The sequence below is a fragment of the Mycobacteroides sp. LB1 genome (assembly GCF_013449725.1).
Taxonomy (GTDB): domain Bacteria; phylum Actinomycetota; class Actinomycetes; order Mycobacteriales; family Mycobacteriaceae; genus Mycobacterium.
This window is the reverse complement of sequence record NZ_JACCFF010000007.1, coordinates 1-226,061: the sequence shown is the minus strand read 5'-3', so window position 1 is coordinate 226,061 and position 226,061 is coordinate 1. Positions and strand designations below refer to the sequence as shown.

The 226,061-nt window shown below is 64.1% G+C and carries 242 protein-coding genes, 3 tRNA genes and 2 pseudogenes (1 of these 247 running past the window's edge); 117 read left to right on the top strand and 130 right to left on the bottom strand.

Annotated elements, in window-relative coordinates:
- The 5 genes from MLB1_RS22970 to MLB1_RS22950 all read left to right on the top strand — a co-directional run.
- Positions 1-238, top strand: the end of a protein-coding gene (locus MLB1_RS22970) for an O-methyltransferase (RefSeq protein ID WP_180752272.1). It extends 374 nt beyond the left edge of the window; only the last 238 of its 612 coding nucleotides appear in the window; its start codon lies beyond the left edge, outside the window; the stop codon is at positions 236-238.
- Positions 239-397: 159 nt separating this feature from the next.
- Positions 398-1,042 (top strand): TetR family transcriptional regulator, encoded by a 645-nt coding sequence (locus MLB1_RS22965; RefSeq protein WP_180752153.1) that lies wholly within the window; start codon positions 398-400, stop codon positions 1,040-1,042.
- Positions 1,039-1,944, top strand: a complete 906-nt coding sequence (locus tag MLB1_RS22960; RefSeq protein ID WP_180752152.1) for an ABC transporter ATP-binding protein — start codon at positions 1,039-1,041, stop codon at positions 1,942-1,944. The genes MLB1_RS22965 and MLB1_RS22960 overlap by 4 nt, the downstream gene beginning before the upstream one ends.
- A complete protein-coding gene (locus MLB1_RS22955; RefSeq protein WP_180752151.1) occupies positions 1,941-3,563 on the top strand; it encodes an ABC transporter in 1,623 nt (540 codons plus the stop codon). Before MLB1_RS22960 ends, MLB1_RS22955 begins: the two co-directional genes overlap by 4 nt.
- Before the next feature lie 12 nt (positions 3,564-3,575).
- Entirely contained in the window at positions 3,576-4,250 is a 675-nt protein-coding gene (locus MLB1_RS22950; protein WP_180752150.1) for an isoprenylcysteine carboxylmethyltransferase family protein, read from the top strand.
- Positions 4,251-4,276: 26 nt separating this feature from the next.
- Here the strand turns inward: MLB1_RS22950 and glgC are convergent, their stop codons facing one another.
- Positions 4,277-5,491 (bottom strand): glucose-1-phosphate adenylyltransferase, encoded by a 1,215-nt coding sequence (gene glgC, locus MLB1_RS22945; protein WP_180752149.1) that lies wholly within the window; start codon positions 5,489-5,491, stop codon positions 4,277-4,279.
- 91 nt (positions 5,492-5,582) lie between these two features.
- On the opposite strand from glgC, the gene glgA reads away from it, so the two are divergent.
- Positions 5,583-6,761 (top strand): glycogen synthase, encoded by a 1,179-nt coding sequence (gene glgA / locus MLB1_RS22940; protein WP_180752148.1) that lies wholly within the window; start codon positions 5,583-5,585, stop codon positions 6,759-6,761.
- A 41-nt stretch (positions 6,762-6,802) separates the two neighbouring features.
- On the opposite strand, the gene MLB1_RS22935 is transcribed toward glgA, so the two are convergent.
- From MLB1_RS22935 to MLB1_RS22925, 3 genes are all read right to left on the bottom strand, one after another.
- Positions 6,803-6,970, bottom strand: coding sequence for a DUF3117 domain-containing protein (locus tag MLB1_RS22935; protein ID WP_005059648.1), 168 nt, complete (start codon positions 6,968-6,970; stop codon positions 6,803-6,805).
- Positions 6,971-7,091: 121 nt separating this feature from the next.
- Positions 7,092-7,682 carry a DNA-3-methyladenine glycosylase I gene (locus MLB1_RS22930; RefSeq protein ID WP_180752271.1) on the bottom strand — a complete coding sequence of 197 codons (591 nt, stop codon included), beginning with the start codon at positions 7,680-7,682 and terminating at the stop codon, positions 7,092-7,094.
- Positions 7,672-7,977: a DivIVA domain-containing protein gene (locus MLB1_RS22925; RefSeq protein ID WP_180752147.1), complete on the bottom strand. Its 306-nt coding sequence runs from the start codon at positions 7,975-7,977 to the stop codon at positions 7,672-7,674. The genes MLB1_RS22930 and MLB1_RS22925 overlap by 11 nt, the downstream gene beginning before the upstream one ends.
- Positions 7,978-8,024: 47 nt before the next feature.
- Between MLB1_RS22925 and MLB1_RS22920 the strand changes: the two genes are divergently transcribed.
- Positions 8,025-8,516 (top strand): pyridoxamine 5'-phosphate oxidase family protein, encoded by a 492-nt coding sequence (locus MLB1_RS22920; protein ID WP_180752146.1) that lies wholly within the window; start codon positions 8,025-8,027, stop codon positions 8,514-8,516.
- An 8-nt stretch (positions 8,517-8,524) separates the two neighbouring features.
- Here the strand turns inward: MLB1_RS22920 and MLB1_RS22915 are convergent, their stop codons facing one another.
- From MLB1_RS22915 to MLB1_RS22885, 7 genes are all read right to left on the bottom strand, one after another.
- Positions 8,525-9,460 (bottom strand): glucosyl-3-phosphoglycerate synthase, encoded by a 936-nt coding sequence (locus MLB1_RS22915; protein WP_180752145.1) that lies wholly within the window; start codon positions 9,458-9,460, stop codon positions 8,525-8,527.
- The gene (gene folP, locus MLB1_RS22910) at positions 9,457-10,332 is read right to left on the bottom strand and encodes a dihydropteroate synthase (protein WP_180752144.1); all 876 of its coding nucleotides are present in this window, start codon (positions 10,330-10,332) and stop codon (positions 9,457-9,459) included. Before folP ends, MLB1_RS22915 begins: the two co-directional genes overlap by 4 nt.
- A 163-nt stretch (positions 10,333-10,495) precedes the next feature.
- The gene (locus MLB1_RS22905; protein ID WP_180752143.1) at positions 10,496-10,828 is read right to left on the bottom strand and encodes an HNH endonuclease signature motif containing protein; all 333 of its coding nucleotides are present in this window, start codon (positions 10,826-10,828) and stop codon (positions 10,496-10,498) included.
- 25 nt (positions 10,829-10,853) lie between these two features.
- On the bottom strand, positions 10,854-12,644 hold the full coding sequence (gene fadD6, locus MLB1_RS22900) for a long-chain-acyl-CoA synthetase FadD6 (RefSeq protein WP_180752142.1): 1,791 nt from the start codon (positions 12,642-12,644) through the stop codon (positions 10,854-10,856).
- Positions 12,645-12,714: 70 nt separating this feature from the next.
- A complete protein-coding gene (locus MLB1_RS22895; protein ID WP_180752141.1) occupies positions 12,715-13,257 on the bottom strand; it encodes a TIGR00730 family Rossman fold protein in 543 nt (180 codons plus the stop codon).
- The gene (locus tag MLB1_RS22890; protein WP_180752140.1) at positions 13,254-14,009 is read right to left on the bottom strand and encodes a TIGR00730 family Rossman fold protein; all 756 of its coding nucleotides are present in this window, start codon (positions 14,007-14,009) and stop codon (positions 13,254-13,256) included. Before MLB1_RS22890 ends, MLB1_RS22895 begins: the two co-directional genes overlap by 4 nt.
- Positions 14,010-14,086: 77 nt before the next feature.
- Positions 14,087-15,037 carry a TIGR03564 family F420-dependent LLM class oxidoreductase gene (locus tag MLB1_RS22885; protein ID WP_180752139.1) on the bottom strand — a complete coding sequence of 317 codons (951 nt, stop codon included), beginning with the start codon at positions 15,035-15,037 and terminating at the stop codon, positions 14,087-14,089.
- Between the two features lie 125 nt (positions 15,038-15,162).
- Between MLB1_RS22885 and MLB1_RS22880 the strand changes: the two genes are divergently transcribed.
- Positions 15,163-15,903 carry a helix-turn-helix domain-containing protein gene (locus MLB1_RS22880; RefSeq protein ID WP_180752138.1) on the top strand — a complete coding sequence of 247 codons (741 nt, stop codon included), beginning with the start codon at positions 15,163-15,165 and terminating at the stop codon, positions 15,901-15,903.
- On the opposite strand, the gene dapE is transcribed toward MLB1_RS22880, so the two are convergent.
- Positions 15,893-16,957: a succinyl-diaminopimelate desuccinylase gene (gene dapE / locus MLB1_RS22875; protein ID WP_180752137.1), complete on the bottom strand. Its 1,065-nt coding sequence runs from the start codon at positions 16,955-16,957 to the stop codon at positions 15,893-15,895. The two genes, MLB1_RS22880 and dapE, sit on opposite strands and share 11 nt — an antisense overlap.
- 23 nt (positions 16,958-16,980) lie before the next feature.
- Between dapE and dapD the strand changes: the two genes are divergently transcribed.
- The gene (gene dapD / locus MLB1_RS22870) at positions 16,981-17,928 is read left to right on the top strand and encodes a 2,3,4,5-tetrahydropyridine-2,6-dicarboxylate N-succinyltransferase (protein WP_180752136.1); all 948 of its coding nucleotides are present in this window, start codon (positions 16,981-16,983) and stop codon (positions 17,926-17,928) included.
- A gap of 4 nt (positions 17,929-17,932) precedes the next feature.
- Here the strand turns inward: dapD and MLB1_RS22865 are convergent, their stop codons facing one another.
- From MLB1_RS22865 to fdxA (MLB1_RS22835), 7 genes and pseudogenes are all read right to left on the bottom strand, one after another.
- Positions 17,933-18,481 (bottom strand): DinB family protein, encoded by a 549-nt coding sequence (locus MLB1_RS22865; protein ID WP_180752135.1) that lies wholly within the window; start codon positions 18,479-18,481, stop codon positions 17,933-17,935.
- The gene (locus MLB1_RS22860; RefSeq protein WP_180752134.1) at positions 18,478-19,869 is read right to left on the bottom strand and encodes an acyl-CoA synthetase; all 1,392 of its coding nucleotides are present in this window, start codon (positions 19,867-19,869) and stop codon (positions 18,478-18,480) included. The genes MLB1_RS22865 and MLB1_RS22860 overlap by 4 nt, the downstream gene beginning before the upstream one ends.
- Positions 19,870-19,884: 15 nt before the next feature.
- The gene (locus tag MLB1_RS22855) at positions 19,885-20,850 is read right to left on the bottom strand and encodes a proline dehydrogenase family protein (RefSeq protein ID WP_180752270.1); all 966 of its coding nucleotides are present in this window, start codon (positions 20,848-20,850) and stop codon (positions 19,885-19,887) included.
- Positions 20,843-22,510 (bottom strand): L-glutamate gamma-semialdehyde dehydrogenase, encoded by a 1,668-nt coding sequence (pruA, locus tag MLB1_RS22850; protein ID WP_180752133.1) that lies wholly within the window; start codon positions 22,508-22,510, stop codon positions 20,843-20,845. The genes MLB1_RS22855 and pruA overlap by 8 nt, the downstream gene beginning before the upstream one ends.
- A 120-nt stretch (positions 22,511-22,630) precedes the next feature.
- The gene (gene dapC / locus MLB1_RS22845; protein WP_180752132.1) at positions 22,631-23,719 is read right to left on the bottom strand and encodes a succinyldiaminopimelate transaminase; all 1,089 of its coding nucleotides are present in this window, start codon (positions 23,717-23,719) and stop codon (positions 22,631-22,633) included.
- A gap of 35 nt (positions 23,720-23,754) precedes the next feature.
- Positions 23,755-24,081 carry a ferredoxin gene (fdxA, locus tag MLB1_RS22840; protein ID WP_180752131.1) on the bottom strand — a complete coding sequence of 109 codons (327 nt, stop codon included), beginning with the start codon at positions 24,079-24,081 and terminating at the stop codon, positions 23,755-23,757.
- A 134-nt stretch (positions 24,082-24,215) separates the two neighbouring features.
- Positions 24,216-24,564: pseudogene (gene fdxA / locus MLB1_RS22835) on the bottom strand (ferredoxin).
- A 145-nt stretch (positions 24,565-24,709) separates the two neighbouring features.
- Here fdxA (MLB1_RS22835) and MLB1_RS22830 point away from each other — a divergent pair.
- Entirely contained in the window at positions 24,710-25,264 is a 555-nt protein-coding gene (locus MLB1_RS22830; RefSeq protein ID WP_180752130.1) for a PadR family transcriptional regulator, read from the top strand.
- Positions 25,257-27,287, top strand: coding sequence for an NADPH-dependent 2,4-dienoyl-CoA reductase (locus MLB1_RS22825; protein ID WP_180752129.1), 2,031 nt, complete (start codon positions 25,257-25,259; stop codon positions 27,285-27,287). The genes MLB1_RS22830 and MLB1_RS22825 overlap by 8 nt, the downstream gene beginning before the upstream one ends.
- A gap of 23 nt (positions 27,288-27,310) precedes the next feature.
- Here the strand turns inward: MLB1_RS22825 and MLB1_RS22820 are convergent, their stop codons facing one another.
- The 6 genes from MLB1_RS22820 to MLB1_RS22795 form a co-directional block, all read right to left on the bottom strand.
- Entirely contained in the window at positions 27,311-27,619 is a 309-nt protein-coding gene (locus MLB1_RS22820; RefSeq protein WP_180752128.1) for an antibiotic biosynthesis monooxygenase family protein, read from the bottom strand.
- Between the two features lie 62 nt (positions 27,620-27,681).
- Positions 27,682-27,984: a hypothetical protein gene (locus tag MLB1_RS22815; protein WP_180752127.1), complete on the bottom strand. Its 303-nt coding sequence runs from the start codon at positions 27,982-27,984 to the stop codon at positions 27,682-27,684.
- Positions 27,981-28,262, bottom strand: a complete 282-nt coding sequence (locus tag MLB1_RS22810; RefSeq protein ID WP_180752126.1) for a hypothetical protein — start codon at positions 28,260-28,262, stop codon at positions 27,981-27,983. Before MLB1_RS22810 ends, MLB1_RS22815 begins: the two co-directional genes overlap by 4 nt.
- Before the next feature lie 2 nt (positions 28,263-28,264).
- Entirely contained in the window at positions 28,265-28,903 is a 639-nt protein-coding gene (locus MLB1_RS22805; protein ID WP_180752125.1) for an MspA family porin, read from the bottom strand.
- 80 nt (positions 28,904-28,983) lie between these two features.
- Positions 28,984-29,442, bottom strand: a complete 459-nt coding sequence (locus tag MLB1_RS22800) for a hypothetical protein (protein WP_180752124.1) — start codon at positions 29,440-29,442, stop codon at positions 28,984-28,986.
- A gap of 80 nt (positions 29,443-29,522) precedes the next feature.
- A complete protein-coding gene (locus MLB1_RS22795) occupies positions 29,523-32,096 on the bottom strand; it encodes a bifunctional FO biosynthesis protein CofGH (protein ID WP_180752123.1) in 2,574 nt (857 codons plus the stop codon).
- A gap of 117 nt (positions 32,097-32,213) precedes the next feature.
- On the opposite strand from MLB1_RS22795, the gene MLB1_RS22790 reads away from it, so the two are divergent.
- A complete protein-coding gene (locus MLB1_RS22790; RefSeq protein ID WP_180752122.1) occupies positions 32,214-32,975 on the top strand; it encodes an O-methyltransferase in 762 nt (253 codons plus the stop codon).
- Here MLB1_RS22790 and MLB1_RS22785 read toward each other — a convergent pair.
- The 7 genes from MLB1_RS22785 to MLB1_RS22755 form a co-directional block, all read right to left on the bottom strand.
- Complete coding sequence (locus MLB1_RS22785) at positions 32,972-33,307, bottom strand: hypothetical protein (RefSeq protein ID WP_180752121.1); 336 nt, start codon at positions 33,305-33,307, stop codon at positions 32,972-32,974. The two genes, MLB1_RS22790 and MLB1_RS22785, sit on opposite strands and share 4 nt — an antisense overlap.
- A gap of 139 nt (positions 33,308-33,446) precedes the next feature.
- A complete protein-coding gene (gene mshB / locus MLB1_RS22780; protein WP_180752269.1) occupies positions 33,447-34,268 on the bottom strand; it encodes an N-acetyl-1-D-myo-inositol-2-amino-2-deoxy-alpha-D-glucopyranoside deacetylase in 822 nt (273 codons plus the stop codon).
- Between the two features lie 11 nt (positions 34,269-34,279).
- On the bottom strand, positions 34,280-36,061 hold the full coding sequence (locus MLB1_RS22775) for an ABC transporter family substrate-binding protein (protein WP_180752120.1): 1,782 nt from the start codon (positions 36,059-36,061) through the stop codon (positions 34,280-34,282).
- Between the two features lie 47 nt (positions 36,062-36,108).
- Positions 36,109-38,001, bottom strand: coding sequence for an alkyl/aryl-sulfatase (locus MLB1_RS22770; RefSeq protein WP_371750684.1), 1,893 nt, complete (start codon positions 37,999-38,001; stop codon positions 36,109-36,111).
- 110 nt (positions 38,002-38,111) lie between these two features.
- Entirely contained in the window at positions 38,112-38,501 is a 390-nt protein-coding gene (locus tag MLB1_RS22765) for a nitroreductase family deazaflavin-dependent oxidoreductase (RefSeq protein WP_180752119.1), read from the bottom strand.
- Positions 38,502-38,561: 60 nt separating this feature from the next.
- Entirely contained in the window at positions 38,562-40,466 is a 1,905-nt protein-coding gene (gene typA / locus MLB1_RS22760; RefSeq protein ID WP_180752118.1) for a translational GTPase TypA, read from the bottom strand.
- A gap of 261 nt (positions 40,467-40,727) precedes the next feature.
- A complete protein-coding gene (locus MLB1_RS22755; protein WP_180752117.1) occupies positions 40,728-41,132 on the bottom strand; it encodes a (deoxy)nucleoside triphosphate pyrophosphohydrolase in 405 nt (134 codons plus the stop codon).
- A 26-nt stretch (positions 41,133-41,158) separates the two neighbouring features.
- Here MLB1_RS22755 and MLB1_RS22750 point away from each other — a divergent pair, with 26 nt between their 5' ends.
- Positions 41,159-41,443: a 4a-hydroxytetrahydrobiopterin dehydratase gene (locus MLB1_RS22750; RefSeq protein WP_180752116.1), complete on the top strand. Its 285-nt coding sequence runs from the start codon at positions 41,159-41,161 to the stop codon at positions 41,441-41,443.
- A 12-nt stretch (positions 41,444-41,455) separates the two neighbouring features.
- On the opposite strand, the gene purU is transcribed toward MLB1_RS22750, so the two are convergent.
- The 3 genes from purU to MLB1_RS22735 are packed head-to-tail and all read right to left on the bottom strand — an operon-like array spanning position 41,456 to position 44,426.
- Positions 41,456-42,355, bottom strand: a complete 900-nt coding sequence (purU, locus tag MLB1_RS22745) for a formyltetrahydrofolate deformylase (RefSeq protein ID WP_180752115.1) — start codon at positions 42,353-42,355, stop codon at positions 41,456-41,458.
- Positions 42,356-42,358: 3 nt separating this feature from the next.
- Positions 42,359-43,165, bottom strand: coding sequence for an SDR family oxidoreductase (locus tag MLB1_RS22740; RefSeq protein ID WP_180752114.1), 807 nt, complete (start codon positions 43,163-43,165; stop codon positions 42,359-42,361).
- A gap of 10 nt (positions 43,166-43,175) precedes the next feature.
- Entirely contained in the window at positions 43,176-44,426 is a 1,251-nt protein-coding gene (locus MLB1_RS22735; RefSeq protein WP_180752113.1) for a mannosyltransferase, read from the bottom strand.
- Between the two features lie 153 nt (positions 44,427-44,579).
- Here MLB1_RS22735 and MLB1_RS22730 point away from each other — a divergent pair, with 153 nt between their 5' ends.
- A complete protein-coding gene (locus tag MLB1_RS22730) occupies positions 44,580-45,233 on the top strand; it encodes a hypothetical protein (protein ID WP_180752267.1) in 654 nt (217 codons plus the stop codon).
- A gap of 32 nt (positions 45,234-45,265) precedes the next feature.
- Here MLB1_RS22730 and MLB1_RS22725 read toward each other — a convergent pair whose 3' ends face one another.
- Positions 45,266-45,841, bottom strand: coding sequence for an HhH-GPD-type base excision DNA repair protein (locus tag MLB1_RS22725; protein ID WP_180752266.1), 576 nt, complete (start codon positions 45,839-45,841; stop codon positions 45,266-45,268).
- 117 nt (positions 45,842-45,958) lie between these two features.
- Between MLB1_RS22725 and MLB1_RS22720 the strand changes: the two genes are divergently transcribed.
- From MLB1_RS22720 to MLB1_RS22690, 7 genes are all read left to right on the top strand, one after another.
- Positions 45,959-46,252, top strand: coding sequence for a hypothetical protein (locus tag MLB1_RS22720; protein WP_180752112.1), 294 nt, complete (start codon positions 45,959-45,961; stop codon positions 46,250-46,252).
- Positions 46,249-47,280: a hypothetical protein gene (locus MLB1_RS22715; RefSeq protein ID WP_180752111.1), complete on the top strand. Its 1,032-nt coding sequence runs from the start codon at positions 46,249-46,251 to the stop codon at positions 47,278-47,280. Before MLB1_RS22720 ends, MLB1_RS22715 begins: the two co-directional genes overlap by 4 nt.
- Before the next feature lie 130 nt (positions 47,281-47,410).
- Positions 47,411-47,743 (top strand): DUF485 domain-containing protein, encoded by a 333-nt coding sequence (locus tag MLB1_RS22710; protein ID WP_180752110.1) that lies wholly within the window; start codon positions 47,411-47,413, stop codon positions 47,741-47,743.
- Positions 47,740-49,374: a cation acetate symporter gene (locus tag MLB1_RS22705; RefSeq protein ID WP_180752109.1), complete on the top strand. Its 1,635-nt coding sequence runs from the start codon at positions 47,740-47,742 to the stop codon at positions 49,372-49,374. Before MLB1_RS22710 ends, MLB1_RS22705 begins: the two co-directional genes overlap by 4 nt.
- A gap of 108 nt (positions 49,375-49,482) precedes the next feature.
- On the top strand, positions 49,483-50,688 hold the full coding sequence (locus MLB1_RS22700) for an MFS transporter (RefSeq protein WP_180752108.1): 1,206 nt from the start codon (positions 49,483-49,485) through the stop codon (positions 50,686-50,688).
- A 290-nt stretch (positions 50,689-50,978) separates the two neighbouring features.
- Positions 50,979-51,368, top strand: coding sequence for a hypothetical protein (locus MLB1_RS22695; RefSeq protein ID WP_180752265.1), 390 nt, complete (start codon positions 50,979-50,981; stop codon positions 51,366-51,368).
- Positions 51,369-51,456: 88 nt separating this feature from the next.
- Entirely contained in the window at positions 51,457-52,758 is a 1,302-nt protein-coding gene (locus MLB1_RS22690) for an acyltransferase (RefSeq protein ID WP_180752107.1), read from the top strand.
- Here the strand turns inward: MLB1_RS22690 and MLB1_RS22685 are convergent.
- Entirely contained in the window at positions 52,755-52,943 is a 189-nt protein-coding gene (locus tag MLB1_RS22685) for a DUF5302 domain-containing protein (protein WP_180752106.1), read from the bottom strand. The genes MLB1_RS22690 and MLB1_RS22685 overlap by 4 nt on opposite strands.
- A gap of 60 nt (positions 52,944-53,003) precedes the next feature.
- On the opposite strand from MLB1_RS22685, the gene MLB1_RS22680 reads away from it, so the two are divergent.
- Genes MLB1_RS22680 through MLB1_RS22670 form a run of 3 tightly spaced genes read left to right on the top strand, consistent with a single transcriptional unit; the run spans position 53,004 to position 55,249 of the window.
- A complete protein-coding gene (locus MLB1_RS22680) occupies positions 53,004-53,852 on the top strand; it encodes a class I SAM-dependent methyltransferase (protein ID WP_180752105.1) in 849 nt (282 codons plus the stop codon).
- A gap of 52 nt (positions 53,853-53,904) precedes the next feature.
- Entirely contained in the window at positions 53,905-54,426 is a 522-nt protein-coding gene (locus MLB1_RS22675; RefSeq protein WP_180752104.1) for a DUF1697 domain-containing protein, read from the top strand.
- Between the two features lie 13 nt (positions 54,427-54,439).
- Positions 54,440-55,249 (top strand): class I SAM-dependent methyltransferase, encoded by an 810-nt coding sequence (locus MLB1_RS22670; RefSeq protein ID WP_180752103.1) that lies wholly within the window; start codon positions 54,440-54,442, stop codon positions 55,247-55,249.
- A 15-nt stretch (positions 55,250-55,264) separates the two neighbouring features.
- Here the strand turns inward: MLB1_RS22670 and MLB1_RS22665 are convergent, their stop codons facing one another.
- Positions 55,265-55,909 carry a class I SAM-dependent methyltransferase gene (locus MLB1_RS22665; RefSeq protein ID WP_180752102.1) on the bottom strand — a complete coding sequence of 215 codons (645 nt, stop codon included), beginning with the start codon at positions 55,907-55,909 and terminating at the stop codon, positions 55,265-55,267.
- Between the two features lie 81 nt (positions 55,910-55,990).
- Between MLB1_RS22665 and tpx the strand changes: the two genes are divergently transcribed.
- Both tpx and MLB1_RS22655 read left to right on the top strand, forming a co-directional pair.
- The gene (gene tpx, locus MLB1_RS22660; RefSeq protein ID WP_180752101.1) at positions 55,991-56,485 is read left to right on the top strand and encodes a thiol peroxidase; all 495 of its coding nucleotides are present in this window, start codon (positions 55,991-55,993) and stop codon (positions 56,483-56,485) included.
- Between the two features lie 17 nt (positions 56,486-56,502).
- Positions 56,503-57,315 (top strand): nuclear transport factor 2 family protein, encoded by an 813-nt coding sequence (locus MLB1_RS22655; RefSeq protein WP_180752100.1) that lies wholly within the window; start codon positions 56,503-56,505, stop codon positions 57,313-57,315.
- Here the strand turns inward: MLB1_RS22655 and MLB1_RS22650 are convergent.
- Both MLB1_RS22650 and MLB1_RS22645 read right to left on the bottom strand, forming a co-directional pair.
- A complete protein-coding gene (locus MLB1_RS22650) occupies positions 57,306-57,953 on the bottom strand; it encodes a TetR/AcrR family transcriptional regulator (protein ID WP_180752099.1) in 648 nt (215 codons plus the stop codon). The genes MLB1_RS22655 and MLB1_RS22650 overlap by 10 nt on opposite strands.
- Positions 57,946-60,156: an MMPL family transporter gene (locus tag MLB1_RS22645; RefSeq protein WP_180752098.1), complete on the bottom strand. Its 2,211-nt coding sequence runs from the start codon at positions 60,154-60,156 to the stop codon at positions 57,946-57,948. Before MLB1_RS22645 ends, MLB1_RS22650 begins: the two co-directional genes overlap by 8 nt.
- Before the next feature lie 214 nt (positions 60,157-60,370).
- On the opposite strand from MLB1_RS22645, the gene MLB1_RS22640 reads away from it, so the two are divergent.
- The 6 genes from MLB1_RS22640 (at position 60,371) to MLB1_RS22615 (ending at position 66,137) form a co-directional block, all read left to right on the top strand.
- Complete coding sequence (locus MLB1_RS22640) at positions 60,371-60,709, top strand: WXG100 family type VII secretion target (RefSeq protein ID WP_180752097.1); 339 nt, start codon at positions 60,371-60,373, stop codon at positions 60,707-60,709.
- Between the two features lie 12 nt (positions 60,710-60,721).
- The gene (locus MLB1_RS22635) at positions 60,722-63,070 is read left to right on the top strand and encodes a hypothetical protein (protein WP_180752096.1); all 2,349 of its coding nucleotides are present in this window, start codon (positions 60,722-60,724) and stop codon (positions 63,068-63,070) included.
- Positions 63,071-63,143: 73 nt separating this feature from the next.
- A complete protein-coding gene (locus MLB1_RS22630) occupies positions 63,144-63,746 on the top strand; it encodes a hypothetical protein (protein WP_180752095.1) in 603 nt (200 codons plus the stop codon).
- A gap of 130 nt (positions 63,747-63,876) precedes the next feature.
- Positions 63,877-64,248 carry a hypothetical protein gene (locus MLB1_RS22625; RefSeq protein WP_180752094.1) on the top strand — a complete coding sequence of 124 codons (372 nt, stop codon included), beginning with the start codon at positions 63,877-63,879 and terminating at the stop codon, positions 64,246-64,248.
- Positions 64,245-64,844 (top strand): DUF3558 family protein, encoded by a 600-nt coding sequence (locus tag MLB1_RS22620; RefSeq protein WP_180752093.1) that lies wholly within the window; start codon positions 64,245-64,247, stop codon positions 64,842-64,844. Before MLB1_RS22625 ends, MLB1_RS22620 begins: the two co-directional genes overlap by 4 nt.
- A 27-nt stretch (positions 64,845-64,871) precedes the next feature.
- Positions 64,872-66,137, top strand: a complete 1,266-nt coding sequence (locus tag MLB1_RS22615) for a WXG100 family type VII secretion target (RefSeq protein ID WP_180752092.1) — start codon at positions 64,872-64,874, stop codon at positions 66,135-66,137.
- On the opposite strand, the gene MLB1_RS22610 is transcribed toward MLB1_RS22615, so the two are convergent.
- The 4 genes from MLB1_RS22610 to MLB1_RS22595 all read right to left on the bottom strand — a co-directional run bounded on the left by MLB1_RS22610 (position 66,134) and on the right by MLB1_RS22595 (position 70,040).
- The gene (locus MLB1_RS22610; RefSeq protein WP_180752091.1) at positions 66,134-66,565 is read right to left on the bottom strand and encodes a hypothetical protein; all 432 of its coding nucleotides are present in this window, start codon (positions 66,563-66,565) and stop codon (positions 66,134-66,136) included. The two genes, MLB1_RS22615 and MLB1_RS22610, sit on opposite strands and share 4 nt — an antisense overlap.
- Positions 66,566-66,632: 67 nt before the next feature.
- A complete protein-coding gene (locus MLB1_RS22605) occupies positions 66,633-67,121 on the bottom strand; it encodes a VOC family protein (RefSeq protein WP_180752264.1) in 489 nt (162 codons plus the stop codon).
- A gap of 30 nt (positions 67,122-67,151) precedes the next feature.
- Complete coding sequence (locus MLB1_RS22600) at positions 67,152-68,486, bottom strand: WS/DGAT domain-containing protein (protein WP_180752090.1); 1,335 nt, start codon at positions 68,484-68,486, stop codon at positions 67,152-67,154.
- Positions 68,487-68,495: 9 nt separating this feature from the next.
- Positions 68,496-70,040: a glycosyltransferase family 39 protein gene (locus tag MLB1_RS22595; RefSeq protein ID WP_180752089.1), complete on the bottom strand. Its 1,545-nt coding sequence runs from the start codon at positions 70,038-70,040 to the stop codon at positions 68,496-68,498.
- 39 nt (positions 70,041-70,079) lie between these two features.
- Between MLB1_RS22595 and MLB1_RS22590 the strand changes: the two genes are divergently transcribed.
- Together MLB1_RS22590 and MLB1_RS24195 are read left to right on the top strand one after the other, a co-directional pair.
- Positions 70,080-70,607 carry a DoxX family protein gene (locus tag MLB1_RS22590; protein ID WP_180752088.1) on the top strand — a complete coding sequence of 176 codons (528 nt, stop codon included), beginning with the start codon at positions 70,080-70,082 and terminating at the stop codon, positions 70,605-70,607.
- A gap of 118 nt (positions 70,608-70,725) precedes the next feature.
- Positions 70,726-70,851: a hypothetical protein gene (locus MLB1_RS24195; RefSeq protein ID WP_255486142.1), complete on the top strand. Its 126-nt coding sequence runs from the start codon at positions 70,726-70,728 to the stop codon at positions 70,849-70,851.
- 177 nt (positions 70,852-71,028) lie between these two features.
- On the opposite strand, the gene MLB1_RS22585 is transcribed toward MLB1_RS24195, so the two are convergent.
- The 5 genes from MLB1_RS22585 to MLB1_RS22565 form a co-directional block, all read right to left on the bottom strand.
- The gene (locus tag MLB1_RS22585) at positions 71,029-72,804 is read right to left on the bottom strand and encodes an ABC-F family ATP-binding cassette domain-containing protein (RefSeq protein WP_180752087.1); all 1,776 of its coding nucleotides are present in this window, start codon (positions 72,802-72,804) and stop codon (positions 71,029-71,031) included.
- Between the two features lie 7 nt (positions 72,805-72,811).
- A complete protein-coding gene (locus tag MLB1_RS22580; RefSeq protein ID WP_180752263.1) occupies positions 72,812-74,029 on the bottom strand; it encodes an MFS transporter in 1,218 nt (405 codons plus the stop codon).
- Positions 74,030-74,079: 50 nt separating this feature from the next.
- On the bottom strand, positions 74,080-75,105 hold the full coding sequence (locus MLB1_RS22575) for a PLP-dependent cysteine synthase family protein (protein ID WP_180752261.1): 1,026 nt from the start codon (positions 75,103-75,105) through the stop codon (positions 74,080-74,082).
- A 170-nt stretch (positions 75,106-75,275) separates the two neighbouring features.
- A complete protein-coding gene (locus tag MLB1_RS22570; RefSeq protein ID WP_180752262.1) occupies positions 75,276-75,641 on the bottom strand; it encodes a hypothetical protein in 366 nt (121 codons plus the stop codon).
- Between the two features lie 134 nt (positions 75,642-75,775).
- The gene (locus tag MLB1_RS22565) at positions 75,776-76,105 is read right to left on the bottom strand and encodes a hypothetical protein (protein WP_180752086.1); all 330 of its coding nucleotides are present in this window, start codon (positions 76,103-76,105) and stop codon (positions 75,776-75,778) included.
- Between the two features lie 383 nt (positions 76,106-76,488).
- Between MLB1_RS22565 and MLB1_RS22560 the strand changes: the two genes are divergently transcribed.
- Both MLB1_RS22560 and MLB1_RS22555 read left to right on the top strand, forming a co-directional pair.
- Positions 76,489-76,650, top strand: a complete 162-nt coding sequence (locus MLB1_RS22560) for a hypothetical protein (RefSeq protein ID WP_180752085.1) — start codon at positions 76,489-76,491, stop codon at positions 76,648-76,650.
- A gap of 97 nt (positions 76,651-76,747) precedes the next feature.
- Positions 76,748-78,268: a multicopper oxidase family protein gene (locus MLB1_RS22555; RefSeq protein WP_180752084.1), complete on the top strand. Its 1,521-nt coding sequence runs from the start codon at positions 76,748-76,750 to the stop codon at positions 78,266-78,268.
- 57 nt (positions 78,269-78,325) lie between these two features.
- Here the strand turns inward: MLB1_RS22555 and MLB1_RS22550 are convergent, their stop codons facing one another.
- Together MLB1_RS22550 and MLB1_RS22545 are read right to left on the bottom strand one after the other, a co-directional pair.
- Positions 78,326-79,330 (bottom strand): hypothetical protein, encoded by a 1,005-nt coding sequence (locus tag MLB1_RS22550; RefSeq protein WP_180752083.1) that lies wholly within the window; start codon positions 79,328-79,330, stop codon positions 78,326-78,328.
- Complete coding sequence (locus MLB1_RS22545) at positions 79,330-79,638, bottom strand: hypothetical protein (protein ID WP_180752082.1); 309 nt, start codon at positions 79,636-79,638, stop codon at positions 79,330-79,332. The genes MLB1_RS22550 and MLB1_RS22545 overlap by 1 nt, the downstream gene beginning before the upstream one ends.
- A 332-nt stretch (positions 79,639-79,970) precedes the next feature.
- On the opposite strand from MLB1_RS22545, the gene MLB1_RS22540 reads away from it, so the two are divergent.
- Positions 79,971-80,336 (top strand): VOC family protein, encoded by a 366-nt coding sequence (locus tag MLB1_RS22540; RefSeq protein WP_180752081.1) that lies wholly within the window; start codon positions 79,971-79,973, stop codon positions 80,334-80,336.
- Positions 80,337-80,343: 7 nt separating this feature from the next.
- Here MLB1_RS22540 and MLB1_RS22535 read toward each other — a convergent pair.
- Positions 80,344-80,517: pseudogene (locus tag MLB1_RS22535) on the bottom strand (VOC family protein); the annotation flags it as partial.
- 85 nt (positions 80,518-80,602) lie between these two features.
- Here MLB1_RS22535 and MLB1_RS22530 point away from each other — a divergent pair.
- Entirely contained in the window at positions 80,603-81,718 is a 1,116-nt protein-coding gene (locus MLB1_RS22530) for a hypothetical protein (RefSeq protein WP_180752080.1), read from the top strand.
- Between the two features lie 60 nt (positions 81,719-81,778).
- On the opposite strand, the gene MLB1_RS22525 is transcribed toward MLB1_RS22530, so the two are convergent.
- On the bottom strand, positions 81,779-82,552 hold the full coding sequence (locus MLB1_RS22525) for a hypothetical protein (RefSeq protein ID WP_180752079.1): 774 nt from the start codon (positions 82,550-82,552) through the stop codon (positions 81,779-81,781).
- A gap of 30 nt (positions 82,553-82,582) precedes the next feature.
- The gene (gene ychF / locus MLB1_RS22520) at positions 82,583-83,656 is read right to left on the bottom strand and encodes a redox-regulated ATPase YchF (RefSeq protein ID WP_180752078.1); all 1,074 of its coding nucleotides are present in this window, start codon (positions 83,654-83,656) and stop codon (positions 82,583-82,585) included.
- A 29-nt stretch (positions 83,657-83,685) separates the two neighbouring features.
- On the opposite strand from ychF, the gene MLB1_RS22515 reads away from it, so the two are divergent.
- A complete protein-coding gene (locus MLB1_RS22515; protein ID WP_180752077.1) occupies positions 83,686-84,033 on the top strand; it encodes a DUF488 family protein in 348 nt (115 codons plus the stop codon).
- A gap of 2 nt (positions 84,034-84,035) precedes the next feature.
- Here the strand turns inward: MLB1_RS22515 and MLB1_RS22510 are convergent, their stop codons facing one another.
- The 4 genes from MLB1_RS22510 to MLB1_RS22495 all read right to left on the bottom strand — a co-directional run bounded on the left by MLB1_RS22510 (position 84,036) and on the right by MLB1_RS22495 (position 85,445).
- Positions 84,036-84,341: a hypothetical protein gene (locus tag MLB1_RS22510; protein ID WP_180752076.1), complete on the bottom strand. Its 306-nt coding sequence runs from the start codon at positions 84,339-84,341 to the stop codon at positions 84,036-84,038.
- 66 nt (positions 84,342-84,407) lie between these two features.
- Positions 84,408-84,773, bottom strand: a complete 366-nt coding sequence (locus tag MLB1_RS22505) for a hypothetical protein (protein ID WP_180752075.1) — start codon at positions 84,771-84,773, stop codon at positions 84,408-84,410.
- Positions 84,774-84,862: 89 nt separating this feature from the next.
- Positions 84,863-85,084 (bottom strand): PspC domain-containing protein, encoded by a 222-nt coding sequence (locus MLB1_RS22500; RefSeq protein ID WP_180752074.1) that lies wholly within the window; start codon positions 85,082-85,084, stop codon positions 84,863-84,865.
- A 37-nt stretch (positions 85,085-85,121) separates the two neighbouring features.
- A complete protein-coding gene (locus MLB1_RS22495) occupies positions 85,122-85,445 on the bottom strand; it encodes a hypothetical protein (protein ID WP_180752073.1) in 324 nt (107 codons plus the stop codon).
- A 120-nt stretch (positions 85,446-85,565) separates the two neighbouring features.
- On the opposite strand from MLB1_RS22495, the gene MLB1_RS22490 reads away from it, so the two are divergent.
- The 3 genes from MLB1_RS22490 (at position 85,566) to MLB1_RS22480 (ending at position 89,010) form a co-directional block, all read left to right on the top strand.
- Positions 85,566-87,836: a carbon starvation CstA family protein gene (locus MLB1_RS22490; protein ID WP_180752072.1), complete on the top strand. Its 2,271-nt coding sequence runs from the start codon at positions 85,566-85,568 to the stop codon at positions 87,834-87,836.
- Positions 87,833-88,012, top strand: coding sequence for a YbdD/YjiX family protein (locus MLB1_RS22485; protein ID WP_180752071.1), 180 nt, complete (start codon positions 87,833-87,835; stop codon positions 88,010-88,012). The genes MLB1_RS22490 and MLB1_RS22485 overlap by 4 nt, the downstream gene beginning before the upstream one ends.
- 62 nt (positions 88,013-88,074) lie before the next feature.
- Complete coding sequence (locus MLB1_RS22480; protein ID WP_180752070.1) at positions 88,075-89,010, top strand: DUF6542 domain-containing protein; 936 nt, start codon at positions 88,075-88,077, stop codon at positions 89,008-89,010.
- A 6-nt stretch (positions 89,011-89,016) separates the two neighbouring features.
- On the opposite strand, the gene MLB1_RS22475 is transcribed toward MLB1_RS22480, so the two are convergent.
- Positions 89,017-90,015, bottom strand: coding sequence for a 4-hydroxy-3-methylbut-2-enyl diphosphate reductase (locus tag MLB1_RS22475; protein WP_180752069.1), 999 nt, complete (start codon positions 90,013-90,015; stop codon positions 89,017-89,019).
- A gap of 60 nt (positions 90,016-90,075) precedes the next feature.
- Here MLB1_RS22475 and MLB1_RS22470 point away from each other — a divergent pair, with 60 nt between their 5' ends.
- The 4 genes from MLB1_RS22470 (at position 90,076) to MLB1_RS22455 (ending at position 93,212) form a co-directional block, all read left to right on the top strand.
- The gene (locus MLB1_RS22470; protein ID WP_180752068.1) at positions 90,076-90,792 is read left to right on the top strand and encodes a lipid droplet-associated protein; all 717 of its coding nucleotides are present in this window, start codon (positions 90,076-90,078) and stop codon (positions 90,790-90,792) included.
- Positions 90,785-92,017 carry an exodeoxyribonuclease VII large subunit gene (gene xseA, locus MLB1_RS22465; RefSeq protein WP_180752067.1) on the top strand — a complete coding sequence of 411 codons (1,233 nt, stop codon included), beginning with the start codon at positions 90,785-90,787 and terminating at the stop codon, positions 92,015-92,017. Before MLB1_RS22470 ends, xseA begins: the two co-directional genes overlap by 8 nt.
- Positions 92,014-92,208 carry an exodeoxyribonuclease VII small subunit gene (locus tag MLB1_RS22460; RefSeq protein WP_180752066.1) on the top strand — a complete coding sequence of 65 codons (195 nt, stop codon included), beginning with the start codon at positions 92,014-92,016 and terminating at the stop codon, positions 92,206-92,208. Before xseA ends, MLB1_RS22460 begins: the two co-directional genes overlap by 4 nt.
- Positions 92,209-92,312: 104 nt before the next feature.
- Positions 92,313-93,212 (top strand): DUF559 domain-containing protein, encoded by a 900-nt coding sequence (locus MLB1_RS22455; protein WP_180752065.1) that lies wholly within the window; start codon positions 92,313-92,315, stop codon positions 93,210-93,212.
- A gap of 8 nt (positions 93,213-93,220) precedes the next feature.
- Here the strand turns inward: MLB1_RS22455 and MLB1_RS22450 are convergent, their stop codons facing one another.
- The gene (locus tag MLB1_RS22450) at positions 93,221-93,847 is read right to left on the bottom strand and encodes a DUF4245 domain-containing protein (RefSeq protein ID WP_180752064.1); all 627 of its coding nucleotides are present in this window, start codon (positions 93,845-93,847) and stop codon (positions 93,221-93,223) included.
- Between the two features lie 32 nt (positions 93,848-93,879).
- Between MLB1_RS22450 and glpX the strand changes: the two genes are divergently transcribed.
- Genes glpX through MLB1_RS22435 form a run of 3 tightly spaced genes read left to right on the top strand, consistent with a single transcriptional unit; the run spans position 93,880 to position 96,712 of the window.
- A complete protein-coding gene (gene glpX, locus MLB1_RS22445) occupies positions 93,880-94,908 on the top strand; it encodes a class II fructose-bisphosphatase (RefSeq protein ID WP_180752063.1) in 1,029 nt (342 codons plus the stop codon).
- A gap of 30 nt (positions 94,909-94,938) precedes the next feature.
- A complete protein-coding gene (locus MLB1_RS22440) occupies positions 94,939-96,333 on the top strand; it encodes a class II fumarate hydratase (protein ID WP_180752062.1) in 1,395 nt (464 codons plus the stop codon).
- Between the two features lie 49 nt (positions 96,334-96,382).
- Positions 96,383-96,712, top strand: a complete 330-nt coding sequence (locus tag MLB1_RS22435; protein WP_219603479.1) for a hypothetical protein — start codon at positions 96,383-96,385, stop codon at positions 96,710-96,712.
- 2 nt (positions 96,713-96,714) lie between these two features.
- On the opposite strand, the gene MLB1_RS22430 is transcribed toward MLB1_RS22435, so the two are convergent.
- The 5 genes from MLB1_RS22430 to MLB1_RS22410 all read right to left on the bottom strand — a co-directional run bounded on the left by MLB1_RS22430 (position 96,715) and on the right by MLB1_RS22410 (position 102,845).
- On the bottom strand, positions 96,715-97,581 hold the full coding sequence (locus MLB1_RS22430; protein WP_180752061.1) for a polysaccharide deacetylase family protein: 867 nt from the start codon (positions 97,579-97,581) through the stop codon (positions 96,715-96,717).
- Between the two features lie 33 nt (positions 97,582-97,614).
- A complete protein-coding gene (locus tag MLB1_RS22425; RefSeq protein ID WP_180752259.1) occupies positions 97,615-98,913 on the bottom strand; it encodes a PhoH family protein in 1,299 nt (432 codons plus the stop codon).
- Between the two features lie 324 nt (positions 98,914-99,237).
- A complete protein-coding gene (locus tag MLB1_RS22420) occupies positions 99,238-100,044 on the bottom strand; it encodes an acyl-ACP desaturase (RefSeq protein ID WP_180752060.1) in 807 nt (268 codons plus the stop codon).
- Positions 100,045-100,157: 113 nt separating this feature from the next.
- Entirely contained in the window at positions 100,158-101,615 is a 1,458-nt protein-coding gene (locus MLB1_RS22415; RefSeq protein ID WP_180752059.1) for a glycine hydroxymethyltransferase, read from the bottom strand.
- Between the two features lie 21 nt (positions 101,616-101,636).
- Positions 101,637-102,845, bottom strand: coding sequence for a DUF885 domain-containing protein (locus tag MLB1_RS22410; protein ID WP_180752058.1), 1,209 nt, complete (start codon positions 102,843-102,845; stop codon positions 101,637-101,639).
- A gap of 53 nt (positions 102,846-102,898) precedes the next feature.
- Between MLB1_RS22410 and coaA the strand changes: the two genes are divergently transcribed.
- Genes coaA through MLB1_RS22395 form a run of 3 tightly spaced genes read left to right on the top strand, consistent with a single transcriptional unit; the run spans position 102,899 to position 105,990 of the window.
- On the top strand, positions 102,899-103,831 hold the full coding sequence (coaA, locus tag MLB1_RS22405; protein WP_180752057.1) for a type I pantothenate kinase: 933 nt from the start codon (positions 102,899-102,901) through the stop codon (positions 103,829-103,831).
- A 39-nt stretch (positions 103,832-103,870) separates the two neighbouring features.
- Positions 103,871-104,266, top strand: coding sequence for a nuclear transport factor 2 family protein (locus MLB1_RS22400; protein WP_180752056.1), 396 nt, complete (start codon positions 103,871-103,873; stop codon positions 104,264-104,266).
- A 41-nt stretch (positions 104,267-104,307) separates the two neighbouring features.
- The gene (locus tag MLB1_RS22395) at positions 104,308-105,990 is read left to right on the top strand and encodes a GMC family oxidoreductase (RefSeq protein ID WP_180752055.1); all 1,683 of its coding nucleotides are present in this window, start codon (positions 104,308-104,310) and stop codon (positions 105,988-105,990) included.
- A 73-nt stretch (positions 105,991-106,063) separates the two neighbouring features.
- Here the strand turns inward: MLB1_RS22395 and MLB1_RS22390 are convergent, their stop codons facing one another.
- Positions 106,064-106,498 carry a hypothetical protein gene (locus MLB1_RS22390; RefSeq protein ID WP_180752054.1) on the bottom strand — a complete coding sequence of 145 codons (435 nt, stop codon included), beginning with the start codon at positions 106,496-106,498 and terminating at the stop codon, positions 106,064-106,066.
- 124 nt (positions 106,499-106,622) lie between these two features.
- On the opposite strand from MLB1_RS22390, the gene MLB1_RS22385 reads away from it, so the two are divergent.
- Positions 106,623-107,531: an oxygenase MpaB family protein gene (locus MLB1_RS22385; RefSeq protein ID WP_180752053.1), complete on the top strand. Its 909-nt coding sequence runs from the start codon at positions 106,623-106,625 to the stop codon at positions 107,529-107,531.
- On the opposite strand, the gene MLB1_RS22380 is transcribed toward MLB1_RS22385, so the two are convergent.
- The 7 genes from MLB1_RS22380 to MLB1_RS22350 all read right to left on the bottom strand — a co-directional run bounded on the left by MLB1_RS22380 (position 107,514) and on the right by MLB1_RS22350 (position 114,358).
- A complete protein-coding gene (locus tag MLB1_RS22380; protein WP_180752052.1) occupies positions 107,514-108,944 on the bottom strand; it encodes a hypothetical protein in 1,431 nt (476 codons plus the stop codon). The two genes, MLB1_RS22385 and MLB1_RS22380, sit on opposite strands and share 18 nt — an antisense overlap.
- A 33-nt stretch (positions 108,945-108,977) precedes the next feature.
- Positions 108,978-109,565, bottom strand: a complete 588-nt coding sequence (locus tag MLB1_RS22375; RefSeq protein WP_180752051.1) for a DUF5701 family protein — start codon at positions 109,563-109,565, stop codon at positions 108,978-108,980.
- 107 nt (positions 109,566-109,672) lie between these two features.
- A complete protein-coding gene (locus MLB1_RS22370) occupies positions 109,673-110,893 on the bottom strand; it encodes a hypothetical protein (protein WP_180752050.1) in 1,221 nt (406 codons plus the stop codon).
- Positions 110,886-111,263, bottom strand: coding sequence for a carboxymuconolactone decarboxylase family protein (locus MLB1_RS22365; protein WP_180752049.1), 378 nt, complete (start codon positions 111,261-111,263; stop codon positions 110,886-110,888). The genes MLB1_RS22370 and MLB1_RS22365 overlap by 8 nt, the downstream gene beginning before the upstream one ends.
- Positions 111,256-112,119 (bottom strand): NAD(P)-dependent oxidoreductase, encoded by an 864-nt coding sequence (locus MLB1_RS22360; RefSeq protein WP_180752048.1) that lies wholly within the window; start codon positions 112,117-112,119, stop codon positions 111,256-111,258. Before MLB1_RS22360 ends, MLB1_RS22365 begins: the two co-directional genes overlap by 8 nt.
- Positions 112,116-112,874 (bottom strand): SDR family oxidoreductase, encoded by a 759-nt coding sequence (locus MLB1_RS22355; RefSeq protein ID WP_180752258.1) that lies wholly within the window; start codon positions 112,872-112,874, stop codon positions 112,116-112,118. The genes MLB1_RS22360 and MLB1_RS22355 overlap by 4 nt, the downstream gene beginning before the upstream one ends.
- 14 nt (positions 112,875-112,888) lie before the next feature.
- On the bottom strand, positions 112,889-114,358 hold the full coding sequence (locus tag MLB1_RS22350; RefSeq protein WP_180752047.1) for an aldehyde dehydrogenase: 1,470 nt from the start codon (positions 114,356-114,358) through the stop codon (positions 112,889-112,891).
- 172 nt (positions 114,359-114,530) lie between these two features.
- Between MLB1_RS22350 and MLB1_RS22345 the strand changes: the two genes are divergently transcribed.
- The 8 genes from MLB1_RS22345 to MLB1_RS22310 are packed head-to-tail and all read left to right on the top strand — an operon-like array spanning position 114,531 to position 121,420.
- On the top strand, positions 114,531-115,118 hold the full coding sequence (locus MLB1_RS22345) for a TetR family transcriptional regulator (protein WP_180752046.1): 588 nt from the start codon (positions 114,531-114,533) through the stop codon (positions 115,116-115,118).
- Positions 115,115-116,329 (top strand): cytochrome P450, encoded by a 1,215-nt coding sequence (locus MLB1_RS22340; RefSeq protein WP_180752045.1) that lies wholly within the window; start codon positions 115,115-115,117, stop codon positions 116,327-116,329. The genes MLB1_RS22345 and MLB1_RS22340 overlap by 4 nt, the downstream gene beginning before the upstream one ends.
- Positions 116,329-117,156 carry an SDR family oxidoreductase gene (locus MLB1_RS22335; protein WP_180752044.1) on the top strand — a complete coding sequence of 276 codons (828 nt, stop codon included), beginning with the start codon at positions 116,329-116,331 and terminating at the stop codon, positions 117,154-117,156. The genes MLB1_RS22340 and MLB1_RS22335 overlap by 1 nt, the downstream gene beginning before the upstream one ends.
- Entirely contained in the window at positions 117,153-118,541 is a 1,389-nt protein-coding gene (locus MLB1_RS22330; protein ID WP_180752043.1) for a cytochrome P450, read from the top strand. The genes MLB1_RS22335 and MLB1_RS22330 overlap by 4 nt, the downstream gene beginning before the upstream one ends.
- Positions 118,541-118,741, top strand: coding sequence for a ferredoxin (locus MLB1_RS22325; RefSeq protein WP_180752042.1), 201 nt, complete (start codon positions 118,541-118,543; stop codon positions 118,739-118,741). Before MLB1_RS22330 ends, MLB1_RS22325 begins: the two co-directional genes overlap by 1 nt.
- Positions 118,742-118,752: 11 nt before the next feature.
- Positions 118,753-119,310, top strand: coding sequence for a nuclear transport factor 2 family protein (locus tag MLB1_RS22320; protein WP_180752041.1), 558 nt, complete (start codon positions 118,753-118,755; stop codon positions 119,308-119,310).
- Positions 119,311-119,315: 5 nt separating this feature from the next.
- On the top strand, positions 119,316-120,563 hold the full coding sequence (locus MLB1_RS22315) for a cytochrome P450 (protein ID WP_180752040.1): 1,248 nt from the start codon (positions 119,316-119,318) through the stop codon (positions 120,561-120,563).
- A complete protein-coding gene (locus MLB1_RS22310; RefSeq protein ID WP_180752039.1) occupies positions 120,560-121,420 on the top strand; it encodes an SDR family oxidoreductase in 861 nt (286 codons plus the stop codon). The genes MLB1_RS22315 and MLB1_RS22310 overlap by 4 nt, the downstream gene beginning before the upstream one ends.
- Here MLB1_RS22310 and MLB1_RS22305 read toward each other — a convergent pair whose 3' ends face one another.
- Entirely contained in the window at positions 121,421-122,203 is a 783-nt protein-coding gene (locus MLB1_RS22305) for an isoprenyl transferase (RefSeq protein ID WP_180752038.1), read from the bottom strand.
- 109 nt (positions 122,204-122,312) lie between these two features.
- On the opposite strand from MLB1_RS22305, the gene MLB1_RS22300 reads away from it, so the two are divergent.
- Complete coding sequence (locus MLB1_RS22300) at positions 122,313-123,065, top strand: hemolysin III family protein (protein ID WP_180752037.1); 753 nt, start codon at positions 122,313-122,315, stop codon at positions 123,063-123,065.
- Positions 123,066-123,127: 62 nt separating this feature from the next.
- On the opposite strand, the gene MLB1_RS22295 is transcribed toward MLB1_RS22300, so the two are convergent.
- Genes MLB1_RS22295 through mca form a run of 4 tightly spaced genes read right to left on the bottom strand, consistent with a single transcriptional unit; the run spans position 123,128 to position 126,639 of the window.
- Positions 123,128-123,502 carry a nuclear transport factor 2 family protein gene (locus tag MLB1_RS22295; protein WP_180752036.1) on the bottom strand — a complete coding sequence of 125 codons (375 nt, stop codon included), beginning with the start codon at positions 123,500-123,502 and terminating at the stop codon, positions 123,128-123,130.
- Positions 123,503-123,513: 11 nt separating this feature from the next.
- The gene (locus MLB1_RS22290) at positions 123,514-125,523 is read right to left on the bottom strand and encodes a thioredoxin domain-containing protein (RefSeq protein WP_180752257.1); all 2,010 of its coding nucleotides are present in this window, start codon (positions 125,521-125,523) and stop codon (positions 123,514-123,516) included.
- A complete protein-coding gene (locus tag MLB1_RS22285; protein ID WP_180752035.1) occupies positions 125,489-125,773 on the bottom strand; it encodes a hypothetical protein in 285 nt (94 codons plus the stop codon). Before MLB1_RS22285 ends, MLB1_RS22290 begins: the two co-directional genes overlap by 35 nt.
- A complete protein-coding gene (gene mca, locus MLB1_RS22280; protein ID WP_180752034.1) occupies positions 125,770-126,639 on the bottom strand; it encodes a mycothiol conjugate amidase Mca in 870 nt (289 codons plus the stop codon). Before mca ends, MLB1_RS22285 begins: the two co-directional genes overlap by 4 nt.
- A gap of 228 nt (positions 126,640-126,867) precedes the next feature.
- Between mca and MLB1_RS22275 the strand changes: the two genes are divergently transcribed.
- Positions 126,868-127,227, top strand: coding sequence for a DUF4307 domain-containing protein (locus MLB1_RS22275; protein ID WP_358146728.1), 360 nt, complete (start codon positions 126,868-126,870; stop codon positions 127,225-127,227).
- Positions 127,228-127,490: 263 nt separating this feature from the next.
- The gene (gene greA / locus MLB1_RS22270; RefSeq protein ID WP_180752032.1) at positions 127,491-127,985 is read left to right on the top strand and encodes a transcription elongation factor GreA; all 495 of its coding nucleotides are present in this window, start codon (positions 127,491-127,493) and stop codon (positions 127,983-127,985) included.
- A 32-nt stretch (positions 127,986-128,017) separates the two neighbouring features.
- Here greA and MLB1_RS22265 read toward each other — a convergent pair whose 3' ends face one another.
- Together MLB1_RS22265 and ilvA are read right to left on the bottom strand one after the other, a co-directional pair.
- Positions 128,018-128,926 carry a DUF559 domain-containing protein gene (locus MLB1_RS22265; RefSeq protein ID WP_180752256.1) on the bottom strand — a complete coding sequence of 303 codons (909 nt, stop codon included), beginning with the start codon at positions 128,924-128,926 and terminating at the stop codon, positions 128,018-128,020.
- A 118-nt stretch (positions 128,927-129,044) separates the two neighbouring features.
- Positions 129,045-130,289: a threonine ammonia-lyase gene (gene ilvA / locus MLB1_RS22260; protein ID WP_180752031.1), complete on the bottom strand. Its 1,245-nt coding sequence runs from the start codon at positions 130,287-130,289 to the stop codon at positions 129,045-129,047.
- Positions 130,290-130,330: 41 nt separating this feature from the next.
- Here ilvA and MLB1_RS22255 point away from each other — a divergent pair, with 41 nt between their 5' ends.
- Positions 130,331-131,002: a GPP34 family phosphoprotein gene (locus MLB1_RS22255; RefSeq protein WP_180752030.1), complete on the top strand. Its 672-nt coding sequence runs from the start codon at positions 130,331-130,333 to the stop codon at positions 131,000-131,002.
- Positions 131,003-131,005: 3 nt separating this feature from the next.
- Here the strand turns inward: MLB1_RS22255 and MLB1_RS22250 are convergent, their stop codons facing one another.
- From MLB1_RS22250 to MLB1_RS22235, 4 genes are all read right to left on the bottom strand, one after another.
- A complete protein-coding gene (locus MLB1_RS22250; RefSeq protein WP_180752029.1) occupies positions 131,006-132,178 on the bottom strand; it encodes a cystathionine gamma-synthase in 1,173 nt (390 codons plus the stop codon).
- Between the two features lie 64 nt (positions 132,179-132,242).
- Positions 132,243-132,824 carry an RDD family protein gene (locus tag MLB1_RS22245; RefSeq protein WP_180752028.1) on the bottom strand — a complete coding sequence of 194 codons (582 nt, stop codon included), beginning with the start codon at positions 132,822-132,824 and terminating at the stop codon, positions 132,243-132,245.
- Between the two features lie 106 nt (positions 132,825-132,930).
- Entirely contained in the window at positions 132,931-134,328 is a 1,398-nt protein-coding gene (locus tag MLB1_RS22240) for a cystathionine beta-synthase (RefSeq protein WP_180752027.1), read from the bottom strand.
- Between the two features lie 90 nt (positions 134,329-134,418).
- Positions 134,419-135,495 carry an alpha/beta hydrolase gene (locus MLB1_RS22235; RefSeq protein ID WP_180752026.1) on the bottom strand — a complete coding sequence of 359 codons (1,077 nt, stop codon included), beginning with the start codon at positions 135,493-135,495 and terminating at the stop codon, positions 134,419-134,421.
- Between the two features lie 189 nt (positions 135,496-135,684).
- Here MLB1_RS22235 and MLB1_RS22230 point away from each other — a divergent pair, with 189 nt between their 5' ends.
- The 3 genes from MLB1_RS22230 to purT all read left to right on the top strand — a co-directional run bounded on the left by MLB1_RS22230 (position 135,685) and on the right by purT (position 139,253).
- A complete protein-coding gene (locus tag MLB1_RS22230; protein WP_180752025.1) occupies positions 135,685-136,692 on the top strand; it encodes an SGNH/GDSL hydrolase family protein in 1,008 nt (335 codons plus the stop codon).
- 49 nt (positions 136,693-136,741) lie between these two features.
- Positions 136,742-137,959 (top strand): acetyl-CoA C-acetyltransferase, encoded by a 1,218-nt coding sequence (locus MLB1_RS22225; RefSeq protein ID WP_180752024.1) that lies wholly within the window; start codon positions 136,742-136,744, stop codon positions 137,957-137,959.
- A 94-nt stretch (positions 137,960-138,053) separates the two neighbouring features.
- Entirely contained in the window at positions 138,054-139,253 is a 1,200-nt protein-coding gene (gene purT / locus MLB1_RS22220; RefSeq protein ID WP_180752023.1) for a formate-dependent phosphoribosylglycinamide formyltransferase, read from the top strand.
- A gap of 50 nt (positions 139,254-139,303) precedes the next feature.
- Here purT and MLB1_RS22215 read toward each other — a convergent pair whose 3' ends face one another.
- The gene (locus MLB1_RS22215; RefSeq protein WP_180752022.1) at positions 139,304-140,155 is read right to left on the bottom strand and encodes a Bax inhibitor-1/YccA family protein; all 852 of its coding nucleotides are present in this window, start codon (positions 140,153-140,155) and stop codon (positions 139,304-139,306) included.
- 313 nt (positions 140,156-140,468) lie between these two features.
- Here MLB1_RS22215 and MLB1_RS22210 point away from each other — a divergent pair, with 313 nt between their 5' ends.
- Genes MLB1_RS22210 through MLB1_RS22185 form a run of 6 tightly spaced genes read left to right on the top strand, consistent with a single transcriptional unit; the run spans position 140,469 to position 146,306 of the window.
- The gene (locus MLB1_RS22210; RefSeq protein WP_180752021.1) at positions 140,469-141,974 is read left to right on the top strand and encodes a CoA-acylating methylmalonate-semialdehyde dehydrogenase; all 1,506 of its coding nucleotides are present in this window, start codon (positions 140,469-140,471) and stop codon (positions 141,972-141,974) included.
- Between the two features lie 2 nt (positions 141,975-141,976).
- A complete protein-coding gene (locus MLB1_RS22205; protein ID WP_180752020.1) occupies positions 141,977-143,125 on the top strand; it encodes an isobutyryl-CoA dehydrogenase in 1,149 nt (382 codons plus the stop codon).
- Positions 143,122-144,153: an enoyl-CoA hydratase/isomerase family protein gene (locus MLB1_RS22200; protein WP_180752019.1), complete on the top strand. Its 1,032-nt coding sequence runs from the start codon at positions 143,122-143,124 to the stop codon at positions 144,151-144,153. The genes MLB1_RS22205 and MLB1_RS22200 overlap by 4 nt, the downstream gene beginning before the upstream one ends.
- Positions 144,150-145,034 carry a 3-hydroxyisobutyrate dehydrogenase gene (gene mmsB, locus MLB1_RS22195; RefSeq protein WP_180752018.1) on the top strand — a complete coding sequence of 295 codons (885 nt, stop codon included), beginning with the start codon at positions 144,150-144,152 and terminating at the stop codon, positions 145,032-145,034. The genes MLB1_RS22200 and mmsB overlap by 4 nt, the downstream gene beginning before the upstream one ends.
- Entirely contained in the window at positions 145,031-145,804 is a 774-nt protein-coding gene (locus tag MLB1_RS22190; protein WP_180752017.1) for an enoyl-CoA hydratase, read from the top strand. The genes mmsB and MLB1_RS22190 overlap by 4 nt, the downstream gene beginning before the upstream one ends.
- Positions 145,805-145,808: 4 nt before the next feature.
- Positions 145,809-146,306 carry a MarR family transcriptional regulator gene (locus MLB1_RS22185; protein WP_180752016.1) on the top strand — a complete coding sequence of 166 codons (498 nt, stop codon included), beginning with the start codon at positions 145,809-145,811 and terminating at the stop codon, positions 146,304-146,306.
- Between the two features lie 32 nt (positions 146,307-146,338).
- Here MLB1_RS22185 and MLB1_RS22180 read toward each other — a convergent pair whose 3' ends face one another.
- Entirely contained in the window at positions 146,339-146,707 is a 369-nt protein-coding gene (locus MLB1_RS22180; RefSeq protein ID WP_180752015.1) for a rhodanese-like domain-containing protein, read from the bottom strand.
- Positions 146,704-147,276 (bottom strand): cysteine dioxygenase, encoded by a 573-nt coding sequence (locus tag MLB1_RS22175; protein WP_180752014.1) that lies wholly within the window; start codon positions 147,274-147,276, stop codon positions 146,704-146,706. The genes MLB1_RS22180 and MLB1_RS22175 overlap by 4 nt, the downstream gene beginning before the upstream one ends.
- A 190-nt stretch (positions 147,277-147,466) precedes the next feature.
- Between MLB1_RS22175 and MLB1_RS22170 the strand changes: the two genes are divergently transcribed.
- From MLB1_RS22170 to MLB1_RS24335, 4 genes are all read left to right on the top strand, one after another.
- Entirely contained in the window at positions 147,467-147,901 is a 435-nt protein-coding gene (locus MLB1_RS22170; protein WP_358146653.1) for a lipoprotein LpqV, read from the top strand.
- 164 nt (positions 147,902-148,065) lie between these two features.
- Positions 148,066-148,653, top strand: coding sequence for a hypothetical protein (locus MLB1_RS22165; RefSeq protein WP_180752013.1), 588 nt, complete (start codon positions 148,066-148,068; stop codon positions 148,651-148,653).
- Positions 148,646-149,122: a hypothetical protein gene (locus MLB1_RS22160; protein ID WP_180752012.1), complete on the top strand. Its 477-nt coding sequence runs from the start codon at positions 148,646-148,648 to the stop codon at positions 149,120-149,122. Before MLB1_RS22165 ends, MLB1_RS22160 begins: the two co-directional genes overlap by 8 nt.
- A 96-nt stretch (positions 149,123-149,218) precedes the next feature.
- Positions 149,219-149,833 carry a hypothetical protein gene (locus MLB1_RS24335; RefSeq protein WP_358146654.1) on the top strand — a complete coding sequence of 205 codons (615 nt, stop codon included), beginning with the start codon at positions 149,219-149,221 and terminating at the stop codon, positions 149,831-149,833.
- 17 nt (positions 149,834-149,850) lie between these two features.
- Here the strand turns inward: MLB1_RS24335 and MLB1_RS22145 are convergent, their stop codons facing one another.
- Together MLB1_RS22145 and MLB1_RS22140 are read right to left on the bottom strand one after the other, a co-directional pair.
- Positions 149,851-150,225, bottom strand: a complete 375-nt coding sequence (locus tag MLB1_RS22145) for a hypothetical protein (RefSeq protein ID WP_180752010.1) — start codon at positions 150,223-150,225, stop codon at positions 149,851-149,853.
- Positions 150,226-150,269: 44 nt separating this feature from the next.
- A complete protein-coding gene (locus MLB1_RS22140) occupies positions 150,270-150,659 on the bottom strand; it encodes a VOC family protein (protein WP_180752009.1) in 390 nt (129 codons plus the stop codon).
- 47 nt (positions 150,660-150,706) lie between these two features.
- Here MLB1_RS22140 and MLB1_RS22135 point away from each other — a divergent pair, with 47 nt between their 5' ends.
- Positions 150,707-151,336, top strand: a complete 630-nt coding sequence (locus tag MLB1_RS22135) for a DUF3060 domain-containing protein (RefSeq protein ID WP_180752008.1) — start codon at positions 150,707-150,709, stop codon at positions 151,334-151,336.
- An 11-nt stretch (positions 151,337-151,347) separates the two neighbouring features.
- Here the strand turns inward: MLB1_RS22135 and MLB1_RS22130 are convergent, their stop codons facing one another.
- Positions 151,348-152,670: an acetyl-CoA hydrolase/transferase family protein gene (locus MLB1_RS22130; RefSeq protein ID WP_180752007.1), complete on the bottom strand. Its 1,323-nt coding sequence runs from the start codon at positions 152,668-152,670 to the stop codon at positions 151,348-151,350.
- A 247-nt stretch (positions 152,671-152,917) separates the two neighbouring features.
- Here MLB1_RS22130 and MLB1_RS22125 point away from each other — a divergent pair, with 247 nt between their 5' ends.
- Positions 152,918-153,616, top strand: coding sequence for an ABC transporter ATP-binding protein (locus MLB1_RS22125; RefSeq protein WP_180752254.1), 699 nt, complete (start codon positions 152,918-152,920; stop codon positions 153,614-153,616).
- A 128-nt stretch (positions 153,617-153,744) separates the two neighbouring features.
- Positions 153,745-156,144 carry an FtsX-like permease family protein gene (locus MLB1_RS22120; protein ID WP_255486120.1) on the top strand — a complete coding sequence of 800 codons (2,400 nt, stop codon included), beginning with the start codon at positions 153,745-153,747 and terminating at the stop codon, positions 156,142-156,144.
- A gap of 15 nt (positions 156,145-156,159) precedes the next feature.
- Here MLB1_RS22120 and MLB1_RS22115 read toward each other — a convergent pair whose 3' ends face one another.
- From MLB1_RS22115 to MLB1_RS22100, 4 genes are all read right to left on the bottom strand, one after another.
- Positions 156,160-156,783, bottom strand: coding sequence for a class I SAM-dependent methyltransferase (locus MLB1_RS22115; protein ID WP_180752006.1), 624 nt, complete (start codon positions 156,781-156,783; stop codon positions 156,160-156,162).
- Complete coding sequence (locus tag MLB1_RS22110) at positions 156,780-157,370, bottom strand: DUF4389 domain-containing protein (protein WP_180752005.1); 591 nt, start codon at positions 157,368-157,370, stop codon at positions 156,780-156,782. Before MLB1_RS22110 ends, MLB1_RS22115 begins: the two co-directional genes overlap by 4 nt.
- Complete coding sequence (locus MLB1_RS22105; protein ID WP_180752004.1) at positions 157,367-158,575, bottom strand: NAD(P)/FAD-dependent oxidoreductase; 1,209 nt, start codon at positions 158,573-158,575, stop codon at positions 157,367-157,369. Before MLB1_RS22105 ends, MLB1_RS22110 begins: the two co-directional genes overlap by 4 nt.
- A gap of 145 nt (positions 158,576-158,720) precedes the next feature.
- A tRNA-Leu gene (locus MLB1_RS22100) sits at positions 158,721-158,794 on the bottom strand.
- A 321-nt stretch (positions 158,795-159,115) separates the two neighbouring features.
- Between MLB1_RS22100 and MLB1_RS22095 the strand changes: the two genes are divergently transcribed.
- The 4 genes from MLB1_RS22095 to MLB1_RS22080 all read left to right on the top strand — a co-directional run bounded on the left by MLB1_RS22095 (position 159,116) and on the right by MLB1_RS22080 (position 163,258).
- The gene (locus MLB1_RS22095; protein ID WP_180752252.1) at positions 159,116-160,957 is read left to right on the top strand and encodes a fatty acyl-AMP ligase; all 1,842 of its coding nucleotides are present in this window, start codon (positions 159,116-159,118) and stop codon (positions 160,955-160,957) included.
- A gap of 86 nt (positions 160,958-161,043) precedes the next feature.
- Positions 161,044-161,523: an XRE family transcriptional regulator gene (locus MLB1_RS22090; RefSeq protein ID WP_180752003.1), complete on the top strand. Its 480-nt coding sequence runs from the start codon at positions 161,044-161,046 to the stop codon at positions 161,521-161,523.
- Positions 161,524-161,525: 2 nt separating this feature from the next.
- The gene (locus MLB1_RS22085; RefSeq protein ID WP_180752002.1) at positions 161,526-162,044 is read left to right on the top strand and encodes an ImmA/IrrE family metallo-endopeptidase; all 519 of its coding nucleotides are present in this window, start codon (positions 161,526-161,528) and stop codon (positions 162,042-162,044) included.
- Positions 162,041-163,258, top strand: a complete 1,218-nt coding sequence (locus MLB1_RS22080; RefSeq protein WP_180752001.1) for an MAB_1171c family putative transporter — start codon at positions 162,041-162,043, stop codon at positions 163,256-163,258. The genes MLB1_RS22085 and MLB1_RS22080 overlap by 4 nt, the downstream gene beginning before the upstream one ends.
- Here MLB1_RS22080 and MLB1_RS22075 read toward each other — a convergent pair.
- The 7 genes from MLB1_RS22075 to MLB1_RS22045 form a co-directional block, all read right to left on the bottom strand.
- Positions 163,155-164,021: a sulfite exporter TauE/SafE family protein gene (locus MLB1_RS22075; protein ID WP_180752000.1), complete on the bottom strand. Its 867-nt coding sequence runs from the start codon at positions 164,019-164,021 to the stop codon at positions 163,155-163,157. The two genes, MLB1_RS22080 and MLB1_RS22075, sit on opposite strands and share 104 nt — an antisense overlap.
- The gene (locus MLB1_RS22070) at positions 164,018-164,908 is read right to left on the bottom strand and encodes an alpha/beta fold hydrolase (RefSeq protein ID WP_180751999.1); all 891 of its coding nucleotides are present in this window, start codon (positions 164,906-164,908) and stop codon (positions 164,018-164,020) included. The genes MLB1_RS22075 and MLB1_RS22070 overlap by 4 nt, the downstream gene beginning before the upstream one ends.
- Before the next feature lie 221 nt (positions 164,909-165,129).
- A complete protein-coding gene (locus tag MLB1_RS22065; RefSeq protein WP_180751998.1) occupies positions 165,130-166,077 on the bottom strand; it encodes a Ppx/GppA phosphatase family protein in 948 nt (315 codons plus the stop codon).
- Positions 166,071-166,550, bottom strand: a complete 480-nt coding sequence (locus tag MLB1_RS22060) for a DUF501 domain-containing protein (protein WP_180751997.1) — start codon at positions 166,548-166,550, stop codon at positions 166,071-166,073. Before MLB1_RS22060 ends, MLB1_RS22065 begins: the two co-directional genes overlap by 7 nt.
- Positions 166,547-167,200 carry a septum formation initiator family protein gene (locus MLB1_RS22055; RefSeq protein ID WP_219603474.1) on the bottom strand — a complete coding sequence of 218 codons (654 nt, stop codon included), beginning with the start codon at positions 167,198-167,200 and terminating at the stop codon, positions 166,547-166,549. Before MLB1_RS22055 ends, MLB1_RS22060 begins: the two co-directional genes overlap by 4 nt.
- Before the next feature lie 29 nt (positions 167,201-167,229).
- A complete protein-coding gene (gene eno, locus MLB1_RS22050; protein WP_180751996.1) occupies positions 167,230-168,522 on the bottom strand; it encodes a phosphopyruvate hydratase in 1,293 nt (430 codons plus the stop codon).
- A 50-nt stretch (positions 168,523-168,572) separates the two neighbouring features.
- On the bottom strand, positions 168,573-169,292 hold the full coding sequence (locus tag MLB1_RS22045) for a hypothetical protein (RefSeq protein WP_219603504.1): 720 nt from the start codon (positions 169,290-169,292) through the stop codon (positions 168,573-168,575).
- 220 nt (positions 169,293-169,512) lie between these two features.
- On the opposite strand from MLB1_RS22045, the gene efeU reads away from it, so the two are divergent.
- The 3 genes from efeU to efeB are packed head-to-tail and all read left to right on the top strand — an operon-like array spanning position 169,513 to position 172,827.
- A complete protein-coding gene (gene efeU, locus MLB1_RS22040) occupies positions 169,513-170,418 on the top strand; it encodes an iron uptake transporter permease EfeU (RefSeq protein WP_180751994.1) in 906 nt (301 codons plus the stop codon).
- Positions 170,415-171,575 carry an iron uptake system protein EfeO gene (efeO, locus tag MLB1_RS22035; RefSeq protein ID WP_180751993.1) on the top strand — a complete coding sequence of 387 codons (1,161 nt, stop codon included), beginning with the start codon at positions 170,415-170,417 and terminating at the stop codon, positions 171,573-171,575. The genes efeU and efeO overlap by 4 nt, the downstream gene beginning before the upstream one ends.
- Positions 171,523-172,827: an iron uptake transporter deferrochelatase/peroxidase subunit gene (gene efeB, locus MLB1_RS22030; RefSeq protein WP_180752250.1), complete on the top strand. Its 1,305-nt coding sequence runs from the start codon at positions 171,523-171,525 to the stop codon at positions 172,825-172,827. Before efeO ends, efeB begins: the two co-directional genes overlap by 53 nt.
- Here efeB and MLB1_RS22025 read toward each other — a convergent pair.
- Entirely contained in the window at positions 172,809-173,864 is a 1,056-nt protein-coding gene (locus tag MLB1_RS22025) for a nucleoside triphosphate pyrophosphohydrolase (protein WP_180751992.1), read from the bottom strand. The two genes, efeB and MLB1_RS22025, sit on opposite strands and share 19 nt — an antisense overlap.
- Positions 173,861-177,517, bottom strand: a complete 3,657-nt coding sequence (mfd, locus tag MLB1_RS22020) for a transcription-repair coupling factor (RefSeq protein WP_180751991.1) — start codon at positions 177,515-177,517, stop codon at positions 173,861-173,863. The genes MLB1_RS22025 and mfd overlap by 4 nt, the downstream gene beginning before the upstream one ends.
- Before the next feature lie 108 nt (positions 177,518-177,625).
- Here mfd and lysA point away from each other — a divergent pair, with 108 nt between their 5' ends.
- Positions 177,626-178,972 (top strand): diaminopimelate decarboxylase, encoded by a 1,347-nt coding sequence (lysA, locus tag MLB1_RS22015; RefSeq protein WP_180751990.1) that lies wholly within the window; start codon positions 177,626-177,628, stop codon positions 178,970-178,972.
- Positions 178,973-179,026: 54 nt separating this feature from the next.
- Here lysA and MLB1_RS22010 read toward each other — a convergent pair whose 3' ends face one another.
- The 6 genes from MLB1_RS22010 to MLB1_RS21985 form a co-directional block, all read right to left on the bottom strand.
- Positions 179,027-179,323, bottom strand: coding sequence for a hypothetical protein (locus MLB1_RS22010; RefSeq protein WP_180752249.1), 297 nt, complete (start codon positions 179,321-179,323; stop codon positions 179,027-179,029).
- A gap of 94 nt (positions 179,324-179,417) precedes the next feature.
- Positions 179,418-179,684: a hypothetical protein gene (locus MLB1_RS22005; RefSeq protein ID WP_180751989.1), complete on the bottom strand. Its 267-nt coding sequence runs from the start codon at positions 179,682-179,684 to the stop codon at positions 179,418-179,420.
- A 130-nt stretch (positions 179,685-179,814) separates the two neighbouring features.
- A complete protein-coding gene (locus MLB1_RS22000; RefSeq protein WP_180751988.1) occupies positions 179,815-180,054 on the bottom strand; it encodes a hypothetical protein in 240 nt (79 codons plus the stop codon).
- 104 nt (positions 180,055-180,158) lie between these two features.
- On the bottom strand, positions 180,159-180,455 hold the full coding sequence (locus MLB1_RS21995; protein WP_180751987.1) for a hypothetical protein: 297 nt from the start codon (positions 180,453-180,455) through the stop codon (positions 180,159-180,161).
- Between the two features lie 95 nt (positions 180,456-180,550).
- Positions 180,551-180,784 (bottom strand): hypothetical protein, encoded by a 234-nt coding sequence (locus MLB1_RS21990; RefSeq protein ID WP_180751986.1) that lies wholly within the window; start codon positions 180,782-180,784, stop codon positions 180,551-180,553.
- A 66-nt stretch (positions 180,785-180,850) separates the two neighbouring features.
- Positions 180,851-181,444, bottom strand: a complete 594-nt coding sequence (locus tag MLB1_RS21985; protein ID WP_180752248.1) for a TetR/AcrR family transcriptional regulator — start codon at positions 181,442-181,444, stop codon at positions 180,851-180,853.
- 128 nt (positions 181,445-181,572) lie between these two features.
- Here MLB1_RS21985 and MLB1_RS21980 point away from each other — a divergent pair.
- From MLB1_RS21980 to MLB1_RS21945, 8 genes are all read left to right on the top strand, one after another.
- Positions 181,573-181,644: transfer RNA gene (locus MLB1_RS21980), tRNA-Gln, on the top strand.
- Positions 181,645-181,659: 15 nt separating this feature from the next.
- Positions 181,660-183,141, top strand: coding sequence for a bifunctional UDP-N-acetylglucosamine diphosphorylase/glucosamine-1-phosphate N-acetyltransferase GlmU (gene glmU, locus MLB1_RS21975; protein WP_180751985.1), 1,482 nt, complete (start codon positions 181,660-181,662; stop codon positions 183,139-183,141).
- A gap of 161 nt (positions 183,142-183,302) precedes the next feature.
- Complete coding sequence (locus MLB1_RS21970) at positions 183,303-184,289, top strand: ribose-phosphate diphosphokinase (protein WP_180751984.1); 987 nt, start codon at positions 183,303-183,305, stop codon at positions 184,287-184,289.
- Complete coding sequence (locus tag MLB1_RS21965; protein ID WP_180751983.1) at positions 184,282-184,950, top strand: LpqN/LpqT family lipoprotein; 669 nt, start codon at positions 184,282-184,284, stop codon at positions 184,948-184,950. Before MLB1_RS21970 ends, MLB1_RS21965 begins: the two co-directional genes overlap by 8 nt.
- A 56-nt stretch (positions 184,951-185,006) precedes the next feature.
- A complete protein-coding gene (locus MLB1_RS21960; protein WP_180751982.1) occupies positions 185,007-185,933 on the top strand; it encodes an oxidoreductase in 927 nt (308 codons plus the stop codon).
- 147 nt (positions 185,934-186,080) lie between these two features.
- Positions 186,081-186,734 carry a 50S ribosomal protein L25/general stress protein Ctc gene (locus MLB1_RS21955; protein ID WP_180751981.1) on the top strand — a complete coding sequence of 218 codons (654 nt, stop codon included), beginning with the start codon at positions 186,081-186,083 and terminating at the stop codon, positions 186,732-186,734.
- A 36-nt stretch (positions 186,735-186,770) separates the two neighbouring features.
- Entirely contained in the window at positions 186,771-187,337 is a 567-nt protein-coding gene (gene pth, locus MLB1_RS21950; RefSeq protein WP_180752247.1) for an aminoacyl-tRNA hydrolase, read from the top strand.
- Positions 187,338-187,367: 30 nt separating this feature from the next.
- The gene (locus tag MLB1_RS21945) at positions 187,368-188,384 is read left to right on the top strand and encodes a beta-ketoacyl-ACP synthase III (RefSeq protein WP_180751980.1); all 1,017 of its coding nucleotides are present in this window, start codon (positions 187,368-187,370) and stop codon (positions 188,382-188,384) included.
- A gap of 72 nt (positions 188,385-188,456) precedes the next feature.
- Here MLB1_RS21945 and MLB1_RS21940 read toward each other — a convergent pair whose 3' ends face one another.
- The 3 genes from MLB1_RS21940 to MLB1_RS21930 all read right to left on the bottom strand — a co-directional run bounded on the left by MLB1_RS21940 (position 188,457) and on the right by MLB1_RS21930 (position 191,553).
- Positions 188,457-188,660, bottom strand: coding sequence for a hypothetical protein (locus MLB1_RS21940; protein ID WP_180751979.1), 204 nt, complete (start codon positions 188,658-188,660; stop codon positions 188,457-188,459).
- Positions 188,661-190,310 carry a fatty acyl-AMP ligase gene (locus MLB1_RS21935; protein WP_180751978.1) on the bottom strand — a complete coding sequence of 550 codons (1,650 nt, stop codon included), beginning with the start codon at positions 190,308-190,310 and terminating at the stop codon, positions 188,661-188,663.
- 292 nt (positions 190,311-190,602) lie between these two features.
- Entirely contained in the window at positions 190,603-191,553 is a 951-nt protein-coding gene (locus tag MLB1_RS21930; RefSeq protein WP_180751977.1) for a 4-(cytidine 5'-diphospho)-2-C-methyl-D-erythritol kinase, read from the bottom strand.
- 83 nt (positions 191,554-191,636) lie between these two features.
- Here MLB1_RS21930 and MLB1_RS21925 point away from each other — a divergent pair, with 83 nt between their 5' ends.
- Positions 191,637-192,527 (top strand): helix-turn-helix domain-containing GNAT family N-acetyltransferase, encoded by an 891-nt coding sequence (locus MLB1_RS21925; RefSeq protein ID WP_180751976.1) that lies wholly within the window; start codon positions 191,637-191,639, stop codon positions 192,525-192,527.
- On the opposite strand, the gene MLB1_RS21920 is transcribed toward MLB1_RS21925, so the two are convergent.
- Complete coding sequence (locus MLB1_RS21920; RefSeq protein ID WP_180751975.1) at positions 192,524-193,186, bottom strand: TetR family transcriptional regulator; 663 nt, start codon at positions 193,184-193,186, stop codon at positions 192,524-192,526. The two genes, MLB1_RS21925 and MLB1_RS21920, sit on opposite strands and share 4 nt — an antisense overlap.
- A gap of 248 nt (positions 193,187-193,434) precedes the next feature.
- On the opposite strand from MLB1_RS21920, the gene MLB1_RS21915 reads away from it, so the two are divergent.
- From MLB1_RS21915 to MLB1_RS21900, 4 genes are read left to right on the top strand one after another with little or no spacing between them, the layout of a single operon-like run.
- Positions 193,435-193,830 carry an MmpS family transport accessory protein gene (locus tag MLB1_RS21915; protein WP_219603042.1) on the top strand — a complete coding sequence of 132 codons (396 nt, stop codon included), beginning with the start codon at positions 193,435-193,437 and terminating at the stop codon, positions 193,828-193,830.
- Positions 193,827-196,793, top strand: a complete 2,967-nt coding sequence (locus MLB1_RS21910; protein WP_180751974.1) for an RND family transporter — start codon at positions 193,827-193,829, stop codon at positions 196,791-196,793. Before MLB1_RS21915 ends, MLB1_RS21910 begins: the two co-directional genes overlap by 4 nt.
- A gap of 46 nt (positions 196,794-196,839) precedes the next feature.
- Complete coding sequence (locus tag MLB1_RS21905) at positions 196,840-197,643, top strand: serine/threonine-protein kinase (RefSeq protein ID WP_180751973.1); 804 nt, start codon at positions 196,840-196,842, stop codon at positions 197,641-197,643.
- Between the two features lie 19 nt (positions 197,644-197,662).
- Positions 197,663-199,147, top strand: a complete 1,485-nt coding sequence (locus tag MLB1_RS21900; protein WP_180751972.1) for an amino acid permease — start codon at positions 197,663-197,665, stop codon at positions 199,145-199,147.
- 106 nt (positions 199,148-199,253) lie between these two features.
- Here the strand turns inward: MLB1_RS21900 and rsmA are convergent, their stop codons facing one another.
- The 3 genes from rsmA to MLB1_RS21885 all read right to left on the bottom strand — a co-directional run bounded on the left by rsmA (position 199,254) and on the right by MLB1_RS21885 (position 202,214).
- Positions 199,254-200,150 carry a 16S rRNA (adenine(1518)-N(6)/adenine(1519)-N(6))-dimethyltransferase RsmA gene (rsmA, locus tag MLB1_RS21895; RefSeq protein ID WP_180751971.1) on the bottom strand — a complete coding sequence of 299 codons (897 nt, stop codon included), beginning with the start codon at positions 200,148-200,150 and terminating at the stop codon, positions 199,254-199,256.
- Positions 200,114-201,241, bottom strand: a complete 1,128-nt coding sequence (locus tag MLB1_RS21890; RefSeq protein ID WP_371750683.1) for a transglycosylase family protein — start codon at positions 201,239-201,241, stop codon at positions 200,114-200,116. The genes rsmA and MLB1_RS21890 overlap by 37 nt, the downstream gene beginning before the upstream one ends.
- A 73-nt stretch (positions 201,242-201,314) precedes the next feature.
- Entirely contained in the window at positions 201,315-202,214 is a 900-nt protein-coding gene (locus MLB1_RS21885; RefSeq protein WP_180751970.1) for a TatD family hydrolase, read from the bottom strand.
- 31 nt (positions 202,215-202,245) lie between these two features.
- Between MLB1_RS21885 and metG the strand changes: the two genes are divergently transcribed.
- The 5 genes from metG (at position 202,246) to MLB1_RS21860 (ending at position 208,047) form a co-directional block, all read left to right on the top strand.
- On the top strand, positions 202,246-203,796 hold the full coding sequence (metG, locus tag MLB1_RS21880) for a methionine--tRNA ligase (RefSeq protein WP_180751969.1): 1,551 nt from the start codon (positions 202,246-202,248) through the stop codon (positions 203,794-203,796).
- A gap of 86 nt (positions 203,797-203,882) precedes the next feature.
- The gene (locus MLB1_RS21875; protein ID WP_180751968.1) at positions 203,883-205,040 is read left to right on the top strand and encodes an FAD-dependent oxidoreductase; all 1,158 of its coding nucleotides are present in this window, start codon (positions 203,883-203,885) and stop codon (positions 205,038-205,040) included.
- A 4-nt stretch (positions 205,041-205,044) separates the two neighbouring features.
- Positions 205,045-205,929 carry an RNA polymerase sigma-70 factor gene (locus MLB1_RS21870; RefSeq protein ID WP_180751967.1) on the top strand — a complete coding sequence of 295 codons (885 nt, stop codon included), beginning with the start codon at positions 205,045-205,047 and terminating at the stop codon, positions 205,927-205,929.
- A 41-nt stretch (positions 205,930-205,970) separates the two neighbouring features.
- A complete protein-coding gene (locus tag MLB1_RS21865) occupies positions 205,971-206,789 on the top strand; it encodes a GNAT family N-acetyltransferase (RefSeq protein WP_180751966.1) in 819 nt (272 codons plus the stop codon).
- 4 nt (positions 206,790-206,793) lie between these two features.
- Positions 206,794-208,047, top strand: coding sequence for an aminodeoxychorismate synthase component I (locus tag MLB1_RS21860; RefSeq protein ID WP_180751965.1), 1,254 nt, complete (start codon positions 206,794-206,796; stop codon positions 208,045-208,047).
- Here MLB1_RS21860 and rsmI read toward each other — a convergent pair.
- The gene (gene rsmI, locus MLB1_RS21855) at positions 208,031-208,864 is read right to left on the bottom strand and encodes a 16S rRNA (cytidine(1402)-2'-O)-methyltransferase (RefSeq protein ID WP_180751964.1); all 834 of its coding nucleotides are present in this window, start codon (positions 208,862-208,864) and stop codon (positions 208,031-208,033) included. The two genes, MLB1_RS21860 and rsmI, sit on opposite strands and share 17 nt — an antisense overlap.
- Positions 208,865-208,950: 86 nt before the next feature.
- On the opposite strand from rsmI, the gene MLB1_RS21850 reads away from it, so the two are divergent.
- Entirely contained in the window at positions 208,951-210,504 is a 1,554-nt protein-coding gene (locus MLB1_RS21850; RefSeq protein ID WP_180751963.1) for a phospholipid carrier-dependent glycosyltransferase, read from the top strand.
- Positions 210,505-210,617: 113 nt separating this feature from the next.
- On the opposite strand, the gene arcA is transcribed toward MLB1_RS21850, so the two are convergent.
- Complete coding sequence (arcA, locus tag MLB1_RS21845; protein ID WP_180751962.1) at positions 210,618-211,832, bottom strand: arginine deiminase; 1,215 nt, start codon at positions 211,830-211,832, stop codon at positions 210,618-210,620.
- A 53-nt stretch (positions 211,833-211,885) separates the two neighbouring features.
- On the opposite strand from arcA, the gene MLB1_RS21840 reads away from it, so the two are divergent.
- Positions 211,886-212,500 (top strand): alpha-ketoglutarate-dependent dioxygenase AlkB, encoded by a 615-nt coding sequence (locus MLB1_RS21840; protein WP_180751961.1) that lies wholly within the window; start codon positions 211,886-211,888, stop codon positions 212,498-212,500.
- Here MLB1_RS21840 and MLB1_RS21835 read toward each other — a convergent pair.
- A complete protein-coding gene (locus MLB1_RS21835) occupies positions 212,497-213,183 on the bottom strand; it encodes a DUF5642 family protein (protein WP_180751960.1) in 687 nt (228 codons plus the stop codon). The genes MLB1_RS21840 and MLB1_RS21835 overlap by 4 nt on opposite strands.
- 98 nt (positions 213,184-213,281) lie before the next feature.
- Here MLB1_RS21835 and MLB1_RS21830 point away from each other — a divergent pair, with 98 nt between their 5' ends.
- Positions 213,282-213,605 (top strand): hypothetical protein, encoded by a 324-nt coding sequence (locus tag MLB1_RS21830; protein WP_180751959.1) that lies wholly within the window; start codon positions 213,282-213,284, stop codon positions 213,603-213,605.
- A 280-nt stretch (positions 213,606-213,885) separates the two neighbouring features.
- Positions 213,886-214,197 carry a hypothetical protein gene (locus MLB1_RS21825; protein WP_180751958.1) on the top strand — a complete coding sequence of 104 codons (312 nt, stop codon included), beginning with the start codon at positions 213,886-213,888 and terminating at the stop codon, positions 214,195-214,197.
- A 54-nt stretch (positions 214,198-214,251) separates the two neighbouring features.
- On the opposite strand, the gene MLB1_RS21820 is transcribed toward MLB1_RS21825, so the two are convergent.
- The 4 genes from MLB1_RS21820 to MLB1_RS21805 all read right to left on the bottom strand — a co-directional run bounded on the left by MLB1_RS21820 (position 214,252) and on the right by MLB1_RS21805 (position 217,430).
- A complete protein-coding gene (locus tag MLB1_RS21820; RefSeq protein WP_180751957.1) occupies positions 214,252-215,145 on the bottom strand; it encodes a metal-dependent hydrolase in 894 nt (297 codons plus the stop codon).
- Positions 215,146-215,235: 90 nt separating this feature from the next.
- Positions 215,236-215,997 (bottom strand): DUF1295 domain-containing protein, encoded by a 762-nt coding sequence (locus tag MLB1_RS21815; protein WP_180751956.1) that lies wholly within the window; start codon positions 215,995-215,997, stop codon positions 215,236-215,238.
- Positions 215,998-216,027: 30 nt separating this feature from the next.
- On the bottom strand, positions 216,028-216,666 hold the full coding sequence (locus MLB1_RS21810; RefSeq protein ID WP_219603472.1) for a sensor domain-containing protein: 639 nt from the start codon (positions 216,664-216,666) through the stop codon (positions 216,028-216,030).
- 47 nt (positions 216,667-216,713) lie between these two features.
- On the bottom strand, positions 216,714-217,430 hold the full coding sequence (locus MLB1_RS21805) for an MBL fold metallo-hydrolase (RefSeq protein WP_180751955.1): 717 nt from the start codon (positions 217,428-217,430) through the stop codon (positions 216,714-216,716).
- A gap of 71 nt (positions 217,431-217,501) precedes the next feature.
- Here MLB1_RS21805 and MLB1_RS21800 point away from each other — a divergent pair, with 71 nt between their 5' ends.
- Complete coding sequence (locus MLB1_RS21800; RefSeq protein WP_180751954.1) at positions 217,502-217,777, top strand: hypothetical protein; 276 nt, start codon at positions 217,502-217,504, stop codon at positions 217,775-217,777.
- A gap of 56 nt (positions 217,778-217,833) precedes the next feature.
- Positions 217,834-218,064 (top strand): hypothetical protein, encoded by a 231-nt coding sequence (locus tag MLB1_RS21795; RefSeq protein ID WP_180751953.1) that lies wholly within the window; start codon positions 217,834-217,836, stop codon positions 218,062-218,064.
- Between the two features lie 65 nt (positions 218,065-218,129).
- Here MLB1_RS21795 and MLB1_RS21790 read toward each other — a convergent pair.
- The 5 genes from MLB1_RS21790 to MLB1_RS21770 all read right to left on the bottom strand — a co-directional run bounded on the left by MLB1_RS21790 (position 218,130) and on the right by MLB1_RS21770 (position 222,506).
- A tRNA-Ala gene (locus tag MLB1_RS21790) sits at positions 218,130-218,205 on the bottom strand.
- A 50-nt stretch (positions 218,206-218,255) separates the two neighbouring features.
- Complete coding sequence (gene glpR / locus MLB1_RS21785) at positions 218,256-219,263, bottom strand: gephyrin-like molybdotransferase receptor GlpR (protein WP_180751952.1); 1,008 nt, start codon at positions 219,261-219,263, stop codon at positions 218,256-218,258.
- A 257-nt stretch (positions 219,264-219,520) separates the two neighbouring features.
- Entirely contained in the window at positions 219,521-220,174 is a 654-nt protein-coding gene (locus MLB1_RS21780; RefSeq protein ID WP_180751951.1) for a GNAT family N-acetyltransferase, read from the bottom strand.
- A 28-nt stretch (positions 220,175-220,202) separates the two neighbouring features.
- Positions 220,203-221,510, bottom strand: coding sequence for a gephyrin-like molybdotransferase Glp (glp, locus tag MLB1_RS21775; RefSeq protein ID WP_180751950.1), 1,308 nt, complete (start codon positions 221,508-221,510; stop codon positions 220,203-220,205).
- 36 nt (positions 221,511-221,546) lie between these two features.
- The gene (locus MLB1_RS21770; RefSeq protein ID WP_180751949.1) at positions 221,547-222,506 is read right to left on the bottom strand and encodes a UTP--glucose-1-phosphate uridylyltransferase; all 960 of its coding nucleotides are present in this window, start codon (positions 222,504-222,506) and stop codon (positions 221,547-221,549) included.
- A gap of 29 nt (positions 222,507-222,535) precedes the next feature.
- Here MLB1_RS21770 and MLB1_RS21765 point away from each other — a divergent pair, with 29 nt between their 5' ends.
- The 4 genes from MLB1_RS21765 (at position 222,536) to mscL (ending at position 224,699) form a co-directional block, all read left to right on the top strand.
- Positions 222,536-223,153, top strand: coding sequence for a 5-formyltetrahydrofolate cyclo-ligase (locus tag MLB1_RS21765; protein ID WP_371750686.1), 618 nt, complete (start codon positions 222,536-222,538; stop codon positions 223,151-223,153).
- Between the two features lie 66 nt (positions 223,154-223,219).
- Positions 223,220-223,555, top strand: a complete 336-nt coding sequence (locus MLB1_RS21760; protein WP_180751948.1) for an FmdB family zinc ribbon protein — start codon at positions 223,220-223,222, stop codon at positions 223,553-223,555.
- 64 nt (positions 223,556-223,619) lie between these two features.
- Complete coding sequence (locus MLB1_RS21755) at positions 223,620-224,294, top strand: SAF domain-containing protein (RefSeq protein WP_180751947.1); 675 nt, start codon at positions 223,620-223,622, stop codon at positions 224,292-224,294.
- Between the two features lie 9 nt (positions 224,295-224,303).
- The gene (gene mscL, locus MLB1_RS21750) at positions 224,304-224,699 is read left to right on the top strand and encodes a large-conductance mechanosensitive channel protein MscL (protein ID WP_180751946.1); all 396 of its coding nucleotides are present in this window, start codon (positions 224,304-224,306) and stop codon (positions 224,697-224,699) included.
- A gap of 25 nt (positions 224,700-224,724) precedes the next feature.
- On the opposite strand, the gene MLB1_RS21745 is transcribed toward mscL, so the two are convergent.
- Both MLB1_RS21745 and MLB1_RS21740 read right to left on the bottom strand, forming a co-directional pair.
- On the bottom strand, positions 224,725-225,399 hold the full coding sequence (locus MLB1_RS21745; protein ID WP_180751945.1) for an MspA family porin: 675 nt from the start codon (positions 225,397-225,399) through the stop codon (positions 224,725-224,727).
- 402 nt (positions 225,400-225,801) lie between these two features.
- Positions 225,802-226,061: MspA family porin (locus tag MLB1_RS21740; RefSeq protein WP_180751944.1), on the bottom strand; the 260-nt coding region annotated here is incomplete at its 5' end.

The window sequence follows — 226,061 nt, the reverse complement described above, 5'->3', positions numbered from 1 at the left end:
CGATGCCGCACCGGCCGATCAGCCCGACTTCCTGTCCGGAGGTATTCGGCTACTGCGCCCAGGTGGGGCGGTTGTGATCCATGGGGCATCCGCCGGTGGGCGCGCGGGAGATCCAGGGGCCAACGATCCCGACGTAGTCGGAGTTCGCGAGGCGGCGCGCATCATCGCCGATGACGGCCGTTTCACCGCGGTGCTGATTCCGCTGGGTGACGGCCTGCTGGCCGCCACCCGCGACTGAACATCCGGTCGCCGACACGCCCCGTTCCGCGGGCCAATCGCGAAATGACGCTGAAACCGTAGTTTCGGCGCACCCTTTCGCACCGTTTTCGTAAAGACACGAATCCCTCAACAGCTAGATGCTTGACGCTCGGCTGAACGCGTGTTTAATCTACTAAACATGCGTTCAGCCGAGGATCTCACCGCCACCGCCCGAATCCGGGATGCCGCCATCAAGCTGTGGGGTGAGCAGGGGTTCGGGGCGAGCGTGCGCGCGATCGCCGAAGCGGCGGGTGTCAGCCCCGGGCTGGTGATCCATCACTACGGATCCAAGGAAGGCCTCCGACAGGCGGTCGACGGATACCTGTTGGAGTACATCCGCTCCGAGAAGTCGCGCACCCTGACCTCCAACGACCCGAAAGTCTGGCTCGACGCCCTTGACGAAATCGAATCGTTCGCGCCGATGGTCAGGTACCTGCTGCACAGCGTGCAGTCAGGAGGTGAACCCGGCCGCGCATTCCTGCAGCGCTCCATCCATGACGCCGAGCAGTACCTCGACGATGGGGTGCGGGCCGGCACCATCAAACCGAGCCGCGACCCCAAGGGCCGGGCGCTGTGGGTGTCATTGACCGGTGTGGGCGCCCTGGCGATCTATGTGCAGATGTACCCCGACGACGATCTGCGCACGATTTTGCGCCGCTACTCCGATGAGCTGATCTTCCCCGCGATCGAGATCTACACCGAAGGTTTGATGACCGACCCCACCATGCTCGATGCCTTTGCCGCACAGCAGGAGAACCCTCTCAACGAAGGAGATTCGAAGTGACCCACGCCAACTTTGCCGTCGAAATACGCGGCCTCTCGAAGTCCTTCGGGAAGACCAAGGCGCTCGACGGGCTCGATCTGTCGGTCGCCCACGGCGAGGTGGCCGGCTTCCTCGGGCCGAACGGCGCCGGGAAATCCACCACCATCCGGGTACTCCTCGGCCTGCTACGCGCCGACGCCGGCACGGTACAGCTCCTCGGCGGCGATCCGTGGGTCGATGCAGTCGATTTGCATCGGCTCATCGCCTACGTACCCGGAGATGTCACCTTGTGGCCCAACCTCACCGGCGGACAGGCGATCGACTTCCTCACCAGGATGCGTGGCTCCGAACATATTTCACTACCAAGACGCAACGAACTCATCGAGCGTTTCGAACTTGACCCCTCCAAGAAAGCACGCACTTACTCCAAGGGCAACCGACAGAAGATCGCGCTCATCGCCGCGTTCTGCTCCGACGCCGAGCTGTTCATCCTCGACGAGCCGACCTCCGGCCTAGATCCGTTGATGGAGACGGTATTCCAACAGTGCGTCGCCGAGGTGGCCGCGCGGGGCTGCGCGGTCTTGCTGTCCAGCCACATCTTGGCCGAGGTGGAGAAGTTGTGCCATCGGGTGACCATTGTGCGCGCCGGTCGCACGGTGCTCTCCGGCTCCCTGGCCGAGCTGCGACATTTCATGCGGACATCGGTCACGGTACGCACCTTGGCCAATCCCTCAGGGCTCAAATCCATTCCGCAGCTCCGCGATCTCACCATCGGCGGCAATCGGGCGTCCTTCACGGTGGATCGCAGCGACCTGGACCGCACCATGGAACAGCTGGCAACTCTCGGGATCGTCGACCTCACGGTGGCGCCCGCATCGCTTGAAGAACTCTTCATGCGCGAGTATCAAGGCGTGGCCCGGTGAGTACCGACTTCGCAACCCTCCCCATCCGCCGACCGATTTCCGACGGCACCCCCAGACACCCCCTGACCGGTACCGGCACATTGATCATGTTGGCGCTGCGCCGCGACAGATTCCGGATCTGTATGTGGGTGGGCTGGCTGACCCTCCTCATGACCTATACACCGCTGGCTTTCAAGTCGATGTATCCGACGTCCGCCGACCGCATGGCGCGGGTCACCATGATGAAGACGCCGGCCGGAATCATCATGGGTGGACCCAATTTTGGGGTCGACGAGACCGATGTCGGCGTCATGGTCGCCAACGAACTGATGACCGTCATGATTGCCGCCGCCGCCATCATGTCCATCCTGACGGTAATCCGCCACACCCGCGCCGAAGAGGAATCCGGTGGTGCCGAGCTGGTCATGTCGGCGGTAATCGGCCACCAGGCGCGCACCTACGCGGCGCTCATTGTGGTGGGGCTGATGAACGCCGTCCTGGCCGTCGCGATGACGGTCGCGTTGTCCGCGGCGGGATTCGATTTCGCCGACAGCCTGGGGATAAGTCTCGGAATCACCGGGGCCTCCATGGTTTTCGCCGGAGTCGCAGCAGTCACATCACAGTTGTGGCGCACCTCCCGGGCAGCCAGCGGCGTCGCCATGGCGGCCCTCGCCGCGGCGGTAGTGGTTCGTGGACTCGGCGACATCATCGATAACAAGGGCAGCGCGCTGAGCTGGTTCTCGCCCCTGGCGTGGGCCCAGCAGATGCGACCGTTCGTCGACCTGCGCTGGTGGCCCTTCCTGCTGTTGGTGGGTATCGCGTTGGCGCTGATGTCGACCGCACATGTACTCGAAGGGCATCGTCAATACGACGCAGGGGTGCTGCCCTCCCGCGGCGAGAATGTCAATGCTCCCGAGATCGGGTCCGTGTTCGCGCTCAACCTGCAACTGCAACGCGGGCTGCTGACAGGCTGGGCGGTCGGAGTCTTCCTGGGCGGTATGGCATTCGGCTCGATGGCCAGGAGCCTGCGGGAATCCATCGACACCAATCCGCTGCTGGCCCGGGCCTTCAAGACACACGGCCTCGACAGCATCTTCGCCACCTTCAACCAGGTGCTCGCCATCGCGGTCACCGCATATGTGGTGTCGGCGATCGTGAAGCTCGCCAAGGATGAACAGTCGGGTATCGCCGAGGCGGTACTGGCCCGTGCCGTGTCACGCTGGAACTGGCTGTTGTCCGCGGTAGGAGTGACGGCACTGGGCAGTGCGCTGCTCATGGCGATCGCCGGTTTAGGCGGCGGCCTGGGCGCTGCCGCGACGCTGCACAATCCGGATTTGGTGTGGCGCCTTACGCTCGCCGGGCTGGCACAGATTCCCGCTCTACTGGTCGTCTGCGGTATCGCGGCCATGGCGGTTGCCGTGCAGCAGAGCTGGATTGGCTGGCTCGTGGTCGCATTCTCCGTCGGCATGCTCTACGCCGGAATACTGCAGCTCCCCTCCTGGATGGTGAAGCTGTCTCCGGTGATGCGGGTCAGCGCTCCCGTGGAGTACCCATGGCTCACCATGTTCATCCTCGTCGCGATCGGTGCAGGGCTCGCCGCAGGCGCGGGCAAGATCTATCGCCGTCGTGACGCGATCTGAGAAAGGAAAATCATGAAAACTGCTGTACAAGCTGTTGTTTCGGGCATCATCGGCCTCGCCGTGTTCGGCGCGGCACTGTTCTGGCCCGCGGGAACATTCGCCTATTGGCAGGCCTGGGTGTTCCTGGCGATCTTCGTGATCAGCTCGGTGATCTCCTCGATCTACCTGGCCACGACGAATCCTGCGGTGCTAAAGCGTCGTTTACACGGCGGCCCCATCGCGGAGACTCGCCCGGTGCAGAAGTTCGCTGTCACGGTGCTGCTGAGCTCGTTCCTGGCGCTCGTCGTGGTGAGCGCCTTCGATCACCGGTTCGGCTGGTCACATGTGCCGACTTGGCTGGTGATAGTCGGCGAGGTACTGGTGATCGTCGGGCTGGGTGCGGCCACGCTGGTGGTGGCCCAGAACAACTATGCGGCCGCGAGCATCACCGTCGAGTCCGGGCAGACCGTTACCTCGACCGGGCTGTATGGGCTGGTTCGCCACCCCATGTACACCGGCTCACTGGTGATGTTGGTGGGTATGCCGTTGGCGCTGGGCTCGTATTGGGGCTTGCTCGCGATCATTCCGGCCTTCGCCTCGCTGGTGGTGCGGATCCTGGACGAGGAGAAGATGCTGCGCCACGATCTGCAGGGGTACGACGAATACACCGAGAAGGTGCGCAGCCGCCTGGTGCCGCTGGTGTGGTGAGGGCCGCGCGCCCAGCACCAGGGTTCCTAGATCCAGACGCCCTTGCCGACGGCGACGACGCCGCCCGCGCTGACATTGAACCGCTCACGGTCACGTTCGATATCGACACCGACCTGTTCGCCCACACCGATAACCACGTTCTTGTCCAAAATCGCGTGCCGCACCACCGCGCCACGGCCCACTCGTACACCGGGCATCAACACACTGCCCTCGACAACGGCGCCGTCGTCGACGACGACATTCGAGGACAGCACCGAATTGCGGACGGACCCCGCTGAAACGATGCTTCCGGCACCGACCACCGACTCCTGCGCGGAGCCGCCGTTGACGAACTTGGCGGGCGCCAGGTTCTCCGATTCACCGCGGATCGGCCAACGACGGTTGTACAGGTTGAACACCGGGTGCACAGACACCAGATCCATATGCGCGTCATAGAACGCATCAAGGGTTCCCACATCGCGCCAGTACGCGTGATCGCGTTCGGTGGCGCCGGGCACAAGGTTGGTGTTGAAGTCATAGACCGCGGCGCGTCCGTCGGCCACCAGCCGAGGAATGATGTCGCCGCCCATATCGTGATCGGAGTGGTCGTCCTCGGCATCCGCGCGGATGACGTCGACGAGTTCCTTGGTGGTGAAGATGTAGTTCCCCATAGACACGAACGCGGCGTCCGGATCGTCCGGCGTGCCCGGAGGATCCGCCGGTTTTTCAATGAACTCCCGAATCCGGCCGGTGTCGTCGGCATCGATGCAGCCGAATGCGGTGGCCTCCGCGCGGGGAACGCGGATTCCCGCGACCGTGACGGCCGCACCACTGTCGATATGGAAGTCGAGCATCTGCTCGGGATCCATTCGGTACACGTGATCGGCACCGAACACTGCGATGTACTCGGGATCCTCGTCGTAGATCAGGTTGAGCGACTGGTGAATGGCGTCGGCGCTGCCGGTGTACCAGCGCGGGCCGAGTCGCTGCTGTGCGGGGACCGGCGTGATGTACTCCCCCGCCAGACCCGACAGCCGCCAGTTCTGCGATATGTGCCGGTCCAGTGAGTGCGACTTATATTGGGTCAGAACGCAAATCCGCAAGAACCGCGCATTGACCAAGTTGCTCAGCACAAAATCGATGAGGCGATAGGCACCTCCGAAGGGCACCGCCGGTTTCGCGCGGTCGGCAGTCAGCGGGTACAGCCGCTTGCCCTCACCGCCGGCAAGCACGATCCCCAGAACGTGTGGCGATGCCCTCATAGCAATCAACCTATCGGCACTCGGCACAAGCGGCCAGCGCTACACCCCTGGCGGGCCTGCGGGCGTCCGAGCCACCTACTACGGTCGTGGCATGACGCGGGTGGCGATGATGACGCGGGAGTACCCACCCGAGGTGTACGGCGGGGCCGGGGTCCACGTCACCGAGTTGGTGGCTCAGCTGCGCACACTGTGCGATGTCGACGTGCACTGTATGGGCGCTCCCCGCGACGGCGCCTTGGTGCATCGGCCCGATCCCGCACTGGACGGCGCCAATCCGGCGCTGACGACCTTGTCGGCCGATCTGGTGATGGCTGCCGCGGCCGCCGGTGCGACGGTGGTGCATTCGCACACCTGGTACACCGGCCTAGCCGGACATCTGGCCAAGCTGCTGCATGACATCCCGCACGTGTTGACCGCGCATTCCCTGGAACCGCGACGTCCGTGGAAGGCCGAACAGCTCGGTGGCGGATACCGGGTGTCGTCGTGGGTGGAGCACACCGCGATACACGCCGCCGACGCCGTCATCGCGGTCAGCAGTGGGATGCGCGAGGACATCATGGTGACCTATCCCGATTTGGATCCCAACCGGATTCATGTGGTGCGCAACGGAATCGACACCGCAACCTGGTACCCGGTGGATCCGGCGGAGGCAATTACCCAACCAGGGTCGGTACTCGCGGAGCTGGGCGTGGATCTAACGCGTCCGATTGTCGTATTCGTCGGGCGGATCACCCGGCAGAAGGGGTTGGCGCATCTGGTGGCGGCCGCACACCGCTTCGCCCCCGAGATCCAATTGATCCTGTGCGCGGGCGAGCCGGACACCCCCGAGATCGCCGAGCAGATCACCGGCGCCGTCACCGAGTTGGCCGCGAGCCGGCCGGGCGTGCACTGGATACGCGAGTTCCTGCCCACCCGCAAGGTGCGGGAAGTGCTTTCCGCGGCAACGGTTCTTGTCTGCCCGTCGATCTACGAACCGCTGGGCATCGTGAACCTTGAGGCGATGGCCTGCGGTACGGCAGTCGTAGCGTCGCGCGTCGGCGGGATACCTGAGGTGGTCGCCGATGGCACCACCGGGACATTGGTGGCGTACGAGAGCAGTGAGGCAGCGGCGTTCGAGACGGGGCTCGCCGATGCGGTCAACGCTCTGGTCGCGGACCCTGCCCGTGCCACCGAGTTCGGCAACGCCGGCAGAGCCCGCTGTATCGAGGAGTTCTCGTGGGCGCACATCGCGGAGATGACGCTGCAGATCTACCAGAAAGTCTGCAGCTAGCCCGAAGGCAGTGAGGTGGGGGACCTCCCGCTTACGGGGGCCTAGCTGGTGACGTTCTTGAGCTCGTCGCCGAGCGCGGCAGCTTCATCGGGGGTCAGCTCGACCACCAGCCGACCGCCACCTTCCAGCGGCACGCGCATGACGATCCCGCGTCCCTCTTTCGTAGCCTCGAGAGGACCGTCGCCTGTTCGGGGCTTCATGGCCGCCATCGTGTTGCTCCCTCCAAATTCCACCCAAGGGTGTTCGGCATCTCAGACTATTGTTCCCTATCTGAGCTGCCGTTTCATTGGACCATTCTTCCCTATGCGGGTATCTGGGGACACCAGACCCTCAACTGGGCCCTTCGGAGGGGGCTGTATCGGCTCGCGGAACCCAGCAGGACCGCAGGTGATCGTCCACCATCCCGGTGGCCTGCATCAGCGCATATGCCGTGGTAGGGCCCACAAAACGAAAGCCGCGGCGCTTGAGTTCGGCGGCCATCGCCTTGGATTCTTCGGTGACGGCAGGCACGTCGGAAAGATGCTGTGGCCGGGCGCGGCGTTTCGGTGCGAACGACCACAGCAGGTCCGAAAGATCGGTGTCCAGGTCGAGGACGACACGGGCGTTGGAGATGGATGACTCGATTTTGGCGCGGTTCCGCACAATCTCCGCATCGGCCATCAGCCGGGCGACATCCTTGTCGCCATACCGGGCGATCCTCTCGGGCTGGAACCCGTCGAACGCGCGCCGGAAGCCCTCACGTTTGCGCAGGATGGTGATCCAGGCCAGACCGCTCTGGAACGCCTCCAGGCACAGCCGCTCGAACAAGGCGTCACGCCCGTACAGCGGGCGTCCCCATTCGTTGTCGTGGTAATCGGCGTACAGCGTCGACCCCGGTGGGTCGACCGCCCAGGCACACCGGGTGCGCTCCTTACTCGGCATTGGCATTGGCCGCGCCCCGGGCCTCCGTGAGCTCGGCGCGCAGCTCGTCGATCTGCCGGCCGAGCCGGTCCAACACCCAGTCGACCTCACTGGCCTTGTAGCCGCGGAACACCAGGGAGAACTTGACGGCATCCACATCTGCACCCGTCACCTTCTCAGCGGGCAGGACGGTCGCCGTGGTGCCCTTGGGCAGGGGCGGCAACTCCTCACCGCGACCGAAGAGCGTCGAGCCCAGCACGAACAGCACAGCGGCCACCGCGATGAGAACCAGCAGATACGTCAGAGCGAACGTCACGACACCGATCTTGCCAGCGAGGTCCGACAACGTCGTAGCATCGGCACGTGGTCTCCTGGAACGAGTTCACACAGCGGGCTCCCGTGATCGCCGGAGTCTTCACCCGTCGGCATGCCGCGACACGCAATCTCTGCTTCCTGTCGACGCTTCGACACAGCGGCGCTCCCCGGATCAGTCCGATGGAACCACGGGTCTTCGCGGGCCGCTTGATCGTCGGCGGCATGCCGGGCACCACGAAGCTCGCGGACCTGGCCCGTGATCCCCGGTTCGAACTGCACACCGCTACGGTCGACACCCAGGTCAGCGAGGGTGACGCGAAGGTTTGGGGCACGGTGCGCGACGAACAAGACCTAGACCTGCATACCGCGTTCGCCGAACATCTGTACGCGGCTATCGGATTCGACCTGCGCGGGCGACGGTTCGCGCCGTTCTACGTCGCCGATATCGAGGGAGCATCCGCCGTACGCCTGGAGGACGGCCACATGACCGTCACCGTCTGGTCGCCCGCCGCAGGCGAGCGCGAGATCCGAAAGGCCTGAGGCCCCCGTCAGCGCAGAGTGTTCATGGGTGGGCGGTCGTCCAGCGAGACCGTCGAACTGCGCGGGGTGAACCCGTCGCCGTCGGCGAAGAACTGGGTGATTCCCACCCCAGAGTCGGGGATACCGCACCGCGACAACATGGTCGCCATCACCTGCCGGCTCATCACCCCAAGTTCGACCAACGGCCGATTACGGTGGCTGCGCACGCCGAGGTTCACCTGACCGATCGCCCCCAGTCCGAGCCGGTCATAGGTGTCGATGAGCAGGCCGATCTCGACGCCGTACCCGGGCGCGAACGGCACTGAGGACAGCAGTTCACGGGTTCCCGCGTACTCGCCACCCAAGGGCTGCACCACGCAGCTCAGCTCGGGCCGCAGTGCGGCCAGCATGGGCCTCGCCACCAACTCGGTCACCCGTCCACCACCGTTGGCATCCTCAGCCCCGCTCACCTTGAGCGGACGCCGATAGAAGCCTTTGACGAGGTGTACACCGGAATGCAGCAGCAGCGGACCCAGCAGATGCGGCACGAACATCGGGTCGGGGTCGATGAGATCAGAGTCGACGAACGCGATCAGGTCGCCTGTCGTCGCAGCCACCGACCGCCACAGCACCTCACCCTTGCCGGGATTGGGCGGCACTTCGGGCAGTGCCTGTTCACGGCTGACCACCCGTGCTCCAGCGGACACCGCACGGATCGCGGTGTCGTCGGTGGAGCCTGAGTCGAGCACGATCAGCTCGTCCACCAAACCACCCAGCAGCGGGCTGATGGTGTCGACGACGGCTGCGACGGTCTCCTGCTCGTTGAGCGCGGGGAGCACCACCGAAACGGTGCGGCCCTTCTTCGCGGCGATGAGCTGTTCGATTGTCCACTCAGGCCGGTTCCAGCTGTGGGTGTCGAGCCAGCTCGGGTCGATTCCAACAGTCTCGGCCAGTTGATGGGTCATGCCAGCCCCCTTACAGTTCTCGCCGGAGGACGGGTTCCGACGATGGAGCCCACCATTTCCAGCGTGCGACGGGTGGGTCCGACTTCATGCACCCGGAACATCCGGGCACCCGCCGCCGCCGCCAGCGCGGTGGCGGCAAGAGTGCCCTCGAGTCGTTCCGTCAGTCCCACACCAAGAGTCTCCCCGATAAAATCCTTGTTGCTCAACGCCATCAACACAGGCCACCCGGTATTAACGAGATCGTTTACCTGGCGCAACAAAGCGAGCCCGTGGAACGTGTTTTTGCCGAAATCATGGGTCGGATCGATCAGAATCGCATCCCTGGCAACCCCCAGCGCTACCGCCCGCTCGGCGGCGGTGGTCACTTCGGCGATGACGGAACGCACGACGCCGTCGACTTCAGACCCATAGTTGACGCGAAACGGCCGAGTACGCGGCACTGCACCACCGGTATGCGAGCAAACCAGCCCGGCACCCCGCGCGGCCGCCACACCGGGTAGGTCGGGATCGGTCCCCGCCCAGGTGTCGTTGATCAGGTCGGCGCCGGCCGCGCAGGCCTTGTCCGCCACCGCGGCACGCCAGGTGTCGACACTGATCAGCAGGTCTGGATGGGTATCCCGCACCCATTCGATGAAGGGCACCACGCGGGCGATCTCGGCCTCAGCGTCGACGTTGTCCCCCGGGCCGGCCTTGACTCCACCGATGTCTACAACATCCGCGCCATCGGCTACCGCTTTGTGCACGGCCGCCTGGGCGGCCTCGTCGGTGAAGGTGGCTCCGCGGTCGTAGAAGGAGTCGGGTGTGCGGTTGACGATCGCCATGATGAGGGCGCGATCGGTGCGGACGGGTCGTCCACAGAACGTCTCCTGCACGCCCTCATTGTGCAGGCCAGGCCCTCCACGCTCGCGCCGAGTGTGAAGTCATGGCGAGATTTCGGCCGATTTCCCGCCATAGCTTCACGCTCGGCGCAAGAAATGCACGCTGCAGCGCGGGGGCGCCGACGTGCTCGGCATCCCCGAGCGGCGTGTACACCGCCTAGGCCTGCGCGCGGGTGACCTCCACGTAGCGACGCAAGAAAGCGGTCTCGTCGAGCCGTTTACGCCGCATCCAGCTGGTCACTTCCGCATTGCACTTGCTGGCGTTGCACGATGCGCAGGCGGGCACCACATTGGATCGGGTGTACCGCCCACCGCGTGAGATCGCCTGAACGCAATCACGTTGCAGCGGAGCCCCTGTTTCACCGCAGTACGCGCAGCCACCCCAGGCGTCCATCAACGCCGACCATTCGGCATCGGTCAGGTCGTTGTCGGCAAGCCGTACCCGTCGCTGACGGCGGCGCGCCGCACGTACCCGACGGGTGACTCCCACGCTGGAACAGTAAACCCTTGAGCGCCTATCCCTTGGGACGCTGACCGGCCGCTACCTCGGCCGCGTACTCGGGATAGAACGGAACGTAGCCTTCGGCACGACCGGCCAGCACATACAGCGGATCGGTCACCGCCTCGCCGTAGGCCTCGTCGCGCAGCTCAACCTTGCGGCTCTTGAAGGTGGTGGTGTGCTCCAGGCTGTCCACGATCCTGATGAACAGCGGCAGCGCGTAGGCAGGCAGATTTTGATACGCCTTGTCGCCCAGGGCCTTTAGATCGAGTTCCACACCATCATGCAGTTTGATGGCGGCCATACCGGCGCGACCGTCGGTGCCCGGCACCTCCACCCCGAACACCGTGGCCTCTTCGATCGAGTCGTCGTGATCGAGCGCGCCCTCCACCTCGGTGGTGGCGACATTCTCACCCTTCCACCGGAAGGTGTCACCGAGTCGGTCGCCGAACGCCGCATGGCCCCAGCCGAGATTGCGCATCAGATCGCCTGTGTTGAACCAGGTGTCGCCCTTCTTAAAGGCGTCGTGCACCAGCTTCTTTTCGCTCGCGGTCGGGTCGGTGTATCCGTCGAACGGCGCGAGACTGGTGATCTTGCTGATGAGCAGGCCCGCCTCCCCGGCCCCGACCTTCGTTAGGAAGCCCTTCGCGTTGCGCAACGGTTCGCCGGTCTCCACGTCGTACTTCACGTAGGCGATGGGCATCGGGCAGATCCCCACCGTCCGGTCGATATTGAGCGCATTGACGAAGGCGGTGTTGGACTCGCTGGCCGAGTAGAACTCGCACACCCGCTTGATGCCGAAACGGTGGGTGAATTCGCCCCACAGCTCGGGCCGTAGGCCGTTCCCAATGATGACGCGCACCTTGTGCTTGCGGTCGGTCGGCTTCGGCGGCTGGTTGAGCAGGTACCGGCATAGTTCGCCGATGTAGATGAAAGCCGTTGCGCGGCTGGCGATGACTTCATCCCAGAATCGCGATACCGAGAACGACCGTCCGATGGCCAGGGTGGCTCCGGCGTTGATGGTGGTGGAAACCGCAAGGGTAAGGGCGTTGTTGTGGTACAGCGGCAGACAGCTGTACAGCACATCGTTGGGACGTAGGCGCAACGCCATATCGCCGACACCGGACATGCCGCGTAACCACCGATAGTGCGTCATCACACTGGCTTTCGGCAGTCCGGTGGTGCCGGAGGTGAATATGTAGAACGCCCGGTCCTTGGTCATCACCGCATCGGTGGCGGCGGGATTGGTAGTAGGCGCCAGGACCGACAGCCGGTCGAGCTCATCGGCGGTCAATTGGGAGACCACGTTGGCGCCGGATTCGCCGACGGCATCCACGAATTCGGCCTCGGTGACGAGCATCTTGGAGTCGAGCAATCCGATGCTGTGCGCGAGTACATGTCCGCGCTGGTTGTAGTTGAGCATGCCCGCGATGGCACCGAGCTTCACGGTGGCCAGCATCAGAAGCACGGTCTGCGGGGAGTTGCGCAGCATGATGCCCACCACATCGCCCCGGCCGACACCGTGGGAGGCCAGCGTGGCGGCGTACCGGTTGGCGGTGGCGTTGGCTTGGGCGTAGGTGATGTCGTTGCCCTCGAAGCGCAGGAACACCCGGTCGGCGTGCTTGGCGGCTCGATCGGCGAACAAGGCACCGATCGACCAGCGCGCCTTGGGGTTGTACTTGATACCGCTGAGGACGCCACGCACCAGGATCGGCAGATCGAGGGCCATACCCGGAAGCTGCGCGAGCACTTCGGTCAGTCGGACCCGCTCGCGGGCGTTCGACGGAATAGCGCTGCGTGCGGACATCTAGTTCTCCCTGTTCTTACCGCCCAGTAGGAAATGGCTCACCGCATTGTTGACGAACGACCTGTCCTCGTCAATCCATCGGTTTGCACGCGTCGAGGGCAGACGCGATATCGGTGTGCACCAGCAGCCGGTCCCGGGCAGGAGCTGACACGTAGCCCTTGTCCTGAAGTTCGTCGAGCCAGCGCAGCAGCCCGGTGTAGTGACCGTCGGGGTCAAGCAGTACCACCGGCTTCTCGTGTAATCCCAGATAGCCGGCCGTCCAGGTCTCAAAGATCTCTTCGAGGGTGCCGATTCCGCCAGGCAACGTGATGAAGGCGTCGGACCTGTCCTCCATGATCTGCTTGCGTTCGCGCATGGTGGTGGTGACGATGAGTTCGTCGGCGTCGGTATCGGCAACCTCGCGGTGCACGAGTGTCTTCGGGATGACGCCGATGGTCCGTCCACCCGACGCCCGGGCTCCCTGGGCGACGGCCCCCATGGCCGAGACGTTCCCTCCCCCGGATACCAAGGTCCATCCGCGTTCGGCGATGGCGGCGCCCAAGCGGGTGGCCAGGTCGAGCAGTTCGGGGTGGCGCGGGCCGGAGGCGCAGTACACGCAGACCGAGTGGCTCATGAGCGTGCTCCATTCCCGTTGGCCGCCTCGGCCCTGACGATGATCTCGATGGCCTCCTCAATGCTGTCGGTCACCGAGAGCAGCGCGATGTCCTGTTCGCCGACCTTGCCGGCGGGCAGCAGCGTGCCGCGGATCCAGTCGAGCAGCCCGGACCAGTACTCGGTGCCGAGCAGGATGATCGGGAAACGCGTGACCTTGCGGGTCTGCACCAGGGTGAGCGCCTCGAAGAGTTCGTCGAGCGTGCCGAATCCGCCGGGCAGACAGACGAAGGCCTGCGCGTACTTGACGAACATCGTCTTGCGGACGAAGAAGTAGCGGAAGTTGATACCCAGGTCCACCCATTCGTTGAGGCCCTGTTCGAACGGCAGCTCGATGCCCAGGCCCACCGAGTAGCCGCCCGATTCACTGGCACCGCGGTTGGCAGCCTCCATGGCGCCCGGTCCGCCGCCGGTGATGACGGCGTATCCGGCCTTGACAAGGGCAACGCCTAGCTCGCTACCGAGCCGGTATTCAGGTGAATCTGGCTTCGTTCTGGCCGAGCCGAAAACTGTTACCGCCTTGGGGGTTTCCGCGAGAGCGTCGAAACCCTCCACAAACTCGCCCTGGATGCGCAGCACCCGCCACGGATCGGTGTGGTTCCAGGTGGTCGTATCGCGGGTATCCAGCAATCGCTGGTCGGCGGTGACGTTCTCGCAGCGGTCACGGCGTAGCTGAACCGGTCCGTGCAGTTGGGGTTCGGGGCTTTCTGGCACGTTGCCAGCCTAGGGGCCGCTGACCGGCCCCGCCGACACGCCGCCTTACGGCGGATTCGTATCGCACAATCCCTCCACTAGCGGGCGTGTCGACGCAAGGTACTCAGCTCACCCAGCAGTGCCAAGGTGCGCGCCTCGTCCTCCGGTCCGCCCAATTCGGTATGGCTGGCGAAGACCTCGGTGGCCCCGGCGTCGAAGTACCGCTGCAGCTCCTTGGCAACATGCTCCTCGTCACCGACGATCGCAAGTTCCCCGGTGTGCTGAACACCTTGGGCGTCAAGCACTTTCCGATACGACGGGATGTTCTCGTAGAACGCCATATCCTCGATGGCCAGCGCCCGCACACGTTCCGGGTCGGCGGTGACGACAACGGCCACTCCGGCGATGACACGTGGCCGTGGCCGTCCGGCCCGCTCGGCGGCACCATCGATGACCGGCACGATGTCCTGACTCAGTGCGCGCGGCCCGGCGTGCAGGGGAATTGTGCCGTCGGCCAGCTCTCCGGTGGCCCGCAACGCCTGCGGCGCCATGGCTGCCACCAACACGGGGATGTTCTCGCCGCCGGGCTGCGAGGTAGTGAATTTCGGTGCAACCGTGATGGTTTCACCGTGGAAGTCTGCAGTTCCGGTATCCAACAGCTGCCGTAGAACGGTCAGGTACTCGCGCAGGTGGCGGATCGGTTTGTCCACGCGCAGGCCGTAGCTCGGACCCTCGATGACCGGGGCGCCGAGCCCCAGCCCCAGCTGGAATCTTCCGTGGGTGGCTGCCTGCGCTGTCTGGGCAGCGGCGGATACCTCGATGGGGTGGCGTGGATTGATGGGAATGACCGAAACCCCCACGGTGACATCCGGAACCGCTTGGCCGACGAGCGCGGCCATCGTGATGGAGTCGTAGTGATACATCTGCCCGAGCCATAGCGTGCCAATCCCGGCATCGGCCACCCTGCGCCCGTGCGCGATGAAGGAGTCGACGAGATTAGTGTCGCCCTGTTCGCTGAGGGGTCGGCCGATGGCTACTCCGAGCTTCATACTCGGCCAACCCCCACGTTCGGGTCGCTATTCCCGCCCGGGCGACGGCAACAGGCCGGCCAGCACAATCGCAAGAATCGACACGAGGCGAAGAGTGCTGCAAGCTTCCGATAAAATCCCATTTTATGTTGATTACCCGCCACATCACCGGCGTGATGTCGGTGCCCGGTGGGCAGCGCATCGACAGGCACTGGCATGAGGTGCACCAGATCGTGTACCCGGCCACCGGGGTGATCGCGGTGACCACTGCCGAGGGCACCTGGATCGCGCCGCCGAACCGTGCGCTGTGGATCCCCGCGGGCGCCCGTCACGAGCACCGGTTCTACGGGCTCACCGCATTTCATTCGGTGGGCTTCAATCCCGATAAGTACGCCGTGGACATGAGCGGCCCGACGGTGATCGCGGTGTCACCGCTGCTGCGGGAGCTGATCATCACGTGCTCCGATCCCGGGTCGCTACCCGAGGACGAGATCGCAAGGCTCCGTGTCGTTCTCGTCGACCAGCTGCGGCACAGCCCGGAACAGGCCCTCAAGCTGCCCACTCCTCGCGATGAGCGCCTGGCGGAGGCGTGCGCGCTGGTGGAAGCCGATCTGACACAGATATGGACCGTGGCCGAGCTGGGACGGCGAGTGGGCGCCAGTGAACGGACGCTGACCCGACTGTTCCGCACCGATATGGGTATGACGTACCCGCAGTGGCGCACCCAGATCCGCCTTCATCAGGCGTTACGGCTGCTCGCGGAGGATCGACCGGTGACCTACGTGGCGCATCAATGTGGTTGGGCCACACCGAGCGCGTTCATCGATGTGTACAGGCGCACCCTCGGTCAGACTCCGGGGACGTACGCCTCACCCGTTACGCGCTGAGGTAGCGCTGGAGCACCTCGGCGACATCGGTGATCTGCTCGACCGGAACGTGTTCGCCGCGGGTGTGCGCCAGATTGGGATCACCCGGTCCGTAGTTGACTGCGGCGATACCGCGTGCCGCGAACCGGGACACATCGGTCCATCCGTACTTGGCCCGCACCACTCCCCCTGCCGCGCCGACCAATTCGGCGGCCGCGGGTCGATCCAGGCCCGGCAACGCCCCGGCGGCGGAGTCGGTGAGCTCGATCTCGACGTCGAGCCCGTCGAAGACCTCGCGCACATGCACGAGCGCCTGCTCGGGGCTGCGATCGGGGGCAAACCGGAAGTTCACGGTGGCAGCCGCGGCGTCGGGGATGACGTTCCCTGCGACACCGCCATCGATCCGCACCGCAGACAGGCCCTCCCGATACTCGCAGCCGTCGATATCGACTATGCGTGCGCGATACGAGTCCAGCCGCTGCAGCACCATGCCGAGTTTGTGAATGGCGTTGTCGCCCAGCCAGGACCGTGCCGAATGCGCGCGGGTTCCCGCGGCCCGGACAACCACCCGCAGCGTGCCCTGGCAACCCGCTTCGATGAGGCCGGCGGTGGGCTCACCGAGGATGGCCAGATCGGCATCGAGCCACTCGGGCAGTTCACGCTCGATGCGGCCGAGGCCGTTGAGCGAGGACTCGATCTCCTCGCAGTCGTAGAACACCAATGTCAGGTCGACACGAGGCGTGACAGTGGCGGCCAGGTGCAAGAACACGGCATCGCCGGATTTCATGTCGACGGTGCCGCATCCGAAGAGAAGATCGCCCTCGCGGCGGCTGGGGACGTTATCGGCGGCGGGCACCGTGTCCAGGTGCCCGGCCAGCATCACGCGGGTGTCATGGCCGTTGTTGGTGCGGGCCAGTACCGCGTTGCCGTTGCGGATGACCTCGAAGCCGGTGGTCTGTTCCCGCAGGGCCGCCTCGACCGCGTCCGCGATCTGGGCCTCATGCCGGGACTCACTGGGGATGTCCACCAGTGCAGCAGTCAGCGCAACCGGGTCACCAGCGAGATCAAGCACCACCGATTCAGGCTAGCGTGTACACCGTGAGCGGAGCAGTAGCACTTGGCCTGGCGACCATCGCGGCAGACGGATCGGTTCTGGATACCTGGTTCCCGGCGCCCGGATTGACCGACGCACCCGGCACGCCGGGCACCGAACGTATCGACGGAACAGTGGCACCCGCTGAGCTGGCTGCGCTGGCCGGCACAGACGCCGACCGCGGTGTCGAGAAGGTGTTGGTGCGCACCACGATCGGCTCGCTGGCGGATAAGCCCACCGACGCCTACGACGCGTACCTGCGGTTGCATCTGTTGTCGCACCGGCTGATCCAGCCGCATGGCGCCAGCACTGACGGGCTGTTCGGTGTGCTCACCAATGTGGTGTGGACGAACTTCGGGCCGTGCGCCGTCGAGGGATTCGAGACGACGCGCGCGAAGCTGCGTGCGCGCGGCACCGTGACGGTGTTCGGCGTCGACAAGTTCCCGCGCATGGTCGACTACGTGGTGCCGGCCGGTGTCCGGATCGCCGACGCCGACCGCGTGCGCCTGGGCGCGCACCTGGCCCCCGGTACGACGGTCATGCACGAGGGCTTCGTGAACTTCAATGCGGGCACGCTGGGCGCCTCCATGGTCGAAGGGCGCATCTCGGCCGGTGTCGTGGTCGGGGACGGTTCCGATATCGGTGGCGGCGCATCGATCATGGGCACCCTCTCCGGTGGCGGCAGCCAGGTGATCTCGGTGGGCCAGCGCTCACTCTTGGGCGCCAATTCGGGTCTGGGCATCAGCTTGGGCGACGACTGCATCATCGAGGCCGGGCTCTACATCACGGCGGGCACCAAGGTCGCTACACCGGACGGCAAGACCATCAAGGCGCTGGAACTGTCCGGCACCAATAACCTGCTGTTCCGGCGCAATTCACAGACCGGTGCCGTCCAGGTGGTGGCCCGCGACGGCGGCACCTTCGAGCTGAACGCCGCCCTGCACGCCAACTAGCCAATCACTGCCGGGCGTATAGGTCGCGCAGTAGCGCAATCTCCGCGCCGTGATGGATCAGCTCGCGGTTGATGTGCAGGACGAGCGTCGCGAAAGACCGGTGGCCCCATGGGCCCTCGGCGGGGCCGCAAGGAGTCAGCAGCCCGGCCTCATCCTTGCTCGCGATGCCCTCGCGCCATGCCGCATAGAAGTCGTCGAGCTGCTGTAGGGCACCCTCAGCCGTACCTGGGTAGTCGAAGGTCATGTAATCAACGGCCGGCCCGTTGAAGTGGCTGGCGATGCGTGCCCCGAGCACGCCTATCAGGATGTGGCCAAGCCGCCAGGCGATCGTGGTCACCGGTGCCGGGTCCGGCGGCGGGGCAGCGAATTCGATGACGAAATCGCCGGATCCTCCTACCAGTGGCGCATTCGAGGTGCCACGGGGACGCAGGCTCCAACAGTCGCGTACCGGCTCCCAGAAATACTCGTCGTCGGTGAGTCCGTCCAACCGCGGGCGCAGCTGGGTGCGCCAGTGCAATTCGATCTGATCCAGAAGTTCTTCGGTCCAGTTCATGTGATCAGCTCCCTTTTGAGGACCTTGCCCATGGCGTTCCGGGGCAGCGCATCCACCTTCCGCACCTCGCGGGGACGCTTATGTACCGATAGTTGTTGCGCTACGTAGCCAATGACGTCATCCTCCGCCACGTCACCGACAACGTAGGCGACGATGCGTTGCCCCAGGTCGTCGTCGGGAACTCCCACGACCGCTGCCTCCACGATCCCGGGATGCCCGAGCAGCACGGTTTCGATCTCACCGGCACCTATGCGGTAGCCACCCGATTTGATCAGGTCAACTGATTCGCGTCCGACAATGCGGTGCATCCCGCCCTCGTCGACGACGGCGACATCGCCGGTGCGATACCACCCGTCCTCCGTGAGCACCTCGGTGGTCTTCTCCGACAGGTTGAGATAGCCGCTGAACAGCGTTGGCCCCTTAACCTGTAGCTGGCCAACGGTTTCCCCATCATGCGGGGCTGCGGTGCCATCCTCACCAAGCAGGCGAGTCTGAACGCCCGCCAACGGATGACCGACCCAACCGGCGCGACGTTCGCCGTCGACGCGCGTGGAGAGCGTGATGACGGTTTCGGTGGCTCCGTATCGTTCGACGGGGGCCTGCCCCGTTAGTCGGCGCAGCTCATCGAAAACCGGCACCGGCAGTGGAGCACTACCCGATACCAGCAGCCGCGCGGTAGACAGTGCACGCGCGCAGGATTCGTCCGCCACTACCCGGGACCACACCGTCGGCACGCCGAAGTACAACGTGCCCTGCGCAGCCGCATAGGCCTCGGGTGCTGGTTTGACGGTGTGAATGAACCGATTTCCCACCCGCAGCGATCCGAGCAGGCCAAGCACCAGACCGTGCACATGGAACAGTGGAAGCCCGTGCACCAGAACGTCATCGGGTGTCCACGCCCACGCGTCAACGAGCCCGTCGAGGCTGGCGGCCAACGCGCGTCGACTCAGCTGAACCCCCTTCGGTGCGCCGGTGGTCCCCGAGGTGTAGACGATGAGTGCCGTCGACTCGGGGCGCGGTTCTGAGTATTGATGCCAGGATCGGGCGTGCCGGCGCACCGGCACATGCGGCAATCCCTCTGGTTCATCCGGTGATTCGCCCAGCCAGGCGATCGCGCCACTGTCGGCAAGTATGTGGCGGCGTTCGGCCACTCCGACGTCCGCGGGTACGGGCACTATCGGCACCCCGGCGATGAGGCCGGCGATGACCGCCAGCACTGTCTCGACGCTCGGGCGGGCCAGCACGGCGACCGGTCCTGCCGCGCCCCCGATCCGCTCGGCGGCGGCGGTGGCAGCACCCACGAGGTCGCCGCGGCCCCAACTGTCCTCACCGATACGAACCGCATCCGCGAGGTCGGGCGCCGTGGGGTGAAGAGAGTTCAGCAGCATCTGGCCAGCCTAGAGCTACCCCCGGGAGAGCAGCGCGCGCAGGAAGAATGTCATGTTGGCGGGACGTTCGGCGATGCGCCGCACGAAGTACCCGTACCACTGCTCGCCGAACGGCACGTACACACGCATATGGTGGCCTTCACCGGCGAGTCGACGTTGTTCGGCATCGCGGATCCCATAGAGCATCTGATACTCGAAATCGCCCGGCCCTCTGCCTGTCTCGCGCGCCATCAGCCCTGCCGCGTCGACGATGGCAGGGTCATGCGAGGCCACCATGGGATACCCTTCGCCCTCCATCAGTACGCGCAGGCAGCGCAGGTAGGCGACATCGACGTCCTCGGGGTCTCGGTGCGCAACGGACTCGGGCTCGTCATAGGCGCCCTTGCACAACCGGATGCGTGAGCCTTCGCCCGCGAGGTCCGCGCAGTCGGCATAGGTGCGTTTCAGATATGCCTGGAGCACGGTGCCCAGCCATGGAAAGTCGGCACGCAGTTCACGCACGATGCTCAGCGTTGATTCTGTGGTGGTGTGATCCTCGGCGTCGACGGTGACCCACACACCGGCCTGATCAGCCTTGGCGCACAGCAGCTGTGCGTTCTCCAGGGCGATACGCTCCCCATCGCGCGGCAGCGCCTGCCCCAGGGCGGAGAGCTTGAGGGAGATTTCCAGCGGCCGTACGCCGGTATGCACGGTGTCACTGCGCCACGCCAGGGCATCCAGCAGTGACAGGTAGGCCGAAACCGTGCGAGTGGCCTGCTCGATATCGGTGGTGTCCTCCCCCAGGTAGTCAATCGAGATGAATCGCCCCGAGTCGAGCAGCGCCGTGCCGGCCGCGATCACATCGTTCTGGGATTCACCGGGGACGAAGCGGCGCACCACCTGCCGGGTCAGCGGCATCCGTTCGGCGGTGTGCCGCAGCCGCCCCGATCTACTGGCCGCCAGGATGACAGGTCTCGCCGTTCTTCCGAACCATTCAGCCATCCCCATGCTCCCCGGCTGCTGGTCGTCGCGCAAGCGGCTCATCCATATGCGGGTATCGATATTCTGTTGGGGCGTTGAATGTTTCCTTGATGGTTCGCGGCGACAGCCAGCGCTGCAGATTGAGCGGCGATCCGGCCTTGTCGTTGGTGCCGGACGCCCGGCCGCCGCCGAAGGGCTGCTGGCCGACGACGGCACCGGTGGGCTTGTCGTTGACGTAGAAGTTTCCGGCCGCGAAACGAAGCCGGTCGCCTGCCACCCGAACGGCCTGCCGGTCATCGGCGATGACGGCACCGGTGAGTGCGTATCGCGAGCCGGTGTCGACGACATCGAGGATGCGCTCGTAGTCGTCGTCCGGATAGACGTGCACCGCCAGGATGGGACCGAAGTACTCGGTGGAGAATGCCTCGTCGGTCGGGTCGTCCGAGAGCAGCACGGTCGGCCGGACGAAATATCCTTCGCTGTCGTCGTATTCGCCTCCCGCGGCAATCGTCACCCCGGCGCTCTTGGCACGATCGATTGCGGCCGCATTGCGCGCGAAGGACTTTTCATCGATGACGGCACCACCGAAGTTCGAGAGGTCTGTGACGTCGCCGTAGGTCAGCGCGGAGGTGGCATCGAGGAATTCATCGCCCATCTGATCCCATACCGACCTGGCCACGAAGGCGCGGGAGGCTGCGGAACACTTTTGACCCTGGTAGTCGAAGGCGCCGCGAATAAGCGCTGTACGCAACACGTCTGGACGGGCCGACGTGTGTGCGACGACGAAGTCCTTGCCGCCGGTCTCACCGACGAGCCGCGGGTAGGTGTCATACCGGTCGATATTGGTACCGACCTCACGCCACAGATGCTGGAACGTTCGCGTGGAGCCGGTGAAGTGGATACCCGCCAGGCGCGGATCGGACAGTGCCACATCGGATACCGCGATCCCGTCCCCGTTGAGCAGGTTGATGACGCCGGGCGATAACCCGGCCGCTTCGAGGAGCTCAAGGGTGAAGTGTGCGGCGAAGGCCTGGGTTATGGACGGCTTCCAGACCACGGTGTTTCCCAAAAGCGCTGGGGCCGTGGGAAGGTTACCCGCAATCGCGGTGAAGTTGAATGGCGTGATGGCATAGACGAAGCCCTCTAGCGGCCGGTATTCCATCCGGTTCCACGCACCGCCGCCACTGTCCGGCTGCTCGGCGAGGATACGCCGCGCGAATTGCACGTTGAACCGCCAGAAGTCGGCCAGCTCGCAGGCCGAGTCGATCTCGGCCTGATAGGCGGTCTTCGACTGCCCGAGCATGGTGGCCGCATTGAGCGTGGCACGCCATGGGCCGGACAACAGATCAGCGGCACGCAGGAAGACCGACGCCCTGTCATCGAAAGATAGTGCCGCCCAATCATTTTTAGCAGCAAGGGCGGCTTCTACCGCGTCGCGAGCCTCGGCATGTCCGGCGTTGGTGACGGTGCCCAGCACGGCGCGGTGGTTGTGCGGCTGCACCACGTCGATGCGTTCACCATCGCTCATCCGGCGAGCGCCACCGACGACGTGTGGCAGGTCGATCGGCGTCGCGGCGAGGCTGGACAGTGCCGCAATCAATCGGTCGCGTTCGGGGTTGTTCGGCGCGTAGGTGAGCACCGGCTCGTTGGCGGGAGCCGGCACGTTGGTGATGGCATCCATGCGTCCAGCATCGTCCTGTTGCCCCGCGGGTGTCGAGGATTCCGGAGAATGCGCAACGAAGCGCCAGGTGCCGGCCGAATCCGGCAAGACGTTACGTGTGGTAGCGCGGGTCTTCGACGGTCAGTCCGCGAGGCGGGCGACGGCGGCGTCGATGCGCTCATCGGTTGCGGTCAGTGCCACCCGAACATGTTCCTTACCGCGGGGGCCGTAGAACCGTCCGGGGGCCACCAGGATCCCCCGCCGTGCCAGATATGCCAGCGCGTCGTCACAGGAGTCACCTCGAGTGGCCCACAAGTACAGCCCAGCCTCGGAATGGTCAATCCGGAATCCATTACCGGTCAATGCCTTCGAGAGCTTGGCGCGGCGACCCTCGTAACGTGCGCGCTGGTCGAGCTGGTGTTGGTCCTCGCTCAGTGCCGCAGTCATCGCGGCCTGCACGGGGCCCGGCACCATCATCCCGGCGTGCTTGCGCACCGCGAGCAGCTCGCCGACCACCGATGCGTCACCCAATACGAAACCTGCCCGATACCCCGCCAGCGATGAGGTTTTGGACAGCGAGTGCACCGCCAACAACCCGGCCGCGTCGCCGTCGCAGACCCGGGGATCCAGCACCGAGACCGGCTCGGCGTCCCACCCGAGGCCGAGGTAACACTCATCGGAGATGACAAGAGCGCCTCGCTCACGTGCCCAGTCGACGACCTTGCGCAGATGCTCGACCGGCAGCACCGCGCCGGTCGGATTGCTGGGCGAGTTGAGATAGATCAGCGCGGGGTGCTGCGGTCCCAGCTGCGTCAGCGAGTCCGCCCGAACCGTGGGTACCCCGGCCAACCGTGCGCCCACTTCGTACGTGGGGTAGGCCAATTCGGGGATGACGATCAGATCGTCGGCCCCCAAGCCGAGCAGGGTGGGCAGCCACGCGATGAGCTCCTTGGTACCGATGACCGGCAGCACCGCATTGTCGGCCAACGGAATGACGCCATATCGGCGGGTCACCGATTCACGAATCGCCAGGCGTAGCTCCGGTGTGCCGGCGGTCGCCGGATATCCGGGCAGGTCGCCAGCCGCGGACAACGCCTCTCGGATCGGCGGCGCGACGGAATCGACAGGGGTACCGACAGAAAGGTCAACGATCCCATCGGGGTGCGCCGCAGCCGTCACCTTGACTTCGGCGATGGTGTCCCAGGGAAACTCAGGCAGCAAGGAGGACACAGCCGATACCCGGCGTCGAGACCCAGACGACGAGCTCAGTGTCCTTCACCCATGGGAGGAAGCTCCTTGACCGACGGCGGGTCGTATTCGGTCTTGCCGACCTTCGCGGCACCGCCGGGCGAGCCCAGGTCTACGAAGAAGTCGGCGTTGCCCTGGATGTAACCGGTCCACTGATCCGGCACATCGTCCTCATAGAAGATGGCCTCCACCGGGCACACCGGTTCGCAAGCACCGCAGTCCACACACTCATCGGGGTGGATGTAGAGCATGCGCCCACCCTCGTAGATGCAGTCGACGGGGCATTCTTCGATACATGCCTTGTCCATAATGTCGACGCACGGTTCCGCGATCGTGTAGGTCACGCAGGTCTCCTCGATGTCCAGTTCATGCGTTGCGGCCAGTATTCCGGTCCGCAGCTGTGCCCAACGACACAGGCTGTCCTAACTTGCCGGACCATCTAGCCGTTTCTACCGGTTACAGATACTTAGCTTATCGTTTAACTTGGCCTGGCGTCCAGCAGGCGTGCCCAGACCTTGCGCGGGAGTTGCGGGACGAGGGGTACGTCCCGGTCGATCTTGCCGGCCTTCCGCGCGCTGGACGTCGAATCGAGATCTGCGAAGAAGTCAGCATTCGCCCGCACGTAGCCACTCCACTCGTCAGGCACAGCATCCCAATAGAGGATCGCTTCCACGGGACAAACCGATTCGCACACATTGCAATCCGTGCACTCGTCCGGGTGGATGCACATCGCCCGAGCACCCTCGTAGATGCAATCCAATAGGACACTCTTCGACACACGCCTTGTCCATCACGTCAACACACGGTTCGGCAATCACATACGTCACGAGAGAACCTCCTGGTGAGTTCCGGGCGACTACACGTTTCTAGCAGTTACAGTTACCGATGGAAACACTTAACTGATCTGCCGTATGCAGACTGTTGCACTGCAACAAGTTGCATAGGGGTCCCGTTCCGTGCCAACATGCTGCCGTGGCACTCACCCACGCCCTCTTGTTGTCCCTGGCCGAGCAGAACGGGTCGGGTTACGAGCTCACGCGCCGGTTCGACCGGTCGATCGGGTACTTCTACAGCGGCACCCACCAGCAGATCTATCGCACTCTGCGCCGGATGGAAGACGACAGCTGGTTGCGCTGCACGGTCGTCGACCAAGAAGGGCGGCCAGCCAAGAAGGTGTACGACGTTGCCGAGCTCGGCTATCGCGAGTTGTCCCGGTGGGTCAACAGCGCCCAGGGCACCGATATGCGCGACTTGGCTCTCAAGGTCCGCGCAGGCACCTATGGCGAGATTGAGGTTGTGGTCGAGAACATCCGCGTTCAACGCGACACACACGCCGCCATGCTCGATAACTACCGCCAGATGGAAAAACGCCAGTTTTCCGCTCCGGATCAACTCACCGGCGCGGCCCTGCACCAATATCTCGTCCTACGCGGAGGTGTCCGCATGGAAGAGGGCTTCATTGATTGGTGCGACGAAATGATCACTTCCTTGTCCACAGCCCGGACTGAAAGCGAGAATCATGAGTAACCCCTATCCAACCCTGCTGTCCCCCTTGGATCTTGGCTTCACAACGCTGAAGAACCGCGTCGTCATGGGATCCATGCACGCCGGCCTAGAGGATTTCCCCTGGGACACACCGGCTTTGGCGGCATATTTCGCGGAACGCGCCAAGGGCGGGGTCGGCATGATCATCACCGGTGGATATGCCATCAACCGCGCCGCGTGGCTTAAGCCGCTGGCCGGAAAACTCACCACTTCTCTTGAGGCATACCGGCATCGGATCGTCACGAACGCGGTGCACAAGAACGGCGGCAAGATCATCGTGCAGCTCCTGCACGCAGGACGCTATGGATACCATCCATTCTCGGTCAGCGCGTCGAGCAAGAAGTCGCCCATCACCCCGTTCAAGCCTCGCAAGCTCAGCACCAAGGGTGTCTGGCAGACCATCGACGACTGGGCACACAGCGCCAAGATGGCCAAGAAGGCCGGGTACGACGGTGTCGAGATCATGGGCAGCGAAGGCTATTTCATCAACCAGTTCCTGGCGCCGTACACCAACAACCGCACCGATGAGTTCGGTGGCAGTCCGGAGAACCGGCGGCGGCTGGCGGTCGAGGTGGTCAAGAAGGTCCGCGAGGCCGTGGGCCCAGACTTCATCATCTGCTATCGGATGTCCATGGCGGACTACGTACCCGACGGCCAAACCTGGGACGAGATCGTGGCGCTCGCCAAGGAGATCGAAGCCGCCGGTGCAACCATCATCAACACCGGTATCGGCTGGCATGAGGCACGGGTGCCCACCATCGTCACCTCGGTCCCGCAGAACGCATTCGTCGACCTGTCCAACAAGATCGCCCAAGAAGTCAGCATCCCGGTAATGGCCTCCAACCGGATCAACATGCCGCAGTCCGCCGAGCAGATTCTCAACGACGGTCAGGTGCAATTGATTTCGATGGCCCGCCCACTGCTGGCCGACCCGGACTGGGCCAACAAAGCATCGGCTGATCACGCCGACGAGATCAACACCTGCATCGCCTGTAATCAGGCCTGCCTTGACCATTCGTTCGTGAACAAGAAGGCCAGCTGCCTGCTCAACCCCAGGGCAGGTCACGAGCTGACGCTCAAGCTGCTGCCCACCCGCCACACCAAGAAGGTCGCGGTAGTCGGCGCCGGACCCGCCGGGCTGGCAACCGCGGTGAGCGCCGCGCAGCGCGGACACAAGGTCGTGCTGTTCGAGGCCAACGCCGAGATCGGCGGCCAGTTCGATATGGCGCGGCGCATCCCCGGTAAGGAAGAGTTCAACGAGACCATCCGGTACTACACCGCCATGCTCAAAAAGTACGACGTCACAGTGCTTTTGAACAAGAAGGTGGACGCCCAGGAACTCATTACCGGCAAGTTCGATGACGTCATCCTCGCCACCGGCGTGAAGCCGCGCGTTCCCGCGATCCCCGGTATCGACCACCCGATGGTGCTCTCCTACCCGGAGGTCATCAAGGGGGGTAAGCCCGTCGGTAAGCGGGTGGCGGTCGTCGGCGCGGGCGGTATCGGCTTCGACGTCTCAGAGTTCCTGACGATCGACGAGTCACCGACGCTGAACCTCAAGGAGTGGCGCGCCGAGTGGGGCATCTCGGAGGAACACGATTCCCGCGGTTCGCTCACGAAACCCATTCCGGCTCCGGCGGTTCGCGAGGTCTATTTGTGCCAGCGCAAGAAGGGCTCGCTGGGCAAGGGCCTCGGCAAGACCACGGGCTGGGTACACCGGGCATCGCTCAAGGCCAAGAAGGTTACGGAGCTTGCGGGGGTCAACTACGAGAAGATCGACGATGCCGGGCTGCACATCAGTTTCGGTGAGGAGCGCAAGGACCCGCGCGTTCTCGAGGTCGACAACGTGGTGATCTGCGCGGGCCAGGAATCGGTGCGCGATCTGGAGGACGTGCTGAAGGAAGCCGGAGTCACCGCGCACGTCATCGGTGGGGCCTTACTCGCCGGCGAGCTTGATGCCAAGCGCGCCATCAGGCAGGGCACGGAGCTGGCCGCCAAGCTGTAGTTTCCCTCGCGAGCAGACAGGGGCTACATCTCCAGGGCGACCTCGTACACCGCCGGGTAGGCAACCGCACCGAACTCGGCGGCGGCTTCGCGAACCATGGCTTGAAACCGGTCACCGCTCGTGGCCGTGGTCAATGCTTCGATGCTCTCCCAGGTCGCGATGTTCACGAGCTGAAACCGAGCGCCCGGCACCACCGCCCGGTGTATCCGGAACGACAGGAACCCCGGCTGCTCGGTCATGAACTCAGCCCGTTTCCGCCATCCGGCGAGGAACGCGTCGACTTTCTCTGCGGCGACTTCGAAAACGTTGATGAAGACGATCGGCTCACTCATGCACCCAGCGTGCGCCGACTCGCAAAACATGTCAATGCGACTGACAAATGCGCGGAGAGTGCCTATCGCGTAGGCGCCCCGGTGGGGCTTTCCAGCTTCCCGTCTCCGATACCGGCACCCGCCTTGACACCGCCCGGTGGCGCCGGCGCGTCCACCCCCGCGGAGATCTTGGGGCCACGCGACGGACCCGACATCAGCACCGGTAGTTGCGTCCCTCGCGACGGACGCAGTGCAGGAAGCTGCCCGGGCACGAAGACCGGGTTGTAGGGCGCCGGATTCGGAGGCGGTGGCGCGGCGGTGACAGGCGCGGCAAGTCCGATCGCAAGTCCGGCGATAATCGTTGCCACACAGAGTGATCGAATCACGGTGTTACTCCTTCTGACAGTCCACGAGGGTCCTCCAGCTGCCCGCCGGTCATCCCGGCGCCGATCCGAGTGGTGTACCCGGAGTCGACACCGGCCGAGATCCGGGCTCCGCGCGGCGGTGCCGGGGATAGTCCGAAAGGCGGCTGGGACGCAGTGGCCGCATAGTTGGGCGTCCCACCGGGCACCGGAATAGGTACTGCGGGGTTCGGCTCTCCTGCGGCCAGTGGCGCCCAACACAACGAGCACACCAAGAGTGTTGCGGCGCAGACGAATTTCATCGTCAGATCTTGATCGGATCGCCGTAGACGGCGAACTCGGTGTGACCGGTCTCGGTCGAAGCACGCAAGGAGGCGAATGAGCGGATCGTCACGTCACCACCGCAGGCGTCGGCCTTCACGTGCACGTTGTCCAAGTCCAGTGCCCCCGTACCACCATGGGAGAGCACCATATTGCCCATCGGCAGGTTGACGATGACACCAGGCTGCACCACGGTCTGCACGAACCCACTCACCCCGGCGCTCCCACCCACTCCCACTGAGGGGGTGGGAGCCACACCTAGGCTCACTGACGGGGCGATACCTGCCGATCCGCCGAGCTGCAAACCCGAGGAAACATCGGACTGGCAACCGAGTTGGTAGCCGATGACGAAGAGGCTGTCGGTGATGGGGTTGGTGCCGCCGTTCGCCGTCGCAGTGCCCGACAGGGTGATGAACGCCTCGCGTGAGTTGGTGGCCGCCGCCAGATTGGGCACCGGGTTCACACGTTCGTTATCGAGCCGGATCTGCAGCTGCCAGCCGTCCCGGGTCGTCCTCGAATAGGACTGCGGCGCCATTTCTCTCGGCTCAGCGTTGGCCGGGGCGGCATCGGGAAACCCAAGCATGGCAACGATGAAACTTGTCGCTACAAGGCGGGCAATCACGAACATCACGATGCCCAAAACGACCCACGGAGTTAACTCACCGCAAACCAGTCAGTCAGGTGCGGACAGAGACCGTCAACTTACCGGTATCCCTCACAGTCGCGGCGCGGATGCAGCTCGTGGCACAACCGGCCCTCCCCTGGGCGCGTCGGCACGATCTCCGTCGGCGCTACCTCCGTCGGTGCAACCGGCGCGGGCGTCTCAACCACCACGGTGGTTTCGATGACGGTACTGATCACGGTCGGAGGCGGCGGCGCTACCGGCACCGAACTACTTGGCGCAGCCGGACGTTCGGTTGTTGACGTCGCCGGGGCCGGTGTCGCCGGCTCCTCAACCTTGTCGACCTCCACCAGGGCCAGGACCAGCGCCACCACAATGGCCACGCCCGCTGCTGCGCAGATGATCCACACCCAGCGCCAAGAGCGATCACGCACGAGGATTTCGGAATCATCGGCCTCGGAGTACGCGGTTGAAGGCGAGTCCAACGGCCGCTGGGTAGTCGGCGGCATCGACCCCTCATCGGGCGGGATACTGGTCATCAGGGCACGAGGCTATCTCGCCGAGCGTGAACCTGTGGCGGAGATTCTCGAGAAATCCCGCCATGGCTTCACGCTCGGCGTCAGGCGGCGGACGGCCGCCGCGAGTAGGTGGTGGTGCGTTCCACCGCGGGACGTCCAATACCCTCCGCGATCTCCTGCAGCTCGGCGATGGTTTTGGCAGATCCGTGTTCGGAGCCGGCCATCCTGGAGATGGTTTCCTCCATGAGCGTTCCGCCGAGATCGTTGGCGCCGCTTTGCAGCATCACTCGGGTGCCTTCGATACCGAGCTTGACCCAGCTGGTCTGAATGTTGTCGATACGCCCGTGCAGCATGATGCGCGCCAGCGCATGTACGACCCGGTTATCCCGATTTGTGGGCCCCGGGCGGGCGGCGCCCGCTAGGTACAGCGGTGCGCTCTGGTGCACGAACGGCAGCGGCACGAACTCGGTGAACCCGCCTGTGCGGTCTTGAATTCCGGCGAGAACCCGCAGATGCCCCACCCAATGTTTGGGAGTGTCGACGTGCCCGTACATCATGGTCGAGCTGGACCGTAGCCCCACCTCATGCGCGGTGCTGATGACGTCGATCCATTCGGAGGCGGGCAACTTGCCCTTGGTCAGCACCCACCGAATCTCGTCGTCGAGGATCTCGGCGGCGGTGCCCGGGATGGTGTCCAGACCTGCGGCACGCAGCTCGGTCAGCCAATCACGCACGCTCTGACCACCTTTGGAGGCGCCATTGACGATCTCCATCGGGCTGAAGGCGTGTACATGCATGCTGGGCACCCGCTTCTTGACCGCGCGCACCAGGTCGGCGTACCCGGTCGCAGGCAGTTCCGGGTCGATGCCGCCCTGCATGCAGACCTCGGTGGCTCCGGCGACATAGGCTTCCCACGCCCGTTCACCCACCTCCTCGGCAGACAGGGAGAACGCGTCGTCATCACCCTTACGCTGCGCGAACGCGCAGAAACGGCAACCCGTGTAGCAGATGTTGGTGAAGTTGATGTTCCGGTTCACCACGTAGGTGACGTCATCGCCGACCACATCGATGCGGATCGAATCAGCGAGCGCCGCAACGGCATCCATCGCAGGCCCTTCGGCTGTCGCGAGCGCCAGATACTCGTCATCGCTGCATCCGGCCGGATTCCGCTCGGCCGAACGTAAGGCCGCCAACACATCGGAACTCACCTTCTCCGGTGCCCGCGCGTTCAGTTCTCGTACATGTTCGCGGATCGACTCCCAATCCCCGAACGCACTCGCCAGATCGCTGCGGGTATCGGTATTGCGGCCCTCCGAATCGATGGCCGCGTGCAAATCGACCCGGCCCGTGGACTCCCACGTCTCGTCGGGCTCCTGCCACGGCGACCCCGTCGGCGAAACATCCAGGGCGTAACCGGTTTCCGGGTCTGCCAGGGCCTCCACGTGCCCACGCACCCGAGGATCGATCCACGCCGACCCGGCCTGCACGTACTGAGGCTGCGCCGTCAGACGCTGCACCAGGTCGTATCCGGCTTCCGCCGTCACCGAAGCCAAATCCTCCAACGCCGGCCACGGCCGCTCGGGGTTCACATGATCGGGGGTCAGCGGCGACACCCCACCCCAATCGTCCACTCCGGCACCTATCAAGGCCAGGCATTCGCTGCGGGACACCAGATTCGGCGGTGCTTGCACCCGCATCTTGGGACCCAATACCAAACGGGTCACCGCGATCGTCGCCAGGAAATCGTCAATATCGGCATCGGGCACCGTCTGCATCGCGGTATCGGATTTGGCTCGGAAGTTCTGCACGATCACTTCCTGAACATGACCGAACTCTTTGTGCACCTTGCGGATCGCGTGAATGGTCTCCGCACGCTCGGTCAGATCCTCGCCGATCCCAACCAGCAGCCCTGTCGTGAACGGGATCGACAGCCGGCCCGCATCGGTCAGCGTCCGCAGCCGCACGGCAGGGTCCTTATCGGGGCTGCCGTAGTGCGCCTCACCGCGGGTCTCGAACAACCGGCGCGAGGTTGTTTCCAACATCATGCCCATCGACGGCGCCACCGGCTTGAGCCGCGCCAGCTCCGACCAGCTCATCACCCCCGGATTCAGGTGCGGGAGCAGACCCGTCTCCTCCAACACCCGAATCGACATCGCCCGCACATAGTCCAGCGTGGTGTCATAGCCGCGCTCATCGAGCCACTGCTTGGCCTCCGGCCAGCGGTCCTCGGGCCGATCCCCCAGCGTGAACAAAGCCTCTTTGCATCCCAATTCGGCGCCACGGCGGGCAATATCCAGAATCTCGTCTGGCTCCAGATACATACCCTGACCCTGGGCGCGCAGCTTGCCCGGAACCGTCACGAACGTGCAGTAATGGCACTTGTCGCGGCACAGATGCGTGACCGGGATAAACACCTTGCGCGAATACGAGATCGGAAGACGGCCCAACGCACCCAGGCGGCCCGCAGATTCCAACCCGGCATCACGCACCCGCGCGGCACTGGCCATCAGATCGGCCAAGTCCTCACCACGCGCGGTAAGAGCCGTCGCGGCCTCGTCGACGTTCAACACCACGCCGTCTCGTGCGCGACGCAACACCCGTCGCAGCGCCGCAGAAGACACCGCCTTCTTAGCGGGAAACGCAGGATTCGGCAGCGGCTTTACGTCGTCGGGCACGCCTGTACAACCGTCGGTCACCCCCAGATCATCCGCCCGTACCAAAAAGCCGACCACTCGGGGGCTCATCAACGGGGCCACCCTGCGGAAACGCCAGGGATCGCTAGGCTGATATCCGTGAGTCTCACCAGAACCCTTAAGCAGAAACTTCCGTTTCTGCGGTATTCATTTCTGCGGGCGGTATTCGGCGGTTTGACCGTCATGCGCACCGGTCAGATGGGCGATGGCCGCGAGGAGGCCACCGCCGAGCACGTCATCGCCACCGCCCCGGCGGGGGATGTCGACGCCGCCATCGAGGCCATCGACAACTTCGCGTACGACCAATCGATCCTGATGAATGTCGGCGACGAGAAGGGGCAGCTGCTCGACGCCGCTGTCACGCGCGCCAACCCGAAGATCGCCCTGGAGTTGGGCGCCTACTGCGGGTACAGCGGCCTGCGGATCGCTCGTGCGGCTCCGGGCGCCAAGGTGTTCTCCATAGAGAAGTCCGGCGCCAACGCCTCGGTCGCTCGCCGGGTCTGGTCGCATGCCGGCCTGGCAGACCGTGTCACCTGCATCAACGGCACGGCCGACGACGGCACCACCCTGAACGCACTGACCAAGGACTACGGGTTTACCGAAGGATGCCTGGATTTCGTGTTCATCGACCACTGGAAGGACGTGTATCTCGACGACCTGCAGCGGCTGATGGAACGGGGCTGGTTGCATCCCGGGACGATCGTGGTCGCCGATAACGTCGGATTCCCCGGCTCCCCCAAGTACCGCGCGTACATGAAGGAACAGCAGGGCAAGCTCTGGCAGACCGTCGAGCACGAGACCCATGTCGAGTACCAGACGTTGGTGAAGGACCTGGTTCTCGAATCCGAGTATTTGGGCTAGCCGTTCGCGCGACGCAAGACATACGCCGCGGGCAGCACGCCGACCACCATCAGCAGAAGGGGCCAGAGCCCGGCGAAGACAACATCGCCGCCCGGCCCACCGAAGAGCAGCAGCGTCGTGGTCGCCACGAACGCCCAGAGCGGCGCGCCCGCCCACCGCGGCGACGGCGCCCACTGGTCGGCGCACCACACCAGCAGCACGTTGAGCACAGCGCTAATGATCAGACCGAGCGGAACAAGCACCCCGCCGATCCGCAGATTCAGGAGAGCGGCGCCGAGGATGGCGCTGATGATCCCGTCGACAATGAGCGCGGTCAGGACGAACGCGCGCAAGAAACCGTTCAGGCGTCTAGATCGGGATCGAGTCGAGCTGAGCCGCCAGCGAGCCGACGACCCATTGGAAATTATCCAGCCGGTCTTGCCAGTGCTGCTGGTTGGGATCCAGGTCTTGATCGGGTGGCATGGGTCGAGCTTACAACTCCACCCCGGCGAACAGATCGGATTCCCACCCGCTGTCGACGCCGCGCACACCACGCACCAGCACGAAATGTTCGGTGTCCGCGATGGGCAACGCGATCAGGTTCGACAGCGCCAACGCGGTCCCGTCTTCGGAGACCGTGAGCTGGGTGGCATGCGCGCGCAGCGCCGCAGCCTTTGCACCGCGGTGGGCCGATACGTCGATGGCGGCGCTGATCTCCTCGTCGGCATAGGTGGGTATGAGATCGACGGGTGCCGGTTCACATCCCGGAGGGAGCTGCGTCATTGCTGCGAGTCCTGCATCCAACGCGCTGGTTGCGATGACGGTCCAGTACAGCTTGGACACCTGCCAGGTGGCTTTCTCCACAGCAGCAGTGGTCACCAGGTGTGCCTGGATGTGATCGGGATGCCCGTATCCACCGAAGGGGTCATAGGTGACGATGACCTGCGGGCGGTGCTCCTCAATCAACGCAGTCAGCGCCGCCACCGCCTCGCCCATGTCGGCGCCGGCAAACGCCCGTGGATGCAGCGGTCCGGTGTCCGCCATGCCGGAGTCACGCCAATGCCCCGTACCACCCAGAAACGTGGGCTCATTCACACCGAGATGCCTTAGTGCGGTGGATAATTCAGCGATCCGATACCCGCCGAGTTGATCGGCGTGATCGACGGCCAACTGTGCCCAGCGCTCGCCGATCACCTCGCCTTCCTCACCGAGGGTGCAGGTCACCACGCGGACGTCGGCACCTTCGGCGGCATACCGCGCAATAGTGCCGCCGGTCGTGAGAGATTCATCGTCGGGGTGAGCGTGGACCAGCATGAGTCGTCGGGTCATGGGCGTGTCTTCTTCCACTCCCCGGCCGTCGCGACGATACCCACCGGGACCGCGCCGGTCAGCTCGACATTCTGCACGCTGGGCCCCGCCGCGGCGATCGTGGTGTCCTGCATGATCGGCAAAACCGTTGCCATCTTCCACAATTGAGGCTCGGCCTGATCGACGATCTTGCCCACATCAGCGTGACCGGTCAGCGCGGCGTCGATACCGGCTTGCAGTCCCTCATCGCACAACCCGGTGAGATTGCTTGGGGCACGGACAGATTCCTCCCTAGACGGCGGAGACGGCGTATTGCTCGCCGGCGGTGGAGGGGGCGTGGTGGTGCGGGTATCGGGCACCTTGCCCGACTGCAGCGCCGGGCAGCCGTACCGAGAGGCCAGCACGGTGGCCAGATCCCCACCGGACTGATGCCAGCCGACGATGGCGTCGACACGACCATCCGGAATCGCCTGGCCATACAGCGTGGGCGGATCGAGGGCGAGGACAGTGGCCCGCACCCCCGCATTGCTCAGCTGATCGGCGGCGGTGTTGGCGACGGCGACCGAGGTCGGATCGTTGGCGGCAGCGCCGATGACGAGCCGCAGCGGCTCTCCGTCTTTGGTGATCTGCGCGGGACCCGCTGGTGCGCCGGGTGGTGGGGGCACCTCGACCGCCTCGTACCCGGCCTCCGTAAGCAACGCGAGGGCGGCGTCACGGGTGAGGGCGACGGGCGCGGTGGGCTTGTATCCGGGATCCGAGGGAGAGCGCACCTGCGCCGCTGCCAGGGTGACGGCGTTGTCGTTCCCCGCGGCCACCGCTGCCAGCAGCCCGATGTCGAGCAGACCGAGCAGCCCCCGGCGCACCTTGGAATCGGTGAGCGTCGGCTGCCCGGCGCGCAGCGTCAGCTGCAGGGTCCGCGGTGCGACGATCCGTGCGGTCCGCACGCCGGGAATGTTGGACAACTGGGCGAAGGTCACCGCGCTGCCATGTACCTGAGCCACTTGGGTGTCCCCGTTGCGAACGGAATCCGCCAATACCGTCGGAGCACCCGCGCGACGGAACAGGATCTCGTCCGGAATCGCTTGGGCTGCCCAGTACCGGTCGTTACGGGCCAGCAGGATCTCGTCCCGCTGAGGGTCGATCGCGTCCACCCGGAATCGTCCCCCGGAGGCGGGCATCGACTTGACCAGCCCGGAGGCGAAGCCGCCCGGGATGTCCTTCACGATGTGCGCGGGCAGCAAGTCGGTGAACAGCTCGCGCCAGGCCGGGTACTTGTGGTCGAAGGTGACAACCACACGCTTGCCACCGTCGCGCGACTGGACATCGGTGATGTTTCCGTAGCCCGCAGGGTCGACAGTCCCGGGCTGGGTGAGCATCTGTTGCCACAGGTAAGAGAAGTCATCGGCCCCGATGGGTGCGTTATCGGTCCATTGCGCCTCGGGGCGGATCGTGTAGGTCACCGTGAACGGCTCCTGGCTGGTTTCCTCGGCGGATACCAGCAGCGTCGGGTCCAGCTCCCAGCGTGAGCCGGTGGTGGTCGCGGAATCGGGCACCGGGCGGAACGCACTGGGCAGCACCAGCGAGCTGATCGCCGAATTCACCGGCGACTGATCGGACAACAGATGCGGGTTGAATCCCGCGCCGATCGAATCGATACCCACCACGATCTGCTCTTTCTTGGGTGGTGGCGGCGTCGTGGAGTCGGTTGTTTCACTGCCCTGCACGGCCGGAGGCGCACTGACGGTGCACCCGGCGAGGAGCACGGCCCCAGCCAGGGCAGCGAGTCGCGACGTGAGCATGAGGACCAACCTTAGTTACCCGCCACATGCACCTGCGCCCCAACTGGTTATGGGGTCACGATCGCGAAGTCTGGATCCGGCTGATCAAGCACCGCGACCAGCCGCACGAACCCGCCTGCATCACCGTCGACGGTGATGTCGCCTGAGGCGAACGCCTGGGCAGGATCGCCGCCGCCGAGTAGCACCGCGATCAGGGCGGGTCGGGTCAGGGTGAAGGTCACATCGGCGGAGGGCAGCGATGTCCCAGACGGGCGTGGGTAGTGCACCAGCACCCCGTTGCGCAGCTCCAGGCGATGGACACGATCCTCGTCGGTGAAGTGCCAGTCACTGACGAACCGTTCATTCCACGCCTTGGGCCCGTTGACGCGGAGCGCGAGCGCATCGAAGACCTGGTCGATGGTCAGCGCAGCGAGCATGGTCGGCGCGTTGGTCGCGATCGGGGTCCCGACGCTCCCGTGACGCAGCTCATGGGCACCCATCAGGTAGAAGTTGCGCCACGGCGCGTTTTCCGCGCCATATCCGAGCTGTTCAAAACAGCTGGCTTGCAATGCTTTTGCCGGCTCATTGGCGGGGTCGGCGAAGATCACATAGTTGACCACCTGCGCCACCCAGCGATAGTCGCCTTCATCGAATGCCTTGCGCGCCTTACGCAGCACCTCGTCGGCGCCACCCATAAAGTCCACGTGTCGTTGCGCGCCGGCCACCGGCGGATGTTCCCAGAGATGCGCGGGATTGCCGTCGAACCAGCCCATGTAGCGCTGATAGATGGCCTTGACGTTATGGCTCACCGAGCCGTAGTAGCCGCGGGCATGCCAGGCGCTGGCGATGGCCGGAGGCAGTTGAAAGGTTTCAGCGATCTCCGAACCGACATAGCCCTGGTTCAGCTGGCGCAGCGTCTGATCGTGCAGGTAGGCGTACAGGTCACGCTGCAGGGAAAGGTATTCCACCAGACGTTCGGTGCCCCAGGTGGGCCAGTGGTGCGATGCGAACACCACATCGGAGTCGTAGCCGAACAGGTTGATCGACTCGGTGAGGTAGCGCGCCCACACATGCGGATCGCGGACCAGCGCGCCGCGTAACGTCAGCAGATTGTGCAGGGTGTGAGTGGCGTTCTCGGCCATGCACAGAGCTCGGTGCGCCGGGAAGTAGAAGTTCATTTCAGCCGGGGCCTCGGTACCGGGGGTGATCTGGAAGACGATGCGCACACCGTCGACGGTCTCCTCCTGCCCGGTGTGCGTGATGTCCAGTGTTGGCGCGATCAGGGTCACGGTGCCGATCGAATTGGTTTGTCCGAGACCGGACCCCACCTGCCCGAGCGGCCCCCTGGGCAGTACCGCTCCGTACATGTAGACAGCACGGCGGGTCATGGCGGTGCCGGCGTAGACGTTCTCGGCGACGGCGTGCTCCAGGAACCCGGCGGGCGCGATCACCGGACAACGCCCTGCCGCCACATCCTCATTCGTGGTGACCCCGAGCGCACCGCCAAAGTGGTCGACATGCGAATGGGTGTAGATCAACCCGGTGACGCTCCGGTCGCCGCGGTGGCTGCGATACAGCGCGAGTCCGGCAGCGGCAGTCTCGGCGGACACCAACGGGTCTATGACGATGACACCGTCATCGCCCTCGACGAAGGTCATGCTCGACAGGTCGAGACCGCGGACCTGATAGATGCCTTCGGTGACTTCGAACAACCCCTGCTTAATCACCAGGCCGCATTGCCGCCACAGGCTCGGATGCACCGACGACGGGCAGCTTCCCTGCAGGAACGAATAGGAGTCGTTGTCCCACACGATCTTCCCGTTTCCGTCTGTGATGACGCCGGGTTCGAGCGCCGCGATGAACCCGCGGTCCGCATCCTCCTGGTCAGCGGTGTCGGCGAATGGGAGCTCCTGCGCCGCACGTTCGTTCTGGGCGATGATGTACGAGGTTGGCTCAGACATGCCCGTGATGGTACCGACCATCACTGGGAGAGCCCGGGCGAAAGCTGTTATCTCTCACACCAGTTCGGCCGGCTCTGAGAACTTCCGTTACCAGAGCGCCGGGGCGGGACTCAGTCGAGGTCGACTCGGATGGTCAGCAGTTCGGTACCGACTGCCCTGACAACGGCACTGTTCGCCGTCGGCAGCTCTCGCAGTCTTGCTCGTGCATCGTCCTCAGGCAGCAGGTGCGCAGTACCGGTGCGCCACTGATCGCGGATGCGTAGCCGCACCGCGGGGTTGGCTTTGATGTTGCGGACGTAATCCGAGTGCTCGCCATGCTCGGAGACCAACCAGAACTGGTTGTCGACGATGCGACCGCCGACAGCGGTGTTACGCGGCTGCCCGCTCTTCCTGCCGATGGTCTCGAGCATGGTGACCGGCGCGCGCCGGCCGACGGGGTTGACGACGTACTTCTGCACCGTGTGCACCACGCGCCGCTTGACGGCGTTGAAGTCGGCCACGTAGTGCAGTGTGCGCCGATTTCGTCGGCCGCGCGAGCGTAGGGAGAGAAATCCGCCAGGTCAGCTGTTGTTGGAGGCGGCCTTCGCCCGCGAGCGGTTGCGCGCGCGGGTGTTGGCGTCCAGGTCCACCTTGCGCACCCGCACGATTTCCGGCGTCACCTCGACGCACTCGTCGCCCGCGCAGAACTCCATGGCCTTCTCAAGGTCGAGTTCCATCGGTCTGGCGAGGGTCTCGAAGACGTCGGCGGTCGCGGACCGCATGTTGGTCAGCTTCTTCTCGCGGGTGACGTTGACGTCGAGGTCCTCGGCACGTGGGTTGATGCCGACGACCTGGCCCTCATAGGTGGCATCCCCCGGCTCCACGAAGAACTGCCCGCGATCGGACAGCTGGGTCATCGCGAACGGGGTAACAGAGCCGGTGCGGTCGGATACCAACGACCCGGTGTGCCGCGCGCGGATCTCCCCGGCCCACGGCCGGTAGCCCTCGAAGACGGCGTTGGCGATGCCGGTGCCTCGAGTCAGTGTCAGGAAGTCGGTGCGGAAGCCGATGAGACCACGGCTGGGCACGATGAAGTCCATGCGGACCCATCCCGCGGCGTGGTTGGCCATCTCCTCCATGCGGCCCTTGCGGGCTGCCATCAGCTGGGTGACAGCCCCGACGAACTCCTCGGGACAGTCGATGGTCATGGCCTCGAACGGCTCGTGCAGCTTGCCGTCGATCTGCCTCGTGACCACCTGCGGCTTTCCGACGGTCAGCTCGAAGCCCTCACGGCGCATCTGCTCGACGAGGATGGCCAGCGCCAGCTCACCACGACCCTGCACCTCCCAGGCGTCGGGGCGGTCGATATCGACGACCTTGATCGACACGTTGCCGATGAGTTCCGAATCCAGCCGCGACTTGACCATCCGCGCTGTCAGCTTGTGCCCGGACACCTTGCCTGCCAGCGGCGAGGTATTGGTGCCGATGGTCACCGAGATGGCGGGCTCGTCGACGGTGATCCGCGGCAGCGCGTGGGCATGTTCAGGGTCGGCCAGTGTGTCGCCGATCATGATTTCGGGCATTCCGGCGACGGCCACGATGTCACCGGCAACGGCTTCGTCGGTACTGCTGCGCTCGACGCCCTCGGTCGCCAGGAGTTCGGTGATCTTTGAGTTGGTGATGACGGGGTGGCCGTCCACCTCCCGCATCCACGCCACCTGCTGGCCCTTCTTGATCCGGCCCTTGTAGATGCGGATGAGCGCGAGACGGCCCAGGAACGCGGATGCGTCCAGGTTGGTGACCAACGCCTGCAGTGGAGCCTCGGGGTCGCCCTGCGGCGGCGGGATGTGCTCGAGCAGCACGTCGAACAGCACATCGAGGTTCTCGCCGTCGGGATTGGCACCATTGGCGGGCTCGACGGTGCTGGCGATTCCGGCGCGGCCCGATGCGTACAGGACCGGCAGACCCAGCGCCTCCTCGGCGGCCTTCTGCGCTTCGTCATCCAAATCGGAGGCGACGTCGAGCAGCAGGTCGTGGCTTTCCGAGACGACCTCGGCGATGCGGGCATCGGGCCGGTCGGTCTTGTTCACACACAGGATCACCGGCAGGTGCGCGGCCAGCGCCTTGCGCAGCACGAAGCGGGTCTGCGGCAGCGGGCCCTCGGAGGCGTCGACCAGCAGCAGCACACCATCGACCATGGACAGGCCGCGCTCCACCTCGCCGCCGAAGTCGGCGTGCCCGGGGGTATCGATGACGTTGATGACCGTCATGGACCCGTCAGGGTTCTGGCGGTGCACCGCGGTGTTCTTGGCCAGGATGGTGATGCCTTTTTCCTTCTCCAAGTCACCGGAGTCCATCAGGCGTTCGATGGCGTCATCACCTCGATGCGTGAGCGCACCGGACTGTTTGAGCATCGCGTCGACCAGGGTTGTCTTGCCGTGGTCGACGTGCGCAACAATGGCTACGTTCCGGAAACTATGGGTCACGTCTGTCAATTCTGGCAGTGAACACCCCAGTTCACGAAACTGGCGTTATCACGTGTGACGCCCGACATAGATCCAGACATAGCCCAAGACACATTTAGACCAGAAGTAGGACACCCAGTGAAGGCCAGCAAGGTCGCACGGCTCAAGCCCAAAAAGAAGTGCTGTAAAAGCAAGCCACGCTGCATGAAGTGCCCCGTTGTGGTGCACAAGATGCAGAAGGCCGAGCATCACGGGCTGACGGAAAAAGAGCTGAAAAAGGCGCTACACCGGGCGCGCGGCCACTAACGCGTCCCGTAGGGCCCCGATCCATTCGCGGTCGGCGGCCACCCACTGCACCGCGTCCAGGTCGTCGGACTTCACCCAGCGCAGCGCCAGATGTTCATGGGGATGCGGCGTGCCACTGTGCAGCTGTACCCGATAGGCCCGCAGCACCAGATTTCCGGCTGGGCCTATCCCGACGACGTCCTCCCCCAGCCGCGACCCGACGGTCACCGTGATACCCAGTTCCTCGTGCAGCTCACGAACGAGCGCCTGCGGCTCCGACTCGCCCTCGACGACCTTGCCTCCAGGAAGCTCCCACTGCCCGGCCAGTTCGGCGGGTTTGGATCGCTGCGCTATGAGCAGCTTGTCCCCATCGATCACCGCGCCCGCGACCACTATCGCCATGGCGGTCGACGTTATACGTTGAGTCCATGGCCCTGCTCACCGATGACCAGATCAGCGCAGCGCTCACCGGACTTCCCGGGTGGACTCGCGAGGGTGACACACTGCGCCGCGCCGTCAAGTTCGACGCCTTCCTCGACGGTATCGCCGCGGTGCGCCGCATTGCCGAGCACGCAGAATCGGTCGACCATCACCCCGATATCGATATCCGTTGGCGCACAGTGACGTTCGCGCTGTCCACCCATTCCGAGGGCGGTCTCACCGAGAAAGACGTGGCGCTGGCCCAGGCGATCGACTCGGAGGTCGGGCGCTAGCGCGTCACGGGATCACAAGATCGCGGTGACATTGCCGTGCCGCATGACCCGGTCTTCACAGTGCCAGGCCACCGCACGCGATAACACGAGGCGTTCCACATCGGAACCGAGCCGCACCAGGTCTTCGACGGTGTGGGTGTGATCGACCCGGATCACGTCCTGCTCGATGATCGGTCCCTCGTCGAGCTCCCGCGTCACGTAATGCGCTGTGGCACCGATCATTTTGACGCCGCGCTCACGCGCACGCCGATACGGCATCGCACCGGTGAACGCGGGCAGGAACGAATGATGGATGTTGATCAGCGGACAATCGATCTCGGCCAGAAACTCCGGCGACAGGATCTGCATGTATCGGGCCAGGACCACCAGGTCGACGTTTCCCTGTAGCAGGTCCAACTGCTTACGTTCGGCCTCGGCGCGATTCTCACGGGTAGCCGGGATATACACGAAGGGCAACCCGAATGAGCGCACCTGCTCGGCGAGGTCGGGATGGTTCGAGATCACCATCACGATCGACATGTCGAGCTCGCCGCGGCGGTTGCGCCACAGTAGATCCAGCAGACAGTGATCCGTGCGCGAGACCATGATCGCGACACGCTTGGGCTTGGTCGCCTCGCTAAACCGGTACTGGATATCGAATTCTTCAGCAATAGAGGCGAATTCTGTCTCCATGCTCTCTCGTGCGGCGGTGAGTCCGGAACGGTGGAACACGGTGCGCTGCATGAACCAGCCGCCCTGCGGTTCGGTCGAGTACTGCGCCAGCGAGATGATGCTCGCTCCGGCGTTGGCCAGGAAAGCGCTGACTGCGGCCACCACGCCGATCCGGTCGGGACATTGCAGTAGCAACCTGCCGATGTCCTTGGAGTGGAAGGCATCTGAAGAACCGGTCGGGTGCATACCTTGCGGAAACATGCCCTACCTCGACTTCAGACCGTGCATGCGCGCCAGGAACTTGAGAAACGGTCCGGCGGGCAGCAGTCGCTGGGCGGCCATGATGAGCGGAGCATTACTACCCTTGGCGTACAAGGGTTTCGGATTCGGATTCAGTGCCACGTCGACGACGAGACGCGCCAGGTCGTCGGAGGCCATACCGTGCTGTTCCCGTGCGGCCATGGCCGCGTCGACCGTCTGGAACGCTTCACGATAGACAGAGCCCTCGGACACGACGCGGTTGCGCCGTGTCTCGATCCCGGTCGCAATGACTCCGGGTTCCACGGTGCTCACGGCGATCCCGAACGGCGCCACCTCGTAGCGCAGGCAATCGGCCACGGTATGCAGCGCCGATTTCGCCGAGCTGTAGGTCGACCGGAACGGGACATGCAGGGTGCCCGCCATCGACCCCACCATGACGATGGCGCCCCGACGCCGTTCCCTCATACCGGGCAGCACCGCCTTGATGAGGGCAACGGGCCCAAAGACATTGGTGACGAACAGCTTCTCGAAGTCATCCATCGGGACGTCTTCGAGCGCGCCAATCTGACTCTCTCCAGCATTGTTGACCAGCACGTCCACCTCGCCCGCCTGCGCGACGCAATCGGCGATACTCGCCTTGTCTGTCTGATCGAGCTGCAGATACTGCACCCCGGCGATGGGGGCGGCGATGGTGTCGGGGTTGCGGCTGGTGCCCAACACACGATGCCCGCGTTCGACGAAGATTCGGGCCGCGCTCGCACCGATCCCGCTGGAGGCGCCGGTGACAAGGACGGTGCGCTGCTCTGTCATGACGGCAACGCTAGCCGGTGGTCGATACCGCTCGACCTGAAGCCCGCGCCGACCTGATCCCGGTCACCGCCATCCAGGTCAGCGTCGCCACCGCAGCCGCGATGTCCACCAGCCCTGCCCAGGCCAGGGGCCACGGGCGATCGATCCGCCAGATATCAGGTTGGGCGAAGCTGAGCAGCCAGGGCACTCCGACCAGCAGCAGCGCCAGCCACCCGTAGCCAAAGACCTTGGCACCCAATTTCTCTCGCCACGGTCCGTAGATCAGCCACACCATGAACGGAACCATCCACACCCAATGGTGTGTCCACGAGATGGGCGAAATGAGGAGGCCGAATATCTGCACCACACAGATCTGCCCCAGCCTGTCGTTCACGGCGCGCCATGCCAGGAAGGCCAGTACGGCGGTGATCAGGCAGGCCACCAGCACCAGCGCTCCGGATCCCGCGTCGTGTCCGAGGATCCTGGAGATCCCGCCACGCCAGGACTGGTTGAAGACGGTGGCGATCGGCCCGATCCGGTCCGGCTTACCCAACAGGTCGGTGAAGTAGTACCGGCCCTGCGCCCCGACGACTGCGACGCCCACCAGCACAGTGAGCACGAAGACCAGGCCGGCCCAGATGGCCGTCGTCCAGCGGCGCGCGCCGAGGAAGTAGAGCCCGCTGACCAGTGGGGTCAGCTTCACCCCTCCGGCGAGCCCCACCAGCGTGCCGGAAATCCACCAGCGCGGGGAGCTCACCGCCAGCAGGATCAGCAGCATCAACAGCACGTTGATCTGCCCGTAGTCGAGCGTCGAGCGCACCGGCTCGGTCCACATCGTCACCGCCGTCCACACGGCCGCCGCGCGGGCGTCGTCGAATCCGAGCAGCCGCTGGCTCAGCCGAACCACCGCGTACAGCGCGGCGATGGTGCCGAGAATCCAGCACAGCCCAAGCAAGGTGAACGGAAGCAGGTGAAGCGGCCAGAACACCACGGCCGCGAAGGGTGGATACGTAAAGGGCAGCGGAAAGCCTGGCGTCTTATCCGCATAGGTGAACTCGTAGAGATTTCCGTGTCCCAGGGTGGCAGGACCGCTGACGTAGACGTGCAGGTCGACAAGGTCGGCGCCATGCGGTGTCAAGTAGGCCCAGGCGACCCGCACCGCGACACTCAGCACAAGCAGCCACGGACCCCATTCCCGGACACGCCGCCACACTGCCGCGCCGCGTGTCGGCACCAACGGCTCTTCATCCGCCCTGGTCGGCTCGGTTCGCTCCGTTTCCATGGGGGCTTAGATAACCTCGCTCACTCGTTTTGGTAACGGTTCCATCTACACCACTCGCGTCACTTGAGTAACACCAGTAACGGATTACCTTGGCGTTTAACACCGGTACACATGTCTAGCGAAACAGCATTGGAGTTCAATATGTCACGGTTTATGTCCCGGCTCCCCAACGTCTTCGTTGGCGCGTCGATCGCGGCCTTCGCCTCGGCCGGCCTGGCACTCGGCCTGGCCTCAACCGCCGGCGCTGACCCCATCCCGGCCCCCGGGCCGAACCCCACCAACCCGGCCGCGATCCTCGGCCAGGCCGCCTCGGGCTTCGGTAATGCCCCCGCCGCCCCGGCTGCGATAGCTCCTGCGGCACCCGCCGCGATCGCCGCACCTGCGGCACCCGCCCTGGCGCCTGCCGCTCCGGCGGTCGCACCGATTCCTGGTGTGGCACCCGCCACTCCGGCAGTGGCACCGGCACCGGGTGTGGCACCCGCGGCCCCGGCCGTACTGCCTCCGGTCGCCGCACAGGCACTGACCCCGGCCGCCGCGCAGGCCTTGTCACCGGCTTCGGTCCCCGCCGCCAACAACCTGCCCGCCATTCCGCAGATTCCCGGCGCAGAGGGCGTTACCTCCACCGTTGATCTGTGGGCCACCAACCTGCCCAAGCTGCTACCCGCCGGTGTGCAGCAGGCGCTGGTCCCGCCGGCGCTGGTCAATGGAGTCCCGGCCGCCGTCGCTCCGGCCGCGGGGCTGCCCACTGTGGCCACCCCGGGTGCGGGCCTGGTTCCGTCGGCACCGATGTTTGCGGCGCTGCCGTAGTTTTTCAATACAGAGGCAAGGCGGTCAGGGCGTTATGCCTTGGCCGCCTTTGCTTTGGCAGCCGCTTTCATTTCCTTTTTATGAGCGCGCACAAGACCCAGAGACTCGGCGTCGACGACATCCGCCACCGACAGATGCGTCCCCTTCTCGCCGTAGTTTCCCGCGGCCTTACGCCAGTCCGCGGGCTGAACTCCGTACTGCTTGCCCAGCAGTGCCACGAAGATTTTGGCCTTCTGCTCGCCGAAACCCGGAAGCGCCTTAAGTCGCTTGAGTAACTCGGCCCCATTCGGGTCGCCGGCCTTCCATATGTTCTCGGCGCGGCCGTCGTACTCCTCGACGATCTCTTGCGCGAGCACCTGCACACGCTTGCCCATCGAGCCGGGGAATCGATGTATCGCGGGCCGTTCGGAACATAACGCCACGAACTTGTCGGGGTCGTACTCGGCGATCTGGTGCGCATCGATACCGCCGATCCGGTCGGCAATCTTCTTGGGCCCCGCGAACGCAACCTCCATAGGTATTTGCTGGTCAAGGAGCATCGCGATCAACAACGCCAGGGGATTCTCCTCCAGCAACTCATCGGCGGCCGGGTCCTGCGCTAGCTGCAATTTCGCCAATGTGACATTCCTTCCTTCCCGACTTTGACAACCTCAGCGGTGCTAGGCTACGGCAACTTAGGCGACCAAGATCGTCGTTGCTCGGGGAGGCTGCCGCTGTCACGCCAATTGGACGTTGATCTAGAGGCGTTGCGCAAGCTGTCGCCGGAATTACGAGAACAGGCTCAAAAGCTATGCAGCAGGGCCGCCAACCCCACGAGGGTTGAATACGGGGATGCGCCATCGCTGACTGCAGTCAGGCGACTGGTTACCGAGGTGATTCCCGAATTGCAGCGCATGTTCGCTGCGCGCTGCGAGAACATGGCCGATCTATCCGAGCAGGCGCAGACTCGCTTCGGTGACACCGAAGAGTACGTGCGGCAGACCATCCTCTCGGCCGCCTCGTTGTCGAGGCCACGATGAAATCCGAGTACTCGGCCAGACGGTTGCTGACCAATCACCCCGAGCAGTCGATCGTGCCGTTGCGGCAAGCGATGCTTGCTGCCGCCGAGCTGCAGCATCGCGCCCAGGACTACAAGCATGCGGTGGAAAGACCTGGCGGCCTGCCCTGGGACGGTGAGACCGCGCGCGCGGTCCAAGAAACCGCAGCCAACGACGAGAAGACTATCTACATGGCCACCGAGGTGCTACTCGAGGACGCCCCGAAAGCCTTGGTCACCTTGGAGTTCCAGGCAATCGAGTATCGCCGCGAGGCGGTCGACCTGTACAACGAGGCCATCGACCACGGCTACACCGTGGCAGAGGATCTCACCACCACCTGGATCGCGCAGGCTCGCTCCACCCCGGAGATCATCGAGAAAGGGAATCAGTACGCCGCCAAGTTCACACGGATGATGCGGACCGCCTACGACAAGTGGTGGGGAGCCGAACTGGAAGCCCAGCATCAAATCGACGCTATTTGCGATGAGCTGGCGGCCTCCTTCAACCCCTTCAGCGGGCTGACCTCCACACAGGGAAATCAGGACGGGGCCCATTTCCAAGAGAGCAGCCAGCGAGATCCGAACGTGCTGAACCGGGTCAACGCGGCATCACTCCTGGACGATCGACAACTCAAAGACCTCGCGGCCGGCAAGAGCGTGACGATCCCGTCCAACCAGCTGCAGTATCTGTACGAATTTGCACAGTCCTTCGATGGCAAATCCTCCGCTGAGATCGCCGCAATCAAGGCAGGACTACCCGAGGAATCTCAGGACGCCATGGCGCGGGCGTTCTCCCTGGTGTCCAACGATCAGGTCAAGTCCGGCGTGCCCTATACCGATGGCGCATTGAAGAACTTCATACCCGATGTGGGTTCCGCACCCCGCCTTCCCGACGGCATCGTCAGCGAAACGATCACCATGGCTCCCCCCAGCGAGCCAACCGATGCAGAGAAATTCTTGCGTGCAGTCAACCAACAGTATTGGGAAGATCCGTCACCCAAGAAGGTATGACGTTCAGGCCCACCGACCCGGGCCTTGTCAGATGAACACCTGACTAATCAGCGCTGGAAACCCCGCGGTGTGACCCCGGCCCTCATTACGCTCTCCCAGCAGCCTGCCAGGTATCGACAAGGAGCCCGCGTTGACCGCTATCGATCCTCCCGAGCTATCCACCGAACGCGCATTGGAACTCCAGGCCAGCCCAGAGTTTCGAGAGCTCCGGAAAACATTGCGCCGCTTTGTTTTTCCTATGACTGCGTTCTTCCTCATCTGGTATGGCCTCTATGTGGTGCTCGGTGCGTTCGCTCACGATTTCATGGCGATCAAGCTCATCGGCAATATCAACGTGGGACTAGTGCTGGGCCTTGGTCAGTTCGTCACGACGTTCGTCATCACCGGCCTCTACGTCAGGTTCGCCAATCGCGAGCTGGATCCGCGGGCCGCAGCCATCCGCGCCGAGGTGGAACAGGCATGACCACTCCATCGACGCTGGCGGCCGATACCGTCGGCAATCCGGCCACCAACATCGCGATCTTCACCGTCTTCGTCGCCGTCACCCTCTACCTCGTCATCCGAGCCAGCGGCAGCAACAAGACCGCCGAGGGGTTCTTCACCGGCGGCCGCGCGTTCTCCGGTCCACAGAACGGCATCGCCATTGCCGGCGACTACCTTTCCGCCGCAAGCTTTCTCGGAATCGCGGGAGCCATAGCCGTATACGGCTACGACGGATTCCTATATTCCATCGGGTTCTTGGTGGCCTGGCTGGTTGCCCTGCTCCTTGTGGCCGAATTACTGCGCAACACAGGCAAATTCACGATGGCCGATGTGCTCAGTTTCAGACTCAGGCAGCGTCCGGTGCGGCTGGCGGCGGCCACATCCACCCTCACGGTGTCGCTGTTCTACCTGCTCGCACAGATGGCAGGCGCCGGAGGTTTGGTGGCGCTACTGCTCAACATCCACAGCCGAGTGGGTCAGTCGGTGGTGATCGGAGTGGTGGGCCTACTGATGATCGTCTATGTCCTGGTGGGCGGCATGAAGGGCACAACCTGGGTGCAAATCATCAAGGCAGTGTTGCTGATCGCCGGCGCCGCACTCATGACGGCAATGGTGCTGGCCAAGTTCGGTTTCAATTTCTCCGACATCCTCGGCGCGGCTCAGCATGCCATCTCCGGCAGCCACACCAAAGGTGTTGCATCCCGGGATGTTCTGGCTCCGGGCGCACAATACGGCGGCTCGTTGACATCCAAGATCAACTTTCTGTCGCTCGGACTCGCGCTGGTACTCGGCACCGCGGGTCTCCCCCACGTCCTGATGCGCTTCTACACCGTCCCCACCGCCAAGGAGGCGCGTCGATCGGTGGTGTGGGCGATCGGACTGATCGGCGCCTTCTACCTCTTCACGTTGGCGCTGGGCTACGGCGCCGCGGCGCTCGTGGGACCCGATCGCATCCTGGCGGCGGCCGGCGGCCAGAACTCGGCCGCGCCCCTGTTGGCCTTCGAACTGGGCGGGGTCATTCTGCTGGCGGTCATCTCGGCGGTGGCCTTCGCGACCATCCTCGCGGTGGTGGCGGGACTGACGATCACCGCATCGGCATCCTTCGCGCACGACATCTACGCATCGGTCTTGAAGGGGCACAAAGTTTCCGAGGAAGAGCAGGTACGGGTGTCACGGATCACCGCGGTGGTGCTGGGCGTCGTCGCGATCGGGCTCGGCATCCTGGCCAACGGGCAGAACGTCGCGTTCCTGGTAGCCCTGGCGTTCGCGGTTGCGGCAGCAGCCAACCTGCCGACCATCATCTACTCCCTGTACTGGCCGCGGTTCAACACCCGCGGTGCGCTGTGGAGCATGTATGGCGGGCTGATCTCCACTATCGTGCTGATCGTCTTCTCTCCCGCCGTCTCCGGCACCAAGACGGCGATGATCCCGGGTGCCGACTTCGCCTGGTTCCCACTGGCCAATCCGGGCATCGTGTCGATTCCGTTGGCCTTCCTGCTCGGCATCGTCGGGACCCTGACGTCCAAGGAAACCGGTGACCCGGGGCTGAACGCAGAGATGGAGGTGCGCTCCCTGACGGGTATCGGCGCGGAGAAGGCCGTCCAGCACTAGTAGACCGCCGCCGAGATGACGTTGACGCTGGTCTTTGTGAGGTAATCACCCATGTAGATGTCATCTCGACGGGAACAACCTTCCATCGCCCACGACTTACAGTGAGTTGTGATTGCCCGTCTGCGCCGTTCGGCAGCCTTCGTACTGCTCGCGTTCAGCTTCTCCGTAGTCATGATCGGCACCACGATGCCGACCCCGATGTATGCGCTGTACTCGCAGCAGATGCACTTTTCTGTGCTCACCACCACGGTCGTCTACGCCACCTATGCCGCAGGGGTGCTGTTCGCGCTCCTGCTGTTCGGCAGCTGGTCAGACGTTCTCGGCCGTCGCCCACTGCTGCTGACGGGCGCCGGATTCGCCATCCTCAGCTCGGTCATCTTTCTCTTCGTCGACTCAGTTCCCCTGCTGCTGATCGCGCGAATCGTTTCGGGGCTATCGGCGGGGTTCTTCACCGGCGCAGCCACGGTCGCGGTCATCGAGGCGGCACCCGAGCAATGGCGCGGCCGGGCGGCCGCGGTGGCTACCGTCGCCAACACCGGCGGCCTGGGCCTGGGCCCGCTGATGGCCGGGTTCCTCGTCCAGTACGCCCCCTGGCCGACACACCTGGCATTCGTCATTCATATCGCACTTGTGCTCATCGCCGTGGTGGCGTTACTCCTGGCACCCGAAACCGCGCCAAAACACGGAAAACTTGGTGTGCAACGTCTTTCATTGCCGCAGGAGGTGCGCACCACATTCGCCGCCGCCGCGACCGCCGGATTCGCCGGATTCGCGGCACTGGGGTCGTTCACCGCGGTGGCACCCGGATTTCTGTCCACCGTGATCGGCATCGACAATCATGCCGTGGCCGGGGCAACCGTCTTTCTTGTGTTCGGATCCTCTTGTATTGCACAGATATTCGCCCGACAGGTACCGGCGGCCCGGGCGCTGATCATCGGTTGCGCGATCCTGCTCGCAGGAATGCTGCTCATCGCGATCGCGCTCTTGACATCATCGCTGCCTTGGTACTTGGCCAGCGCCGTGGCGGTTGGCGTCGGCCAGGGCATCAGCTTCAGCCGCGGCCTGGCCTCCATCGCCGAAAAGGTTCCCGAGGACAACCGCGCCGGGGTGACGTCCAGCTATTTTGTCGTCGGCTATATCGGAATCGCACTGCCGGTTATCGGTGAGGGGCTGGCCGCTCAAGAGTGGGGACTGCGCACTGCGGGGGTGAGTTTCTCCCTCGCGGTAGCCACCCTGACTGCGCTATGCCTCATCGCCGTCATCTGGCAGGAGCGTCCACGTCGAGAAGTCGCGGCGAGCACGACCACCGGCTAATCAACTGCCGTTGCCACCACACCCCATGTCCACAGCTTCGCTACCGAAAAGATAGGTAGCACAGCACAGTTCACCTCTCCAAGATGGACGCTGGTGTCAGAAAATCGTTCATCCGACAAGGGTTGTACCGGATCCGGATCGGCGCTACGGTGTCGGCGACCCCGCCTGTCTTTTGTCTTTCGGGGGCATACACCGGTTATTTCAGAAGGAGTCGATGGGTCGTGCCTGAAGTCGTGCCGGATGACGGAGAAGCCCCAGTCATTGTCAGCCTCGTCGATGCGGCGGTGCATATGTACGCATCCGCCATCGACACCTTGCCTGAACCCACCGACCCCGAGTACGGCGAGCGTGTCGCTGTCGTTCTCGGTGGGCTGCGCAAGCTCGAGGGCGCTATCGCGAAGGCGGCCGGCCGCAGCCGCGTCACGCCCTCGGTCATCCTCGCGCTGAGCGGGGTACGCCATCGGTATGACGATCTGATGAAGGATGCCGCCGACAGCTCCAGCGCGACGCTGGGCCAACGTCTCTACACCGCACGTCGGCGTGCGCGGCTCACCGCGCAGGAAACCGCGAACGGTGCCGGTCTGAAGGTCGGATTCCTGACGGCGGTCGAAGCCGAGGAAGCCGTCACCGATGACGAGGCCGCGCGCATCAAGGACCTCATCGCCGCTCTCGGCGGCTAGTCCTACTGCCAGGCCCAGGGGAAATTACCTAGCAAGGTCGCGTAGCGACGCGCTGTGTCGGCGCGATCCACTCGACGACGCTGGGTGCATGACGACGACTCTGGGCTTGCCCACCGCCGACGAGGTGTGCTCAGCCACCCCGACAACGCGCGACCGTGCACTTGACGTGATCCGGATCGTGTCGCTGGTCGGCGTGGTTCTCGGGCACACCATCATGGCGGTGAGCACCATCGACAACGGTGTGCTGCTATGGGGCAACCTGCTCAACGGGCGCCCGATTTTCCAGGCGTTGACCTGGATTTTCCAGATCATGCCGTTGTTCTTCTTCGCCGGTGTCGCCGCGAGCGTGGGGTCCTGGAAGCCCGGGACCAGCTGGGGGTCCTGGCTCATGCATCGCTGCACCCGGCTATACCGCCCGGTGTTCTACTACGTGGGCTTCTGGGCAGCGGCGCTGCTGATTCTCCGGCAGATCCTGCCGCTGCACGTGTACGAGCCGGTCGCCGGTGTCAGCACCCAGCTCCTCTGGTTCCTCGGCGCCTATGTGCTGGTGTTGGCCGCGGTTCCGCTGCTTGCCCGCATCACGACGACGCGGAGCATGTTCGGCGCGCTGGCGGGGATCTACCTGGGAATTGCGGCGGTCGACGTGCTGCGTCTGGGGCTCGGAGCACCCTCGGGCATCGGGTACGTGAACTTCATGGTGTGGCTGCTGCCGGCGGTTTTGGGCGTGGGGTACCGCCGGCAGTTGATCACCCAGAAGGCGGCGCTGATGCTCGCGTTGGCCGCACTCGCGGTCAACATCGCACTGGTGACGTTCGGTCCGTACACGATCAGCCTGGTCGGAGTGGCCGGGCAGAAGGTGCCGAACATGATCCCGCCGTCGCTGGTACTGGCCGGGCACGCAGTCATCCTGTCCGCACTCGCCATCGCGGCGATGCCGGCCATCAATCGTTGGGCTCAGCGCCCACGGGTGTGGTGGGCGGTCGCCATCGGCAACTCGGGCGCGATGACGCTGTACCTCTGGCATATGCCTGCGCTACTGGGTATGCACCTGGCGTTCGACTTCCTCGGGTTTCCCCGATACGACACCGCCGCACCCGATTTCATACTGCTCACGGTGTTGCAGGTGGCGACAATGCTCGTCCTGGTGGCCGGGCTTTTCCTAGCCCTGCGACCGCTGGAGAACAACCCGCTGCCCGGCTGGGACGGAGGGTACGTCGCGCATGCCGGTCTACGCAGTGCCGCCGTCGGGGTAGCACTGATGATCGCAGGCGGATTCACCCTGGCCTCAGTCGTCTGGGGGCTCAAGGGCTTTGGCCTCGTGTGCTGGGTGGTGGTCCTGGCCGGCTTGATCACCGCACGGGCACTGGCCAGTGACAAGAAGGGTGTCTAACCGCCGCTCTTACGACGGAATTCGCGGTGCGAGCCGGCCCGGCCATGTGCGTGGGTCGGCTTGCTTCCGGTGTCCTTGTTGTCGGCGGCCGCTGAGGCCTTGGTGTTCTTACGCTCGAGCGCCTCACGGAACCTGCGCTTGGCGTCGTCAGCGGCCGGCTCGCCGCTCCCGTTCGATTCGGTCATGCCAGCTAGCCTATCCAAGGGAGAGCCCGGTCGTCGCACCATTTCACTAGCATCAGATTCATGACCGAGTCTGATGCTCTTCGCCCAAGCGGCTCATCGCGGATCAGCGGGGACAGCCTGGAGGGTGTCTCGGCTACCACCTTGTGGACATTGCACAACCGCGGAACCGAGGCCAAGCGCCCGGATGGTGTGATCCAGGACCCGCTGGCCGCAGAGCTCTTCGACGCCATCGAGTACGACTACCGCAAGTTCGGCCGCCCATCGCAGACCCATGCGCTGCGGGCACTGGCCTTCGACACGCAGGCACGGGTGTATCTGGCGACACACCCCAAGGCAGCGGTGGTCGCTCTCGCCGAGGGCATGCAAACCAGCTTTTGGCGGTTAGGCGGCGCGGAATCCACAGCCCAATTTGCTTGGTACTCGGTCGATCTTCCCCCAGTTATGGAACTCCGCAACAAACTGCTGCCCAAGAACGAGCGGATCGTCGAGCTGGCGCAGTCGGCCCTGGAATTGAGCTGGATGGACCGGGTGGACACCTCCAACGGCGTGTTCATCACGGCCGAGGGTCTCCTCATGTACTTGCAGCCCGAGGAATCGCTCGGACTGATCGAGGCCTGCGCCAAACGCTTTCCCGGCGGGCAGATGATGTTCGACAACATCCCGCACTGGTTCAGCAAGCGCACCCTACAAGGATTCAAACTGTCCGACCGTTATGTGGCGCCGCCCATGCCGTTCGCGCTGACCCCCGATGAAGGCGAGGCGTTGACCTCTGTTCCGGGCGTGGTGGCGGCCATCGACATACCGCTGCACCCGGGCCGCGGCATCTGGAAGTTCGTGAACTCCAAGCGTCTCGATCGCGGTTTTCTGCGGCGAACCCGGCCCTCCATGACACTCCTGCAGTTCGGATAGGCATGCCCGCACCGAACGTGCTGTGGCGTCACCTGATCACCTGGGAGAAACCATGACCAGATATGCCGCCCTCTTGCGCGGTGTCAACGTCGGCGGCATCACGATGAAGATGGCCGATGTCCGCGATGCCATCGAGGCCGACGGATTCACCGGTGTAACAACGATTCTCGCCAGCGGCAACATGCTGTTGGACTCCACGGAATCTGCGTCCACGGTGAAGGAACGACTACAGCAGGTGCTCGGCGCTCGGTTTGGTTACGAGGCCTGGGTGCTGGTGTACGACCTGGACACCATCGGCCGCATCATCGCGGAATTCCCCTGGGAGCCCGAAATCGAGGACGTCCACTCGTACGTGATGTTCTGCAGCGACCCATCGGTGCTTGCCGAGCTAGCCGCGCTCGGCGGTGACCTCGACGAGACCGAACGCATAGCCGCCGGTAATGGCGTGCTGTATTGGCAAGTACCCAGGTCACAGACGCTGGGCAGCCCCATCGGGAAGACCACCGGAAAGAAGCGGTACAAGTCGACGACGACCACCCGAAATCTGCGGACGTTGCACAAGCTCGTTCGCTAGTACTCTGGCAACCATGGCTGCCATTGACGCCCGCCACCTCGACGGCGTATCCGAGACCGCGCTCATCACCTTGAATCAGCGGGCCACCGAGGCGGCTCGGCTGGACGGTGTTCTCGAAGACCCGATGGCCATCGTCCTGCGCGACAGCCTCGACTACGACTACCAGCATTTTGGTCGCACCCATCAAGGTATTGCGCTGCGGGCGTTGACATTCGATAACGTGTCCAACGAGTACCTGGCGGATCACCCGCGCGCCACGGTGGTGGCGTTGGCCGAGGGACTGCAGACCAGCTTCTGGCGCATCGATAACGGCGAGCTGAACTGGCTGACCGTCGATCTGGAACCCATCGTGCGGCTGCGCCAGCAGTTGCTTCCTCCGACGGATCGGCTCCGCTATCTCGCGCAGTCGGCACTCGACCACTCCTGGATGGATCAGGTCGACGACTCCAACGGCGTACTGATCACCGCCGAGGGGCTGTTCATGTATTTGGAGCGCGATGTGGTGTTCGACCTCATCGCCGCCTGCGCCCGACGATTTCCCGGTGGATGGATGGTCTTCGACACCATTCCCTGGTTGATGAGTGTGTATTCGCAACGGCGCGGCTGGAAACTGAGTGAGCACTACACCGTGCCGCCGATGCCCTTCTCCTTCACCGCCCACCAATACGGTGAGCTACGTGCCCTCGACGGAGTTCGCGCGGTGCGGGAGGTACGGATGCCTCCCGGGCGCGGCACCTTCCTGAAGTTGGCGACGCCGCTGTTCTACGATCTCCCGTTTTCCGATCGGGTGAGGCCGGCCATGACCGTCGTCGAATTCGGTTGATCCGCAGGCTTTCCCCTAGGCAGGCTTGACCGCACGTCCGATCACGACCGACGAGGACGGCATCGGAATACCCATAACCTTCAGCCAGTCGTCGCGTTGCCCCTCGATCTCGAATCCGGCCCGTTCGATCGCGGCCAGTGTGTCTCGATGCGTGTGGCAGTTGCCGAACAGTCGCGGCCAGAAGGTCGCATCGACCGCACGCTGCGTCAGTCCGAGTGCACCGCCGTGCGCCACGTGTTCGAAGAAGCGCACCTCGCCTCCTGGCTTGAGCACCTGGAATGCCTGCGCGGCGGCGCGATCGGGGTCGCTCACCGAACACAAAACCAGCGAGCACACCACCGCGTCGAATCGGTCTTCACCCGTGACGGTGAGGTCCTCGAAGACGCCCGCGGTCACGGTTATCGGGATGGCGGCTGCGGCGGCCGCATCCTGCGCCTGCGGGCGCAGCCTGGATTCCGGTTCAAGCGCCGTCACGGAGGTGACGGTGTCCGGGTACAGCGGGAAGTTCGAGCCGACTCCCGCACCCACCTCCAGGACACGTCCGGTGAGACCGCGCAGATTCTCGGCACGCAGCTCCTTGATCTCAGGAGGTTCCCGCCGTGCGATGGCCGACCAGATGGCCGAGAAGAGTTTGTTGTCGAAGCTGACGGGCGTCGCCATATCTCCAACCTAGCCCCGCCGACGCTGATCTAGCACCCACCCACCACCCAATCAGCAACCCAACTCTGGAACACTGGGTTCATGGCACAGATCACGTTGCGCGGAAACCCCATCAACACGGTCGGCGAGCTTCCCGCTGTCGGCTCTCCTGCCCCGGCATTTGAGCTGGTAGGCGCCGATCTCGGCCCCGTCACCAGCGAGCAGTACCGCGATAAGCCGGTGATCCTCAACATCTTTCCCTCGATTGATACGCCCGTCTGCCAGACCAGCGTGCGGACCTTCAATCAGCGCGCCGCCGAGGCCGGAGCCCCGGTGCTCTGCATCTCCAAGGATCTGCCGTTTGCTCAGAAGCGCTTCTGTGGTGCAGAGGGCATCGAGAATGTCGGCACCGCCTCGGCATTCCGCAGCTCGTTCGGCGAGGACTTCGGCGTCACCATTGCCGACGGCCCGATGACCGGCCTGCTGGGACGGGCGATCGTCGTCATCGGCGCCGACGGCAATGTGGCCTACACCGAGTTGGTGCCCGAGATCGCCCAGGAACCCGATTACGACGCGGTGTTCGCGGCACTGTCCTAAGACTGATCTGAGGAGCTGTGTCGAGCACCCCTTATGCCGACGAGCTGCTGGCGACCGTTCAGGCGTCGCCGGCAGCTGTCGGTGCACATGACAAGGACACCTGGGTCGGCCTGTTCGCCACCTACGGCCAGGTGAATGACCCGGTAGGTTCGCGACCGCACATTGGTGAGGACGCGATCAGCAAGTTCTATGACACCTTCATCGCGCCCAACACCATCGTGTTCGAGGTCGAAAACGACGTGGTCGCCGGAATGTCGGTGCTACGCGATCTGACCATTCATACGACCATGTCAACGGGCGTCACGATACACATTCCGATGCACCTGCGCTACGACCTGGTCGAGGACGGACCGGCCTCATCCCTCAAGATCGACCGTTTGTTCGCGTACTGGGAATTGCGCGCGATGATCGGCCAGCTGTTGGGCGCCGGTAGTGACGGTCTACTCGCGAGCGTGAAGCTGGGTCCGCAGCTGCTGAAGAACCAGGGCCTCAACGGAGTACTGGGATTCATGCGTGGACTCAAGGGCGTCCATGACACGGGAAAGCAGCGCGTCCAGGAGCTGGCGGCAGCCCTAACGGCCCGCGATATCGCGACGGTCACCAGGTTGCTTTCTCGTGACGCCACGCTGTCCGTCGACGGGATATCCGAAGCATCGCTGGATGAGTTCAGCTCGGCGGCAAGTTCTTTGACGGTCGACAAGATGTTGGCCGCGGGCTCCTCCGTCTCCGCGACGGTGCGTCTGGCCGACCGGCGCGGAGTCGGGCTCTTCGAGTTCTCCGACAACTCGGCCGCCCCGGGCACGCTGTCCTCGGTGCGGCTCTACTTCTGACGCGGCAGCAGGCCGGTCAGGTCGATATCGCTGACCGCCTGACCCAGGCAGGCGACACGTAAAGCGTTGTCGGCGAACACCTCCCCGTCACCCCAGGGCAGGTACGGCTTGGTGACCAGCATCGATGCCACCCCATGCGCCGCGGCCCAGAGCTGTAAGCCCATGGCCACCGTGTCACCGTCGGGGTAGAAACCTTCGGCGACTAGTTCCTGAACTCCTTTGTGCAGGTGTGCGAATGCCGCACTGACCAACGTTTCATCCAGCTCACTGTCGTTGCGCGGTGGCGCCGAGGTGGCCAGCCGATACATCAACGGTGTCGCGACGGCAAAGCGCACATAAGCCATTCCCTGCGCGTGCAGGCGCTCCAGGGCTGTCGGCTGGTCGAGGGCCGCGGTAACCATCTCATCATCGAGTCGCTGGTAGTACTGGCCACATACCGCGTCCATCAATTCGTCCTTGTCCGCGAAATGCAGATAGATCGACGGCGGGGTCACACCGATCTTGCGCGCCACCTCACGAATCGATGGCGCCCGCAGCTCCGTGGTATCCAAGACCAGATCGATTGCGGCGTTGACAATCTCGTCGCGGAGTTGTTCACCTTCGCCACGCGAGGAACGCTGGCGGCGCGGACTAGTCACTTACCCCAATCCGTTCGTGGAGTTTGACCAGTGGCTTGGGCGCCCACCAGTTGAAGCGCCCGAGTATTCGCATGAACGACGGCACCAGCAGCATCCGGATGACGGTGGCGTCGACCAGGATCGCAATGGTCAGTCCGGTACCAAACATCCGCATGAAGGACACCTGCGCGGCCATGAGCGCCGCAAAGGCAATCGACATGATCACTGCCGCCGCCGTGACCACTCGGCCGGTGCGGGCCACCCCGAGCGCCACCGCCTCATCACTGTCGGCGCGCGTCTGCCCGGACGCCACCCAGTATTCGCGGATCCGCGATATGAGGAACACCTCGTAGTCCATCGACAGCCCAAACGCTATACAGAACAACAGCATCGGCATGGAGGCGACGATCGTGCCGGTAACCTCGGTACCGAGACCACCCAGGTGCCCCTCCTGGAATATCCAGACCAGCGCGCCGAAGGTGGCCGTCAGTGACAGCACGTTGAGTACGAGAGCCTTGAGAGGCAGCACCACCGAGCCCGTCAGCAGGAACAGCAGCACGAAGGTGACGATCGCGATGATGGCCAACACCAAGGGAAGTTTGTGCACGATGCCGTCGACAGCATCCCGATCCAGCTGAGCTCCCCCACCGATCTTGACGGCGACGCCGCCGGGGCCCGGTAAGGCATGCACGGCGTCGAGCTGACGATCTGCGGCGGGGGTATACGGCTTGGCCCCCGTCTGAATTGTGAAAAACGCTGTACCGTCCTTGATTCCGGTCGCACCAGCCGGGGGGCCTACCTTCATCCCGCGGATGAAGGCGCCGGTGGGTGCGGCCACTTCCTTGACATCCTCGATCTTCGACAGCTCCGTGGCGTACCGGTCGATTTCCGGTGGCCGCACCGGACCGACGCCCTCGGCGATGACGGACAGATTGGTGGAGCTGTTGTTGTCAAAGTCTCGACGGATCTCATTGCCGACCTGATGCGCCGACGCGGATGCGGGAAGCACTCTGTCATCAGGGAAGCCGAACTTGCCGTTGAGGAACGGCAGGCCGAGAACCACCAATGCCGTCACGATCAGGATGCCGATCGGAACCGCCCGGGCCATTACCCGTTTGGTGGTCCGGTACCAGAAGGTTTCGGTGACGTCCTTAGCTGCGGGTTCGGGCCTGCCCAGGACTTTCCGAATGAGCCGGCGCACATCGAGGGCATCGATCCGATCACCCAGCAGGGTGATCACCGCGGGCACGATGACAAGGGCCGCGATGGCACCCACGAAGACCGTGGCGACACCCGCGTACCCGAATGATTTGAGGAAGTAAATCGGGAACAGGATCAGCGCCACCAGCGCAAGGGCGACCGTCAGCGCCGAGAACAGCACGGTGCGGCCGGCCGTGGCCATGGTCAGTACCAGCGCTTCGTCCCGCGGCTTCCCGGCGCTCACCTCCTCCCGATAGCGACTGATGATCAACAGCGAGTAGTCGATGGCGAGCGCCAATCCCAGTGCGACAGTGAGATTCAGCGCGAACACCGACACATCGGTCAGGTAGGTCAGGCCCCGCAGTATCGACATCGCGCCGAGGATCGCGAACACCCCGACGACGAGGGGTAGCAGCGCCGCGTAAAGCCCTCCGAATATCCACACCAGCACCACGAAGCTGATCGGAATCGCGATCGATTCCATGACCAGCAGGTCCTTCTCGGTCTGCGTGACGATCTGGTTGTACAGCGTCGCAACGCCTCCGGCCTTGATCGAGACTCCGTCGCGATCGATGGCGAGCGTCTTGATGAGGGTCGCTGCGTGTTTCTGCGCGAGGTTCTCGCCTCCGGTCAGTCCGGCGACGATGAGCCCCGACTTGCCGTCGGTGCTGAAAAGCTCCCCAGCGACGGGCGGCGGAGCGGTCCACGCCGAGGTCAGGTTGAGGACCACGCCCGAGTCTTTGAGTTTGCGTTCCAGGTCGGCCGCGACGGCGCGCGTCTGCGGGCTCTGGACACCCTGCTCGCTGGTGAGCATGAAGACCAGGGATTGGTCGCTGATATCGAACTTCTCGGTGAGAGCCTTTGCCACATAGGCGGATTCTGAATTGGGATCCTGCTGCCCGCCCGCGGCGAGATACTTGGTCACCGGCACCCCGAAAATGGCGGCGCCCACCGCGATAAGCAGTGCCACCCCTAAGACCAGGCGGGGTGCCGCGATGACCGATCGAGCCAAACGTTCCAGCATCTTGCCGCGCCTTCCCTCAGAAGATAACGGCGTTAAGTTATCAGCGGTAAGTTAGGCGGTCAAGGGTGGTTTGCGGATGCGTCGAGCGGCGCGAATAACTTCCACCAGGCCGGGCAACCCAAGAAATCTTGAAAATCATGGAACCGAATCAGGCTCTACCCCGTCGGATCGTTACATAGGGGCCTGCATGCCGCACAGACGAGGAGAGCCAGACATGTCGAGCGTTTCCGGTCCATCGGGTGGCCACTTGCATGTAGACCCGACCGAACTGCAGATTCATGGGGACCGGCTCCACCTGCACGCTTCCGATCTCAAGGAAGCACACGACGCTGCCCATCGCGCGTTGACTGACGCTCAGGCGGGCTTCGGGTCGGGGCGCGCCGCCAAGGCGTTGAGCAGCCGGATTTCTGATTGGGAGAAGGAAACCGCGGACCATCATGCCGAGCTCAGCAGCCACGGCGAAAACCACAAGACGGCCGCGGTCAAATTCGTGACGCGCGATGACGCCAATCGTGCGGGCATCGAGCAAGCCGGACCCGGCAACGCGGTCTAAGGGGGAACGAATATGGGGATGACACTCGACGAATTGCAGCACTGGCCACCGCAGATCAAGGCACTCGCAGACGCCGCGTCCAAGCGCGGTGACGCCAGCCAACAAGCTGCGGACAAGGTGCAGGCCATCGTCGACATGTCGACCTGGAAGGGTGATGCGGGCGACGCCGCCCGGGACGCGATGAAACGCTCGGCCTCCCGATTCGACACCGCGGGATTCCAGGCGATGTATGTCGCGATGCACGCCAATAAGGCCTACGGAGAGTCGCAAACGCTGGCCAACGACATCGGCGCCTTCTTGGCCTACGCCGCCGCTCCTCCCAAGGTCGATATTGATCCCAAAACCAACGGTGTGACACCCCCGGACATCACGGGGATGGATAAAGACCAGCTACAGAAGGTCATCGACAAACTCAAGGACCTCAAGGACCGCGTAACGGGTCTATTGGCGCGCGGCGACATGCTGGACGACTCGCTGGCTCGTGTGCTCGACGAGGGTACGGGCGGTCACACCATGGCCGAAAAACGCATCGCAGAAGGAAGCCCCGAACAGGCCGAACACGATGTGCACGACGTGCTCAATGGAACTGCCACCGAAGAAGAGAAAGCGCGGGTGCAGGCGGCATCGGTCCTGAGCCCCGAGCAGATTGCGGACCGAGACGCCGGACGGCCGGTGCAGTTGACGCGTTCGCAGCAGCAGGTGTTGGGGCAGCTGCAGGCACAGATGAACGGGATGTCGGTGGAGGACATTCACCGGGCCGAACGGCGCTTGGGCGACAATAAGAGCGTCATCGGCAACGCGCTGCAGATGATGGGCTCCAAACAGTACGCCTATGCGAAGACCGAATTACGTCCCGGCGCAACGGGTTCCACCGACGAGCTCACCACGGGCGGGTATGACAAGCTGCCCACCTCGGTTCAGAACGCGTTGAACGACAAGTCGCCTGGATTCAGCTATGTCCCGCAGGGACCTGGGCAAGGAACCGCACCCGTGACCGAAGGGTCGACCCTGGGCAATCTGGACAGGCTGTCGGACGTCATCAAAGATGGCGATGCCGGTTTCCAGCACGGCACCGAGCTCGATCAGAAGCTCATGCAGCGCGGCGCCGATATCTTGCATTTCGAGAACGAAAATCACGACAGCCACGAAGGCGCTGCGGATTCGACGATTCAGAACATCTTCTCAGCAGCTGGCCGAGACCGCATCGTCGACCACGACATGATGGTCAACCCCGATGGCAAGCGAAACGACCAATTCCTGGGCGATCTCACGCATCACCAGTTCATCGACGGCGGTAAGGCGGCCGGCAGTTTGATGAGTTGGACGCACGACTCGGCTCAGGTGGGACCAGGTGTATCCGCCGAGCAGGCCAAGATCTCCGGGGAAACAGCGCACGCGTACGCCAGTTACGTGTCCGAACACAAGGAGCTGAATGCGTTGCCCACCAACGACAACCAGGGCCTTGGAAAGGGAACGAAAACGCTCGGCGAGCTCAGCCCCGAGCTAGTGAAGGGAATGGCGTGGGGCTTGGCGCCATACACCGCTGCCATTGGTGGCGGAGATCCTGCGATATTCGGGGCCACCCCCGGTTTCGATAAAGCGTTGGACACCGATGAGGCAATCGGCAATGGTTCCATGCCTCAAGCCAAGGCACTTTTCAAGGTGCTTGACACCAATGTAGATGCCGCGAAGACACTGGGTAGCGCGCTGTATGGAGATTCGATCATGGCGACGAATCACTACGCCGAAGCCGTGAAGCAATTCGGCACCGGCCCGGTCGGCGATCTGGATCAGGCGGGTAGATTCCGTGGCCTGGCAGACGCCGGACTTGCTGCAGGCAACGATGCACAACACAACGCCCAGGCCGTCTCCAAGGAGCAATACGCCAAAGATCTACAGAAACTTAAAGAAGCCGCGTACGGATCAATTACTAAGGTCTTGCCGATACCGGACTACGCAACAACTCCTTTTGGGATCATGTCCGACACGCTCAAGGAGAGCATCATCGGATCGGCTCCCGACCCCACACAGCTCGTCAACACCACTGTGCCAGACATGAATCCGGCAAAGGCTCAGCAGCAGCTCCTGAACGCCTACGTCGTCACCGGAGTGCTACGGCCCGATCAGTTCCCCCCAAACATGCTTGTGCCCGTGCCCGAACACCCCGGAGCCTGGCAAGTGGGGACTTTGGAGCAACTGCAAGCGTTGCGTCTTCCCGACGGGAACCTGGCCAATCCTGGCCTCCGTTCGGACTCGTACCACACCATGGTCGACGGCGCTCTCAGCCAGGTACCAGGGAGAGCGGGCTCGGCTGCGCCACTGGTCGAGGCATACAACAACGCGGTGAAGACCACCCAATGAACGTCCCAACAGGAACAACAGCGAGCGCAGGGAGATTCAGGTGGTGAGTAAGACGGCTCCATGGACTGTCGCCATGGTCTTGCTGATGACATGCGGCGGTTGCGCGACTCAACAACAGACGCCGGTGGAGAAGACCGAGCCACCTCCAAGCACTTTCGTTCAATCAGGCGATCAGAACCAGACCACCATTGCACTGACAGGCGATATCAAATGCGCAGTTACGAGCAGCGTCGTTGTATGCAATGGGCCACAACAGTTCACAGCGCAACGCACAGGTCATGCCCCTTTACAGACACGATTGGCAGTCCTCGGCGAACTCCCGGAGGGTGTTCAACTCGAAGGTATGACAGTAGAAGACATTCAGCCAGGCGACATCATTGAGAACTTTCCTTCTGCGCCAAGCAATCTTGTCGTGGCCACCGCCCCAGCAGAGAACTTCAAGCTGCCTGTGGTTGATGCCGACGGCCATGCTGCGACCCTCGCCGGGGTATTCCGCGGTTTTCGGCTCCCAGACGGACAACCCCTTGAGACATTGCCCGCCGCTCGCGATACCGAACGCGGGATTTACAACTGGACTGTTACTAAGTCTGACGGAGGTGCAGTAGTCATTGCGCCCATTGTCGGCGCCGGCAAGAAATCAGGTACCCAGACTCTGACGATTACGACTCCGCACTGATGCAGGACACGACATTCGCTAAGAGCGAACCCGACGGCCGTCCACCTGGGCTGGCCCGCGACCGGACCGCACCCTTGGCACACCAATACAGACACGCGCATACTGGCAACCACTACAAGGGGAGGAAACGATGACCTGGAACAGCGATGCGGCGCTGGACCCCGACAACCTGTTTCTGCGGGACGGAGCTGCGGACAAGGTGGGCAACGACTTCACCCAGCTCGCCACCAAGCTGGAGACACTGCAAAGCAAATTTGCTAACTACCACGCGAATATGGGGATGTCTGGTTGCACAGAAGGTGATTCCTGGAACGAGGTGGTTAATGACGCGGCCGGGCACGTCTTCGATGCGATCGGTACCTTCATCGACCGCGCCAATCAATACGCTCAACGTGCCCATGCGACGCAGAAGGCGTGCCAGAACACGGACGAGAACAACGCCCACTTGTTCGAACCGGTTGACCGCACTGCCGCGCACCCACCCGTGGCCCCGCACGCATGAAATCCCCTGTTGTGGCGGGCGTGGCGGCTGCTGGTCTCCTGCTTGCGGCGTGCCAAACGTCAACGGGCGGAATCGCGACCGTGAGCTCGGGCGCGGTATCTTCGCCTGCAACGACAACCTCGACCGCGCTAGTTGGAGTATCTCCACCAACCGCTGCCGCGCCCAATCCGAAAGTCACTGGAACCACCTTCGACGGTTGCGCCTCGGTTACCGATGCAGAGGCAACGTCATGGGGCCTGGATCTGTCCAGCAAGCGCACTACCGCAGACGATAACGCCGTCGGAGCAGACAGTGTCCGCGGTTGCGTCTGGGATGGCGATAAGTGGCAAGTTCGGGCCTACGCAGTCAACGGATCGATCACGGAGTGGGGGCGACCTAGCCCCGATTTCGACCGTAAGGAGCAGGTGCAGTTCGGATCTCGGCAAGGCTGGCTGGCCCACGGTGCTCGCATACCGGATTGCACCGCGGTCGTCGGATCCGAACAAGGGCTAGCCGGCGTCCAGGTGATCCCCCATAGGGCACTTCAGCTAGACCATACGGACGTCTGCCCGATCACCCAGCAGATCATGACGACGATTGTGTCGAGAATCCCATAGCGGCAACAGGATTTAGAGGAGAACGACATGTCCAAGCAGGTACAGCCTCAGGGCTGGTATCAGGAATCTCACCAGCAGATCTATGACACCGCGCAAAAGTTCGATACCAGCAGGCCCACCGCGGAGGCAAAACCGTTCCATGACCACGCCAACGAAATGAGCGCCGAAGTCACTGCAATGGGTAAGACCATTCAGGGTGTCGTCGCCGATGATTGGCGCGGTAAGGCCGCCCAAGCCATGCAGGCCGAGTACAACAAGTTCTTTCACGACGTCGATAACTATGTGCAACGGATGCACGAGTTCGGCGACAAGCTGCCTCCGGTCGAGCCACATATCCAGGCCGCCAAGAACATTCCCGCGCCGATGTCAGCGCTGCAGGAGGCGACAGTTCGGGGATCACTCGCTGGTTCTGGCAAGAGCCGTCAAGATATCGACGCGGCCGTCGCCAAGAAGCGCGAAGAAGACCAGGACTTTGCCCGCTATCAGATGACCGGCCAGTTCAGCGAGCCGGTGGTAAGCAACGGAAGCAACGCCAGCATGGACGACCCGCCACCAGGCATCGTCGAGCATCGCAATGAGATATTCCAAGGCACAGGTGGCGGCGGCCAGAACGGCGGCGGTAGCGGCCAGAACCCAGGCAGCTCAAACAATCTGGCCAACAGTCTCGCCGATAAGAACACCAAGCCTGCTTTCAGCGACGGTTCGGGTAACCAGAGCGGACAAGGTCAAGGCGCGGGTTCAGGCGGCGGCAGCGGCTCGGGCGGTGGCAGCCCCCAGAGCGGCTCCGGTGGTTCGGGCAGTGGCCTGGGCAATGCACTTAATGGCCTCGCGGGCGGCCTGGGCAAGGACGGCTCCGGCCTAGCCCCCGGCACCACCACCTCCGCGGGCTTCAGCTCGCCGGGCTCAGGTTCGGGCACCGGAACCCTCAGCGGCCCAGGCGCATTGCGCGCGGGCTCGGGTGTTCCCGGCCCCGGGGCCGGCACCAACCCCGCGGGCATCGGCGGCGCTGGAATCCGTGGTGGCGCAATGGGTATGGGCGGCATGGGGATGGCCGGTATGGGCGGCGCCCACGGTCGCGGGGGCAAGGGCGAAGAGGACGACGAACATCAGACACCCGAATTCCTCATCAACTGGGACAACGGCAATGAACTGTTCGGCGATCTCCCCAAGGCATCCCCCGGCGTTATCGGTGATTGGACAGAACACGAGCGCGCCGAGAAGCAGCGGCGCGACTCAGAGAAGCGCCGTTACAAGTCCATGGGCTGGAACGTCGATTTCGGCGACGAGGATTAGGGATCGAGCACCGACCGCTGCTCCTCGACGGACGATCCGTTGAGCAGCACGCGCAGCTGATCGCGGTGTTGTTCTAGTAGCTCGACGAGCTGGCGCATCTGGAGTAACGCCAGTACGGCGCTGTCCACGCCCGGCGAGTGTTGAGCCGCCATCTGGCGCAGTGCCGCGATCTGACCCTGCACATGCCGGGCGCGGGACCGCTCTCGTTCCAACTCGCGCGCATGATTCGCCGGCTCTACAACCTGGCTTCGAGAGGCTCCCGGGGCGCTGTCGGCAAGGCTCGATTGCAATTGGGCCCGGCGTTCGACCCGCTCGTGCACCGCCTGCTGTTCGGCCTGAACGAGTCGATCCTCACGCTTCCGCCGATGCCTGGCGCATTGCGGACAGCGACAGCCGCGTGTGTACCCGGTACAACTCTCGACGGCCATCGCGTTCAGTGTATGAAGCTCCGGCAAAACATGCCGCACGCGACGGCGTCGGCCGATGTGGAATGTCTCAGGAGCCAGCCGTCGCTGCGGCCACGGCCTCCCGAGCCGCCGCGATATCGAGCTTGCGCATACCCATCATGGCTTGCATCGCCGCGTTACCGGTGACGGGATCGGAGTGGAAGATCAGGTCGATCAGCTCGCGCGGAACCACCTGCCAGCAGACCCCGAACTTGTCCTTGAGCCAACCGCATTGAGACTCCTCTCCCCCGTCCGCGGTGAGCGCCGTCCAGTAACGGTCGACCTCCTCCTGCGATTCGCAGTCGATCTGGAAGGAGATCGCCTCATCGAAGGTGAACTGGGGTCCACCGTTGAGAGCGGTGTACCGCTGCCCGTCGAGTTCGAACTCCACCGTGAGCACCGTGCCCTCCGGAAGTGGAGTGTTCGGCCCGTAGTGGGTGATTTCGAGAATCCGTGAGTTCGGAAACACGGACAGATAGAACTTGGCGGCCTCTTCGGCCTGGGTGTCGAACCAGAGGCAAGGGGTAATAGTCGGCATATCCATATCGACCCGTTGCACCGTAAAAACTCATCGCAACTGGCGGGATACCTCGGTGAGTGCGTCGGCCAGCAGGCTTTCGTAGTGGTCGGCATCGGGCATCACCGCCGCGCTGGTGTGCACACTCACCGTTACGGTGTCACCGATCCCGTGCACCCCGTGCGTCAGACCCATCACCGGTGACAGCGCCGGAAACCCCGCGGTGAACACCACTCGCCCACCGGCGAGCGTCAGGTCCGCGGCGCCGCGAACCACGCTCGACACCACGGTGTTGCCCGCGACGGTGGGCGGCATGACATCGGGCCTGAACGCGTTCACTCCGGCCCACATCATCGGTGCGGGTATCGCCGCACCGCCCGCGCGTTGCGCGACCAACACCGGGTGCGCGGCCCGACGTCGCCTGCTGTCGATGCCTTCGGAGATCCGCTGTGTCCGGGTAAGCAGATTCGGCTCGGTCCAGCACAGGTCGACTCCGACATTCCGAAAGTGATTGCGGGCAGCCGATTCTCCCGGGTCGGCGACGGTGAGCTCGGCACCCAGCCGATCCGGAACCCACTGCCCGCGGTCACGCAGGTACTGCGGCAGCGCGATGCCGATCGCCACCATGACCGCGACGGTCACGCTCACGTCGGAGGTCCGAAGCTCGTCGCGCGGTCGCACGATCATGCGGATCTCGCGACGATCGTCGGGCCGCGCATTGAGTGAAGTCAGCGGAAAGCCTTGCGGTTCCGGCTCCAACTCGCCCAATGCGACGAGTTCCTGTTGCCGACGGTAGGCCAGGTAGCCACCCCTGCTCGCACCCAGCAGCCGTCCCAACTTCACCGGGAAATCCACCAACCCGCGCAGGGCGGTGTGCGCGGGCACCGAAGGCTGCGCCCCACCGACCGGTGCCTCACCGCCGAACAATGCGCGCGCGGCGGCGCTGGCGCGGCGACCGTCGGCCAGCGCGTGTGATACCTGCAGCACCGCAACGAGCGCTGGGACCGACACCTGAGGTGCACCGCTCACTCCCGGGAAAAGATGCAGGTGCCACGGACTTTCCCGAATGTCCACGGTGCTGGTGAGCAGCGCTGCGATAGCGGCCCGGCAGTGCCCCCAACTGGGTTCGGCGAGCGTATGCACGGTCACTGGCCGGTGCGATTCGTCGCGCGGCCCCCAATACGGATAGTCGAGATGGCCGGGGACGTCGACGGCCCGTACCCGGAGGTCTGCGATCAAGGCCGCACGCTCGGCGATCGTTTCGCCCACAGTGGCGAGATCGGCGGTGGGCGCGTCGAAGCAGAACAGCAGAAACTGATCGTTCGGGATCTTCGCCGACATCCAGTACATCTGGGCGTCGCGCGGCGCCATCTGCTCAATAGTCATATCGGGCACCTACTTGTAGGTGCGCCAGGTGTCCCACAGCTGTTGCCACGGCGCAATTCTGCCGTAGTAGCGGTAGACATGCGCCTCATCCTCGTCGGGCGCGTGCAACAGCTCGATCCGCTGCACACCCCGGAATCCTTGGGCAAGTGTGGGATCCGGATCGTCGACGCCGATGTACATCATGTCCGTCATGGATTCCGGCGGCGCCCCGAAGTAGTAGTAGCCGCGGTGGAAACTGTAGGCACGGGAGATGCCCTCGCGTCCGGCCTCAAGGTCATAGGCGGCGGCCATGGGGTAGATCTGCAGAACCAAGGCGGTGCGGTCGCGTACGTCCGGCGGCATCGAGTCGTAGGTGTCCCGGGCTACCCGGCGCAGGCCGTCCGTGGAGTGGTCCCCTTCGGACAGCATGGTGGGGCCCATGGGCCCTGCCCAGGAAAACCAGCGCGCGGCAGTCGATTCAGACACGACGGGAAGCCGGACTATCGCCATGATTACTGACGCCGCGGTGACCAGCGCGATAAGTCCATAGACCACCCCACGCAGCGCGGGCCGCGAAGGTCGCCACCGTGAAAGCCCCACCGCGCCCGCGGCTATCAGCAGCGCGTACAGGCCCATGGCGTAGTAGGCACGGCCGTGGGAAACGAACATGAAAGCCCCGACGAGCACAGCCGCCACACCGAGGTACCGGTAGGGCCGCAGTGACGGCGCCGCCGACAGCGCGACGATTCCTGCCAGCAGCAGTACCAATCCGATGACCGCCGAGCCGACGAGCATGCCGGCCAGTAGGGCCGCTCCGCGCTCGGACTCCGCGGCCACGATCCCGGCCATTCTGAGGTAGGGCCAACCGTGGGTGGCCTGCCAGATGAGGGTCGGGATGGTGGCGACGACGGCGACGGCCGCCCCGATCCACAGCTGCCTACGACGCAACAGCGCGCGCGGGCCGAGGACCGCGGCACCCAGCAGCACCGCCAGCCACAAAGCCGGGATGAGGAACTTGGTCTGCATGCTGATCGCGGTGACGATTCCTGCCCACAGCAGCAGCCGACCATCGGGTAGGCCTTCTCGGTATCCGCGGGTCCAGCGCACCAACAGCCAGCACACCACCGACCACAGAGCCGGATCGATCGCCGGCGTTTGCAGCCAATGGGTCAGGATCTGGAACATCGCGGTGGCATAGGCGATCGCCGACAGGGATTGCGTCATGCGACCCCCACCGAGCTCCGCGGCGATCAGCCCGCACATCAACGTCCCGATCGCCACCGCCGCCGTCGCCGCGAGGCGCAGCACGAACAACGACCCGGGGGCGAGGTTGTCGGCCATGCCCGCGATGAACGGCACCAGCGGGGGCTGGTCGAAGTATCCCCAGGACAAGTGGTCGCGTCCCGCGACCACGAAGTAGGCCTCGTCGAAGAAGTACCCGTAACCCCTGCTCGCCCACCCGAACATCAAGGCAGTCACGACGGTGATCGCTGTCAGGTCGGCACGCGCAACCCGTACGGACGGTATGCCGGGGATGTCGTTGCCGTCGTCATACCGGGAAGTGACCGCCGCCATAGCGGACTCACCATAGCGCGCGTGTCATAGGATTCCGAGGTGCCGAGTGCGGATCAATATAGTGAAGCGTTGACCCGCAACGATATTGGTCTGCTGACTCTGCGTGTCGCATTGGGTGTGGTGCTGTGCTGGAGCGGCATAGAGCTGCTGTTCGGGTCAACACAGTTGGCGCAGCTCGGTGGATCACCCGCGCAGTCGTATCCGGATTTGGCGGCACGTCTACTCGTCGGCGCGTACACGATCGGTGGCGCCATGCTCGTCGCCGGCGTGCTCACACCCTTCGGCGCCGGCGCGGTGCTGGCCTCGATGTTGTACATGGGACTGCACGGCTACTCCGCGCGATCCGACCTAGGGCTTACCCCCGATTGGGAAGCGATCAAGTTCCCGCTCGTGCTCGGGATGGGCGCGATGTCCGCGATCCTGCTGGGGCCGGGGCGCATATCTGTGGACGGCCGGTTCGGGCGCACGCAATGGCCCACGGGGGTGTCGATGGTGCTTCTTGTGGCCGGAATCGGGGCCGCAATCGCCTTCTGGATGCTTGTCAAGGACCCAAATCCGCTTTCTTAGGACTCCAGCAAGGTCGTACGTGTACCACGACCTGCACAGATGCCCGCTCCGAAAATTGCCAGACTTTTCCGAATCGTGACTCAATGATTTCTTAATGGTGACCCCTACTGTTCAGTACATGACGAACGAGGAATTCGGTGCCACGGTCATCGAGATCGACTTCGAAGCCATCTACAGCGGCGAGATGCTGGTAGAGGGTGACAACACGGAGCAGACCGATGAGTGGTTCCCGCTAGCCGTATAACGGCAGGTAGGCGAACCCCAAAGGGGGGACGCATCGGCGATGTGCGTAGCGCATCGCATGCCGGGCAAGTCCCGGATGTTTCTCACTCACCCGTTCAAGCGAGGACAGTCAATGACTGTCCTCGCTTTTTCTTTCCGCCAGAGAGCTCGCCCCACCATAAATAAGGCGGCGTCTGCGTCATTCCTGGCTTTCGGCCAGCTCCATCCACTGCACCTCGGCAGCATGCTTGTCGGCGACGACGGCAGTCAGTTCGGCGGTCAGGGTCACCACGCGGTCTGGATCGGTGGCATGTTCGGCGAGCTGCCTGTGCAGCGCGGCCTCCCGTTCATCCAGCTTGGCAACAGTCCGCTCGAGCCGACCAAGCTCCTTCTGCACGGTCCGTTGGGCAGCACCATCCCGGCCGCGATCCGATGTGGTCTTTGTTGGAGCAGCAGGAGTGTGGCGGCGCAGGTACTCCTCGATACCGCCGGGCAGGTTGGTCAGCTTGCCGTCACCGAACAAGGCCCACGTCGAATCGCAGACCCGCTCGATGAGATACCGATCGTGGCTGACGACCACCAAAGTGCCCGCCCAGCCGTCGAGCAGGTCCTCCACCTGCTGGAGGGTCTCGATATCGAGGTCGTTAGTGGGCTCGTCGAGAAGAAGCACATTCGGCTCCGCCATGAGCACGCGAGTCAGCTGCAACCGACGACGCTCTCCACCGGAGAGGTCCCCGACCGGTGTCCGTTGACGCGCCGGGCTGAAACCGAGCATCTCGGCAACCTGTGAGGCCGACATCTCCTTATCCCCCAGCGTAATTCGCAGGGCGATCTCCTCGATCGCCTCGAGCATCCGGATATCCGCCGGTAGGTCGTCAAGTTCCTGACGCAGCCAACCGATGCTGACCGTCTTACCCTCCTTGCGACGTCCGGCGGCCAATGGCACCGCACCGGCGAGAACGCGCAGCAGGGTCGTCTTCCCGGATCCGTTGACCCCCACCAGACCGATGCGTTCGCCGGGAGCCAGCCGCCAGGTCAGATCTCGCGCCAATTCACCGCCGTCGGGCGACGTCACCGTCGCTTCCTCAAGCTCGATGACGACGCGTCCCAGCCGCCGACGTGCAAAAGCGGAAAGCGCCACGGAGTCTCGCGGCGGCGGCACATCGGCAATCAAGGCTTCGGCCGCCTCGATCCGGTATCGCGGCTTGGATGTACGCGCGGGTGGACCGCGCCGCAGCCACGCCAGTTCCTTACGCGCAAGATTGCGGCGGCGCGCTTCCGCGGCGTCAGACTGCCGCCCACGTTCGGCACGTGCGAAGGTCCAGTCGGCATACCCACCTTCGTACGATTCGACGCCGCCATCGACCACTTCCCACGTGCGGGTGGCGACGGTGTCAAGGAACCAACGATCGTGCGTGACGACCACCAGCGCGGTGCGCCGCGCGAGAAGATGTTCGGCGAGCCACTGCACGCCCTCGACATCCAAATGGTTCGTGGGTTCGTCGAGTATCAGCAGGTCCAGATCGCGCACGAGGGCCGCGGCGAGCCCGACGCGGCGCCGCTGGCCCCCGGACAGCTGATCGACACGCCTGTCGAGGCCGAGCCCCGCCACCCCAAGACCCTCGAGAATCGAGCGGATCCGCGCATCCCCGGCCCATTCGTGTTCGGCGACTCCCAGGGGTGCGATCGCGACATCGAATACCGTCGTACCCACAAGATCGTCACGCTGCGTGACGACGGCCTGCCGCAGGTCCCCGACACGGCTCACTCTGCCCTGATCCGGCGGCTCGATGCCTGCGAGCACCTCCAGCAGGGTGGTCTTGCCCCCGCCGTTGAGGCCGACAACCCCGATGCGGTCCCCCGTCTGCACCCCCAGACTGACATCGGAGAGCAACGGCTTGACCCCATACGACTTGGAGACGCTCTCGAGATTGACGAGGTTAACGGGCTTAACGGGGACTGTCATGGCCTCCACAAACTACTCACGCACGGACGGTCGGCGCCACTTCGCTGCCCTTGTCCAGCAATCCCGCCCGTCGCAGCGCGAACAGCGCCGCGGCACAAACCAGTCCGACGCCGGTCAGGGATACCCACAGCAGGGCGGGCCTGCCATGCTGCTGGGTGTACCCGAATATCGTGCCGGTCAAGAGATTTCCGACCAGGATGCCGACACCGACGATCGTGTTGTACAGCCCGTAGTGCGTGGCCACCAGCCGGTTACCCGCCAACCTGACCACGGTGTCCATCTCGAACGGGAAGGTCGCGATGGTGCCGACGGCCAGCAGCGCCGCCGAAAGCAGCAGCGCAGCGATCGCCGGGACCGATCCGGCGTCGGCCGACGGTAGTAGCGCGAGCGGCACAAAGGCCGCGGCGATGACCAGCATGCCGAGCACCAAGCTTCGGCTGGGACCGAATCGCGCCGAAAGCCAGCCTGTGAGTCGCACCTGCCCGGCGATCGCCACCAGCCCGGACACCACGAAGATGCTTGTCACCAAAATCGTTTCGGACTTCTTGTCATCGGTCAGCAGTCCCGCCTGGAACGGCAACGCGAGGTACACCTGGAACGTGAGCACGTACGAACCGATCATGGCACCCGAGAACAGCAGGAACGCCCTGTTTGACACCACCGAACGCCAGCTAGCAAGCACCGGAGCATGATCGGCATTCGCGTCCTGCTCGGCACGGTTCGGCGGGAGTGCCATCAACTGAATCACCGTCAGCACCGCGAAGACCGCTGCGGCGACGGCACATGTGATCCGGAAGTCCCAGGCCGTCAACGCCAGGCCGAGGATCGGGCCGAACAGGATGCCCGCCTGATAGAAGACGTTGAAGACGGCAAAGGCTTCTACCCGGCGCTCCCCCGAATCCTCGGCCAGGTAGGCACGCACCGCGGGATTGAACAGAGCACCCGCGAAACCCGTTGCCGCCGAGGCGATCAGTATCGCCGGTAGCGTGCCGACGAAGGCCAACATGAGAAATCCGGCAGTACGTAGCAGACAGCCGGCGACGATCAGCGGCTTGTATCCGAACCTGTCGGCCAGGGTGCCGCCAACCAGAAACATGCCCTGCTGGGAGAAGTTTCGGACGCCCAGCACCAGACCCACCATCCACGCGGCCAAACCCAGTGGTCCGGCCAGGTACCCCGCGAGATAGGGCATCAACATGTAGAAGCCGACGTTGATGGCGAACTGATTCACCATCAACGTCTGGCTGGGACGATCGAAAGACCGGAACTGACGGAAGGTTTCGATCACGCAGGTCTTCCTATCGGGTCGATCACACGGGTCAACCTGGTCCACCGGTCCACCACTCGGTCCGTCGGATCGTCGATCACATCGGGATCCTGCGCCGGTGGGCGGTCCAGAAGATCGTGACTGCGGCAGTATTCGTCATCGTAGATCGTGCCGTGGTAGCGCATCGGACCGTCGGGGAAGATGGCGGCAACACGCGTCCCCGGTTCCGAGGTCCGTGCCACCCACCCCGCGACCAACGCCACCGCCCCGACGCTCCATCCGCCGCTCGCGTGGTAGGTCGAGGCCAGGGTCCGGGCCGCCCATACGGCCTCATTCGGCGCAACCCAATGGGCTTCGTCGAATGCGGAATAGTCGACATTCCCCGGATAGATGCTCGAACCCAGGCCGCGCATCAGTCGCGAGCCGGCGGGCTGTCCGAATATTGTGGAGCCGATGGTGTCGACACCCACCAACCGCAGGTTCGGATTATGTTCTCGCAGTACGCGTCCCACTCCCGCGGAATGTCCGCCGGTTCCCACCGAGCAGACGAGGGTGTCCACGGTTCCCAGCTGGTCGATCAGTTCTTCGGCGAGCCCTCGGTAGGCGTCGACGTTGTCGGGGTTCTGATACTGGTCAGGGCACCACGAATCCTGTTCGGCAGCAAGTATTTCCACGACACGATCCTTGCGTGCCTGTTGCCATCCCCCGATCGGATGCGGCTCGGTCACGATTTCCACCCGCGCACCGTAGGCGGTCAGCATGCTCCGCACGATCGGCTCCAGGCCCGGATCGGTGACGAGAGTGACGGGGTGACGGTAGATGATTCCGGCCAGGGCCAGTCCTAAACCCAATGTTCCGCTGGTCGATTCGACGATCATGGCGTCCACTTTGAGGTCGCCGCGCGTCCGGGCCTGCTCGATCATGTGCAGTGCGGGGCGGTCCTTCATACCGTTCGGATTATGGCCTTCGAGCTTGGCCCAGAAGCCGGTGCCGGGCGCGGAGAACGGCTCCGACACCCACAGCACCGGAGTGTTGCCGACCAATGTATTGGGGTCGTGGAATCGCGGACCCAAATGGGTGCAGCTACGACGAGAGGACAGAGCGATGCTGTTGTTCATGAAAGGTCCCTGCGTGAGGGCCGCATGACGCGGCCGGGAAGCTGATGACGGCGTATGTGGGCCTGGCGGAACCCCGCCTCGCCCACCGGGCCGTATCAGCGCCGAATGACGCAGAGATTGGTGAGGATGTCGCGGCCCGTCCGGGCCCCGTGATGACCGACGGCCAGCGGCGGCCCGCGGGACAGGTGCGCCGCCACCGGCTGGAAGATCAAGGTGACGAGGGCCAACGCCGCCAGCACGATAAGAACGCGCAGCGGGCTGTGACCCCGAGTCAGCGCAATCAGCCCGTCCACGGTCTGGCATGCCATCTGGTGCACCGCGTTGTCCAGGTGTGGATGGGTGGCCGAGAGGCCGTGCCCAACGAGTGCGGTGTGAGTTGCCTGATGATGCGGCGCGTCAGCGCCACCGTGGGTGTTGGGGTCGCTTGAGACGCAGTGCAAGATCGGCAGACTCGCGACGATTCCCACTAGGACTGCGACAAGCCATAGCCGACCGCTGCCACTGCTGCGGCGCACCCTGGTCGGCATAACCGCCAGGCTAGCACGATTTTGCATACCCTCATGGGGTATGTGACCTGATTGCTACCTATCCGTGGTCAGCACTCAACACTGACATGCATGACTCGGTAATCCACTACCTGCACCAGCGGACTGGTGGGATCGGCAGCGCGTACGCGCTGCCAGCGATACGCCGACCTCCCCTCACGCACCGAGGTCGCAATGCACTCGTTCAGTGGTGCGCTGCCCCGACGGTCGATGACAACCTTGTCGCCCCTGGCCTTCAGGGACGCGATGACGGCATTGGCGTTCCCAAGATTCTTGGGGCCCGCGTCGGCGATCGGTGCACCGACAACGGCAATGACACCTGCGGTTGCGGCGGCCACACCGAGGCCGCCGATGCGGTGGAAAATAAGGCGTCCATACATAACTGATTCCCTACGTCTGCGCCGCACTCCATGCGGCGAAGCCTTCAATGACGGCGTCGTGCGGCGGACGGCGCGAGGCCCGTCACCGCAGGGCCTTCGTCAGCGTCGGCTCACGCAGATCTGTTGCAGGCGGCCACGACCTCCAGCCATCGCCATGTACACAAGACGACGCGGCGGTGGCGCACGTATCGCGCGGACCCGTAACGGGTGCAGCACAAGGATCATGGTCATGACCAGCGCCGTAGCCCACAGCAATCGGAATGAATTGCCGGAGCGAATTTTTCCCGCGATCACATCGAAGATCTGGCTGGAGAAGTCCTCGGCCGTCCGACCGATGTGATGGCTCGCGTCCTCGAGGCACCGGACGCGGCTCCGATGGAGTGATGCGACATGACCGGGAGCGCGGTTTCGGCGGCGACGGTGCAATGAAGAATGGGAAGGGCGGCGATCACGCCTACGACGATGACGGCGATCCATCGCCATCGCGGCTGTCGGCCGATATTCAGCACGTCAGAGCCTGCGCACGAATGCCCGACACGACGTAGCCCCGCCACACCGGTTGCAGTTCGCCATTGGACGGCAACACATTGCGACCGTAGCATACAGTTGCCTAAATATACCCCTACGGGGTATATAGAATGCATGACGCCACGCATGTCACCGCCACTTGGCCGACGCGAACTCCTCCGAATGGGCATGACGATTGCCGCCGCCGGGTTCCTCGCGTCCTGCACCAAAAGCCCCGCGGGAACTGGCGCACCACAACGAATTACCGCGGACTCTCCACGGGTTTCAGCCGTCGAGGCGGCTCGCCGTGGCGCCTCGGCCGGGGTGCGGCAGGTGACCCTTACCCCCGCCCCTACCCAGATCGACCTTGCGGGAACTCCGGCATCCACATGGGCATACGGAGGACGGGTACCCGGCCAAGAGATTCGTGTTCGCCAGGGCGAAATACTCCGCGTGCAAACAGTCAACAACCTCCCCGCGCCCACCACGGTGCACTGGCATGGCCTCGCGCTGCGCAATGACATGGATGGGGTGCCCGGCCTCACTCAGCCGGAAATCCCGCCGACAGGAGTGTTCGACTACGAGTTCGCGGTACCGCACGCGGGGACGTACTGGTTCCACCCCCACGTCGGAACGCAAATCGATCGCGGGCTCTACGCGCCGCTGATCATCGAGGATCCCGATGAAGGTGCCAACTATGACCACGAACTGGTGGTAATCCTCGACGATTGGATCGACGGCACCGGCACTGATCCCGACCAAGTGCTGGAAGGGCTACGCGCCAAAGGAATGCCGCCTATGGATCACTCCATGGGCGGCATGGGAGCGGACCCGACTGCGCCACTCGGCATGGACAGCGGTGATGTGACGTACCCCTACTACCTCATCAATGGACGGGTGACGGCCGATCCGCAGGCGACGACCTACCGCGCCGGACAACGAGTGCGGTTGCGCATCATCAACGCGGGCGGGGATACAGCGTTCCGAATCAGCATTCCCGGCGTACCCATGACCGTCACCCACACCGACGGCTTCCCAGTGCAGGCATACAAGGCCGACACAATCCTGCTCACCATGGGAGAACGAGTCGACGCCGTGGTCACCATCCCGGGTTCGTCGGTGCCGCTGGTGGCCGTGCCCGAGGGGAAAAACGGCTTCGCCCAATTGATTCTGCGTTCGGGCGATACACCGGTTCGCGGGCGCGCCGAGGACGCCGCGATGCTGATGAAGTCCCAGATGCCGCTGGATACTGCGACACTGACCGCCGCCCCTGAGGTTCAACTTCAGCGTCGCGAACCCGATGTCACTCATGACGTGCGCTTGGCCGGCCCAACCGGTAAGTACACGTGGACCATCAACGGCAAAACCTACGATCCTCGGGATGGTCTGCCCGTGCGTGAGGGTCAGCGTGTACGGCTGCGGTTCGTCAACGACTCAATGATGTTTCACCCGATGCATCTGCATGGACACACATTTGCGGTGCGCGATTCCAACGGAGGTTTTCGCGCCCGCAAGGACACGGTCCTGGTGGCTCCGATGAAAACCGTCCAAGTGGACTTCGATGCCGACAACCCCGGGCAGTGGCTTACCCACTGCCACAACATCTATCACGGCGAGTCCGGAATGATGGCCGTGGTGTCCTACGTGCAGGACTAGTACCCCTGCGGTGAAGCATCGGCGTCGCCGGGCTCATGCATCTAATTCGATTGGTTCTCAAGCATATTGCGCCGTGTCAGACGTCTGATTCGTGGACGAAGTGGACGTACTCACCGAGGTCGAGCGGGTTGCCGTCGCCGGCAGGTAGTAATGCAGTTCGAACTGCGAGTCCGTGGCCCCGGCGGCCGAGCCACCGTACAAGGTGCTGTTGTGCGATCCGCCGGATTCGAAGTTGACTCCATTGGGGAGCGTGGCCGCCATGTGTGAGTTCATGCCGCCACCGCCACGGTGAATGCCGACGTTGTACGCGCCCGGCATGTATCCCTTCTTGAAGCCAAGTGCCTCAAAGTCGGATTCGGTGGTGAAATACCTTGTGCTCTGCGGCTTTCCGGTTGCAGCCGCAAAGACCGCGGACTGCGCGCCCGAGCAGTCGTATCCGGGACCGGTGCCGCCGTAGACGTACGCGCGCCCGTCTCCGACTGACTGCGCCAATGCGATTGCCTTGGCGGCCGCTTCGGTCGTGCCCGCAGAGTCTGCGGCATCGCTGACGGTCGCCGCTGCCTGCGCCACCGGCTTGTCCATCACCGCAAGCCTTATGGCAAAAGCGATTTCGTCATCCACGGTCATCGCTTGGATCATGACGTTGGTGACCCGCTGCTGGAAGCCGAGCAGAACTCCCATGGACTGCGGCGATAGTTCGTGGCCCTTCTTGAAAGCGCAGGCGCCGCTGTCGTCCACCTCGATCTGCTTGCCCTCGGCCTCGTCCAGCAGCTCCACGAGCCGCTTCTTGACCTGGCGGACACCGGTTTCGGCCGTCGAGAGGGCGCGCGCCACCACCGCGGACTCACTGCCATCGGCTTCAATATCCGTACGCGCCTTACCGGCTGCCGCGGTGAGGGCGTCAGCCGTTTCGCCCTTCCAATCGGACAGGCGATTGTTCATCTGCTGGATATTGCATCCGAAGGTGTCGAGCGTCCCTTGACGCTTCTTGCAGACCTCGAACACCGCCGCGAGAGATGGCGCGTCCCATCGAAGGATGTCGGGAACAGTCAGTAGCCCCATCACACCTCCCGCGTCTCGCCCGGAGGTTGCAAACCTTCGAGGTCCAGATTCAGAAACTGCTTGGACGCGTCGTTCAGGATCTGTCCTACATTGCCCATACGTTCTTCATGCTCGAAATGGCGCGTCTCCCACCGCTCCATCAGATCTTCGAGTGCCGATAGTGAGGAGCCGACCCACCCTTCGGCGTGAGCGCGGATATCGCGGGCATGCTTGGCGAGATCAGCCGCCGCATCGCTGGTTGCATTGGACGCGTTCCAGGCGCCAAGATGCACGGATTCGGGGTCAATACGAACCTCGCGTGATGACATACAGAACCCTCCAAGCAACCCTTTAGGCGGCAGGCTACCCCACTGTAAGCATCCCCCGGAAGTCTGACAACGGGCGTTTCAGCCTGTTGCGCCAGCTCACAGCAATAGGTTGCTGCAGTCGATTAGCTGAGTGACCGAAACTCACAGATAAATCCTCAATTACCTGCATTGATGCAGCACTACAAACGTTGTAGAGGATTTTCACAACGGTCACTGCAGATGTAGTGGGCAATCGGTTGCGCTGCCTAGAGGTGGCTATCGTGGCCCGCGGGTTCGACACTTGAGCGCGGCAGGCATGGCTAACGATTCGCATATGCACTCACAATGACAGGGTGACGAATCGCTGGTTTGGACTCACCATCGACTGCGCGGACCCCGCGCGGCTCTCGTTGTTCTGGAGTGCACTGCTCGACCTGCCACCTTCTGCCGAACACGGTGACGATCCGGGGTGGGCGACACTGGGCACGCGCAACGGCGATCAACCGCGAATCACCTTTCAGCGCGTGTCAGAAGCGAAGACCTCGAAGGTGCGGCTTCATCTCGACGTTGAGGTCGATGATATCGAGGTTGCGCGCGCTCACGTCGAGGGCCTGGGTGGATCCTGGTCGGGCGATCGCCATGACTATGACGAGGGCGTAGTGCTCGTCATGCTTGATCCCGAAGGGCATGAGTTTTGCCTCGTCCAGTTCTACAACTGACGACAGGTCATACTCCGAACTTGGCGCGCGCTAGGTCCGTGACCTGAGTGAACAGATCGACGAGATTCCCGTCGGGGTCCCGGAACAGCAACGCGCGGTTCCCCCACGGCATTGTCGTCGGCTCGGTCAGCCCGTCATGCTCAGCTGCTGGGCGAAGCGTCTTGTCCGCTGCACGGCACTGGTCTGTTGTATGCCTGGTTCAGCGCCGACCCCCTGGTTTCGCTCGCCAGTGGGTCATTGTCGTACGTGTTCTTTAACATGCGTTTATGGCCCAGATGTCTGACGATTCCAGCGTCCCACCGTGGAGGGGCAGCGAGACGCCCGCCGCCGATCTCCGCACCCAAACGCACGGCTTGCTAACGACGCTCGCTGATGCCTTCCGCACGGCATCCGGAGACTCCGATGTCCCAGGTCATCTGCACGCAGAAGACATCGACAGGTTGAGGAAGATTTTCAACCCCGGACAATGTCGCGCCATTGGCGAATTTACGAGTGAACTAAAAGAACTTCTATTCAATTCTCCGCTAGAGTTTCCCAGCTTTCGCGAGAATGGCGGCGATGTTTACATGGTCGAGTTTATGGATAATGCGCTGTTAGACGACCTCAATCGGGCCGTCTCCCACTTTTTCACGAAAGCAGGCGAAAAAGAACTATCACCGGATCCTAATACTCTAACCCATTACCTCCAGACGTGGAATGCTCAGCTCAACTCCACAATCCAGGTAGCCGCCCAGAAAGAACAGAGGCCCTCGACTACAGCTGCCCTCTACCGCTGGGCAGGAAAGCTTCAGGAGTCCGGCAGCAAGTTTACTCAAGCACTTGACCTTGCGCAGACGGCAGCGATTGCGCATGAGGCCGCCGTGGAAGCGACCTACGCTAGAGACGCAGCCCGTCGTGCTGCATCCGAAACTGGCGCTTTAACCATGGGCACCCACTTTTGGCAGATAGCTACCGCCGAAGGCAAAAGCGCGTGGATGTGGACTTTGGTGGCATTCGGATCTGTATTTGCTGTCATCGGACTAGGCATCTGGATCGCCTCAAGTCTTGACACGTCGAAATGGATGGAAACAGTCGTCCATCTTGTCGTTATTTTACCCATAGTAGGCGCCGCATCCTACGCCTCAAGAATTGCTCGGCATCATCGGCTTCTCGCCCGATGGGCCAAAACAGCGTCGGTCCAAATCAATTCTGTCGAGGCATTCTCAAAACAACTTTCCTCGCCCCAGAACCGTGACAAACTGATACTTGAACTGGGTCGGAATATTTTTTCGACTCCGACATACGGCGATGATGCCAAGGGAGACCAGTTGTCGGCAGTGCCAGTCGAAATACTCGACACGCTGAAGGAAATTGTACAGAGACTCCCTAACCGACCTGCCTGATAAGCACGCAAAAGTCCTCACTTTCGCAGCTAAGTTACTGCCTACACGTTGAAACGGAAACTAGACCGGGTACTGCTCCAACTCACTGCGATAATCGTGCTCCAGCCCCAAACGTTCCTGCCACTCGTCCACCAAGTGACTGGCGCTATCACACGCCCATTGCGCAATGCCCGCGCCCAGCACCTTATTGGGAAATCGGGGCGGACCAACCGGCTGTTGATTTTCGCCAGCACGGTCCATCACGCGGACGAACGACTTTTGCAGATCGACCGTGTTGGCACTTTCAGAGTTAAAGTGCATCAAGGTATTCCGGAGTTCAATCAGTGCGGCTACGTCCTGCAGCGGCCCTCGCCCCAGGTCGAACGTCGATTTCCCTGCACATAGCAGCGCGAGCTGGTACTTGCGGATTATCGAGATCCTGTCGCTGGGAACCGCACCACCCTTCCACAGCTCCCGCATCTGCTCGAGTGCCCTGTCTGTCAGTCCCCGGGTACGCGGACTACCGCCAGGTTTGTCGGCCGCGTCGGAGAATAGTTCGTTGACGAACCCCTCCAAGAACATCACCGATGAGACGACGGCGTTGATCGCGTCAGCTCTATGCCCCGGGTCAAGACGATGAGTTCCTTCCGCGACGAGATTCGCCTCACGCTCGGCACACATGCGTGCGGAGCGGCGCGCGGACCACAAGGCGTGCACGCTCATGTACACCCGTGCCAATCCGTTTTTTCCGCCGCCGTGGAACGTCACGGGATCCCACCCCAGGAGGTACACCTCGACTATTGCGCTGTCGGAGCCGATGCCCGTGTCTCCCGCCGACTCCACCTGATCATCCATAGGCGCCCTCGAGCCTGTCAGTTCTTAGATCTAGACATTGAACCGGAACTCGACCACGTCACCATCGACCATGACGTACTCCTTGCCCTCCATCCGCACCTTCCCGGCGGACTTGGCGGCTGCCATCGAACCCGCCTCGACGAGGTCGTCGAAGGACACCACTTCGGCCTTGATGAAGCCCTTTTCGAAATCGGTGTGGATGACGCCGGCCGCCTTCGGCGCGGTGTCTCCCTGATGAATCGTCCACGCCCGCGCCTCTTTTGGTCCGGCGGTCAGGTACGTCTGCAGCTTCAACGTATGGAAACCCGCATGTGCCAACGCATCCAGGCCCCGCTCGGTCTGCCCGATCGACTCCAATAGCTCGGCAGCGGACTCCTCGTCCAGCTCCTGCAGTTCCGACTCGATCTTCGCGTCGAGGAACACCGCATCGGCAGGTGCCACCAGCTCCCGCAGCTGCGCAACGCGTGCCTCGTCCCCGAGCACTCCCTCGTCGGCATTGAACACGTAGAGGAAAGGCTTGGTGGTCATCAGGTTCAGCTCGCGCACCACCGACCAGTCCTGCCCCGTCGAGAACAGCGTCTTGCCACTGTCGAGCACCTCCTGCGCGGCCTTGGCGGCATCGAAGAGCGGCTGACGGTCCTTCTTGGTCTTGGCTTCCTTCTCGAGCCGCGGCACCGCCTTCTCCAGCGTCTGCATGTCGGCGAGAATCAGCTCAGTCTCAATCACCTCGATATCGGCCGCCGGATCCACTCGGCCGTCGACGTGGACGACATCGTCGTCGGCGAATACCCGCACCACCTGGCAGATGGCGTCACACTCGCGGATGTTGGCCAGGAACTTGTTCCCGAGTCCCGCTCCTTCGGAGGCGCCCTTGACGATTCCGGCGATGTCCACGAACGTCACGGTCGCGGGCAGCGTGCGCGCCGACCCGAACACCTCCGCCAGTTTGTCCAGGCGTGGGTCCGGCAGCGGCACCACGCCTTCATTCGGCTCGATGGTCGCAAACGGGTAATTGGCCGCCAGCACGTTATTGCGGGTCAGCGCGTTGAACAGCGTCGACTTCCCGACGTTCGGCAGACCAACGATTCCCAAGTTCAGGCTCACGGGAAGGAAAGTCTACGGACAATGCTGGGGTGACCTATCGCACCAAGCGGATCTACGAGACTCCCGACCCGTCGGACGGATACCGCGTACTGGTCGACCGCCTGTGGCCACGGGGTGTGAGCAAGGCCGCCGCGCAGGTCGATCTCTGGTTCAAGGACATCGCGCCGAGCCCTGACCTGCGCGTTCGCTGGCACCATGCCGCGCCCGAGGATTGGGCCGTGTACGCGGGGGAGTATCGCGCGGAGCTCGCCACCAGCTCTGCGGTGGACACCGCGCAGGAATTCGAGCGCGAGCACGGCACCGTCACGCTGCTCTACGCCGCGAAAGACCCCGAACGCAATCACGCGATCGTGCTGCTGGATTTCCTTGGTGGTTGATATCAGCAGGTGATGTCGACGTGCATCACCCGATGATTCGACAAGATCGAGCCGCCCCAGCTGGCTCCCGGCGCGTTGATGGACGCACCCGGCGCCAACAGCCGTCCCGGGCGGACGGCGGTCGCCTTGCAATCAGCCATGGGCCCGCTCCCCACGCGGTTGACGACCACGATGTTGCCGCGCGACTCCAGGTCGGCGATCACATCGGCGGCGTTCTCCCCGTCTGGACCGGCATATGCCGACGGCGCCGCGAGAAGTGTTCCTGCGACGGTCAACGCGAACACCGCGGAAGAAAGGGTCCTGATCATGGTTGCCTCCTGTGTAGAACCGCGTTAGTGCGGCATGACTGACATGGCCGGATCACACCGACCGCATCAGCACCTGTTCACACAGCCGCTGAGCAATATCACACGGCGGTCGCGGCCAAAAATCCGTTGCCGCACAGGCGAACCCCGTGGCGCTGTGAGCAGCACGTAGCGCAGCACAAAGGCCAGCACCAGCAGCATCGCCCCCGCAAGGATCCCTCGGCACATCTTGGCGATCTGGACGACCTGAGCGAAGGCATCGACCTGAGGCGCGTCCGCCGGAGCGGCACTTGCCTCATCGTGATCGAGGGCGTACGCCGTCGTCATTGATGCGGGCTGGCCCACAACACTTCCCGGGTTCACCCCCACGAAGCACAGAACACCGGCGACAAGGACCAATACAGTAACCCGTAGGGGGTAGTCGTATGGTCGCATGCCCGCACACTACCCACGGTTTAGCCCCGTGCAGAGCCCCGTCCACCCGGTGGTTACGAAAAATTAACTTTCGAGCCCGCGGGCCGCGGTCACTGGTCCCGAGGAATGAGCACCCATAACACCAGGTAGGCCAACACCTGCGGCCCGGGAAGCAGGATCGACGCGACCGTGAGCGCCCTGACGATCGTCACATCCCATCCAAAGCGCTGCGCGATGGCCGCGCATACCCCGCCGATCATCGCCCCAGCGCGGGGGCGTCGCAGTGCAGTAGTCATGAACTCACCGTAGGCCGCCGAAACATCCTGGCGCATCAGGGAAGCCCCTGATCTTTCCCCGGAGTTTGGCGGCTCAGCATTTCAGGTCCACGTAGTAGGTTCCGTGGTCCAGCACCTTCGTGGGTGCCGTGTTGGAATCGGCACCCACGGCCCGCTCGTACCGGTAGACCGAGGGCCCCTGCCGCACCCGGGCTACCGTGCAACTCTCCAGCGGGCAATGTCCCGTACGGTTAAGAATGACGTAATTTCCCTGCGCCTCAAGAGAACTGATCACCGTCTCGGCATCGCCGTACCCTTGCGGCCCGGCATGCGCAACGGCCGCCAGCGCCACCGCCGCAACCGGAATGACCGCCACCATGGCCTCCAAAGCCGTTGCAAACCACACTGTTTTGCTCATGTCTCGACGCTATGAGCGGAGACTATGAGGGGCATCAGGGATGGCCCCGATCTTTCCCTGAACTTGAACACCGCCCCGATGTGCTGCCCGGTCATCGGCGGGCGACTTAAGGTAACGCGCATGGCCACCACCGCCGTAGAGCCCCAGGACGTGACTCCCCCACCCGGCGTCGAGCTGCTGCGGACCGATCCCGACCTGCCACCGGTCGCTGTCATCGATAACCGGGGCCCCTCGCCCACCACCCGCGTGGTGCTGGTGTTGGTGGCACTGCTGGGAGCCTTTGCCTGGACGATGATCGCGCTGCTGGGCGGCGAGCACGTCAACGCCGTCTGGTTCGTCGTCGCCGCGATCTGCACCTACCTCATCGCATACCGGTTCTACGCCAAGCTGATTGAACGCAAGCTCGTCAAACCGCGTGACGACCAGGCGACCCCCGCCGAAGCACTCGACAACGGGAAGGACTTCGTCCCCACCGACCGGCGAGTGCTTTTCGGTCACCACTTCGCCGCCATCGCCGGCGCCGGTCCCCTGGTCGGCCCGGTGCTGGCCGCTCAAATGGGGTACCTACCCGGAATCATCTGGCTTGTCGTCGGCGTCGTTCTCGCCGGCGCGGTCCAGGACTACCTGGTGCTGGTGATCTCCACCCGACGTGGCGGTCGCAGTCTTGGCCAGATGGCCCGCGACGAGATGGGGACCGTCGGTGGGGTCGCCGCGATGGTGGCGATCTTCGTCATCATGGTCATCCTGATCGCGGTCCTGGGCCTCGTCGTTGTCAACGCCCTTGGCGAAAGCCCATGGGGCGTGTTCTCCATCGCGATGACCATCCCCATCGCACTGTTCATGGGCGTATACCTGCGCTATCTGCGGCCCGGGAAGGTCACTGAAGTGACCGTCATCGGCGTGGCACTTCTGCTCGCTGCGATCATCTCCGGTCGATGGGTTGCCGAATCGGGATGGGGCGAAACACTGTTCAGCCTCGACAAGACGACCATCGCCTGGCTGATGATGTTCTATGGTTTCGCCGCCTCGGTGCTTCCCGTGTGGCTGCTGCTTGCTCCCCGCGATTACCTGTCGACCTTCATGAAGGTCGGGACAATCGCCATGCTGGCCGTCGGCATCCTGCTCGCCCGCCCGGTGGCGCAGCTGCCCGCGGTGAGCGAATTTGCCTTCAACAGCTCGGGACCGGCCTTCGCCGGATCCCTGTTCCCGTTCCTGTTCATCACCATCGCCTGCGGGGCACTCTCGGGCTTTCACTCGCTCATCGCCTCGGGCACCACGCCCAAGCTCCTGGAGAAGGAGAGCCAGGCGCGCTTCATCGGCTACGGCGGCATGCTCACCGAGTCCTTCGTTGCCGTCATGGCGTTGGTCACCGCGGCGATCCTCAATCAGCACTTGTACTTTGCGATCAACGCCCCCACTGCGGCAACCGGCGGTACCGCCGAAACCGCAGCCGCGTACGTCAACAACCTGCCGATCGGCGGACCGGATATCACCGGTGAACAGCTGACCCAAACCGCCCACGATATCGGTGAGACGTCGATCGTCTCGCGCACCGGCGGCGCCCCCACCCTGGCCATCGGAATCTCACAGGTCATGTCGGACGTATTCGGCGGCAGCGGTTTCAAGGCGTTCTGGTACCACTTCGCGATCATGTTCGAGGCGCTGTTCATCCTCACCACCGTCGATGCCGGCACCCGGGTCGCTCGCTTCATGCTGTCGGACTCCTTGGGGAACCTGGGCGGTCCGCTGCGCCGCTTCAAGGACACCTCCTGGCGGCCCGGGGCATGGATCTGCTCGGCGATCGTCGTCGGCGGCTGGGGTTCGATCCTCCTCATGGGGGTCACCGATCCCCTCGGAGGCATCAACACCTTGTTCCCGCTGTTCGGCATCGCCAACCAGCTGCTGGCCGCGATCGCCTTGACGGTGGTGTTGACGATCGTCGTCAAACAGCAGCTGTACAAGTGGGCGTGGATCCCGGCCATCCCACTGGCCTGGGATCTCACCGTCACCATGGCCGCGTCCTGGCAGAAGATCTTCTCCGCCGACCCGGCCGTCGGGTACTGGAAACAGCACCAGCTCTATGCGGCGGCCCGGGACGCCGGAATGACGAGCTTCAAGACCGCCAAGACACCCGAGGCCATCGACGCCGTGATTCGCAACACGTTCGTCCAGGGGACGCTGTCGGCTGTCTTCGCCTCGTTGGTGTTGGTCGTCGTCGCGGCCGGAATCTGGACATGCCTGCGCGCGGTGCGCTCGGGTGGTCTGCCGACCAGTGAGGATCCGGCAGTGCCCTCCAAACTCTTCGCCCCCAGCGGTTTCCTGCCCACCGACGTGGAGAAGGAAATCGAGAAACAATGGGCAGCACGCGATCTCGCAGGGACCCGAACATGAAGGTGATCAAGGGACTGGTGTGGTGGTTCACCTCTGTCATGGGAGACCACGACTACCAGCGATACGTCGAACATCTGCGGCGCCGCCACCCCAACCGTTCAGTGCCCACCGAGAGCGAATTCTGGCGTTCGCGGTACGCCGAAGCCGATACGAATCCATCGGCGAGATGCTGCTGACACAAGATCATTGACGGGCACCGTTACCGAACATCCGGCCAGACACCGGTACCTTTCAACATGTGACAGGTCAACGCGCCCGCTCATCGGTGGAGGCCGATCACCGGTCGGCGCACCCCGATATCCCGGGTGTGCCGTGGTGGGGTGCCATCCTTATCGCCGTCGCTGGTACAGCACTCGGCTTCGCAATTGACGCGATGACAAATGGTGAGAAGCTGACCGGCGCATTCGCTGGCTGCTATGCGGCGGGATGCGTCGTCGCGGTTTTCGCGGTCCGCTACGCGTCGATCTTCACCGCCGTCGTGCAACCGCCGCTCATCCTCTTCGCGAGCATTCCCGCGGCCTACATGGTCATGTCGCAGGCACCGCTTTCCGGCGGAAAGTCGACGGCCATCACCATCGGGTACCCGCTGATCGAACGGTTCCCGCTGATGATCAGCACCGCGCTGGGCGTGCTGATCATCGGGGTGGTGCGCTGGTACTGGGGAATCTTCACCGGCAAGCCCGCCAGCGATAAGCCCAAGACGTCCAAGCCGAAGGCCACAAAGGTGGCCAAGCCGAGGACAACCAGACGGACCCGGGTGCAGGCCCTGGTCGATGCCGACGCCAAGACCGCGAGCAAGACCGCGGGAAGTACCGAGAGGAGCCGCCGTCCCCGCACGGACGAGGCCACCGCTCGGACACGCCACGGACGGCACGAATCCGCGTCGCGCCGTCGTCCCACGCACGATTCCGAACCCGTCTCGCAGCGGACGCCGCTCGGCACGCCGTGGGAGGACGAACGCCCGATGCGGACCGAACGCCGTCCCGCACGGCGGGTCCGCGACGAATACGAGGATTACGGCTACGAGGAGCGGCCTCGCTACCGGGAGCCGGTCAGGGAGCCGTCAGAGCCGCCGCGCTCACACCGCCCGATAGTCCGCTACCGAGATGAGCAGCCCCCGGCACCGCGACGGCGTCGGCAGGACTCCTCCGACGCGTGGGATTACGACCGCTAGCGCGAACTAGCGCCGTGCGGCACGCAGCTCTCGAGGCAGCGAGAACACCAGCGTCTCGTTGGCCGTGGTGACCGGCTGCACCTCGCCATATCCGTACTCTGCGAGCCGCTCCAGCACCCCGCGCACCAGTACCTCCGGCACCGAGGCACCCGAGGTGACCCCGACCGTCGTCACACCCTGAAGCCAGGCTGGATCGATGTCTTCGGCGTAATCGACCAGGTACGAGGCGTGCGAGCCCGCACCGAGGGCAACCTCGACCAGACGCACCGAGTTGGACGAGTTGCGCGAACCTACGACGATCACGAGTTCACATTCGGGGGCCATCGCCTTCACCGCGACCTGACGGTTCTGGGTGGCGTAGCAGATGTCGTCGCTAGGAGGGTCCTGCAGCGTCGGGAAACGCTCCCGCAGGCGCTGGACCGTCTCCATGGTCTCGTCCACGCTCAACGTCGTCTGAGACAGCCAGATGACCTTGTTCTCGTCACGCACGGTGACCTTGTCCACCGAGCTTGGGCCGTCGACCAGCTGCACGTGGTCCGGAGCCTCACCGGCGGTACCGACGACCTCCTCATGCCCCTCGTGACCGATCAGCAGGATGTCGTAGTCGTCGCGGGCGAAACGCTTGGCTTCCTGATGCACCTTGGTGACCAGCGGGCAGGTGGCGTCGATGGTCTTCAGGTTGCGTGCCGCGGCGTCCAGGTGCACGGTCGGAGCCACACCGTGCGCGGAGAAGACGACGATCGCACCCTCGGGCACCTCATCGGTCTCCTCGACGAAGATTGCCCCCGCCTTGGCGAGGGTTTCCACCACGTAGCGGTTGTGCACGATCTCGTGACGCACATACACGGGGGCGCCATGTTTCTCCAGCGCACGCTCTACGGTCTCAACGGCACGGTCGACGCCCGCGCAGTAGCCGCGAGGCTCGGCCAGCAGCACCCGCTTGCTGGTCGAGGAGCCGACAATGGTGCTGACCATCCCCGGAGTGCCCATATCCACCGCTGCCATAGCCACCAGCTTACGGCCCACTCTTTCGCTCCACGAGCCATGTAAGGCAAGCTTGCTCCTATGATTCGTCCTCCGTACGGAGTCCGGCTGATCCTCGGGGTGGCCGCGACCGTTCTCGAAGAGACCCGCAAGCTGCCCCAGGCCGTCCTCACCTACCCCATGACAGCGGCTAGCCAAGCCGTGCAGAACTTCATGCGGTTCCAGCAGACGGTGACCGAATTGGCCATCAAGGGCGACGAGACCTGGGAAAACATCTTCCCGCCCACCGACGAGCAGCCGGAGTGGGCGACCTTCGATGAGGACGTCGACGAGCTCGATGCACCCGCGCCGGATGAGTCGCAAGCTACTGCGGTCTATGAGGATGCCGCCGAGCGCATGACGAACGGACGGTTCGCGCTGTACTCGTCGGAGCCGTCCGCGCCGTCGGTGCCCGAGCCCAAGTTGCCGTCGGCGGCCGAGGAGCCGGCAGCACCCGAGCCCAAGCCCGCAGCGAAGAAGGCCGCGCCGCGTAAGGCACCAGCGAAAAAGGCTCCCGCCAAAGCGGCACAGCAGGCTGCGTCGGTAGCGCCCGCTGAACCGGCGGATCCGAACGCCCCCGACGTCGTCATCGAGCTCGGCTACCACGATCTGACGCTGGCCCAGCTGCGGGCGCGGCTGCAGTCTCTGTCGGTGAGCGATCTGGAAGAACTGCTGACCTACGAAGACGCCCACAAGGCGCGGGCGCCTTATCAGACCTTGCTCGCGAACAGGATCACACGCGCCGCTGCCCGTGGCTGATCCGGGGACAAGCCCCGAAAACCCCTGGCCAGTCAGGGCTGTCGCCACCCGGGTAGCCAAGTGGATCGACCGCCTGGGCGTGGTGTGGGTGGAAGGCCAGCTGACGCAGATCGACATCCGGCCCGGTAGCAAGACCGTGTTCATGGTGCTGCGCGACCCGGCCGCCGATATGTCGCTGACCGTGACGTGCCCACCCGATTTGGTACGCAACGCACCGGTGAAGCTGACCGAAGGCACCCAAGTCGTGGTGTGCGGCAAGCCCAGCTTCTACACGGTACGTGGATCATTTTCGTTACGGCTCAACGATATTCGCGCGGTGGGCGTGGGCGAGCTGCTGGCCCGAATCGAACGGCTGCGTCAGCTGCTGACCGTCGAGGGGCTGTTCGATGCACGGTTGAAGCGGCAGGTTCCGTTCCTGCCTCGGTGCATCGGGCTGATCACCGGCCGCGCCAGTGCCGCCGAACACGATGTGATTTCCGTCGCGACGGCCCGATGGCCGGCGGTGCAATTCGCGGTACGCAACACCCCGGTTCAGGGCCCGCACGCGGTCGCCGAAATCGTTTCCGCGTTAAAGGCTTTGGATACCGATCCCGCCGTGGATGTGATCGTGTTGGCACGCGGCGGTGGCAGCGTGGAGGATCTGCTGCCGTTCTCCGATGAGACGCTGTGCCGCGCGATCTCGGCGTGCCGAACTCCCGTGGTCAGCGCAGTCGGGCATGAGCCGGACAATCCGCTGTCCGATCTGGTGGCCGACCTACGGGCCGCCACGCCCACCGATGCCGCCAAGAAGCTGGTGCCCGATGCCGCCGCAGAGCAGGCGTTGATCCTGGATCTGCGACGAAGGTCGGCACAGGCGTTGCGCAACTGGGTGCAGCGCGAGCAGCGCGGTCTGGATCAGATGCGTAGCCGCCCGGTGCTGGCCGATCCATTGCGGATGCTGACGACACGTCAGGACGAAATCTCCGTCGCGCGAACGGCACTGCGTCGCGACATACGGCGGCTGGTGGAATCCGAATCGCAACGGGTGAAGCATTTGTCGGCACAGCTGGCCACGCTGGGTCCGGCCGCCACCTTGGCTCGCGGGTACTCGGTGGTGCAGCGAGTACGCGACGATGGCACGGTGGAGGTGCTGCGAACGGTGGCCGATGCACCGGCCGGGGCATCGCTGCGCGTACGCGTTTCCGATGGCGCCGTGACCGCGACCGTGACAGGAGAGGGTTCATGACCAATCCCGCCGAGCTGGGCTATGAAGAAGCACGCACCGAGCTGATCGAGGTGGTGCAGCAGCTAGAGCAAGGCGGCCTGGATCTGGATACCTCGCTGGCACTCTGGGAGCGCGGCGAGGCGCTGTCCAAGCGTTGCGAAGAGCATCTGGCAGGAGCCCGCAAGCGCATCGAAGACGCGCTTGATTCCTAGTCTCTTTCGCGACGAGATGACAATGACGCTGGCGATTAGGCGGAAATCACCCGCATAGATGTCATCTCGGTGGCGTGTCAGTGGGCTATGCCAGTCTCGCGCTCATGGGGGATCCATTCATCGGCACCGAACTGCTTGGCACAGGCGACCTCAGCCGATGGAAATTGAGCGCCCGCCATACACGTGTTTATCCCGACGTGTACGTCCCGAACGGCGCCGAACCTACCGCCGCCGATCGCGCAATCGCGGCGTGGCTCTGGTCGAAAAGAACTGCGGTCATCGCCGGCTTGTCAGCGTCTGCCCTCATGGGTTCGAAATGGATAACCCCAAACACCCCAGCGGAATTGATCGTCGCTCGTCGGCACGCTCCCCGCGGAATCACGGTGCACCGTGACCAATTATCGCCCCACGAACGTACAATCCGCGACGGCGTTCCACTGACGACGGCGGCACGAACAGCATTCGACATCGGACGGCGAATGCCGTTCACCGAGGCGCTTATTCACCTCGACTCGCTTTCACGCGCGACCGGGCTCAACGCCGACGACGTACAGACATTGATCGATCATCACAACGGTGCGCGCGGCATCATGCAGCTACGTGAACTCCTTCCGCTCATCGACGGCGGAGCTGAGTCGCCGCAAGAAACGCGCACCCGGCTCGAACTGATCCGTGGCGGATTGCCCAAGCCGCAGACTCAGATTCGGGTAATCGACGAGTTCGGCTGGATATTCGCACGCATCGACATGGGCTGGGAGGAATGGAAAGTCGGCGTCGAGTTCGACGGTGCTCAACATTGGACCGACCCGGCGCAGCGCACCAAGGACATCGACCGACTCGCCGAGCTGGAAGAACTGGGCTGGCGGATCATTCGAGTGAGCAGTGACATGCTGCGCAACCGGCGAGCCACGGTCGTGAGCAGAGTCGCGGAGGCACTGACTGCGGCTGGCTGGCGTGGCGAGATGACAATCACGCGGGCGATTGTCGAGAAACGACCCGCGTAGATGTCATCTCAGCGCGGCAGTGGTTTGGCCGTCTGTACCGCGCGGGCGACGGTCTGGAAGGCCTCAGTGTTACCGGCCCCGGTGACGGCGACGGTCACCGTGTTGTCCAACCGCGTCACCCAGACCGGCTCGACACCCTCACCGCCCTCGTAGGCAACCCAGTGCACACCATCGACCTCTTCGGGTCCGCGCGGGACAAGTGAACTGTCGAGCTTCGGGACGACCTTCTCTTCGGCCGCTCCGCTTTGCACCACCGCCATGTACGCGCCCGACGGGCTCAGATACCCCACCTTGGACAGAGGCATTCCGTCGATGCTGTCCCGACCACCGGAATTCGCCTGCCATCCCTCTGGCAGCGACGGCTCCCGAACCGGGAACGGGAACTGCCGGGCATCGGCCTGCAACGCGGCGTGCGCGTCATAGGCGGGCGGCTTGCCCACCGTCGGCCCACTCGGAGTGAAGGAGCACATACCAAGCATTCCGGCCAGCAGGATGCACGCGACCACCAGCGGGGCCATCGACCAGAACATGTCGCGGCCGTCCTGGAACAGGCGCGGCTTGGCCGGCCTGGGAGCCGGGACCGCGATCCGGTCCTCGGGTCCCTCCGGCGGGGATGCATCTGCCACGCCTCCCATACTCGCAGGCGCGCATGAAACAATCACAACCCATGAGCCCGTCGCGCAGAGAAGCCCCGGACCGCAACCTGGCATTAGAACTGGTCAGAGTGACTGAGGCGGGTGCTATGGCCGCGGGCCGGTGGGTCGGCCGCGGCGAGAAGGAAAAGGGCGACGGTGCTGCCGTCGACGCCATGCGCGAGCTGGTCAACTCAGTTTCCATGCGCGGTGTGGTCGTCATCGGCGAGGGCGAGAAGGACAACGCCCCGATGCTCTACAACGGCGAAGATGTCGGCAACGGCGACGGCCCGGACTGCGATTTCGCGGTGGATCCAGTGGACGGCACCACCCTGATGAGCAAGGGCATGCCCAACGCCATTTCCGTGTTGGCGGTCTCCGAGCGCGGCACCATGTTCGACCCTTCGGCCGTCTTCTACATGGAGAAGATCGCCGTCGGCCCCGACGCCGCCGATGTCATTGACATCACGGCCCCCGTCTCCGAAAACATCAAGCGCGTCGCCAAGGTGCGCAACTGTTCGGTCTCCGATATCACCGTCTGCATCCTGGACCGGCCCCGTCACGGCGAGCTGATCCAGAACGTCCGCGATACCGGCGCCCGCATCCGCCTCATTTCCGACGGTGACGTGGCGGGTGCCATCTCGACGGCCCGCCCCAACTCGGGTACCGACATGCTGCTCGGTATCGGCGGCACCCCCGAGGGCATCATCGCCGCGGCCGCCATGCGCTGCATGGGCGGCGCCATCCACGGCAAGCTCGCACCGCGCGATGACGAGGAACGCCAGAAGGCCATCGACGCCGGCTACGACTTGGACCAGATTCTCACCACCGAGGATCTGGTGTCCGGCGAGAACGTCTTCTTCTGCGCGACCGGCGTCACCGACGGCGATCTGCTGCAGGGGGTCCGGTACTTCGGCGGCGGCTGCACGACGCAGTCGATCGTGATGCGCTCCAAGTCCGGCACCGTCCGGATGATCGACGCGTACCACCGCCTCACCAAGCTCCGCGAGTACTCCGCGGTCGACTTCACCGGCGACGACGACGCCACCCACCCCCTCCCCTGATCACTCCCTCATCGACGACGGAAGGTATCCATGTCTGAGCAGCAGTACCGCATCGAGCACGACACCATGGGCGAGGTCCGGGTGCCCGTGGAAGCACTGTGGCGCGCGCAGACTCAGCGCGCCGTCGAGAACTTCCCCATCTCGGGGCGCGGGCTTGAGCGCACCCAGATCCGTGCGCTCGGCCTGCTGAAGGGCGCCTGCGCACAGGTGAACAAGGACCTGGGCCTGCTCGCGCCGGAAAAGGCCGATGCCATCATCGCCGCCGCGGCCGAGATCGCCGACGGTAAGCAAGATGACCAATTCCCCATCGACGTGTTCCAGACCGGCTCGGGCACCAGCTCGAACATGAATGCCAACGAGGTGATCGCCTCGATCGCCGCACGCGACGGCGTGACGGTGCACCCCAATGACGACGTGAACATGTCGCAGTCGTCCAATGACACCTTCCCGACGGCCACCCACCTGGCCGCGACGGAAGCCGCTGTGCGCGACCTGATTCCCGCGCTGGAGTACCTACAGCAAGCACTGGCCACCAAGGCCAAGGCGTGGAAGACCGTGGTGAAGTCCGGCCGCACCCACCTCATGGATGCGGTGCCCGTGACGCTCGGCCAGGAGTTCGGTGGGTACGCCCGCCAGATCGAAGCCGGCGTCGAGCGGGTCAAGGCAACGCTCCCCCGCCTTGGTGAGCTGCCCATTGGCGGTACCGCTGTCGGCACCGGCCTGAACGCTCCCGACGGTTTCGGTATCAAAGTTGTTGAGGAGCTGAAGAAGTCGACGGGCCTCTCGGAACTGAAGACGGCCGCCGACTCGTTCGAGGCACAGGCCGCCCGTGATGGACTGGTCGAGGCCTCGGGTGCGCTGCGCACCATCGCGGTGTCACTGACCAAGATTGCCAACGACGTTCGGTGGATGGGCTCCGGCCCGCTCACCGGACTCGGCGAGATTCAGCTGCCCGACCTGCAGCCCGGCAGCTCGATCATGCCCGGCAAGGTGAACCCGGTGCTGCCCGAGGCAGTCACCCAGGTGGCCGCACAGGTCATCGGCAATGACGCCGCGGTATCCGTTGGCGGTCTGTCGGGTGCCTTTGAGCTCAACGTGTACATCCCCATGATGGCGCGCAACCTGCTGGAGTCGTTCACGCTGCTGGCCAACGTTTCTCGGCTGTTCGTCGACAAGTGCGTCGACGGGCTGATCGCCAACGAGGATCACCTGCGGACACTGGCAGAGTCGTCCCCGTCGATCGTCACCCCGCTGAACTCGGCGATCGGCTACGAGGAAGCAGCGGCCGTCGCCAAGGAAGCGCTCAAGGAGCGCAAGACAATCCGGCAGACGGTCATCGACCGCGGCCTCATCGGCGACAAGCTGAGCATCGAGGAACTCGACAAGCGCCTCGATGTACTCGCCATGGCGAAGGTCAAGGATTAAGACTCGGTTCGTCAGTTTCGCTCTCGTCGCCGCCGGTATCTATCAGGCGGTGACGGGGGCTTGGACGATCGTGGCTCCAGAGTCGTTCTTCGACACTCTGGGCGCATTCGGTGTGCGAAATGACCACTATCTCTTTGATTTAGGGTCATTCGCCCTTCCACTGGGGCTGGCACTGCTGGCCGCGGTGAAGTGGCCGTCGTGGCGGGTGCCGACACTGGCCATTGCGACCGGACATTGGGTGCTGCACACCGTGAGTCACCTGGTGGACACCAACCACCACCAGGGCCAGACCTTGGGATTGCTCGAAGGCCTCGGCCTGTTGGTGACGGCGGTACTGCTGGCGCTGGCGCTCTGGTTCGCCGCCGCCGAAGAGGCCTAGCGCTACTGCCCGACGGCCGGTCCGCCCGCACCCTGATTGGGCAGGTCGGTGATCGGAATGTTGGTCATCGGCAGCGGCGACGGAGTATTGGGCAGCGGCGGAATCTCGGATGCCGGAATGTCTTTCAAGAGGTTCTCCGGCGGGCCGTTGTCCCGGCTGCCATAGCTGCTGCCGGGCTCGCGTGGGCCGAGTAGCTGAGTGACGGTGACCGCATGGTAGCCGTTTGCCTTGAGCACGGGCAGAAACTGCTCGACCAGATCCACTGTGCTGGAGTAGGTGTCGTGGAACAGCACCACCGACCCCGGCTTGATCTGCGACATCAGGATGGCCCGGGTGGCATCGGTGTTCGAGTCGTTGGCCCAGTCGAACGGGATGACGTCCCAGTTGATATCGGCCAAGCCCTGCTTCTTGGCTTCGGCCAGTACCTGGTCGTTGATCAGGCCACCGGCCGTGCGGAACAGCTTCGGGCGCTGGCCGGTTGCCGCTTCGATAGCATCGCTGGCCTTGCTCAGCTGGGTTGCGATGGCTTCCGGCGGGATGGTCGTCATGTTGGGGTGCTCCCAAGTGTGACTGCCCAATTCCATCCCGGCATCCACCACGCGCTTGGCACCCGCCGGATCGCGCTGGACCTTATTACCGATCTCGAAGAAGGTCGAGTGCGCTCCGTTGGCCCGCAGTATGTCCAGCAGCCGATCGGTGAACGGGCTCGGCCCGTCGTCGAATGTCAGCGCAACACACTTCTCGCGTTGGCAGTCCACCGGCTCGGCGAGGGCGCGCTGCTTGTCCGTGACGACGATCGCGGCCGCAATCAGACTTCCTACCGCGGCCGCGACCATCGTCCAACGAAAGACGTCACGCTTGGTTAGCACACCTAACAGCTTAGTAGCCGGTTCATACCGGCACTACGCAGAGTGCCCGGGCCCGAACTCCTCCAACATCTCGGTGACCAGCGCGGCGATGGCCGAACGCTCACTGCGAACCAGTGTGACGTGTGCGAACAGCGGATGCCCCTTGAGCTTCTCGATCACGGCGGCGACACCGTCGTGACGACCGACACGCAGGTTGTCGCGCTGGGCGACATCGTGAGTGAGCACCACCCGCGAGCCCGTGCCCAACCGTGACAGCACTGTCAGGAGCACGTTGCGCTCCAGGGACTGCGCCTCGTCGACGATCACAAAGGAGTCGTGCAGGGACCGTCCGCGAATATGCGTGAGCGGGAGCACCTCAAGCATGCCGCGTGCCAGCACCTCTTCAATGACAGCCGGTGACGCCAGACCTTCGAGGGTGTCGAAAACGGCCTGCCCCCACGGACCCATCTTCTCGCTCTCGCTGCCCGGCAGGTAACCCAGTTCCTGACCGCCGACTGCGTACAGCGGTCGAAACACCACTACCTTGCGGTGACTGCGCCGCTCCAGCACCGCTTCGAGTCCGGCGCACAGCGCCAGCGCCGACTTACCGGTGCCTGCCTTACCGCCCAGGGACACGATGCCCACCGACTCGTCAAGCAAGATGTCCAGTGCCACACGCTGTTCGGCAGAACGGCCGCGCAACCCGAAGACCTCGCGGTCACCGCGAACCAGCTGAACACGCTTCTCGGAATTGACCCGCCCGAGCGCGCTGGAGGTGCCACCGAGGAGCCGAATTCCGGTGTGGCACGGTAGGTCCCGAGCCGACTCGAGATCCACCTCACCGGCTTCGAAGAGTGAGTCGATGACGTCGGGGGCGGTGTCCAACTCCGCCATACCCGTCCAGCCAGAGTTCACCACATCCTGAGCCCGGTATTCATCGGCCGCCAAGCCCACCGCACCAGCCTTGACGCGGAGCGGAATATCCTTGCTCACCAACGTAACCAGCTTGCCTTCGGCGGCGAGGTTGAGCGCGCACGCCAGGATCCGCGAGTCGTTGGAGTCGGTGCGGAAGCCCACGGGCAGTACCGAAGGATCGGTGTGATTCAGCTCGACATGCAGCGAACCACCTTGGGTCCCAACAGGAATGGACTGATCAAGGCGGCCGTACTCCAACCGCAGATCGTCGAGCATCCGCAACGCAGTGCGGGCGAACCAACCCAGCTCATGATGATGGCGCTTGCCTTCCAGCTCGCTGATCACCACCAGCGGGATCACTACCTCATGTTCGGCGAATCGGTTTGTGGCCCAAGGATCAGACAACAACACCGAGGTGTCGAGCACATAGGTACGGATTGATGAGCCGCTCGCGCGAAGGTCATCAGAGGTTGTCCCAGCGGTCTTTGAAGCAGTCACCGAACGCTCCTGACATCGGTGCGGCACCACACACGATCTGTCGTGGACGCGGTCGGTACCGTGTGTGGACCGTCATGAGACCGTCCACATCAGGACCGGGGCCGGTCCTGTCGCTTTCGCCACGATCAGTACCTCCCGGATAGCAAAGCATGTCGCTAGCCATCGGTTTTGACGCTACTCGTACCTACACGCGGATGCCGCGCATGAAACCAAGCGTGTTGACTAACACCGGGTTAACGCCGGTTACAAGCGTGCGGCGGCGGCTCAGAGCCGCTCGGTCACGCCCCACTTGTCGGTGAGCTCGCGGACCACGTCCTGCACGGTGCCCTCATCGATGATTCCGGCCTCAGCGACCGCGGCGACCTTGTCCTCGTAGCCGTCGATATCGGCGCCGATGACCTTCAGTTCCGCGGCCCGGGCCTTAATGGCGGCGATGGTGTCCTCAGGGTGCAACCGCAGGCATTCGAGAACGATATTGCTGTACATCTGCTCATGCCGACGCTCGTCCTTCTCGATGTTGGCGAGCAGGCCCTTGAGTACATCGTCGTCGGTCTGCGCAGCGAGGTTCTGCACGTATACCGCGTGCATCTGCTCGAAGAACGCGTTGAACACCAGCGTCTCGATCTGGGTGTACGAGTCGGCGCGGTAGCCCTTCATCACATGGGCCAGCCGGGTGTCCTCATCGCCGCTGGGGTCAGCGTTGCGGGTCACCACCAGGTACTCACGCAGGGCGATAGCGTGCAGGTTCTCCTCGGCAGTCCAGCGCCCGATGAAATCGGCCCACGGGATGACCTCGAGGCTGAAGTGCTCGACCATCTCACGGTGGTAACCCGCAAGGTTGTCCTTGGTGATCAGCAGGATCTGGATCGCGTCGACGATGGCCTTGGGCAGCTTGACGTCGGACGGCTCCCAGTCGCGTCCACCCAGGAAGGCGAAGTTCTCGCCCTCGTCGAAGGGCACGTGCTCATGGGCGTACCAAAGCTCCGCGGTATCGCGATGCCGGTCGATGTTCTCGGCGACGACATCCGTCAGCTCAAGAGTCAAGGCATTGGGTACAGGTTTCTGTGCCATGCGGTAACACTAACTCCACTCGGAAAAAATGTGAAATCGCCGCGCGACGAGTCATGAGCGCATACAAAAGCCCCCGTCACAGCGGCGTTTCGGGGGCTTTTGACTCTAGAAATCTAGAGCGTGAGGCCCGGGTAAAGCGGGTTGGCGGCCAGCAGCTCGGCGGATGCGGCCTTCACTCGATCGGCGACGCCGTCGGCAAGCGCGTACTTGGCCTTGGAGGTCCCATCCGCCGTGGTGTTGGACAGCACGTCGACCACGAGCTCGGCTACCTTGTCGAACTCGTCGCCGTCGAACCCGCGGCTGGTGAGCGCCGGGGTGCCGAAGCGGATACCGCTGGTGTACCAGGCCCCGTTGGGATCGGCCGGGATGGAGTTCCGGTTGGTGACGACGCCGGCGTCCAGCAGCGCCGATTCGGCCTGCCGTCCGGTGAGTCCGAAGGACTGCACATCGAGCAGCACCAGGTGGTTGTCGGTGCCACCCGTGACCAAGCGTGCGCCCCGCTTCAGGAAGCCCTCGGCGAGCGATTTGGCGTTATCGGCGACGCGCTGCGCATACACCTGGAAGGAGGGCAGGCGCGCCTCGGCCAGGGCGACGGCCTTGGCGGCCATCACATGCGAGAGCGGTCCGCCCAACACCATTGGGCAGCCCTTGTCGACGGCATCGGAGTACTCGGCAGTGGCCAGCACCAGGCCGCCGCGCGGGCCGCGCAGCGATTTGTGGGTGGTGGTCGTGGTGATGTGGGCGTGCGGCACCGGGTTCTCGTCGCCGGTGAACACCTTTCCGGCGACCAGACCGGCGAAGTGCGCCATGTCCACGAACAGGGTGGCGCCCACCTCGTCGGCGATCTCACGCAGCTTGGCGAAGTTCACCCGGCGCGGGTAGGCGGAGTAGCCACCCACGAGGACCAGCGGCTTGAACTCGCGGGCCGCGGCGGCCAGGGCGTCGTAATCCAGCAAGCCGGTCTCCGGGTCGGTGCCGTAGCTGCGCTGTTGGAACATCTTGCCCGAGATGTTCGGGCGGAAGCCGTGGGTCAGGTGACCGCCCGCGTCCAGCGACATACCCATGAGCCGCTGGTTTCCGTACTGGTGGCGCAGCTCCTCCCAGTCGGTCTCGGACAGATCGTTGACATTGCGGACGCCCTTCTCGGCCAGCGCCGGAGCCTCGACGCGCGTCGCGAGGATCGCCCAGTAGGCAACAAGATTGGCGTCGATACCCGAATGCGGCTGCGCGTAGGCGTACGGCGCCCCGAACAGCTCGCGGGCATGCTCGGCCGCCAATGCCTCGACGGTGTCGATGTTCTGGCAGCCGGCGTAGAAGCGGTGGCCGATGGTGCCCTCGGCGTACTTGTCGGACAGCCAGGTACCCATGGTCAGCAGCACGGCCGGCGAGGCGTAGTTCTCGCTGGCAATCAGTTTGAGTGAATCGCGTTGGTCGGCAAGCTCTTTGCGGGTCGCATCGGCAATCCGCGGCTCGATGGTCTCGATGACCTCGAGAGCCGACCGGTACGCGGCGCTGGCGGTCTCGGCGTACTGCGCGCCCTGCGCGATATCACTGGATGCTGATGTCGTCATGGTCATCAGCCTAGTCGGCGGCTATACCAAGGTGGAGGCCACCAGGGGCTCGTCAAGCAGCCTGCCGAACCGGGTCGTCAACGACTGCTCGGGGGGACGACGGTCGAGCCATCCCTTCAACAATTGATAGCCCTCCACGTAGGTGGAGATGTACGCCCGCCACAACGGCGAGGACAGGAATTTGAGCATGTGCCGGGCGCGCTCATCCGAGACAAGCAGCCAGCGCTTCAGGAATGCGATGACGTCCTCGACGTCACGGTGCTCGTCATGCAGCATCAGGGCGGCGTCTTGGCGGACGTTGATCAGCCCGGCCCGTGCGCGCCCAATGGTCTGAGCCTGCTCACCATCGAAGCGCAGCCCCAGGTCGGCATAGATCTCCTGAGCCCACGGTCCCCAGTCCTCGCCGACGGCGGCGTAAAGCGCGAGGTCGGCGAGCCCCTCGGCCATCAGACACTGCGGCGTGTTGACCAGAAATATGGTTTGTTCCTGCTGATCACCCAGGTGCACCAGACCGGCCTCCTTGCGGCAATGCTCGGTGTGGTGTCCGGGATAAGACTCGTGGGCGATCAGCGCCGGCACGTTGTACAGGAACTGCTTGAGATCGGAGTTGACGGCCACCGTCGACCGGTAATTGCCCTCGTAGTAGTTGAACCCCGACCACGGTTTGTCGCTGACGATCTCGTACGTCACCGTCTCGGTCTCGGGCAGCGGAAACTCGCCCCGTACCCGGTCGCGTAGTGCGCTGGAGAAGGCGTCCACGCATTCCTGCAGACGATTCGGGTCGATCTCCTGCGAGCGGTCATAGGCGGTCTTCCGCTCGAGCAGCGAACCACCTTCGGGCAGCACACTTTCGAGCGCCTCATGTGCTTGCTTATAGCGCTCTTCGTCACCCTTCGCGATGCGCACATCGAAGTAGTCATGCACCTCATCGACAAACCCGATGTCTTCGCCGGCGAACTTGCGCCCGGCGCATGCCAGCGCCTTCAGATGGGTGTCGATGAAGGCCTTGCGCACCTCATCCAGATCGCTGGAAGCCAACTCACCGCGCAACGCCGCGGCCTGACGTGCGAGGTCGGCCGGATTGGGCGTTGGCTCGTTCTCCACCCGCTTCCGCAATGTCGGGTCGCCGGTGAACGAGTCGACGTACCCGCTCTCAATGCGGTCAAATCGCAGCCCAAGCAGCAGGTATTCGATGACGAGACTATTTTTCAACCCGCCGTTATTGCCCATGTCACACAACCCTAGTGCCGCGTTTACGGACGGTTCCTGTAAGACTTGGCTTCATGCCGCGGCTGAGCGAGCCGAGCCCCTACGTGGAGTTCGACCGGAAACAGTGGCGTGCGCTGCGCAAGGCCACCCCGCTGGTCCTCACCGAGGAAGAGCTCTTCGGATTGCGCGGCCTGGGCGAGCAAATCGACCTCACCGAGGTCGCCGAGGTATACCTCCCACTGGCCCGTCTCATCCATCTTCAGGTCGCGGCGCGGCAGCGACTGTTCGCGGCGACCGCCACTTTCCTCGGGGACCAGCACCCGGACCGCCTGGTCCCCTTCGTCATTGGGGTCGCGGGCAGCGTGGCCGTCGGCAAGTCGACCACCGCCCGCGTGCTGCAGGCACTATTGGCGCGCTGGGACCACCATCCCCGGGTGGATCTGGTGACCACCGACGGCTTCCTCTACCCCAACGCCGAACTTTCCCGGCGGAACATCATGCACCGCAAGGGTTTTCCGGAAAGCTACAACAGGCGCGCACTTCTGCGGTTCGTCACCGAGGTAAAATCGGGCGCGCATGAAGTCTGTGCGCCCGTGTATTCGCACTTGCTGTACGACATCATCAAGAACGAGAAACACGTTGTGCAGCAACCGGATATCCTCATCCTCGAGGGCCTCAACGTACTGCAGACCGGCCCGACCCTGATGGTCTCGGATCTGTTCGACTTCTCGATCTACGTGGATGCCCGCATCGAGGACATCGAACAGTGGTACATCTCCAGGTTCCTGGCAATGCGTTCGACGTCCTTCGCCAATCCGTCCTCACACTTCCACCACTACGCCAAACTGAGCGATAAGCAGGCAACCCTTGCCGCACAGGAGATTTGGCATTCTATTAACCTGCCGAACCTGTTGCAGAACATCCTGCCGACCCGCCCGCGCGCCACGCTGGTGCTACGCAAGGATGCCGATCACTCCATCAACCGGCTGCGTCTGCGCAAGCTGTAGCCGCCGTGCACAAAGTAGACCGAATGGTATATTCGGCTCATGATCAACAACGTGGTTGAAACCTGGCACGGCATCATCTCCGGCGCCACCCCAGAGGCCCTTAACGAGCTGCTTGCCGAGGATGTCGTCTTCCACTCCCCCGTGGTGTTCACGCCGCAGCGCGGCAAGGCGATCACCACGATGTACCTGCTGGCCGCGTTCGCGACCCTTGCCGGACCCGAAAGCGACTTCCACTACGTCAAAGAAGTCCTCGACGGGAACACCGCAGCGTTGGAATTCGAGTCGACCATCGACGGCAAGTACATCAACGGAGTCGACATCATCACCTGCGACGACGCCGGGAAGATCGTGGAATTCAAGGTCATGATCCGCCCGCTGCAGGCCATCAATGCGATCCACGAGAAGATGCGCGCGGCTTTAGAAGCCGCGTCCTGATTTACGGTGCATCGGCGGCAACCAACCAGTAGGTTGACCGCATGGACTATGACTACGACGTAGTCGTCATCGGGTCCGGTTTCGGTGGGAGCGTTGCGGCCCTCCGCCTCACCGAAAAGGGATACCGAGTCGGCATATTGGACATGGGAAAACGCTGGAAACCCGAGGACTTTCCCCCGAACAACTGGCATGTGCGCAAGGCCATGTGGGCACCTGGGCTCGGCTGTTACGGCCCGCAACGACTGACAGTGTTGGGCAAGACCTTCATCGCGAGCGCGGTGGGTGTCGGCGGCGGTTCGTTGATCTACGGCAACACGCTGTACGAGCCGTTGGAGAGGTTCTACACCGATCCGCAGTGGGCACACATCACCGACTGGAAATCCGAGCTCGCCCCCTATTACGACCAGGCCCGCCGGATGCTCGGGGTGGTACAGACACCGCACACCACACCGCCCGATGATGTGCTGCTGGCGGTGGCCAGGGATCTAGGTGTCGAGGACACCTATCACCCCACCAATGTGGGCGTGTTCTTCGGCGATGAGCCCGGCAAGACGGTGCCCGACCCGTTCTTCGGCGGCGCCGGCCCAGATCGCGCCGGATGCATCGGGTGCGCGCAATGCTTCACCGGATGCCCGCACAACGCCAAGAACACCACCGAGACCAACTACCTGTATCTGGCCGAACATGCTGGTGCACAGATTCATCCGCTTACTCAGGTTCTCGATGTGCGCCCGCTCGACGGAGCAAAAGGCTACACCGTCAGCACCAAGCAGACCGGGCGCTGGTTCCGTAAGAACAAGCGGGACTTCACCGCGCGCCACGTGGTGTTCTCCGCAGCCTCGCTGGGCACCCAGCGGCTGCTACACCAGCTGAAAGACACTGGGTCACTACCCAATTTATCGGAGCGGCTCGGAGAGCAGGCGCGCACCAATTCCGAAGAGGTGCCCATCGTCTACTCACCCAAGAGGGACGACTTCTCCCAGGGCGTGGCCATCACCTCCTCGATCCATCCCGAGGCCAACACCCACGTCGAGGTGTGCCGTTATGGGCCGGGTTCCACCTTCCTGAGCATGCTGGGCACCAACATGGTTGACGGCGGTCCATGGCGTTTCGCACGAACCTGGCTGGCCAACATGCTCCATCCCGGCATGATGTTCCGCTCCATGTTCCCGTACCGCGCCGCGCAGCATTCGATCATCGTGCTGGTGATGCAATCACTGGACAACTCGCTGACCACGTACCTCAAGCCCGGGTTGTTCGGCAAGAAGATGACCACGAAACAGGGCTCGGGAGAACCGAATCCGGACTGGATCCCGGTCGCCCATGATGTGGCACGCCGGATGGCCGAGAAGGTCGACGGGTACGCGGGCAGCACGCACCTGGACTCGATCAACATCCCGCTCACCGCACATTTCATCGGCGGCTGCCCGATCGGTGACTCCGCCGAGACCGGTGTGATCGACCCCTACCAGCGCATTTACGGCTATCCGGGGCTACATGTGATCGATGGGTCGGCGATCTCGGCGAATCTCGGCGTCAACCCGTCGTTCACCATTACGGCTCAGGCCGAACGTGCAATGGCGTTCTGGCCCAACAACGGTGAGGCCGATCCACGCCCAGAGCTGGGATCGGTGTACCAGCACATCGCACCCGTACAGCCCCAACACCCGACGGTTCCGGGGGCCGCCCCGGGCGCACTGCGTCTACCGCTGGCACCGGTCTAAACATGAAAGGTGCCGGGCCACCAAATGGGTGACCCGGCACCGGCTCACTCTCAGCGGGTGAGCATATGGGCGGCTACGCGGAGCGTAGGCGCCGTAGTCCGAGGAACTGGATGTCCGCCATGACGGCGGTGTAGACGCCGAAAACTATCGCCAGGGTTACCCCCACAGTGGTGAGCGGCACCCATTTCATGACACCCACCGCCACGTACAAGACGGTGGCCAGCAGGTTACCGACGATGTAGACGATGCCGATGGTCCCCAGCTTCGACGTGTCTGCCCGGCTCAATGCGTACGCCACGGCCCCGTACCCGATGAGGGCGGCGGCGTGTGCCACCTGGAATCCCAGCGAGGGTCCGAGCGGCTCGACAAGCCATTTCGCAGCAATCAGCAGTACGACGGCAACCGATCCGGTGGCAATGCCGTCGAACCCGATTCCAAATCGCAGAAGTGAGTCGGGTTGAGCGAATCGTGTGCGAAGTACTGACGCGTTTTCTGATGCGATGGACATTGCGGCTCCTTGAGGTGCGTCGATGAACCTGACACCACCGACATTGCCTCTTATGCACTGCCATCTCGACATTCCGCACTGCCAATTCCTGCCAGTTCGTCGCGGTGTGTGCCATCATCTAAAGATGACAACAGCAGATGTCATCTCTGTCGCGCCCGGTGCACAGCTCGGCCCCCGCTCATTGTTGTGGCGTTGGGCTGGTGATATGCGTATCGCATTCACCGGCGGCACGGCCGGGCTGCTGCAAACGATGGATCCCGCGATCGGCTACGCCCTGATCGAGCACTCCAACTTCTTCGAAGACCCCGTCGACCGGGTATTCCGCTCGCTGCCTCCGATCCTCGGCACCGTGTACGACGACCCCGCGGCCGGAACCGGCACGAAAGTGCGCGACTTTCACCGCGATATCAAGGGGATCCAGCCCGACGGGGTCCGCTATCACGCGTTGAATCCGACGACCTTCTGGTGGGCGCACGCGACCTTCCAGGTGATGGTCGAACAAACTGTGGACCGTTACTCGTCCCACCGGCTCAGCGATGCAGAGCGTGAGCAGCTCTACCAGGAGGGGGTCGAGTGGTATCGGCGGTACGCGATGAGCGAGCAGCCAGTACCGCCGAATCGAGCAGCATTCCAAGAGGAATGGGATCGGTACTGCGACGAAGTACTGGCCCCCAACCCGGCGGCGGACTATCTGATGAAGGTCATCGAAAGACGCACTGTCCCGGATATGAGCCAGTCGCCGTATCTGCCGGTGTCACCGTTACTCAAACCCGCTGCTCGGTTGGCACTGCCGACCGTACCGATACGCGCAGCGTTGGCGCCGCCGTTGCGACTGACCATCTACGGCGGCCTGCCACCCCAGGTGCGCAAGCGTTTTGGGATCCGGTGGAACATGGCAGACGAGACGGCCTACCGCGCGCTGTCGCGCGCCGTGCCGCTGGTGTGGCCGTTCATCCCGACATCGTGGCGATGGCATCCCGGCAGTCATGACGGATGGCGACGGGAGCGAGGACGGCTACCGCGACCCTGGTGACACGGATGAGCCGCTTGCGCGAAGACCATTGGACGGCGATGAGCCGCTTACGCGAAGACCGTCAGCCACGGTCTGTGCGCGCAGATCGGCCGCGATCAACTTGGCGGCAGCGTTCTGCCAGTTGTGCAATGACCGCTGCGGAACCTCGGTGACCAACCACTGCCACGCCTGGCGCGATACCGGGTCCAACCCCGCCGCCGTCGCGCCCTGGGCATAAGCCCGCACGCCCATGACGTAGGGGAAGTACAGGGCGTTGTAATAACGCCACTGATCGGTGACACCGAAGTCCCCTTCCTCCCGCGGCTTGAGCCGTGAGATGGATTCGGCGAGAACCGCTCTGAGTTCGTTGGCGCGTTCGACGGGTTGATCAGAAGCGCCACGGCCGCCCAGGCGCTCGCCGATGACCGGCAGCGAAGCCAGCGGGCTGGCGACGAGTTTGGCGAGATCGCCATAGTGACTGAGCGCACGGCGAGTGAGCCGGGTGAACGTCTCGTCGTCGACACCTTCGATGGGCGATGCCGACTTCAGCGGCAAGGCCGCCTCGGTGCTGCGCAGCTCGGAGCGTTCCTGGCGCAGCTGCGGGGAACGCGAGAATGCCATGCGATCAAGCAAGTCGGCGAATGGACCCGATTGCACCTGGATACAGATGGCCAGGCCGACGCTGGTGAACAGCAGCACCACCAGAGCTACCGACTGACCCACAACGGCCATACCGATCATGGCCTGGGCGCCGAACAGTGCGCCGACGAGGATCGACGCAACGAAGGAGCGCAGCATATCGGCGCGCAGTGCCTGCCCCTCGTCGAAGGCGTCCCAGAGTGCAACGCCCAGACCAAGCAGCACCAGGTCGAAGCCCGTCGAGGCCAATGCCAGCCAGCTCGGCAGGATGCCGAGCGGAATGATCAGCTGAGCGTCGCCGAGCGTGAAGAACATGGTGGCGACCAGGACGACGCCACGTGCTGAACCGGGTATCGACGCGCGGCGCCGGAATAGCAGAATCGCCGCCCCAACGGCTGCGGTTCCGCTGGCACAGAACATGATCCAATGCCCCAGCGTGGCGGGACCTTCGATGGTGCCGGCCATCGTCGCACCAACCAGCATCGCGATGGCAAGCACCAAGGCGGGCACCGCGATGGCCGCACGGTCACGCCGGCGATCGCCGTTGTTGGTGAGTTCGAGCAGCACCATCAACCAGGCGACGCTCGGGACGATCGCCGTGAAGACCTCGATACGACCAAGGAGTTCGGCATCGGATCCGGGAGTTACCCGAATGGCGTCCAGTGCGACGACGAGTGAGTAGCCGATCAGCCCGACGGCCGCGAGGGCGAGCACCGGCTTGCGGGGGTTGCGCGCGAGTAAGTACAGACCCAGCCACCAGCTGAGTCCGAACACCAGTGCCGACATCGCCACCATCACTATCAGTGTGACAGGTGCCGGACCCCGGAGCTACGGGACTACCCGTGCACCGCCCGAGGCCGTGCCCAGCCAGGTGTGCGGGTTCCGGTCCCAGCACCATCCGAGTTTCGGGCGCCTATCGGAAATCCAGATCGCCGGCACCCGCTGCCCCTTCCCACGCGACGCTGCCAGCGAGAAACATTTGTTCTTGCGCAGCATGTCCGGCCGCGCCGTCACGAGCGCGATGCCCTCGTCAATCGTGAGCGGGGAACGCCCACAGGCGGTGATCGCCTCCAGGGCCGTCTCCGGTGTGACGTTGCAGAACTCGCCACCGGTGTCGATATCGGTGAGCAGGTATGCGCCAGAAGGGATATCCACAATTGATCGGTAGACGTCGACGTCACCGTCATCCATGACGTGAAATCCGCTGCGTCCGTTAAGAGTCATCAACGGCGCCGTCTGCTCATAACTGGTCCCGGTGACGACGAGAAGGAACGGAATGTGATCCTCGGGGTTAACGGTCGAGGCAGGCAGGCCCTCCACCAACGGCCGCAGGCGGGTAACGCTATCGGTGACCGGATACCCAAGGTCGGTCAATCGGGCGAGCTGGCGGTCGAATTCATCCAGAGCAGCGGGCATTGCTCGTCAACGCACAGACAATGCCACAGGTTCCCGCGAGATGACATTGACGCTGGGAATCACGAGCGAATCCACCGCATAGATGTCATCTCGGCGAGGATTTGGTGCTACACCACCGTCAGCGGCAGCGACTTGCGAGGCTCGAAAGTGAACCTCGATCCCCCACTGACATTGGCGATCATCACCTCCGGCAGCTGCCTGTCCACACCCTCATGCTCAACGAACGAGGCCACCCAATCCTCAGCATCTCCCGAAACCTCCACGCGGATATGCGGATCGACCGCAGTTGCGATGGCTTGCAACGGCCGCGTTTCGGACGGCCCACACAGCGAGATCCACGCCTGCTCCTCGTGAGCGGGCGACCTCCATACATGAAGCTCACCGCCTGCAATCTCGGCGTTCACATATCCGACAGGGCTCAGCAGCGGATGCAGTTCGAGCACCCGCAGCACACCCTCGATCCCGCCGGGCAGCTGCAACGCCTGCGTGATCCGCGCGGCCGCGACGCCAGCGAGTCCGATGAGCTGTTGGGTGCACACCGTTCTTGCCAACTCCACCTCGGCGCGCTTGCGCACCGCGATCGAGAACCCGAGGAACAGCAGATGCATCTGCAGACAGATCTCGTCGGCAATTCGCACGAGCGCCGAATGCGAGAAGGCACCGAAGTCCAGATCGGACAGCAGTGGCCCCGAGTAGTCGGAGGCCCCCTCATCGGAGGTGTCGATATCGCTCAATTCCCAACCGGCGGCCACAGATCCGCCGACAACATCAAGGGCGGGGATCCCGGACACCGCGGGATATGACTCATCGATTGTCACCGTCCACGCGCAGTGCGGATGCCGGTCCGCGGGTGTGCGCGGCGGGCGGTGGATCGGCCGCACCTGGGCATGCGGGTTGGTGGCAAAGGCCGTCGCATCGAAGGTGGGATCCTCGATGTCATGGCACATGCCCGTTACGTACTCGGGCCCGAGTGGTTCCACGTCGAGCAACGCTCCGCAGTGGTCGAGGTGAAACTCCCCGTGCCACTTGTCATGCACGGTGTACCGGAAATCCATGAACTGTGGCGGCGCACCGATATCGAGCTGCATGCCTTTGAAGATGGTGATCACGTCGTCACCCTCGAATCGCAATGCCTTCTGCATGCGCCGGGTATAGATGGGGCTGGATGACGCCCACTCTTCGATGGCGACCTGCAGCATCTCCTCCCTGCCGAAATGCTGTATGCAGTAAGCCATTCCGGAGCGGTCGATCAGCTGACCGATCAGCAGCAGCTCCGGAACCAGAACTGCCAGCTGTTCCCGAGACAACCCGGAGAATCGGCTAGTCACCGGAGGATTCCGTGTCTTTCTTGGCACGCTTGGCGATAGCCATCTCGACATGCTTGTTGACCCGCTGCCCCAGCGGCCACCCGACATAGTGCGTGATGAACAGGGCCACCTCGCGCAGCTCGGCGTCGGTGAGCTCGCCGTTCTTCAGCGCCGCGCTGGTCTGGATCTCCAGGATCTCGTCGAGCCCCAAGGCGCTGACCGCGCCGAGGAGCAACAGCCGGCGATCACGGATCGAGAGCTCGGGGCGATCCCAAATTGTCCCGAAGAGATGGTCGGCGGTGTACTTGAAATAGTCGCCGGGCAGGTCTGGCATATCCCAGCCGTAGACCTCTTTCATCTTGTCGAGGCCCTTACGACGCAGCTCATCCATTAACTTCTCCCTCTCTAGATGGCACAGCATGTGGCACACCGAGACTGGCCGCCAGCCGCTCACGGGCCAATGCCGCCAACGGCAGCTCGACCGACATCTCCTCACCCAGTGCCAGCGCCAGGCTGAGATCTTTCTCGCCGAGGCCCCGCACATGGGTGAAGATCGGGTTCCAGAAGCTGTCCTGATCGACCGGTGCCGTGGTGTCGCGCAGCATGATCGCGCCCGGCCCGCCGGTGATCGCATCCGTGTGCCTGACCACCTTGCCCAGAGCAGTGATGTCCAGGCCGCAGCTTTCGGCCAGGCGCTGCGCCTCACCCGCCGCGGTGAAGGCAACGAAGTGTAAGAGGTTACGCGCCAGCTTCATCCGTGTACCCGCACCCGGAGCGCCGGCATGGATCACCAGCGATGCCCACTTCGAGAACGGCTCCTTGATACGCGTGAAGATCTCGTCATCGGCGCCGACCATGGTGGCAAGCTCACCCTTGTGCGCGCCAGGCGCGCCCCCGCTGACCGGTGCGTCGATAACGTGAATATCGTGCGGCGACCAGCACTGTGCCAGTTCAACGGCCGTCGCGTCGCTGATGGTGGAATGGATCGCGATAATGGTGCCGGGCTTCGCCTTCGGAGCAATGGCGGCAACGACTTCCCTTACCTGTGCGTCATTCAGCACCGTCACGCTGATGAGGTCGGCCTCCGCAATGTCCGCGAGGCCGTCAGCCGCTCGCGCACCCGCCTCGACGAGGGGCGCCATCGCCTCGGGCCGCAGATCGAAAACGGTCAGGCCGCCGGGCCAGTCGACAAGTCGTTGGGCCACGGGCGCGCCCATGTTTCCCAGGCCGATGTATCCAAGTTTCATGACCGGATGATCTGTCCACCGTCGACGTTGAACACTTGGCCGGTAATCCAGGAAGCCTTGTCCGACAGTAGGAACAGGCACATACCCACCATGTCGTCGACGGTACCCATGCGACTCAGCGGAATATTCTTGACGAGCTCGTTGCGGAACTGCTCCGGCACCGTGCCTCGGGTGGCGTCGGTATCGGTGGGTCCCGGCGCGATGGCGTTGATGCGGATCTTCTGTCCACCCAGCTCACGGGACAGCTGCTGGGTAAGGCCGTTGATGCCCACCTTGGCCAGCCCGTAGAAGCCCGAGTACAGCCATGCGGCCGTGGAGGATTGGTTGACGATGGCGCCGCCGCCGCGCTTGGCAATGTGCTTGTACACGGCGCGCGTACACACCAGCGCCCCGTCCTGGTTCACACTCATGAACTTCTTGTAGTAGTCCCAGGGCACCGTGAGCAGCAGGTCGAGCTTCATGCCGCCATAGATCGCGGCGTTGTTCACCAGGTAGTCGATGCCGCCGAACTCGGAGACCGCCTTGTCTGCCATGGCGATTGCCGATTCGGGGTCGGACACATCGACACCGGCGAAGATGGCCTTGCCACCGTCGGCGACGATCTGCTTGGCGACGCCTTCGCCCAACTCGACGTTGATATCGGCCACCACCACCGCCGCGCCCTCCCGGGCCAGCGCAAGCGCATACGCCTCACCGATGCCCTGTGCGGCGCCGGTGACGATGGCAACCTTGTCCTGAAACTGCCCAGTCGAAATCACCTTTGATCCTCCTATTTCACAGCCGTCGCAATGACTTTGGTTTCCAGGTATTCCTCGAAACCGGCCACACCCATTTCCCTGCCGATACCCGATTGCTTATATCCGCCGAAGGGTGCGTCTGCGGAGTACCAGACACCGCCGTTGACGTTCACCGTCCCCACCCGCAACCGGGATGCCACCCGCGCCGCACGCTCGTCATCCCCGCTGAACACCGTGCCGGACAGTCCGTACGGTGAATCGTTGGCGATCCGCACCGCGTCGTCGTCACCGTCATGGGCCAGGACCACCAGTACCGGCCCAAAGATCTCCTCGCGCGCCACCCGCGCGTCGTTGGTAAGACCGGCGACGACGGTGGGTTCGATGAAGTATCCCCGGTCCTTACCTTCTGGCCGCCCACCGCCGCAGGCGAACGAACCACCTTCGGCGACAGCCAGATCCAAATAGGACTGAACCCGGTCGCGCTGGCGCGCCGAGATGACCGGACCACAGATCGTTCCCGGACTGGTGGGATCCCCCGGCTTCAAAGACCCCATAGTCGCCGCGGCAGCCTGCACCGCCTCTTCGTATCTAGCACGCGGCACCACCAGTCGGGTGGTGATGGCGCATCCTTGGCCGGCATGCATCGCGGCCGTGAATGCCGACATCGAACACGCCGCGGCCAGGTTCGCGTCATCGAGCACAATGAACGCCGACTTGCCCCCGAGCTCCAGGAACACCTTCTTGACGGTGGCCGCCGCATCGGTCATCACCGCGCGACCGGTGGCCGTCGATCCGGTGAACGACACCATGTCCACGCGGGGATCCGTCGACAGCTGCGCACCGATTCGATGGTCACTCGACGTGACGATATTGATGACGCCCGGTGGGAAATCGGTGTGCTCCGCGATGATTCGCCCCAGCACCGCCGCGCACCACGGGGTGTCCGGGGCGGGCTTGAGCACCAAGGTGTTTCCGGCGGCCAGCGCCGGGCCCACCTTGGCGAGGTTGATCTGATGCGGAAAGTTCCACGGCGTTACGGCCCCGACCACACCAATGGCCTCGCGTGCGAGGGTGCGCTGGGTTTTGATACCCATGGGCGAGGCAACACCGAGATCGGCGTTCCAATCAAAGGAATCGGCGGTGTCGGCCCCGAACCGCAGGTCATCTACCGGTCCTTCGAGTTGCGCTCCGGCGGTCAGCATCCGAGGTGCGCCCACCTCCGCGATGGTCAGTTCCCGCAATTCTTCGATATGAGCCTTCATCCCGTCGCGAAGCTGACGGAGACACTGCACGCGCAACCCCACATCCCGAGACCAGTCGGTGCCGTCGAACGCACGACGTGCCGCCTCAATCGCGCGGCTCATGTCCTCGCTGTCCGCATCGGCCGCGGTGCCCAATATCTCTTCGGTAGCCGGGTTGATCGTCGGGAACCGCCCGGCACCTCCGGGAACCAGCTTTCCGTCGATGAATAGATCGCTTTCACCATCGGCCAGGAGTGCCATCGTCACCTCATTCCAGAAATCTGGACAGCTGTCCATTCCTTACCCATGAACGATAACCAGATAGATCCCAACATGGCAAGACCGCATTCCTTTCACATCAAATAATTGCTGTTGTACAGCATTTTTCACTTGGCATCTTGCCGGAACCCGTCGCCCGCGATAATCTGGACAAGTGTCCAGTGAAGTTGCGGTACCCCTCACAGATAGTGCGCCCCGAAATCGGCGGCAGGAAGAGACGATCCGCAAGATCGTCACCGCGGGCCGACAGATGCTCGGTGAGACCACGTACGCGGATATGACAATCCGTGGTGTCGCCGCCCGCGCGAAGGTCGCGGCTGCCACCGCCTACACGTACTTCTCTTCTAAGAGTCATCTGGTCGCCGAGATCTACCTCGACCTCATCCATGAGGCGCCCTACTTCACCGACGTCAACGACAGCCAGGCCGCCCGCGTCACCAAGACTCTGCGGAGCCTGGCGCTGGTGGTTGCCGACGAACCCGAGATCGCGACTGGCTGCACCACTGCCCTACTCAGCAACAACGACGAACCGGTGCATGCCGTACGCGACAAGATCGGCCTGGAAATCCACCGCAGGATCCGCTCCGCGATGGGCCCAGATGCTGATCCGCGCGTGGTCTCGGCCCTTGAAATGACGTTCTTCGGCGCACTCATGCATGCAGGCAGCGGCACCTTCACCTATCACCAGATCGCCGACAAACTCACCTTCGTGGTGGATCTCATGTTGGGAGAGCGCTCATGACGGCCGCTCATACGTCCTCGTTGGTGTTCGACCCGTACGACTACGACTTTCACGAAGACCCGTACCCGTACTACCGGCGATTGCGTGACGAAGCCCCGCTATATCGCAATGACGACCTGAACTTCTGGGCACTGTCGCGACATCAGGATGTCTTACAGGGGTTCAGGAACAGCGAGGCCTTGTCCAATGCCAACGGCGTCTCCATGGACAAGGCCTCCTTCGGGCCGCATGCAAAGCTGGTGATGTCGTTTCTGGCCATGGACGATCCCGAGCACCTTCGACTACGCACCCTGGTGTCAAAGGGGTTTACTCCCAGAAGAATTCGTGAACTCGAAGGCCGGGTCGTCGAGCTGGCGCGTACGCATCTGGACACCGCGTTACAGTCGGAAAGCTTCGATTTTATCGGCGACTATGCCGGCAAGCTGCCGATGGATGTCATCTCGGAGCTGATGGGGGTGCCCGAGGCCGACCGCACCCGCATCCGGGAGCTGGCCGATGGCGTCATGCACCGTGAGGACGGCCTGGCCGATGTGCCACCCGAGGCCATTCAGGCGTCCTTCGACCTGATGCGCTACTACATCGACATGGTCAAAGAGCGGCGACGTCGGCCCTCAAACGATCTGACTTCCGCTCTGCTGCAGGCAGAAATCGACGGCGACCGACTGACCGACGAAGAGGTGCTCGCCTTCCTTTTCCTGATGGTGATCGCCGGCAACGAGACGACCACCAAGCTATTGGCCAATGCCGCCTACTGGGGGCACCGCAATCCCGATCAGCTCGCCGGCGTCTACGCAGATCACGAGCGGATACCGCTGTGGGTGGAGGAATCGCTGCGCTATGACACCTCCAGCCAGATCCTCGCGCGCACCGTGGCCGAGGATATGACGTTGTACGACAAGACCATCCCCGCCGGTGACATCCTGCTGCTGCTGCCGGGATCGGCCAACCGCGACGATCGAGTGTTCGAGGATGCCGACGACTATCGAATTGGTCGCGAGATCGGCTCCAAGCTCGTGAGTTTCGGCAGTGGTGCGCATTTCTGCCTCGGCGCACACCTGGCGCGGATGGAGGCCAAGGTCGCCTTGACCGAGCTGTTCACCCGGATACGACACTACGAGATCGACGAAAGCAACTCCGTGCGTGTGCATTCCAGCAATGTCCGCGGATTCGCCTATCTGCCCATCACTGTGCAATTGAGGGAGGACACCTGATGCCGCGATTTGCCCCACACCCGGACCGTCGCCCAACCATCGTCGCCGGTGCCTCCTCCGGCATCGGGGCGGCCGCGGCAACTGAACTGGCGGGTCGCGGATTCCCGGTGGCGCTAGGCGCCCGCCGCGTGGACAAGTTGACCGAGCTCGTCGAGAAGATCCAGGCCGATGGCGGAGAGGCCGTTGCGTTCCCACTGGATGTCACCGATGCGGACTCCGTGAAATCGTTTGTCGGACAGAGTATCGACGCGCTGGGCGAGATCGACCTGCTGATATCCGGGGCTGGAGACATGTACCCCGGCCGGGTGCATGAGATGAGCGCCGATATCTTCGCCTCCCAGATCCAGGTGCACCTGCTGGGCGCCAACCGGCTCGCCACCGCGATCGTGCCCGATATGGTGGCCCGCCAACGCGGCGATGTGGTGTTCATCGGGTCCGATGTCGCGCTGCATCAGCGCCCGCACATGGGTGCCTACGGTGCGGCCAAGGCGGCGCTGCTCGCGATGGTCAACACCATGCGCATGGAGCTGGAGGGCACCGGAGTCCGCGCATCGATCGTGCATCCCGGTCCCACCCTCACATCGATGGGCTGGCAGCTCTCCGCCGAACAAGTCGGTCCCATGTTGGAGGACTGGAAGTCCTGGGGCCAGGCGCGTCACTCCTACTTCCTGCGCCCCTCCGATATCGCCCGTGCGGTGGCCTTCGTGGCCGAAACTCCCAGGGGCGCACATATCGCAGAGATGGAAGTGCAGCCCGAAGCACCGCTGAAGGGCGCTCCGGCGGACAAACAGAAACTTGAACTCGGTGAGGAAGGAATGCCGTCATGACGACGACCCCGATCGGAGGGCAGGAGCGTAGCGACTCGGGACTAAGCACCGTTCCCCGGGTATCCGGCGGCGAAGACCAGTACGGGCACCTGGAGGAGTTCCGCACCGATCCCATCGCGCTGATGAAACGCATCCGGGAGGAATGCGGAAACGTCGGCACCTTCCAGCTCGCCGATAAGCAGGTGGTGTTCCTCTCCGGCGCTGAGGCCAACGAGTTCTTCTTCCGCTCCAGTGACGAGGATCTGGACCAGGCCGAGGCGTACCCATTTATGACGCCGATCTTCGGCAAGGGTGTGGTTTTCGACGCGGACCCGGAACGCCGCAAGGAGATGCTGCACAATGCGGCGCTGCGCGGTGAACAGATGAAGGGGCACGCGACCACCATCGAAAATGAAGTCCGCCAAATGATCTCGCACTGGGGTGAGAGCGGCGAGATTGATCTCCTCGAATTCTTTGCCGAGCTGACCATCTACACCTCCTCGGCCTGCTTGATCGGCAAGAAGTTCCGCGATGAGCTCGACGGCAGGTTCGCCCACCTGTACCACCAGCTTGAGCAGGGCACCGATCCACTGTGCTATGTCGACCCGTACCTGGAGATCGAGAGCTTCCGCCAGCGCGATGAGGCGCGAAAAGGCTTGGTAGCACTGGTTCAAGAGATCATGAACAGCCGGATCTCCAATCCCCCGACCGATAAGAGTCAGCGCGACATGCTCGACGTGCTGATCACGATCAGGGACGAGAGCGGCAATCCCCGCTTCACCGCCGACGAGATCACCGGCATGTTCATCTCGATGATGTTCGCCGGGCACCACACCAGCTCGGGCACCGCCTCCTGGGTGCTCATCGAGCTACTACGTCACCCGGATATCCAGACGCAGGTCATCGACGAGCTGAACGAGCTGTATGCGGATGGAAGCGAGGTGAGTTTCCATGCGCTGCGCCAGATCCCGAAGCTGGAGAATGTACTCAAGGAGACGCTGCGACTGCACCCGCCGCTGATCGTCTTGATGCGGGTCGCCAAGGGCGAGTTCGAAGTGGGCGGTTTCCCCATTCACAACGGCGATATGGTGGCGGCCTCCCCAGCTGTCTCGAACCGGATCGCCGAGGACTTCCCCGATCCAGACGGCTTCGTGCCGGACCGCTACGAGAAGCCGCGGCAGGAAGACATCGTCAATCGCTGGACATGGATACCGTTCGGGGCCGGTAGACACCGCTGCGTGGGCGCCGCCTTCGCCACCATGCAGATCAAGGCCATCTTCTCGGTGCTGTTGCGTGAGTATGAATTCGAGATGGCACAGCCGGCCGACTCGTACCACAACGACCACTCCAAGATGGTGGTGCAGCTGGCACAGCCGGCCAAGGTTCGTTACCGCCGGAGGACCTGATGCCGTTTCGGGTCGATGTCGACCGCGACCTGTGCCAAGGCCACGCCATGTGCGAGTTGGAGGCCCCGCACTACTTCCGCGTGCCCAAGCGCGGCACCGTCGAAATCCTGAATCACGAACCCCCCGAGGACGCGCGCGACGAGGTCGGGCGCGCCGTCGAGGAATGTCCCGCTCGAGCTTTGTTCATCACCGAGAAATAGGAGCGTCAACGATGCCGCAATTCCCCCGCCAAGAGCTCGACGATGTCGTCGCAGACTGGCTACAAGCCAACCTGGATGCCGAGAAGGCAGGTGACTGGAAACCGTTGGCACGCTTCTATACCAACGATGCCACCTACGGATGGAACATCGGTCCCAAGGAAGACGTGATGTGCGTCGGTATCGACGAGATACGCGATATCGCCCTCGGCCAGGAGATGGAGGGGCTGGAAGGTTGGACCTACCCGTACCAGAAGGTGATCGTCGACGACAAGCAGGGCGAGGTGATCGGATTCTGGAAGCAGATCGCTACCGGCGGTAATGATAGAGCTGGGAGTGACGATCTGACCGTTTGCGGTATCGGTGGCAGCTGGTTCCGTTATGCCGGTAACGGCCAATGGAATTGGCAACGCGACTTCTTCGACTTCGGTCATGTATCGGCCGTGTACATGGACCTCATCAAGGCGGGCAAGCTCAGCGAGGGCATGCAGAAACGCATCCAGCGCGGCCTGTCGGGTGAAAGGGTGCCCGGCTACTACCCCCTCGGCAAGACTCCGGTCCCCCTCTGGTGACCGCGATGAAGAGCGCTGCGGAACTGGGTCTCCCGGAAGGCTTCGATTTCACCGATCCCGCGTTGTACGGGGAACGGATGCCGCACGAAGAGTTCGCAACCCTGCGTCGCGAAGCGCCCGTCTGGTGGAATCCACAACCGCGCACGGTGGGCGGATTCGCCGACGACGGATACTGGGTGGTATCCAAACACCGTGATGTGCGTGAGATCTCGCTGCACACCGATATCTTCTCGTCCGGCCGCAAGGGCGCCATCCCGCGCCTTGAAGACCACATCAGCCCAGAGGAGTTCCAGGCCACGCTGTCGGTCCTCATCAACAAGGACGCCCCCGAACACACCCAGCTGCGGGGGCTGGTGTCCCGCATGTTTACCCCGCGCTCCATCGCGGCGCTGCGCATCACCCTGGAAGAGCGCGCGGAGCGGATTGTGCGAGCCGCACTCGAGGGCGGGCACGGCGAGTTCGTGCGCGAGGTGGCCAGCGAGCTTCCGATGCAGGCCATCGCCGAATTGATCGGTGTTCCTGAGGAAGACCGCGTCAAGCTCTTCGAATGGAGCAACCAGATGACGGGGTACGACGAGGCCGATGTCGAGATCGACCCGCGTATCGGCGCCGCCCAGATACTCGGATACTCGTACCAGCTCGCCGAGCAGCGCCGTGACTGTCCGGGGAACGACGTGGTTTCCCGTCTGCTCGCCGGAACCGTGGACGGTGAGCAGCTCACCCCCGAGCAGTTCGGCTTCTTCGTCGTCATGCTGTCGGTTGCCGGCAACGAAACCACCCGCAACGCAACCACAATGGGCATGATGGCGTTCCTGGAACACCCGGACCAGTGGGAGCTGTTCAAAAAGGACCGACCGGCATCCGCTATCGACGAGATCGTCCGATACACCTCACCGCTGATCTCCCAACAACGAACCGCGCTACAGGACACCATGATCAGTGGCGTGCCGATCGCGGCGGGCGAGCGGTTGGTGATGCTGTATCCGTCCGCCAACTTCGACGAGGAAGTATTCGAGAACCCGCACACCTTCGATATCACCCGTGACCCCAACCCGCATCTGGGTTTCGGTGGCACGGGGGCCCACTACTGCCTGGGAGCCAACCTGGCGAAGGTCGAGTTGGAGATCATCTTCAACAAGATCGCCGACCGGATGCCGGATATCTCGCGGATCGGGGAAGCCCCCCGGTTCCATTCGGGCTGGATCAACGGTGTCAAGAAGTTCGAGACGGCATACTGCCCGGTGCCGCATTGAGCGGTCTCTCCTGTGTGGTGGTAGGCGGCAGTCGTGGAATCGGCCGCGCCGCTGCACATCTGCTGAGCGAGCTCGGCGCCAATGTCGTCGTGAACGGCCGACATTCAGAGGCCGTCGACGAAACTGTCCGCAGCATGACGGCTGCAGGCGGTGCAGCAGTCGGGTTCGTCGGCGCACCCGATAACGACCGAACAGCCACCGACCTGATCGAGGCGTGCCGGACGGAATACGGCGGTATCGATGTGCTGATCAACTGCGCGGGCATACCGGAGCCCGCCGGATCCTCCATTCTCACCATCACCCCCGACGACTTCCATCGACTGATCGATGCACATCTCGGTACCGTGTTCCACACCTGCCGCGCCGCCGCACCGCTCATGGCCGCCCAGGGGCATGGGACCATCATCAACACCGGATCGACTGCGTCCCTGGGTATCTACGGCGGCACCGGGTATCCGGCGGGCAAGGCGGCCGTCAACGGACTGACCTTGGCCATCGCCGCCGAGTTGAAGCAGAGCGGCGTGCGCGCGAATGTGATCTGTCCGGGCGCCCGCACGCGGCTATCGGAGGGCGATGAGTACATCGCGCATCTCCACGATCTGCACACGCGGGGGCTACTCGACGAGATGACACTGCAGGCCTCGCTTGCCCCGGCGCCTGCGGAGTGTGTGGCACCGTTGTACGCCTATCTGGCCAGCGATCTCTCCGCACGCATCACCGGCCAGATATTCATCGCGGCGGGCGGTTTCATCGGGCGATTCAAACGCCAGGTCCCCACGCCGCTGGGCTACCGCGACCACACCGAATCCTCGCAGTGGTCAGTCCCGGAGATCGACGAGTTGATGGGCAGGCGATAGCTACTGCCCGAACCGCCGGTTTCTCGCGGCGTAATCGCGTAGCGCGCGCAGGAAGTCCACACGCCGGAACTCGGGCCAGTACGCGTCGGTGAACCACATCTCCGAGTACGCGCTCTGCCAGAGCAGGAATCCCGATAACCGCTGCTCCCCCGATGTCCGGATCACCAGGTCCGGGTCCGGCTGCCCCGATGTGTACAGGTTCTCGGAGATGCCCTCGACCGTCACCTTCTGCACCAGCTGCTCGGCGGTCGCGCCGTTGGCCAGCTCCTTGTTCAGCAGGGTGCGCACCGCATCGGTGATCTCTTGTCTGCCCCCGTAGCCGACCGCCACGTTGACATGGAAACCCGCATCCGAGGGCGCGGACTTCACCGCCTGACGCATGCGCTCGGCCACCGCGTCGGGCAGCAGATCGAGGTCTCCGACGCTGCGCACGCTCCAGTTCTTCTGCGGGGAACACAGCTCCTCGACGACATCGGTAATGATCTCCAGCAGCTCGCCGAGCTGTTCGGGATCACGTGTCAGATTCTCGGCCGACAGCAGATACACGGTGGCCATCTCGACACCGGCGTCCTGACACCAGCCGAGCATCTCGCCGATCTTGCGGGCGCCCATCCGGTACCCATGGCTGACGTCCGTGTACCCCGCCGACCGGGCCCAACGACGGTTTCCGTCGCACAGCACGGCGATATGCCGCGGTTTCGCCGCCTTGGCCAGCTCCTGGCGGAGCCGCATTTCGTAGAGCTTGTATAGCGGTTCTTTCAGCCTTGGCGGGATGATCTCCACGGAACCCAGCCTAGCGAGCCCGTCGCACGCCCGAGCCACGACAGTGCACGAGACGCAGATCTGCACACAACCTTCACAACCGGATTAGTTGGGTTAGATACTGTGACTTATGCAGACCGATGAGGCCCCCGCAAGCGGGAGGGACCCCCAGCTTGCACCGGAAGCACAAGGTTCCGAGCGTTCCCTACCCATGGCCGCACTGGTCGGCGGTATCGAGACGCTCCCCGTCAAACCCAAGGCACGCGGTTGGATCCACCTCTACGCATGCATCACCGCCGTCGTCGCGGGCATCGTGCTGGTGTCGGTGGCCTGGTCGCTACGCTCGCCGGAAGCGGGGCTGGCCACCGCGATCTACAGCCTGACAGTCTTCGGCGTTTTCGCCGTCAGCGCCGCGTATCACCGGGTGAACTGGAAATCCGAGACCACCCGCACCTGGATGAAGCGACTCGACCATTCGATGATCTTCATCTTCATCGCGGGCAGCTATACCCCGTTCGCGATGCTCGCGATGCCACCCGCCGACGGCAATTTGGTGCTCGCCATCGTGTGGGGCGGCGCGCTCGCCGGGGTAGTCCTCAAGATGTGGTGGCCGACGGCACCGCGCTGGGTTGGAGTGCCGCTCTATCTGCTGCTCGGGTGGGTGGCGATCGGCTTCTCGTCGACACTGCTGCACGGCGCCGGGGTGCCGGCACTGGTGCTACTGATTGTCGGCGGAGCCTTCTACAGCGTCGGCGCCATCCTGTACGCCGTGAAGTGGCCCAACCCGTGGCCCCTGCACTTCGGCCACCACGAGTTCTTCCACGCCGCGACGGTCATCGCCGCGACCTGCCACTACATCGCGGTCTGGTTCGCGGTCTTCTAGTCACCTTGCCCCGCCGAGTGTGAGCACCAACGTTCACACTCGGCGAGCGAGGAGAGCGGCGACTAGAGCTGCTTGATGTCGTCCTGGGTCCAGAAGGCCCGCATCGAGCTGATCTTGCCGTTGTCATCGAAGGTCATCACATCGATCGGCGCGATCACCATGCCGCCGTGCTCATGCGTGATGGTCAGCTCGAAGTGGAACGCGGCCTCGTTGGCTGTGGCACGCACCAACTTCAGCTCGCCGCGGCGGTTCAGCGGCTCAATGGTTGCGTAGAAGCCCTGGATTGCCTCGCGCCCCTTGAGGACGTCGGCACCCAGCGGATCTTCAACGGTCGCATCATCGGCGTACAGATCGGCGATCTCGGCGGCTGTGCCACTGGTGAGCAGATCGCAGTAGCTCTGGACGACGGCGAGAACTTGTTCGCGGGTAACGGTCATGCCCGCCGACGCTACCGACCCAACGCGGCGTCTAATTGTTCGGTCCCGGTCACCGGAAGATCGCAGACAGTACCCCGGCACACGTAGGCCGCGTCGACACCGCCCACCTGCCCCCTGTCGCGTAACAGCTCGCTCGAATCCTTAACCCCGCCAACCACAATCGCCCCACCGGGTGCTGCCAGCCGCGCCCGTCGCAATAGTGGCGAGGTCTCGGCGTCGCACGCCACCGCGACCTGGATCGGGCCCCGGACCGCGGCCTCGGCCACCGCCAGCCAATGACCGGCCGATCGAGGTGCGCGCGCCAGCGCCATGGACGCCGCCGACAGCGAGGCGTGTGCCGCCTCCCGATAGCGCGAGTCCTCCAGCAGGTAACCGGCGATGAGCAATGCCTCGGTCACCGATGACGCCCCCGACGGGGTCGCGCCGTCGAGCGGATCGCTCGGCCGGAGTACCAGCTGCTCGGCGTCGTCGGCGACATCGAACCACGCACCGGGCGATTCCGGATCGGCGAAATGGTCGAGCGCGGTATCCAGTAGCTCAGCGGCGGCCTCGTGCCAACGCCATTGGCCTGTCGCCTGATACAGCGAGAGCAGGCCCGTAGCGAGCGTGCCGTAGTCCTCCAACACACCGTCGCCGTCAGACACCTGCCCACCCAGACTGGCGCGCCGCAGCCGCCCGTCGCGCAGATGCAGATCCAGCAGCCGGGCGGCGCATCTGGCCGCCGCATCCAGAAGATCGTTTCGATCCAGGGTGATCGACGCCTCCACGAGCGCAGTGATGGCCAGCCCGTTCCAGGCGGTAACGGCCTTGTCGTCGCGGCCGGGTTGCACCCGCTGCAGCCGCGCCGTCAACAGCGTCTCGCGTACGCGACGCCACCGGTTCACATCTGCTTGCTCTTCGGGATCGCGCAACAACTGCAGTACCGAGCTGCCGTGTTCGAAGGTCCCCGCCTGAGTCACCTCGAAAAGCGCTGCCGCCCAAGAGCCATCTTCCGGGCCAAGGACCTCGGCGAGTTGGGTGGGCGTCCACACATATGTGGAGCCTTCGGATCCGTCGGCATCGGCATCCAGCGATGACGCGAACAGGTCGCCCACACGCAGCTCATCCAGCAGAAAATCGGCCGTCTCGCCGGTAATTCGTCGCGCGAGTGCGTCGCCACTGCGGCGCGCCCAATGCGCGTAGACACGCAGCAGAAGCGCGTTGTCATAGAGCATCTTCTCGAAATGCGGCACCACCCAGGCCGTGTCCACGCTGTACCGCGCGAAGCCTCCGGCCAGCTGGTCGTAGATGCCGCCACGCGCCATCGCCGTCGCGGTCCTGGCCACCACACCAAGCACCGCCGCATCGCCGGTGCGTTCGTATCCGCGCAGCAGCGCCTCCAGCAGAGATGACGGCGGAAACTTCGGCGCCCCACCGAAACCCCCGAAGCGCACGTCCTCGGCCGGCAGAATCGCGGCGATGGCCGCGTCGCATAGTGCGGTATCCACCCCGGGCCCGGCGGGGAGCCGTCCCGACATCGCCTGTAACTGCCCGGTGATGCTTGACGCTGCTTCTTCCACCTCGTCTCGGCGCTGCTCCCATGTCTCGCGGACCGCCGAAAGCAACTGCAGAAAACCCTGTTTCGGGTAATAGGTCCCGGTATAGAAAGGCCGCCCATCCGGGGTGAGGAAGCACGTCATGGGCCAGCCGCCCTGCCCATTCATCGCGACGGTGGCGTTCATGTAGACCGCGTCCAGGTCGGGACGCTCTTCGCGGTCGACCTTGATGTTGACGAACCCGGCATTCATAACCGCGGCCACCTCGTCGTCCTCAAAGGACTCGTGGGCCATCACGTGACACCAATGGCAGGCCGCGTACCCGATCGACAGCAGAATCGGCACATCGCGAGACTGCGCTTCCTGCAATGCCTCTGGCGTCCACTGCTGCCAGTGCACCGGGTTGTCCAGGTGCTGGCGCAGGTATGGGCTGGTTGCCTCGGAAAGGCGGTTAACGGTCGTCGCCCCGCTGCTCGGTGGTGTCAGACGGAGGCTCCTCAGCCGCTGCGCCCACTGTGCCCTCGTCGGCAGCCTGATCGGCCTCGGGGTGTTCGGGATCGAACGCCTCCGGCAGCTTGCGCAAATGCGCGTTCATCGACCGAATCAGGAAGAAGGTGCCCACCATCAGCAGCACCACAACCGTCAAACCAAACGGACCGGCCTTACCGAAATCCGGTCCGACATTGGTGGGCCCCTTCTCGTCGGCGAGCACCAGCACGGCGTCCATCAGCATCATTTGGCCTCGATTCCGGCGAACAGGTCGTCTTCGGGAAAGCTCGTCGGCACTCGCGATGTCGCTAACTCAAAGTCTTCGGTGGGCCACAGCCGGCGCTCAAACTCGCGTGGAACCGAGAAGAAGCTGCTGTCCGGCGGGATCTGCGAGGCGTGCGCACGCAGCGCTGCGTCCCGAGCATCGAAAAAGTCCGCACACGGCACGCGAGTGGTCACCCGCCGATCGAAGGTGTCGTCATCGGGGGGCCAGCGCTCAAGCCATTCATCGAACGGCCCCTTGTGCCCATGCTTCTTGCACTCATCATTGAGTAATTGCATACGCGCTCGCATGAATCCGTGGTTGTAGTAGATCTTGCTGACCGTCCACGGCTCACCCGCCTCGGGGAACTGGTTCGGGTCTGCCGCGGCGTCAAAGGCCGCCATCGACACCTCATGGCATCGAATGTGGTCCGGATGCGGATATCCGCCGTTCTCGTCGTAGGTCGTCATGACGTGTGGCCGGAATTCCCGAATCACCGCGACCAGCTTGGCGATCGGCTCTTCGATGGGCACCAGTGCGAACGAATCCTCAGGCAGCGGAGGCAGCGGGTCTCCCTGCGGAAGTCCCGAGTCCACGTATCCGAGCCAGCGGTGTTGCACGCCCAGTTCGGCAGCGGCCTTGGCCATCTCCTCGCGACGGATCATCGCAATGTTCGCGGCGACCTCGGGACGATCCATCGCCGGATTGAGGATGTCGCCCCGCTCACCACCCGTCAGCGTCACCACCATGACGTCGTTGCCTTGGGCGGCGTAACGCGCCGTCGTGGCGGCGCCCTTGCTGGCTTCGTCATCGGGGTGGGCGTGAACCGCCATCAATCGCAATCCGGTCACCCGTGCGCCCGCCTCTTCCTGATCTTCTCTATCCGGCCTTCTAGGGATGCTCTAGCGTCCCCCATCGTTTCATCCCACTCATACCCGTCATACCGTTGACCCGTGGATGAGCCGCTTGCGCCAGGACCAGCAGAGCCAGATGAGCCGCTTGCGCCAAGACCAACGGCACTACGGCCACCAGGGGACCGCTACGGAACCAAAGCGAGCACACCCCGTCGTGGCCGCTGGATCGCGATCGGGCTAACCGTGTTGGTGGTAATAGCCGGAGTCGCGATCGCCGCGATCGGATACAACCGGTTGGGCCCCGGAGACGTCAAGGGCGAACTTTCCGCCTACCGGCTCGTGGACTCCTCGACCGTCGCCGTCACCGCCTCGGTAGAACGAAAAGACCCGTCCAAGCCGGCGGTGTGCATCCTGCGGGCACGGTCCATCGACGGCAGCGAAACGGGCCGCCGCGAAGTACTGGTGCCACCCTCCTCCGAACGATCCGTGCCGATCACGGCCCTGGTGAAGTCGACGCGGCCTCCGGTGACCGGCGATGTCTACGGATGCAGTCTGGCGGTTCCGCCGTATCTGATCGCATCCTGATCCCAATTTCTTCCACGAGACCCAGCACAGACGCTTCGGGCACCGCCGGCCAGACATCGGCAACGTTCACATCGGGCAAACCTCGGCCAAAAATAGGCTGAACATCACAGCGACAGTGGTATGCTGGCTCAATACACGGATCCCGGCTGGGACCGTGTATTGCTGCATTTTGGAGAGTGCGAGTCGCAGCAATGGACCCGACCCGCACCCGATAGATGAGAGCCAGCGGAGGTTGCTGGCCTGAGACAAGGAGTACCTGCACCATGACCGACACCCAGGTGATCTGGCTGACCCAGGAATCACATGATCGGCTCAAGGCGGAACTCGACCAACTGATCGCCAATCGCCCCATCATCGCCGCCGAGATCAACGAGCGCCGCGAAGAGGGCGACCTGCGTGAAAACGGTGGCTACCACGCTGCCCGCGACGAGCAGGGCCAGCAAGAGGCGCGCATCCGCCAGCTGCAAGAGCTGCTCAACAACGCCAAGGTCGGCGAGGCGCCGACGCAATCCGGCGTCGCGTTGCCCGGTTCGGTCGTCAAGGTTTACTACGACGGCGACAAGGGCGATACCGAGACATTCCTCATCGCCACCCGCCAGGAGGGTGTCAAGGACGGCAATCTCGAGGTGTACTCCCCCAGCTCACCGCTGGGTGGCGCGCTCATCGACGCCAAGGTCGGCGAGACCCGCAGCTACACGGTGCCCAACGGCACCGAGGTAAAGGTGACGCTCGTCAGCGCCGAGCCCTACCACGACTAAGGCTCCACACCTTTTTCCATCGAGTGCGAGCCTCACGCGGAAATCCGACCCGAAATCCGCGTGAGGCTCGCACTCGATTTGGTTTTGGCAGCATTTCTGAGGGCCTCGTCAACACGCGCGACAATCGTGCCCGCCCGATGACGGAGCATGTCGGCACTCACGTGCACGATCACCCATCCGTCCGCCGCCAGTTCAGCCGATCGGTCGATATCGCGAGATCTCTGGCGTACATCGGTCCAGTGCTGGGCGCCGTCGAATTCGACCCCGACCTTCAGGTCCTCCCAGCCCATGTCGATCCGAGCAACAAAGTCGCCGTATCGGTTGACGACCCGGATCTGCGTCTGCGGCGGCGGAAACCCCGACTTCACCAGCAGTAGGCGCGTTCTGGTCTCCTGTGGCGACTCCGCACCACCGTCGACTTGTCCCAAGACGTCGACCAGACGCGCGAGTCCACGAACCCCACTGTGTGCCCGGATCACTTCTTCGACGTCTGCCACCTTGAGAGCCGTTGCGGCCATCAGCGCGTCTATCCGCTCGATGGCTGCAGCCCACGGCAGCCACCTACCAAGGTCGAATGCGGTCCGAGCCGGGCTGGTGATGGCGATCCCCTTGGCATGTGCAATCTCGTTACCCGTCAAGGTATCCCGGTGGACTCGCAATCCCGCGGCGACCTTGTGGTGTCGGTGGATGACGTCGACAGTCATGCTCGCATCCACCCACTTAGCGCCGTGCACGGCCGAGGCCGATACCCCCGCGACCACGCCGCCACGCTCAGTCCACAACCACGCGGCATAGGCGCGCTGCGTCGCGGTCAACTCGGCTTCGCTCGGCACATAAATGCCCGGGTAGACCTGGCGATATCGGGTCCGCATGCGATGCTCCGTGATGGCGCCGGCCGCCAACAGCTCGGTTGACCGGAACGGCCACAAGATCTCCCCCATAGCCCGCAGCATCACACCGTCCGCCGACAAGTCACCTGGGACCGCATCGAGTGCGAGCCTCACGCGGAAATCGGGCCCGAAAACCGCGTCACGCTCGCACTCGGCGGATATTTGGGGCCTACCGCTCTTCCTGAACCGTCAGGCCGGCCGCGACGATTGCGTCGAGGACGGCCTGACGGTGTTCTGGCCCCCGAGTTTCGACGGTCGCCAACACATCCACCTCACCCAGACGCAGACGCTCGCTGTTTCGCCAGTGCGTGATATCGACGACGCTGGCCCCCGCCGCTCGGAAGACATCGAGGAGGCCCGAGAGGCCGCCCGGCGCATCGGCAATGGTGACCCGCACCGTCAGGTAACGTCCGGCCGCGCGCAGACCGTGGGTGATGACGTGCGTGAGCAGCAGCGGATCGATGTTTCCGCCCGAGAGCACCGCACATACCTGGCCGGTCAGGCCCAGCTCCTCGGCGGACAGGGTGAGCAATGCGGCCACCGCGGCAGCACCGGCGGGTTCCACCACCAGCTTGGCCCGCTCCAGGCATAGCAGCAGGGCGCGCGACAGTGCCTCCTCGCTGACCGTGACCACCTCATCGACCAACGCGACGACATGCTCGAACGGCACCGCCCCCGGCTTACCGACCGCGATGCCGTCGGCCATGGTGTCCATGGACTCCAGTGCCACCGGGTGCCCGGCTTTCAGCGACACCGGCCACGCGGCCGCACCCGCGGCCTGCACCGCGACGATCCGCACCTCCGGCCGCGCCTCTTTCACCACTGCCGCAATCCCCGCGACGAGCCCGCCACCGCCCGCGGGCACCACGATGGTCCCCACCTCGGGAAGCTGCTCCAGAATCTCGAGCCCGACAGTCGCCTGACCGGCCACGACATCACGATGATCAAAAGGATGGATGAGCACCGCGCCGGTTTCCGCCGCGAACGCGGTCGCCGCCAACAACGCCTCATCGATGGTGGTACCGGTGAGGTGCACGGTAGCGCCGTAGGCGCGGGTCGCGACGACCTTGGGCAGCGCCGCCCCCACCGGCATGAAGACCGTCGACTGGATGCCCAGCGTGGTCGCGGCCCAGGCCACGCCCTGGGCGTGGTTACCCGCGCTGGCAGCGACCACGCCATTCACGCGCTGGTCATCGGGCAGCAGACTGATCCGGTTGTAGGCACCGCGCGGTTTGAAAGATCCTGTGCGTTGCAAGTTTTCGCATTTGAGCCGCACTTCGTGCCCGCAGCGTTCGCTCAGCGCGCGAAAAGCCACCACCGGTGTGCGCCGCATCACAGGGGTGAGGCGCTCCGCCACCTCCCGGATCTCGTCGACCGTCACCAACCCTGTTGCTCCCGCTGACTCCGTAGCCATGCCAGGCATCATGTCACCAGTTCTGCAGCTATTGTCCCCTCATGCCACAGATTGCGGAGGACCTCCTGCTTCTGTTGCTGAACAATGCCTCGGGGCGTCCGCTGTTGGACAAGAATCGGCGGACACAGGCCCTCGCCGCCGCTATCGTGCTGGATCTCGCTCTGGCCCAACGTGTTCGACCGGCGACGCAGGGTGAACCGGCGAAGGCCGGTCATCTACTGGTGCTCAATGTGCCGCACACCGGCGATCCGGTGCTCGACCGCGCGGTGCACCGGCTCCGCCGACGGCCGATGAGCCCGGTCGAAGCGATCACCAAGGTCCGGCGCGGTGTGGACTCCCAGATGCTGCACCGGCTGGAGATCACCGGTGATATTCACACCGTCCGCAGCGGTAACCGGCTGTTCCCGGAGAAGTACTGGCCGGTGACCAACAATGAGCGTGCGAATGCGGTGCGCCAGGGCGTCACAGATGTGTTGTTCCACTATGCCCCGCCCGCGCCGAGCACTGCCGCGATCATTGCAGTGCTGCACGGCGTCAACGGATTCGACGCAATATTGAGCCTCGACGCGGTGGGCAAGCAGCAGGTGTCCCGGTGGTCGCAGACCATCGCCGACGGCGGATGGGCGGCTCAAACCCGCGACAATCGTGGCCCGGCGGTCAATCTTGCAGTGACTGCCGCGGTGATTTCGGCGGCCCTGCATTCGATGAGCTAGCGCTTATCGAAGCGCCTGCTCAAGGTCGCCGATCAGATCGCCGACCTCTTCGATACCCACCGACAGCCGCACCAGATCCTCGGGCACCTCCAGCAGCGACCCGGCCGTCGACGCATGCGTCATGGCACCCGGATGCTCGATCAGCGACTCGACGCCGCCCAACGATTCAGCCAGAATGAAAAGCTCTGTTCGCGAGCATAAGTCGAGTGCGGCCTGGCGCCCTCCGGCCAGCCGGACACTGATCATCCCACCGAATCCACGCATCTGCTTGGCGGCCACCGCATGTCCGGGGTGACTGTCCAGTCCCGGGTAGATAGTCTGCGCAACCGCGGAGTGAGCAGCCAGGAACTCTGCCACTGCTTGGGCGTTCTCGCTGTGCCGCTGCATGCGCAACGCCAACGTCTTGATGCCCCGATAGGTCAGGTAGGCATCGAACGGGCCCGGCACGGCCCCCGCGCCGTTCTGCAGGAATGCAAAGGCTTTGTCCAGCTCCTCGTCGTTGGTGAGCAGCGCACCGCCCACCACATCTGAGTGTCCGCCAATGTATTTGGTGGTGGAGTGCAGCGCGATATCGGCGCCGAGGTTCAGTGGCTGCTGCAGTGCAGGCGACGCGAAGGTGTTGTCCACCAGGAGTTTCACGGAATGTTCACTGGCCACCTGCGCGACGGCCGCGATATCGGCGATGCTCAACAGCGGGTTGGTTGGCGTCTCCAGCCAGATCAGCTTCGTGCTGGGTGTGATCGCCGCACGAATGGCGTCGACATCGGCTACGGGCACCGGAGTGTGGCTAATTCCCCACTGCGAGAACACCTTGTCGATCAGCCGGAAGGTGCCGCCGTAGGCATCGTTGGGAATGACCAGGTGATCACCGGGCCGCAGCAGCGCACGCAGGACACAGTCGGTGGCCGCCATTCCGGAGCTGAACGCCCTGCCGAAGTGTGCTTCTTCCAGTGCCGCCAGCGAGGATTCGAGGACAGCACGGGTGGGATTGCCGGTGCGTGCGTACTCGAAACCGCCACGCAGCTGACCGACACCGTCCTGGGCGAAGGTCGAGCTGGCGTAGATCGGCACGTTGACCGCGCCGGTCTGCGGATCGGCATGGAAACCGCCGTGGATGGCTCTCGTGGAAAACCCTTGCCACCGAGACGCGTCGGCGGCGCTGCGCTGCTCACTCATCGGGTCCGAGCCTATACCGGACCGGTGGGAGTGAGACAGCCCAGCGCCGCCTGACGGGTTACTTCTACTTGGGGACGACGACAGTCTTCACTAACATGTCGGCGATCGTCTGCCGCTTCGCCGTGAACAGCGGCAACAGGAAACCGATCATGCAGATGATGTAGTCGAGAAAGTGCGCAATCTGTCGTACCACTGACATGCCGAAGCCGATCGGCTGACCGGTGGTCTCACCGAGCACCTGGATGCCCAGGAGGTTCTTGCCGATCGTCGAGCCGGTGTCACCCTGCTTCTTCAGGTTCCACAGGCCGAAGGCCAGAGCCCCCAGACCGAAGATGGTGATCGCCGCCATGCCGAGGCCCGAGAAGCTGAAGACCTGCACGTCATCGCCGTACGTCATGCCACCGCCGCTGAGCGGGTCACCTTCGTAGACGCTGGTCGAGACCGAGCTCTTTTCGGCTGTCAAGAATGCGATGAGGTAACCGACACCGTAGATCACCCCAGGAATGAGGCTATCGACGATTGCGGCACCGACACGCTTGATCCAGACGTCAAAACTGCTGCCGGGCAAGGCGGGCGGACCGGCTGCCGGAGGCGGCGGCGGATAGGCACCCGGATCCTGTGGCGGGAGTGGTGGAACTTCGGTCACGGTCGTCCTCCAGTTCGTATGGCACGCATCAGCGTCGAGCAAAAGAGGACATTACGCTTCCAGCGTTTCCACAGGTTGGCTTCCGTGAAACGATTTGAGGCCAGATTCAGTGCCGGGCGCTCCTGGCCGACGAAACGAATCCGAGCAGGTCATGACGGGTAATGACACCGACGGGCTTACCCTCGTCGACCACCATCACCGCGTCGGTATCGCGCAGCATCGAGCCGGCGGTGCTCAGCGGCTCACCGGCGCCGACCAGCGGCAACGGTGGGCTCATATGCTGGGACACGGCGTCAGCAAGTTGCGCCCGACCCTCGAATACCGCTGACAGCAGCTCCCTTTCGGATACCGACCCGGCGACTTCACCGGCCATGACGGGCGGTTCGGCGCCGACGACCGGCATCTGCGAGACCCCGTATTCACGCAGGATCTCGATGGCATCGCGGACCGTCTCCGATGGGTGGGTGTGCACCAAATCCGGTAGCGCACCAGACTTTCCACGCAGCACGTCGCCGACCGTGGGCTCGGAAACACTGACGTCCAGGCGGCTGCGCAGGAACCCGTAGGAGGACATCCAGCCGTCGTTGAACACCTTGGACAGGTACCCGCGCCCGCCGTCGGGCAGCAACACCACGATCAACCCGTCAGGACCGACCCTCTCTGCCAATCGAATTGCGGCCACCACTGCCATCCCGCAGGATCCTCCGACCAGCAATCCCTCCTCGCGCGCGAGACGGCGAGTCATCTCGAACGAATCGGCATCGGATACCGCAATCACCTCGTCGACCACGCTGGGGTCATATGCGGTGGGCCAAAAGTCCTCCCCCACACCCTCAACGAGATACGGACGGCCGGTGCCTCCGGAGTACACCGACCCCTCCGGATCGGCGCCGACGACCTTCACGGCCCCGCCGGACACCTCCTTGAGATATCGGCCCGCACCGGTGATCGTCCCGCCGGTCCCCACCCCGGCGACGAAATGGGTGATCTTGCCGTCGGTGTCGGCCCAGATCTCCGGGCCGGTGGTCTCGTAGTGGCTAGCAGGGCCGTTGGGATTGGAGTACTGGTCGGGCTTCCAGGCGCCGTCGATCTCGCGCACCAGTCGATCGGAGACGTTGTAGTAGCTGTCGGGGTGCTCCGGCGGTACCGCAGTGGGGCACACGACGACTTCGGCCCCGTAGGCCCGCAATACGTTCCGCTTGTCCTCGCTGACCTTGTCGGGGCACACGAACACGCAGCGGTATCCCTTGCGCTGAGCGACCAGCGCCAGTCCGACACCGGTGTTGCCCGAGGTGGGCTCGACGATGGTGCCACCGGGCTTGAGCAGCCCCGCCGCCTCGGCGGCCTCGATCATCTTGACGGCGATGCGGTCCTTGGAGCTGCCGCCGGGATTGAGGTACTCGATCTTGGCGGCCACCACCCCGCAGCCCTGAGGCACCACCGAGTTGAGCTGGACGAGGGGGGTGTTGCCGATCAGATCCGAGACATGCTGGGCGATGCGCATGCCGGTAACGCTATTCGACCGGCCACCGGTCCGCGCACAGAGGACCCACCGCAGGGAATCGGGCCGATGAGCCGCTTGCGCGAAGAGAGACTAAACCGCCGCAGGTGCGACGAACTCAGCCGAGGAAGTCTCGGGCACAGCGTCGCGGATGTACTGGCCGATCTGCGCCAGGGACACCTTGGCCTCGGGCACGATCTTGGTGGCCAACTGGAAGACGTGCATCTGGCCGGGCCAGATCTTGATCTCCACCGGCACACCCTGCTCGGCAAGGCGCTGCCCCAGCAGCCGCGCGTCGTACAAGAGCACCTCTGACCCGGAGCAATGCACCAGCGTCTGCGGCATCCGGCCGTCGACCTTGTCGATGATCTCCCGCGGCGGGATTCCGCCACCGGCCTTGGTGAGGATCTGCTGCAGCGCCTCAAAGCAGTTGGGCGGCAACATGACATCGGTCTTAGCGTTCTCATGCGCCACCTTGGGCGCGGGGTCCAGTTCGATGAGCGGCGAGATGAGCGCCAGCGCGGCCGGCGCCTCGCCGTCCTCGGCCAGAACGCGCTCGACCACCGCCACCGAGAGGAAACCGCCGGCCGAATCACCAGCCAGCACAATCTGCTCCGCCGCGTATCCCTGAGCGCGCAGCCAGCGATACCCGTCGACGCAGTCGTCGACGGCCTGATCCAGGGAGGCCTTCGACGGCATGCGGTAGTCGACCACCAGACACGGCGCGTCGGCATGCTTAGAGATCGTGGACACCATGGCGCTGTGGGTATTTGGGCCGCCCACGATGAAGGCGCCACCATGCAGATACAGCACCACGCGTCCGGTGCCGTCGACCGGCCCTACGCCCTTGGCGCGAATCAGACGCGCGTTGGTATTCGCCAGAGTGACGGTCGCCCTGACCGTGCCACGCGGGGGAACCATGACGCGGCCGAGTTCTTCCAAGAGCCTAAACGGGTAAGGGAGTGTGGGGGCGTGGCTGCCGATCTGCAGGACCGTGCGCACCGTCATCCGGACACCGAATCCAAGCAGCCGGGCGGCCAGACTCGCCGCATCCTCGATCACCTCGACGGCGGCGCCGTCGCTCATCGGAAGGCTGCGGACCAGCGTATTCAGGGCACTGGAGGAAGAACCCACATGCCCGTATTCGGGAGCGCGCTTCGGTGCGGTCATCTGTTCAGGCTCCTTTGCCTAGCCAGTGTCCTGCGTTAAACAGGCTGCTAGCTAGCAGCTAGCGCCCGATGGACTATACCTATCAACAGGCAACAAACCGCTTTCGATACCGCATCGTCCTCGCCTCTTTTCCCGTGATGCTGGTCAGAGGACTGGCGCCGTGTGTCGCGGTCAGTGAAAATAGCCAGCGTGAGCATCCTCGCCGAACGGCGGCGCACGATCTGGGCAGCCCTGAGCACCGGGGCCGCGGGAGCTGCGATGGGTACCGCCGGATGGGGCGCCTACAGCTTCCTGAACGCGCAGGCCAGGCAGGTGCGGCGGGTGGTTCCGAAGACTCACGACGCTCCCCCGGTCGCCGACGGCGTCTACGAGCGCGGTGGCAGTCCAGTGACCCGATACAGCCGCGGGGTGCAGTGCGACCTGCACCTGGCGATCTTCGGTGACTCCACTGCCACCGGCTACGGCTGCCACATACCCGACGAAGTGCCCGGAGTACTGCTGGCGCGCGGATTGGCCGAAGAGTCGGGCAAGCGAATCCGTCTGTCCACCAAGGCGATATCGGGTGCCACATCCAAAGGTTTGGCCGCGCAGATCGACGCCATGTCCATCATCGGCCCGCCCCCGGACGCCGCAGTAATCATGATCGGCGCAAATGACGTGACCTCGCTCAACGCGGTGCGGGCCTCCGCGCGGCGCCTGGGCGAAGCGGTGCAGCGGCTGCGCGCGGCGGGGTCAGCCGTGGTGGTGGGCACCTGTCCCGATTTCGGCGTGATCACCGCCATACCGCAGCCGCTGCGTGCGGTGGTGCGCTCGAGAGGGCTGCGCCTGGCCCATTTCCAGGCTGCGGCAGTCCGGGCTGCCGGTGGCGTACCCGTTCCGCTTGCCGACCTGCTGTCGCCGGAGTTTCTGCAAGCACCCGAGGAGATGTTCGCCGACGACCACTACCACCCGTCGGCCGCCGGATATGCGCTGGCAGCGCGGCTATTGTTACCGGCCGTCGCGCACGCCCTCGGCGAATGGACGGGTGGCCCCATCCCCGATTTGCCATGGGTGTCCGCCGCCGCGGAAGCGGACACCATAGGTGCCCGGATGCGCATCCTGGGACGGATCTGGCGGCGCAACGCTACGGAGATCGCCCTGGCCATTGGTGAGCCCGCTGTCCAGCCCGACAATCGGGCCGTCGTGCCGCTGCATTAGATTCCTGGGGAGTAGAACCAGTACTAATTCCCCTATACCAGGAGTTTTCATGCCCGAAGCCGTGATCGTTTCCCTTGCACGCTCCCCGATCGGGCGAGCCGGTAAGGGCTCGCTGGTGAGCATGCGCCCAGACGACCTGGCCGCGCAGATGGTGCGCGCCGCCCTCGACAAGGTGCCTGCGCTTGACCCCAAGGACCTCGACGACCTCATCATGGGTTGCGGCCAGCCCGGCGGTGAGGCCGGTTTCAACATCGGTCGCACCGTGGCGGTGCAGCTGGGCTATGACTTCCTGCCCGGTACCACCGTGAACCGCTACTGCTCCTCTTCGCTGCAGACCACCCGGATGGCGTTCCACGCCATCAAGGCCGGCGAGGGCCACGCCTTCATTTCCGCTGGGGTGGAGACGGTTTCGCGTTTCGCCAAGGGCACTCCCGACGGCTACCCGGATAGCAAGAACCCGCTGTACGACGACGCGCAGGCCCGTGGCGCCGAGGCCGCGCAGGGTGCCACCGAATGGCACGACCCGCGTAACGACGGCCTGATCCCCGATGTGTACATCTCGATGGGCCAGACCGGCGAGAACGTGGCACTGCACACCGGTATCAGCCGCGAGGACCAGGACCACTGGGGCGTGCGCAGCCAGAACCGCGCCGAAAAGGCAATCGCCGACGGCTTTTTCGAGCGTGAAATCACCCCGGTGACGCTGGCCGACGGCACCGTCGTGTCCAAGGACGACGGCCCGCGCGCCGGTACCACCTACGAGGCGATCAGCCAGCTGAAGCCGGTCTTCCGCCCCAACGGCACCATCACCGCCGGTAACGCCTGCCCGCTGAACGACGGTGCGGCCGCGCTGGTGATCCTGAGCGACACCCGCGCCAAGGAGCTGGGCCTGACCCCGCTAGCGCGCATCGTGTCCACCGGTGTCTCCGGCCTGTCGCCGGAGATCATGGGCCTGGGCCCGATCGAGGCCGTCAAGCGTGCACTGGCCCACGCGGGCAAGTCGATCGGTGACATCGACCTGTTCGAGATCAACGAGGCCTTCGCGGTGCAGGTGCTGGGTTCGGCTCGCGAGCTCGGAATCGACGAGGACAAGCTCAATGTCTCCGGCGGTGCGATCGCCCTGGGCCACCCGTTCGGCATGACCGGTGCTCGCATCACCGCCACGCTGCTGAACAACCTGACCACCTACGACAAGACCTTCGGCGTCGAGACCATGTGTGTCGGTGGCGGCCAGGGTATGGCGATGGTTATCGAGCGGCTCGTCTAACAACGCTTTTCGCCGACACGCCGTGTTGCGGCGGGTTCGTATCGCACGTGCTCACCACAACACGGCGTGTCGGCGGCATTAAGATTCAGTCGCGATGACCACTATCGGAACTCCCCTGTCACCGCGCGCGACGCGGGTCATGCTCCTCGGCTCAGGCGAACTCGGCCGCGAGGTACTGATCGCCCTGCAACGTCTGGGCGTCGAGACCATCGCCGTCGACCGCTATCAGAACGCCCCCGGTCACCAGGTCGCCCACCATGCGCACGTCATCTCGATGTCCGATCCGGAGCAGCTGCGGGCATTGATCGAGACGGAGAAGCCAGATCTCGTAGTACCGGAGATCGAAGCGATCGCCACCCCGACGTTGGAGGCGCTGGAGGCCGAGGGCGCCGTGCGCGTTATCCCCACCGCTCGTGCCGCACGGCTCACTATGGATCGCGAAGGCATCCGCCGCCTGGCGGCGGAGACACTCGGATTACCCACCAGCCCTTATCAATTCTGCGATTCACTCGTCGAACTGCAGGCCGCGATCGACGGCGGTGTCGGGTACCCGTGCGTCGTAAAGCCGCTCATGAGCAGCTCCGGTAAGGGTCAGAGCAAGCTTGATGGACCAGCCGATGTGAGCGCCGCATGGGACTACGCCATGGCAGGCAGCCGGGTAAGCAATAGTCGCGTGATCGTTGAGGGATTCGTCGACTTCGATTATGAAATCACGCTATTGACAGTCAGGGCACTGGGCGAAGGCGGGGAGATAGAAACGAGCTTCTGTGCGCCGATTGGGCATCGACAGGCCAACGGCGACTACGTCGAGAGCTGGCAGCCGCACCCCATGTCGGACGCTGCATTACAGCGTGCACAGCGAATAGCCCTCGCCGTCACCGAAAACTTGGGCGGACAGGGCATTTTCGGCGTCGAGCTCTTTGTCAAGGGCGACCAGGTGTACTTCAGCGAAGTGAGCCCGCGCCCACACGACACCGGCATGGTCACCATGATCACGCAGTGGCAGAACGAGTTCGAACTGCACGCCCGCGCCATCCTCGGGCTTCCCGTCGACACGACGTTGAAGACCCCAGGCGCTAGCGCGGTGATCTACGGCGGGGTCGACGCGGAAGGAGTCGTATTCGACGGTGTCGAGGCCGCCCTGCGTGTACCGCGTACCGATCTGCGATTGTTCGGCAAGCCGGAGAGTTTTGTCACGCGCCGCATGGGCGTGGCCCTGGCATACGACGAGCATGTGGAGACCGCGCGGCGCAATGCCGCCGAAGCCGCAAACCGGGTCCGCGTTTCTCGATGACATGAAAAAGGGGCGCCCCTGTGCGGGGCGCCCCTTTTTCGAGAAAATCGCTAGTCGTTCTGGAAGTAGCTCAGCAGTCGCAGGATCTCGACGTAAAGCCAGACCAGGGTGACAGCCAGGCCGAGCGCCACACCCCAGGCGGCCTTCTCCGGCGCACCGGCGCGCACCAGCTGGTCGGCAGCGTCGAAGTCGACCAGGAAGCTGAATGCCGCCAGACCGATGCAGACGAGCGAGAAGATGATCGCGATGGGGCCACCACTGCGCAGGCCCATGTCGATTCCGAAGAACCCGAGCACCACGTTGCCGAGCGCCAGCACCAGCACGCCGACAAGACCGGCCATCAGCATCCGCTGGAACTTGGGGGTAACGCGGATGGCACCCGAGCGGTAGACGAACAGCATGCCGATGAATACGCCGACGGTGCCCAGCACCGCCTGACCGATCAGGACGCCGGCACTCGCGCCGCCAAGACCGACACTGGCGGGGATGACAAACGAGATGGCACCGACGAATAGGCCCTCGAGCCCGGCATAGCCCAGCACGATCGCGGGGTTGTCCTGCTTACGCCCGAAGCTGGCGATCATCACCATGACCAGACCGCCCAGCCCACCGACCAAAAGGAACGGCAGTGCGAGCGCCTGGTTGGCGCTGACGAGGAAGAACGACGCGATGGCGACCGTGACGATGACACCGAGGGTGATACCCGTTTTGGTCACCACATCGTCGATCGTCAGCGGCCGGGAGACGCCGGCCTGTGCCTCCGGGTAAGCGGTGTACGGGTCCTGCTGCATCTGCTGCGCCATCATGGCGCCCGCACCTGCCGCACCCGCCCCGAACTGCGCGTAGCCGCCGCGCTCTTTCCCGGGCAGCGTCCGAAGAATGGGATTGCTGGTGGTTCGCACCGTCGTGATCCTCTCCTGGAAGTGCGGTGCCGCACTATGCGGCGTCCGCAGATGACGTCAACAAGTCAACTGGTGATTCAACGAGCCGGCAAGTGCAAGAGTTCCGCGCTTTCGCCACTGGTCCCGAGACTGTCCGGCCACGTCGTAGGCCCACATTACCGCCAGGGCACTGCGGTTGCGGCAAATCCCTGTGAGATCACTGTGAACAGTCGAATTTTTACCTGGACGTCCTACTAGACATTACCTGGATGTCCAACTAGATTTGGAAATACCGACCTCCCTGATTCTCAACCGCTTCCCAAGGGGCTACACCATGAGTTCGTTACCGCAATTAACACATTTCGTCGCCGGTCAGCGCGTCCCCGGGACGTCCGGGCGTTACGCCGATGTCTACGACCCGTCGCTTGGCAAGCCTGTGCGACAGGTGCCGCTGGCGGACGTTTCCGAAGTCGAGGCGGTCATCTCGAACGCCGCGGAAGCTCAGCCCGGTTGGGCCGCTCGCAACCCCCAGCAACGTGGGCGGGTACTCGCGAAGTTTGTCGACCTGGTCCGCGCGGAGATCGACGAGTTGGCCGCGATGCTGTCCCAGGAGCACGGCAAGACCCTGGCCGACGCCAAGGGCGATATCGAGCGCGGGCTTGAGGTCTGCGAATTCGCGACCGGCATTCCCCATCTCATCAAGGGCGAGTACACCAGCGGGGCCGGGACGGGTATCGACGTGTACTCGCTGCGCCAGCCCCTCGGCGTGGTCGCGGGCATCACCCCGTTCAACTTCCCAGCCATGATTCCGCTCTGGAAGGCGGGCCCCGCGCTGGCGTGTGGAAATGCCTTCATCCTCAAGCCCTCCGAGCGCGACCCGTCGGTGCCGCTACGCCTGGCCGAGCTGTTCCTCGAAGCGGGCCTGCCGCCCGGCCTCTTCAACGTCGTCAACGGCGACAAGACCGCGGTGGACGCGCTTCTCAACGATCCGCGCGTCGCCGCCATCGGATTTGTCGGCTCCACTCCGATTGCGCAGTACATCTACGAGACCGCCACCGCGAATGGCAAACGCGCCCAATGCTTTGGCGGCGCCAAGAACCACATGATCATCATGCCGGACGCGGATATCGACCAGGCCATCGACGCATTGATCGGCGCCGGGTACGGCTCGGCCGGTGAGCGCTGTATGGCCATCTCTGTCGCGGTGCCGGTCGGCGAGTCCACCGCCGAACGGCTCGTCGACGGCCTGACCAAGCGGGCCCGCGAGCTGGTGGTCGGCCCGTCTCTGGACGATAGCGTCGACTTCGGTCCGCTGGTGGGCGCGGACGCCCTCAAGCGGGTGCGCGATTACATCGATATCGGGGTAGCGGAAGGTGCACAGCTCGTCCTGGATGGCCGTGACCTCAAGGTCGCCGGCCATGAGGACGGATTCTTCATCGGCGCATCACTTTTCGACCACGTGAAGCCCGGTATGCGCATCTACAAAGAAGAGATCTTCGGGCCGGTCATCTCGGTAGTACGTGCCAAGGACTACGACGAGGCGCTGCGATTGCCGTCGGAGCATGAGTTCGGCAACGGTGTCGCCATCTTCACCCGTGACGGTGACACCGCGCGCGACTTCTGCGCCAAGGTCAACACCGGAATGGTGGGGGTGAACGTTCCCATCCCGGTTCCGGTGGCGTACCACACCTTTGGCGGCTGGAAGAGCTCCGGATTCGGCGACCTCAATCAGCACGGTCCCGACTCCATCCGGTTCTACACCAAGACCAAGACGGTGACCCAGCGCTGGCCGTCCGGCCTCAAAGAGGGCGCCTCCTTCGTGATCCCCACGATGGATTAGTCATGTTCGAGCTGACTGATGAACAGCGCGCAATCTGGAATACGGCGCGGGAATTCGCCGATATCCACATCGCGCCCAACGCCCTGGACTGGGATCGCGACAAATACTTCCCAGTCGAGGTGTTCCCGAAGGCCGCGGCGCTGGGCATGGGCGGTATCTACATCGACCCCGAGGTCGGCGGCTCCGGACTGACCCGACTGGACGCGTCGTTGATCTTCGAGGCGATGGCCACCGGATGTGCCGCGGTATCGGCATTCATCTCGATCCACAATATGGCCGCTTGGATGATCGACGAGTTCGGGAACGACGAACAGCGTCAACGATGGCTGCCGGCGATGTGCACCATGGAGACCTTGGGTGCCTACTGCCTCACCGAGCCCGAATGTGGAAGTGATGCATCGGCTTTGCGAACCACCGCGGCCCGCGATGGTGACGAGTATGTGCTCAACGGCGTCAAACAGTTCATCTCTGGTGCCGGTGCCGCAGACCTGTACGTGGTGATGGCACGCACCGGCGGACCCGGCCCACGGGGCATCTCCACCATCGTCGTCCCCAAGGACACACCCGGGCTGTCGTTCGGGCCTCCCGAACGCAAGATGGGCTGGCACGCCCAGCCGACCGCGCAGGTCGTCTTCGAGGATGTCCGGGTCCCGGTGTCCAACCGAATCGGCGAGGAAGGCATCGGATTCACCATCGCGATGCGCGGCCTCAACGGTGGCCGGCTCAATATCGCGTCATGCTCGCTCGGGGGTGCGCGTTCGGCATTGGAGAAGGTCATTGAGTATCTGCGCACGCGTAAGGCGTTCGGTGAGGAGCTGATCAAATTCCAGGCGCTGCAATTCAGACTCGCGGATATGGCCACCGAGCTGGAGGCCGCCCGCACCATGGTCTGGCGCGCCGCGTCTGCCGTACAGGAGGGCAATCCTCGGGCGGCCGAGCTGTGTGCCATGGCCAAACGCATTGCCACTGACGTAGGTTTCACGGTGGCCAACGACGCGTTGCAGCTGTATGGCGGCTACGGCTACCTGGCCGAGTACGGCATCGAGAAGATCGTGCGCGACCTACGGGTACACCAGATCCTGGAAGGAACCAACGAGATCATGCGAGTCATTGTGTCCCGCAAGCTTATCCAAGAAGGGCTCCCGGCGTGACGGATCAGATCGAGACCCGGGTCGAGAAAGGCGTCGGCCTGCTCACGCTCAACCGCCCCAAGGCCATCAACTCGCTGACCAACGACATGATCACCGCGATGTCGGCTGCCCTGTCCGAGTGGGAGGCCGATGACGCGGTGCGCGCCGTGGTGCTCTCGGGTGCCGGGGAGCGCGGCCTGTGCGCGGGTGGTGACGTGGTGGAGATCCACAACAGCGCCAAGATCGACGGCGTAGTTGCCCGCCGATTCTTCCGCGAGGAGTATCAACTCAACGCCCAGGTCGGCCGGTTTCCGAAACCGTATGTGGCACTGATGGACGGCATCGTGATGGGCGGTGGCGTCGGAGTGGCCGGACATGCCGACATCCGTGTCGTCACGGACACCTCCAAGGTCGGCATGCCGGAGGTGGGGATTGGCTTCATCCCCGACGTGGGCGGCACCTATCTGCTCTCGCGCGCTCCTGGCCAGCTCGGTCTGCACGCCGGGCTCACCGGCGCCCCCTTCTCCGGTGCCGACGCCATCGCGTTGGGGTTCGCCGATCATTTCGTGCCCCATGACCGGCTCGACAAATTCGTCAAGGCCATCATCGATAGCGACATCGCGACCGCACTTGCGGTGCACGGCACCAATGCCCCCTCGAGCGACCTGCTGGCGCAGCGTAATTGGATCGATGAGTGCTACGCCGGCGAAACCGTCGCCGATATTGTCGCGGCGCTGCAGGCGCATGGCGATGAGCGGGCACGTGCAGCCGCCGACCAAATCCTGACCCGCTCCCCCATCGCCTTGTCGGTGACGCTCGCGGCGGTGCGACGGGCTCGGGACTTGCCCTCGTTGGAAGCGGTTCTCACGCAGGAATATCGGGTGTCCAGCCAGTCGGTGCGTTCACACGACCTCGTTGAGGGCATCAGGGCTCAGCTGGTCGACAAGGACCGCAACCCGCAGTGGGATCCGAAGACACTCGCCGCGGTCACCACGGCCGACATCGACGCCTTCTTCCAACCGGTCAGCGATGATTTGGAGTGGTCATGACGAGCACAATCGCCTTTATCGGCTTGGGACACATGGGGTTACCGATGGCGGTCAACCTCACCAAGGCCGGGCACACTGTGACCGCCTTCGACCTGTCCGAGCAGGCACGCGGCGCCGCCACCGAAGCCGGTGTGCCGCTGGCCGAGTCTGGTGCGGCCGCCGCCGCGACCGCCGATGTGGTGATCACCATGCTGCCCAAGGGTGAGCATGTGCTCGCGGCGTATCGGGAACTGCTGCCGGCCGCGAGTCCGGACACGCTGTTCATCGACTCGTCCACCGTCGACGTGGCCGACGCCCGCGCAGCACACGAGGCCGCGACCGCTGCCGGGCATCGCTTCGTCGACGCCCCGGTGTCCGGCGGAGTTCCCGGCGCCACCGCGGCGACGCTGACGTTCATGGTGGGCGCCGACGATGCCGTATTCGCCGCCGCGGAACCAATTCTCGCGGCCATGGGCAAGCGTGTGGTGCACTGCGGCGGCCCTGGTGTCGGCCAGGCCGCGAAGATCTGCAACAACATGATCCTCGGGGTCTCGATGATCGCGATCAGCGAGGCATTTGTACTCGGCGAGAAGCTCGGACTGTCGCACCAGGCCCTGTTCGATGTCGCGGCCAACGCCTCGGGCCAGTGTTGGGCGCTGACCTCCAACTGTCCGGTTCCCGGGCCCGTACCCACCAGCCCGGCCAACAGCGACTACGCCCCCGGATTTGCGGTGGCGCTAATGTCCAAGGATTTGGGCCTGGCCGCCAATGCGGTGCGCGCCAACGGAGTTGATGCGCAGCTCGGGCTCGCGGCGGCGCATATCTACGACGATTTCAACACCACCGGCGGCTCCGGCCTAGACTTCTCGGCGATCTTCACGCAAATCCAAGGAGCGTCATGACCTTCGAAACAATCCTGACCGAGCGCATCGACCGAGTTGCCGTCATCACGCTGAACCGACCCAAGGCACTCAACGCACTGAATTCACAGGTGATGAAGGAGGTCACCGCTGCGGCCGCCGAGTTCGACACCGATCAGGGCATCGGCGCGATTGTCATTACCGGCAGCGAGAAGGCCTTCGCCGCGGGCGCGGACATCAAGGAAATGGCCGACCAGTCGTTCGGTGACATGTTCGGCACCGACTTCTTCGCAGCCTGGGCCAAGCTGCCCGCAGTGCGCACCCCAACGATCGCCGCGGTGAGCGGATACGCCCTCGGGGGTGGATGCGAGCTGGCGATGATGTGCGATCTGATCATCGCCGCCGAGAACGCCAAGTTCGGCCAACCCGAGATCAAGCTCGGCGTGCTGCCCGGCATGGGTGGCTCGCAACGGCTCACCCGGGCGATCGGCAAGGCGAAGGCCATGGACATGATCCTCACGGGACGCAATATGGATGCCGCCGAGGCCGAGCGCAGCGGTCTGGTATCGCGCGTGGTACCCACCGAGAGCCTGCTCGACGAGGCCAAGGCCGTCGCCAAGACCATCTCGGAAATGTCCCTCTCGGCCTCGATGATGGCCAAGGAAGCGGTCAATCGGGCCTTCGAGTCCAGCCTCGCCGAGGGATTGTTGTTCGAGCGCAGGATCTTCCACTCAGCGTTCGCGACCGCCGACCAGTCCGAGGGAATGGCCGCGTTCTCCGAGAAGCGTCCTGCCAACTTCATTCATAGGTAAGCCCATGTCCCTGCCATTCGATCCCGTCGACGACGCCCAACGCCATTGGGTCGAGAACGGCTGGGGCGAGGTCTCCGACGGGATGGCCGCGGTCACGTCGGTGATGCGGGCGCATCAGATCATGCTGGCCCGGGTCGAGGACGTGCTGCGGCCACATGGCCTGACGTTCTCCCGGTACGAACTGCTGATGCTGCTGTCGTTCAGCCGGGCCGGCTCCATGCCAATGGCGAAAGCCAGTGCACGCCTTCAGGTTCACCCCACATCCGTCACCAACACCGTGGATCGTCTACAGGAAGCCGGCCTGGTGCGTCGCGTTCCCAACCCCGCCGACGGCCGCGGCACCCTGGTGGAGATCACTGATGCCGGACGCGATCTCGGTTCGCAGGCGACCACGGACTTGAACGCGAAGGTGTTCGCACAGATCGGACTATCCCCGTCGCGCACCCGCACCCTGGTGTCGGTGCTGACGCATCTACGGCGCGATGCGGGCGACTTCGGGTAGCCGCCGGGGTCGCTAAGCTCCAGCCCGCCGAATCAAATCAAGATGCCCTTGTCCTTGAGGGCCTTATATCCACCGATGACATCGGTGGCACGGTAGAGGCCGATCTCCTGCAGCGAGGCGGCAGCCAGGCTGGAGGTATAGCCCTCCTGGCACAGGATGACCCATTCGACATCGTGGTTACCCGCCTCCGGGATGCGCGCGTCGCTTTCCGGGTCAAGACGCCACTCCAAGACATTGCGTTCGATGACCAAGGCGTTGATCACCTCACCCTCTTGGGCACGTTGCGCCGCCGGCCGGATGTCCACCAACCGCGCACCGCGGCCGAGCGCGGTGGGCAGCTCATCGGCCGGCAGACGGCGCAGGCGCCCGCGCGCCGAGGCCAGCAGATCGTGGATCGTCATGCCGCAGGCCCTTCCGGCTCATCCGTGAGGATGGTGCGGCTACGTCGCAACGTCTTGGCCTGAGTCACTTCGTAGTAGGACATCGCGGTCAGCGGCGGCGAGTACGCGTGCACGCTCAGAGTGGGCCCGATTTCGGCAGGAATCGGCGCTCCACCCGATTTCACGGGGGCGCGCATGACGTCGTGCACCCAGCCGAGCGGAAAGCCCGCCTGATCGCCCGCGTCGAGCCCGCGACGAACCAGTTGGCTTCCATTCCAGCGATATTCGTGTAGCGAACCGCTAAGCACGGTAAGCGCACCGAGCGATCCGCAATGGTCGTGCAGTTCGGTGGACTTGTCGGGCACCCAGCTGATCAGCCAGACGTCGAGCTCGTCGTCGGTATGAATGCGGGTGGCCCACCGCTCGTCGATGGGAAGGCCGCCCGCGGGCAGCAGATGGTCAAACCGACCGCGCAGGGCGTCGTCGGCGCCCTCATCGGTGATGCGGAGCAGATCCGGCAGTCGAAGTCGGGTGGGTGAGGATCCGGCCGAGGCGGGGCGGCGCAGATCCAGGACAGATGCAGTGGTCATGAATGCTCAATCGATGGAAGGGGCAGGGGTGGCGACGGACTAGCAGCGCTAGCCGCAACACCACCCCTGAAAACCCCTGTGTCCCATCACAGCTCATATGGTACCGGCGTTTTCCAGCGGTTTTCCTCTCGGAGCAAAAGCTCTGAGTGAGTAAATGTTGTTGCTGGTAGGTACTTGCTAGTTTGGAGTGGTGACCGTCCCAACACGCATCGTCGCGACCCTGATTGCCCTCTGCGTCCCGTTGATCGGTGCGGGATGCGCGTCGAAGTCCGACGACAAGGCGGCGCCGAGCCCTTCCGCCAGCACCACCGCTCCGATCGAGAGCCCCGCCGCCCAGCCCTCGGACTCCGGGTCGGCACTGTCGCCCTCAGGCGTCACGACATCCGTCAACGCCGCACCCAGCTCGTTGGAGGAGGAGTACTACCAGGCCTGCCGAGCAGCGGCCGATTGGATGACCGGGAAGCAGGACGGCCACGTGCAGCTCGTGGAGGGATACCTCCAGTCCATTCAGACATCCGGAAACGTCGGCCCGGGAACCTTTCACAAGTCCTGGCATGAGCTGCCCGCAGACCGGCAAGCTGCGGTGATCGTCGCGACGAATGCCGCGGCCGAGCAGCAGTGCTGAGGGCTAACCAAGAAACCTTCTGTAATTCGACAGAATTCGGGCAAATAGGCGTTTAGCTGGCGTCCAGCAAATCTAAAGCACAGCCGTTACATCTCGCCTTGGAGGAACCTGAGCGCGGTGTTAGCATGCTCCGGTCAGTGCTCATGGGGTCACGGATGCAATGAATGCGTCCACTCACCGAACGGACGGTAACGACGTTGGCAAACTCAGATCAGCTTCCCCCGAAGCCCTCGCTGGTTCATTGGACGATTGTCGGTACGGCGATTGTCGCAACGATCGTCGCGGCGGTTGTCGGATTTACATCCAGCGACACCGAACTCGTACGATTCGTTCAGGGCATCGTCACTCCACTCCTTGCCCTCGTCGCCGGGATCTTGATTGCCGATCTGTATCACCGCATACAGCAGAGCAACAATCTTGACCGCAATGTTGGACAGTCGGCGTACTCCACGATGGTGACGCTGCAGGGAATGATCGACGTGGACAAGCACCTTGCGGCCGCGTCGAACGACCTCAACGAGGGCAATAAGCCGGCTGCGTCCAGCGCCCTCAACCTTGCCCTGACAATCAGCCGTCTGACTTTGCGCCACGCCTTCCAGGCATTGCGCGAATCGGAGAATGTATCCAGCACCGCGGTAGCCAAGGCCAAGACCGATTTCGCGACGGCAGAGACCGCCGGACAGCCAGAGCGGCAAAGGATTGAGACCGCTCCGCGAGCGAACAACTACACCGTCGGTGTGGGCAATGCCTGAAGAGACGAAGCCAGCGGAGCAATCGGCTGGTGAGCAAGAGTCCGAGCCACTGGACCCGATAATCGGGAAGGTGGCCGATATCGTCGACCGCTACTCGGTGCTGGTCAACAAGGGTGATGACGCCGGAGTAGAGGTCGGGATGATCTTCTCCGTCATCGGCGCCACCGGGACCGCGGTGCGCGATCCCGAATCCGGCGAGGACCTGGGCACTCTGCCCATCGAGAAGGCCCGCATCCGGGTCACCGAGGTGTACTCCAAGTTCTGCCAGGCCGAGACCTATCGCGTCACCGAGCCCGCGGTCGCGGGCCTGATCAGCGACATCCTGCAGGAACAGTGGCCCGGAACCACCGACGACTTCGGTCGCGAACAGTTCCAGCTGAAAGTCGTGCCCACTCCCACGGTGCCGGAGGCGGCCGAGGTGCATATCGATGTCGGCGATTACGTCTGTGAGCTGACACCCGCTTCATAGCGGCTTAGCGATTTTGCACCGAAATCATCCCGTGGCCGACAGGTGAACATTGAAAAACTCACCTATATGCGGCGTCTAGGTTGTTACGTTCGGATCATGGATACCAATCTGATGAAACGAGCAGCAGGCGCGGTCTCCATCGTCGCCATATCCGCGGCTGTCGTGGTCGCGTGTTCCCAAGAAGACAAAAACGCCGCCAAGGAGTCGCTGTCCAGCGCCACGAGCGCGGCATCGTCGGCCATCAGCGCTGGTGGTAGCGCCGCATCGAGTGCCGCATCGTCGGCAAGCAGTGCGGTGTCGTCCGTCATCGCCGGGGCGCCATCAACGGTTAACGTGCCGGGCGTCGGCGATGTGACGCTGGAACCGCCAGTCGCCGAGGCGTACACCAAGGCCGGTGGTGAAGCCAAGCTCGGTCTGCCGACCGGGCAGCCCGAAAAGGTTGGCGACGGCACCGTACAGGCCTTCGCCAAGGGCACCATCTTCAGCTCGCCGTCGACCGGTGCACACCTGGTGCAGGGCGAAATCCTGAAGGTGTACACCGAGCAGGGTGGAGCAGGCGGCACGCTTGGATTCCCCACTGCCGACGAGGCCGAGACGGCAGGCGGACCTGATATCGCCAAGGGCGGTTGGGTCGGCGAATTCCAGAAGGGCACCATCACCTGGCTGAACCAGGGCGACGGGACCTTCAAGGAAACCGTCACCCAGAAGTAGCAGACCGCGATCGACGGCTAGCGCCCGCCGCGGAACCAGCGCGGGTTCTCGGCGGGCGACCAGCCGGGCAGCGTCAGGTCCGGCCACGGCGGGCGACGGATGATGGCTACAAGTCCCAAGACCGCCGCGAGCAGACCGGTGAGTATGCCCAACGTCGAAGCGCGGTCAGCGTTAAAGGCCGGGCACCATTGGGCGTGCCCGTCTTTGACGACGAACACGCCTAGCGGTCTGGCAAGTGTTTCCAGAGGTGCACCCTCTGGGCCGCGACTGCGGCTGCGCACCTTGGCAACAGTGATGACCATGGTGCCGTCGGCCGTTGTATATGGCTCGCCGTAGACGATCGAATTACCGCCGTCGGTCGCGAGTCCTTCGAATGAGGTTGGCAGTCGCATGCGGTCATTGTCACCCCGAACCGCATCGATGGCGAGAGATTCCTTCAGGCCTCGGCGCCGGAGAACAGAATGAGGTTGCCGTCGGGATCCTTCACGATGAAGGTGACGCTCCCCCAGGATTCCTCCTGCAACGGCTGGTGGAACGCCACGCCTGCGGCTCGATACTCCTCATACAGTGGGCCCAGTTTGTACAGCGTCAGCACCGCGGACAGCGGATCACGCTCTGTGGCAAGGAAATTGCTGTCGAATACCGGACCCGCGACCTTGCGGAGATTGAGGCTCGCACCGCTGCGCCCCACCTGTCCGTAGAAGGGTGGTTCCCCATATATGAAGGCCAGCTCAAAACCGAGCTTCTCGACGTAGAAGCCGATGGCACGTTCGAGGTCGGTGACGAACAACTGCGGTTCGGCGACAATGACATCGGTCGAGGCCATGACGAAACGCTACCGCTACGAGGCGCTCGGTGTGGGACCATCTGTGAGTGGAGCCGGATGGTGATCCCGAAGCCAGAATCCGAGAGCTGGAACGCTCATTGAGCGAGGCGGCGCGGACGTCGGAACTCGGCGTCACGAACCGGAGCCCGTATCCGCCGCCGGTGTATCAAACGACTTACGCACCACGCCCACCCGTCCGGAAGTTCGGCCGCTGGTTCGCTGTCTTCTCTGCCCTCATAGCGGCGGGGGCGGCGGGACTCGTCTTCTATGCCGCCAATCCCACCGTGCCCCGGAATGTGCAGACAAGTCCGGGTGCGACGACCACACGGCCGGTCAGATCAACCGTCGTCAAGCTCCCGACGCGTGCCACGGCGACGACCACCTCGGTCCCCGGCCCTACGTATGCGCCGCCCGGTTCGACTTTCAGTGTCTCCGGCACGCACAAGCAGATAACAGTCAACTGCGACGACTGCTCGGTCAACGTCAGCGGTGTCTCGAATACCGTTGAAGTCCAGGGCAATTGCGACACCCTCACGGTATCCGGTGTCGAGAACGCCGTAACGGTCGAGACTGCACGAGAGATCCGCGCCTCGGGCTTCGACAACAAAGTCACGTATCACTCCGGGGAACCGGAAGTCTCCAAGTCGGGTGACCGAAATACCGTGGAGCAGGGCTGAGGGCCCACCACTCAACTGACCGGTGAGCGGCCATTCGACGCACGCCCGGCAGCCTCCAACAGGGCGTCCCGGAACTGCGGGTGCGCGATTGCCGCCAGCGCTTCGCCGCGCTCTCGGACCGTCCTACCCTCCAACTCTGCAGCGCCGTACTCGGTGACGATCACGTCGACCTGGTGACGCGGCGTGGTGATAACGACGCCGGGTCCAAACCACGGCACGATTCGCGACTGCAACACACCGTCTTTCTCGAATGTCGAGGGCAGGCAGATCAGCGAACGGTCCGACAGCTCCAGCCCGGCCCCGGCCACGAAGTCCTCGGCACTACCGATCCCGCTGAACTGCCCTCCGGCGATGGTGTCGGCGACCACTTGCCCCTGGATGTCGATGGCGAGCGCACCGTTGATCGAAATCATGTCGGTGTTGGCGCCGATCACCTCCGGTGCGTTGACAATCTCAACCGGCAGGAACGCAACATCGGGGTTGGCGTCCAGCCACGCATAGAGCTGCGCTGATCCGAAGGCGAAGGTCGTCACACTAACGCCGTCGTACTGCCCCTTGCCGGTGTTGGTGACCTTGCCGGCGCGGTGCAGTCGCATGCAACCGTCGGTGAACATCTCGCTGTGCAGCCCATAGCCGGCGCCGTCCCCCTCGGCCAACAGAGTCGCAATCTGGTTGGGAATTGCCCCGATTCCGGTTTGTAATGTCGACCCCGAACCAATGAATGCCACGGCGTGTTGGGCGATGGCCCGATCGATATCCGACGGCCCCCCATCGCCGCCGGGTAGCGTCAGCGGGGCATCCGTCGAGTGCACCAGGATGTCGATCTCGTCGAGGTGCAGCGCGTGGCGATGCTGCTCCCCGAACCCGAACGTGCGCGGATATCCTTCCGAGACTTCGACAATGAGCAGGCGCTCCGGATCAGCGCCTGCCCGGCGCAACTCACCGATCGTCCCGCCCGCATGCAGCGACAGAGAACACCAGCCGTCGGCATCGGGCGGCGTCGCGACGGTGGTCATCACCCGAGGCGACTGGCGCTCAATCAGCGGGCCGAATCGGCGGAAGTCCGCGGCGGCGAATTCGATATCGGCGCCCATATCCCGCAGCGCGCGCTCGATCGGCCCGAAAAAGCCCGACAGGTAGTGCACACCCGGACGGGAGAACAGTTCGGTGCCAACCGCGAGTAGCGCGCCGTACACCCGTAAATCCGCCCAGTCCCGGCGCACGCCGAGGGCGCGCAGGAAAGCTGGCGGCTGGCCGGGGCCCAGCGGGATTCCCAGCGTGTCGACGGGGTTCAACCGGGCAGCGGCCTGTTCGGCGGTGAACTCCTGCGGCATGACACCAATCTTGCATGACCTGCGCTCAGCAGTCGGACTCGAAACGGCACTGAGCGGATTTCTAATCCGCTGCCGCGGCCAATTGGGTTGCGGGGCTCACCTAAGAACCTCACATAAGCCCACATTTCGCAAGAGCGCCAGGAGTAGGCTCCGCATATCCCGACCGCGCCTCCGCGCGCCGGGCAACCCGGTCTCGCGGGAGGCCACCTTGAGCCGACTGGACAACGCCGATACGACCCGGCGCGAACTGACCATCGAACTGCGCAATGTAGTGCGCGAGTACAGGGTTGGTGGGCAGACGGTGCGCGCCCTCGACGAGATCAGCCTGCGCCTCGCCGGCGGCCAGTTCGTGTCGGTCATCGGGCCATCGGGGGCGGGGAAAAGCACACTGCTACATCTACTCGGGGCGTTGGACTCCCCCGACTCGGGATCGATCACCTTCGACGGTGAAGAGATCGGCAGGCTCCGCGACGAGCAACAGTCGGAGTTCCGCCATCGTCGGGTCGGGTTCGTCTTTCAGTTCTTCAACCTGCTGCCGACGCTATCGGCGTGGGAGAACGTGGCAGTGCCGAAGCTGCTCGACGGCATCCGGCTGGGCAAGGTCAAATCGGATGCAGTTCGACTGCTGGACCGGGTCGGCCTCGGTAAACGGACCGAACACCGGCCGGCCGAACTGTCCGGCGGCGAGATGCAGCGAGTCGCGGTGGCACGAGCGATGATGATGGATCCACCGCTGATCCTTGCCGACGAACCGACCGGGAACCTGGATTCCCATACGGGTACCGCCATCCTGGCCCTCCTCGCCGAGGTCGCCCATGAAGAAGGCTCCGGCCGCCTGGTAGTGATGGTGACCCACAACGCCGACGCTGCCGCGGCAACCGACCGGGTAATCACCCTGCAGGACGGTCGGCTCGGTTCCGACGAGATGTCGGTGGCGCCAGGGTGAGAGGCCGCGGACGCGAGGAGCAGGTCGGCCTCGGAGACACCATCGCCGCCGCAGCGAGCAGGCTACGTGTGTTCAGTCTGCGCGAACTGACCGTACATCGTCGACGCACAATTGCCTCGATTGCCGTAATGGCGGTTTCTGCAATGTATCTCGTTGCGATATTCGGCATTTTCGGGTCGATCACCGGATCGGTCAACCGGTTGGCGGACGGAGTCTCCGGCGTAGCCGCACTCGAGGTATCAGGTATCACCGACGCGGGGTTCCCCGAAGCGGTATTGGCCGATGTCGCCAAGGTTCCCGACGTGGCGACTGCAGCACCGATGATACGGATGTCCGCACCCACAGCATCGGAACCGGTTCTGCTGTTCGGCGCCGACGACCGCAGTGCCGCGTTGGAAGGCGCCTTGAAAGATGCTGTCGGAGTGCAGATTGAGGCGCCATCACGGGCAGCCGCTGGTGTCCAGGTCGGGCCGGCCGTCGGCCATGCGAAAGGCGATACATTCCAGCTCGGCTCGGGTTCGGTCACCGTCGCCGAAGTGCTCGAGGGCAAGCAACTCGCGGATCTCAACGGTGGACACTATGTGCTTGCTCCCCTGCCGTTGGCGCAGGATGTCACCGGACGGCAAGGTCAGCTCGATTCAATTCTGATCACCACGAGACCAGGTGCGGATCTCGCCGCAGTCCGAGAGCAGGTCACGGCCGCCGTGAACGGCCGGGCGATCGTCGCTGAACCGAGCCTGCGGGCGGCGCGGGCCGGCGACGGTGTCAAGCTCATGAACTACATGGCCCTGATGGGCGCGGCGGTCGCGTTGGTGGTCGGGGCGTTCCTGATCTACACGACGATGACGATGGCGATTGCCCAACGCCGCCCGGCCATCTCGATGCTGCGCGCAATCGGCGGCCGCCGCGTCATGATCGTTCGCGACATGCTCGCCGAGGCCGCGCTCCTCGGGCTGATCGGCGGCGCCATCGGGTCGGCCCTCGGAATAGTACTGGGCCGCTTGGCGATTGGCCGTTTACCGCCGACGGTGACCCAAGGGCTCGAAGCCCGTATCGAGTACTGGCTGCCCGACTACGCGATCCCGGCCGCCGTCGCTGCGACGGTACTCACCAGCGTGGCCGCATCGGCGATGGCTGCGCGGCAGGTGTACAAAGTGTCACCGATCGAGGCGTTGGCACCCGTCGGGGTTTCCGTGGCCGACAACGTGCCGCGTTGGCTGCGTATCGCCAGCGGAGTCGTGGCGGTGGCGATACTGACGGCGTCGATCCTGACCGTGTTCTACCAACCAGGGTCGCTCGCCTTTGTCGCGATCGCCGCCCTGTTCATTGCCGAGATCGCGCTGGGCTTCGCGCTCGCCGGACCCATCGTCAGCGTGACAGCCACGGTGGCTCGACTGTTCGGTTCGCCCGGGGCGCTGGCGGCGGCGACGGTCCAGCGTGCGCCGCGGCGGGTGTGGGCCACCGTGATGACCGTGCTCATCGCCGTGGTCACCACCGTGGTAATCACCGGGACAAACAACGACATGATCCGATCCGCGCGCGACATCTTCGCGCCAGTCGCCGATGTCGATGTCTGGGTGAGCGCTAACTCACCCGACCGCTACCCCACCGATGTTCTGCCGCAAGGTCTTACCGAGAAGGTGGCGGCGGTGCCGGGTGTCGCGAACGTCGCCGAAGGCGCCTCCGGATTCGCCGTCGTCGGCGGCACGCGCGTGATGCTCGATGGATTCTCCCCCGGCACCCGCGATCCGCTTTTCCGTGCGCTCGACGAACAAGTACGTCACGAAGTGCTCATCGGGCGGGGCGTGGTGCTCTCACAGAACCTGGGCAAGACTCTCGGCGTCCGGGTGGGCGACGGACTGCAGCTGCAAACGCCCCACGGCCCACAGCAGACGCCCGTGCTGGCCCTGGTGCCCTACTTCTCGACGGTCATCGGCACCGTCGGGATGAGCCTGGATCACATGCGGGCATGGTTTGACCGCCCCGGCAAGACGACACTCCAAATCACCGCCGTGGACGGCGCAGATCCGGGACGGCTGCTGGCCGACGTCCGCGGTGTGGTGCCCGCACCGAACTACGTGTACGACGGCCGCACCGCGTTGGCTGGTTTAGAAGCCCCGCTGCACCAGAGCATGCTGATCGCCAACGCCGTGTGGATCATCGTGGTGTTCGTCGCTGCGGTCGCGCTGCTGAACACGTTGACGCTCTCGGTACTCGAACGACGCCGGGAAATCGGTGTGCTGCGGGCGATGGGATCCAGCCGCCGTTACACCTTGGGCATGGTCCTTGCCGAGGCCGCGGCCATCGGCGTCGTGGGCGGTGTCTTGGGGCTGCTGGTCGGTCTGATCGATCAGTGGCTGTTCAGCCTCGTCAGCGGCAACATCATGAACTTCAACGTCACCTTCCGGCCGAGCCCGATGGCACTGGTCTTCACCGTGGGCGCGCTGGCGATCAGCCTGCTCGGCTCCGTCCCGCCCGCACGGCGTGCGGCGCGGCTCAACATCATCGAGGCCGTCAGTGTCGAATAACTGTGTCGAATAGCACTATTCGGCTACGGTGGCGATGCCTTGCAGGTGCGGTGTGCACGGCGGCGGCACCAGGGTTCGTCGAACGCTGCGCAGTCCCCCGGTATCGAATCCGGCTGCGGCAATCGCTTCGACGGTCCGGCGGTTCGGCTCGCACCCGGACGCCAGCAACGACCACGGCTTGGCGATCAGATCCTGGAACCGCCCCATCAAACCGTCCCCGCGGACATGCTCGAGGACCACCAACCTGCCTCCCGGTGCGAGCACCCGCCGGATCTCGCCGAGGGTCGCCGCCACATCGTCGACCGAGCACAACACCAGCCCGACATGCACCGAGTCGAAACTGTTGTCCGGGAACGGTATCGACTCCCCGACCCCATCGACGATGTCGACGTCAACGCCGCAGCGGCGCGCAAGGGCGCCAGCCATCCGGCGCATCGCCGCCTCCGGCTCGACCGCCGCGACCGATGTCACCGCGGGTGGAAGAAACATGAGGTCGGTTCCCGGGCCAACGCCCACGATCAGCAGCCTGCCGGTCGCAAGACTCATCGCCTCCCGCCGGTATCGGCGATAGAACAGTCGGTCGAATATCGGCATGCCGAGCCGATATACATACGGGAACAACGGATTACGATGCTTCATGTGTCGCCGCTACCCAAGTCCATTCGGAATGGTGGGTATTCGTCGCACATCAACGAGACGTACACGGCCACCCGGTAACGCCACCGCACGATTCCCATGAGGAGGTCGAACATGCCTTGCGAAACCGTGCCTGTGGCCAACAACCGCACCGCGGAAATCACGCACAGGACCTGCAGCAGTGGCTCCATGGCCCAGCAGATGATGATCTGCGGCAGTGCCAGCAACAGCTTCACCAACACCGCCCAATGGGTGAGTTGTTCCGGATAGTCGACCTCGAGTTCGCCGGGATAGTCGGGCCGCGCGGCAAGCGTGAATGGCGGGTATTCGTCGGTGCTATTCATCGGAAACCGGTAGTTCATCACCCGCCAGGACCAGCGCAGCACCCCGATGTTGAAATCGAAGATGGGCCGCGGGTATCGCCCGGTGAACAAAATGGCAATACCGGCGACGACGGTCAGCAGCGGATACACCAGGTAGAGGACGATCAATATGGGGTAGTGCGGAACGGCCAACACACACCATTTGACGAGCCAGAGCCAGCGAGAGGGCGCGTCGATCGCGCCTCGTACCCGAACCGCGTTCATCATGGCTGACAGCTCGCCGCCGCCGCCGCCAGGTCCCGGCTGATGTCGGCGGCGATCTGACGGTGACTCACCGACTGTAGGAACGTCGCTAGCGCCCAAGTCATGAACCGGTCCGAGATCATCGCTGCCGTCCGCAGCACGGGCTCACCGTGCGAAACCTGCAGCGAGGCCACCCGGGACACGGCTGCAGCGCGGCGTCGACGGGTCTTCTCATACCAGCGCAGCGCATCGGGCAGATCAGTGTTGGTACCGCGCTGGAATTCCGAAACCGCCTTGCACAGCACCATCGTGTCGAGCAGTGCCTGGTTGGCCCCTTGCGCGAGGGTGGGCGGCATGGTGTGGGCCGCATCGCCGAGCAGGGTCAGCACACCGTGGCCTGGTCGGGGAATGGGATGCCGAAAATGGGGATAGGGCGAATGGACCAGATCCTCGTCGGTAAGCGTCGCAAGCACTCGATCGACGGGCTCGGACCACCCGGTGAACGTGGAACGAATCATGTCGATCGGGCGTGCCGGCCTGACAAAGCCGGACGACCAAGGCAGGTCGAACCACCACTGCACATCGGAGCCTCCGGCCGGCCACAGGCCGAGGCTTCCGTGCTCACCGATGACGACGAAGGCGACGTGCTCATCGGCGCCGTTCGGGAGGGTTGCCAGTCCCTGCCAGCTGCACCAGCCGGTCGGCTCCCCGCGCCCTGCGCCGACGACATCGCGAACCATCGAATGCCTGCCATCGGCTCCGATCACCAGGTCTCCCTCGGCCACGCTGCCGTCCGCGAACTCAACCCGCGCCCCGTCGCAGCTGACCACCACTCCGACGGCCCGGGCATTACACCGAATGCATTCCACCGGAAAGTCTTTCAGTAGCCGATCAAGCAGGACATGACGCGGGACCATCCGAACCGGCTCGCCCAGCCGGTCGGCGATCGTGGCCACGTCCAAAGTGGCCAGCGGGTGCCCCGTCGATGTCATGACACGCACGGTGGACAGCTGCTGGCCGGCCCGGTCCATATCCACGCCCAGCTGTCTCAGCACCGTCGCGCCATTCGACCAGATGGTCACTGCACCGCCGCCGGCTTGCAGATCCGGGCGCTGCTCGTAGACGGTGACGTTATGGCCGTCTCGCAATAACCCCCGAGCGATGGAGATACCGCCGACACCGGCACCCACGACCAGGACCCGCAACGACGGCGCCTTCGCTGCTGGCATCAGCTTCGTGGGTCGGCTCGTGAGCCGTTTTGGCTCCACGGCTCAATGTATGACCGCGACGGGCCCGCTGTACAGGGTTTGCCCCCCTAGAGCGGCAGCTGGACGAAACGACCGCCAGTTCATGCCTTTACCGCTTCGCACTCGGTGCCCCCAGTCGGACTCGAACCGACACTTGGCGGATTTTAAGTCCGCTGCCTCTGCCAATTGGGCTATGGGGGCCTCGCAGGTCAACGACAGTTCTACCCGGCGCTCCCCGCGACGCCAACTTGCGTGTCCTGATGACACGCCGCGAACGTGCATACGACCAAAATCACATCCACCCCGTCGACCACCCCGGATCACATTGGAAATTGCCGCCGGTGGGTGATACCTGTTGAAAGACACTAGAATTCAAACTGATTCTAGTGCTGAGTCGTCACCAGATTTCGAGATCGTCGACATCGAAAGTTGCCGCTCAACACAGGAATGGCGAATCACCTGCGAGCTAGCGGATTATTTAGTTAGCGCAGGTAGTGTTTATACGTGAGTCGGGAGTTGGATATGTCAGACGGAGTGGCCGTTCGCGAGAGCGGAGTTGAGGACTATCTCGGTGCCGACGGCACGATCCAACTCCCTCCCGGCTCGACGCTGCTCTCGAACTTCGAGCGCAACATCGCCGAGCTCGGCAGCACCATCTCCTACCGCTACCTCGACTTCACACGTGACGACGACGGCGTGGCCATCGAGCTGAGCTGGAATCAGCTCAGCACCCGGATGCGCGCGATCGGCGCACGCCTGCAGCAGGTGACCGAACCGGGCGATCGCGTCGCGATCCTGGCCCCACAGGGCATCGAGTACGTCATCGGGTTCTTCGCAGCCATCCAGGCCGGAAACATCGCTGTTCCCCTGTTCGCACCCGAGCTGCCCGGCCACGCAGAACGCCTCGACGCGGTGCTCACCGACGCAACGCCGTCGGTCATCCTCACCACCAACAGCGCCGCGGAATCGGTAAACACCTTTCTGCGCAAGCTTCCTCGCCAACGCCGACCGCGGGTCATCGCCATCGACGCGGTACCGGACTCGGTCGGCGAGACGTTGACACCCGTCGAGCTCGATACCGATGACATCGCGTATCTGCAGTACACCTCGGGCTCGACGCGCACCCCGGCCGGTGTGGAGATCACTCACCGCGCGGCCTGTACGAATGTGCTTCAGATGATTCTGGCCGGCGGGCTCGACGCGAGTACACGCAGCGTGAGCTGGCTGCCCCTGTATCACGACATGGGGCTGATCATGATCCTGTTCCCGGCGCTGTGCGGCGGTCACATCACCCTGATGTCACCGTTGGCGTTCGTGCGACGCCCTCGCCGGTGGATCAAACAGCTCGCCGCCGAATCCGCCTACGGGCGGGTGTTCGCGGCGGCACCGAACTTCGCATTCGAACTCGCCGCACAGCGCGGACGCCCCCCGGCCGGCGAGACCTGGAATCTGAGCAATGTCGCGGGCCTCCTCAACGGATCCGAGCCGGTCACCCTCTCCGCGATCGAGAAATTCAATGAGGCCTTTGGCCCCCATGGATTTCCGCCCGCCGCCATCAAGCCGTCCTACGGCATGGCAGAGGCGACGCTCTCCGTCGCCACCATCGCCTCCGACGCGCTCCCCAGCATGATCTACCTGGACCGTGCCCAGCTCGCAGAAGACCGTGCCGTCCCGGTGCCCCCCGACGCTCCGACGGCGGTACCCCATGTCTCCTGCGGTCAGGTGATCTCCTGCCAGTGGCTGGTGATCGTCGACCCACGAACCGGAGCCGAACTCCCCGAGGGAGAAATCGGAGAAATCTGGCTCCACGGCGACAACATCGGCCGCGGCTACTGGGGCCGCGCCCGCGAGACGGAGGAGACCTTCCACAACAGGCTGCGCTCAAGGCTCGAACAGCGCAGCCACGCAACCGGAACCGCCGACGACAGCCGGTGGCTGCGTACCGGCGATCTCGGGGTGTACCTGAAGGACAACCTGTATGTCACCGGTCGCATCAAAGACCTCGTCATCATCGACGGACGCAACCACTACCCCCAGGACATCGAAGCCACCGCCTCGGAGTCCTCTCCAGCCGTCCGCTCCGGATATGTCGCGGCATTCTCCGTCGCGGCCAATCAACTCGCCGAGGCCGCCATCGCCGATACCAGCGAGCGACTGGTCATCGTCGCCGAACGGGCACCCGGATCGGGGCGGGTCGAGCATGAACCGGTCGTCGAGGCCATCCGCGCCGCCATCTCACGCAAGCACGCACTGCCGGTGGCCGATATCCGGCTGGTCGCCGCGGGTGCGATTCCCCGCACCACCAGCGGGAAGCTTGCGCGCCGAGCCTGTCAGATCGAGTACCTCGCGGACACATACCGCTAAACCGAGCACTCAACTGTGCGTTGAATCACACCCGGAGTCTGCCCCCTCGCGTTGAGGGCGCGTCACATCAGTGTTTGACTTATCCGATGGCCACTACGAGCCCGCTGCAGGCGCCCATCCAGGACGCCAAATCCGCCGAGGCGAACCTCGCTGATCGCATCAATGCGCTCTTCCAGTCGCATCGGCGCCCCGACGGACGCATGTGGACCAACGACGAGGTCGCAAGCGGTATCAAGAAGGCCAACTCCGATATCAAGGTCGGCGGCGCCTACCTGTCGGCGCTGCGCACTGGAAAGCGCGCCCGCCCCGCCATCGACCTGCTCGGCGCGCTGGCCGACTTCTTCCGCGTTCCGCTGTCCGTGCTCACCGATCCCGAGCGCACCTATTCGCTCGATGAGCGCCTCGGCGCCCTGGACGAGACCACGCGGGATGAGGTCGAGCTGATCGCATTGCGCGCGATCGGCCTGAATAAGCAGAGCCTGGAAACCGTCGCCGCGGTGCTCGATCACGTGCGCGCACTCCAGGGCCTGCCCACGGTGGACAACTCGGCCAGCAACGGGCAGTAATCATGCCGAAGATGCGTTGTGTCACAACCGATCTACGGTCCACTCGCGAACTTCAAGCAATACACCAACGCTGCAGCCGCAAGCTCACGGATCTGGGGCTGGAGACGCTGACCGCTGTCGAAGACATCCGCGCCCGCGCCAGCGAGCTCAGTGAGCGCGATATTCAACTCGTCCCGTACTCCCTCTCGGGCAGCGGCGTGCACGGCCTCCTCGTCCGCACCGACGCCACCGACTACGTGGTGTACGACAGCGACACCACAACCATGCACCGCGAGCACATCATCTTGCACGAGCTGAGCCACGTGATGTGCGGGCACACCAGCAACAGCCGCCGCGATCTTGCCGAAGTCCTTTGCCGCGAAACCTATCTGGACGATCAGGAAGTCGAAGCGGAGATGCTCGCCTCGATGATGGGACAGCGCGTCAGTCCGGACAGCCACCGCCCCATCGCCGTCACGAACGCCAACCTGCGACGCATTCTGGAATCACTGACCTTGGAAGGTGCGCCGGCGGCACCGTGACCTCAGTTTTCGAAGACTCCGCCGCGGCGTATTCGGTTGCGGCCGTCTTCAGCTTTGCCGCCGTAGTGGTGGTTGCCGCCAACATGCTGCGCTCTCGAGTCCGCCCACCCGCCTCAGTGGCGCTGTTGTTGTCGTTCCTGTTCAAAGGGATTGCCGTCACCTTGGCAACCCCGCCCTTGTATGAGAAATTCGACAACCTGGTCGGCGTGCACAACATGGGCCGGCTCGTCCTGAACCTGTCCGGCGGTATGGCGTGGACTGCGTGCGTACTCATCGTCATCACGTTCTGGGGTGAATCTGGGCACCGGGCCGTACAGCGCGCACGGCTGTGGATCGGCATGGCAGTGGCGGTTGGCGGCGCTCTGACTCTCTGCTGGTTTGTGGCACCCACCTCCGAGCTGCCACAGGATTTCTACGCCTCCCACGGCGCCAAACCCGCCTGGGTCGCGTACATGATGATCTACCTGATCACCTACGGCCTGGGCGCACTCCTGATTATCGTCAAATGCCTCCAGTACGCCCGGTTTCACGATGTGGCGTGGCTGCGACGGAGCATGCTGCTCACCGCCGCCGGGGCAACGATGTGCCTGCTGTTCTGCATCATGCGGGCCCACTCGGCGATCTACGGGATGATCACCAACGACAGCTACTCCTGGCAGCGCCTGGCCCCACTCGCCGCCACGATCGGGCAGATCCTCATCGTGATAGGCCTTGCCGGACCATCCTTTTCACAGCTGGTGTCGTCGACTCGACAACGCATCCAGACCTATCGTTGGCACCACCAACTGGAGCCGCTGTGGACCGCACTGTACGAGGGCAACAGCCAGATCGCGCTGGCACCACCTCGGGCCGCGATCGGCGATTACAATTACCGGCTCTACCGCAGAATTGTCGAGATTCGCGACGGCCTGAGTGCCATCCGCCCGTACCTCGCCGAGGACTCATCGACCACGTCCGCCGCCCGCCAGATCCATTCGGCCATCGAGCAACAGCGCACCGCGCCGCGGAGCGAGAGCTCCTCTGGCACCAAGATCATCGGCGAGCTTCCCGGAGCCAACCGCAAGGAGGAGCTGAGCTGGCTCCTGGCCGTTGCGCGCGAGCTCCAGAAGATCAACCGCCAACACACGCCTGAGGCGACGGCACTGGCCTTGGTTGCTTCGTCTGCCGGACAGGCGGTTTCCTCGTCTTCAGGGCCCGCACAATCTCGCGGATAGCGATGAACACCAGGTAAGAGCCGAATACCAACGCGAGCCATCGAGCGTTGAGGGCGAGCGCCAGCAGAGCTCCTACCACGGTGCCCGGCAACGCGAATGCGGCCAACCGGAAGCCGATCCACGAATCAGCCGTGCCCTGCCGTAGATGTGTGGTCGACGCGACGAGCGCGTTGGGCAGCATCACCATCAACGAGGTGCCCTCGGCCACGTGCAGGTCGGACCCGAACAGCACCAGCATGGCCGGAACCGTCAGCAGCCCACCGCCCAGACCCAAGGCGGCCGACCAGGCGCCCACCACGAAGCCGACGAAGGCCCCGATGGCGATTACAGATGGGACACTGGACAAGACGCCGTCGGGAAGCAAGGCGTCGCCCGCAGACGGATCGATACCCGAGGCACTGAGCAGCAGCTTGAGCGCCGTCGCCAGCAGCACGAAGACGAACAGCGCCTTAAGGATCCATTCCGGGATTCGTGCCACCAGCTTGGCCCCCACCACTGCGCCGATCACCCCACCGGCCATCAGCCCGGCGCCGGCCACCACATCCACCTTCGCTCCGTGCAACGCGTAGACGGTGCTACCCGCTATAGCGGCGGAGACGTTCGGCAGCGTCGAGGTGCCATGAATGACCGCCCTGCTCAACGCGGTTGCCCGCGCCAGCGAGGGAACGGTGATCACACCAGTGCCACCACCGAGCAGCCCGCCCGATATCCCCCCCAGCACGCCGATACGCGCAAGCGTCCCCAACCCGGGACGCTCGGTCATCCGGCCACCCGGAGCTTCTCGATATCGGAGAACTCGGATAACCGGAAGAACGCCTCGGCGCGGTCCAGAATGGGCTCGCGCATCGTGACGGTCTGCCCGTGATCGCACCCCGCCAACAGCGTGAAGTAGGCGCGGGGCATCCGCACCGCGGCCTCACGCGATTCCGCCAGACGCAGCGGGTCCTTCGACCCGGCGAAAAACAGTGTGGGCGTGTAAATCTGAAGAAGGTCCTGCTCGGCGACGCCGGGTTCGTCATCCCACTGCCGCAGCAGCGCCGACAGCCCACGTTGCCCCAACGCCTCGATCGTCGCACGGAATGCGGACCCCATCCGTTGATCTCGGTGCGCCTCCCACCCCGCGATGAACCCGTCGAGCCCCGATTCCTCTACCACCCGAACGGCATCCGGGAAGATCAGCATGTCCACCGCGCCGCGCTGCGGCCGGTGCGACGAGCCGGCGACCACCAGCGAAGTCAGCCGTTCCGGCGCTACAGCAGCCAGCGTCAGTCCGATTCGTCCACCAAGCGAGTAACCGATGTAGTGCGTGCGCTCGATGCCCAGGTGATCGAGCACCGCGCAGACGTCCCGCACTGAAGAGGCGATGGCGTAACCGCCGGGATGATCGGGTTTCTCGCTGTCACCGTGGCCGCGCACGTCGATGGTGGTCACCCGATACTGCTGAGATAGCTGGGTGATGTATCCGTGCTTGGACCACACGCTCGAGGACTGCAGGCTGCCGTGAACCAGCAACACATGCTCGATACCGGGCCGTGCCTTCCCATAGGTGCGATAGGCGATCGCGGCACCGTCACTGTCCGGGCGTCGCACGAAACCTGTTTCAGTGACTCCAATTTCGCGTACTACGGCGGTGGACATCGAAAAGGACATAACCAACCAAACCTTCCGCACCTAACCAAACATCCGCTGATCCGGGCTCGTGCGCGACGCTGCGCCTACTCAACTGACCGTTTACAGGACATCAACTGCCCGTTATTAGATCGTGTTGATATATCAACTGTCAGTTGATTTGATGATCTTGTCAACTGCTGGAACATGAAGACTGTCAACTTGTCACCCATGTCACACCATGGGCATTAAGCCGGAGTTAACTAGCGAAGAGACATCGCGATGCCGTCGAGGATGTCGTGCTCGCTGACCACCAGCTCGACGATTCCGGCACGGTCCGATAACTCACGCGCCAATTCCTGCACGACAATGGATCCACCGCCGATGACGTCGACACGCCCCTCGTGCATCGGCCCCAAGGCGGCTCGCTCCGATCGCGGCATCGCGATCAACGAGGACGTCACCTCGGCAAGACGCCCCAGCGGTACCCGCGACAGATGGATTGCGGCGGGGTCGTACACGTCCAACCGGTTCGCCAGTGCTGCCAGCGTGGTGAAGGTGCCTGCGACCCCGACCCAGGTTCGCGCCTCCTCGACCGGCACCGCGTCGAATGTGCGCACCAACTGCGCACGCACCACATCACGTGCCGCCTCAATCTCGTCAGCTGTGGGCGGGTCCGAATGCAGGCACCGCTCGGTGAGCCGCACACAGCCGATATCTGCCGAGAAGCTAGCCTTGACCCCGCCGACGTCACCGATCACCGTCTCCGTCGATCCGCCACCAAGGTCGACAACCACGAAAGGCCCTGCCGCCGAGTCCAGCTCTCCTACCGCGCCGGCGAACGACAGTGCTGCCTCCTCGGTGCCCGTGATGACCTCCGCGACCGCCCCCGGAACCACCGTTCCGAGCAGCTCTGCGGTCATCGTGAAGAACGCCTCACGATTGGGGACGTCGCGCGCAGCCGAGGTGGCTACCATGCGAACACGCTGCACCCCAATAGATTTCATCAGATCGGCGTACACCCCAAGCGCTATCCGGGTACGCGCGATGGCCTCCGGCGCGAACTCCCCCGTCGCGTCGACGCCCTGCCCCAAACGCACGATCCGCATCTCACGATGCACATCGGTCAACCGCCCTGAGTCGTCGACATCCGACACCAACAGCCGAATCGAATTGGTGCCGCAGTCAACGGCACCTACGCGCACTACCACTGCTCCGGAAGCACACCGGGAATGGTACCCGTCAGCTCTCGAATTGCCTCATCCCCCAAGGGATTTACCCCCGGCCCCATCGCGAGCGAATGAGCAATCAACACGTGCAAGCATTTCACTCTGTCGGGCATACCGCCTGCGGTGACCGCGGTTCCCAACGGCTCGATGACATCGCGCTCCGCGAGGTAGCTCTCATGTGCACGCCGATACGCCGCAGCCAGATCCTCGTCGGCGGCAAGGCGTTCCGTCATATCGCGCATCAACCCACTGGATTCCAGGCGGCTAGCCGCAGCCGTGATGGCCGGGTGCGTCAGATAGTAAAGCGTGGGAAACGGCGTCCCGTCAGGCAGCCGCGGAGCGGTCTTCACGACAGCGGGCTCACCGTTGGGGCAACGGAACGAAACTTCCAGCATTCCTCGCGGTGCTCGGCCCAATTGCCTTGTGACCGCAGCGATATCATCTTCTGAGATCACGAGCGTGGCGCCGGTGCTGAGGGTAGTGGGCTTCCCGTGTTTTCACCGGGGAGCGCCGTGGGCGAGTCCGCGATGTTGTGCCATAGGTTGGTGTACCAAGGATTGCCGTTATCCACCGGCCCCTGCCCCTGCGGCCTGGCGTCGACGGGGGTATTCGGCAGCTGCACCTGGAACGGCACCTCACCGGGCATCACGAACCCCAGCCGCTCACGCGCCTGGGCAGCGATGTAGGCGGGATCCGCCAGTCGTCGCTTCTTATCCTCAAGCGAGGAAATCTGGTCCCGCAGTTGCGCTTCCGCTGCCGCGAGCTGACTCCTCTCGGCCTGCTGCGAGAAGTAGGTGCGAACCGGGCCAGCCACGGTCAAGGTCAGTGCGCACACCACGGCGGCCAAGATGGCGGCCCGCCGCGCGGTGGACCCGAGGCGCTGCTCGGACTGCTGCTCGGCGCTGCGTTCGATCGACGCGGCCACCGCGCCGGTGGCCCCCGTCACCTTGGTTGCCTTAGCCGCCTTGGTAGGCGCCGCTGGGCCTGTCCGAGGGGCACCCCTGACGACCTTCTGCGCCGGGCGCTTCACCGGCGTCCGTTTACGCGCAGCGGGAGCCGGTCCCCGCGACCTACCGGACGCGGGGCGGCGTTTGGATTCAGCCATAGCTCGGCCTCAGCCCGTCAGCTTGTCCGCTAGTCGGACGTCTCGATCGAAAAGCGTGGGAATGCAAGGTCTCCCGCAAAGCGGGCAGCGTCCCCAAGAGTTTCCTCGATGCGCAACAGCTGGTTGTACTTGGCCACCCGCTCGCTACGCGCCGGGGCGCCGGTCTTGATCTGGCCGCTGCCCACCGCGACCGCCAGGTCGGCGATGGTGGTGTCCTCGGTCTCGCCACTACGGTGGCTCATCATGGTCTTGTAGCCACTGGCGTGCGCCAGCGTCACCGCGTCCAGGGTCTCGGTGAGTGTGCCGATCTGATTCACCTTGACCAGCAAGGCATTCGCGGCACCCCGCTCGATGCCTTCCTCCAGGCGCTCGGGGTTGGTGACGAACAGGTCGTCACCAACCAGCTGAACGCGATCACCGATCGCCGTGGTCAGCGCCACCCATCCGTCCCAATCGTCCTCCGACAGCGGGTCCTCGATGGATACCAGCGGGTAAGCGTCGAGCAGCTCGGCGTAGAACGCACCCATCTGCTCGGCGGTGCGCTTCTCCTTCTCGAAGCTGTAACCGTCAGCGGCGCTGTAGAACTCGGTGGCTGCCACGTCCAGAGCCAGCGCTACGTCCGAGCCCAGCTTGAGACCCGTCGCCTCGATGGCAATGCTGATCAAGTCCAGGGCGGCCCGCGTTCCGGCGACATCGGGGGCGAATCCACCCTCATCACCCAGACCGGTGGACAGGCCCTGCTTCTTGAGCACGGACTTGAGCGAGTGGTAGACCTCGGTGCCCCAGCGCAGCGACTCCTTGAAGCTGGGCGCGCCAATCGGCGCCACCATGAACTCCTGCACATCCACCCCGGTGTCGGCGTGGGCGCCGCCGTTGACGATGTTCATCATCGGCACCGGCAGGATGTGCGCATTCGGGCCGCCCAGGTAACGGAACAGCGCCAGGCCTGCCGAGTCGGCGGCGGCCTTCGCGACGGCCAGGGAGACGCCAAGGATGGCGTTGGCTCCCAGCCGTGACTTGTCCGGAGTGCCGTCGAGATCAAGCAGCGCCTGATCGATAAGGCGCTGATCATCGGCGCTCAGTCCGATGATGGCCGGGGCAATCTCGTCAAGCACGGCGTTCACGGCCTTGGTGACGCCCTTGCCGCCGTAGCGTGCGTCACCGTCGCGCAGCTCGACGGCCTCATGCTCACCGGTGGAGGCACCAGAAGGGACGGCCGCCCGCGCGAACGTGCCATCGGTCAGGACGACCTCGACCTCGACGGTCGGGTTGCCGCGTGAATCGAGGATCTCGCGGGCGCCTATCTGCTCAAGAATCGGCACTGTCTCTCCTTAGGGTGCACTCCGGTCGGGTCTCGAGAGACAGACTAGTGCTACGGCGACCCACCCTTGGCGTAGGCCGTGGCCCAGTCCCGCACCTGCTCGGCATACACATCGGACATGTTGTACGCCCATAGCGCCTTGATCCAGCCATCTGTCGTGCTCAGGTCGCCGCCGCGGGCGCACAGGTAACCGGCCGCCGACAGCGCCGCATCATCGATGCTGTCCGGGCTGGGCTCACCCTCCCCCGCAGCGCGGACACCGTAGATACGCCAGGTCTCCGGGATGAACTGCATGGGCCCCATCGCCCGGTCCTGATTCGGGTCGCCGTCCAACACACCCTTGTCGGTATCCGGAAGCTGCAGGTTTCCGTTGGACCCGTCCAGACGCACACCACGGATGGGCGGCAGCGCGTCGCCATTGGGTTGCAGTTCGGCGCCGTGATAGGTGCCGTTATGGCTCTCGACGGTGCCGATTCCGGCCAGCGTCGTCCATGCGATCTTGCAGCGCGGGTTCTCCCGCTCGGCAACCTTGGCGGCGTAGGCGTACGCCTCCAGGGCGATGACGGGAATTCCCGTCCGCTCCGCACGCGGTGTCGACCACTCGCGGAGCTGGTCGGCGGGACGGCCCTGGATATGTGCGGGCGGCGTCGCGATATCGGGCACCGCATCACCGGAAGGCGGCGGCACCCCCTGCGGTAGCGGCGTACGCCCACCCAATTGCCAGGAACAGCCCGCTGCCAGCAGAAAAGCCGACAGGGAGACGACGAGCAGGATTCGCACTAAGCGCACCGACAGGGAGCGCACGGCGAGGGACGACACGACGGAACTCCTAGACGGTGCGATGGATTGCCCCCATCGTCGCATGAGACGGTCACACTGCAGCGCAGCCGAGGCTGTCCCATCGCGTCCGAGCGTCCTTTTCGGGTAAGGTCAGCCGCACCTTGGCAAGCATTGGCTAGCCAAAGTCAAGTAGAGGAAAAGGACCCTGGACATGCGCAGCATCGGCGTCCTCGCTGACGGGCCGACAAACTTCTCGCAATATTTCAGCAGCGGCCTCATCGGACTGCGTGAAGGTCTTGAATGCGGGATCGTAGTGATGATCCTCATTGCATTTCTGGTGAAATCCGACCGGCGCGACGCGGTGCGGTGGGTATGGGTCGGCGTTGCCGCTGCAATTGCGATGACATTCATCGTGTTTGGTGCCATCCACTTCGGGAGCTACACCATCACCGGATTGGGCGCGGAGGCCATAGCGGGGGTGGCATCACTTGTTGCCGTGGCAATCGTCACCACCATGGTGCTGTGGATGCGGGCGGCTGCTGCCGGTATCGCCGGTGAGCTGAGGGCGGGTATGGCCAAAGCTCTCGAGGCGGGAGCGATGGCAGTGCTCGCGCTGTCCTTCCTCGCGGTGGGCCGGGAAGGGGTGGAGACCGCCCTGTTCATGGTCGCCTACACAGAGGCAGAGACGGCACGCCCGCTCATCGGTCTGGTTGCCGGATTCCTCGTCGCTGCCGCACTCACTTATGGCATGTACCGCGGCGCGGTACGTATCAACCTGAGCAAGTTCTTCAAGTACACCGGCGCCTTCCTGGTGGTCGTCGCAGCCGGAATCCTGTCCTACGGCATTGGCGCGCTGCAGACCGTGGGCTGGCTACCGATGCTGTCGCACAAGGCCTTCGACATCACCTCATGGTTCGACTGGAGCACCTGGTACGGCGAGGCGCTACGCGGAATCTTCAACGTGACGCCGACGCCGACCGTGCTGCAGCTGATCTGCTGGCTCACCTACTTGATCGTGGTCCTGGCGCTATTCCTGCGCCCCGTTGCCCCCAAAGCCTCTGTAACTAGTCCCGAAACATCTGAAGCAGTACTCGAATCCGAGAGGTCCACTCCATGAAATCAGCCCTCACCTGCGGCGCCGCCGCGCTGGTCCTCATCACCGGCGCCGCACTATCCGGCTGTACCGCCAAGGAACCCAAGTCCGAGGGCGGCGGTGCGGCCGCCGGGGGCCAGGAGATCACCGTCAGCGCCACCGATACCGGCTGTGAAGTCTCCAAGACCGAGGCCACCACGGGGCCAACGACTTTCAAGGTGACCAACAACGGATCCAAGGTCACCGAGTTCTACGTCTACGACAAGGGCGACCGCGCGCTCGGCGAGGTCGAGAACATCGGCGCTGGCCTGTCCCGCAAGCTCATCGTGCAGTTCAGCGAGCCCGGCACCTACCAGACCGCCTGCAAGCCAGGGATGATCGGCGACGGCATCCGCGGCGACTTCAAGGTCAGCGGCAACGCGGTCAAGCTGGACGCCGAGGGCAAGTTCAAAGATGCCACCGACCGCTACCGCGGCTACATCATCACCCAGGTCGACGCGCTCAGTGAGGCCGCCACCAAGTTCGTTGCCGCCGTCAAGGCCGGCGATATCGCATCGGCCAAGGCGCAATACCCGACCAGCCGCGTGTACTACGAGCGCATCGAACCCGTCGCCGAGGCCTTCCCCAACGACCTGGATCCGCGAATCGACTTGCGCGAGGCCGATGTTCAGCCCGGCGAAAAGTGGACGGGTTATCACCGGCTGGAAAAGGATCTGTGGACCACCGGGCTACAGCCCGATACCAACGCGATCGCCGATCAGCTGCTGAAGGACATCAAGGAGCTGTCTGACGGCGTGCGTGCCAAGGACTTCGATATCAACACCACGAAGATCGCCGGCGGTGCGCAAACCCTGCTGGACGAGGTGGCCAGAACCAAGATCTCCGGCGAGGAAGAGTTCTTCAGCCACACCGACCTGTGGGACTTCCAGGCCAATATCGACGGCTCACAGAACGCGATCGCGACCGTGCGACCCATCCTCGACGAGCGCAAACCTGAACTGGGACAAGCCATCGACAAGCGCTTCAAGGAAGTCGACGTGCTGCTCGGCAAGTACCGCAAGGGTGACGGATTCGTCTTCTACGACGCAGTGACCCAGGACCAGCGCATCGAGCTGGCGCATGCCATCGATGCGCTCTCCAAGGAGGTCAGCGAGGTGCAAGGTGTCATCGCAGGACGGTAGTGGGTTCAACCGCCGCAAGCTGCTGGGCGCGGCCGGGGTCACCGCCGCCGTCGCCGGCGCAGCGGGCGCCGGAGTGCTCGGCGGTCGCGCAAGCGCGGCCAGCACGGGAGCGGTCAACGTCAAGGTCCCGTTCCGCGGAGATCACCAGGCCGGGATCGTCACCCCGGCGCAGGACCGGATGCACTTCTGCGCCTTCGACGTCATGCCGAACGCCACCCGCGGCGAGGTCCAGGCGATGCTGCGCCAGTGGACAGATATGGCCGAACGGATGTCCCAGGGCCAGGAGACCACACCCGGTGGGGCGGTGGACGGCAATCCCTATGCCCCGCCGACGGACACGGGTGAGGCGCTGGATCTGGCCAGCTCCGCGCTGACGTTGACGATCGGCTTCGGCCCCTCGTTCTTCCGCAAGGACGGAGTGGACCGATTCGGAATCGCCGACAAGCTGCCGCAGCCGCTGCAGGAGCTGCCGAAATTCCGTAATGAGAAGCTCGACCCCGCCCGCTGCGGCGGCGATATCTGCATCCAGGCGTGCGCCGACGACCCGCAGGTCGCCGTGCACGCGATCCGCAATCTGGCCCGGGTGGGCTTCGGAACTGTCGCGGTCAGGTGGTCACAGCTGGGGTTCGGCCGAACCTCCTCTACCAGCCGAGCACAGTTGACTCCGCGAAACCTGTTCGGGTTCAAGGACGGTACCCGCAACATCAAGTCCGAGGACACCGGGAAGGTCGACACCAGCGTCTGGGTGGCCAAGGGCGACAATCCCGAGTGGATGACGGGCGGCACCTACCTGGTGGCGCGGCGTATCCGGATGCTGATCGAGAGCTGGGACCGCACGGTACTCAATGAACAGGAGCGGGTCATCGGGCGCTCCAAGGGATCTGGTGCACCGATCGGCCAGGCCGACGAGTTCGGGGCCATCAACTTCACGGGTGATAAGCCCGACGGGGAACCGCTGCTCGATGTGGACGCGCATGTGCGACTTGCTTCCGCCGAGGAACTGGGTGGTATCGAGATCCTGCGCCGCGGTTATAACTTCACCGACGGGTCGGACGGGTTCGGCCATTTGGATGCCGGGCTGTTCTTCATCGCCTTCGTGCGTAATCCGCAGACCCAGTTCATCCCGATGCAGCGCAAGCTGGCCACCGAGGACGCCCTCAACGAATACATCCTGCACACCGGGTCAGCCATCTTCGCCTGTCCGCCGGGTTTGGGAACCAAGGAGTACTGGGGTCAGGCGCTCTTCGGCTGATCTGAGTCCTCGGCCTCGTCCTCGTCGTGAACGTCCGGCTGCTGTTCCTCAGCGGTGATTTTTTGAGTTTTGGACCCGCCGACGCCGGGTTCTTTCGGCACCTGCAGCCAATGTGCTTGCCATTCCTCGGCACTCACCTTGCGTAGATCGCTGATATCCAGTTCCACCGCGACATCCTCGCCACGGCGGCCCGCCAGAATATCCTTCTCGGCACGCCGCACGGTATCCATGAACTCCAAGACGTCTGCGCGCAACTGGTTCTCGGCGTCGCCGTCGGGGTCGATCGTCACCGAAAGCAGCTGCCCAGGGATCAGCTCCACGGGCAGCCCGGCGGCCGTCACCCGGCCGAGCACCTTTTGAGTGAGCGCCAACGCCGGTTGACTGCTGGGGACACCGTCCAAACAGGAGTCGCGGTCCTTCTCCTCGGCCTTGCGCTCTTCCCATTGCGCCAGTTGCTCTTCCAGCGTGATCGAACTGGAATCCCCACCGGCACCAAGTATTACCGGGATGCGGTTGCCCAACTTATTCAGCAGCGTTTCGGCGATATCGTCGATGTTGAAGGGATGCTCGAGGGCATCCTCGGCGATGCGGGCATGGAAGAGTACCTGTAGCAGTACGTCCCCCAGCTCTTCGCGGAGCTCGTCGGCGTCGCCGGTGCGCACGGCGTCGAACAGCTCATAGGTTTCTTCGAGCAGGTACCGCCGCAACGAATCGTGAGTTTGGATGCCTTCCCACGGGCCATTGGTTCGCAGCCTGTCCATCACGGCCACCGCATCGATGAGCTTCTCACCCTGACGCGCGGGCGGTTCGATGACCTTGGCCCCGGCGTCGATCCGCGCCTTCACCTCTGGGTGGTTGCGGTCCGAGGACAGCAGCGCGGGAGCATCCTCACCGATGTACACCGGGCGCGCGGTCGAGAGCGTCCACGCCAGCCGGACCGGAAGCTCCTCGGTGTACTGCAGATCGCCGGCGAGCAAACCGATTGCCTCGACCGGGACCATCGAAGGATGGCGCGAGTCCACAAGGATGACAGTCATTTGCTCACCTCCACTGGTGTTATACCAACACTGCCCGCGGGACGCCCCGACAATGCCAGCACCAGATCGACGATCATGTGCACGAGCTCCAGGTCGCGGATCCGGTCCGAGCCCACGCCTCCGTCGCCAGAACGCGGGACTGGAACCTGCACAACGGAAGTGGTCGCGCGATACTGAGCGGCCGGGTGCAAACGTTTGAGCCGCAATTGCCCCGAGTCGAGCAGCGGCAACGGCTGTATTCGGATGTTGGTGCCGACCACCGAAAGATCGGTAATCTCCATCTCGCGGCATAGCAAACGCAACGAGGCGACGGCCACCAGTCGCTGCACCGGAAGGGGCAGTGGCCCGTAACGGTCGGTCAGCTCTTCCACCACCGCACCGATCTGTCCGGCATCGCCTGCGGCGGCAAGCCGGCGGTACGCCTCAAGCCGCAATCGGTCGCTACCGATGTAATCCGTCGGCAGGTGCGCGTCGACCGGAAGATCGATGCGCACCTCCTTGGGCTCCTCGGCGGTCAGCACCGTCTTCCCGTCAGCAGCGGCGCGATACGCCTCGACGGCCTCGCCGACAAGTCGGACATAGAGATCGAAGCCCACCCCGGCGACGTGACCCGATTGCTCGACGCCCAGCACGTTCCCGGCGCCACGAATTTCCAGGTCCTTCATGGCGACAGCCATACCGGCACCCAGATCATTGTTCTGCGCGATCGTCGACAACCTGTCGTACGCGGTCTCGGTGAGCGGCACCTCGGGGGAATACAGGAAGTAGGCGTATCCGCGTTCCCGGCTGCGGCCGACGCGACCGCGCAGCTGATGCAGCTGCGATAGACCGAAGATATCGGCCCGCTCCACGATCAGGGTGTTGGCGTTGGAGATATCCAGCCCGGTCTCGATGATCGTGGTGCACACCAGGATGTCGTACTCCCTGTTCCAGAATCCCTGGACGGTGCGCTCCAGCATCTCCTCCGGCATTTGACCATGCGCCACAACGACTCTGGCCTCTGGGACCAGTTGCCGCACCCGGGCGGCGGCGTTGTCGATAGTGCTCACCCGGTTATGCACATAAAACGCCTGACCATCACGCAGCAGCTCGCGGCGCAGTGCCGCCCCCACCTGCTTGTCGTCATGCGGACCCACGTAGGTGAGCACCGGGTAGCGCTCCTCGGGCGGAGTCAAGATGGTCGACATCTCCCGGATGCCGGCCAGGCTCATCTCCAGGGTGCGCGGAATCGGGGTGGCGCTCATGGTGAGCACGTCGACGTGGGTACGCAGCGCCTTGATGTGTTCCTTGTGCTCAACCCCGAAACGCTGCTCCTCGTCCACGACCACCAGGCCGAGGTCCTTCCATCGCACAGCGGTCTGCAGCAGACGATGCGTGCCGATGACGATATCGACTGAGCCGTCGGCCATTCCCTCGATCACCAGCTTCGAGGTGACCGGGTCGGTGAAGCGCGAGAGACCGGCCACCTTGATCGGGAACCCCGCCGTGCGATCGGTGAAGGTCTGTAGATGCTGGTCGGCCAGCAGCGTCGTGGGTACCAGCACCGCAACCTGCTTACCGTCCTGGACGGCCTTGAATGCCGCGCGCACCGCGATCTCGGTCTTCCCGTAGCCCACGTCGCCGCACACCACCCGGTCCATCGGAACCGGCTTCTCCATATCGGATTTCACCTCGGTGATGGCGGTCAGTTGGTCGACGGTCTCGACGAATCCGAAGGCGTCTTCCATTTCCCGCTGCCACGGGGTGTCCGGCGCGAAGGCATGTCCAGGCGCGGCCTGACGCGCCGCATACAGCGCGACCAACTCACCGGCGATCTCACGAACCGCCTTGCGCGCCTTGGTCTTCGTGTTGGTCCAGTCGCTACCGCCGAGACGGCTCAGGCCGGGCGACTCGCCGCCCACGTACCGGGACAGCTGGTCCAGGGAGTCCATTGGCACGTACAGTCGGTCGCTTTGTCCACCGGCGGCGGCAGCGCCGCGCTTACCCGACGCGTACTCCAGCACCAGGTACTCACGACGGGCGCCGCCGACCGTCCGTTCCACCATTTCCACGAATCGCCCGATACCGTGCTGATCGTGCACGACGAGGTCGCCGGCGGTGAGGGCGAGCGGGTCAACCTGGTTGCGGCGCTTGGCCGGTAACCGCTTGCCGTCGGTGGCGGCCACCCGACTGCCGGTCAGGTCCGTCTCGGTGACGATGACGATCTTGGCTCCCGGCAACACCACACCGTCGGTGAGGTGCCCGCGCAGCACACCGACCACGCCCTCGGCGGGCTCCGCGCCGGGCTCCAGCAGTGTTGCGGGCGTTTCCGTTTCGGCGAGCTGCTCCATAATCCGGTGCGTGGTGCCCGCACCGGCGGCCACCACCGCCGCACGTCCGCCCGTCATCACATGGGCACGCAGCATTGCGAAGATTTCCGCCGCGCCCTCCTTGTGTCCACGCGAGGACGGTGACGGCCGCACCGCCAGCGCGACCGCCCGATCGTCATCCATGCTCAGTGGACTCAGCGACCACCACGGATGTCCGGCGCCATCGGCGCTACGCCTGACGTCATCGAGCTCACGGAATCCCGAATCTGCCAGCGCGGCAATATCAATCGGTGCGTCGGAACCTATCGCGGCGACCGACCAGGACGCCTCCAGAAACTCCCGGCCCGTGCGCTCCAGGTCCGCCGATCGGGTCCGCACCTTCTCGGGATCGCAGATCAGCACGGGAGCGGTATCGGGCAGATGATCGACCAGCATGGTGAGCTCACCCGAATGCAGCACGGGCAGCAGTGATTCCATCCCGTCGACGCAGATGCCGTCCGCCAACTTGGCCAGCATCTCCCCCACTCCGGCCCCGATCCGGTGCTCATCGGGTAGATCCCCGGAAGCACGCGCCACGGCGGCCAAGGCAGCGGCCCGGGCACGCACTGGTTCGGTGAGCAGCAGTTCGCGACAGGGCATCGCGAGCACGGAGGTGACCTCCAGCTCGGGGATCGATCGCTGGTCGGCGACCGCGAAGTAGCGCATCTCGCTGACCTCGTCGCCCCAGAACTCGACACGCACCGGATGGTCTGCGGTGGGGCTGAAGACGTCGAGAATGCCGCCGCGCACCGCGAACTCGCCGCGACCCGCCACCATGTCCACGCGGTTGTACGCGAGCTCGACCAGGCGGGCGATCAGTGCGTCGAATTCCGATTCGGCGCCGACCGTGAGCTCCACCGGCTCCAGATCGAACAGCTCGGGGGACATCGGCTGCAGCAGCGAGCGAATCGTGGTGACCACGACTCGAAGCGGCGGCCCCATCCGGGCATCCTCCGGATGCGCCAGCCGATGCAGCACCTGCAACCGCGCACCTACGGTGTCGACACCAGGCGACAACCGTTCGTGCGGAAGCGTCTCCCAGGAGGGCAACAGGGTCACCGCATCGCCGTACACATCCCGCAGTTCGGCGGTGAGGTCCTGCGCCTCTCGGGTGGTGGCCGTCACAACCAGGACGGGTGCATCGCTGGCATCCGCCATCCCCGTCACCACGAATGCGCGGGCACAGGAGGGCGCTGTCAGATCGAGGCCGGTCTTGGCGGCGAGCGCCGGGGCGAGAACATCGAATGCGGGATCCCGCAAGGCTGTCCGGATCACCCCGGCGAGAGGCGGGGGTGTCGCAGTCATGATGGCAGCCATTCTACGGCGTCCAGAAAACGCCAATTTCCGACCCACCGACGTCAAGGCCGCGTCAAGAAACTCCGCAGGGGGTCGCCACCGGCGCACGGTGGAGGCATGACACTTCTGGACATCCTGCCGTCCTTACATAATGTGGCGCGGCCACGCGTCGACCCGGCCGTTTGGCCGGTGACCACGCACCTGGATGAGCAGGGCCGGATGTGCGTCGGAGAGACGGTGCTCTCGGAGATCGCCGACCAGTTCCGCACCCCCGCCTACGTGGTCGACGAGGAGGACTTCCGCTACCGCGCCCGTCGCTATCGCAGCACACTGCGCGAGGTCGAGGTCGCGTACGCCAGCAAGGCGCTGCTGACGGCCGATATCGCGCGGTGGGTGGCGCAAGAGGGTCTGTCGTTGGACGTCTGCTCCTCCGGAGAGTTGGCCACCGCCCTCGCGGGCGGTTTCGATCCGGAACGAATCATCATGCACGGCAACGCTAAAACTCCCGATGAACTCAGTGACGCGGCCGCAGTGGGTGTCGGTCGGATTGTCGTCGACTCCTACACCGAGATCATGTTCCTGGCGACTCGGCTGTCGAAGCGCCAGCGGGTGCTGGTGCGGGTAACCCCTGATATCGACATCCACGGGCATGCCGCCGTGACGACAGGAGTCACCGACCAGAAGTTCGGGTTCCCGCTGCATGGCGGGCACGCCATCGAGGCCGTCCGCCGTGTGCTGGACCAGCCGATGCTGGACCTGGTGGGACTGCACTGCCACATCGGCTCACAGGTCACCGACTGTGCGCTGTACGGCGAGACCATCCGCCGCATGATCGCCGCGATGGCAGATATCCGCGCCAAACACGGCGTCATCCTGGGTGAACTCAATATCGGTGGCGGCCACGGTGTTCCTTACCGCTCGGGCGACCCCGAACTCGATATCGCCGAGCTACGCGATTTCATCGACGACGCGCTCGACGCCGCCTGTGCCGCAGAGCGCTTCCCCCGTCCGCGTGTCGTGGTGGAGCCCGGCCGCGCCATCTCCGCACGCGCGGGGGTCACGCTGTACCGGGTGGTGTCGGTGAAGACCCAGCCGGGCGGGCGCACCTTCGTCGCCGTCGACGGCGGCATGAGCGACAACCCCCGAGTTTCCCTCTACGACGCGAAGTACAGTGTTGCGCTGGCCAATCGGCATCCCTCTGCCCCACCTCAGTTGGTGACGGTGGCCGGGCGGCACTGCGAATCCGGCGACGAGATCGCCCGCGATGTCAGCCTGCCCTCTGATGTGCATCCCGGCGATGTGCTCGCGGTGGCCTGCACCGGTGCGTACAACCACAGCATGGCCTCGTCCTACAACCTGGTCGGTCGTCCCCCTGTGCTCGCGGTGCGCGACGGGCGGGTGCGTGAGCTGGTACGCCGCGAGACGATCGCCGATCTGCTCGCGCGGGACTGCGGCGCGCGTTAGGGCCAGCGACCGGACTAGTCAGCCCGACCGTTAGCGAGTCCTCGCCACATTCGGCTAGAGCGCGGCACCGCTCTTGGTCGGCGCCACCGTCAACGGCGGTGCCGGGATATGGGCCGTCGGTGTTGAGTGGAGCTCGGCATCACCGGGCTCGGAACAGACCTGTTCACCCGGTTTTGGCGCACTGCACTTCTCGTGCCCTCCAGACGGCGGGACAACTGCGGTCGGGAGGGAGCAGGCGGCTGCACCGGGTGCGCATGGGGGATCGGCATTCGACACCCCAACTGCGAGCGGCATACCGATAGTGACACCGGCGGCCACCAGCAATGCCGCACGCCGTACCAGCAGAGACATCATGAGACGACGATAGGTCCGCCTGCCTCATCTAGCCATCAGACCAGCGCTTTACCAGTCGGTTCACAGCTCATTGCCAGCCGCGCACCATGGCTCAGGGGTGGTTACGCGCCTCACCCGGAGCATTTATCATCTGCCACGGCGGAATGTTGGCCTGCGGAACCTGCGGAACATTGTTCGGATTTGGCGCGGAGTGCAGCTCCGCATCCTCGTGCACCGGCGCCGGAGTGGGCGCCTGGCACATGGCCGGATCAGCGCACGGCTGCTCTGCCCCTGCGACCGGGGCCAGCACCGCGGGCGTGACGACCAACGCGGCGGCGGCCGCTCCGGCCACCATCCATCGCATTACTACTGATGCCATGACAAGCACCTCGCCCATCGATCAACCCCAGGGTTTCACTGTAGGCGTTTTTCGCATGTCATACAGCTAGTTCACAGCTTTTTCGAACCTACTGAACAGATTTACGCGCATACCTCCCCCGATAACCACCTCACAGGTTGTCGGGGCGCACCGGAACGTCGGGCGGCGTCGGCAGATCGGCGGGGTCAGGCCACGACCGGAGTTCGGCGTCACCCGGACTGACGCAAACCTCCGCACCAGTACGCGGCTGCGTGCAATTCCCGTGTCCTCCGTGAGCGACACTCGCCGGACCCGCTATCTCAATACCGACAGGAACAGCCGTAAGCAGACCCGTCGCCACCAGCGCCATGGCATATCGAAGGCCAGGCATGGAACAACACCCCTTAGATGCTTAGATTTCCTAACAAGTCAAAATTAGACTCGTTAGGATCCGAAAGCAACCATTGAGGGCGGTGTCGCCCTGGTTTCTACTGGTTAGCGGCCCATGCCGGGATTACCGAAAACCATCCAGGGCGGAGTCTCGGCCTGTGGCACCGGTGGGATGTCTGCCGGGTTCGGCGAAGAATGCAGTTCCGCGTCCCCCGCACGGGTGCACACCATGTCGTCGGGTCCACCGTTGCAACTCTCGGGGTTGGGCGGCTCGGATTGACACATCGCCGGGTCCGCGCACTGCGGATCGGCCGCGGCAACCGAGGCCAGCGACACGGGCAAAGCGCCCAACGCGGCGGCGGCGGCCCCAGCCACAACCCATCGCACAACTACTGACGTCATGACAAACACCTCACCTAAGTGGTCAACCCCAACAAGTTAAATTCTAGGTGATCGATGCATGTCACGCACTGCTTCGACCCGACTGCGCCATTCCGTCACGGGATCCAGATACCCGACCCAGAGCCGCCGACAACCAACCACGGCGAGGCCTGCGGAACCTCCGGTATGAACTCACGGTTCGGTGTCGAATGCAGTTCGGCATTGCCCGGTTTCACGCACACCCGCGCGGTCAGCGGGCCGGTGCACTCGTCCGCCAGCGCAGCGGGCGCACCGAACAGGCCGAAGCAGATCGCGGCCGCCGCACCAAGGGTGAGACGTAAACCCGTCACAACCGACCGCCTCCTTCACGAACCACTCGTTATGTCGAACGGTGTGGTGCTCCCGAATGTTCCTGCTCACTCATCCTGGAGCTGCGGATCGGCTTCCAAATGCTTCAGGCCATGCCAGCACAGGTTGACGATATGAGCCGCCACCACTTCCTTCTTGGGCTCCCGGGCATCCAGCCACCACTGGGCCGTCATCGACACCTGCCCCACCAACGCCTGGGCGTACAACGGCGCCATCTCGGCGTCCAAACCGCGGCGCTGGAAGTCGCCCGCGAGGATGCTCGACACCTGGCTGACCGCATCGTTGAGCAGGCTCGAATACGTCCCCGAGCTCACCCCGGGCGGCGAGTCCCTAATCAGGATCCGGAAGCCGTCGGTGCGGTCCTCGATATAGCTCAGCAGGGCCAACGCCACCTGTTCGAGTCGCACCCGTGAGCGATAACTCGTCAACGACGAGGTAATGCCGTCCAGTAGCACCGACATCTCGCGGTCCACCACGACGGCGTAGAGCCCCTCCTTGCCGCCGAAGTGCTCGTACACCACGGGTTTGGACACCCCGGCTCGCTGGGCAATCTCCTCGATGGAGGTGGCCTCGTACCCGCGTTCGGCGAACAACGTCCGCGCCACATCGATCAGCTGGCGGCGCCGCTCCGAACCGGCCATCCGGACACGAGGAGTCCGTCCGGGGCCATCGGACTTGTTAGGTACCGCCATGTGCCATCACTTTCTCGGCCCCTCGACGGCCACGTGGCCGAGCTCGGTGGTCGACTACAGTCTTCATTCTGTAGCAGTCCGTCGTGGTGTAATCGGCAGCACCTCTGATTTTGGTTCAGATAGTTCAGGTTCGAGTCCTGGCGACGGAGCAGTAAGGAACAGAAATGCCAGACGAAACCGCTGTCATCGTGCTGGCGGCGGGTGCCGGCACCCGCATGTGTTCGGATATCCCCAAGGTGCTGCATACCCTCGGCGGCCGCTCCATGCTGGCACATTCGGTACATGCCGCCGCCAGCGTGAATCCCGCGCATCTGGTGATCGTGTTGGGGCACGACCGCGAACGCATCGCCACCGCCGTAGACATCCTCGCCGAATCGCTCAACCGCACGATCCACGTCTCCGTGCAGGAACAGCAGCTCGGCACCGGGCATGCCGTGGCCTGTGGCCTGCAGGCTTTGCCCGCGAATTTCCGCGGCACCGTCATTGTCACGTCCGGCGATATCCCGTTGCTCGACGGGAACACGCTGGCGGAGTTGATCAGCCGACATACGGCCGAACCCGCCGCCGCCACGCTGCTGACCACCACGCTCGGCGACCCCACCGGCTATGGACGCATCCTGCGCACGCAGGACCGCGAGGTCATCGCGATCGTCGAGCAGACCGACGCCACCGACAGCCAACGTGCCATCGGCGAGGTCAACGCCGGGGTGTACGCCTTCGACATCGAGCCGCTCCATGCCGCATTGGCTCAGCTGCGCTCGGACAACGCGCAACATGAGCTCTACCTGACCGATGCCGTCTCGATCATCCGCCAGAGCGGAAAGGTGGTGCACGCCAACCATGTCGACGACAGCGCCCTGGTGGCCGGCGTCAACGATCGCGTGCAGCTGTCCGAGCTGGGCGCCGAGCTGAATCGGCGGATCATCCGCCACCATCAGCGCGCCGGAGTCACCATCGTCGACCCGTCGAGCACCTGGATCGATGTCGATGTCCGGATCGGTCAAGACGCCACCATCGCACCCGGTACCCAGTTGCACTCGCAGACCGTGATCGGCAGGCACTGTCACATCGGCCCCGACAGCACCCTCATCGATGTCACCGTTGGCGACTCGGCAACGGTGATCCGCACCCACGGCCAGGGCGCCACCATCGGCGCGCGATCGGTCATCGGGCCTTACACCTATCTGCGGCCGGGCACGGTGACCGGCGAAAGCGCCAAGCTCGGCGCGTTTGTCGAGGTCAAGAACTCCACGATTGGCCGGGGCACCAAGGTGCCGCACCTGACCTACGTCGGCGATGCCGATATCGGCGAGCACAGCAATATCGGGGCGTCCAGCGTGTTCGTCAACTACGACGGAGAGACCAAGCGGCGCACCGTGATTGGCTCGTACGTGAAAACCGGCTCGGACACCATGTTCGTGGCCCCGGTGACCGTCGGCGACGGTGCGTACACCGGAGCCGGGACGGTCATCCGCGAGGACGTGCCGCCGGGCGCACTGGCGGTGTCGGCCGGCACGCAACGCAATATCGAGGGCTGGGTGACGCAGAAGCGCCCGGGTAGCGATGCAGCCAAGGCCGCCGAACAGGCCACCGGCCCGGCCGAGCGCGCAAGTACGCACACATCCGTCGACAACAGTGGTGCGTAATTGCGCGCTCGCGGGGAGGGGTTTCGACACCTGGCGTTCAAATTCCGGCAACCCACTCCCGGGCAGCCGGAAAAGGTCCGTACCATTACCCCGACGAGGCGGTACCCGACCCGCCCTCGTCAAAGCCCACGATACGACCTACCAAGAGGACTAGCTGCGCCGTGAGCACCGACTGGACGGATAACCGCAAGAATCTGATGCTGTTCTCGGGTCGTGCGCACCCTGAGCTGGCCGAACAGGTCGCCAAGGAGCTCGACGTCGAGGTGACCGCGCAAATAGCGCGAGATTTCGCCAATGGCGAGATCTTCGTGCGGTTCGAGGAATCGGTACGCGGCTGCGACGCGTTCGTCCTGCAGTCACATCCGGCGCCGTTGAATACCTGGCTGATGGAACAGCTGATCATGATCGATGCGCTCAAGCGCGGCAGCGCCAAGCGGATCACCGCGATCCTCCCGTTCTATCCCTATGCCCGCCAGGACAAGAAACACCGCGGCCGCGAGCCCATCTCCGCTCGCCTGGTGGCCGACCTGTACAAGACCGCCGGTGCTGACCGCATCGTCACCGTCGACCTGCACACCGACCAGATCCAGGGCTTCTTCGACGGCCCGGTGGACCACATGCGCGCCCAGTCGCTGCTGTGCGGGTACATCGCCGAGCACTACGTAAGCAACGGCGAGGACGTCGTGGTGGTCTCCCCCGACTCCGGCCGTGTGCGCGTCGCCGAGAAGTGGGCCGACTCGCTGGGTGGCGTGCCGCTCGCCTTTATCCATAAGACCCGTGACCCGCGGGTCCCCAACCAGGTCAAGGCCAATCGCGTCGTCGGTGACGTGACCGGTAAGACCTGCGTCATCACCGACGACATGATCGACACCGGTGGCACCATCGCCGGAGCGGTTGGACTGCTGCACGAGGCAGGCGCCAAGGACGTCGTGATCGCCGCGACGCACGGTGTGCTGTCCGATCCCGCCGCCGAGCGTCTGGCCAATTGTGGCGCCAGGGAGGTGCTGGTCACCAACACGCTGCCCATCGGCGAGGAGAAGCTCTTCCCGCAGCTGACGGTGTTGTCCATCGCCCCACTGCTCGCCAGCACCATCCGCGAAGTCTTCGAGAACGGTTCGGTAACAGGACTTTTCGACGGTAATGCGTAGCGCCGCACTGGTTGCCGCGTGCCTGATGGCGCTCACGGGAACCGGGTGCGGATCGAAACAACCTGAACCGCAAGCCGTTTCATCAGACGGCTCGGCATCAAACAGCCCGGCATCGAGCAGCTCGGCTGCACCCACCAGCACTGCGCCGACTTCGATGAACGAATACCTGCAGAGCCTCGGCGTCAAGGTCATCCCGTTGTCACCGGATGCCGTCGCGAGTATCCGCATCGAGGTGCCGCTGCCCGCCGGGTGGGAGAATCTCGGCCCGCTCGATCCCGCCTACCTGATCACGGACAAGCCCAGCGATGCCGATCAGGGAAGAACACCAAGCGCGGTGATCTACCTCATCAAACTGGATGGCCCGCTCGATGCCCGCAAGGCGATCACCGAGCACGGCTTCGCCGACGCGCAGAACACCCAGAACTTTCAGAAGATCTCCTCATCCCTCGAGGACTTCCAGGATTATCCGTCGGCCGCCATCGAAGGCACCTACGACAACCAGAACGTGCGTGTGCACGCGTGGAACCGGGACGTCATCGTGCCCGCTGGCCCGATCCACTACCTCGTGCAACTCACGGTGACGACGACGGAGGCGCAGTCCGCGGCGCTGGCAAAGGATGTCGCCGCCCTCACCGAGGGACTGAGAATCACGAAGCGTTGAGGCTCCGGACAAACACGAGCTGATCCAAAAAGGCATCGACTTCGGTCTCAAAGGTCATGATCTCGACGTTATCTCCGGGAAGCCTTAGGGTCGCTGTCGTGAGCACATGGACCGCCAAGGATCTGCCGTCGTTCGAAGGTCGCACCGTCGTCATCACCGGAGCCAACAGCGGACTGGGCCTGGAGACCGCACGCGAGCTAGCCCGAGTCGGCGCCCACGTCGTCATGGCGGTGCGTAACACCGAGAAGGGCAAGGCCGCCAAGGCTTCGATCGACGCCACCAGCACCGGCAGCACCGAGGTGCGCCAGGTCGACGTCGCCGATCTGGCCTCGGTACGAGCCTTCGCCGATACCGTCGACAGCCTCGACGTACTGGTGAACAACGCCGGCATCATGATGGTCCCGCACACCACGACAGTCGACGGCTTCGAAAACCAGATCGGCACAAACCATCTCGGTGCGTTCGCGCTGACCAACCTGTTGCTGCCCAAGATCACCGACCGGGTGGTCGCGGTGGCTTCGGTGGCACACCGCGCCGGAAGCATAGACCTGACCGACCTCAACTACGAGCGCCGTCGGTACACCCGCACCGGGGCGTACGGTGCATCCAAGCTGGCCAACCTGCTGTTCACGAGCGAGTTGCAACGCCGCCTCACCGTGGCGGGATCGCCGGTGCGTGCGGTGGTCGCTCATCCGGGTATCGCGGCGACCGAACTGCAATCTCACAGCGGGCACCCGATCTTCACCTTCGCCCTCAAGGCCGGGAACCTCTATGCGCAGGACGCCACACACGGTGCGTTGACGGTGCTCTATGCGGCATCGCAAGACCTGCCGGGCGATACCTACATCGGACCCGACGGCCTCTTTGAGGCGAAGGGATACCCCAAGAAGGTCGGCCGCAGCGGCAAGGCCAAGGATGCGGCCACCGCTCGCGGGCTCTGGGACCTGTCCGAGCAGCTCACCGGGGTATCCTTCCCGTCCTGATTGGCGTTCCGAACCCGCGCTGGGCTACTCTGAGCGGGCTGTCACGGCGAGGGTGGGTCCTTTTACCCACCGTTATCGACGGGATCATGAGCATCATCGTGATGTCCTTCCTGCGCCGTGCCTAACGAGACGCAAGGAGTCGACCACATGTCCAAGAAAAACGCCCCCAGCGGCAATAACCTCGACGTGACCGTCCGCCAGGACACCGGTAAGGGTGCCTCGCGCCGCGCGCGTCGCGACGGCCTGGTCCCCGCCGTCCTGTACGGCCACAACACCACCCCCGAGCACCTGAACCTGCCGGCCCGTGATTTCTCGGCCGTGCTGCGTAACTCCGGCACCAACGCGGTGCTGACCCTGAACATCGAGGGACGCGAGCAGCTGGCCCTCACCAAGACCATCGAGATTCACCCCATCCGCCGCAACCTGGTGCACGCCGACCTGCTGGTCGTGCGCAAGGGCGAGAAGGTCACCGTCGAGGTGAACGTCCACATCGAGGGCGATGCCGCGAGCGGCACCTTGGTCGCCCAGGACGCCAACACCCTGGAAATCGAGGCCGAGGCGCTGTCGATTCCCGACCACCTCACCGTGTCTGTCGAGGGCCTTGAGGCCGGTACGCAGATCACCGCAGGTTCGATCGAGCTGCCCGCGGGTTCCACGCTGATCTCCGACCCGGACACTCTCGTTATCAACGTGGTCGCCGCGCCGACCTCCGACGAGATGGACGCCGAGGGCGGCGGCAACGAAGGTGCCGGCGAGGCTTCTGCCGCAGGCGACGCCGCCGAAGCCAGCACGGAAGAGTAGGTCGAGTACGTCGTGCCCGACTTATCCGACGATGCCGTGCTGGTGGTCGGCCTGGGCAACCCCGGGCCGACCTACGCCAAGACACGGCACAACCTCGGATTCATGGTCGCCGATCTGCTGGCGGCCAAGGACGGCGCGACATTCAAGCCGCACAAGAAGTCCGGCGCCGAGGCGACGACGATTCGTCTCGGCGGCCGGGCCGTGAACCTGGCCAAGCCCCGCACGTTCATGAACACCTCGGGCCCCCAGGTTGCCGCGCTGGCCAAGTTCTTCTCGGTCTCCCCGGGGAATGTCATCGTGCTGCACGACGAGCTGGACCTCGATTTCAGCACCGTACGGCTCAAAATCGGCGGCGGCGAGGGCGGCCACAACGGGCTGCGCTCGGTGTCCCAGTCATTGGGCACCAAGGACTACCTGCGGGTTCGTCTGGGCGTAGGCCGTCCGCCCGGACGCAAGGATCCGGCCGCCTACGTGCTGGAGAACTTCACCAAGACGGAGGCCGAGCAGGTGCCGCTGCTGTGCGAGCATGGCGCCGATGCGACGGAGCTCCTGGTTCGCCTCGGCCTGGAGGCGGCACAGAACCAGGTACACGCCTGGGGCTAGACGTCTGGATGTGCCCGCTATGGTCTCCTCATGACCGTGATAGCGGAGACCACCGGCGTCAACAAGATCGGCCTGCTCAGCCTGGGGACGTACCGTCCCGAACGCGTCGTCACCAACGATGAGATCTGCGAGCACATTGAGTCTTCGGACGAGTGGATCTACACCCGCACCGGGATCAAGACCCGTCGGTTCGCTGCCGACGATGAATCCGCCCAGACCCTGGCCATCGAAGCCGGACGCAAGGCCATCGCCAACGCCCTGCTCACCGGCGCCGAGATCGACGCGGTGATCGTTGCCACCAGCACCCACTACTTGCAGACGCCGGCGTCCGCCCCGGCCGTCGCCACCGTATTGGGCGCCCAAGGTGTCCCGGCGTTCGACCTGTCCGCCGGCTGCGCCGGGTTCGGCTACGCAGTGGGCGTCGCGGGCGACATGATCCGCGGCGGCAGCGCCAGCAAGGTGCTGGTAATCGGTACGGAAAAGCTCTCCCCCGCATTGGATATAACCGACCGCGGCAACTGCTTCATCTTCGGCGACGGAGCCGGCGCGGTTGTCGTCGGCGAGACCGCCGAACAGGGAATCGGCCCCACGGTGTGGGGCAGCGACGGAAGTCAGGCCAACGCTATTCGGCAGGACATCGACTGGATGGATTTCGCGGCCAAGCCCGAAGGCCCGCGTCCTTATCTGCGGATTGAGGGAACCTCGGTATTTCGTTGGGCGGCATTCGAAATGGGCAAGGTCGGCCAGCGCGCCCTGGAGGCCGCGAAGGTGGGCCCCGAGGACATCGACGTGTTTGTCCCGCATCAGGCCAACAGCCGGATCAACGAGCTGCTCGCCAAGAATCTGCACCTACGCCCGGATGCGGTGATTGCCAACGATATCGAGCACGCCGGCAACACCTCAGCCGCATCGGTTCCGCTGGCCATGGAGGGTCTGTTGTCGACGGGCGCCGCCAAGCCCGGCGATCTGGCGCTGCTCATCGGCTACGGTGCCGGACTGAGCTATGCCGCCCAGGTGGTCAAGATGCCACCGGTCCCATTCGAGTGATGCGCCCGTCGCGACAGTAACGCCACGCAGGCATTTCGGCTCGAACTCCTGCGTGGAGGTTACTGTCGGCCTTCAGAGCACGATGACGTCGTGCACGGCCGTGACATAAAAGGTACTCGAATCACGCCCTGCAGTTCCGTCACCGTCGGCACCGCTGACGACTACCCAGACATCTTCCAGCGGCCAGGTATCTCCGAACCAGATATCTTGCTCGACATCATTGCCGTGCCACGAGATTCGCGCGTGTTCCCCTTGCTCGGGGTCACTCGACAGCACCTAGATGACGAGCGCCACCGAAGTCGACCTACGCAGCTTGCCCGACGGAGTCTTGGGAATGCTGCCCGGTCCGAGCACCACCACATTGCGCGGCCGCACATCGACCTCGGCGACGACCTCGTGAGCGACCTGCTGCTCGATCCGCCGAACCTCGTCCGCATTCTCGAATGCGTTGGACTCCACCACAACCGCGAAGGTCTCGCGCTGGTTCTTGGGATCGACTCCGGCCTCCAGGCGCACCGCGACGGCACAGCCGGGCCGCACGCCCGCGACGCGACCCGCGGCGCGCTCGATATCGGTCGGGTAGATATTGCGCCCGGCCATGATGATGACGTCCTTGACGCGGCCGCACACCACCACGTGTCCCTTTTCGGTGAGGTAGCCGAGGTCACCGGTGTTGTACCAACCGTGTTCGTCCTGTGCGTCCAGCAATCCGCCCATGGTGACGTAGCCGGGGGTCACCGACTCGCCGCGTAGTTCGATGACGCCAACGCCGCGCGGGGGCAACACGTTCAGATCCTCGTCGATGACCCGTGCCTCGATACCCGGCAGCAGCGGGCCCAGTGTCGCCAGGTGGCGCAGGTTTCCGCGGCTAGCGGGAACGGCACGGCGCAGGGCTGCCAGCAGGTCGGCATCGACCTCGTCGACGATGAGGCCACCGGCCTCGACCTCCGAGAAAGACACGGCCAGTGCGGTTTCGGCCATACCGTACGCGGGCACCATCGCAGACCACTTGAACCCGAACGGCTTTCCGGCATCACACAGGTCCTTGACCACCGCCGGGTCCACCGGCTCGGCACCGGAAAGCACGAACCGCAACGTCGACAGATCGAAGTCACCCGGCTTGGCCTGGTTACGCAACCGCTTGGCGAACAGCGAGTACGCGAAGTTCGGGGCGGCCGTCATAGTGCCCTTGTACTTGTCGATCAGCCTGCCCCACAACAGAACATCTTTCATGAAGTCCAACGGGGTGATCTTCACCAGCTCGGCGCCGAAGAACATCGGCACCGTCAGGAAGCCGACCATGCCCATATCGTGGAACAGCGGCAGCCAGCTGACCATCACGTCCGATTCGGGCTTGTACTTGGAGGCGACGTACATGCCGTGCGCGTTGGCGTACAGGTTGCGGTGGGTGATCTTCACGGCCTTAGGAGATCCGGTAGATCCGGAGGTCAGCTGCATGAGCGCAACGGCGTCCTCGTCGACCTCGATGGGCTCGAGGGGCTCGGCATCCCACAGATCCTTGATGTGGACGACGATGACGCCCTTCTCCTCCAGCACCGGAGCGGCGGCATCGAACGGCGCGGACACGATGACGGCCTTGGCGTCGATCATCTCGACGACCTTAAGGGTGTCCTCGGCCCACACCGCCAGGTCGGTACGCGGGGTCGGCTGGTGCAGCATCGTCAGCGAGGCACCGCGCATCCACACTGCCTGGATCGCCGGGGCGATCTCGATGGGCATGCCAACCAACATGCCGATCGCATCGTCGGGGCCGAGGCCCGCTGCGGCCAATCCACCGGCGAGCTGCTTGGCGCGCTCGTGCACCTGCTTCCAGGTGTGCCGAACAGGAGTATCGGGTTCTCCGGTGACCATGCCCTTGACGCTGGACAGCGCGTTGGCATACAGCTCGTCGGTAAACCTGCTCACAGTTTCCTCCTTGCCTCGGCCCGATTGGGCGAGTCACGCTTCCTTATCGGATGGTCCGCCACCGGTGCCGCGACGTGCAGTAGACACGCGCAGGCCTGGTAGCAGCGGATTCATATCGTTCAGGTGACAGTCCGGCTGCCTTCTTTTGGTCCGGTAGCATCTTAGGCTTTTCTTAATCAGCGACCAAACCCACTGTGATCTGGGCGTACGGCGTGTCGCGATGATCGGCGTGTTGGCGCAAACAGATCAAGGCACATAAGAAGCCGATGCCCTTCGCCCGAGAGGCTCATCGCTAGCCGTCGCTGCGTCCCCGCACCACCTGCGCACCGTGAACCGGCCCGCTAGCCACCCGGACCGTCCGGCACACACCCGCACCCGCCAGCTCGGCGCTCACCTGCAGCGCATCCTCGGCGGAGGTGCACAAGAACGCACAGGTTGGGCCCGAACCGGACACGATCCCCGCGAGAGCACCCGCGGACTCTCCTGCCCGTAGCGTCCGCCGCAGACCGGGGTTCAGGCTCACCGCCGCGGCCTGCAGCTCGTTACCGAGCAGCGGCGCCAATCGGCGCGCATCACCCGCGGCAAGTGCACCAAGCAATTCGTCAGACTCGTCAAGTCGCGGCGGATTGCCGTTCTCACGCAGCCGGTCGATCTCCCGGAATACGTCCGGTGTGGACAAACCACCGTCGGCGAAGGCGAACACCCAGTGAAAGACATTGCGCGCCAACACGGTGGCCAGCTGCTCGCCCCGGCCCGTGCCCAGCGCGGTTCCCCCATGCAGCGCGAACGGCACATCACTGCCCAACCTCGCGGCCAGCTGGTGCAGATCGCGGCGCGGGACTCCGGCCCGCCAAAGTTCGTTCATCGCGACCAGCACCGCTGCCGCGTCGGCGGATCCGCCGGCCATACCGCCCGCGACCGGAATGTCTTTGTTGATGAAGATCGAGACATCGGGAGCACGGCCGACGTGGTCGGCGAAGAGCTCGGCAGCCTGCCAGGCGAGATTGCGTTCGTCGGTGGGCACCGTGCCCTCGCCCTGCCCGACGACGTCGACGGACAACACATCGGCATCTCGAACCGTGACGTCGTCGGCCAGCGAAACCGCGTGGAAAACCGTGGTGAGCTCGTGGTAGCCGTCATCACGCAGGTCGCCGATGGCGAGATACAGGTTGACCTTGCCAGGCGCCCGGACGGTTACCGCGCCGGTAGGCAGCCAATCGGAGACGGTCTCGGACACGCCCATGAGGGTACGTTCTGGCGGCGCGAATGGCCGTTACCCGTCAAACAACGGAGACATCGCGGCTTTATCTGACTAAAGTCAGATAAATGACCGATGCCCTGGTGGACGGCCTGCGCAGCTTCAACAGAACCGTGACGCAGCGAATAGGAGTTCTCGAGAGCGAATATCTCGCACGCGACCGCCCCCTCGGCCAGTCGCGGGTGCTGTGGGAGATCGGCGCGAGGGGACGCGATATCCGCGAACTGCGCGCCCAACTGGGCCTGGACTCCGGATACCTCAGCCGGCTGTTGCGGGCGCTGGAAGGCACCGGGCTCGTCGAGGTGACCGCAGCCGAAGGCGATACCCGGGTGCGCACCGCACGCCTCACCGAAACCGGTCGTGCCGAACTGGACGAGCTCGATCGCCGTTCCGATGACCTGGCCCGATCGATCCTGGCACCGCTGAGCGCGAATCAGCGGCGACGGCTCGCCGACGCCATGGCCGAGGTCGAGAGACTCTTCGTGGCCTCGCAGGTTCAGGTCGGCATCGTGGACACCCGCTCCCCGGAGGCCCGCTCCTGCATCCGCGCCTACTTCGAGGAAATTGCCGCCCGGCTGGACAGCGGCTTCGACCCGGCACTGGCACTGCCCGCCGGCGATACCGAACTGTCCGCCCCTGCCGGGCTTTTCCTCGTCGCGAGCCTGCATGACCAGCCCGTGGGCTGCGGTGGGCTGAAACTGCCCCGTGACACCCCGGTCGCCGAGATCAAACGCGTGTGGATCTCCCCCAACGTCCGCGGCATGGGCCTCGGGAAGCGAATCCTCGCCGAACTGGAGCGGCAAGCGATGACGCACGGCGCCACTGCGATTCGCCTGGATACCAATCGGGCACTCACCGAGGCGATCGCGATGTACCGCTCGGCGGGGTATCACGAGGTCGCTGCGTTCAACGACGAGAGGTACGCGCACCACTGGTTTGAGAAACGGCTCGACGCCTAAGGCTCTTTCACGTACCCGATACACGTGGCGGCGAGTAGCCGGGTGAGCGTGCTGCCGAAATCGGTGTCCCAATCGTCCGGAAAGCCGGGCTCTTCGGCGAAATCATGTTCGAGACCCTCGGGAGGATGGGTGAACTGCCAGAGCATCCCAGCGAGCGCGAAGGCCGACGTGACGATGTCGAGGGCACTCTTGCGGTCGAGCTCGGGCGTCGACCGTTCTATTGCGTCGACGATCGTCATCGCGGCCGCTTGGTTGGCGCGCTGCGCCTCACGGACGTGGTCGATCTCCACTTCGTGTTCTAGGTGCAGATACTGACTACCCAGCAGGTCGCAGAACAACGGCGCCGCGATGAGAGCACCCGAGAGCGCGGCGCCAACATCTGCGGGTGATCGCTCCCCTGGGCCATTCAGCGTGGCGCACACCGAGTCCGATAGCTCAGCCATCCCCTCGGTCGCGAGCCGCAGTAACACCTCTTTATGTGAGCTGAAATAGCGGCGCACCGCGGAGTGATGGACACCCGCCCGATTGGCCACACCAGTGAGAGTGACCGACGCGACACCGGCCTCCAGCGCGAGCGAGCGCGCGGCTTCTACGATCGTTGCCGCACGTTGACGCTTGTTCTCCTCCGAACGTGCGCGCCGGAAATTGGGCTGTGTCATCCGTCTCAAGATAACGCACGGCGTGTGACTTGCGGGCCAATGAACCCGCTGGTAGGTTGTCCATAACGCACATGTCATGCGTTAAGAAATGAATGCTTCGTACGCTTTCACGTCAACGGTTCACTCCGACGTGCTGCGTGAAGCACTCGTTGTGCAGCTAGTCCGCGGTAAGCGATCTGTTCGACAGCAACGGGTGAAGGGGTCCTCCGATTCTCAGCGTTCTGAAGCGGGCTTGGATCCCGGTAGTGATGGTGCTTGTCATCGCCATTGCCGGCTTTGCGGTATGGCGAATTCGCGGCATTTTCGGTTCACAACAGTTGCCCACCTATGCCGGCAGCATGACCGACGACAAAAACAACTCCAAGCCCAAACGTGTGATGTACGAAATCTACGGTCCGCCGGGAACCGTCGCCGATATCAACTACATCGACAAAGAAGGGGAGCCCCACCAGATCAACGGGGCAGCGCTACCGTGGTCGATTGAGATCGTCACCACGGCGCCGGCAATGACGGGAAACATCTTGGCGCAGACACGTAATGCCAATTCGCTCAGTTGCCGTATCACCGCCAACGACGAAATCAAAGACGAGAGGACCTCCAACGAAGTGAGCGCCTACGTCTACTGCTTTGTGAAGTCCGCATGAGCGGGGCACACGGCAGCGGGGAGCCCACCTTCCTGGCCAAATGGATCCGACGACTCTCCATCCCCATCGTCATCATCTGGATAGCGGTTGTCATCGGCCTCGGCCTGGCCGCACCTCAGTTGGAGCAGGTGGCCCAAGCGAACACCGTCTCGCTGAGCCCCGCCGACGCGCCGTCCATGAAGGCGATGAAGAACATGGGCCGGCTGTTCCAGGAGTCCGACTCCAACAGCGCAGCCATGATCGTCCTCGAGGCCGATAAACCACTCGGCGCCGGCGCACACAAGTTCTACGACGAATTGGTGTCGAAGCTGCGCGCCGACACCAAACATGTTCAGCACGTTCAGGACTTCTGGGGCGATCCCCTCACCGAGTCCGGCGCGCAGAGCACCGACGGCAAGTCGGCCTACGTTCAGCTGAACCTCGCCGGAGACATGGGCGAGACGCTCGCGAACGAATCGATCGAATCCGTCCGTAAGACCGTTGCGGACCTCTCGATGGACGAACACGGCAATCCGAAGCCGATGCCGGACGGGCTCAAGGTGTACGTCACCGGTGCGGCCGCACTTCAGGCCGATATGGCCCATGCCGGCGACAGCAGCATGATCAAGATCACCGGACTGACCTTCATCGTCATCATCGTGATGCTGCTGTTCTTCTACCGATCGATCTTCACCGTGCTGTTGGTGCTCCTCATGGTGGGCATCCAACTGGGCGCCGCGCGCGGCATGATCTCGGTGCTGGGCGACAACCACATCATCGGACTGTCCACCTTCGCGGTGAATCTCCTTGTGGTGCTGGTCATCGCGGCGGGCACCGACTACGCGATCTTCTTGATCGGGCGATATCAGGAAGCCCGAGTCAGCGGGCTGGACCGCGAAGCCGCGTACTACGAGATGTTCCATGGCACAGCACATGTCATCTTGGGTACGGGGTCGACGATCGCGGGCGCCATGTACTGCCTGAGCTTCACCCGTATGCCGTACTTCCAAACCATGGGCGTCCCCTGTGCCGTGGCGGTCCTGACGGCGGTGGCCGTCGCCCTCACGTTGGGGCCTTCACTGATCACCATCGGCAGCCGGTTTGGGCTGTTCGAACCCAAGCGCGCCATGCGAATTCGCACCTGGCGCCGCATCGGCGCCGCTATCACGCGCTGGCCCGGCCCGATCCTGGCGGCCTCGCTGGCGATCGCCATCATCGGCTTGGCCGCACTTCCCGGATACAAGACCAGCTACGACGACAAGAAGTACATCCCCAAGGACATCCCCGCGAATCAGGGATTCCAAGCCGCTGACCGACACTTCGATCCGGCCCGGATGAACCCCGAGATGCTCGTCGTGGAATCTGACCACGATATGCGGAACTCCACAGACTTCCTGGTCATCGACAAGCTCGCCAAGGCCGTCTACCGCGTACCGGGAATTGCTCGCGTGCAAGCGATCACCCGCCCGCAGGGCACACCGATCGAGCACAGCTCCATTCCATTCCTCATCAGCGCGCAGGGCGTCGGCCAGATTCAGAACATGAAGCTGATGAAGGACCGCATGGCCGATATGAAGGTCCAGTCCGACCAAATGGGCGTCATGGTCGGCGTCATGAAAAAGATGCTGGCCAGCATGACCGAGCTCACCGGTGTGATGCACAGCGTGGTGAGCGATATGCACAAACTTCAGGGCACCATCCACGACATGCGGGACAGTATCGAGAATTTCGATGACTGGTTCCGGCCGATCCGTAACTACTTCTATTGGGAGAAGCACTGCTTCGATATCCCGATCTGCCAGGCATTCCGGTCGATCTTTGATGTGCTGGACAAGATCGACGAGTTGACCGAGACCATGGACGTGATGGTCACGACCATGGACAAGATGGATCTCCTGATGCCGCAGATGGTCGCGGACATGCGGGACATGATCCCCCTCATGGAATCCATGCAGAACATGATGGCGACGATGCACAGCACCATGGGCGGCATGTACGACCAGATGGACGAGATGAGCAAGGACTCGACCGCCATGGGCAAGGCGTTCGACAAGGCCAAGAACGACGACTCGTTCTATCTACCGCCGGAGATATTCGACAACCCCGATTTCAAACGCGGCCTCAAGATGTTCTTGTCCCCCGATGGCAAGACACTGCGCATGATCATCTCGCATCGCGGTGACCCCACGTCACCCGAAGGACTTTCACATATCGAGCCGATCAAGCTGGCGGCCGTCGAGGCGGTCAAGGGCACACCGCTGGAGGACGCCAAGATCGAACTCGGCGGCACTGCAGCGACATTCAAGGACATGGCCGACGGCGCCCGCTACGACTTGCTCATCGCCGGCATATCCGCGCTGTGCCTGATCTTCCTGATCATGCTGCTCATCACCCGCAGCTTCGTCGCGTCGCTGGTGATCGTCGGCACCGTACTGCTGTCCCTGGGCGCATCGTTCGGCCTGTCGGTCATCATCTGGCAGTACATCTTGGGCAAAGAATTGCACTGGATGGTCATGCAGATGGCGATCATCGTGCTGCTCGCCGTGGGCTCCGACTACAACCTGCTACTGGTTTCCCGACTCAAGGAAGAACTCCCGGGTGGCTTGAAGACGGGCATGATCCGGGCCATGGGCGGCACCGGCAGTGTGGTGACCTCCGCGGGCCTGGTCTTCGCCTTCACGATGATGGCCATGGCCATCAGCGATCTCACCATTATCGGTCAGGTGGGTACCACCATCGGTCTTGGTCTGTTGTTCGACACCCTGGTGGTGCGGTCCTTCATGACACCGGCCATCGCGACCCTGCTGGGCCGCTGGTTCTGGTGGCCGCTGAATGTGCGCGCCAGGCCGCTGCCCCCGCCGAGAACACCTCGGGCACCGGCGTCCGCTCAGCCTGTACCGCCTCCCCCGGCGCCGGCACCCGTCGGCGCGGGACCGGATCCAGTGACTGGAGTGTCTTCGGAGTTTCCCAGACACGCGTACTAGGGTGAAATCCCCCACCGCGCTGGGTGACTCATGACACCCTCGGTGCATGCCTGCACCGGGTGACGAATTCAACGGCTACGTCATCGACTCAATTGCGGGCCGCGGCGGGACTGCACAGGTCTACCTGGCACACCGGGCTGCCGGCGATGACACCGGTACGGTTGCGCTGAAGGTACTGCACCCACGGCATCGCAACCCGGAGAACATCGACCGGCTGCACCGAGAGTTCGATCTGGCCCAACGGTTTTCGCATCCCCGCATCATCACGGTCTACGAACGCGGTGACGCCTGGCTAACCATGCAGGCACTCGACGGCGGCTCGGCGAAAGACCTGGTGGGAACGGATCAGAGCTGGGTCATCCCGATCAAAATGACTGCCCTGCAACAGATCGCCGGAGCACTCGATTACATCCATGAAGCCCAAGTGGTGCATTGCGATGTCAAGCCGTCCAACATCATGCGCACTCGCTCAGGTAATGCCGTGCTCACCGATTTCGGTATCGCGCAGGAGCGTGCGGACGGGCCCAAGGTGCCCGTTGTGCAAACCTCGCTGCCCTACGCGGCGCCTGAGGTGCTGCGAGGACTGCCCGTGACGGCAGCCACCGATCAGTACGCGCTGGCCTGCACAGCAGTCGAGCTATTCGACGGCAAACCCCCGTTCACCGCACACACGGCGATGAAACTCGCCGACCTGCATCTCAACGCCACCCCCTGGCCGATCTCCTACCGCCATAAGTACATCCCCCGAGCTTTCGATTCCATCGTGGCCAAGGCCATGGCCAAGGATCCGTTAAGCCGCTACCCGACATGCACCGAATTCATAACACTTTTGACACACGCGATGACCTAATCCCCGGTACCGTCGCCCCATGGCGTCCCCGGCTAACTACGACATGTCCGCCCTCGCCCGTGAGGACGAGGGCTATCACAAGGGCCTGAAGAACCGGCAAGTCCAGATGATCGGTATCGGTGGGGCCATTGGCACCGGTCTGTTCATGGGTGCGGGTAAGCGCTTGCACGAGGCCGGACCGGCGTTGTTCATCGTCTATGCCGTCTGCGGCATATTCGTCTTCTTCATGCTGCGCGCCCTCGGCGAGCTGGTGCTCCACCGCCCGTCCTCGGGATCCTTTGTCTCTTATGCCCGCGAATTCCTTGGCGAGAAGGCCGCATACGTCGCAGGATGGATGTACTTCGTCAACTGGGCAGCCACCTCGATCGTGGACGTCACCGCCATCGCCCTGTACATGCACTACTGGGGTGCGTTCAAGGCTGTCCCGCAGTGGACCATCGCGCTCATCGCACTTGTCATCGTGCTGACCATGAACATGATCAGCGTCAAGGTCTTCGGCGAGATGGAATTCTGGGCAGCACTCATCAAAGTCGTTGCGCTGGTGACCTTCTTGATCGTCGGCATCGTGTTCCTCGCCGGCCGATACACCGTCGAGGGCGCCACCACCGGCCCATCCGTGATTGCCGACAACGGTGGGCTCTTTCCCACCGGTGTGCTGGCGCTGGTCGTCATCACCTCCGGGGTGGTATTCGCCTATGCCTCAGTGGAGTTGGTGGGCACCGCCGCAGGCGAGACCGAGAACCCCGACAAGGTCATGCCGAAGGCGATCAATGCGGTGGTCATCCGCATCGCCGTATTTTATGTCGGCTCACTGGTTCTCCTGGCATTGCTGCTGCCGTACACCACCTACAAGTCCGGGGAGAGTCCATTCGTCACCTTCTTCTCGCGGGTGGGGCTGCCGCACGCCGGTGACATCATGAACTTCGTGGTGCTCACCGCCGCACTGTCGAGTCTCAATGCGGGCCTGTACAGCACCGGCCGGATTCTGCGCTCCATGTCCATGAACGGCAGCGCACCACAAGTGTTGTCACGCATGACATCCAACGGAGTTCCGTTCGCGGGTATCGCACTCACCGGATGCTTCACCGTGGCCGGCGTCTTCATGAACATGGTGATCCCCGAGCAGGCCTTCGAGACCGCGCTGGATGTCGCCGCACTCGGGATCATCGCTTCCTGGGCCACCATCGTCATCTGCCAACTGCGGCTGTACCAATGGTCACAGCGGGGCATCCTGCAGCGCGGCAAGTTTCAGATGCCAGGCGCCCCGTACACCGGGTACGCGACGCTCGTCTTCCTGGTCGTGGTGCTGTTGCTCATGTGTTACGAAAACTATTGGAACCTGGTGGCTCTGGCGATCTTTACGCCCCTGCTCATCATCGGCTGGTACCTGTCGAAGGAGCGCGTCCTGCAGCTGGCGCGCGAGCGGGTCGGCTACACCGGGCAGTATCCGGTGATCGCAGAGACTCCCATGATGGACGACCCGCCCAACCTCGGCGATAAATAGTCGGGCGCGGAGGCTCGAGTGTGTGAATTCTGTCGAGAATTCGCACAAAACCAACACAATCCGCACACTCAGCGCCGAAGTGAGACAGCGCGGGGAAACCCGGACGCTAGACGGACTCCGAACGCTCCAGCAGCCTCGCGAAATCGGCGACATCCAACGTCTCCCCGCGACGCGCCGGGTCGATGCTGGCGGCCAGCAGCCGACGTGCCGACTCGTCACCCGAGCCCGCCCATTCGGCGAATGCATTACGAGATGTCTTGCGGCGCTGCGCGAACGAGATATCGATGAGATCGAAAAGCTCGCGGCGGAACTGGGCGTCGGACGGCCATGTCGCGTCCGGGTGCCGATCGATACGCACCAGACCCGAATACACCCGCGGAATCGGCCAGAACACCGCCGGGGACACCGTGCCGAGGCGCTTCACCTTCCCGAAGTAGCGCACCTTGACGCTCGGCACACCGTAGATCCGCGAACCGGGCTCGGCCGTCAGTCGATCGGCCACCTCGGACTGGACCATCACCAAAAGTGTCTTCACCGAGTCGAATTCGGTCAGAATCCGCAACAGTGCCGGGACTGCGACGTTGTAAGGCAGGTTGGCCACCATCGCCGTCGGCTCGCCCGGAATATCGGCGGGGGTGAGCTTCAGTACATCCTGGTGAATCACCGAGAATCGGTTGAATTCGCTGTGCGAGTGCTCCTTGATGGTGGCCGGCAGCCGCCGCGCCAGCACCGGATCCACCTCGACCGCGGTCACCTCGCACCCCTTGTCGAGCAACCCCAACGTCAGCGAGCCCAGACCGGGCCCCACCTCGATGACGTGATCGCCCTTACCGACACCCGATACCGACACAATGCGGCGAATGGTGTTGGCATCGTGAACGAAATTCTGGCCCAGAGTCTTCGTCGGTCGGAAGTCGAGATCCTTCGCCAGTTGTCGAATCTCGGTACGGCCGAGCAGCGTGATGGTCAGCGGGCACCGACTCTCGCGCTGCACACCGGCCATGCGCCCCAACCCTGCACGGCCAATGTCTTCTCGGCGATGGCGATCTGCTCCTCACGCGTCGCGAGGTCAGCACGCGGCGCGTACTTGTCGCCACCGTGCGCCAGCCAGGTGCCGTAATCGAACTGCACACCACCGTAGAAACCGTTACCCGTATTAATGGCCCAGTTGCCACCGGCCTCACAGGAGGCCAGTGCATCCCAAGCGGATCCGCGAGTGATCGTGGGCACCTCGGTGCCCGGCTTCGCACCAACCCGCAGCACCGAGTCGCGGGCGGGGGTGAGCACGTTGTTCGATACAGGCATGCGGCCGGTTTCGCGACCGTTGATCGTCAACACCGAGTACACGATGTCCTGGGATCCGGGCGCACCCGGGTCCTCGACCACCGAGCGGCTCATGTTCATGCTGGCGTCTTGGATCTTCTGAGGAGTCGGCGTCAACGAGGCCTGCTCGGTCACCTGGCTGACCCGGATGCGCGTCACGGTGATCGGCATATCAGCGGTCACCGGCGTGCTAGCCGAAGGCTCGACGGTGTCGAACTGCTGCAGCGGGTTGCCGCTGGCCTCCAGGAGCTTCCCCACGGTGGGGGCGGCGATCCGCGGTGTGCTGATAGCGCCACCATCGTTGAGCTGCACGGTCTTGGCGCTGACGACTGGCAGGGCCATGCCTTCCAGCGGGAGGCGGCTGCCACGGGTGGCAGCGGTCGGCGCGGTGTCGGTCATCGACAGGTCGGACAATGCCTCGTTCACCGTGGTGGCAGTGGTCCAGACCTGCTGGGCGCCCTGCCCGTCCACCGAGATGTCCAGCGGCCGAGAACGCTTCAGAACAATCGTGTCGCCATCGCGGACCGCGTCGTGCTTGGCGGGGGCGACATCGTCGCGCTCGGAGAGCGCATATCCGTAATCGGAGAGAACGTCGGACACCTGCGACTTGACGGTCGTGACCGTCATCGCGTTTCCGTCGACGTTGAGAGTCAGAGTTTTGTGCGCAGCGATGGCGTAGCCGCCGCCGGCGCCGATCACTACCAGCAGAGCGGCCACCAGGGCGCGTAGCAACGGCGATCGCGTTGCGTTGAGCTTTGTCAGTGCATTCACGAGTAGGAGATTCCTGCGTTCGTTTCGGTGCCTTGATACCGGACGTCAACGGTGACCAGCCCCGGCAATGTGATCACGACACGGTAACGAAAGCATCGCACGGAGGCAACTCATCAACAATCTTGAACACCCTGATGGCCGTCGCGGTGGATGCGGCGGCTAATCGCTCGGCACGTTGCCCGGTTATTTCCGCGAGCGCACGAACGGTGTACGGCAGGCAATACGACTCGTTGGGCGCACCCCGATACGGATGCGGTGTCAGGTAGGGCGCGTCCGTCTCTACCAGCAGCTGTTCGTCGGGAATGAGCGCAGCTGCCTCGCGCAGGGCGCGTGCATTCTTGAAACTCACCGTCCCCGACAGACTCAAGATCCAACCCTCAGCGACGCACTTTTTCGCCATTTCGGCGTCCGATGAAAAGCAGTGGAAGATAACCGAGGGCGGCGCGCCCTCCGACTTCAGCACGTCGAGCACTTCGGCATCGGCGTCACGGTTGTGAATCATCAGCGGCTTGCCCGTCCGCTTAGCCAGCTCGATATGCCAAGCAAATGCTTCGCGCTGAACCGACGGCTCCGCACAACCCTCCAATCGACCCGGCCAATACAGATCCAAACCGGTCTCCCCGATCGCCACGACGCGAGGATGTCCAGCGAGCTTTTCCAGTTCATCGCGTGCGCTGTCGGTGAGATCGCCCGCGCGCGTGGGATGCAGGGCGACGGCGGCATACACCCGCGCATCGCCCTCGGCGGCCGACACCGCCCACCGCGCCGACTCCAGGTCATCGGCCACGGTCACCACACGCCCCACTCCGACCGCCGCGGCGTGGTCGACGATGGCACGGACGTCCTCGACGGTGTCGGCACCGCAGGCATCTAAATGGGTGTGGGCATCGATGAGGGGCGCGAGCGGCAGCGGGTCGGGCGGGCGGGAACGAACGCGGTCGGGCGGGGCTTGCCGTTTATCGCCGGGCGTCATGGTGTTCCCAGTCTATAAAGTGACAGCCACTATGGCCGATCCGTTCTACATCACCACTGCTATCGCGTATCCGAACGGCGAGCCGCACGTCGGCCACGCATACGAGTACGTCGCAACCGACGCCGTCGCCCGCTTCAAGCGGCTGGACGGCTTCGATGTGCGGTACCTCACCGGCACCGACGAGCACGGTTTGAAGGTGGAGCAGGCGGCCGCGGCGGCCGGAATCCTCCCGGCGCAGCTCGCGCGCCGCAATTCCGATGTCTTCGAGGCGTTACAGCGCAAGCTCAACATCTCCTTCGACCGATTCATCCGTACTACCGACCCGGATCACTACGAGGCATCCAAGGCGCTCTGGCGCAAGATGGCCGATAACGGCGACATTTACCTCGACACCTACTCCGGCTGGTACTCGGTGCGCGACGAGGCGTACTACACAGACGCCGAGACCACCGTCGCCCCCGATGGCACTCGCACCGCCACCGCGACGGGCACCCCCGTCGACTGGACCGAGGAGCATTCCTACTTCTTCAAGCTGTCGGCCTACCAGGACAAGCTGCTGGCGCATTACGAGGCGCATCCGGAGTTCATCGGGCCGGTGGTGCGTCGCAATGAGGTCGTCAGCTTCGTCTCGGGCGGGCTGCGCGATCTGTCCATCTCCCGCACCACCTTCGACTGGGGGGTTCCGGTACCCGACCATCCCGATCACGTCATGTACGTGTGGGTGGACGCCCTCACTAACTATTTGACGGGGGTGGGCTTCCCAGACACCTCATCGGAGTCGTTCAGGCGGTACTGGCCGGCCGACGTACACATGATCGGCAAGGACATCATCCGATTCCACACCGTGTACTGGCCCGCCTTCTTGATGTCGGCCGGAATCGAGCTGCCCAAGCGGGTTTTCGCGCACGGCTTCCTCACCAACAAGGGCGAGAAGATGAGCAAGTCGATCGGCAACGTCGTTGACCCGATCAACCTCGTCGACACGTTCGGCCTGGACCAGGTGCGCTACTTCCTACTGCGCGAAGTGCCCTTCGGGCAGGACGGCAGCTACAGCGAGGACGGGCTGATCGGGCGGATCAACGCCGACCTCGCCAACGAGCTGGGCAACCTGGCTCAGCGGTCCCTTTCCATGGTGGCCAAGAATCTCGGCGGAATCGTGCCGGAGCCAGGCGAATTCACCGTCCACGACACCGAGCTCCTCGGCGCTGCCGGCGCGCTGCTGGAACAGGCACGTACGCATTTCGATGTGCCCGCCATGCATCTTGCGCTGGAGGCGATCTGGCAAGTACTCGGCGCAAGTAACCGGTACTTCTCTTCCCAAGAACCCTGGGTGCTCGGGAAGAGTGACGATGCGGCCGATAAGAAGCGCTTCGACACGGTGCTGTTCACGACGCTCGAGGTGGTGCGGATAGTCGCGCTGCTGGTGCAACCGGTGATGCCCGATTCGGCCGCCAAGCTGCTGGATCTCTTGGGCCAGTCCGAGGATCAGCGCGACTTTGCGTCCATCGGTGAACGCCTGAAGCCGGGGCTGAGCCTGCCCGCGCCCACGGGGGTTTTCCCCAAGTATCAGGTGGTCAAGTAGTTCGCCAAGGGTGATCCCAGTCACGGTCTGTCACAGATTTCGTTCCACCGGTGTCTTGAGGGCATCCAGGATGAAAGGAGTGCACCATGACCACACAAACCAATGTCATCGTGATCGGCGGGGGTTACGCGGGAACCCTGGCGGCGAATCAGCTGCGGGCTAACCAAGACGTGACCGTAACGCTGGTCAATCCGCGGCCCCATTTCGTCGAGCGGATCCGTTTGCACCAAATGGTCGCCGGTAACCGGGGCGCGACGGTCGACTACAACCAGCTGCTCAATCCGGCGATCCAGCTCGTCGTCGACAAGGTCACCCGCATCGACGCCGGCGGTCAAAAGCTGGAACTGGCCTCGGGTGCAGTGCTGCCATACGACTACCTGGTGTACGCCGTGGGAAGTACCGCGACGGCCCCCAACATCCCGGGTGCGGCCGAGTACGCGTTCTCCATCAATGAGTTCGAGCACGCGCAGCAGGTGCGAGCACGGTACGAGCGGCTGGCACCGGACGCACCGATCGTCGTGGTCGGCGCGGGACTTACCGGCGTGGAGCTGGCCGGAGAACTCGCCGAGGCTGGACGACAGGTAACCCTGATCTGCGGCTCACAATTGGTGCCCTCGATGGGCGAACCCGCCCGGCGCGCGGTGGCCAAGCGGCTGGCCAAGCTGGGCGTGGAGGTGCTGTTGCCCGCGACCGTCACCCGGGTGGACGAGCATGCGGTGATCCTGTCCGACGGACGCGAACTACCGAGCGCACTGACCGTATGGACCGCAGGTTTCGGTGTGCCGCAACTGGCTGCGGACAGCGGACTACACACAGACGCGCTCGGGAGGCTGATCACCGACGAGACCCTGGTGAGCGTCGACGATCCGCGCATTGTCGCGGCCGGTGACGCCGCCAGCCCGTCGGGCGTGCCACTGCGGATGAGCTGCCAGGCCGCCAGTCCGCTTGCCGCGCGGGCGGTCAAGACGGTGCTGGCGTTGGTCGACGGGCTGCAGCCGGTAGCAGGCGGGCAGATCTTCGTCGGGCAGAATGTCAGCATCGGACGCCGCGCCGCTGTCATCCAGACCTCACGAGCCGATGACACGCCGCGCAAGCTGTTCATCGGTGGCCGTGCCGGTGCCGCCATCAAGGAAATGGTATGCCGCGGAACGGTTTACTTCCTGACGCAGGCCGCCAAGCATCCGAAGGCCTACTACTGGCCCCAGGGCGGCGTACGCACCGAAGCACTGCTCTCTGAGGCCTAACGCCATGAATCACGCCGACCTGTTCACCCACCTGCGCCCACTGCTGTTCACCATCGCGTACGAGATGCTCGGGTCGGCAACCGAAGCCGATGATGTCCTGCAGGAGAGCTATCTGCGGTGGGCGCAGGTGGACCTGGACACGGTGACAGACACCAAGGCGTATCTGGCGCAGATCGTCAGCCGCCAATCGCTGAACACCTTGCGTGCCAATAGCCGTCGGCGCGAGGAATACGTGGGGCCGTGGCTGCCCGAACCCATGCGGGTGGCCGAGGACGACGCCTCGACCGATGTCGTCCTGGCCGAATCGGTGTCGATGGCGATGCTCGTGGTGTTAGAAACCCTGGCACCGGACGAGCGTGCGGTATTCGTCATGCGAGAGGTCTTCGGCTTCGACTACAGCGAAATCGCTTCCACCGTATGCAAATCGGAGGCCGCGGTGCGTCAGATGGCGCACCGCGCCCGAGAGCATGTGCAGTCACGCCGGCGCCGGTTCACCCCCACCGACCAGCAGACCGAAGAACTAACCACCAAGTTCCTGCTGGCCGCCGCCGGCGGCGATGTCGAGGCGCTGGTGGAAATGCTGGCCCCCGACGCGGTGTGGACATCCGACGGCGGCGGCAAGGTCAGTGCCGCACGGCGTCCGGTGTACGGGGCCGACAGAGTGGCACGCGTCGCGATCGGGCTCTCGCGGGCGGCCGCCTCATTCCCCGATGTCCGCCTGGAGCTGAGCACCTACAACAGCATGCCCGCCCTGCTGATCTACAGCGAAGGACGTCTTGACGCCGTACTTGCCGTCTCGATCACGGATGGCAAGGTGGCGCATGTTTTCGCGATCCGCAATCCCGACAAGCTGGCCACCGCCGAAACAGCGCGCCACATCAGCAGATAACCGGTGGCGGTCGGGGCGGATCTTCGGACACAATCACCCACATGTTCTGTGATATCGAGATGGCTGCGCGCATCGAACGCGCCGAAGCCGACACCATTGCCGCGGGAACCGCGAGGTACGAGAACGGCCTTGTGATGTCGCTGGCCGGCGGCGTCGCGTCGTTCGCCGCGCCGGACGCGCCCCTGAACAAGATCGCCGGGCTCGGGTTCAACGGTGTGCCAACAGAATCCGAGCTGGACGCCATTGAGCAGGAGTTCGCCGCGCGCCACACCCCGGTTCAGGCCGAGGTGGCGAGCCTGGGCGATCCCGCCGTCTGCGAGCTGCTGACCCGTCGAGGCTATCGACTGGTGTCCTTCGAGGACGTACTGGGCCTGACACTCCGCGACATTGCGGCGCCGGTGGTTCCCGACGGCATCACGGTGCGGCACAGCGGGAACGATGAGCTGTCCAGCTGGCTCGATGTGGTGGTCGAAGGATTTGCCGTACCCGATGAGCAAGGGGTCCCGTCCCACGAATCGTTCCCGCGGGAGGTGCTATCCCGCGCCATCGAGGCGCTCTCCACCGTTGCGGGGGAGCAGCGCTACATCGCACTACGTGACGGAGCGATTGCCGGCGGCGCCAGCATGCGTGCCCTCGACGGCATCGCACAGCTCAACGGTGCGGCCACCGCTGCCCCACATCGTCGTCGCGGTATCCAGACAGCTCTGCTGACAACCCGGCTGCACGACGCCGCGCAGGCCGGTGCGGACTTGGCGGTGGTCACCACCCAGCCCGGTTCCGCATCCCAGCAGAACACCCAGCGCCAGGGCTTCTCCCTGTTGTACACCCGCGCGATCCTGGTGAAGGGTCTGCGAAACTAGACCGATGCGCGTTCAGCAGCTCGGCGACCTCGGCCCCGCGCCGACCGTGCTGCGCGCCATCGCCGTCGCGGCAGCCGAGACGGGCCGACCATCACCGGCGGCATTGACCGGATCCTGGTTCGGCTCTCAGGCAATCATCGCGCCCGCATTGTCCGCTCGCCCTGTGCTGCCGCGACAAGCGTTCAGCGACAAAGTGTCTGACGTGGGCCCTGTTCCGCCGGGTGCCGTGGGGGGCGGCTGGATCGGCTACCTCGGATATCCGGACCTGACCTCAAGGAGCGAGGCTCGACGACTCCCGGCGGCGGCCGGCGGCTGGACCGAAGCGGTGCTACGCCTCGACAGTGACGAATGCTGGTGGTACGAAAGCCTTCTCGATAGGTACTGTCCTGAGTGGATACTCCACGCAGTCACGCAATCTCAAGATCCGCTGCCGTGGTGCATCGACTGGACGGCACCTGAGCGCGAACACCATCGCATCGCGGTCGGCCGCTGTCTGGAAGCCATCGCGGCCGGCGAGGTGTACCAAGCCTGTGTCTGCACCCAGTTCCGCGGCGCGCTCGCGGGCGACCCGCTGGACTTCTTCGCCGACGCGGTCGCCCAGACCGCACCGGCGCGCGCGGCCTTCGTATCCGGCGCATGGGGTGCAGTCGCTTCGTTGTCCCCCGAACTGTTCTTGCAACGCAACGGTATCGATGTTCGGTCCAGCCCCATCAAGGGCACACTGGCCGCGACCGAGAATCCCGCAGCACTGTTGACCTCGGTCAAGGATGTCGCCGAGAACATCATGATCACCGATCTGGTGCGCAACGACCTGGGGCGCATCGCCGTCACCGGAACCGTCACGGTCCCCGAACTTCTCGCGGTCTACCCGGCGCCCGGCGTGTGGCACTTGATGTCCACCGTCGCAGCCCAGGTGCCTTTGGAAACCACCGCCGGCGACCTCCTTACCGCTACATTCCCACCCGCGTCGGTGACCGGAACACCGAAAACCCGTGCACGCCAGCTGCTTCGCCAATGGGAAACACAGCATCGGGGGGTGTACTGCGGCACCGTCGGCATGATGTCTCCCGCAGCCGGCCTAGAACTCAACGTCGCGATCCGCACCGTGGAAATCGCACCCGACGGCACCGCCGTTCTCGGCGTGGGCGGGGGCATCACCGCCGACTCCGACGTCGACGCCGAATGGCAGGAATGTCTACACAAGGCGGCCGCCACCGTCGACCTCACGGCGATGGCAGCGCTTAAACCCGCGCTTTGACGACCGCGTCGTAAAGGTCGCGTCGCGACAGCGTCGCGCCGGACTCCCCGATGGCCTTCGCGCAGGACTCACGCAGCCCCATCCCGTCGTCCGTCAACTCCTCCACCCTGGCCACCAGGACGTCGATTTCGGGAACCGGCGGGCCGCCGCCGTCGAGCACCACGGTGATCTCCCCCAGCACGTCGCCCTCGGCCCACGCGGCCAACTCGCGCAGCGTGCCACGCAGCACCTCTTCATGCGTTTTGGTCAGCTCGCGACATACCGCCGCGCGGCGCTCCGGCCCCAGCACCTCCACCGCATCGGCCAGGGTGTCGGCCAGCCGTCGCGGCGACTCGAAGAACACGCAGGTGCGTGGCTCGGTCACAAGCGCGGCCAACCAGCGCTTGCGGGGTCCCTGCTTGCGGGGCGCAAATCCCTCGAAACAGAATCGGTCCACCGGGAGCCCCGATACGGCCAACGCCGTCGTCACCGCCGAAGGCCCGGGCAGACACTTGATCGTTATCCCCTCTTTGACGCATGCCGCGACCAAGCGGTAACCCGGGTCGCTGATCGACGGCATCCCCGCATCGGTGACCACCAGCACGTCATACCCGGCGTGTAGATCGGCCAGCAGCGGTTCGATGCGGCTGGCCTCGTTCTGGTCGTAGAAGCTGATGATCTGCCCGCTGATCTGTACGTCCAGCGACTTGGCGAGCGCCCGAACACGCCGGGTGTCCTCGGCGGCCACCACCGAGGTCTTGGCCAGCGCCTCACGCAGTCGAGGCGATGCATCCCCAGGCTCCCCCAGCGGTGTCGCCGCCAACAGCAAGTTCCCCATCCCGGCAGTTTAGATCCCCAGGTCGCCGCGCTCCTGCCCGCCGGACCTAGATTGCCGCACCGGAGTCCTCCCCTACGATCGACCGTGTGACCGCGCCCGCAACCCTGCCCCCCTCGGGGGAGACGTGTCGGAGCTCAGGCAGCACCGAGTCCCCCGGGCCCCGCATACCGGCCGCGGACTTCGGACCCACCGACCGGCTGCAGGGCTGGGTGATGACCGCCGTCATCACGGCGATCGCGGCGCTCACCCGGTTCATCAATCTCGGAGCGCTCACAGATCGCGGCACCCCCGTCTTCGACGAGAAGCACTACGTGCCGCAGGGCTGGCAGGTCGTCACCAATAACGGCGTCGAGGACAATCCCGGCTACGGGCTCGTGGTGCATCCGCCCATCGGCAAACAGATGATCGCCATCGGCGAATGGCTGTTCGGATACAACTCTTTCGGCTGGCGATTCGCGGCCGCCCTCTCGGGCACGATCCTTGTGCTGCTGGTCGCCCGCATCGCCCGACGGATCGGCCGGTCCACCATGGTGGGCGCCATCGCCGGGGTGCTGCTGATCGCGGACGGGGTCAGCTTCGTCACCGCACGCACCGCGCTGCTCGACGCGTACCAGGTGCTCTTCGTGGTCGCCGCCTTTGGCGCGCTGATCGTCGACCGGGATCAAGTTCGGGAACGGCTGTACAACGCGTATCTCGACGGACGCATTGGCGAGACGGCGTGGGGCCCACGCCTCGGTGTGCGCTGGTGGCGTTTCGGCGCCGGAATCCTGCTCGGATTGGCCTGCGGCACAAAGTGGTCGGGGCTCTACTTCATCGCGTTCTTCGGGGTGCTGTGCATCGCGTTCGACATCGCGGCACGGCGCGCGTATGGGGTACAGCGACCATGGGCCGGCACCCTGCTGCGCGATCTAGGACCCGCCCTGTATGCGCTGCTGGTCATTCCATTCGTCGTGTACCTGGCCTCGTATTGGTCGTGGTTCGCTTCCGAGACGGGTATCAACCGGCACGCCGAGGGACGCCAGATCGGCCTCGGCGGCTGGCTGCCCGATGCCATCCGATCCCTCTGGTACTACACGCACAGCGTGTACACATTCCATTCGACGCTGACCAATGCCAATGGGAATCACCATCCGTGGGAATCGAAACCGTGGACGTGGCCGATGTCGCTGCGACCGCTGCTCTATGCCATCGAGGAAAAGAACATCCCCGGCTGTGGCGCCAATTCCTGTGTGCGCGCGGTGCTGTTGGTCGGCACCCCGGCCATCTGGTGGTTGGCGGTTCCGGTGCTGTTGTGGGCCTTGTGGGCGGCACTGATCCGGCGCGACTGGCGCTATGCGGCAGCACTCGTCGGATACTGCGCGGGGTGGCTGCCGTGGTTCATCAATATCGACCGGCAGATGTACTTCTTCTATGCCACCCCGATGATCCCGTTCCTGGTGATGATGATCGCGTTCATCATCGGCGACTTCTTGCGTAAACCTGTTGCCAACCCAGAGCGAAAATCGTTGCGAATGTTCATCGCAACGTTCTATCTGGCGGTGGTGGTCACCAACTTCGCGTGGCTCTATCCCATCCTCACCGGGGCCGCCATCTCACAGTTCATGTGGAACATGGAGATGTGGCTGCCCAGCTGGCGCTGATTTCCGACGCCGCCGAAAAGGGGCCGCGCTAGAAGCGGCCGCCCCAACCGCCGACACGCCGTGTTGCGGCGTGTTCGTCTCGCACAAGTTCGCCATAAGACGGCGTGTCGGCATCAGATGAAGTCGCGGGATACCGGGCAGGACATGCACCGCGGCCCACCCCGGCCGGTGCCCAGCTCCGATGCCGAGATGGCCAGCACCTCAACACCCGAGGCCTCCAGGCGCGCATTCGTTTCCACGTTGCGCTCGTAGGCGACGACGACACCGGGCGCCAACGCCAGGGTGTTGTTGCCGTCATCCCACTGCTCGCGCTCAGCGGTAACGGGATCCAGCCCGGTATCGATGACGCGCAGCTTGCCGATGCCCATCGCATCAGCCGCCGCTTCCACGAATGGCGCCGAACCCGAGATGCTGACACCAGCATCGGAGCGACGGATGGTAAACGCCGACAGCGAATCCTGTATTGCCGGATACATCACGACGGCATCGGTGTCGACCATGGTGCAGACGGTGTCCAGATGCATGGACGCACGTTCCTGCGCGATGGGCACCGCGAGCACAGTGTGCGCCAGGTCGTCATCGAACAGACTGCGCGCCAAGGCTTCCGCACCGGCAGGGGTGGTGCGCTCCCCCACACCGACCGCCACCACACCGGGACCCAACAGCAACACGTCGCCGCCCTCGACGGGAGCCGAATGCGACTCGTAGGCGCGACGCACCCCAAGGAACCGCGGGTGGTGGGCATAGATCAGGTCGGTGAGCGATGTCTCGCGCACCCGGGCCGGCAACGCGAGCGAGGTGATCGCGAACTTGCGACCGATCCAGAACGACGAGTCGCGGGTGAACAGCAGGTTCGGAAGAGGCTCGATGACGAAATCCGATCCGTGGTGCATAGTGCGCACCAGCGACGGCTGCGCCACCTTGCCGCCAACCGGCAGCTCGTCGAACGTCATCCCGGACATCAGCACGTATGCGAGATCGGCGGCACCCAGTGACCTCAGGTACTCCGAAAGATCTTGCGCCAGAACATAACCCAGCCTGCGCGCGTTGACCGCCGCGGAGATGCCCTGCACTCGGGCGGCACCGCTGGCGAGCGCCTCGCGCAATAGCTCGGAGAGCAGCAGCACCTCGACACCACGGGACCGCAACACCTCAGCGAAGGCGTCGTGCTCCTCCTGCGCACGTGCCACCCACGGCAGACCGTCGAACAGCAGTTGGTCATTGTTGCGCGGAGTCAGCCGCTTGAGCTCGTCACCGGGTCGGTGCAACACAACCGCCCGCAGCCGTCCGACCTCTGAATTGGCACCCAGCACTGGCGCATCCGTCATGAGATGACGCTAGCTTGCCATGCAATCGAACATGTGTGCGATACGATGTGGAGGTGACACGCGCAGCACAACACGCTGTTCAGGCATCGCTGTTCGGCGCCCCACCGGTCCCTCGCCGCCAATTGACAGGCAACGCTTGGCTTGAGGTGCACCACGAATGGCTGGGACGTGCAGACAATCTCATGGGCCAGCTCATGACACAGGTGCCGTGGCGGGCGGAGCGTCGCCGCATGTACGACCGCACCCTCGACGTCCCCCGGCTGGTCAGCTTCCACGATCTGACCGCGGGCGCACCACCACACCCGGTACTGGAGACGATCTGCGATCGGCTCAACGGCGAGTACACCGACGAGCTCGGCGAGCCGTTCACCACAGTGGGCCTGTGTCAGTACCGCGACGGCACCGACAGCGTCGCCTGGCACGGCGATACCATCGGTCGCGGCCTGCGCGAAGACACCATGGTGGCGATCGTAAGTATCGGCGCCACACGCACTTTCGCGCTACGGCCACGACTTGGCGGTGACTCGATCCGCGTCAACGTGGGTCACGGCGACCTCTTGGTGATGGGCGGCTCCTGCCAACGAACCTGGGAACACGCGATCCCCAAGACCTCCAAACCGGTGGGGCCGCGCATCAGCCTGCAATACCGACCGCGCGACGTACGCTAGGTCCGGACGGCGGCAACCGCCTTGACCAGCAGATCCGATGCACGTTTACCGTCGGGTGGTGCGGGCGGAACATTTCCAACGGCGACCGGGCTGACCGTGACCACCACCATGTACCGGCCGAGATAGGCCGAGTAGTTCAACACCTCCTGGCCGACCGTCTTGCCGGAGGTTCCACTGAGTACGTCGCGCTTCATGCCGAGCGTGCGCGCGCCGTCAATGGCGGGCGCGTCGATCACCTCGGTGCGTCCCACAATCCCATTGCCGCGGAAGTCGACCTTCTTGCATTGCTCGGACACTGCGGGGTCGAAGGGAACCTCCTGCGAGGTTTCCACCGCGACCGCCACATATTGATTACCCGCGCCGGTCGCGGTCAGCGCGGCCATGTTCCCCTTGAGCCCACCCGGGACGGCGCTGCCGCCGCTGTACTTGGCACAGCCAGCGGGGTCGACCGTCATACCCGGCGGCAGTGGAGCGGGCGAGAGCATCTTGGGGTCCATCCCCGCCGGTTCCATCGCCTTGACCGTGAACTCCGGCCCGAACTGGCTTTTCAGCGAGGCGATGTTCCCGATCTTCACATGGTGGTTGACGGGATCCTGAACGGTTCGGCTGCACCCCGACACGACTAGCGCAAGCGCACAGGCGCCCCAAACTCCGCATCTCTTGACGGTCACCGGCTTCAGCACCCGGCCACTGTATCGATTCGGAACGAAAAAACGATTGCACCTATGAGGAACAATGCTTGTGTGGCCCAGCGTTAAAATCTGTGAGGATGGTGTGTGGGATGAAGACGGTGGTTCGGCTGAGTCAGTTGTGCCTGACAGCATTGGGCGTCGGCGCATTGATGGCCATTACCCCCGGGACGGCACTCGCCGATGACGCACAGTCGGTCATCAACCAGTACCAATCGCAGGGCTACCAGGTCATCGTCGACCGAAACGGCTCCGCCCCCACCAACAAGTGCACCGTGTCGAACATCCGCAACGGGCAGGATGTCTACCGCACCGAGTATCAGCGGACCTGGATGCCCAGCGGTAAATGGTTAGTGCTGCCGGTACGGGTACTCGACCATCGATTGGTGTACATCTCACTTAACTGCAACGTGTAGTTAGCCTTACCTAACTAGATTTGCCAGTTCGCTGGCTGCCGCCTGCATGCAGGCCCTGTAGCCGCGCCGCCTGAGAGAGTGCGCAGACCCGGCTATGAATTCGACGTTAATTTCCCCGAGTGGGAATCATTCCGAGTATTACCGCGTTGGACTGGATAGATTCACGAACGTTGATGATTCAGAGCCGGTTTTCAGCGTCGGGGTCAGGCCTTTGAGTGGTACGCGGATACATTGCCGTAACACCTGGGCCACGGGGAACGAGGCAAAGAGGAGTGAAATTGTGAAGAAATTGTTATTTGCAGGTATTGCGGCAGCTGGCATCATCGGGGCGTCGCTGGGATCGGCAAGTGTTGCGCTCGCCGGACCGACAGGATCGGGCGATGCCAACACCGTCATCAATGACCTCAAGTCCAACGGGTACCGAGTGATCGTCTCCAAGACGGGCGCCGGTGACCTGACCAAGTGCACCGTCGAGTCGGTCACACAAGAGTCGCCCGTCAACAACGTGCAGGCGGCCCGGGATGTGCGGAACAACCCCACCACCGTGCCGACGGTCGATCGCAAGGTCGCGCACGTCGCACTGAGCTGCTGAACCGCAGCAGGAACCAACAATGACCCGGGCCACAAGCCCGGGTCATTGTTGTCTCTACTTCAAATGATCAACCAAGGTGCCCTCGGCACCGAATAACTCGGCGCTCCACCGGTCCAGCAGCGCATCGGTGTTGAGATCGTCGGGATGGAAGTCCTTCTTCATGTAGACGGCCAGCCGAAGGATCATCCCGTCGTTGAGCAGGGGGCCACGGATCAACCCGACCGTCTCGCGGATCACCCGCCCCAGCTGGCGACGTCCGTCCGGATCGCTCCACGCGATGGAGAACCACGAGCCACCTGTGGCGAAAGGAACGGTTCCGGCCCAAATGACGGCCATCACCGCGCGCCGCAGCCATTCGGGTCCGCCGACCGCACGATAGACGTCGAAGGCGACCGATTTGTGCTCCAGCTCCTCGATCGCGTGCCAGTACAACAGATTCCGCACCTCGTCGTCGGTCACCATGGCTTGGAGCTCCCCGCTTTCCAGCAGGCGCTCGGCCAGGACCGCGGTGTAATGCTCAAGGGCCGCGGTGACGGCAAGCATGGTCAGCCTGGCGTACTTCAGGCGGTCCATGTTCGGCAGGTACTTGTCGACGTAGTCCTCGACCTTGCCTGCGCGGCGACCAATCGTCTCGACCATCTTGCTGCGATAGCCCATTTCTGTGAGCTTCTCGTTGAGCTCACGATGATGCAGGCCGTGGGTGACCTCCTGCCCGATGAATCCGGCGACGCGTTTCTTCAACGTCGGCTCGGTGATCCTGTCGGCGTAGCGACGCACCGATCGGACGAAGAACTCCTCCCCCGGCGGGAACACCGCCGAGGCGCCCGCGAGGACATGACTCAACGCGATGTCGTTATCGGCGAAGTGCCTTCGCATCGGAACCGGGTCGCCGAACCAGAATTTGATGCGTCGAGTCTTCGGATATGAGGCCGTTACCGGAGCAGCCATGTCGCACCACCTCCACTTTGATCGTGTAACTCAGTGTTACACGAATCGCTTACGTTTTGAAGTAGTGCGTAAAGGCGGGGGCTTAGGTCCCTACAGCAGCCCAGGAACGATAGCCCTGCGCTCGCACGGGTACTCGTCAGGGAACGTCTCCCGGTACCAGCGATGGATCGAGAGCGCGCGCGGCAGCAGATTGGCGATCGAGAACACCACGAAAATCAAGCCGGGCAGCGTCCACGCCATCAGCGCCCAGCCTGCCCACAGGATGATCTCGCCGAAGTAGTTGGCCGCCGACACCCAACGGAACGCGCCGCCATACGGGATCCGGTAACCATCGAATCCGTCGGCCCGCAGGTTGATGAGAATGCGGTCGGCCTGGAAGTTCACGATCCATCCGGTGACGGCGACGATCACGCCCAGGATGAACCGGGGGTCGGTGAACCAGGCCGCGGTCTGCAGATGCGCGGCAAACGCGACCGCACATCCGTTGGCGAAACCATTGACCGCGTTGAAGACGAAGCCAAACGCAATCCCGCTGTAAGGAAAGCGTTTTCCGCTGTCTTTACGGGAGAGCGGATAGATCAGTCCGCGGTACAGATAGTGACACTGCCACAACACATACAACACCAGCGCCGGTGCGCCGTGGTGGTGCGCGACAGTCCAGAAGGTGACGGTGAACGCCCACCACTGCGGGCATTCGAAGGTCAACCACCCGATCTTCGCGGGCGCGGTGAACTTCTCACCGGGCTTGGCGAAGCGGCCATAGGGATTGGTCAACCAGAAGCCGCTGATGAAGGTGACGACGGCCAGCACGATCAGGAAGATGATCGCACCGTGATACAGCTCTGTAAGCACACCGGGACAGTACCTACTCCAGCGGTGGTTCTAAGCAGGGTCGATGATGTTGGTCTTCATCTGGTTGGCCACCTGGCCGGCGACCTCGGGGTTATCGGTTGCCCCCGAGGAGGTCACCTCATACACCACGTTTCCGGTGGTATGTACGTCCGTGGCGCCCGCGTTATCGGCCCACTCGAGTGTGATCGGGTTGTGCATACCGAACGCGTTCGGGTCAGCAGACTGCGCCTTGCATTTGCTGAATGCCTCTGTCAGCCGGTGAAATTCGGTTTGGGCGGCGGGCTTGTCCGGAAAGATCGCGATGGCTTCGCGCAGCACCTGAGACCGGTTCGTCGTGCTGCCGATGGACAACTGACGGAATGCCTGCCAACCATCGCCCAGGTCACCCTGCGACGTCACGGCACGCAACAACCCACAGGGCTGCCCGGGGTCGATGCCGGGTCCGGAGATCGGTGCGGTCTCGGTGTGCGTCGTGTCTGCCGTCGGGAAACCCAGGAACTTGACCTCGTCGAGCCCGGCGAACAGTGAATCCGCTGCCGCCGCACTGACATTGAGTTCGGCAATCTCCGGGGTGGGCGGCTGTTCCGCGACCGGACTCGCCGGATGCGCACACCCAGCCACCCAAGCCATTGCAATGAGACCCAACCCGGCCCAACGCGTCCGCGTCATCTGCAGAGTGTGAACTGCCAACCTGGGAAAAACCTGGACGGTGCCGGCTATTTGAAGGCGTCGATGGCCGCGGCGATCCGATCGCCGGCGTTCTCCAGTACGGCCTCACCATGGCCGAAACCGGCGATCTGGGCGCCCGTGACAGCGAGCCTGGCCAGGGAGTTCATCGCGGCTTCCCGGTCGGTGTTGAAGACGCCGAGGATGACCTGCCCGTTGAACTCGGCCACCGAATCGCCCGTCAGCACGGCATCGGCTTCCGGCAAGTAGAGCGCGATACTGCCCGGAGTGTGACCGGGCACCTCGATGACGCGCGCACCGCCAGCGAAGTCCATAACGTCACCATCGCGCACGGGACGGTCGACACGGCACGCCGGACCGTGCGGCGGCTCGTCGAATCCCGGGTGCAGGGCCCGCTCCCCTTCGGTCAGCACTGGCACCGGTCCGCGACCGTCTCCCGTCACGAAGGCCGAGTCAGCCCCTCCCGCAATCACATCGGCCGTCGACCAGCTGGCTATCTCCGCGGCAGCGCCGACGTGGTCCTCGTGAAAATGCGTGAGCACAATGCGCTTGACGTCTGCGCGGTCCTTACCAAGATGGTGCAGCGCCTGTTCGATCAACGCTGCGCTGTTTGGCCACCCGGTATCGACGAGCGTCACGCCGTCGGAACCGAGCCACAAGTAGCAATTCAGCAGGTGCGCCCGGCCGCCCGGAATACGCAGGCGGTACAGCGCGGGCGCGAGCTGCTGCAGATCGGGAGTCGGCACGCACGCAAGGCTACGTGGCGGGGGACATGATGTTGCCCCGTCGAGCATCACATGACCTAAGGTTCATCGCTATGAGCCGGACCGCGATCATCATCATCGTCGGAGTTATCGCAGCACTGGCGTTCCTTGCCGTCGGCGCCTTGGTCAAGAAGGTAGGGATACAGAGCGCCGTCACGCACTTCCTGGTCGCCTGGGCCGGCGTTGCTGTGTTCAACATGGGCGTCGGAGTCTTCGAGGCGGGGTACGGAGTCGCCGAGGAGCTCCCGGTCCTGCTAGCAATATTTGCCGTCCCCGCCGCGGTGGCCGGGATCGGCTGGCTAGGGGCTCGGCGCCTCTATCAGTCCTGATCGCCAGCACCAACAGCTCGGGGCGCAGGTCAGCGCATGACGATACTGTGGGGCGTATGACGACAACGTTCGTCGGGATAGCAGTGATCGTGGCGATGACACTTATCGGTGTCGGCATGAATTCAGGGCTCTTCAACACCCGCAGAGCAAGACAGGCGATACCACCCCTGGTGGCACGGGCGGCGGGGCCCGTATTTGCGCTCAACCGCCGTATTGGCAATCCTGGCCGCACTACGAAGCCCAACACTGAGGAAAAGCCCGAATCTGTTGGCGAACCCGACGAGTAAATGAGCACTGCCACGAGCGCTGGACCCGTCGGCCAAAGAAAAACCCCCGACTAGCGGGGGCTTCATGGTGGAGCTAGGGAGAATCGAACTCCCGACCTTCTCGATGCGAACGAGACGCGCTACCAACTGCGCTATAGCCCCAAGACCGGTAAGACCTTACCAGCCGTCCCGCGTCTGACCGAATCAGATAACTACTGACCCACCGCATGCGGCATGCGTTGCGGCCGCGGCTCGTCGTAGTAGTCCAGGTGCTCGAAAACCGGGTCCTCATCATCGATTTCGAGGACAGCGGCCCCCGGCCGACGCAGGCGCTGAGGTACCACATCAAGCTCACGATCGGCCACGTTCTCCACACCCACCACGCGCGCACGCTGGTAACGCGCGGCGCGGCGCCGGCGCAGCTGCTCCTCGATACGTGTCTGACGGCGCAGGTAACCCAGGTAGAGCGTTGCCACCACAGCAAGACCGCCGCACGCCCACCAGGCGCCCGTAGTCGCGGTCGCGGCCACCACACCGGCGAGGACCATCGCCCCAACCAGACCCATCAACACCCGCTTACGGAAAGCGAACTTGCGTGCGTTCTCCTTGGCCATCGTCTCGGGGTCAAACCGGCGGCGGCGTGACGAGCTGTACACGGGCGGGGCCTGATGGCGCTCCCGCGAAGGCTCGGCGGGAATGGTCAGACCGGAGGTGTCGTCGATGTATTCGTACGTGCCCGAATCGGTTTCGGCGACAGGCGCCTCCTCCAGATCCTCAAGGTCATCGGACAGTGTGACTTCGCCGGCAGGCAGCGCGGTCGCGTCCTCGTCGACGACATCAACGTCGACGGGCTCATCACCCTCGCTCGATTCGGACCGAACCTTCTCGACCCTGCGGACAGCCATGGCCTTCACGGCCCGCGCGGCGTCCTGGTCTTCCTCGGTGAGCGCACTCGCGATCACTCCAGTCGAGGTTTCGTCTTCCTCGTCCTCAAGTTCGTCGATGTCCTCACGACGGAAGTCCGGGTCGCTGCGGTGACCCGCGGCGGGACCGGCACGACGCAGCAGCTTGGCGGCTTTCCCGTTGAGAACCCGGGTCGCCAGGGCGACATCGCTGGTGCGTTTCACCACGTCACGTTTGTTGATCAGCATCGGTACCAGGACGAACAGCCACAGCACGACCAGTCCGATCCACAGCACCGATTGGGGGATGCTAGGCATGTCAGCCTGCTCCTTTCTCTGTGCGCGTCTTTCGTGCTTGGCCCCGAGCCTCAGGTCAAGGCTAGGTTGGCGATCTGCGCACGTTACGAGGCGCGCCGATACCAATTACACACCTGTAATTCTACAGGGGCAAGCATCACAGGCCCCAATAGTCACATCTGTCTCAGTAATATCTCGGCGAGCAGACGCTTAGTGCACAGAAAACCCAGGACCCGCGTGCAGTACGCGTCTGCTCGCGGGGAGAAACGAAGTGACCTCTAGGCCCAGCTGGCGTTGCCGGAACGCACCAGCATCGCGGCCACCGAACCCCGCACCTCTTCAACCGTCATCGCCACCAGCAGGTGATCGCGCCACGCACCGTCGACGTCGAGGTACCGCTTGAGCAGGCCTTCCTCGCGAAAGCCGACCTTGGACAGCACTGCGCGGCTGGCCCCGTTCTCCGGCCGCACCGTCGCCTCTACCCGGTGCAGAGTGACGGGCCCGAAACAGTGATCCAGCCCCAGCGCAAGCGCCGCGGTCGCCACCCCCTGCCGGGTTACCGTGCTGACCACCCAATATCCGATCCACGCCGAACGCAGCGCGCCGTGCGCGACATTGCCGATCGTCAGCTGTCCGACGAAATTCCCGTTCAGCTCGATCGCGCACGGAATCATCCGCCCCTTACGCGCCTCGGCGCGCAGGCCCGAACACAGCGCCGGCCACGACGACACACCGTGTCTCGCCATCCAGTCAACCTCAGAGGACGGCTCCCACGGCTGCAGATGCGACTGATCGGCCAGCCTCGCCCGGCTCCACGCCATCCCGTCCCGCAACCGGATGGGCCGCACCGACACCACCCCCGCAGGCACACGCAGCTTCCCGAGCGGCATCGGCCAGCCTGGGTGCGCACTCTCCTGACGCCAGACGCTCATCCGCACCCCCGGCCTTCGCGCAAGCGGCTCATCCGCGCTGTGCCAGGAACGCGACCTCGACGATCTCCCCGGTGCGGACCTGCTCAACCTCGGCGGGCACTATCACGAGGCAATTCGCTTCAGCGAGCGTCGCGAGTAGATGCGACGACGCACCCGGGGCGCCAAGAACCTGCACCAGGTACTCGCCGGTGTCCTGGTCGCGCATCAGCTGTCCCCGCAGGAAGCCCTTGCGGCCCGCAATGGACGTAATAGGAGACACGGCACGCGCCCGCACAATTCGACGTTGCGAGTGCCGGCGTCCCAACGCCAGCCGAATCAGCGGCCGCACCATCACCTCGAAGACCACCAGGGCACCGACCGGGTTCGCGGGCAGCAGGAAGGTCGGCACCGCATCGCGGCCCAGCTGACCGAAGCCCTGCACCGAACCCGGATGCATAGCGATACGCCCGACCTCCATATCGCCCAATGCCGAAAGCGCCTCGCGAATCCCCTCGGCAGCGGCACCGCCTACCGCACCCGAGATGACAACCACCTCGGCCCGGTTCAGTTGGCCCTCGACCACCTCGCGGAACGCAGCGGGCTCGGCGCTGACGATGCCCACCCGGTTGACATCGGCTCCGGCATCGCGCGCCGCGGCAGCCAGCGCATAGGAATTCACGTCGTACACCTGGCCGTTCCCCGGCGTCCGGTCGACGTCGACAAGCTCGCCACCGACACTGATCACCGACAGCCGTGGCCTCGGATGCACGAGCACCCGATCACGTCCCACCGCCGCCAGCAATCCGACCTGGGCCGCGCCGATGATCGTGCCCGCCCGCACGGCGACATCGCCGGGTTGCACGTCATCGCCGGCGCGCCGCACATAGTCACCCGAACGCACCGCGCGCAGTACCTTGACCCGCGCCTCGCCACCTTCAGACCACCGCAATGGCAGCACCGCGTCCGCCAGCGTCGGCATGGGGGCGCCGGTTTGCACCCGCACCGCCTGACGCGGTTGCAGCCGGGTGGGCGTGCGCTCCCCCACCCGCACCGTGCCGACGACGGGCAGCTCGACCGTTCCGATCTCGCCGCTGGATTCCTCGCCGTCGTCTTCTTCATCCGGACCGCCGCCCTCACCCGGGCTGATAACACGCACCACACCACCGGCGGCCTGCACGTCGACACTGCGCACGGCGTACCCGTCGATGGCGGCCTGATCGAACCCGGGCAGCGGCCGAACCGTCACCACTTCCTCAGCGCACAACAAACCCTGGGCTTCGGCGATCGCCACCCGAACCGGGCGCGGCGCAACCGCAGCCGCCGTCACTCTGGCCTGCTGCTCCTCGACCGAACGCACTGGTCCCTCTCGTTAAAAGCCCTCGCGGACCGCCTACTAGGATTCAGGCAGGACGGCCGGCCCCAGGCCGAGCCGTTCGACTAGCCACTGCCGCAAGCCTGGACCGTAATCGTCGCGGTCCAACGCAAAGTCAACAGCAGCCTTGAGATAGCCGCCGGGATTTCCCAGGTCGTGTCGTGATCCGCGATGCACGACCACATGCACCGGATGCCCCTCGTCGATCAGCAGCGCGATGGCATCGGTGAGCTGTATCTCGCCACCGGCGCCACGTGGGGTGCGCTTGAGCGCGTCGAATATCACCCGGTCCAGCAGGTAGCGCCCCGCCGCCGCATAATTCGACGGGGCGTCCTCGACCTTGGGCTTCTCGACCATTCCCTTGACGCGCAACACATTCGGGTTGGCGGCATCGGGGACGATCTCGACGTCGAAGGCGCCGTAGGAACTGATCTCCTCAGGTTTGACCTCGATGGCACAAAGCACAGAGCCGCCCCGCTTGGCCCGGACCTTAGCCATGGTCTGCAGCACTCCGCGCGGCCACACCAGGTCATCGGGCAGCAGCACCGCGATGGCGTCCTCGTCGTCGTCGAGTACCGACTCGACACAGCCCACGGCATGCCCGAGACCTAGCGGCTCGGCCTGCACCACCGACTGCACCTTGATGATCCCGGGCGCACGGCGGACCTTCGCGAGCATCGCGTGCTTCCCGCGGTCCTCGAGAGTGCCCTCGAGCACCAGATCCTCGACGAAGTGTGCGACGACGCCGTCCTTCCCTTCGGAGGTGACGATCACCAGCCGCTGTGCCCCGGCCTCGGCGGCCTCCTCGGCTACCAGCTCGATACCGGGGGTGTCGACAACCGGTAGCAGCTCCTTGGGCACCGTCTTGGTCGCCGGTAGAAATCGGGTTCCCAGGCCGGCCGCGGGAACCACCGCGGTGCGGGGGATCGACACCTCGGCGGGAGATGAGCCGCTTGCGCGAAGACCGTCTGGCGTCGTCATAGCCACTCACCCTAACCACTGACCACGGAATTGCACTGGCAAGGCGGTACCGTCACGGAATCGGCGCCTCTCAGAACATCAAGCACGTCCTGCGGCAACAGATTGTGCAGGCACGACGCGCGATGTCGTGCGCCGAGCGCGAAAAGCAGAACGACGCGCTCACCGCGCATGTCCTGACGGCGACCTCGGGATTGTCGACTATCGCCGCGTACCTCCCCGTGGGATCCGAGCCCGGATCGGTCGAGATGCTCGACGCCCTGGTCACCCGCGGCGTACAGGTTCTGTTGCCGGTCGCGCGCAATGACGAGACGGGAACGCCAACGGCGCTGGCCTGGGGGCAATACCGTCCCGGAGAACTGGTGGATGCCCCGTTCGGCCTGCGAGAACCCGGCCCCCCGGTCTCCGGTCCGGCCACCCTCGCGGAAGCCGAGCTCGTTCTGATTCCCGCGCTCGCGGTGGATGGGAGGGGCAACCGGCTGGGCCGTGGCGCGGGGTTCTACGACCGATCACTGGGGTTCGTCGCCGCCTCCGTGGCCCTTATCGCACCCCTTTATGTCGGCGAGATCCTCGACAAGATCCCCGCGGGCCCGCACGATGTGCCGGTGACGCATGCGCTGACCGCCGACGGATTGGTCACACTCGGCTGACCGATGTGGCGGCCCTGGCACTCCAAACGGTAGAGTGCTAGTGGCGTTTCATCTTCCGGAGGACCCATGCCCACCTATTCCTATGCGTGTACCGACTGTGGCGACAAGTTCGACATCGTCCAGGCGTTCACTGACAATGCCCTGACCGTGTGCCAGAAGTGCTCGGGCACGCTGCGCAAGTTGTTCAACTCGGTGGGCATCGTGTTCAAGGGCAGCGGCTTCTACCGCACCGACAGCCGCTCAGGCAGCGTGGACGCCGCCGCGAAGAGCGATTCCGGTGCCAAAACCGAATCCAAGACCTCGTCCGCGGAGACTTCGGCGAGCAGCTCCTCGTCGACTTCGAGCACATCCGGTGCAGGTTCTTCCTCGTCGCCCGCCACCGCTTCCGCAGCCGCCGGCTGACGGGTTATCCACAGCAGCGAATTGGGTGCTGACACCGCAATAGGCGCAGCCCTAGCGTGGGAGCATGGCCCACTCGCCCCTTGATCCCACTGCGCTGCAACGCATATCGGCAGCACTTCGCCCCGATTGGGCACGCACAGCGCTTGCCCGCAGAATCACGGCGGCGATCCTGGTGCTCTTTGCGGCAGTGCTGGCATTCCGCCCCGACCCGGCCAACGATCGCTCCGATGTCGTAGTTGCCGCCCACGACCTGCCCCCTGGCACGATCCTGGCCGGCGATGACGTGAAGCTCGAAAAGCGGTCGGCATCGACCCTTCCCGATGGCGCCCGTACCGAAGCCGGGTCCGTCGTGGGCGCGACGCTGGCCGGACCGGTTCGGCGCGGGGAAATGCTGACCGATTTACGTGTGCTGGGCCCGAGGTTGGCCGAGTCGGCCGCGGGCAAGGACGCCCGCATCGTCCCGGTGCCACTGGCCGATGCCACTGTCCTCGACATGATCCGCACCGGCGATATCGTCGACATCCTGACGGTGGCCGACCGTGGACCGGGCACGTCCAGCGACTCTCCGCCCGAACCCACGGTGCTGGCTACCGGCGCCGTGGTCGTGCTGGTGTCACCGAAACCCGCCACCAAAGGCGTTGGGACGCAGCGGGCCGTAATGGTCGCTCTGCCACCACAGCAGGCAAATCGTGTTGCCGCAATCGCGTTGGTGCAGGCGGTAACGCTGACCTTCCGTTAAGGTCGGACCATGCTCAAGGGATTCAGAGATTTTCTACTGCGTGGCAACGTCATTGACCTCGCGGTCGCGGTCGTCATCGGTGCCGCCTTCACCGCGGTGGTCACCAAGTTCAGCGATGCCATCATCCAGCCATTGATCAATCGGATTGGCACCGGCTCCAATTCCGATCACCCTGCGCTCAGAGTCGGCATCGGTGGCGGGCAGTACCTGGACTTCAACGTCCTGATCACCGCCACTATCAATTTCATCCTCATCGCGGCGGTCGTCTACTTCGTTGTCGTCCTGCCGTACAACACGCTCAAAGATCGCCTGGCCAAGTCCGGTGAGGAGCCTGCGGCGGCAACCGAAGCGGAGCTGCTCGTCGAGATTCGCGATCTGCTGGCCGAGCAGAAGAAGGCGTCCTAACTTCTGCCCGACCCTGCCTGGGTCGTCACTTCATATCCCAGGTCTCGCCGTAGGTGGTAACGCTGTCACCCGCGCTGCTGATGAGGCGCGCAAAGGGGCGGAGCAGCACACCGCCCGCGGCGCCGGTCACGGTGCCGTGTGCGTTGCTCACCGCGACAGCACCCTTGGGGCCGGCGATGGCAACGGAGAAGGTGGCAACTTCCTGGATACCGGGGCCATTGCCCAGGTCCACGTTGATACCGGCCGATGGCAGCAGGTTGGTGGTCTGAATGTACGAGGCTTCCGGCGCACCGTTCGGGAACACGTTCGGGATGCCGTACAGCACCGAGACATTCGGGGTCGTGTAGTTGAAGTTAAGCCCCACGCCCAACGACCACGGGTAACCCACCTGGTAGCCCAGCTCCAGAGTTCCCTCGAAGGCATCGGCACCCGGACCCGTCACCTCATAGACCGCCCGCCCAGAGTGGAACCACTCGCGCGTCAGGCGGTTGCGGTCCAGCGGAAACACACCATTCAAGAAGGTGTCCCACTGCTGAACCCTGAGCGTGCGCCCCTTGCCATCCACCAGAGTCAGCTCATCATCCAGACCCGCGGCGGCGGTACCCGTCCCGATAACCGCCAGGCCGACGACACAGGTGACAGTCAGAATCAGTCGCGTGAGGGTGTTGTGCACGACCTGCCGAATGCCAACTGTTCTCATTTAGTTCCCTCAGTTCTCGGGGCGGATACGCGCCAGGGCAAATGCCTACTTCGCCAGAACCACATTGTTGCTCAGGCGGGCCAAACGTAACGGCCGAATCGTCCCTGTGAGTTTCCTGTATGTTTCCGGGAAGCTAACTCACAACAGTGATTGACAGACTCGGCCACCGGGCAGTCTGCTACGGCACCGGGCCTATTGAGTAATGGCGACAGCCGCATATCCCAGGACTCGTAATGGCCACAAACACCACGTCCACGCACTCGAGCGTCCAACACACACTGCTGTGCATAAGAAGACCCCCTGACCCGCGTGATGACGGCTCGACGTTCATGAGGCCGTCAATCTAGCAGGAGAAACTCCTATGTGAAAACGCTTGTTGCCCAGATATTGACGAAGGTTCCGTTACTTCATGTCCCAGGTCTCGCCGTAGGTGGTGACACTGTCACCCGCGGAACTGATCAGTCGGGCGTAGGGGCGCAGGAGGACACCGCCGGCCGCGCCGGTCACGGTGCCGTGTGCGTTGCTCACCGCGACGGCACCCTTGGGGCCGGCGATGGCAACGGAGAAGGTGGCAACTTCCTGGATACCGGGGCCATTGCCCAGGTCCACGTTGATACCGGCCGATGGCAGCAGGTTGGTGGTCTGAATGTACGAGGCTTCCG

Bases quoted from the DNA above. Each gene is read 5' to 3' on its own strand.
- MLB1_RS21795 (WP_180751953.1), top strand. From the start codon at position 217,834: ATGACGACAACGTTCGTCGGGATAGCAGTGATCGTGGCGATGACACTT.
- MLB1_RS22110 (WP_180752005.1), bottom strand. From the start codon at position 157,370: ATGATGAACGCGGTTCGGGTACGAGGCGCGATCGACGCGCCCTCTCGC.
- MLB1_RS22750 (WP_180752116.1), top strand. From the start codon at position 41,159: ATGGCCCTGCTCACCGATGACCAGATCAGCGCAGCGCTCACCGGACTT.
- MLB1_RS21955 (WP_180751981.1), top strand. From the start codon at position 186,081: ATGTCCAAGAAAAACGCCCCCAGCGGCAATAACCTCGACGTGACCGTC.
- MLB1_RS22675 (WP_180752104.1), top strand. From the start codon at position 53,905: ATGACCAGATATGCCGCCCTCTTGCGCGGTGTCAACGTCGGCGGCATC.
- MLB1_RS22865 (WP_180752135.1), bottom strand. From the start codon at position 18,481: ATGAACTGGACCGAAGAACTTCTGGATCAGATCGAATTGCACTGGCGC.
- MLB1_RS22210 (WP_180752021.1), top strand. From the start codon at position 140,469: ATGAGTTCGTTACCGCAATTAACACATTTCGTCGCCGGTCAGCGCGTC.
- MLB1_RS22285 (WP_180752035.1), bottom strand. From the start codon at position 125,773: ATGATGCTGATGGACGCCGTGCTGGTGCTCGCCGACGAGAAGGGGCCC.
- MLB1_RS22895 (WP_180752141.1), bottom strand. From the start codon at position 13,257: ATGAGCCACTCGGTCTGCGTGTACTGCGCCTCCGGCCCGCGCCACCCC.
- MLB1_RS22410 (WP_180752058.1), bottom strand. From the start codon at position 102,845: ATGGGCAATAACGGCGGGTTGAAAAATAGTCTCGTCATCGAATACCTG.
- MLB1_RS22615 (WP_180752092.1), top strand. From the start codon at position 64,872: ATGTCCAAGCAGGTACAGCCTCAGGGCTGGTATCAGGAATCTCACCAG.
- MLB1_RS22645 (WP_180752098.1), bottom strand. From the start codon at position 60,156: ATGCTGGAACGTTTGGCTCGATCGGTCATCGCGGCACCCCGCCTGGTC.
- MLB1_RS22825 (WP_180752129.1), top strand. From the start codon at position 25,257: ATGAGTAACCCCTATCCAACCCTGCTGTCCCCCTTGGATCTTGGCTTC.
- coaA (WP_180752057.1), top strand. From the start codon at position 102,899: ATGCCGCGGCTGAGCGAGCCGAGCCCCTACGTGGAGTTCGACCGGAAA.
- MLB1_RS22090 (WP_180752003.1), top strand. From the start codon at position 161,044: ATGGCCACTACGAGCCCGCTGCAGGCGCCCATCCAGGACGCCAAATCC.
- MLB1_RS21995 (WP_180751987.1), bottom strand. From the start codon at position 180,455: ATGACGTCAGTAGTTGTGCGATGGGTTGTGGCTGGGGCCGCCGCCGCC.
- MLB1_RS22420 (WP_180752060.1), bottom strand. From the start codon at position 100,044: ATGGCACAGAAACCTGTACCCAATGCCTTGACTCTTGAGCTGACGGAT.
- MLB1_RS22255 (WP_180752030.1), top strand. From the start codon at position 130,331: ATGCCACAGATTGCGGAGGACCTCCTGCTTCTGTTGCTGAACAATGCC.
- MLB1_RS22075 (WP_180752000.1), bottom strand. From the start codon at position 164,021: ATGACCGAGCGTCCCGGGTTGGGGACGCTTGCGCGTATCGGCGTGCTG.
- efeB (WP_180752250.1), top strand. From the start codon at position 171,523: ATGCGCTCTCCAAGGAGGTCAGCGAGGTGCAAGGTGTCATCGCAGGAC.
- MLB1_RS21770 (WP_180751949.1), bottom strand. From the start codon at position 222,506: ATGACGACGCCAGACGGTCTTCGCGCAAGCGGCTCATCTCCCGCCGAG.
- MLB1_RS22265 (WP_180752256.1), bottom strand. From the start codon at position 128,926: ATGGGGGAGATCTTGTGGCCGTTCCGGTCAACCGAGCTGTTGGCGGCC.
- MLB1_RS22180 (WP_180752015.1), bottom strand. From the start codon at position 146,707: ATGACGATCCACGATCTGCTGGCCTCGGCGCGCGGGCGCCTGCGCCGT.
- MLB1_RS22930 (WP_180752271.1), bottom strand. From the start codon at position 7,682: ATGCCGAGTAAGGAGCGCACCCGGTGTGCCTGGGCGGTCGACCCACCG.
- MLB1_RS22490 (WP_180752072.1), top strand. From the start codon at position 85,566: ATGGCCACCACCGCCGTAGAGCCCCAGGACGTGACTCCCCCACCCGGC.
- purU (WP_180752115.1), bottom strand. From the start codon at position 42,355: ATGTTTCCGCAAGGTATGCACCCGACCGGTTCTTCAGATGCCTTCCAC.
- MLB1_RS22695 (WP_180752265.1), top strand. From the start codon at position 50,979: ATGTACGCATCCGCCATCGACACCTTGCCTGAACCCACCGACCCCGAG.
- rsmA (WP_180751971.1), bottom strand. From the start codon at position 200,150: ATGGCCGGTGTGCAGCGCGAGAGTCGGTGCCCGCTGACCATCACGCTG.
- MLB1_RS22495 (WP_180752073.1), bottom strand. From the start codon at position 85,445: ATGAGCAAAACAGTGTGGTTTGCAACGGCTTTGGAGGCCATGGTGGCG.
- MLB1_RS22000 (WP_180751988.1), bottom strand. From the start codon at position 180,054: ATGCCTGGCCTTCGATATGCCATGGCGCTGGTGGCGACGGGTCTGCTT.
- MLB1_RS21930 (WP_180751977.1), bottom strand. From the start codon at position 191,553: ATGGGCGTGTCCGAGACCGTCTCCGATTGGCTGCCTACCGGCGCGGTA.
- MLB1_RS22665 (WP_180752102.1), bottom strand. From the start codon at position 55,909: ATGGCGACGCCCGTCAGCTTCGACAACAAACTCTTCTCGGCCATCTGG.
- MLB1_RS22475 (WP_180752069.1), bottom strand. From the start codon at position 90,015: ATGGCAGCGGTGGATATGGGCACTCCGGGGATGGTCAGCACCATTGTC.
- MLB1_RS22685 (WP_180752106.1), bottom strand. From the start codon at position 52,943: ATGACCGAATCGAACGGGAGCGGCGAGCCGGCCGCTGACGACGCCAAG.
- MLB1_RS22735 (WP_180752113.1), bottom strand. From the start codon at position 44,426: ATGGAAACGGAGCGAACCGAGCCGACCAGGGCGGATGAAGAGCCGTTG.
- MLB1_RS22600 (WP_180752090.1), bottom strand. From the start codon at position 68,486: ATGACTATTGAGCAGATGGCGCCGCGCGACGCCCAGATGTACTGGATG.
- MLB1_RS22560 (WP_180752085.1), top strand. From the start codon at position 76,489: ATGCGACATGACCGGGAGCGCGGTTTCGGCGGCGACGGTGCAATGAAG.
- MLB1_RS22375 (WP_180752051.1), bottom strand. From the start codon at position 109,565: ATGCCCGCTGCTCTGGATGAATTCGACCGCCAGCTCGCCCGATTGACC.
- tpx (WP_180752101.1), top strand. From the start codon at position 55,991: ATGGCACAGATCACGTTGCGCGGAAACCCCATCAACACGGTCGGCGAG.
- MLB1_RS21865 (WP_180751966.1), top strand. From the start codon at position 205,971: ATGTTCTGTGATATCGAGATGGCTGCGCGCATCGAACGCGCCGAAGCC.
- MLB1_RS21755 (WP_180751947.1), top strand. From the start codon at position 223,620: ATGGCCCACTCGCCCCTTGATCCCACTGCGCTGCAACGCATATCGGCA.
- MLB1_RS21925 (WP_180751976.1), top strand. From the start codon at position 191,637: ATGACCGATGCCCTGGTGGACGGCCTGCGCAGCTTCAACAGAACCGTG.
- MLB1_RS22325 (WP_180752042.1), top strand. From the start codon at position 118,541: ATGCCGTTTCGGGTCGATGTCGACCGCGACCTGTGCCAAGGCCACGCC.
- MLB1_RS22165 (WP_180752013.1), top strand. From the start codon at position 148,066: ATGCGTCCACTCACCGAACGGACGGTAACGACGTTGGCAAACTCAGAT.
- MLB1_RS22390 (WP_180752054.1), bottom strand. From the start codon at position 106,498: ATGTCCATCGCATCAGAAAACGCGTCAGTACTTCGCACACGATTCGCT.
- MLB1_RS22395 (WP_180752055.1), top strand. From the start codon at position 104,308: ATGGACTATGACTACGACGTAGTCGTCATCGGGTCCGGTTTCGGTGGG.
- MLB1_RS21875 (WP_180751968.1), top strand. From the start codon at position 203,883: ATGACCACACAAACCAATGTCATCGTGATCGGCGGGGGTTACGCGGGA.
- MLB1_RS22005 (WP_180751989.1), bottom strand. From the start codon at position 179,684: ATGGCATCAGTAGTAATGCGATGGATGGTGGCCGGAGCGGCCGCCGCC.
- MLB1_RS22120 (WP_255486120.1), top strand. From the start codon at position 153,745: ATGGCGGTTTCTGCAATGTATCTCGTTGCGATATTCGGCATTTTCGGG.
- MLB1_RS22360 (WP_180752048.1), bottom strand. From the start codon at position 112,119: ATGAAACTTGGATACATCGGCCTGGGAAACATGGGCGCGCCCGTGGCC.
- MLB1_RS21915 (WP_219603042.1), top strand. From the start codon at position 193,435: ATGGTGCTTGTCATCGCCATTGCCGGCTTTGCGGTATGGCGAATTCGC.
- MLB1_RS22440 (WP_180752062.1), top strand. From the start codon at position 94,939: ATGTCTGAGCAGCAGTACCGCATCGAGCACGACACCATGGGCGAGGTC.
- MLB1_RS22460 (WP_180752066.1), top strand. From the start codon at position 92,014: ATGACCAATCCCGCCGAGCTGGGCTATGAAGAAGCACGCACCGAGCTG.
- MLB1_RS22185 (WP_180752016.1), top strand. From the start codon at position 145,809: ATGTCCCTGCCATTCGATCCCGTCGACGACGCCCAACGCCATTGGGTC.
- MLB1_RS22225 (WP_180752024.1), top strand. From the start codon at position 136,742: ATGCCCGAAGCCGTGATCGTTTCCCTTGCACGCTCCCCGATCGGGCGA.
- MLB1_RS22880 (WP_180752138.1), top strand. From the start codon at position 15,163: ATGTTGATTACCCGCCACATCACCGGCGTGATGTCGGTGCCCGGTGGG.
- MLB1_RS22555 (WP_180752084.1), top strand. From the start codon at position 76,748: ATGACGCCACGCATGTCACCGCCACTTGGCCGACGCGAACTCCTCCGA.
- glpX (WP_180752063.1), top strand. From the start codon at position 93,880: ATGAGCCCGTCGCGCAGAGAAGCCCCGGACCGCAACCTGGCATTAGAA.
- MLB1_RS22190 (WP_180752017.1), top strand. From the start codon at position 145,031: ATGACCTTCGAAACAATCCTGACCGAGCGCATCGACCGAGTTGCCGTC.
- MLB1_RS22670 (WP_180752103.1), top strand. From the start codon at position 54,440: ATGGCTGCCATTGACGCCCGCCACCTCGACGGCGTATCCGAGACCGCG.
- MLB1_RS21745 (WP_180751945.1), bottom strand. From the start codon at position 225,399: ATGAGAACAGTTGGCATTCGGCAGGTCGTGCACAACACCCTCACGCGA.
- MLB1_RS22315 (WP_180752040.1), top strand. From the start codon at position 119,316: ATGAAGAGCGCTGCGGAACTGGGTCTCCCGGAAGGCTTCGATTTCACC.
- MLB1_RS22705 (WP_180752109.1), top strand. From the start codon at position 47,740: ATGACCACTCCATCGACGCTGGCGGCCGATACCGTCGGCAATCCGGCC.
- mshB (WP_180752269.1), bottom strand. From the start codon at position 34,268: ATGCTGGTCCACGCTCACCCCGACGATGAATCTCTCACGACCGGCGGC.
- MLB1_RS22130 (WP_180752007.1), bottom strand. From the start codon at position 152,670: ATGCCGCAGGAGTTCACCGCCGAACAGGCCGCTGCCCGGTTGAACCCC.
- MLB1_RS22800 (WP_180752124.1), bottom strand. From the start codon at position 29,442: ATGACCAGTATCCCGCCCGATGAGGGGTCGATGCCGCCGACTACCCAG.
- MLB1_RS22625 (WP_180752094.1), top strand. From the start codon at position 63,877: ATGACCTGGAACAGCGATGCGGCGCTGGACCCCGACAACCTGTTTCTG.
- MLB1_RS22820 (WP_180752128.1), bottom strand. From the start codon at position 27,619: ATGAGTGAGCCGATCGTCTTCATCAACGTTTTCGAAGTCGCCGCAGAG.
- lysA (WP_180751990.1), top strand. From the start codon at position 177,626: ATGACACTTCTGGACATCCTGCCGTCCTTACATAATGTGGCGCGGCCA.
- MLB1_RS24335 (WP_358146654.1), top strand. From the start codon at position 149,219: ATGGATACCAATCTGATGAAACGAGCAGCAGGCGCGGTCTCCATCGTC.
- MLB1_RS22610 (WP_180752091.1), bottom strand. From the start codon at position 66,565: ATGGCCGTCGAGAGTTGTACCGGGTACACACGCGGCTGTCGCTGTCCG.
- MLB1_RS22770 (WP_371750684.1), bottom strand. From the start codon at position 38,001: ATGTCTGAGCCAACCTCGTACATCATCGCCCAGAACGAACGTGCGGCG.
- MLB1_RS21885 (WP_180751970.1), bottom strand. From the start codon at position 202,214: ATGACGCCCGGCGATAAACGGCAAGCCCCGCCCGACCGCGTTCGTTCC.
- MLB1_RS21960 (WP_180751982.1), top strand. From the start codon at position 185,007: ATGATCTCGACGTTATCTCCGGGAAGCCTTAGGGTCGCTGTCGTGAGC.
- MLB1_RS22250 (WP_180752029.1), bottom strand. From the start codon at position 132,178: ATGAGTGAGCAGCGCAGCGCCGCCGACGCGTCTCGGTGGCAAGGGTTT.
- glmU (WP_180751985.1), top strand. From the start codon at position 181,660: ATGCCAGACGAAACCGCTGTCATCGTGCTGGCGGCGGGTGCCGGCACC.
- MLB1_RS22330 (WP_180752043.1), top strand. From the start codon at position 117,153: ATGACGACGACCCCGATCGGAGGGCAGGAGCGTAGCGACTCGGGACTA.
- MLB1_RS22205 (WP_180752020.1), top strand. From the start codon at position 141,977: ATGTTCGAGCTGACTGATGAACAGCGCGCAATCTGGAATACGGCGCGG.
- MLB1_RS22085 (WP_180752002.1), top strand. From the start codon at position 161,526: ATGCCGAAGATGCGTTGTGTCACAACCGATCTACGGTCCACTCGCGAA.
- MLB1_RS22415 (WP_180752059.1), bottom strand. From the start codon at position 101,615: ATGACGACATCAGCATCCAGTGATATCGCGCAGGGCGCGCAGTACGCC.
- MLB1_RS21945 (WP_180751980.1), top strand. From the start codon at position 187,368: ATGACCGTGATAGCGGAGACCACCGGCGTCAACAAGATCGGCCTGCTC.
- MLB1_RS22620 (WP_180752093.1), top strand. From the start codon at position 64,245: ATGAAATCCCCTGTTGTGGCGGGCGTGGCGGCTGCTGGTCTCCTGCTT.
- MLB1_RS22240 (WP_180752027.1), bottom strand. From the start codon at position 134,328: ATGCGCATCGCCCAGCATGTCTCGGATCTGATCGGCAACACCCCCCTC.
- MLB1_RS21985 (WP_180752248.1), bottom strand. From the start codon at position 181,444: ATGGCCGGTTCGGAGCGGCGCCGCCAGCTGATCGATGTGGCGCGGACG.
- MLB1_RS21830 (WP_180751959.1), top strand. From the start codon at position 213,282: ATGAAGACGGTGGTTCGGCTGAGTCAGTTGTGCCTGACAGCATTGGGC.
- MLB1_RS22915 (WP_180752145.1), bottom strand. From the start codon at position 9,460: ATGACCCATCAACTGGCCGAGACTGTTGGAATCGACCCGAGCTGGCTC.
- MLB1_RS22295 (WP_180752036.1), bottom strand. From the start codon at position 123,502: ATGACCGTTACCCGCGAACAAGTTCTCGCCGTCGTCCAGAGCTACTGC.
- MLB1_RS21820 (WP_180751957.1), bottom strand. From the start codon at position 215,145: ATGGCTGCTCCGGTAACGGCCTCATATCCGAAGACTCGACGCATCAAA.
- MLB1_RS22350 (WP_180752047.1), bottom strand. From the start codon at position 114,358: ATGGCACTCCTGGCCGATGGTGAAAGCGATCTATTCATCGACGGAAAG.
- greA (WP_180752032.1), top strand. From the start codon at position 127,491: ATGACCGACACCCAGGTGATCTGGCTGACCCAGGAATCACATGATCGG.
- MLB1_RS22450 (WP_180752064.1), bottom strand. From the start codon at position 93,847: ATGGGAGGCGTGGCAGATGCATCCCCGCCGGAGGGACCCGAGGACCGG.
- MLB1_RS22775 (WP_180752120.1), bottom strand. From the start codon at position 36,061: ATGCTCACGTCGCGACTCGCTGCCCTGGCTGGGGCCGTGCTCCTCGCC.
- MLB1_RS22550 (WP_180752083.1), bottom strand. From the start codon at position 79,330: ATGGGGCTACTGACTGTTCCCGACATCCTTCGATGGGACGCGCCATCT.
- MLB1_RS22545 (WP_180752082.1), bottom strand. From the start codon at position 79,638: ATGTCATCACGCGAGGTTCGTATTGACCCCGAATCCGTGCATCTTGGC.
- MLB1_RS22140 (WP_180752009.1), bottom strand. From the start codon at position 150,659: ATGGCCTCGACCGATGTCATTGTCGCCGAACCGCAGTTGTTCGTCACC.
- MLB1_RS22115 (WP_180752006.1), bottom strand. From the start codon at position 156,783: ATGAAGCATCGTAATCCGTTGTTCCCGTATGTATATCGGCTCGGCATG.
- MLB1_RS21860 (WP_180751965.1), top strand. From the start codon at position 206,794: ATGCGCGTTCAGCAGCTCGGCGACCTCGGCCCCGCGCCGACCGTGCTG.
- MLB1_RS22885 (WP_180752139.1), bottom strand. From the start codon at position 15,037: ATGAAGCTCGGAGTAGCCATCGGCCGACCCCTCAGCGAACAGGGCGAC.
- MLB1_RS22160 (WP_180752012.1), top strand. From the start codon at position 148,646: ATGCCTGAAGAGACGAAGCCAGCGGAGCAATCGGCTGGTGAGCAAGAG.
- efeO (WP_180751993.1), top strand. From the start codon at position 170,415: ATGAAATCAGCCCTCACCTGCGGCGCCGCCGCGCTGGTCCTCATCACC.
- MLB1_RS22605 (WP_180752264.1), bottom strand. From the start codon at position 67,121: ATGCCGACTATTACCCCTTGCCTCTGGTTCGACACCCAGGCCGAAGAG.
- glgA (WP_180752148.1), top strand. From the start codon at position 5,583: ATGACGCGGGTGGCGATGATGACGCGGGAGTACCCACCCGAGGTGTAC.
- pruA (WP_180752133.1), bottom strand. From the start codon at position 22,510: ATGGATGCCATCACCAACGTGCCGGCTCCCGCCAACGAGCCGGTGCTC.
- purT (WP_180752023.1), top strand. From the start codon at position 138,054: ATGACCACTATCGGAACTCCCCTGTCACCGCGCGCGACGCGGGTCATG.
- ilvA (WP_180752031.1), bottom strand. From the start codon at position 130,289: ATGGCTACGGAGTCAGCGGGAGCAACAGGGTTGGTGACGGTCGACGAG.
- MLB1_RS22380 (WP_180752052.1), bottom strand. From the start codon at position 108,944: ATGGTGGCGATGTCGGCACTGGTGTTCGGACTCAGCTGGTGGCTGGGT.
- MLB1_RS22175 (WP_180752014.1), bottom strand. From the start codon at position 147,276: ATGACCACTGCATCTGTCCTGGATCTGCGCCGCCCCGCCTCGGCCGGA.
- fadD6 (WP_180752142.1), bottom strand. From the start codon at position 12,644: ATGTCCGCACGCAGCGCTATTCCGTCGAACGCCCGCGAGCGGGTCCGA.
- MLB1_RS21800 (WP_180751954.1), top strand. From the start codon at position 217,502: ATGAGCCGGACCGCGATCATCATCATCGTCGGAGTTATCGCAGCACTG.
- MLB1_RS22565 (WP_180752086.1), bottom strand. From the start codon at position 76,105: ATGTATGGACGCCTTATTTTCCACCGCATCGGCGGCCTCGGTGTGGCC.
- MLB1_RS21870 (WP_180751967.1), top strand. From the start codon at position 205,045: ATGAATCACGCCGACCTGTTCACCCACCTGCGCCCACTGCTGTTCACC.
- MLB1_RS21905 (WP_180751973.1), top strand. From the start codon at position 196,840: ATGCCTGCACCGGGTGACGAATTCAACGGCTACGTCATCGACTCAATT.
- mmsB (WP_180752018.1), top strand. From the start codon at position 144,150: ATGACGAGCACAATCGCCTTTATCGGCTTGGGACACATGGGGTTACCG.
- MLB1_RS22755 (WP_180752117.1), bottom strand. From the start codon at position 41,132: ATGGCGATAGTGGTCGCGGGCGCGGTGATCGATGGGGACAAGCTGCTC.
- MLB1_RS21780 (WP_180751951.1), bottom strand. From the start codon at position 220,174: ATGAGCGTCTGGCGTCAGGAGAGTGCGCACCCAGGCTGGCCGATGCCG.
- arcA (WP_180751962.1), bottom strand. From the start codon at position 211,832: ATGACGGATGCGCCAGTGCTGGGTGCCAATTCAGAGGTCGGACGGCTG.
- MLB1_RS22055 (WP_219603474.1), bottom strand. From the start codon at position 167,200: ATGGCTGAATCCAAACGCCGCCCCGCGTCCGGTAGGTCGCGGGGACCG.
- MLB1_RS22095 (WP_180752252.1), top strand. From the start codon at position 159,116: ATGTCAGACGGAGTGGCCGTTCGCGAGAGCGGAGTTGAGGACTATCTC.
- MLB1_RS22455 (WP_180752065.1), top strand. From the start codon at position 92,313: ATGGGGGATCCATTCATCGGCACCGAACTGCTTGGCACAGGCGACCTC.
- MLB1_RS22635 (WP_180752096.1), top strand. From the start codon at position 60,722: ATGGGGATGACACTCGACGAATTGCAGCACTGGCCACCGCAGATCAAG.
- MLB1_RS22950 (WP_180752150.1), top strand. From the start codon at position 3,576: ATGAAAACTGCTGTACAAGCTGTTGTTTCGGGCATCATCGGCCTCGCC.
- MLB1_RS22010 (WP_180752249.1), bottom strand. From the start codon at position 179,323: ATGTCTCTGCTGGTACGGCGTGCGGCATTGCTGGTGGCCGCCGGTGTC.
- MLB1_RS21910 (WP_180751974.1), top strand. From the start codon at position 193,827: ATGAGCGGGGCACACGGCAGCGGGGAGCCCACCTTCCTGGCCAAATGG.
- MLB1_RS22630 (WP_180752095.1), top strand. From the start codon at position 63,144: ATGGTCTTGCTGATGACATGCGGCGGTTGCGCGACTCAACAACAGACG.
- MLB1_RS21900 (WP_180751972.1), top strand. From the start codon at position 197,663: ATGGCGTCCCCGGCTAACTACGACATGTCCGCCCTCGCCCGTGAGGAC.
- MLB1_RS21965 (WP_180751983.1), top strand. From the start codon at position 184,282: ATGCGTAGCGCCGCACTGGTTGCCGCGTGCCTGATGGCGCTCACGGGA.
- MLB1_RS22385 (WP_180752053.1), top strand. From the start codon at position 106,623: ATGACAACAGCAGATGTCATCTCTGTCGCGCCCGGTGCACAGCTCGGC.
- mfd (WP_180751991.1), bottom strand. From the start codon at position 177,517: ATGACTGCGACACCCCCGCCTCTCGCCGGGGTGATCCGGACAGCCTTG.
- MLB1_RS22530 (WP_180752080.1), top strand. From the start codon at position 80,603: ATGGCCCAGATGTCTGACGATTCCAGCGTCCCACCGTGGAGGGGCAGC.
- MLB1_RS22595 (WP_180752089.1), bottom strand. From the start codon at position 70,040: ATGGCGGCGGTCACTTCCCGGTATGACGACGGCAACGACATCCCCGGC.
- MLB1_RS22855 (WP_180752270.1), bottom strand. From the start codon at position 20,850: ATGGCTGAATGGTTCGGAAGAACGGCGAGACCTGTCATCCTGGCGGCC.
- MLB1_RS24195 (WP_255486142.1), top strand. From the start codon at position 70,726: ATGACGAACGAGGAATTCGGTGCCACGGTCATCGAGATCGACTTCGAA.
- MLB1_RS22740 (WP_180752114.1), bottom strand. From the start codon at position 43,165: ATGACAGAGCAGCGCACCGTCCTTGTCACCGGCGCCTCCAGCGGGATC.
- MLB1_RS22935 (WP_005059648.1), bottom strand. From the start codon at position 6,970: ATGGCGGCCATGAAGCCCCGAACAGGCGACGGTCCTCTCGAGGCTACG.
- glpR (WP_180751952.1), bottom strand. From the start codon at position 219,263: ATGCCTAGCATCCCCCAATCGGTGCTGTGGATCGGACTGGTCGTGCTG.
- MLB1_RS22335 (WP_180752044.1), top strand. From the start codon at position 116,329: ATGCCGCGATTTGCCCCACACCCGGACCGTCGCCCAACCATCGTCGCC.
- MLB1_RS22145 (WP_180752010.1), bottom strand. From the start codon at position 150,225: ATGCGACTGCCAACCTCATTCGAAGGACTCGCGACCGACGGCGGTAAT.
- MLB1_RS21810 (WP_219603472.1), bottom strand. From the start codon at position 216,666: ATGACGCGGACGCGTTGGGCCGGGTTGGGTCTCATTGCAATGGCTTGG.
- MLB1_RS22105 (WP_180752004.1), bottom strand. From the start codon at position 158,575: ATGCCAGCAGCGAAGGCGCCGTCGTTGCGGGTCCTGGTCGTGGGTGCC.
- MLB1_RS22070 (WP_180751999.1), bottom strand. From the start codon at position 164,908: ATGTCCTTTTCGATGTCCACCGCCGTAGTACGCGAAATTGGAGTCACT.
- MLB1_RS22500 (WP_180752074.1), bottom strand. From the start codon at position 85,084: ATGCGCCAGGATGTTTCGGCGGCCTACGGTGAGTTCATGACTACTGCA.
- MLB1_RS22485 (WP_180752071.1), top strand. From the start codon at position 87,833: ATGAAGGTGATCAAGGGACTGGTGTGGTGGTTCACCTCTGTCATGGGA.
- MLB1_RS22860 (WP_180752134.1), bottom strand. From the start codon at position 19,869: ATGCTGCTGAACTCTCTTCACCCCACGGCGCCCGACCTCGCGGATGCG.
- MLB1_RS22300 (WP_180752037.1), top strand. From the start codon at position 122,313: ATGCAGACCGATGAGGCCCCCGCAAGCGGGAGGGACCCCCAGCTTGCA.
- MLB1_RS22505 (WP_180752075.1), bottom strand. From the start codon at position 84,773: ATGCGACCATACGACTACCCCCTACGGGTTACTGTATTGGTCCTTGTC.
- MLB1_RS22965 (WP_180752153.1), top strand. From the start codon at position 398: ATGCGTTCAGCCGAGGATCTCACCGCCACCGCCCGAATCCGGGATGCC.
- MLB1_RS22365 (WP_180752049.1), bottom strand. From the start codon at position 111,263: ATGGATGAGCTGCGTCGTAAGGGCCTCGACAAGATGAAAGAGGTCTAC.
- metG (WP_180751969.1), top strand. From the start codon at position 202,246: ATGGCCGATCCGTTCTACATCACCACTGCTATCGCGTATCCGAACGGC.
- MLB1_RS22510 (WP_180752076.1), bottom strand. From the start codon at position 84,341: ATGATCAGGACCCTTTCTTCCGCGGTGTTCGCGTTGACCGTCGCAGGA.
- rsmI (WP_180751964.1), bottom strand. From the start codon at position 208,864: ATGGGGAACTTGCTGTTGGCGGCGACACCGCTGGGGGAGCCTGGGGAT.
- MLB1_RS22400 (WP_180752056.1), top strand. From the start codon at position 103,871: ATGATCAACAACGTGGTTGAAACCTGGCACGGCATCATCTCCGGCGCC.
- MLB1_RS21920 (WP_180751975.1), bottom strand. From the start codon at position 193,186: ATGACACAGCCCAATTTCCGGCGCGCACGTTCGGAGGAGAACAAGCGT.
- efeU (WP_180751994.1), top strand. From the start codon at position 169,513: ATGCGCAGCATCGGCGTCCTCGCTGACGGGCCGACAAACTTCTCGCAA.
- mscL (WP_180751946.1), top strand. From the start codon at position 224,304: ATGCTCAAGGGATTCAGAGATTTTCTACTGCGTGGCAACGTCATTGAC.
- MLB1_RS22580 (WP_180752263.1), bottom strand. From the start codon at position 74,029: ATGGTGAATCAGTTCGCCATCAACGTCGGCTTCTACATGTTGATGCCC.
- MLB1_RS22340 (WP_180752045.1), top strand. From the start codon at position 115,115: ATGACGGCCGCTCATACGTCCTCGTTGGTGTTCGACCCGTACGACTAC.
- MLB1_RS22320 (WP_180752041.1), top strand. From the start codon at position 118,753: ATGCCGCAATTCCCCCGCCAAGAGCTCGACGATGTCGTCGCAGACTGG.
- MLB1_RS21760 (WP_180751948.1), top strand. From the start codon at position 223,220: ATGCCCACCTATTCCTATGCGTGTACCGACTGTGGCGACAAGTTCGAC.
- MLB1_RS22680 (WP_180752105.1), top strand. From the start codon at position 53,004: ATGACCGAGTCTGATGCTCTTCGCCCAAGCGGCTCATCGCGGATCAGC.
- MLB1_RS22810 (WP_180752126.1), bottom strand. From the start codon at position 28,262: ATGAAATTCGTCTGCGCCGCAACACTCTTGGTGTGCTCGTTGTGTTGG.
- MLB1_RS22730 (WP_180752267.1), top strand. From the start codon at position 44,580: ATGTCCCGGCTCCCCAACGTCTTCGTTGGCGCGTCGATCGCGGCCTTC.
- glgC (WP_180752149.1), bottom strand. From the start codon at position 5,491: ATGAGGGCATCGCCACACGTTCTGGGGATCGTGCTTGCCGGCGGTGAG.
- MLB1_RS22235 (WP_180752026.1), bottom strand. From the start codon at position 135,495: ATGACCGCACCGAAGCGCGCTCCCGAATACGGGCATGTGGGTTCTTCC.
- MLB1_RS22690 (WP_180752107.1), top strand. From the start codon at position 51,457: ATGACGACGACTCTGGGCTTGCCCACCGCCGACGAGGTGTGCTCAGCC.
- MLB1_RS22470 (WP_180752068.1), top strand. From the start codon at position 90,076: ATGATTCGTCCTCCGTACGGAGTCCGGCTGATCCTCGGGGTGGCCGCG.
- MLB1_RS22640 (WP_180752097.1), top strand. From the start codon at position 60,371: ATGTCGAGCGTTTCCGGTCCATCGGGTGGCCACTTGCATGTAGACCCG.
- MLB1_RS22715 (WP_180752111.1), top strand. From the start codon at position 46,249: ATGAAATCCGAGTACTCGGCCAGACGGTTGCTGACCAATCACCCCGAG.
- MLB1_RS22525 (WP_180752079.1), bottom strand. From the start codon at position 82,552: ATGGATGATCAGGTGGAGTCGGCGGGAGACACGGGCATCGGCTCCGAC.
- MLB1_RS22025 (WP_180751992.1), bottom strand. From the start codon at position 173,864: ATGACTGTCATCCTTGTGGACTCGCGCCATCCTTCGATGGTCCCGGTC.